General features: G+C 54.6%; 174 protein-coding genes, 3 tRNA genes, 2 other RNA genes and 1 pseudogene (1 of these 180 running past the window's edge). 115 read left to right on the forward strand and 65 right to left on the reverse strand.

Features of this window, described 5'->3' with window-relative positions; genetic code table 11:
* The 7 genes from MJ923_RS04660 to MJ923_RS04690 all read left to right on the forward strand — a co-directional run.
* Window positions 1-490: the final stretch of a 3-oxoacyl-ACP synthase III gene (locus MJ923_RS04660; RefSeq protein WP_240590090.1), read on the forward strand. It extends 560 nt beyond the left edge of the window; 490 of the gene's 1,050 nt are visible here — the last part of the coding sequence; its start codon lies beyond the left edge, outside the window; its stop codon occupies window positions 488-490.
* Window positions 491-504: 14 nt separating this feature from the next.
* Window positions 505-1,413 carry an alpha/beta fold hydrolase gene (locus tag MJ923_RS04665; RefSeq protein WP_240590248.1) on the forward strand — a complete coding sequence of 303 codons (909 nt, stop codon included), beginning with the start codon at window positions 505-507 and terminating at the stop codon, window positions 1,411-1,413.
* The gene (oleC, locus tag MJ923_RS04670; protein WP_240590091.1) at window positions 1,410-3,101 is read left to right on the forward strand and encodes an olefin beta-lactone synthetase; all 1,692 of its coding nucleotides are present in this window, start codon (window positions 1,410-1,412) and stop codon (window positions 3,099-3,101) included. The genes MJ923_RS04665 and oleC overlap by 4 nt, the downstream gene beginning before the upstream one ends.
* Complete coding sequence (oleD, locus tag MJ923_RS04675) at window positions 3,098-4,159, forward strand: 2-alkyl-3-oxoalkanoate reductase (protein WP_240590092.1); 1,062 nt, start codon at window positions 3,098-3,100, stop codon at window positions 4,157-4,159. The genes oleC and oleD overlap by 4 nt, the downstream gene beginning before the upstream one ends.
* Before the next feature lie 375 nt (window positions 4,160-4,534).
* A complete protein-coding gene (locus tag MJ923_RS04680; RefSeq protein WP_240590093.1) occupies window positions 4,535-8,050 on the forward strand; it encodes a pilus assembly protein in 3,516 nt (1,171 codons plus the stop codon).
* Window positions 8,051-8,059: 9 nt separating this feature from the next.
* Window positions 8,060-8,350: a hypothetical protein gene (locus tag MJ923_RS04685; protein WP_240590094.1), complete on the forward strand. Its 291-nt coding sequence runs from the start codon at window positions 8,060-8,062 to the stop codon at window positions 8,348-8,350.
* Between the two features lie 29 nt (window positions 8,351-8,379).
* Window positions 8,380-9,306: a LysR family transcriptional regulator gene (locus MJ923_RS04690; protein ID WP_240590095.1), complete on the forward strand. Its 927-nt coding sequence runs from the start codon at window positions 8,380-8,382 to the stop codon at window positions 9,304-9,306.
* A 5-nt stretch (window positions 9,307-9,311) separates the two neighbouring features.
* Here MJ923_RS04690 and MJ923_RS04695 read toward each other — a convergent pair whose 3' ends face one another.
* A complete protein-coding gene (locus tag MJ923_RS04695) occupies window positions 9,312-10,604 on the reverse strand; it encodes a transglycosylase SLT domain-containing protein (protein ID WP_240590096.1) in 1,293 nt (430 codons plus the stop codon).
* Between the two features lie 258 nt (window positions 10,605-10,862).
* Here MJ923_RS04695 and MJ923_RS04700 point away from each other — a divergent pair, with 258 nt between their 5' ends.
* The 5 genes from MJ923_RS04700 to MJ923_RS04720 all read left to right on the forward strand — a co-directional run bounded on the left by MJ923_RS04700 (window position 10,863) and on the right by MJ923_RS04720 (window position 18,575).
* Entirely contained in the window at window positions 10,863-11,741 is an 879-nt protein-coding gene (locus MJ923_RS04700) for an ABC transporter ATP-binding protein (protein WP_240590097.1), read from the forward strand.
* Between the two features lie 11 nt (window positions 11,742-11,752).
* Window positions 11,753-15,313, forward strand: a complete 3,561-nt coding sequence (locus MJ923_RS04705) for an ABC transporter permease/M1 family aminopeptidase (protein ID WP_240590098.1) — start codon at window positions 11,753-11,755, stop codon at window positions 15,311-15,313.
* A gap of 158 nt (window positions 15,314-15,471) precedes the next feature.
* Complete coding sequence (locus tag MJ923_RS04710; RefSeq protein WP_240590099.1) at window positions 15,472-17,232, forward strand: phospho-sugar mutase; 1,761 nt, start codon at window positions 15,472-15,474, stop codon at window positions 17,230-17,232.
* A gap of 144 nt (window positions 17,233-17,376) precedes the next feature.
* Window positions 17,377-17,760 carry a VOC family protein gene (locus MJ923_RS04715; RefSeq protein WP_126166317.1) on the forward strand — a complete coding sequence of 128 codons (384 nt, stop codon included), beginning with the start codon at window positions 17,377-17,379 and terminating at the stop codon, window positions 17,758-17,760.
* Between the two features lie 74 nt (window positions 17,761-17,834).
* Window positions 17,835-18,575, forward strand: a complete 741-nt coding sequence (locus tag MJ923_RS04720) for a helix-turn-helix transcriptional regulator (protein WP_240590100.1) — start codon at window positions 17,835-17,837, stop codon at window positions 18,573-18,575.
* Between the two features lie 50 nt (window positions 18,576-18,625).
* On the opposite strand, the gene MJ923_RS04725 is transcribed toward MJ923_RS04720, so the two are convergent.
* The gene (locus MJ923_RS04725; RefSeq protein ID WP_240590101.1) at window positions 18,626-21,469 is read right to left on the reverse strand and encodes a TonB-dependent receptor; all 2,844 of its coding nucleotides are present in this window, start codon (window positions 21,467-21,469) and stop codon (window positions 18,626-18,628) included.
* Window positions 21,470-21,782: 313 nt separating this feature from the next.
* On the opposite strand from MJ923_RS04725, the gene agaR reads away from it, so the two are divergent.
* The 7 genes from agaR (at window position 21,783) to MJ923_RS04760 (ending at window position 30,286) form a co-directional block, all read left to right on the forward strand.
* Entirely contained in the window at window positions 21,783-22,577 is a 795-nt protein-coding gene (agaR, locus tag MJ923_RS04730; protein WP_237158738.1) for a transcriptional repressor AgaR, read from the forward strand.
* Between the two features lie 18 nt (window positions 22,578-22,595).
* Complete coding sequence (locus MJ923_RS04735) at window positions 22,596-23,963, forward strand: Gfo/Idh/MocA family protein (RefSeq protein ID WP_240590102.1); 1,368 nt, start codon at window positions 22,596-22,598, stop codon at window positions 23,961-23,963.
* 4 nt (window positions 23,964-23,967) lie between these two features.
* Window positions 23,968-25,236 carry a class II D-tagatose-bisphosphate aldolase, non-catalytic subunit gene (locus MJ923_RS04740; RefSeq protein ID WP_240590103.1) on the forward strand — a complete coding sequence of 423 codons (1,269 nt, stop codon included), beginning with the start codon at window positions 23,968-23,970 and terminating at the stop codon, window positions 25,234-25,236.
* Between the two features lie 6 nt (window positions 25,237-25,242).
* Window positions 25,243-26,448 (forward strand): SIS domain-containing protein, encoded by a 1,206-nt coding sequence (locus MJ923_RS04745; RefSeq protein WP_240590104.1) that lies wholly within the window; start codon window positions 25,243-25,245, stop codon window positions 26,446-26,448.
* A 2-nt stretch (window positions 26,449-26,450) separates the two neighbouring features.
* Window positions 26,451-27,563, forward strand: coding sequence for an ROK family protein (locus MJ923_RS04750; protein ID WP_240590105.1), 1,113 nt, complete (start codon window positions 26,451-26,453; stop codon window positions 27,561-27,563).
* On the forward strand, window positions 27,560-28,855 hold the full coding sequence (gene nagA, locus MJ923_RS04755; protein ID WP_240590106.1) for an N-acetylglucosamine-6-phosphate deacetylase: 1,296 nt from the start codon (window positions 27,560-27,562) through the stop codon (window positions 28,853-28,855). Before MJ923_RS04750 ends, nagA begins: the two co-directional genes overlap by 4 nt.
* Window positions 28,856-28,990: 135 nt before the next feature.
* Complete coding sequence (locus MJ923_RS04760; protein WP_126169408.1) at window positions 28,991-30,286, forward strand: sugar MFS transporter; 1,296 nt, start codon at window positions 28,991-28,993, stop codon at window positions 30,284-30,286.
* A 124-nt stretch (window positions 30,287-30,410) separates the two neighbouring features.
* Here the strand turns inward: MJ923_RS04760 and panP are convergent, their stop codons facing one another.
* Window positions 30,411-32,057 (reverse strand): pyridoxal-dependent aspartate 1-decarboxylase PanP, encoded by a 1,647-nt coding sequence (panP, locus tag MJ923_RS04765; RefSeq protein WP_240590107.1) that lies wholly within the window; start codon window positions 32,055-32,057, stop codon window positions 30,411-30,413.
* Window positions 32,058-32,436: 379 nt separating this feature from the next.
* Between panP and MJ923_RS04770 the strand changes: the two genes are divergently transcribed.
* Window positions 32,437-33,897, forward strand: coding sequence for a M4 family metallopeptidase (locus MJ923_RS04770; protein ID WP_126166325.1), 1,461 nt, complete (start codon window positions 32,437-32,439; stop codon window positions 33,895-33,897).
* A gap of 60 nt (window positions 33,898-33,957) precedes the next feature.
* Here the strand turns inward: MJ923_RS04770 and MJ923_RS04775 are convergent, their stop codons facing one another.
* The 13 genes from MJ923_RS04775 to MJ923_RS04835 form a co-directional block, all read right to left on the reverse strand.
* Window positions 33,958-34,917 carry a GGDEF domain-containing protein gene (locus tag MJ923_RS04775; RefSeq protein WP_240590108.1) on the reverse strand — a complete coding sequence of 320 codons (960 nt, stop codon included), beginning with the start codon at window positions 34,915-34,917 and terminating at the stop codon, window positions 33,958-33,960.
* 59 nt (window positions 34,918-34,976) lie between these two features.
* Window positions 34,977-35,564 carry a uracil-DNA glycosylase family protein gene (locus MJ923_RS04780; protein WP_240590109.1) on the reverse strand — a complete coding sequence of 196 codons (588 nt, stop codon included), beginning with the start codon at window positions 35,562-35,564 and terminating at the stop codon, window positions 34,977-34,979.
* Window positions 35,561-36,133 carry a hypothetical protein gene (locus tag MJ923_RS04785; RefSeq protein WP_240590110.1) on the reverse strand — a complete coding sequence of 191 codons (573 nt, stop codon included), beginning with the start codon at window positions 36,131-36,133 and terminating at the stop codon, window positions 35,561-35,563. Before MJ923_RS04785 ends, MJ923_RS04780 begins: the two co-directional genes overlap by 4 nt.
* Window positions 36,134-36,339: 206 nt before the next feature.
* Entirely contained in the window at window positions 36,340-37,428 is a 1,089-nt protein-coding gene (locus MJ923_RS04790; RefSeq protein WP_240590111.1) for a M35 family metalloendopeptidase, read from the reverse strand.
* 272 nt (window positions 37,429-37,700) lie between these two features.
* Window positions 37,701-39,782, reverse strand: a complete 2,082-nt coding sequence (locus tag MJ923_RS04795; protein ID WP_240590112.1) for an MtrB/PioB family decaheme-associated outer membrane protein — start codon at window positions 39,780-39,782, stop codon at window positions 37,701-37,703.
* 12 nt (window positions 39,783-39,794) lie between these two features.
* Window positions 39,795-40,715, reverse strand: a complete 921-nt coding sequence (locus MJ923_RS04800) for a DmsE family decaheme c-type cytochrome (protein WP_420854417.1) — start codon at window positions 40,713-40,715, stop codon at window positions 39,795-39,797.
* 133 nt (window positions 40,716-40,848) lie between these two features.
* A complete protein-coding gene (locus MJ923_RS04805) occupies window positions 40,849-42,819 on the reverse strand; it encodes an OmcA/MtrC family decaheme c-type cytochrome (protein ID WP_240590114.1) in 1,971 nt (656 codons plus the stop codon).
* Between the two features lie 307 nt (window positions 42,820-43,126).
* Window positions 43,127-45,316 carry an OmcA/MtrC family decaheme c-type cytochrome gene (locus tag MJ923_RS04810; RefSeq protein ID WP_240590115.1) on the reverse strand — a complete coding sequence of 730 codons (2,190 nt, stop codon included), beginning with the start codon at window positions 45,314-45,316 and terminating at the stop codon, window positions 43,127-43,129.
* Window positions 45,317-45,589: 273 nt separating this feature from the next.
* A complete protein-coding gene (locus tag MJ923_RS04815; protein WP_240590116.1) occupies window positions 45,590-47,995 on the reverse strand; it encodes an OmcA/MtrC family decaheme c-type cytochrome in 2,406 nt (801 codons plus the stop codon).
* 576 nt (window positions 47,996-48,571) lie between these two features.
* A complete protein-coding gene (locus tag MJ923_RS04820; protein WP_240590117.1) occupies window positions 48,572-50,728 on the reverse strand; it encodes an OmcA/MtrC family decaheme c-type cytochrome in 2,157 nt (718 codons plus the stop codon).
* A gap of 57 nt (window positions 50,729-50,785) precedes the next feature.
* Window positions 50,786-52,669: an OmcA/MtrC family decaheme c-type cytochrome gene (locus MJ923_RS04825; protein ID WP_240590249.1), complete on the reverse strand. Its 1,884-nt coding sequence runs from the start codon at window positions 52,667-52,669 to the stop codon at window positions 50,786-50,788.
* Between the two features lie 61 nt (window positions 52,670-52,730).
* Window positions 52,731-54,827 carry an MtrB/PioB family decaheme-associated outer membrane protein gene (locus tag MJ923_RS04830; RefSeq protein ID WP_240590118.1) on the reverse strand — a complete coding sequence of 699 codons (2,097 nt, stop codon included), beginning with the start codon at window positions 54,825-54,827 and terminating at the stop codon, window positions 52,731-52,733.
* Window positions 54,828-54,837: 10 nt separating this feature from the next.
* On the reverse strand, window positions 54,838-55,794 hold the full coding sequence (locus tag MJ923_RS04835; protein WP_240590119.1) for a DmsE family decaheme c-type cytochrome: 957 nt from the start codon (window positions 55,792-55,794) through the stop codon (window positions 54,838-54,840).
* Between the two features lie 393 nt (window positions 55,795-56,187).
* Here MJ923_RS04835 and MJ923_RS04840 point away from each other — a divergent pair, with 393 nt between their 5' ends.
* The 3 genes from MJ923_RS04840 to glnS all read left to right on the forward strand — a co-directional run bounded on the left by MJ923_RS04840 (window position 56,188) and on the right by glnS (window position 60,560).
* Window positions 56,188-56,442, forward strand: coding sequence for a FeoA family protein (locus MJ923_RS04840; protein WP_240590120.1), 255 nt, complete (start codon window positions 56,188-56,190; stop codon window positions 56,440-56,442).
* Window positions 56,435-58,729 (forward strand): Fe(2+) transporter permease subunit FeoB, encoded by a 2,295-nt coding sequence (gene feoB, locus MJ923_RS04845; RefSeq protein ID WP_240590121.1) that lies wholly within the window; start codon window positions 56,435-56,437, stop codon window positions 58,727-58,729. The genes MJ923_RS04840 and feoB overlap by 8 nt, the downstream gene beginning before the upstream one ends.
* Before the next feature lie 163 nt (window positions 58,730-58,892).
* Window positions 58,893-60,560: a glutamine--tRNA ligase gene (gene glnS / locus MJ923_RS04850; protein ID WP_240590122.1), complete on the forward strand. Its 1,668-nt coding sequence runs from the start codon at window positions 58,893-58,895 to the stop codon at window positions 60,558-60,560.
* A gap of 82 nt (window positions 60,561-60,642) precedes the next feature.
* Here the strand turns inward: glnS and MJ923_RS04855 are convergent, their stop codons facing one another.
* Window positions 60,643-61,239: a Yip1 family protein gene (locus tag MJ923_RS04855; RefSeq protein ID WP_126166341.1), complete on the reverse strand. Its 597-nt coding sequence runs from the start codon at window positions 61,237-61,239 to the stop codon at window positions 60,643-60,645.
* A gap of 186 nt (window positions 61,240-61,425) precedes the next feature.
* On the opposite strand from MJ923_RS04855, the gene miaE reads away from it, so the two are divergent.
* Window positions 61,426-62,193, forward strand: a complete 768-nt coding sequence (miaE, locus tag MJ923_RS04860) for a tRNA isopentenyl-2-thiomethyl-A-37 hydroxylase MiaE (protein ID WP_240590123.1) — start codon at window positions 61,426-61,428, stop codon at window positions 62,191-62,193.
* Window positions 62,194-62,291: 98 nt separating this feature from the next.
* On the opposite strand, the gene MJ923_RS04865 is transcribed toward miaE, so the two are convergent.
* Together MJ923_RS04865 and MJ923_RS04870 are read right to left on the reverse strand one after the other, a co-directional pair.
* Complete coding sequence (locus MJ923_RS04865) at window positions 62,292-63,005, reverse strand: UDP-2,3-diacylglucosamine diphosphatase (protein ID WP_240590124.1); 714 nt, start codon at window positions 63,003-63,005, stop codon at window positions 62,292-62,294.
* A 10-nt stretch (window positions 63,006-63,015) separates the two neighbouring features.
* Entirely contained in the window at window positions 63,016-63,510 is a 495-nt protein-coding gene (locus MJ923_RS04870; RefSeq protein WP_126166344.1) for a peptidylprolyl isomerase, read from the reverse strand.
* A gap of 141 nt (window positions 63,511-63,651) precedes the next feature.
* Between MJ923_RS04870 and cysS the strand changes: the two genes are divergently transcribed.
* Complete coding sequence (gene cysS / locus MJ923_RS04875) at window positions 63,652-65,031, forward strand: cysteine--tRNA ligase (RefSeq protein WP_240590125.1); 1,380 nt, start codon at window positions 63,652-63,654, stop codon at window positions 65,029-65,031.
* A gap of 117 nt (window positions 65,032-65,148) precedes the next feature.
* Here the strand turns inward: cysS and folD are convergent, their stop codons facing one another.
* Window positions 65,149-66,003, reverse strand: a complete 855-nt coding sequence (gene folD, locus MJ923_RS04880) for a bifunctional methylenetetrahydrofolate dehydrogenase/methenyltetrahydrofolate cyclohydrolase FolD (protein ID WP_126166346.1) — start codon at window positions 66,001-66,003, stop codon at window positions 65,149-65,151.
* Between the two features lie 238 nt (window positions 66,004-66,241).
* Between folD and MJ923_RS04885 the strand changes: the two genes are divergently transcribed.
* The 9 genes from MJ923_RS04885 (at window position 66,242) to MJ923_RS04925 (ending at window position 75,225) form a co-directional block, all read left to right on the forward strand.
* Window positions 66,242-66,318: transfer RNA gene (locus MJ923_RS04885), tRNA-Pro, on the forward strand.
* 65 nt (window positions 66,319-66,383) lie between these two features.
* Window positions 66,384-66,460: transfer RNA gene (locus tag MJ923_RS04890), tRNA-Arg, on the forward strand.
* 11 nt (window positions 66,461-66,471) lie between these two features.
* Window positions 66,472-66,547, forward strand: a tRNA-His gene (locus MJ923_RS04895).
* A 254-nt stretch (window positions 66,548-66,801) separates the two neighbouring features.
* Window positions 66,802-68,106 carry a trigger factor gene (gene tig / locus MJ923_RS04900; RefSeq protein ID WP_126166347.1) on the forward strand — a complete coding sequence of 435 codons (1,305 nt, stop codon included), beginning with the start codon at window positions 66,802-66,804 and terminating at the stop codon, window positions 68,104-68,106.
* 89 nt (window positions 68,107-68,195) lie between these two features.
* A complete protein-coding gene (gene clpP, locus MJ923_RS04905) occupies window positions 68,196-68,804 on the forward strand; it encodes an ATP-dependent Clp endopeptidase proteolytic subunit ClpP (RefSeq protein WP_126166348.1) in 609 nt (202 codons plus the stop codon).
* Window positions 68,805-68,886: 82 nt separating this feature from the next.
* On the forward strand, window positions 68,887-70,164 hold the full coding sequence (gene clpX, locus MJ923_RS04910; RefSeq protein ID WP_126166349.1) for an ATP-dependent protease ATP-binding subunit ClpX: 1,278 nt from the start codon (window positions 68,887-68,889) through the stop codon (window positions 70,162-70,164).
* Between the two features lie 128 nt (window positions 70,165-70,292).
* Window positions 70,293-72,650 (forward strand): endopeptidase La, encoded by a 2,358-nt coding sequence (lon, locus tag MJ923_RS04915; RefSeq protein WP_126166350.1) that lies wholly within the window; start codon window positions 70,293-70,295, stop codon window positions 72,648-72,650.
* A 258-nt stretch (window positions 72,651-72,908) separates the two neighbouring features.
* Window positions 72,909-73,181 carry an HU family DNA-binding protein gene (locus MJ923_RS04920; RefSeq protein ID WP_240590126.1) on the forward strand — a complete coding sequence of 91 codons (273 nt, stop codon included), beginning with the start codon at window positions 72,909-72,911 and terminating at the stop codon, window positions 73,179-73,181.
* 196 nt (window positions 73,182-73,377) lie between these two features.
* Window positions 73,378-75,225 carry a SurA N-terminal domain-containing protein gene (locus MJ923_RS04925; protein ID WP_240590127.1) on the forward strand — a complete coding sequence of 616 codons (1,848 nt, stop codon included), beginning with the start codon at window positions 73,378-73,380 and terminating at the stop codon, window positions 75,223-75,225.
* Window positions 75,226-75,345: 120 nt separating this feature from the next.
* Here the strand turns inward: MJ923_RS04925 and ung are convergent, their stop codons facing one another.
* The 8 genes from ung to pspF all read right to left on the reverse strand — a co-directional run bounded on the left by ung (window position 75,346) and on the right by pspF (window position 83,857).
* Complete coding sequence (gene ung, locus MJ923_RS04930) at window positions 75,346-76,002, reverse strand: uracil-DNA glycosylase (RefSeq protein WP_240590128.1); 657 nt, start codon at window positions 76,000-76,002, stop codon at window positions 75,346-75,348.
* A gap of 93 nt (window positions 76,003-76,095) precedes the next feature.
* The gene (gene fabV, locus MJ923_RS04935; RefSeq protein WP_240590129.1) at window positions 76,096-77,298 is read right to left on the reverse strand and encodes an enoyl-ACP reductase FabV; all 1,203 of its coding nucleotides are present in this window, start codon (window positions 77,296-77,298) and stop codon (window positions 76,096-76,098) included.
* 96 nt (window positions 77,299-77,394) lie between these two features.
* Complete coding sequence (locus tag MJ923_RS04940) at window positions 77,395-78,180, reverse strand: ATP-binding cassette domain-containing protein (protein ID WP_126166354.1); 786 nt, start codon at window positions 78,178-78,180, stop codon at window positions 77,395-77,397.
* Window positions 78,161-79,168, reverse strand: a complete 1,008-nt coding sequence (locus tag MJ923_RS04945) for a peptide ABC transporter ATP-binding protein (protein ID WP_240590130.1) — start codon at window positions 79,166-79,168, stop codon at window positions 78,161-78,163. Before MJ923_RS04945 ends, MJ923_RS04940 begins: the two co-directional genes overlap by 20 nt.
* 2 nt (window positions 79,169-79,170) lie before the next feature.
* On the reverse strand, window positions 79,171-80,061 hold the full coding sequence (locus MJ923_RS04950; protein ID WP_126166356.1) for an ABC transporter permease subunit: 891 nt from the start codon (window positions 80,059-80,061) through the stop codon (window positions 79,171-79,173).
* A complete protein-coding gene (locus MJ923_RS04955) occupies window positions 80,048-81,079 on the reverse strand; it encodes an ABC transporter permease (RefSeq protein WP_126166357.1) in 1,032 nt (343 codons plus the stop codon). Before MJ923_RS04955 ends, MJ923_RS04950 begins: the two co-directional genes overlap by 14 nt.
* Window positions 81,079-82,707 (reverse strand): ABC transporter substrate-binding protein, encoded by a 1,629-nt coding sequence (locus tag MJ923_RS04960; RefSeq protein WP_240590131.1) that lies wholly within the window; start codon window positions 82,705-82,707, stop codon window positions 81,079-81,081. Before MJ923_RS04960 ends, MJ923_RS04955 begins: the two co-directional genes overlap by 1 nt.
* Window positions 82,708-82,777: 70 nt before the next feature.
* Window positions 82,778-83,857, reverse strand: coding sequence for a phage shock protein operon transcriptional activator (gene pspF / locus MJ923_RS04965; RefSeq protein ID WP_126166359.1), 1,080 nt, complete (start codon window positions 83,855-83,857; stop codon window positions 82,778-82,780).
* Between the two features lie 175 nt (window positions 83,858-84,032).
* On the opposite strand from pspF, the gene pspA reads away from it, so the two are divergent.
* The 9 genes from pspA to MJ923_RS05010 all read left to right on the forward strand — a co-directional run bounded on the left by pspA (window position 84,033) and on the right by MJ923_RS05010 (window position 91,423).
* Window positions 84,033-84,716 (forward strand): phage shock protein PspA, encoded by a 684-nt coding sequence (pspA, locus tag MJ923_RS04970; protein WP_240590132.1) that lies wholly within the window; start codon window positions 84,033-84,035, stop codon window positions 84,714-84,716.
* A 24-nt stretch (window positions 84,717-84,740) separates the two neighbouring features.
* Window positions 84,741-84,980, forward strand: a complete 240-nt coding sequence (gene pspB / locus MJ923_RS04975; protein ID WP_126166361.1) for an envelope stress response membrane protein PspB — start codon at window positions 84,741-84,743, stop codon at window positions 84,978-84,980.
* Window positions 84,967-85,362, forward strand: coding sequence for an envelope stress response membrane protein PspC (gene pspC, locus MJ923_RS04980; protein WP_240590133.1), 396 nt, complete (start codon window positions 84,967-84,969; stop codon window positions 85,360-85,362). The genes pspB and pspC overlap by 14 nt, the downstream gene beginning before the upstream one ends.
* An 88-nt stretch (window positions 85,363-85,450) precedes the next feature.
* The gene (locus MJ923_RS04985) at window positions 85,451-86,872 is read left to right on the forward strand and encodes a YcjX family GTP-binding protein (RefSeq protein WP_240590134.1); all 1,422 of its coding nucleotides are present in this window, start codon (window positions 85,451-85,453) and stop codon (window positions 86,870-86,872) included.
* A gap of 36 nt (window positions 86,873-86,908) precedes the next feature.
* Window positions 86,909-87,985 carry a TIGR01620 family protein gene (locus MJ923_RS04990; RefSeq protein ID WP_240590135.1) on the forward strand — a complete coding sequence of 359 codons (1,077 nt, stop codon included), beginning with the start codon at window positions 86,909-86,911 and terminating at the stop codon, window positions 87,983-87,985.
* Window positions 87,986-88,098: 113 nt separating this feature from the next.
* Complete coding sequence (megL, locus tag MJ923_RS04995; protein ID WP_240590136.1) at window positions 88,099-89,277, forward strand: methionine gamma-lyase; 1,179 nt, start codon at window positions 88,099-88,101, stop codon at window positions 89,275-89,277.
* Between the two features lie 262 nt (window positions 89,278-89,539).
* Window positions 89,540-89,863 carry a ComEA family DNA-binding protein gene (locus MJ923_RS05000; protein WP_240590137.1) on the forward strand — a complete coding sequence of 108 codons (324 nt, stop codon included), beginning with the start codon at window positions 89,540-89,542 and terminating at the stop codon, window positions 89,861-89,863.
* 151 nt (window positions 89,864-90,014) lie between these two features.
* An RNA gene (gene ffs / locus MJ923_RS05005) (signal recognition particle sRNA small type) lies at window positions 90,015-90,111 on the forward strand.
* A 70-nt stretch (window positions 90,112-90,181) separates the two neighbouring features.
* On the forward strand, window positions 90,182-91,423 hold the full coding sequence (locus MJ923_RS05010) for a site-specific integrase (RefSeq protein WP_240590138.1): 1,242 nt from the start codon (window positions 90,182-90,184) through the stop codon (window positions 91,421-91,423).
* A gap of 1,109 nt (window positions 91,424-92,532) precedes the next feature.
* Here MJ923_RS05010 and MJ923_RS05015 read toward each other — a convergent pair.
* Complete coding sequence (locus MJ923_RS05015; RefSeq protein ID WP_240590139.1) at window positions 92,533-93,258, reverse strand: BRO-N domain-containing protein; 726 nt, start codon at window positions 93,256-93,258, stop codon at window positions 92,533-92,535.
* A 67-nt stretch (window positions 93,259-93,325) separates the two neighbouring features.
* Window positions 93,326-93,964, reverse strand: a complete 639-nt coding sequence (locus MJ923_RS05020; RefSeq protein WP_240590140.1) for a recombinase family protein — start codon at window positions 93,962-93,964, stop codon at window positions 93,326-93,328.
* 264 nt (window positions 93,965-94,228) lie between these two features.
* On the opposite strand from MJ923_RS05020, the gene MJ923_RS05025 reads away from it, so the two are divergent.
* On the forward strand, window positions 94,229-94,501 hold the full coding sequence (locus MJ923_RS05025) for a hypothetical protein (RefSeq protein WP_240590141.1): 273 nt from the start codon (window positions 94,229-94,231) through the stop codon (window positions 94,499-94,501).
* A gap of 706 nt (window positions 94,502-95,207) precedes the next feature.
* On the opposite strand, the gene MJ923_RS05030 is transcribed toward MJ923_RS05025, so the two are convergent.
* Window positions 95,208-96,110: a hypothetical protein gene (locus MJ923_RS05030; protein WP_240590142.1), complete on the reverse strand. Its 903-nt coding sequence runs from the start codon at window positions 96,108-96,110 to the stop codon at window positions 95,208-95,210.
* 359 nt (window positions 96,111-96,469) lie between these two features.
* On the opposite strand from MJ923_RS05030, the gene ffs (MJ923_RS05035) reads away from it, so the two are divergent.
* Window positions 96,470-96,566: signal recognition particle sRNA small type (gene ffs / locus MJ923_RS05035), an RNA gene on the forward strand.
* Window positions 96,567-96,660: 94 nt separating this feature from the next.
* On the opposite strand, the gene MJ923_RS05040 is transcribed toward ffs (MJ923_RS05035), so the two are convergent.
* Genes MJ923_RS05040 through dinG form a run of 6 tightly spaced genes read right to left on the reverse strand, consistent with a single transcriptional unit; the run spans window position 96,661 to window position 102,110 of the window.
* Window positions 96,661-96,939 (reverse strand): late competence development ComFB family protein, encoded by a 279-nt coding sequence (locus MJ923_RS05040; RefSeq protein WP_240590143.1) that lies wholly within the window; start codon window positions 96,937-96,939, stop codon window positions 96,661-96,663.
* Window positions 96,940-96,954: 15 nt separating this feature from the next.
* On the reverse strand, window positions 96,955-97,869 hold the full coding sequence (locus MJ923_RS05045) for a histone deacetylase family protein (RefSeq protein WP_240590144.1): 915 nt from the start codon (window positions 97,867-97,869) through the stop codon (window positions 96,955-96,957).
* A gap of 1 nt (window position 97,870) precedes the next feature.
* On the reverse strand, window positions 97,871-98,584 hold the full coding sequence (locus MJ923_RS05050) for a DUF2057 domain-containing protein (protein ID WP_126166369.1): 714 nt from the start codon (window positions 98,582-98,584) through the stop codon (window positions 97,871-97,873).
* Between the two features lie 9 nt (window positions 98,585-98,593).
* Window positions 98,594-99,256 (reverse strand): primosomal replication protein, encoded by a 663-nt coding sequence (locus tag MJ923_RS05055; RefSeq protein WP_240590145.1) that lies wholly within the window; start codon window positions 99,254-99,256, stop codon window positions 98,594-98,596.
* Window positions 99,253-100,026 (reverse strand): TSUP family transporter, encoded by a 774-nt coding sequence (locus MJ923_RS05060; protein ID WP_240590146.1) that lies wholly within the window; start codon window positions 100,024-100,026, stop codon window positions 99,253-99,255. The genes MJ923_RS05055 and MJ923_RS05060 overlap by 4 nt, the downstream gene beginning before the upstream one ends.
* Window positions 100,027-100,034: 8 nt before the next feature.
* Window positions 100,035-102,110, reverse strand: a complete 2,076-nt coding sequence (gene dinG, locus MJ923_RS05065) for an ATP-dependent DNA helicase DinG (protein ID WP_240590250.1) — start codon at window positions 102,108-102,110, stop codon at window positions 100,035-100,037.
* Window positions 102,111-102,211: 101 nt separating this feature from the next.
* On the opposite strand from dinG, the gene MJ923_RS05070 reads away from it, so the two are divergent.
* From MJ923_RS05070 to MJ923_RS05120, 11 genes are all read left to right on the forward strand, one after another.
* Window positions 102,212-104,662: a DNA polymerase II gene (locus MJ923_RS05070; RefSeq protein WP_276312946.1), complete on the forward strand. Its 2,451-nt coding sequence runs from the start codon at window positions 102,212-102,214 to the stop codon at window positions 104,660-104,662.
* Between the two features lie 214 nt (window positions 104,663-104,876).
* Window positions 104,877-106,085 carry a porin gene (locus MJ923_RS05075; protein WP_240590147.1) on the forward strand — a complete coding sequence of 403 codons (1,209 nt, stop codon included), beginning with the start codon at window positions 104,877-104,879 and terminating at the stop codon, window positions 106,083-106,085.
* A gap of 452 nt (window positions 106,086-106,537) precedes the next feature.
* The gene (locus tag MJ923_RS05080; RefSeq protein WP_240590148.1) at window positions 106,538-109,489 is read left to right on the forward strand and encodes a TonB-dependent receptor domain-containing protein; all 2,952 of its coding nucleotides are present in this window, start codon (window positions 106,538-106,540) and stop codon (window positions 109,487-109,489) included.
* Window positions 109,490-109,852: 363 nt separating this feature from the next.
* The gene (locus tag MJ923_RS05085; protein WP_240590149.1) at window positions 109,853-112,750 is read left to right on the forward strand and encodes a TonB-dependent receptor plug domain-containing protein; all 2,898 of its coding nucleotides are present in this window, start codon (window positions 109,853-109,855) and stop codon (window positions 112,748-112,750) included.
* 61 nt (window positions 112,751-112,811) lie between these two features.
* Window positions 112,812-113,063, forward strand: a complete 252-nt coding sequence (locus tag MJ923_RS05090) for a hypothetical protein (protein WP_240590150.1) — start codon at window positions 112,812-112,814, stop codon at window positions 113,061-113,063.
* Window positions 113,064-113,373: 310 nt separating this feature from the next.
* Window positions 113,374-114,156, forward strand: coding sequence for a DUF3450 domain-containing protein (locus MJ923_RS05095; protein ID WP_126166375.1), 783 nt, complete (start codon window positions 113,374-113,376; stop codon window positions 114,154-114,156).
* Entirely contained in the window at window positions 114,156-115,511 is a 1,356-nt protein-coding gene (locus MJ923_RS05100; protein ID WP_240590151.1) for a MotA/TolQ/ExbB proton channel family protein, read from the forward strand. Before MJ923_RS05095 ends, MJ923_RS05100 begins: the two co-directional genes overlap by 1 nt.
* Window positions 115,511-116,038 (forward strand): MotA/TolQ/ExbB proton channel family protein, encoded by a 528-nt coding sequence (locus tag MJ923_RS05105; protein ID WP_126166377.1) that lies wholly within the window; start codon window positions 115,511-115,513, stop codon window positions 116,036-116,038. Before MJ923_RS05100 ends, MJ923_RS05105 begins: the two co-directional genes overlap by 1 nt.
* A 13-nt stretch (window positions 116,039-116,051) precedes the next feature.
* A complete protein-coding gene (locus tag MJ923_RS05110) occupies window positions 116,052-116,456 on the forward strand; it encodes an ExbD/TolR family protein (RefSeq protein ID WP_011759373.1) in 405 nt (134 codons plus the stop codon).
* Window positions 116,457-116,458: 2 nt separating this feature from the next.
* Complete coding sequence (locus tag MJ923_RS05115; RefSeq protein ID WP_126166378.1) at window positions 116,459-117,079, forward strand: energy transducer TonB; 621 nt, start codon at window positions 116,459-116,461, stop codon at window positions 117,077-117,079.
* Between the two features lie 2 nt (window positions 117,080-117,081).
* On the forward strand, window positions 117,082-118,335 hold the full coding sequence (locus tag MJ923_RS05120; RefSeq protein WP_240590152.1) for a tetratricopeptide repeat protein: 1,254 nt from the start codon (window positions 117,082-117,084) through the stop codon (window positions 118,333-118,335).
* Between the two features lie 200 nt (window positions 118,336-118,535).
* Here the strand turns inward: MJ923_RS05120 and MJ923_RS05125 are convergent, their stop codons facing one another.
* The gene (locus MJ923_RS05125) at window positions 118,536-119,045 is read right to left on the reverse strand and encodes a diguanylate cyclase domain-containing protein (protein WP_240590153.1); all 510 of its coding nucleotides are present in this window, start codon (window positions 119,043-119,045) and stop codon (window positions 118,536-118,538) included.
* A 76-nt stretch (window positions 119,046-119,121) separates the two neighbouring features.
* Between MJ923_RS05125 and MJ923_RS05130 the strand changes: the two genes are divergently transcribed.
* The 10 genes from MJ923_RS05130 (at window position 119,122) to MJ923_RS05175 (ending at window position 131,615) form a co-directional block, all read left to right on the forward strand.
* Window positions 119,122-120,945, forward strand: coding sequence for a DUF885 domain-containing protein (locus MJ923_RS05130; RefSeq protein ID WP_240590154.1), 1,824 nt, complete (start codon window positions 119,122-119,124; stop codon window positions 120,943-120,945).
* A gap of 126 nt (window positions 120,946-121,071) precedes the next feature.
* Entirely contained in the window at window positions 121,072-121,350 is a 279-nt protein-coding gene (locus MJ923_RS05135) for a peptidylprolyl isomerase (RefSeq protein ID WP_126166382.1), read from the forward strand.
* A 104-nt stretch (window positions 121,351-121,454) separates the two neighbouring features.
* A complete protein-coding gene (locus tag MJ923_RS05140; RefSeq protein WP_240590155.1) occupies window positions 121,455-121,997 on the forward strand; it encodes a GNAT family N-acetyltransferase in 543 nt (180 codons plus the stop codon).
* A 69-nt stretch (window positions 121,998-122,066) separates the two neighbouring features.
* Entirely contained in the window at window positions 122,067-122,297 is a 231-nt protein-coding gene (locus tag MJ923_RS05145) for an RNA-binding S4 domain-containing protein (RefSeq protein ID WP_126166384.1), read from the forward strand.
* Between the two features lie 10 nt (window positions 122,298-122,307).
* Entirely contained in the window at window positions 122,308-122,718 is a 411-nt protein-coding gene (locus MJ923_RS05150) for a ribonuclease E inhibitor RraB (protein WP_240590156.1), read from the forward strand.
* Window positions 122,719-122,863: 145 nt separating this feature from the next.
* The gene (locus MJ923_RS05155; RefSeq protein WP_240590157.1) at window positions 122,864-124,846 is read left to right on the forward strand and encodes an NERD domain-containing protein kinase family protein; all 1,983 of its coding nucleotides are present in this window, start codon (window positions 122,864-122,866) and stop codon (window positions 124,844-124,846) included.
* A 169-nt stretch (window positions 124,847-125,015) separates the two neighbouring features.
* Window positions 125,016-125,786, forward strand: coding sequence for a TSUP family transporter (locus MJ923_RS05160; RefSeq protein ID WP_240590158.1), 771 nt, complete (start codon window positions 125,016-125,018; stop codon window positions 125,784-125,786).
* 99 nt (window positions 125,787-125,885) lie between these two features.
* Window positions 125,886-127,028, forward strand: coding sequence for an exonuclease SbcCD subunit D (locus MJ923_RS05165; protein WP_240590159.1), 1,143 nt, complete (start codon window positions 125,886-125,888; stop codon window positions 127,026-127,028).
* Window positions 127,025-130,087: an AAA family ATPase gene (locus MJ923_RS05170; RefSeq protein ID WP_240590160.1), complete on the forward strand. Its 3,063-nt coding sequence runs from the start codon at window positions 127,025-127,027 to the stop codon at window positions 130,085-130,087. Before MJ923_RS05165 ends, MJ923_RS05170 begins: the two co-directional genes overlap by 4 nt.
* Before the next feature lie 268 nt (window positions 130,088-130,355).
* A complete protein-coding gene (locus MJ923_RS05175) occupies window positions 130,356-131,615 on the forward strand; it encodes a peptidoglycan DD-metalloendopeptidase family protein (RefSeq protein WP_240590161.1) in 1,260 nt (419 codons plus the stop codon).
* Window positions 131,616-131,762: 147 nt separating this feature from the next.
* Here MJ923_RS05175 and MJ923_RS05180 read toward each other — a convergent pair whose 3' ends face one another.
* From MJ923_RS05180 to MJ923_RS05195, 4 genes are all read right to left on the reverse strand, one after another.
* Window positions 131,763-132,167, reverse strand: a complete 405-nt coding sequence (locus MJ923_RS05180) for a hypothetical protein (protein WP_240590162.1) — start codon at window positions 132,165-132,167, stop codon at window positions 131,763-131,765.
* 261 nt (window positions 132,168-132,428) lie between these two features.
* Window positions 132,429-132,932, reverse strand: a complete 504-nt coding sequence (locus MJ923_RS05185; protein ID WP_126166392.1) for a M48 family metallopeptidase — start codon at window positions 132,930-132,932, stop codon at window positions 132,429-132,431.
* Window positions 132,929-133,366: a DUF3010 family protein gene (locus tag MJ923_RS05190; RefSeq protein ID WP_240590163.1), complete on the reverse strand. Its 438-nt coding sequence runs from the start codon at window positions 133,364-133,366 to the stop codon at window positions 132,929-132,931. The genes MJ923_RS05185 and MJ923_RS05190 overlap by 4 nt, the downstream gene beginning before the upstream one ends.
* 54 nt (window positions 133,367-133,420) lie before the next feature.
* Window positions 133,421-134,779, reverse strand: coding sequence for a DEAD/DEAH box helicase (locus MJ923_RS05195; protein WP_240590164.1), 1,359 nt, complete (start codon window positions 134,777-134,779; stop codon window positions 133,421-133,423).
* A 284-nt stretch (window positions 134,780-135,063) separates the two neighbouring features.
* Between MJ923_RS05195 and MJ923_RS05200 the strand changes: the two genes are divergently transcribed.
* The 6 genes from MJ923_RS05200 (at window position 135,064) to MJ923_RS05225 (ending at window position 140,925) form a co-directional block, all read left to right on the forward strand.
* A complete protein-coding gene (locus MJ923_RS05200; RefSeq protein ID WP_164551141.1) occupies window positions 135,064-135,237 on the forward strand; it encodes a hypothetical protein in 174 nt (57 codons plus the stop codon).
* 81 nt (window positions 135,238-135,318) lie between these two features.
* Entirely contained in the window at window positions 135,319-136,257 is a 939-nt protein-coding gene (rssA, locus tag MJ923_RS05205; RefSeq protein WP_240590165.1) for a patatin-like phospholipase RssA, read from the forward strand.
* Window positions 136,258-136,550: 293 nt separating this feature from the next.
* Window positions 136,551-138,668, forward strand: a complete 2,118-nt coding sequence (gene nrdD, locus MJ923_RS05210) for an anaerobic ribonucleoside-triphosphate reductase (protein WP_240590166.1) — start codon at window positions 136,551-136,553, stop codon at window positions 138,666-138,668.
* A 13-nt stretch (window positions 138,669-138,681) separates the two neighbouring features.
* Window positions 138,682-139,173: an anaerobic ribonucleoside-triphosphate reductase-activating protein gene (gene nrdG, locus MJ923_RS05215; protein WP_240590167.1), complete on the forward strand. Its 492-nt coding sequence runs from the start codon at window positions 138,682-138,684 to the stop codon at window positions 139,171-139,173.
* A 250-nt stretch (window positions 139,174-139,423) separates the two neighbouring features.
* Window positions 139,424-140,041 carry a GTP cyclohydrolase II gene (gene ribA / locus MJ923_RS05220; RefSeq protein ID WP_240590168.1) on the forward strand — a complete coding sequence of 206 codons (618 nt, stop codon included), beginning with the start codon at window positions 139,424-139,426 and terminating at the stop codon, window positions 140,039-140,041.
* 119 nt (window positions 140,042-140,160) lie between these two features.
* Window positions 140,161-140,925, forward strand: a complete 765-nt coding sequence (locus MJ923_RS05225; protein ID WP_240590169.1) for a hypothetical protein — start codon at window positions 140,161-140,163, stop codon at window positions 140,923-140,925.
* 103 nt (window positions 140,926-141,028) lie between these two features.
* Here MJ923_RS05225 and MJ923_RS20850 read toward each other — a convergent pair whose 3' ends face one another.
* From MJ923_RS20850 to MJ923_RS05245, 4 genes are all read right to left on the reverse strand, one after another.
* Window positions 141,029-141,553 carry a VF530 family protein gene (locus MJ923_RS20850; RefSeq protein WP_338092213.1) on the reverse strand — a complete coding sequence of 175 codons (525 nt, stop codon included), beginning with the start codon at window positions 141,551-141,553 and terminating at the stop codon, window positions 141,029-141,031.
* A gap of 122 nt (window positions 141,554-141,675) precedes the next feature.
* Entirely contained in the window at window positions 141,676-143,109 is a 1,434-nt protein-coding gene (locus tag MJ923_RS05235) for a carbon starvation CstA family protein (RefSeq protein WP_126166400.1), read from the reverse strand.
* Between the two features lie 164 nt (window positions 143,110-143,273).
* Window positions 143,274-143,984 carry a two-component system response regulator BtsR gene (btsR, locus tag MJ923_RS05240; RefSeq protein ID WP_240590170.1) on the reverse strand — a complete coding sequence of 237 codons (711 nt, stop codon included), beginning with the start codon at window positions 143,982-143,984 and terminating at the stop codon, window positions 143,274-143,276.
* Window positions 143,981-145,687 carry a sensor histidine kinase gene (locus MJ923_RS05245; RefSeq protein ID WP_240590171.1) on the reverse strand — a complete coding sequence of 569 codons (1,707 nt, stop codon included), beginning with the start codon at window positions 145,685-145,687 and terminating at the stop codon, window positions 143,981-143,983. Before MJ923_RS05245 ends, btsR begins: the two co-directional genes overlap by 4 nt.
* On the opposite strand from MJ923_RS05245, the gene MJ923_RS05250 reads away from it, so the two are divergent.
* On the forward strand, window positions 145,686-146,054 hold the full coding sequence (locus MJ923_RS05250; RefSeq protein WP_420854410.1) for a YecH family metal-binding protein: 369 nt from the start codon (window positions 145,686-145,688) through the stop codon (window positions 146,052-146,054). The genes MJ923_RS05245 and MJ923_RS05250 overlap by 2 nt on opposite strands.
* Window positions 146,055-146,306: 252 nt before the next feature.
* Here MJ923_RS05250 and MJ923_RS05255 read toward each other — a convergent pair whose 3' ends face one another.
* The 6 genes from MJ923_RS05255 to suhB form a co-directional block, all read right to left on the reverse strand.
* On the reverse strand, window positions 146,307-146,654 hold the full coding sequence (locus MJ923_RS05255; RefSeq protein WP_126166404.1) for a ribbon-helix-helix domain-containing protein: 348 nt from the start codon (window positions 146,652-146,654) through the stop codon (window positions 146,307-146,309).
* Window positions 146,641-147,309, reverse strand: coding sequence for an AAA family ATPase (locus MJ923_RS05260; RefSeq protein ID WP_240590172.1), 669 nt, complete (start codon window positions 147,307-147,309; stop codon window positions 146,641-146,643). The genes MJ923_RS05255 and MJ923_RS05260 overlap by 14 nt, the downstream gene beginning before the upstream one ends.
* A gap of 75 nt (window positions 147,310-147,384) precedes the next feature.
* Window positions 147,385-147,687: a PilZ domain-containing protein gene (locus tag MJ923_RS05265; protein WP_126166406.1), complete on the reverse strand. Its 303-nt coding sequence runs from the start codon at window positions 147,685-147,687 to the stop codon at window positions 147,385-147,387.
* 132 nt (window positions 147,688-147,819) lie between these two features.
* Window positions 147,820-148,224, reverse strand: a complete 405-nt coding sequence (locus MJ923_RS05270; RefSeq protein ID WP_126166407.1) for a phosphate-starvation-inducible protein PsiE — start codon at window positions 148,222-148,224, stop codon at window positions 147,820-147,822.
* A 134-nt stretch (window positions 148,225-148,358) separates the two neighbouring features.
* Window positions 148,359-149,528: an NnrS family protein gene (locus MJ923_RS05275; protein ID WP_240590173.1), complete on the reverse strand. Its 1,170-nt coding sequence runs from the start codon at window positions 149,526-149,528 to the stop codon at window positions 148,359-148,361.
* 131 nt (window positions 149,529-149,659) lie between these two features.
* Window positions 149,660-150,463, reverse strand: a complete 804-nt coding sequence (gene suhB, locus MJ923_RS05280; protein WP_126166409.1) for an inositol-1-monophosphatase — start codon at window positions 150,461-150,463, stop codon at window positions 149,660-149,662.
* Window positions 150,464-150,617: 154 nt separating this feature from the next.
* Between suhB and trmJ the strand changes: the two genes are divergently transcribed.
* From trmJ to MJ923_RS05350, 14 genes are all read left to right on the forward strand, one after another.
* Window positions 150,618-151,340 carry a tRNA (cytosine(32)/uridine(32)-2'-O)-methyltransferase TrmJ gene (gene trmJ / locus MJ923_RS05285; RefSeq protein WP_240590174.1) on the forward strand — a complete coding sequence of 241 codons (723 nt, stop codon included), beginning with the start codon at window positions 150,618-150,620 and terminating at the stop codon, window positions 151,338-151,340.
* Between the two features lie 32 nt (window positions 151,341-151,372).
* Complete coding sequence (cysE, locus tag MJ923_RS05290) at window positions 151,373-152,194, forward strand: serine O-acetyltransferase (RefSeq protein WP_240590175.1); 822 nt, start codon at window positions 151,373-151,375, stop codon at window positions 152,192-152,194.
* Window positions 152,195-152,389: 195 nt separating this feature from the next.
* Window positions 152,390-152,851, forward strand: coding sequence for a Fe-S cluster assembly transcriptional regulator IscR (gene iscR / locus MJ923_RS05295; RefSeq protein WP_126166412.1), 462 nt, complete (start codon window positions 152,390-152,392; stop codon window positions 152,849-152,851).
* A 76-nt stretch (window positions 152,852-152,927) separates the two neighbouring features.
* Complete coding sequence (locus MJ923_RS05300) at window positions 152,928-154,142, forward strand: IscS subfamily cysteine desulfurase (protein ID WP_126166413.1); 1,215 nt, start codon at window positions 152,928-152,930, stop codon at window positions 154,140-154,142.
* A 30-nt stretch (window positions 154,143-154,172) separates the two neighbouring features.
* Complete coding sequence (iscU, locus tag MJ923_RS05305) at window positions 154,173-154,556, forward strand: Fe-S cluster assembly scaffold IscU (protein ID WP_126166414.1); 384 nt, start codon at window positions 154,173-154,175, stop codon at window positions 154,554-154,556.
* A gap of 12 nt (window positions 154,557-154,568) precedes the next feature.
* Window positions 154,569-154,892 (forward strand): iron-sulfur cluster assembly protein IscA, encoded by a 324-nt coding sequence (gene iscA, locus MJ923_RS05310; RefSeq protein WP_126166415.1) that lies wholly within the window; start codon window positions 154,569-154,571, stop codon window positions 154,890-154,892.
* 9 nt (window positions 154,893-154,901) lie between these two features.
* Window positions 154,902-155,426, forward strand: a complete 525-nt coding sequence (gene hscB / locus MJ923_RS05315; RefSeq protein WP_240590176.1) for a co-chaperone HscB — start codon at window positions 154,902-154,904, stop codon at window positions 155,424-155,426.
* Between the two features lie 57 nt (window positions 155,427-155,483).
* Window positions 155,484-157,343: a Fe-S protein assembly chaperone HscA gene (gene hscA, locus MJ923_RS05320; protein ID WP_240590177.1), complete on the forward strand. Its 1,860-nt coding sequence runs from the start codon at window positions 155,484-155,486 to the stop codon at window positions 157,341-157,343.
* A 23-nt stretch (window positions 157,344-157,366) separates the two neighbouring features.
* Window positions 157,367-157,702 carry an ISC system 2Fe-2S type ferredoxin gene (fdx, locus tag MJ923_RS05325; RefSeq protein ID WP_126166418.1) on the forward strand — a complete coding sequence of 112 codons (336 nt, stop codon included), beginning with the start codon at window positions 157,367-157,369 and terminating at the stop codon, window positions 157,700-157,702.
* 166 nt (window positions 157,703-157,868) lie between these two features.
* Complete coding sequence (rimK, locus tag MJ923_RS05330; protein WP_126166419.1) at window positions 157,869-158,774, forward strand: 30S ribosomal protein S6--L-glutamate ligase; 906 nt, start codon at window positions 157,869-157,871, stop codon at window positions 158,772-158,774.
* 150 nt (window positions 158,775-158,924) lie between these two features.
* A complete protein-coding gene (locus MJ923_RS05335; RefSeq protein WP_164551143.1) occupies window positions 158,925-159,086 on the forward strand; it encodes a hypothetical protein in 162 nt (53 codons plus the stop codon).
* A gap of 174 nt (window positions 159,087-159,260) precedes the next feature.
* Window positions 159,261-159,692: a nucleoside-diphosphate kinase gene (gene ndk / locus MJ923_RS05340; RefSeq protein ID WP_126166420.1), complete on the forward strand. Its 432-nt coding sequence runs from the start codon at window positions 159,261-159,263 to the stop codon at window positions 159,690-159,692.
* Window positions 159,693-160,172: 480 nt separating this feature from the next.
* Complete coding sequence (locus tag MJ923_RS05345; RefSeq protein WP_240590178.1) at window positions 160,173-162,827, forward strand: TonB-dependent receptor plug domain-containing protein; 2,655 nt, start codon at window positions 160,173-160,175, stop codon at window positions 162,825-162,827.
* Between the two features lie 369 nt (window positions 162,828-163,196).
* Window positions 163,197-165,878 carry a TonB-dependent receptor gene (locus MJ923_RS05350; RefSeq protein WP_240590179.1) on the forward strand — a complete coding sequence of 894 codons (2,682 nt, stop codon included), beginning with the start codon at window positions 163,197-163,199 and terminating at the stop codon, window positions 165,876-165,878.
* 114 nt (window positions 165,879-165,992) lie between these two features.
* Here MJ923_RS05350 and MJ923_RS05355 read toward each other — a convergent pair whose 3' ends face one another.
* Both MJ923_RS05355 and dusC read right to left on the reverse strand, forming a co-directional pair.
* Window positions 165,993-166,346 carry a TraR/DksA C4-type zinc finger protein gene (locus MJ923_RS05355; protein WP_240590180.1) on the reverse strand — a complete coding sequence of 118 codons (354 nt, stop codon included), beginning with the start codon at window positions 166,344-166,346 and terminating at the stop codon, window positions 165,993-165,995.
* 176 nt (window positions 166,347-166,522) lie between these two features.
* On the reverse strand, window positions 166,523-167,473 hold the full coding sequence (dusC, locus tag MJ923_RS05360) for a tRNA dihydrouridine(16) synthase DusC (protein WP_126169413.1): 951 nt from the start codon (window positions 167,471-167,473) through the stop codon (window positions 166,523-166,525).
* 345 nt (window positions 167,474-167,818) lie between these two features.
* Here dusC and MJ923_RS05365 point away from each other — a divergent pair, with 345 nt between their 5' ends.
* The 13 genes from MJ923_RS05365 (at window position 167,819) to MJ923_RS05425 (ending at window position 182,024) form a co-directional block, all read left to right on the forward strand.
* A complete protein-coding gene (locus MJ923_RS05365) occupies window positions 167,819-168,292 on the forward strand; it encodes an HvfA family oxazolone/thioamide-modified RiPP metallophore (RefSeq protein ID WP_240590181.1) in 474 nt (157 codons plus the stop codon).
* Window positions 168,293-168,359: 67 nt separating this feature from the next.
* Complete coding sequence (locus tag MJ923_RS05370; protein WP_240590182.1) at window positions 168,360-169,202, forward strand: HvfB family MNIO-type RiPP peptide maturase; 843 nt, start codon at window positions 168,360-168,362, stop codon at window positions 169,200-169,202.
* On the forward strand, window positions 169,199-169,957 hold the full coding sequence (locus tag MJ923_RS05375; protein WP_240590183.1) for an HvfC family RiPP maturation protein: 759 nt from the start codon (window positions 169,199-169,201) through the stop codon (window positions 169,955-169,957). Before MJ923_RS05370 ends, MJ923_RS05375 begins: the two co-directional genes overlap by 4 nt.
* Window positions 169,958-170,287: 330 nt before the next feature.
* Window positions 170,288-170,662, forward strand: coding sequence for a YbaN family protein (locus MJ923_RS05380; protein WP_240590184.1), 375 nt, complete (start codon window positions 170,288-170,290; stop codon window positions 170,660-170,662).
* A 162-nt stretch (window positions 170,663-170,824) separates the two neighbouring features.
* Window positions 170,825-171,370 (forward strand): adenine phosphoribosyltransferase, encoded by a 546-nt coding sequence (apt, locus tag MJ923_RS05385; RefSeq protein WP_126166428.1) that lies wholly within the window; start codon window positions 170,825-170,827, stop codon window positions 171,368-171,370.
* Window positions 171,371-171,495: 125 nt separating this feature from the next.
* Window positions 171,496-174,402 carry a DNA polymerase III subunit gamma/tau gene (dnaX, locus tag MJ923_RS05390; RefSeq protein ID WP_240590185.1) on the forward strand — a complete coding sequence of 969 codons (2,907 nt, stop codon included), beginning with the start codon at window positions 171,496-171,498 and terminating at the stop codon, window positions 174,400-174,402.
* 113 nt (window positions 174,403-174,515) lie between these two features.
* Window positions 174,516-174,845: a YbaB/EbfC family nucleoid-associated protein gene (locus MJ923_RS05395; protein WP_126166430.1), complete on the forward strand. Its 330-nt coding sequence runs from the start codon at window positions 174,516-174,518 to the stop codon at window positions 174,843-174,845.
* Between the two features lie 13 nt (window positions 174,846-174,858).
* Window positions 174,859-175,458, forward strand: coding sequence for a recombination mediator RecR (gene recR, locus MJ923_RS05400; RefSeq protein WP_126166431.1), 600 nt, complete (start codon window positions 174,859-174,861; stop codon window positions 175,456-175,458).
* Between the two features lie 174 nt (window positions 175,459-175,632).
* Complete coding sequence (htpG, locus tag MJ923_RS05405; RefSeq protein WP_240590186.1) at window positions 175,633-177,546, forward strand: molecular chaperone HtpG; 1,914 nt, start codon at window positions 175,633-175,635, stop codon at window positions 177,544-177,546.
* Window positions 177,547-177,611: 65 nt separating this feature from the next.
* Window positions 177,612-178,478 (forward strand): tetratricopeptide repeat protein, encoded by an 867-nt coding sequence (locus MJ923_RS05410; protein ID WP_240590187.1) that lies wholly within the window; start codon window positions 177,612-177,614, stop codon window positions 178,476-178,478.
* A gap of 152 nt (window positions 178,479-178,630) precedes the next feature.
* Window positions 178,631-179,275 carry an adenylate kinase gene (gene adk / locus MJ923_RS05415; RefSeq protein ID WP_240590188.1) on the forward strand — a complete coding sequence of 215 codons (645 nt, stop codon included), beginning with the start codon at window positions 178,631-178,633 and terminating at the stop codon, window positions 179,273-179,275.
* Window positions 179,276-179,472: 197 nt separating this feature from the next.
* Complete coding sequence (hemH, locus tag MJ923_RS05420) at window positions 179,473-180,456, forward strand: ferrochelatase (RefSeq protein WP_240590189.1); 984 nt, start codon at window positions 179,473-179,475, stop codon at window positions 180,454-180,456.
* 263 nt (window positions 180,457-180,719) lie between these two features.
* Complete coding sequence (locus MJ923_RS05425) at window positions 180,720-182,024, forward strand: inosine/guanosine kinase (protein ID WP_240590190.1); 1,305 nt, start codon at window positions 180,720-180,722, stop codon at window positions 182,022-182,024.
* Between the two features lie 100 nt (window positions 182,025-182,124).
* Here MJ923_RS05425 and MJ923_RS05430 read toward each other — a convergent pair whose 3' ends face one another.
* Window positions 182,125-183,438 (reverse strand): dicarboxylate/amino acid:cation symporter, encoded by a 1,314-nt coding sequence (locus MJ923_RS05430; protein ID WP_240590191.1) that lies wholly within the window; start codon window positions 183,436-183,438, stop codon window positions 182,125-182,127.
* 220 nt (window positions 183,439-183,658) lie between these two features.
* On the opposite strand from MJ923_RS05430, the gene MJ923_RS05435 reads away from it, so the two are divergent.
* Window positions 183,659-186,112 (forward strand): Ig-like domain-containing protein, encoded by a 2,454-nt coding sequence (locus MJ923_RS05435; RefSeq protein ID WP_240590192.1) that lies wholly within the window; start codon window positions 183,659-183,661, stop codon window positions 186,110-186,112.
* Window positions 186,113-186,324: 212 nt separating this feature from the next.
* On the opposite strand, the gene astB is transcribed toward MJ923_RS05435, so the two are convergent.
* Window positions 186,325-187,659 (reverse strand): N-succinylarginine dihydrolase, encoded by a 1,335-nt coding sequence (gene astB / locus MJ923_RS05440; RefSeq protein WP_240590193.1) that lies wholly within the window; start codon window positions 187,657-187,659, stop codon window positions 186,325-186,327.
* 337 nt (window positions 187,660-187,996) lie between these two features.
* Here astB and topA point away from each other — a divergent pair, with 337 nt between their 5' ends.
* Window positions 187,997-190,621, forward strand: coding sequence for a type I DNA topoisomerase (topA, locus tag MJ923_RS05445; RefSeq protein ID WP_240590194.1), 2,625 nt, complete (start codon window positions 187,997-187,999; stop codon window positions 190,619-190,621).
* A 290-nt stretch (window positions 190,622-190,911) separates the two neighbouring features.
* Here topA and MJ923_RS05450 read toward each other — a convergent pair whose 3' ends face one another.
* The gene (locus tag MJ923_RS05450; protein WP_240590195.1) at window positions 190,912-191,685 is read right to left on the reverse strand and encodes a hypothetical protein; all 774 of its coding nucleotides are present in this window, start codon (window positions 191,683-191,685) and stop codon (window positions 190,912-190,914) included.
* Between the two features lie 218 nt (window positions 191,686-191,903).
* Between MJ923_RS05450 and cysB the strand changes: the two genes are divergently transcribed.
* Window positions 191,904-192,878: an HTH-type transcriptional regulator CysB gene (gene cysB / locus MJ923_RS05455; protein WP_126166442.1), complete on the forward strand. Its 975-nt coding sequence runs from the start codon at window positions 191,904-191,906 to the stop codon at window positions 192,876-192,878.
* Between the two features lie 125 nt (window positions 192,879-193,003).
* Here the strand turns inward: cysB and MJ923_RS05460 are convergent, their stop codons facing one another.
* Window positions 193,004-194,380: an L-serine ammonia-lyase gene (locus MJ923_RS05460; RefSeq protein ID WP_240590196.1), complete on the reverse strand. Its 1,377-nt coding sequence runs from the start codon at window positions 194,378-194,380 to the stop codon at window positions 193,004-193,006.
* A 342-nt stretch (window positions 194,381-194,722) separates the two neighbouring features.
* Here MJ923_RS05460 and nagZ point away from each other — a divergent pair, with 342 nt between their 5' ends.
* From nagZ to MJ923_RS05475, 3 genes are all read left to right on the forward strand, one after another.
* The gene (gene nagZ, locus MJ923_RS05465) at window positions 194,723-195,736 is read left to right on the forward strand and encodes a beta-N-acetylhexosaminidase (RefSeq protein ID WP_240590197.1); all 1,014 of its coding nucleotides are present in this window, start codon (window positions 194,723-194,725) and stop codon (window positions 195,734-195,736) included.
* A gap of 110 nt (window positions 195,737-195,846) precedes the next feature.
* A complete protein-coding gene (gene ycfP, locus MJ923_RS05470; RefSeq protein WP_126166445.1) occupies window positions 195,847-196,401 on the forward strand; it encodes an alpha/beta hydrolase YcfP in 555 nt (184 codons plus the stop codon).
* A 403-nt stretch (window positions 196,402-196,804) separates the two neighbouring features.
* Window positions 196,805-197,080: an acylphosphatase gene (locus MJ923_RS05475; protein ID WP_240590198.1), complete on the forward strand. Its 276-nt coding sequence runs from the start codon at window positions 196,805-196,807 to the stop codon at window positions 197,078-197,080.
* Here MJ923_RS05475 and MJ923_RS05480 read toward each other — a convergent pair.
* From MJ923_RS05480 to MJ923_RS05490, 3 genes are all read right to left on the reverse strand, one after another.
* Window positions 197,071-198,315 carry a peptidoglycan binding protein CsiV gene (locus MJ923_RS05480; protein ID WP_240590199.1) on the reverse strand — a complete coding sequence of 415 codons (1,245 nt, stop codon included), beginning with the start codon at window positions 198,313-198,315 and terminating at the stop codon, window positions 197,071-197,073. The genes MJ923_RS05475 and MJ923_RS05480 overlap by 10 nt on opposite strands.
* 2 nt (window positions 198,316-198,317) lie before the next feature.
* Complete coding sequence (mfd, locus tag MJ923_RS05485; RefSeq protein WP_240590200.1) at window positions 198,318-201,782, reverse strand: transcription-repair coupling factor; 3,465 nt, start codon at window positions 201,780-201,782, stop codon at window positions 198,318-198,320.
* A 135-nt stretch (window positions 201,783-201,917) separates the two neighbouring features.
* Window positions 201,918-202,487: a hypothetical protein gene (locus MJ923_RS05490; protein WP_240590201.1), complete on the reverse strand. Its 570-nt coding sequence runs from the start codon at window positions 202,485-202,487 to the stop codon at window positions 201,918-201,920.
* Window positions 202,488-202,635: 148 nt separating this feature from the next.
* Here MJ923_RS05490 and MJ923_RS05495 point away from each other — a divergent pair, with 148 nt between their 5' ends.
* The 3 genes from MJ923_RS05495 to lolE all read left to right on the forward strand — a co-directional run bounded on the left by MJ923_RS05495 (window position 202,636) and on the right by lolE (window position 205,903).
* Window positions 202,636-203,874, forward strand: a complete 1,239-nt coding sequence (locus MJ923_RS05495) for a lipoprotein-releasing ABC transporter permease subunit (RefSeq protein ID WP_240590202.1) — start codon at window positions 202,636-202,638, stop codon at window positions 203,872-203,874.
* An 83-nt stretch (window positions 203,875-203,957) separates the two neighbouring features.
* Window positions 203,958-204,647, forward strand: a complete 690-nt coding sequence (gene lolD / locus MJ923_RS05500) for a lipoprotein-releasing ABC transporter ATP-binding protein LolD (RefSeq protein WP_240590203.1) — start codon at window positions 203,958-203,960, stop codon at window positions 204,645-204,647.
* Entirely contained in the window at window positions 204,647-205,903 is a 1,257-nt protein-coding gene (lolE, locus tag MJ923_RS05505; protein WP_240590204.1) for a lipoprotein-releasing ABC transporter permease subunit LolE, read from the forward strand. Before lolD ends, lolE begins: the two co-directional genes overlap by 1 nt.
* 131 nt (window positions 205,904-206,034) lie before the next feature.
* Here lolE and MJ923_RS05510 read toward each other — a convergent pair whose 3' ends face one another.
* Window positions 206,035-206,544, reverse strand: coding sequence for a DUF2062 domain-containing protein (locus MJ923_RS05510; RefSeq protein WP_240590205.1), 510 nt, complete (start codon window positions 206,542-206,544; stop codon window positions 206,035-206,037).
* 30 nt (window positions 206,545-206,574) lie between these two features.
* Between MJ923_RS05510 and MJ923_RS05515 the strand changes: the two genes are divergently transcribed.
* The 6 genes and pseudogenes from MJ923_RS05515 to MJ923_RS05540 form a co-directional block, all read left to right on the forward strand.
* Window positions 206,575-208,920 carry a DNA internalization-related competence protein ComEC/Rec2 gene (locus tag MJ923_RS05515; RefSeq protein WP_240590206.1) on the forward strand — a complete coding sequence of 782 codons (2,346 nt, stop codon included), beginning with the start codon at window positions 206,575-206,577 and terminating at the stop codon, window positions 208,918-208,920.
* Window positions 208,921-208,953: 33 nt separating this feature from the next.
* Window positions 208,954-210,753 (forward strand): lipid A export permease/ATP-binding protein MsbA, encoded by a 1,800-nt coding sequence (gene msbA, locus MJ923_RS05520; RefSeq protein WP_240590207.1) that lies wholly within the window; start codon window positions 208,954-208,956, stop codon window positions 210,751-210,753.
* Window positions 210,753-211,763 carry a tetraacyldisaccharide 4'-kinase gene (gene lpxK, locus MJ923_RS05525; protein ID WP_240590208.1) on the forward strand — a complete coding sequence of 337 codons (1,011 nt, stop codon included), beginning with the start codon at window positions 210,753-210,755 and terminating at the stop codon, window positions 211,761-211,763. The genes msbA and lpxK overlap by 1 nt, the downstream gene beginning before the upstream one ends.
* Window positions 211,753-211,938 carry a Trm112 family protein gene (locus MJ923_RS05530; protein WP_126166457.1) on the forward strand — a complete coding sequence of 62 codons (186 nt, stop codon included), beginning with the start codon at window positions 211,753-211,755 and terminating at the stop codon, window positions 211,936-211,938. Before lpxK ends, MJ923_RS05530 begins: the two co-directional genes overlap by 11 nt.
* 193 nt (window positions 211,939-212,131) lie before the next feature.
* Window positions 212,132-212,884 carry a BUD32 family EKC/KEOPS complex subunit gene (locus tag MJ923_RS05535; RefSeq protein WP_240590209.1) on the forward strand — a complete coding sequence of 251 codons (753 nt, stop codon included), beginning with the start codon at window positions 212,132-212,134 and terminating at the stop codon, window positions 212,882-212,884.
* 163 nt (window positions 212,885-213,047) lie between these two features.
* Window positions 213,048-213,329, forward strand: a pseudogene (locus tag MJ923_RS05540) (transposase); the annotation flags it as partial.
* Window positions 213,330-213,414: 85 nt separating this feature from the next.
* Here the strand turns inward: MJ923_RS05540 and MJ923_RS05545 are convergent.
* The 3 genes from MJ923_RS05545 to MJ923_RS05555 form a co-directional block, all read right to left on the reverse strand.
* Entirely contained in the window at window positions 213,415-213,660 is a 246-nt protein-coding gene (locus tag MJ923_RS05545) for a VF530 family protein (protein WP_240590210.1), read from the reverse strand.
* A gap of 149 nt (window positions 213,661-213,809) precedes the next feature.
* The gene (locus MJ923_RS05550; protein ID WP_240590211.1) at window positions 213,810-214,226 is read right to left on the reverse strand and encodes a hypothetical protein; all 417 of its coding nucleotides are present in this window, start codon (window positions 214,224-214,226) and stop codon (window positions 213,810-213,812) included.
* A 75-nt stretch (window positions 214,227-214,301) separates the two neighbouring features.
* Entirely contained in the window at window positions 214,302-214,685 is a 384-nt protein-coding gene (locus MJ923_RS05555; protein WP_240590212.1) for a hypothetical protein, read from the reverse strand.
* Window positions 214,686-215,027: the final 342 nt, after the last annotated feature.

Here is a 215,027-nt window from a genome sequence, read left to right on the forward strand (position 1 = left end):
GGCAGTGCTGCTAACCGATGGCAGTTTCAAGCTGGCCACCGAGCGCAACCATCAACTGCTGGGCGCCAGTCAACTGGCAGCCCCTGAGCATCATCAGCTGTGCCAGTGGGGCTTGCAGGAAGCCGGACATCGCATCTACCGCGAGTTTATGCGCACCGACGCCGTAACCCTGCTCAAAGAAGGGGTGGAGCTTGCCAAGCAAACCTGGCAGCACTTCCTCGGACAGCGCGAATGGCTGGCAAGCCAGGTCGATAAAGTCATCTGTCACCAGGTGGGCGCCGCCAACCGCAAACAGGTGCTTTCTGCGTTGCAAATTCCTGAAGAAAAAGAATTTCCTACCTTTGCCGAACTTGGCAATATGGGCACGGTTTCGCTACCGGTATCGGCGGCCATGGCCCACGATCAGGGCTTTTTGCGCCCCGGGGATCAGGTGAGTTTTCTTGGCATAGGCTCAGGCCTTAACTGCATGATGTTGGGGCTGCGCTGGTAATGAGTAACGAATTAATGCTGGACACCCTGCTGCCTTTCAAGCGGCAGTATTTCCGCCACAAGGGCCAGAATATTCACTATGTGGATGAAGCCCCTGCCTCGCCAAAGGGCACTGTGGTCATGGTTCATGGCAACCCCAGTTGGACCTTGTACTACCGCAATCTGATAAGCGCGCTCAAGGGCGAGTACCGCTGTATTGCCATGGATAACGTGGGCTGCGGACTATCGGATAAGCCCGATGACAGCCAATACGATTACACCCTCACCAGCCGTATTGCCGATTTGGAGGCGCTGCTGGCTCACCTTGGGGTGAACGAGAAAGTGACCCTGGTGGTACACGACTGGGGCGGGATGATTGGCATGGGCTGGGCATCCAAATATCCGCAGGCCATTGAAAGATTGGTGATATTAAATACCGCTGCGTTTCATCTGCCAACCAGCAAGCCTCTGCCACTGCGGCTTAAAATTTGCCGTAATACCTGGTTGGGCACTGTGCTGGTGCGGGGCTTTAACGCCTTTGCAGGGCTCGCCTCTGTGATTGGCTGCAAGCGAAACCCCATGTCAGCGCCGCTGAGAAAAGCCTACGTATCGCCTTTCAACAGTTGGGCCAACCGTATTTCCACCCTGCGTTTTGTGCAGGACATTCCGCTGCAGCCAGGCGATAAAGCCTACGCCGAGGTCAGCAGGATTGAAGCCAGTCTCATTGGTTTCACCGAGGTTCCGACCCTGATTTGCTGGGGTCTTGAGGATTTTGTGTTTGATAAACACTTCCTTGAGGTATGGCAGCAAAAGCTGCCCAAGGCCCAGGTGCACGCCTTTGCCGACTGTGGCCATTACATTCTCGAAGATGCGGCCGATGAAGTCATTGGCCATATTCAGCAGTTTATTCACCGCTCATCCGCCCGCGAGGCGCTGGCATCATGAGTGCCAATCTGTGCCGTCACTTGCTGAACGCCGCGACCGAGCGCCCCGAAGGGCTGGCGGTTGCGGTGCAAAGGCACAGATTTGGTAAGCCACCCCGAGGCATAGGCGAGCTTTGCTACGATGAGCTCAGTCTCGGTGAGCTGAACCGTCGCAGCGATGCCATTGCCCACGGACTGCTGAGCGCCGGACTCAAGGCCGGTGACAAAGCCGTGCTGATGGTGACGCCGGGGCTCGATTTCTTTGCGCTTACCTTTGCACTGTTCAAGGCCGGGATCATCCCTGTGATGGTCGACCCGGGCATGGGCATTAAAAACCTCGGTCAGTGCTTCGATGAGGCCGAGCCCGATGCCTTTATCGGCATCCCTAAGGCCCATGTGGCGCGGATGCTGTTTGGCTGGGGAAAGCGCACGCTAAAGACCCTGATAACCGTGGGCCGCGGCCTGAAAATCTGGGGCGGCCCGACTCTGGCTCAGCTTGAACAGCAGGGCAAGGATAAAGGGGCATTCCCGATGGTGATGCTGGACGAAGATGCGCTGTGCGCCATCCTCTTTACCAGCGGCAGCACCGGCGTGCCCAAGGGCGTGGAATACAGTCACCGGATGTTTGAGGCGCAGATAACCGCGCTTAAGCAGGACTATGGCATCAGTCCAGGCGAGCGTGACCTGTCGACTTTTCCGCTGTTTGCTCTGTTTGGTCCCGCGCTAGGTATGGCCTCCATAGTGCCCTGTATGGATGCGAGCCGTCCTATCAAGGCCAATCCCGAATATTTGTTTAAAGCCATTGCCGATTATGGCTGTACCAACCTGTTCCTCAATCCGGCGCTGCTGGATAAGCTTGGCCGTTTCTGTGTGGACAATCAAAGGCAGCTGACCGGCGTCAAGCGGGTGATTTCTGCCGGGGCGCCAGCCTCTATCGATGCCATCAGCCGCTTTAGCCGTTTATTGCCAGAAGGCGCGCCCGTACTCAATTCTTACGGTGCAACCGAGGGGTTGCCGCTGTGTTTTGTCGCCAGCGATGAGCTGCTCTTAAGTGGCGAGGTGACAGCCAAAGGTGGCGGTATTCTTGTTGGCAAGCCGGTGAGCGGCGTGGCAATCGATATTATTGCCATTGATGAAGCTCCCATCGCCGATTGGTCACAGGCTCCACTTTTACAAGCCTACGAAATCGGTGAGATAGTGGCCAAAGGGCCCATGGTGAGCCAGGCCTATTACCACAGGGATGAAGCCACGCTTCAGGCCAAAATAGGCGATGGCGATGTGAAACGTCACCGCATGGGCGATCTTGGGTATCTCGATGACGAAGGTCGGCTGTGGATGTGCGGCCGCAAGGCCCACCGGGTGGATGCTACCGAGGGCGGCGCCTTCAGCAAACGCTATTTCTCTATCCCCTGTGAGCGGATTTTCAATAACCATCCGCTGGTGGCGCGCTCGGCGCTGGTGGGGGTGCATCGCCTCGGTGACAAGCTGCCGCTGGTGTGCATCGAGCTCGATAAGAGCCTTGCCTGCAACAACGCCAGTACCCTGTATCGCGAGCTCAGGGAAATGGCCGAGGCCAATGACATCACCCGCGGTATCGACTTCTTCCTTATCCATGAATCTTTCCCCATGGATGTGCGCCATAACGCCAAGATTTTCCGTGAAAAACTGGCTGTCTGGGCTGAAAAACAACTCTCCGGTGGCCTTAAATGACCCAGGCTTTTCCACTGCATCCTGAACAAATCAGTGCCGCCAGAACGCTGGCTGGCCAGGTGTCCAAAGTGCTGGTAACCGGCGCCGGTGGTTTTTTGGGTAAGGCGCTTTGCCGCCAGTTGCTCTCGGCGGGTATAGAGGTGGTGGGGATTGCCCGCTCGGATTACCCGGCGCTTAAGCAGCTGGGCGTGACCATGCACAGGGGCGATATAACCGATATCGCCTCGCTTGAAGCGGCCATGCAGGGCTGCGAGCTGGTGTTCCATGTAGCCTCCAAGGCGGGCGTTTGGGGCAGCCGCGAAAGCTACTATGGCCCCAATGTCACAGGTGCCGCCAACGTGATTGAGGCCGCAAGGCAGCAGGGCGTAAAGGGCATTATCTATACCAGCACCCCCAGCGTGACCTTTGCCGGCGAAGATGAGTCAGGTATCGATGAGTCTGCGCCTTATGCTGACCACTTCTTGAATCATTACGGCGCCTCCAAGGCCGAGGCCGAGGCCATGATGCTGTCGGCACACTGCCAGGATTTACGCACAGTGGCGCTGCGGCCGCATTTGATTTGGGGGCCGGAAGACCCTCATCTGGTGCCACGGGTCATTGCCCGTGGCCGGGCAGGGCGCCTTAAGCTGGTGGGCCGTGAAAACAAGCTGGTGGATACCATTTATGTGGACAATGCCGCCCACGCCCATGTGTTGGCGGCCATTTCGCTGCTGAAGGACGATAGTCCCTGTGGCGGCAAAGCCTTGTTTTTGAGTAACGATGAGCCGGTGACCATGGCCGACATGCTGGGTCGCATTCTCGCCTGTGACAATCAGCATCAACGTCTGCCCCGTGTTCCTGTGGGGCTCGCCTACGCCGTGGGCGCGCTGCTTGAAGGTATTTATGGCCTGCTGGGCAAAGAGGAAGAGCCGGTTATCACCCGCTTTGTGGCGCGTCAGCTCTCCTGCAGCCATTACTACCGCATCGATGCCGCCAAAACCTTGCTTGGCTACCAGCCGCTGATTTCCCTCGATGAAGGGATGAAACGATTGGCTCCCTGGGTTAAATCAGCGCTCTGATCTGTTAGACGATCCCGTCTTTTTGTAAGCCCCGGTCAATGCCGGGGCTTATCTTTTTGGCCGTATCTGCCGCTTCATCCTCATTAGCTTTTGTTATTCCCATCCATGCAAATTAAGTCGCCCAGACACCCGAACTGCTAAAAATATTTTATAAAACAGTCGCATAACATTTTATATGATGCCTGGATTGTCTTCCTGTCTGTAAAGCAATTTTTACCATTTAATAATATATATTGTATGCAAAATGCTTGAGTAACAATGAGGTAACAAGGTAAAGTCGCCGCGACTTGCGCAGCATGGTTGCCGCCTTATAGCCAACTTAATGGCGAAATCCTGTTGTGTTCTTGCCTCAGACCAGTCATTCGGGAAGTTGTCATGCCTGTTTCCAGAAATATTGTCCGCGCCCTGGCGCTCCTGTGTATCGCCAGCTTGAGTGCTGCAGACGATACGTCACTGTTTAAGGTCAGCACAGGTAACAGCAGGCCGCAGGTACTGATAATTCTGGATACCTCAAGCAGTATGGGGGCGACGGTTCAGATGTCCCCCGTCTATGTGCCTCAAACCAGCCGCAGTGGCGAGCCGCTGCCACCTGCTGCAGGCAGCAAGCTCTACTTTACCCGCGGCGATGAGCAGCTGAATGTCAATAACCTGCAGGCGGCCAGCTATATTTTGCATGCCAACAACGCCTGTGCCGATTCATGGGAGCAACTGCAAAAGTACGGGGTCTATACCGGCTTTATCGGCAGTTTTGACCCGCAGCTGCGTCAGTGGTCCGATACGCCAGCCAGTGGCGGGAGTGTATTGGTGGATTGCCTTGCCGACATCGAAAGCGGCAACTATCAAAATGGCGCAGGACGCGCAGAGGGCTTACCGGTAGCAGGTGATTCTGAAGCCTATATCCGCGTCAATGCCAATAGTTCCCAGGCCCATCGTGACGCCGCCAAGGCCAGTGCCAGAGCATCCGGACTTCGCCGCGGCGTGACAGTCACCCTTTACAGCGAGCACTACATTAACTGGAAGTTAGACAACACCATTCCGGTTTATGGCACCAGAATGGAATTGGCCAAGGAGGCGCTGCGGCAGGTAGCGCTTTCCATGGTGGATATCGATTTGGGGCTGGCGATATTCAACGTCAATCTGGGCGACCGTGAGGAACCCGGTGGACCCTACGGCCATGGAGGCAAGATTGTCTCCGCCATTAACAGGTTTGACAGTGCGCGGCGGATGACCTTCCTTGGGGAGGTTGAACGCATGGGCTACGCCTTCCAAACTCCGACCTGCGAAACCTTATATGAGGCCTACCGTTATTTCGCTGGTGAACCTGTGCTTTACGGCAATCAGGACAGGGACTACTACTGGGATTACGGTGCCGCTTACAAAGGTATGTCCGGCGATCCCGCCGCCGAAGTTCAAGGCGTATATCAGTCGCCTTTTAAGCGCTGTGATCGCCGTGGTTACATCATCTACATCACTGACGGCGAGCCCACCGAAGACTTTGACGCCAACGATGCCATCCGTTCTCTCACCGGCGTGGGATACAGCAACAGTGATGATAATGACTGGGGCAAGATGCAAAATGCCAGGGAGGCCTTGGTTTCGCTGGCTGGGTGGATGAACACCCATGATGTAACCCCCGGTGTTGATGGCGAGCAGATGGTGTCTACTCATACCATCGGCTACTCCGAGGGGGCTTTGGGTGCCAAGACCCTGTTGGAGTCGGTAGCCACTGTAGGTGGCGGCAGCTTCTTCGATGCCACCGACCTCAGTTCCCAAAGCAATTTTCAGGATAAGCTGCAGCAGGCGCTGAAGGCGGCGCTGAACCAGATAGTCGAGCGGGAATCCAGCTTTTCATCTCCGGCGGTCGTTAACAGTGAAACCCGACTTGAAACCGGTGAGCACGTTTATTTACCCATGTTCCGTTCAGCCCAGCGTCCCCGTTGGAGCGGTGATATCAAGAAGTATCGCCTCAGTGGCGATGGCAGGGTGCTGGATAAAAATGGTATGTCTGTCACCGCGGCGGATGGCGGTGTGGCGGCCGAGGCTTGCTCTGTGTGGGCTGGCTCCTGCAATGGGGGCGACGGTCAGAATTTCGGCCGTGGCGGTGTTGCTGCGGCCGTTGCCGCCATGGCGGACAAAGACAGGGTGCTTTACACCCAGGACGGAGCCAAGCTGGCGCCTTTGACTCTGGATAGTCTCACGGCCATCGCCAATGGCGGCGGTGAGCTGGCGTTGCAGCTCGGATTGCCTGAAGCCTTGCTTGGAAACCATGTGTCCTGGATCCGCGGCGTCGATGTTGATGATGCCGACAGGGATGGCGACCGCACCGAGAGCCGCAGCGATAGCTTCGGCGATATGCTCCATGCCAGGCCGGTTGCGCTGGAATACGGTAGTGGGAGTAACAAAGCCGTTTATCTGCTGGCGGCCACCAATCAGGGCTTTTTGCACATGTTCAAAGACTCTGGCACTTCAGTGTCAGAACTGTGGGCCTTTATGCCCTGGAGTTTGCTGTCAAATCAGTATCCTCTGAGAACGGCGGTCAGCGGCGGTCACAATATTTACGGTCTGGACTCGACCCCGGTTGTGCACCGCGAGAACGGACCTGACGGGCAAAAGACCTGGGTGTTCTTTGGGATGCGCCGTGGCGGAAAGCAATATTTCGCTCTGGATATTTCCAATCCTGCAAATCCCACCATGCTGTGGCAGGCAGGCCCGGACAGCGAGGGGCTGGAAGGACTTGGCCAGACCTGGGCCAGGCCAGTGGTAACCCAGATCCCGGGCCATAAGGGGCCCGTGCTGATAGTGGGAGGTGGTTATCAGCCTGGCGCCAAAGACTCAGCACAGGTTGGCAGCGGTGACAGCATGGGGCTGGGGGTGTATATCCTCGATGCGACCGATGGCAACCTGATCCACAGCTTCAGTGCCGACGTTGTCCGTGAGAACCAGACTCTAATGCCGGGGCTGAAAGACAGCATTCCCAACGAAGTGGCGGTGCTGGATGCCAATGGTGATGGTCTGACCGACAGAATTTATGCCACCGACACGGGGGGGAATGTCTGGCGTTTGGACTTGCCCGGTCCTAAGCCGGATAAGACTGGCGCTGCATGGTCTGCTTTCAAGTTTGCCAGCCTGGGGGGCAGTTCGGCAGCCAGTGACAGACGCTTTTTTTCTGCACCTGTTATCGCCCAGACGGCAACAGATCTCAGTTTTACCCTGGAGCTGGACACGCCAACAGGCACCGAAACCCGGGTTAGCCGCCGCCAGCTGCCTTACGATGCGGTTGCCATAGGCTCGGGGATCCGGCCTTTACCTATGGACACCAGCCGCGAGGATGCCTTCTTCCTGTTGCAGGACCGCATTACCGCCAGTCACTCGTTTAACAAAATGCTGGGCGGAGATGAGCCGCCGGAGCCCCTTACCACCGAGGATCTGTTTGATGTCAGTGAAAGGCCTATAACGGAACAGGACGAAATAGCTTTTGCCCAGACACGTGGCTGGGTTTACGGCCTGGGCTTGCCCGGTGAGAAGAGCCTGTCCAGCGCCACTATAGTCCGGGGCAGGGTGTTCTTCACCACCTTCGCGCCCGAGGCTGGGGACGAGAACCTGTGCCAGGCAAAGGGCCGCAGTTTTCTCTATGGCATGGATTTGCACAGGGGCTTCAGTTTCTTCACCCGTCAGCGGCTGGAAATGGGCTCCCAACTGGCAGATACCCCCCAACTGGTGATCCCAGATGGTGAGCGCATGTATTTCATCGGTATCGGCAATGCCGACTACGACATGAAAAAGGCTCCCTGTCCGGCGAATGACCTTAATTGCGACCCCTGTAAAGACGGCGGTCCTCGCTGCATTGGTGGCGGGCTTGAAACCCACAAAATCTACTACTACAGCAAGTAAGGAGACCGTATGCGTAAGCTTGTACTCGGCTGCTTGACGCTGATCACCATTGCCGCGGCGGCCGACGAATATAAGTGTGAGCTCGACACTCAAGATGGGGTATTTGTGGCGCGTTATGCTTTGCCACTTGAACAAATCCGTGCCTTGCCCACCAGATTGCCCGGAAGCTGGTTTGTTCCACCCAGAGCCAACAGTCGCCGCCTTTACATTCACCGTGTGGGTGAGTGCATCCCAAAAAGTGCCCATTTCCAAAGCCCCGCAATCAATGCCGCCGAAGCGGCTTTCTGGGGCAAAGAGTGACATCCCATTAAATCGTTTACAGGAAGACTATGGTTAATTTCAGTCTTCGGCAGGTGCGCTATTTCGTGACCATTGCCGAGCAACGCTCCCTGAGCAAGGCCGCCCGTTGTCTGGGGCTGTCCCAGTCGGCGCTGACCAACTCCCTTGCAGAGTTGGAAACCGGGCTTGCACACCAGTTGGTGGTGCGCTCGCCCAAGGGGGTAAGCCTGACCGCGGAAGGACACAAGTTTCTGGTGTCTTGCCACAGGATAATCGAGGCTGTTGAAGATGCCGGCCGTACCCTGAGCCGTGATGAACCTCGCCGCGGTGAGTTGGTGATTGGCGTGACGCCGCTGCTGGCAACCTACCTGTTGCCGTCATTGCTGAGCCGTTTTGCCAGGGTGCAGCCCGGTGTCAGTATCCGGTTGCGTGAAGGACGTGGACCTTTGCTTCAGCAGGCTTTATCTGAGGGTGAGTTGGATTTGCTGCTGAGCCTTCAGAGCGCCGGTGGACAAATGCCTCGAGACGCCGAGCCACTGCTTAACTCCGGTTGGAGTTTGTGGCTGGCGCCATCTCATCTACTGGCGAGTCGCAGTGAGGTTTCACTGGATGAACTGGCGCGCGAAACTCTTATCAGGGTAGAGGATGAAGAACTCGAACGGGCACAGCACAAGCTGTGGGCGGGCATGCCTGCCTCTGTGACTGAGATCCGGGTGACCAACATAGAAACTGCCCGTAGCCTGGTGGCGGCGGGCAGTGGTATCGCCTTGTTGCCGGACTTTGCCTTCCGGCCCTGGAGCGTCGATATGCAGCGCCTGGTGGCGGTACCTTTGCGTGAGAATGCGCCCGCGCTGGACGTTAGTCTGCTCAAGGCCAGTGCCCGGGATCCATTCTGGGCCACCGAGGCATTTATGGCCATGAGTAGACCACTGAACATGGGGTCACAAGCTGGCAACGGCGCCCTGGTGCAGCGTTAAGCGGTTCAGGCCCCGGGAATAGCCAGTTTCTGTCCTGGGCGAATAATACTTTTGTTATTCAGTCCATTAACCTGCATCAGGCTTGAGAGTTTCACCCCCTGACGCTTGGCTATGCCACTTAAAGTATCGCCGGACTTGACCACATAGCTGCCACCATTGCCGACGGCATTGGGTTCCCGCTTCAACTGAGCCCTGGCCAGCTCAAAGGCCCCGGTTTGCTCGAGTGGCAGGTTTATCATGTACTTACCGCTTGATGGCACTACCTGGGTTTTAAAGGCCGGGTTCAGGGCGAGCAGCTCTGCTTTGGGCAGGGCAATCGCCTTGGCCACACTGCTGAGGCTAACGCCATTGGGTACACCTTCGCGGCCCAGTACCTGAGTGTTGGCGATGACAGGGAAGTTCATTTCAAGGGCGGCCGGGTCCCGGGCAATTTCAATTACTGCCAGCCACTTGTAAAGGCTTGGTGCCTGGTTGCGGCTCATGCCGAGGGAGAGGAAATCCTCAGGCTTGCCCTGGCGCCGGTTGCGGGCAATGGCGCTTTTGAGCTTGCCTTCCCCCATGTTGTAGGCCGCCACCGCCGATAACCAGTCGTTGTCGAACATCTCGTACAAGTACAGCAGGTAATCCAGCGCCGCGCGGGTGGCGGGAATAGGGTCGAGGCGTCCGTCGTATTCTTTGTTGACCCTGAGCTTAAGGCCCCGGGCTGTCTGGGCCGAGAGCTGCCACAGCCCGGCACCGCCAATGCCTTTTACGCCGGGCTGAAAGCCACTTTCCACCAGGGGCAGCAGCGCCAGTTCCAGCGGCATGTCGCGTGCTTCGAGCTCATTGACTACATGGAACATCCAGGGGCTGGCCGCACGGGTGGCGTTGGCCGGAAACAGGGCGCGGGAGGCAAATTGGCCGCGGTAGTAGTCCACTTCTTTATGGGGAGGAATGTCGATACTGCGGGCGTCGGCAATCTTGTGCCACAGGTCGCTGTAGTCCACCGCTTTGGTATCCGTCTGCTGGGCCTTTGTGGTTTTTACCCGGTGAGCTGACGATGCCTTGGGTGTTGTCTCGGTGCCAGTCGCAGCGCCGGTGTCTTCGTCATTGCTCATTTCAGTCGCGGCCGAGTTTGGCTCATCAGATGGCTCACTGAGAACGGTTTCATCGGTCGGATTGGTGGCAGGTACAGTGGACAGCTGACAGCCTGAGAGTATCAATGTAGAAAACAGTGCTGCAAACAGCGCCAGCGAAGGGGCGCCCCAAAAGCCTTCGGCATAACGCCTTTGTTCGGATGGTTTTAACTTCAATACCATGGCGTCTCCGCAGTAAATGGTCAGCAAACCGCTCATCATACTCTGCTTCGCAGCCCGCCACATCCACCCAAAGACGCAAAAGCTTTTCACCGGTTGGGTAAAAGGCTTTGCCCACTGCTTTAGTGCACCCATGCTAGTTTTTACTCTAAACGCTGTACTGTAAAATATTGATTTTTTATTACAATTATTAAGGTGACGTTAAAGCTGGGTTTGATATGTTTCACTCGCGGATTTAGTAAATTGAAGCGGAAAGGACCCATGCTTAGCATAAAAAACCTTAATAAAACCTACGATAACGGGGTTAAAGCCCTGAACAACGTCAACCTGGAAATCCCCAAGGGGATGTTCGGTTTGCTTGGCCCCAACGGTGCCGGCAAATCCAGTTTGATGCGCACCATTGCCACCTTGCAGTCGGCCGATTCCGGCAGTATCCACTTCGATGGTATCGATGTGATGGCCGACCCTATGCGTCTTCGCACCATGCTCGGTTATCTGCCCCAGGACTTTAACGTTTACCCACGGGTGACGGCGGTAGATTTGCTGGATCATCTGGCGGTACTCAAGGGCCTCAATAACGCCAAAGAGCGTAAAGAAATCGTTGATGGTCTGCTTGCCCACACCAACCTGTACCAGCACAGATTCAAGTCGGTAAGCGGCTACTCTGGCGGTATGCGTCAGCGTTTTGGTATTGCCCAGGCGCTGCTTGGCGACCCCAAACTCTTGATTGTGGATGAGCCGACGGCGGGTCTGGACCCGGAAGAGCGCAACCGTTTCCACAATTTGCTGGTGAGCCTGGGTGAGGAGCGGGTGGTTATTCTCTCGACCCACATCGTAGAAGACGTGGCTGAGCTGTGCCCCAATATGGCGGTGCTGGCCTCCGGCAGTATTTTGCTGGAGGGCAACCCACAGGATCTGGTCAGTGGTCTGCAGGGCAAGATTTGGCAGCGCACCGTGACTCAGCAGGAAGCGGCGGATCTGGAAGCCAGGTTGCCGGTGATCTCCAAGCGTCTGTTTGCCGGTCGCACCGTGCTGAACGTGCTGTCGGATACCTGCCCTGAGGGCTTTGAGGCCACAGATGCCGGCCTTGAAGATCTGTATTTCTCTACCCTCCACAGCCACCGCAGTCAGGCGGCCTAAGGAGCGGCAGTATGTTTCTACAGACACTCTCATTCGAGTGGCGCTATTACCTGCGCCAGCCGTCCTTTTATGTGGTCGGCCTTCTGCTGTTTATGGTGTGCTTTTTCGCGACCGGCTCTGACTCAGTGCAGATTGGCAGTGGCGGTGAAGTCCTGAAAAACAGCCCCTTCGCCATTGGTCAGACACTGCTTATTACCGGCATTATTGCCATGTTTGCGGTGGTGAACTTTGTCGGCAGTACTGCGGTGCGCAATCAGCAGTCCATGATGGAAGAGCTGATTTACGTGAAACCCCTGTCGCCGCTGCAATACCAGCTGGGCCGCTTTGCGGGCAGCTATCTGGTGGTGCTGACTTTGTTTACCCTGGCGCCGCTGGGCCATCTGCTGGGCTCACTGATGCCCTGGGTGGATGCCAGTCGCTTCGGTGATATCTCGCTGTGGTTTTATATCAAGCCATTGATTTTGCTGGTAGCTCCGACGCTGCTGTTGTTATCGGCGCTATTTTACGCCATGGCGCAGAAGTTCCGCTCCATGATGGCCTTGTACCTCACGGCCGTGGCGCTGTTTGTGCTGTATGGCTTGGCCGGTCAGCTTGCCAGCCAGCCACAGTACCGTGAAATTGCCGCCCTGCTGGATCCCTTTGGTCTGCGTACCTACGCCCAGGTGGCGCGTTACTGGACCATCGAAGAGAAGAACACCATCAGCATGGGTCTTGAAGGCCTGATGCTGCAAAACCGCCTGCTGTGGCTGGGTATTTCCATGGCTATTCTGGCCTTGAGTGGCCTGCATCGTCAGCCCAGTCTGACCCGCAAAACCGAAGCCAAGAAAACCGGCAGCTACAAGGTGCCTGTGATGCCGCCTTTGGCAGAACTGGTGCGCCGCCCTGAAGTGAATGGCAGCAAGCAGTTCTGGACCCGGGTAGGCTTTGAAGTAAAACAGGTGCTCTTTACCGCGCCTTTTTACATCCTTGGTGCGCTCAGTATCTTCAATCTGCTCGGCCCCATGATTGCCGGCGACTTGCAGTGGTACGGCACCAGTAACTGGCCGCTGACCCAAGACATGGTAACCCTGATTGTGGGCTCCACAGGTTTGCTGATGGTCATAGTGCAGGTTTACTACTGCGGCGAAATCGTCTGGCGTGAGCGCAGCACAGGTATGGGCGACATCATCGATGCCATGCCGGTATCCAACAAGGTGTTCCTCGGTTCCAAATTTGTGGCCTTAAGTCTGGTGATGGTGCTTTTGTACCTGTTCGCCATGCTGACCACCATTTGCTTCCAGCTGATTAAGGGGCAAATGAACCTGGAGCTTGGCCACTACGCCATCAGCCTGGGTTTTGTGATCTTGTTGCCGTTAATGATGTCGGCGGTGCTGGCCTTCTTCCTGCAGGTGTTGGCTCCGAACAAGTACGCCGGTATGGGCCTGTTCGTGGGCTATTACATTGTCAGCCTGGTGCTGGCGACCTGGGGTTTTGGCCACAGTCTGAATAACTTCGCCGCCTCGCCAACCATTCCATATTCGGATATGAACGGCTTTGGTTGGGGGCTTTTGAGCCACAGCCTGTACATGATTTACTGGGGCGCCTTTACCGTGCTGCTGTTTTTGGCGGCCTTTGGTCTGTATCGCCGTGGTCCGGAAGTGGGCCTCAAGGCACGCTTTAAGCTGCTTGGGTATCAGCTGGGCTTTGGTGGCAGTGCCCTGGCCGGCTTTGCGCTGTCGCTGTTTGTGGGCATGGGAGGTTACCTCTTCTACCAAACCACAGTGGTGAATCAGTACATGACGCCGGAAGATACGCAAGATCAGCTGGCAGACTACGAGAAGCGGTATAAGCAGTACGAAGTCTTGCCTCAGCTGTCGCCTGTGTCGGTAAAAGGTGAGTTCAACATCTTCCCTGAAGACAGACGCATCGAAGCCAGGGTTGCCATGCGCTGGCAAAACCGTTCGGCTGAGCCTGTCTCCCGTATGCTGGTGAGCCTGCCTAATCACACCGACCCTGCGACTATCAAGTTTGATATCCCGGGCGCGAGTTTTGGCGATATCGACCCTGATATGCCGGTGGGCTGGCTTAACTTCGCCACCCCGGTAGCGCCAGGTGCTGAGGTGAGTGGTGAGATTTCGCTTATCCGCGACACCAATGGCATAGCCGAAACCAATCACGACTGGGCTGTGGTGGAAAACGGCACCTTTATCGACAACCTCTCGCTGTTGCCGGTATTTGGATATCAGAGCGAAGCCGAGCTGCTTGACCGCCATGAGCGGGAAAAGCGTGGCTTGGCCCCTAAAGACAGGGCCAATAAGCTTGAGGATGAGCAGTTCCATCAGCAGAACTTCTTTGGCCCCCAGGGCACTTTTATCGACTTTGAGGCCACATTGTCGACCGCAGGTGACCAAACTGCGATTGTGCCCGGTTACCTTACCAAGTCGTGGCAGGAGAATGGCCGCAATTACTTCCACTACAAGATGGACAGCCCCATGGTGAACTTCTTCTCCATAGTGTCTGGCCGTTATGCGGTGAAAAAGGAAGAGTATCAAGGCATTAACATCGAGGTTTACTACCACGCGGATCACCCCTGGAACATTGACCGTATGATGGAATCGGTACGTGACTCCATCGATTACTTCGGTGAAGCCTTCGGTCCTTATCAGCATCGTCAGATGCGAATTATGGAATACCCGGGCTATCGCACCTTTGCCCAGAGCTTTGCCAATACTGTGCCTTACTCGGAGCGCATCGGCTTTATCACTGACCTTCGCGATCCAGAGAAGATTGACCCCGTGTACTACGTGACCGCCCACGAAGTGGCGCATCAGTGGTGGGGTCATCAGGTAGGCGCGGCCGATGTGCAGGGCAGTGCGGTTATTTCCGAGTCGCTGTCTCAGTATGCAGCTCTGATGCTGATGGAGAAGAAGTACGGTGCCCATATGCTGCGTAAGTTCCTGCGTTACGAGCTGGACCGCTACCTGCGTGGTCGCGGCGCCGAGCGTATTGGCGAGATGCCGCTGCTTCGCAGTGAGAATCAGCAGTACATTCACTATCAGAAGGGCTCTGTGGTGATGATGGCCATCAAGGATGTGGTGGGTGAAGAGGCGCTTAACGCCAATCTGGCGGCCTTTGCTGAGCGTTTCCGCTATCGCACCGACCCATTCCCGACCACCCTGGATCTGGTGAGTTACATCAAGCAGGGGCTGAGCGACGAACAGCAGGCCTTTGTGGACAGCTCCTTCAATGAGATCACCCTCTACGACCTGCGTCTTGAGGATGTGAAGCTGACTGAACTCGACAGCGGCAAGGTACGGGTGGATTTGACCATTCATGCCGGAAAACTGACCGCCAACAACGAGGGTAAAGAGCAGCAGGTGGAGATCAGCGAGCGGGTCGATATTGGCCTCTTTGCGGCCGATCCCGACACCCTGACCGATGAAAACGATGTACTGCTGCTGGAGAAGCATCCGCTCAAGAGCGGTGAAAACAAGCTGTCGTTTGAACTGGACAAGAAGCCGGCCTTCGTTGGGGTTGACCCCTTCGTGAAGCTGGTTGACCGTGACAGCAAGGACAACATCTTCAAGCTGTAACGCCTGATAGTTATTCAACCCAAGCGGCCCGTTTTAGCGGGCCGCTTTTTTATTGCCTGAGCCATGAGAGGAAATGCAAATTTGCTTGAGTGGCCGGATGTGCTCGCCTATGGTGGGGGAAAGGAGTGGCAGCGGATGACTGCCGAATTGGAGAGTATATGGATACCCAGCTTGCATTAAGAGTAAACCACTGGATTAGCCGCGACCCTGATCCTGTCTGTCGCAGCGAACTTGAGCGCCTGCTCGATGCCGGTGATGAAGCCGCGCTGAGTCAGGCATTTTCAGGCAGGCTCGCCTTTGGTACCGCCGGTATTCGCGGCATCGTGGGCCCCGGCCCCATGGGCATGAACCGGCTGCTGGTGCGCGAAACCAGCGCGGGCCTGGGTGAGTATCTCAGCGCTCAGGTCAAAGACGCCAAACGTCGCGGCGTGGTGATAGGCTTCGATGGCCGTCACGACTCCAAAACCTTTGCCCACGATGCCGCCAGCGTGCTCTGTGGCCTGGGATTCAAGGTGCGCCTCACAAGCCATGTGGCACCTACGCCGCTGGTGGCTTTTGGGGTAAAGCACTTTGAAGCTGCCGCCGGCATTGTGGTGACAGCCAGTCACAATCCGCCCAAATACAATGGCTATAAGGTGTACTGGGAAAACGGCGCACAAATTATTCCGCCCCATGACAGCGGCATTGCTGAGCGCATCGAGATGGCGTCGAGCAGCGACTTGCCCTGGCTCGGTGAATCAGATGCGGTGAAAAAGGGCCTGCTGTCGTTCCTGCAGGATGATTTTTTCGAGCACTATCGCCGCGCCGTGCTGCACTCGCCGCTGCTGACGGCTGCCTCCACTGCTGCAACGTCCGCCAGCAGCCAACTTTCGCTGGCCTATACCGCCATGCATGGCGTGGGGGCGCCCATGGCAGAGCGGGTGCTTAAAGATGCGGGCTTTGGCAAGGTGTTCAGCGTGGCGGCCCAGCGTGAGCCCGATGGCGACTTCCCCACAGTGAACTTCCCCAATCCGGAAGAACCCGGTGCCATGGACATGGTGATGGCCGAAGCGGCCGTCCACGATGCCGAACTTGCCTGTGCCAACGACCCGGATGCCGACCGCTTTGCGGTGGCGGCCCGCAAAGCCGATGGCAGTTATCGGATGTTGACCGGCGATCAGGTGGGCGCTCTGTTTGTGGACTATCTGCTTGGCCGCTGGCAGGCCGCAACTGTGCCGCTGGTGGGGAACACCATAGTCTCATCGGCGCTGCTGCACGCCATTGCCCGCCACCACAAGGCCGAAAGCTACACCACGCTCACCGGCTTCAAGTGGCTGATGAATACCGCCCAGCAGCTGGCCAGTCCGCAAAAGCCGTTTCTGTTCGCTTATGAAGAGGCCCTGGGCTACACAGTGGGCGACCTTGTCTGGGATAAAGACGGCATCACAGCCCAGCTGTGTTTTGCCCGGCTTGCCGCCGAGCTTAAGGCCCAGGGTAAAAGTGTGTGGGATGCGCTGGAGGCGTTGTATCGCCGCCACGGGCTGTATGTGAACCGTCAGGTGAGCATTGCCCTTGGAGCCGATACCCCGGATATAGGCGCTGCGCTGCGTCAAACGCCGCCTGCAAGCATCGATGGGCGGCAGGTGCTGTCGGTGGAGGATTTTAAAACCCTCAGCCACCGCTTTGCCGATGGCCGCAGCGAGTCCATCTCGCTGCCATCCAGCGACGTGCTGATTTATCATCTGGGCGAGTCTTCTACAGCGCCCGGCACCACAGCCCGGGTGATTGTGCGCCCATCTGGCACCGAGCCCAAAATCAAGTGTTATTACGAGCTGGTGATGCCGATGACGGCTCAAATGGCCATGGCAGACGCCCAGGCTGCCGGCGATGGGTTGATGAGTGCGTTGGTGGATGGCCATCAGGCCAGCCTGCCACGCTGAGTGCATTATTTTTACTCCTGACAAACCCTGCTGACACCATGTTGTCAGCAGGGGGGGATTAAGCTGAATACATCGATGAAGCAAGAAGTAATACCTACTTCAACACATTGATAGAAAAGCTTAATTCAATAAGGAGATAAGGATATGCAAGCAACTCAACCTCTGGTGTGGGGCGAAATCGCTGTCAGTGACATGGCCCGCGCCATCGCCTTTTATCAAGCTCAGTTTGGCGTGAGTTTCCGCCGCGAAGACATGGATGAAGTGGAATACGCCATCCTCGAATGCAGCGATGAAAAGGCCGCCACCATCGGCCTGATGAAGCACCCTGAGTTCAAACCCGGCAACGGCGGCGCCTGCCTGTACCTGCATCTGGCCGATAACCTCGGGCCTTTGGTGGGCAAACTGGAGCAAAACCAGGTGAAAATTGCTATGCCACCCATGGGGATCAAGGGCGGTGAGTGCGGCTACATAGCGCTGTTTGTCGACAGTGAAGGCAACACTGTCGGGCTGTGGAGCCCGGCGCTGTGATGCTGACAAACTGAGTTATAACCAGATAACAAAGGCCGGGCGCATAGACGCACCGGCCTTTGCATGGAAACCCTATGCGCCGCGCAGACAGACTGTTTCAAATCGTTCAAATCCTTCGCCACCGACGCCTGACCACGGCGGCGCAGCTGGCCGAAAGGCTACAGGTGTCATCCCGCACCATCTACCGCGATATTCAGGACCTGTGCCTGTCGGGGATCCCCATCGAAGGGGAGGCCGGTGTTGGCTACCTTTTGCGTCAGGAAGTGAGCGTGCCGCCGCTGATGTTTACCGAGGCCGAGCTGGAAGCCATTCAGGTGGGCATTCGCATGGTGCAAACCTGGGGCGGCAAAGCCCTTGGGCAGGCCGCGGCCCAGGCGCTTATCAAGGTGGAAGCCGTGCTGCCGGAGCGGCTAAGAGAGATGCAGTCGCTGATGTTCTCGCCGGACTTTTATCTGGATGAGGCCGAATTTCAGTTTCTGGATCCGCTGCGGGTTGCCGCCAGAGAGCGGCGCTATTGCCGGATTAATTACAAGGATGCCAAGGATGCGGTGACCGAGCGACGCCTGCGGCCACTGGCGATTTACTTCTGGCGTGGTACCTGGACCTTACTGGGCTGGTGTGAACTCAGGGATGATTTTCGCAGTTTTCGCGCCGACCGCATTCTGGCCCTCATTGAAGAAGACCAGCGTTTTGCCCGCAGCCCCGGCAAGGAGCTGGAGGACTTTATCGCCCGCATGGATGAAGCGAGCCGTGAATATGAAAAAGCCCGCGCCGCAGCGCCTTGTGAGCCTGACGGGCGGGTCACTGAGACTTGACCTTACCATTTCAGTGAAAGGGCGGCCGAAGCCGCCTATGGATGCGCATCTTAGAAACTGCCGCGAATACCCAGGGCAATCTGGGTGCCGAAGCGCTCCAGATAGTTCACCTGATCTTCCCGCTTCACATAACCTGAGTAGCGGTTGTTGGTGAGGTTGGACGCCTCGGCAAATACCGTCAGATTTTCCAGCAGATCGTAACTCAGGCTCGCGTCCAGCTGGCCATAAGCATCAATCCAGGATGGGCCGCCCCAATCTTCGGGATTGGCGAGGAACTTGCTGCGCCAGTTATACGCAAGACGTCCCTGAATACCATACTGCTCGTAGTACACCACCGCGTTGTAGGAGTTTTCAGACATGCCGGCGAAGGGCAGGTTTTTTGCCTTGCGCTCAGGATCGTCGTATTCACTGTCCACATAGGTGTAGTTCAGCTGCAGACCCAAACCATTGAAAGGCTCCGGCAGCAGGCTGTCGAACGAGTGCTGCCAGGCCAGCTCATAACCGGTTATCTTGGCGCCGTATTCACCCGAACCTGGCTGGCTGACCAGATAATCGATGCCATCGACCTTGGCTGCTGTCTTGGTGTTTTCGATAAATGACTGAATGTCTTTAATAAATACACCACCGTTCAGGGAGCTGCTGTCGCCGTAGTACCACTCGAGAGTGATATCACCCTGATAGGCTTCCTCTGGGCTGACCGACGGGTTGCCGCGGCTCAGGGTTGGCAGACCCTGTTCACGTACGGTGAAGTTCGGCGCGGCCCAGGTACGCAGGGCATACAGAGAAGGGCGGCTTAAGGTCTTGGCGGCGGAGATACGCAGCAGCAAGTCATCCTGCAGATTCAAACGGAAGTTGAGGCTCGGCAGAATATTGTTGTAGCTGCCTTCATACTCGGTGGGTACCACCGCCTGCCAATCGTTATTCACCGGCTGGCCTTCACTGTCCAGCACCACCTTGGATAAGTCATAACCAAAGCCCTCGGAGGTGACTTCGGTGTGGCTGGCACGTACGCCGAGGTTCAGCATGTAGGGCAGCTCCCACAGCTCATCTTCCAGGGTCAACTGCACAAAGCCGGAGGTGACGGCCTCGGATACTTCATAGCTGTCCTGCTGGCGCTGACTGGCCACGATACTGGCATTGGCTGCGTCGGCATTGATGGAGCGGAAGTATTCCAGCAGCGCATCATAGTCAAAGCTTGGCCAGGGATCCGGCGAGACACTGTCTTCCCCTTCAAGGAAGTTATCGAAGTTGGGAGCAACAAACACAGACTCGGGAATGCGGAACAGCTCAAATTCGCCCTGATTGAACACTTGCCCCGGGGAAAAGGTGTAGCCATCACGGGTCAGATAGTAGCCGCCGCGGCTGAACTGGCTGGGGTTTTTCGAGCGGTACGCTTCCTGGCTCTTGGTCTGTTTTACATAGTTCATACCGAAATGCACCTTGCTGATGATGCCGTCATCGGGCAGGTATACGCTTTCCAGCTTGAAGTCGGCTATTTTGTCTTTGACCCCGGTACCACTGTTGAGGCTGTAGTGGGCACCATAGGTCTGGTCGGCGGTCAGCGCCGGGCTAATCTCCACATCCGGCAGAATATTGCCTTTGCTGTAGTCGATGCCGATGCTGTCAACGAAGCCGCGGGCCACAATAAAGCGGTTGTCACCGGCATTTTTATTGTTGGCCTCAGACAGCGCCAAATCCGCAATCACTTCCCAGTTTTCGCTGGGGTTCCAGTCGGCATTAAAGCCAAGCTGCCAGGTGTCGGTCTGGCGCGGCTCGGAGATATTCAGCAGCTCCACCATGGTGTTTTCGCCGCTTTGCTTCATCTTGATAACCCGGCCAGAGTCGTCAAATTCCGCATCGGTAAAGAGTGGCGTGCCCGGCGTCCAGGACTCGTCATAGTTTACAAACCCTATCTGATAGCGGTGACCATCAGTGTTGTAGCGTGAGTACAGGCCATCAATCCCCAGGGTGAGGTTATCGGCTGGCTGCCACTGCACAGCCAGGGTAGAGCCGATACGCTCGCGCACATCCTGGGCGTTGGCAAAGTACATGTAGCTGGGGATTTTTGAGGCGTAGATTTCGCCTTCATCAATCATGCCGTTGCTGTTGGTATCCACAGGGACACCGGCGCTGTCGGCGCCCCAGCCTTCGTCTTCATCAAAGAAGCCCGCGGCAGAATAGGTATCTGCCCGCAGGGTCTTTTTCGAGTACACCGCAGAGAGCAGGGCGCCGAAGGTGCCGTCATCATTCTGATCGCCAATGATAAAAGAGGCGTGCGGATGTATATCTCCGGTGCGGGATTCATGAATGCCTTTGGCCGATGCCTGCAGGGTAAAGCCGTTCAAATCCAGTGGCTTGCGGGTTTGAATATCGACGATGGCGCCAATGCCGCCTTCGGTCAGGCGTGCTTCGGGCGACTTGTACACCGCCAGTACATTCACCAGCTCAGAGGCGATGGTGTCGAAGTTGAAGTCACGACCGGCGTATTCCGATGCCAGCTTGCGGCCATTGAGGGTGGTCACGTTGTAACCCGAACCCAGGCCACGAACCAGAATGTTCTGACCTTCACCGCCGTTGCGGGTGATGGTGATGCCGGGAATACGCTGCAGTGCTTCGGCCAGGTTTTCATCGGGGAACTTACCGATGTCGTCTGCCACCACCAGATCGACCACACTGGTGGCATTCTGTTTAAGGAACATCGACTCCTTGATGCTCGAGCGAATGCCATACACCTGAATACGCTCAACGTCTTCGGATGCCTGTTCAGTTTGTTGACTGCTCGCCTGTTGTTTTTCGTCCACCTTGTCTGTGTCGGCAGTCATCCCCGGTGTAGCCCAGAGTGCCGTACTGATTGCCAGTGCCAGGCTGGCAACCTGAGTGTGTAACTTAGCCATCTTCTCCCCTCCGTGTACATGCATTTGTGGTTATTGCTCGCCAACTTCGAAAGCTTGTGATTGGCTTAATGGCTTTCGAATGGTTACATATAATGTTAAAAATCTGTTCAGATCAACAAAAATTTGTAAAATAGCTTTTATTTTCTTTCGAAGTTGGGCATATTGGTTTGTAACGAAAGTCGTGGTTTGAAAGGTGTTGCTGCCTAAATGGCTGAAAAGTATTGGAAGTGAGTATTTTTTGTTGTCGATTTATGAAATCGAAACCTATTGAAAGTCATTTGCCTGTGCTACATTGAAGCCTTTCAACCGGGGGATGAATAACGCAATGAATGTGCTCAACACCATAGAAAGACAGCAGGAAATTGTTCGCCTCACCCAGCAGCTGGGCAAGGTCACGGTCAGTGAACTGGCGCTGAAGTTTGGCGTCTCGGAAGTCACCATTCGCTCCGATCTGGCGACCCTGGATCAAAAGCAGCTGCTGGTGCGCTCACGGGGTGGCGCCATTGTGAACTCAGAGCTGAGCCGCGAGTTGTCGCTGAAGGAAAAAGGCAGTTGCTTCTCGACCCTGAAACGGGCGCTGGGGGCTGCCGCCGCTGAATATGTGCAAAACGGTGACCGGCTTTTGTTGGACTCAGGTACCACCACCGAGCAGGTGGCCCACCACCTGATGCAGCACGACGATCTGATAGTGATGACCAATGGCCTTAACATTGCCACTGTGCTGTCCAAGTCTGAGTCGGTGGAGGTGATGCTCACCGGTGGTCTGCTTCGGAAGAAATCGCTGTCGTTTTATGGCAGTGCGGCTGAGAAAAGCCTTACAGATTACAACTTTAACAAGCTTATTTTGGGTGTAGACGGATTCGACCTCAAGGCCGGTTTGACCACCCATTTTGAAAAAGAAGCCTGCCTTAACCGGATGATGGTGGAGATAGCCAGCGAAGTTATCGTGGTGACCGACTCATCCAAGTTTGACCGGCAGGCTTTCCATGTGATTTGCCCACTGATGCGAATCGACCGGCTTATCACAGACACAGGGATCCCGGAGCGTTACGCCCAGGCCCTGGAACAACAGGGGGTGCAGTTGCACCTGATTGAACGCAATCAATAGCGAGTAAGGGGAGAAGCAATGGCGGGTTTGGACAGGCGTGGATTTTTAAAGGCCTCGATGGCGTCGGTGGCGGCAGCGGCACTGGCAGGATGTGCAGCCAAAGAAGGCGCAGTGGCAACGCCCAAGGCCGCCGGTAAGTCGGTGATGGGCCTGGTGGTGCCAAAGATGGACGAAGTGCGCGTGGGCCTGATTGGTGTGGGCGAGCGCGGTGTGGGTTTTATCCATCACTTTAACAATATCGACGGCGCGCGCATTACCGCTATTTGCGATATCGATCCTTTGGTGATTGCCAGGGCTGAGAAAATCATGGCCGATTACGGTCAGGGCCAGCCTGCGTTCTATCAGCAGGGCAAACATGCCTACCGCGAGCTTTTGTCCCGGGAAGATGTGGACATAGTGGTGATTTGCACGCCCTGGGAGTGGCACCACCCCATGGCCAAAGAAGCCATGCTGGCCGGTAAGCACGCTTTTGTGGAAGTGCCCATGGGCCTGACCATCGAAGAGCTGTGGGATCTGGTGGATACCTCTGAGCTGACCCAGCGCAACTGTATGATGATGGAAAACGTCTGCTACGGCCGTGACGAGCTGATGGTGCTGAACATGGTGCGTCAGGGCCTGTTTGGTGACTTGCTCCATGGCGAAGCCGCCTATATCCACGAGCTGCGTTGGCAAATGAAGGAAATGGACCGCAAAACCGGCTCCTGGCGTACGGCGTACCATGCCAAAATCAACGGTAACCTGTACCCGACCCACGGCCTTGGTCCTGTGTCCCAGTATATGAATATCAATCGCGGCGATCGTTTCGATTACCTCAGTTCCATGAGTTCACCCGCCCTTGGCCGCGCCGCCTATGCCAAGCGCGAGTTTCCAGCCGATCATCCGCGCAATCAGCTCAATTATATCAGCGGCGACATGAACACCAGCCTTATCAAAACCGTCAAAGGCCGAACCATCATGGTGCAGCACGACACCACCACACCGCGCCCGTACAGTCGTCACAATCTCATTCAGGGCACCAATGGGGTGTTTGCCGGTTTCCCCAATCGCATCGCGCTGGAAAATGGCGGCCGAGGCAGCTTCCATGAGTGGGATGAAGATATGGCCTATTGGTATGGCAAGTATGACCACCCACTGTGGCTGCGTATGGGGCGGGAGGCCGAGCAGAACGGCGGCCACGGCGGCATGGACTTTTTGATGTGCTGGCGAATGATTTACTGCCTGCGAAACGGCGAGCCGTTGGATCAGGACGTGTATGACGGCGCCGCCTGGTCTGCGGTGCAGCCCTTATCGGCACAATCGGTGGCCGACCGTGGCAACTCGAAAGACTTCCCCGACTTTACCCGTGGTGTGTGGCAAACCGCCAAGCCACTTGGCATTGTGGGGTAAGCCCATGTCGGTGCTCAAATCCATTATTGACGCCAACAAACGCGGCGAGCAGAAGGGCATTTTTGCCGTCTGCTCTGCCCAGGTGTTGGTGCTGCGAGCTGCGCTGCGCCATGCCGCCCAAAGCGGCTCGCCGCTGCTGATAGAAGCCACCGCCAATCAGGTAAACCAGCACGGCGGCTACACCGGCATGACGGCAAAGGATTTTATCGCCTTTGTCTACGGCCTTGCCGATACCGAAGGGCTGGCGAGAGAGCAGCTGGTGTTCGGCGGCGATCATCTGGGCCCGGTGGCCTGGAAACACTTGCCCCCCGAGGCTGCCATGGCCGAGGCAGAAGCTTTGGTGCGCTCCTTCGTTGAGGCGGGTTTTGAGAAAATTCATCTCGATACCAGCATGGCCTGCCATGGGGAGCAGGAGCCACTTGGCGATGCTCTTATTGCCAAGCGGGCGGCCAGGCTTTGTAAAGTGGCTGAAGACGCCGCCAACGGCCGTGCGATTTCCTATGTGGTCGGCACCGAAGTGCCGCCGCCCGGCGGTGTTGCCAGCCTGCATGCGCTGGAAGTGACCCCGGTACCTGCCATCGAAACCACGGTCAGTGCCCATCAGCAGGCGTTTTTGGCGGCGGGACTGGATGAATCAGTTTGGCAGCGGGTGATTGCGCTGGTGGTGCAGCCCGGCGTTGAATTTGGCCACAGCGATGTGCATCAGTACGATTCAAGTTTGCTTGAGCGCCAGCGCCGCTTTATCCGCAGCCAGCCCAATCTGGTGTATGAGGCTCATTCCACCGATTATCAGCTGCCTGAGCATTATCCGGCGCTGGTGGCCGACCACTTTGCCATTCTCAAGGTGGGACCGGCACTGACCTTCGCCCTGCGCGAGGCACTGTTTGCCCTGGACCATATCGAGGCGCTGCTGGTGCCTGTGTGCGAGCGGGCCGGGCTGCGGGCGCTGTGCGAAGACAAAATGCTGTCAGACCCCGGTTTTTGGCGCTCGTTTTACACCGACCCCCATGAACGGGAATGGCAACTGGGCTTCAGCTACAGCGACCGTATCCGCTATTACTGGCCAGAGCTGAGTCTTGCTATAGACAAGCTGCTGCAAAACCTCAGTAAGCCGATACCTCTGCCCCTCATCAGCCAATACCTGTCACTGCAATACCCCAAGGTACTGCGCGGACAACTGCCCGCCATCGCCCTCGAGCTGGTGCTCGACCATATCACCCAGGTGCTTGAGCCTTACGCCAGCGCCTGCTGTCTGAGCACAAAAAAAGGATAGATTTTCATGCAAGTTAACGACTTATCAAAGACCAGGATCTGTCCGGAGTTTGCCCAGAGTGCACTTTTCAGCCCGCCCAGGGGCGCAGAGCACACCGCCAAAGAGATCTGCCAGCAGCCCGCGCTTTGGCGTACCCTGCAACAGCAATTTCTGAGTGAAAAGCCGCGGCTGGATGGGTTTCTTTCGTCGCTGCTGGCAAAAGAAAATTTGCGGATTTTACTGGTGGGCGCCGGAACATCGGCCTACATCGGCGAAGCGCTGGCGGCCACCCTTTCAAAGCAGCTTCCCCTTGCCAGTCAGCGTGTGGAGGCAGTGGCGACCACGGATCTGGTGTCCCATCCGCATCTGTATCTTCGCAGTGGCAACCCTACCTTGCTGGTGTCCTACGGCCGCTCCGGCAACAGCCCCGAGTCCATGGGCGCCATCGCTGTGTGTGATGCGCTCTTGCCTGAGTGTTTTCACCTGCTGCTGACCTGTAACCCCAACGGCCAAATGGCCGACTATGGCCGCGCTCAGGCTGAACATGCCTGCCTGTGGATGATGCCTGCGGGCAGTCACGATAAAAGCTTCGCCATGACCAGCAGTTTCAGCTGCATGTATCTGGCGACCTTATTGTTATTTACCGATAGCGGCAGCGAAGAAAACGGTTCTTTCACCCGCGCTGCTGCCATGGCAGAGGGCATTGTCGATGGACATCTCGATAAGCTGTATCAGCTTGCGTCACTGGATTTGTCGCGCTGGGTGTACCTTGGAGCAGGCCCGCTACAAGGTGTGGCCCAGGAAGCGGCGCTTAAGTTGCTGGAACTTAGCGCCGGTAAGGTGATGGGGGTGTTTGAAAGCCCCCTTGGCTTTCGCCATGGCCCCAAATCGCTGGTGGATGTGGATACGGCCGTGGTGCTGCTGGCTTCCTCAGAGCCCTACGCCCGTGCTTTTGATGAGGACATGGCCGATGAGCTTATCCGTGACGGTGCCTGTGCCCGGGTACAACTGTTAAAAGAGGAAGACTTTTGCAATGACGGTGAGGCGCGGCTCGATGAAGTCTGGCTTACTTTGCCCTTTATCCTGTATTGTCAACTTTTGGCCTACTTCAAGGCTCTGCAACTTGGCATCAGCCCGGATAATCCCTGTCCCGGTGGACAGGTAAACCGGGTCGTTCAGGGGGTGACTTTGCATCCGCTGTCCCTCTATCAAAAGCCGCTTGCAGGGGACTGACTATGCATTACGGATTGGACATCGGCGGCACCAAAATTGCCCCGGCAGTTTTTGATGCCAGCCTTGGCTGCATTGAACAGTGGCAAACGGCAACGCCGGTAAATGACTATGATGCTTTTCTGGCAATCGTGTGTGAGCAGGTTGCCAGAGCCGATATGCTGGCGGCAAAGCGACCCGGCAATGAGCATGACGCTGCAAAGGGCAACACCATGCTGTGCCTTGGCAGTGTGGGCATTGCGCTGCCGGGGGTTATTCAGGCCGACGGCCGGGTGCTCTCAAGCAATGTGCCCTGCCTGAATGGACGCTTCGTGGCTGACGATTTGGCGCGCCGCCTTGGCAGACCCGTGGCCATTGGCAATGATTGTCGCTGCTTTACCCTGTCCGAAGCCATGCTTGGAGCTGGGAGAGGGCATCAGCGAATTCTTGGGGTTATCCTCGGCACCGGCCTTGGCGGCGGGATCTGTATCGACGGCAAGCTTATCCTGGGCGCCCAGTGCCTGGCCGGAGAGTTTGGTCATCTGGGGCTCGCCGCATCTGTGGTGATGCGCCATCAGCTGCCACTGTTTGATTGTGGCTGCGGCCTTAAGGGCTGCGCCGAGACCTATGTGTCCGGCACCGGCCTTGGCAGGCTTTATCGGCACTTTGGCGGCGCCGCCGACACTTATCAGTGGCTCGATGCCTACCGCTTGGGGCAGATGCCCGCGGTGCAAGCCTTTGATGCCTACGTGGATGCCCTCGGCAGTGTGCTCGCCGGGCAAATTCTCAGCATGGATCCCGATTGCATCGTCTTTGGCGGCGGCCTATCGGAAGTGCCTGAAATCATGGCGGCTATTCCCGACGCAACTGCAAGGCACCTTTTTAATGGGGTTTCTTTACCTGAGTTTAAGGTGGCTGAGTTTGGTGCTGTCAGTGGGGTGAGAGGCGCAGCGCTCCTGGGCCGAGAGCTGATGTTTGGCCGCGAGCTGAAAATGGGCCAGGATCTGTCGGCGTACAGCCCTGAGCTAATTGCCAACAGCCCTGAGCCAATTGCCAACAGCCCTGAGCCTGGCGTTAACAGCCCTGAGCCGGAGGCTAACTGCGCACAGCCAACTTTGCTCAGAGGTAAGGCTTCATGAGTGCAAATGCGACTGAAAACGCCCTCCACAATCTGGCCGACAATACACGCAGCGATGCCCTTGCAAAGGGCACAGTCGAATTCTGGCTAAACCCCGCCATTGCCTTTATCGGCAAGGAGATGACGCCAGTCATCAGCCCCTGGATAGGCATAGGCGCGGGTATTATTCAGGCCATAGAGCAGACGGCACCTGCCTCAGACTCAGGGTCAGGCTCTGGATCAGGCCCTGCTTCAGACCCGGCGACGCCCTGTTATTCCTTTGCAGGAACCCTGACACCTGCGCTGATTGATACCCAGGTCAATGGTGGCGGCGGGGTGCTGTTTAATCAACAGCCGACCGTGGCGGCACTTGAAACCATGACCTGCACCCATGGCCGTTTTGGCAGCGGCGCGCTGCTGCCAACGGTTATCAGTGATGATATTGGCCCGATGGCCGATGCGCTGCAGGCGGTAGTTGATGCCAGACATCAGGGCAACGGCATGCTGGTGGGCATTCATTTCGAAGGACCGCACCTTGGCAGCGATAAACGGGGCTGCCACAGCGAAGCTAAGCTAAGAGCCCTGGGTGAGGATGAGTTCAATCTGTACCTGAAGGCCAAGGACGAGCTTGGCTGTTGCCTGGTGACGCTGGCCCCTGAGCGGGTGGATGCTGTGGATATTCGCCGCCTGACTGAGGCCGGTATTCTGGTCAGCCTTGGGCACTCCAACGCGAGCTTCGCCAAGGCCTCAGCGGCAATTGCTGCCGGGGCCAGTGGTTTTACTCATCTTTTCAATGGTATGTCTGGTATTGCAGGGCGTGAACCCGGCATGGTGGGTGCCGCATTGCTGCATGATACCGTTTATGCAGGCATTATCTTTGATGGTGAGCATCTGCATCCGGCAAGTGCGCAGCTGGCATTTCGTCAGCTGGGGCGGCAACTGATGCTGGTGACCGATGCCATGGGCCCGGCTGGCACTGAGGAGACCGATTTCGATTTCTTTGGCGGCAAGGTGCGCCGTGATGGTATGGCGCTCAAGGACGAAGCGGGCTCACTGGCCGGCTCGGTGCTGACCATGACAGGGGCGCTGCGTTATGCCGTGCAAACGCTGGGAATTGATTTTACCGATGCCCTTGCCATGGCAAGCAGCTCGCCCGCGGCGTTTCTTGGCCTTGGTGACCGGGGCCATATCAGCGTTGGCGCGAGGGCGGACTTGCTGGCGCTGGATAACGGTTTACATCAGTTGCATCGCTGGCAGGGTGGCCGTCTGGTAGCGGGCGCTGAGCCGGGTGCCGATGTCGCCCAGGGGATCTAGCTTTACCCTGCCGGCACAAATGAAACTCAACGGAGAATAATAATGAAAACAAGCGTTTCAGAAACAAGCGTTGCTGAAAATAGTGCAGCGGAAGCAGGCGTGAACTCAGCTGAGCCAACATCGACCTTTTTGCCTATGGTGCTGATTGGTATTTTGTTTTTTGTGTTCGGCTTTGTCACCTGGCTCAATGGTGCCCTGATCCCCTTTCTAAAAATTGCCTGTGAACTCAACGAATTGCAGGCATATATGGTGACCTTTGTATTTTACATCGCCTATTTTGTAATGGCGCTGCCCATGTCGGGGCTCCTTGAGCGTTACGGCTATCGCGCCGGGCTGCAAATCGGTCTTGGGGTGATGGCGCTCGGCGCACTGTTGTTTATTCCGGCTGCCTTCAGTCACACCTTTGGTATGTTTTTGCTGGCGCTGTTTGTGCTTGGCACCGGCCTGACCATACTGCAAACCGCCGCCAACCCTTACATTGTGGTGATAGGCCCACGGGAAAGTGCCGCCATGCGCATCAGCTGCATGGGGATTGTTAACAAGGGCGCGGGAATTTTGGTGCCCCTGCTGTTTACCGCCTGGGTGTTGACTGGCATGGACGCCTACAGCGCTGATGCGCTGGCGGCACTGGATGAAGGCGCCAGACAGGAGGCTCTGCAGGCACTGTCTGCCCGACTGGTTACCCCTTATCTGGCCATGGCGGGCGTGCTGATAGCGCTGATTTTCTATGTGCGTTTGTCGCCGCTGCCTGAGCCAGACTTGGGGCAGGGGGCTTCGAGTGACAGTGAGAGCCGTGCGGCTCAGAAGGTGCACTGGCGAGAGCTGGGTGCCCATCCCAAGGTGATTCTCGGCGCGTTGACGCTGTTTTTGTATGTAGGCGTCGAAGTGATTGCTGGTGACAGCATTGGTCTTTATGGCCGCCATCTGGGACTGGATAACTTCGGTGTGCTGACCTCCTACACCATGGCCTTTATGGTGCTTGGCTACCTGCTCGGCATTGCCACCATTCCTAGGCTGATGAGCCAAAAGACCGCGCTGGCGTTTTCGGCGCTGTGCGGTATTGGGCTCAGTTTTGGGATTATCTTCGCCGATGAATCCAGCATGATGCTCTCGGGCTTGCTGTTGGTTCCCCTCGGGATCCCGGCTATTCCCGACCCTGTGCTTTACCTTGCGCTGCTTGGCTTTGCCAATGCGCTGGTGTGGCCTGCGGTGTGGCCGCTGGCCCTCGATGGCCTTGGCAGGCTCACCGCCAGCGCCTCGGCGCTGCTGATTATGGGAATTGCCGGCGGCGCCTTGTTGCCGCTGCTTTACGGCGCCTTGGTCGAGAGCGGCATAGGTCATCAGGGGGCTTATGGCATCCTCTTGCCCTGCTATTCGGTCATTCTGTTCTATGCCCTGATAGGTCATAGACTGAAAAGCTGGTTTGGCTGAGGCTATTTATCAGCCAGCTCGCTCTTAAGACGAAAAGGCCGGTTATCCCTTGGGGAAACCGGCCTTATTTTGTTCCTATCCGAGCGCATGCAAAGCGCCGCTTTCGTCAATACACGGCTTGGGCTTAGCCGCAAACGGCTTTGAGGGCGCTGAGGATATCGGTTTCGCTCTGGGCGATGGCGCGCTGCTCGGCCAGTACCTCTTTGAGGATCTGCTCTGTGGTCAGCGGGTTTGCCAGCACTACCCTGAACACGGTGCGCTTATCCAAGCCGTAGATTTTCGGGGCGATACGGGTGCGGGAGACAAAGGAGCGGCCCTGCTCGCGCTGGCTTTTTTGAATGGCGCGGGTGAGGGCATCAAGTTCGCCGTTAATCTTTTCAAGCTTGGTGCTGTCGCCTTTGGCTAAGGCTTTATTGAGCGCTTCACGGGCAAATTCGGGCACATGGCGGTAGGTGAGCAGGCAAAGCTCAGGCTCGCTGATAAGCTCAAAATCCGCCTCGGCCTCTATCAGACGGGCAAAGGCGCGCGCCTTTTCGAGTGAACCATTAATCAAAATCTCGTAGCCTTCGCGGCCGATGATTTGCAAACAGGCATGCACCAGCATGGCCATGCCGGGGCGTGAGCCTTCGAGGGTCTGGCTGCCCAAATCCTTGGAGCCCTGACGCAAAATATATTCGGCGTGATGCTCAATGGCCGACGCAAGAGTTGGGTCTTTAAACAGCACCATGCCGGCGCCCATGGGCACGTACATTTGCTTGTGCGCATCTATGGTCACTGAGTCGGCAAGTTCAATCCCTTTGAGCAGATGGCGGTACTTTTCACTGAGCAGGGTGGCACCGCCCCAGGCTGCATCCACATGGAAGTGACAATTCAGCTCGGCGGCGAGCGTTGCAAGCTCGGTCAGTGGGTCAACGTTGCCGGTTTCTGTGGTGCCCGCCACGCCAACAATTGCCATTACCCGTATGTTACGGGCCTTAAGCGCCTCGGCGGCTGCACGCATGGCGCCCACATCCACCTTATTGTGCTCATCCACAGCCACGCTGATGATGTTGTCACGGCCAATGCCGAGCAGGTCGGCGGCCTTGCCGAGGGAGTAATGGCCGCGCTCTGACACCAGAATTGCCAAATCGTCCCAGCCATAGTGTTTAAGCGCCTTGTTAAGCCCCTCGCGTGTTACGCCGCGAAATGCGCCATCGGCTTTGAGCAGTTGGTTTCTTGCTATCCACAGCGCTGTGATATTGGCAACTGTGCCGCCGGAGCAAAAGGCGCCCAGGGAGTGGCTGGCACTGTGCAAATGTTGGCTGTAGAAGTCATGACTTTCGCCGAAGGTGAGGTGATGCATCATCCCCAGCACCTGGCGCTCCATCGGCGTAAAGGCCTTGGAAGTCTCGATTTTTACCAGGTTCTGATTCAGCCCCACCATCAGCTTTGACAGCGGCAGCAAAAAGTACGGCAGTGCCGAGGTCATGTGACCAATAAAGGAGGGCGCCGCCGTGTGAACCGACTGGGCCACCAGATGCGCCATGATGTCGTCCACATAGTCGGACACAAAGCGAGGCTGACGAGGGATTTCCACCGCATCGAAATGCTGCTCAATCTGAGCCAGTGGCTGCTCGAGGGCGGCAATGCTGCCCTGCAGAAAGCCCGCCAAATCCACCGACAGCTGCTGCTCGATGCGACCCAGGGTCGAATCTGCCGCTTCAGGCACGGTAAAAATCCGCATCAGGTTGTCTTCTGAGGCCGTGGCACGGCGACTGTGTTTGTCTGTCATGGCGATAATCTTGGGTGTTACACCAGCGGGCTGGCTGACTCGCCTGCAACCCAGGCTGCAGACGGCAAAAGGGAGGTCACTTTACTGCAAGGTTCACGCTTCATCAAGGGTGAGGGGCTTTCTGCGCTGCTGCGGATAATAAAGCTCAGCCAATCAAGGGTTAATGAATTGCATACTGTAAAATTTTGTTCAAAGGCTAATTGGCCAAAAGGCGAATAAAATCGTTGATTTGTAGCATTATGTAACTATATTGTTACAGTGTATCTCGAATGAGTTTACAAAAGCTTTACAAATACCCTTGAGCTAACACTTCGGTTGTGACAGTTTGTGCCAACCGAGGCGCGAGTTTCGGACAAAACAACTATAAAAGGAACAGCACATGAAAGCATATACCTTAATTCCAGCAACTTTGGCCCTGTGTGTATCCGGCGCACTGCATGCTGGTGAGGCTTCTCTTGCAGACTCTATGGGGCTGGCCAAAGGGCACAGCTTCGCCGCCGGTAAGTCGTTCGCGACTGCCGCTGGTCATCAGAAAGTAAAACAGCAGCAAATGTTCAAAGGTGTGAAGGTTTACGGCCACCACCTGGTTGTTTCTTCAAGCGGTGATATCTTCGGCAAGGCTGCTGCCATTGACGAAGGTTTCAACGTTGAGCCAGCCCTGACCCGCGGTCAGGCCATTGCTGCGCTGAACAAGGTATATGCCGGTTCTGCCGCGTCTGGCCATAAGGATGTTGAGCTGGTTGTTCTGGCCGAAGGCGATGCCCCACGTCTGGCTTATCGCGTGTCTTACCTGAGCGAAGGCAACAACAGCATCTCCCGTCCAGCCGGTCTGGTTGATGCCATGAGCGGTGACGTTATCCGCCACTGGAACGAGCTGATGACCGCCAAAAACGGCGCCGGCAAGCCAGGTAACGGCGGTGGCACTACGCCAGGTACTGCGTTCGATGCCACCGGCCCTGGCGGTAACGCCAAGATTGGCCAGTACTACTTCGGCAGTGACTTCGGTCCGCTGAAGGTAGAAGAAGCCAATGGCGTGTGCACCATGAACAATGCCAACGTGAAAACCGTTGACATGGCCAACAGCACCCGTCGCGGCACTGTTTACTCGTTCACTTGCCCTGAAAACACCTACCGTGCCATCAACGGTGCTTACTCACCGCTGAACGATGCCCACTACTTCGGTGGCGTGATCTTCAACATGTACAAAGACTGGTACAACACTGCGCCGCTGACCTTCCAGCTGGAAATGCGTGTTCACTACGGTCGCAACTACGAAAACGCTTTCTGGGACGGCCGCGCCATGTCGTTTGGTGACGGTGCCAGCTACTTCTATCCGCTGGTGAGCCTGGACGTATCTGCCCACGAAGTGAGCCACGGATTCACCGAGCAGAACTCAGGTCTGGAATATTCAGCCCAGTCTGGTGGCATGAACGAAGCCTTCTCTGATATGGCCGGTGAAGCAGCCGAATACTACATGCGCGGCAGCAACGACTGGATGGTGGGTTATGACATCTTCAAGGGCAATGGCGCCCTGCGTTACATGGATGACCCAACCAAGGATGGCCGCTCTATCGGTCACGCTTCCGACTACACCAACGGCATGGACGTGCACTACTCTTCAGGCGTGTACAACAAGGCCTTCTACCTGCTGGCCAAGAAGAATGGCTGGAACACCCAGAAAGCCTTCGACGTGTTCGTACTGGCTAACCAGGCCTACTGGTCTGCTACCAGCACTTACAACCAGGGTGCCTGTGGCGTTGAAGCCGCTGCCTCTGACTATGGCTACTCAGTTGCTGACGTGACTGCTGCCTTCTCGTCTGTAGGTGTAAGCTGCCAGTAATCATGGCGGTTGCGTAACATCAAAAAGCCCGGCTTAGCCGGGCTTTTTTGTGCAGATAATTCAGGATTTTGAGCGTTTGTGATGATACATGCGCGCATCCACATTTGGCAGGTGGCGTTCCAGACTCTGCTCCTGACCGCTGTCGATTTTAAGAATACCTACCGAGTATTCGATGCAGGGCAAATTCTTGGCGTCTTTCAGGGCGGTATCGAGCCGCAGTAACAGTGAGTCTTCCAACTGATCGGTTTCCGAGTGGGCCAGTACCAGAAACTCATCGCCGCCCCAGCGGGCTACCAGATCGCAGCTGCGACAGCTGTGTTTCAAACACTGGGCGAAGTATTGCAGTACCTTGTCGCCGGTGTCGTGACCCAGGCTGTCGTTTATGGGTTTGAACTTATCCAAATCGAAACTCAGCAGCACCATTTGCCGCCCCAGCCGTTTGGCCAATTGCTGATTTTGGGTGAACATTTCTTCAAAGCCGCGGCGATTGTAAATGCGGGTGAGGGGGTCGACGTAGGTTTCGGTCAGCAGCTGGCTCTCGCGGTAAATATGGGCCAGATCGGCATTGATGACGTCGCGGATCACTTCCAGCACCTTAAGATAGGTGCCCGGGTAATCGGTGGTGATGTCCGACAGTACGCACAGGGTGCCGAAGGTGTTGCCATCGGGCCAGTTGATGGGCATGCCAAGGTAGGATACATAGTTGTCCTCGAGGTACTCGGGGTTGTCCAGCCAGCGCGGGTCACGGCTGGCGTCGGGTACATACAGGTGCTCGTTGTGCTGCACCACATAATGACAGTAGACGTTGGAGTTGATAGGCGAAGCCTCACCCGGCGCGTACAGGGTGGTGGGCAGCTCAGAGGCTATCAGTACCTCAATGCCCTTGGTGTTGGCTTGATTGATAAAGGCGGCAGGTGCCTTGAACATATCTGCCACAGTGTTGACCAGCCGCTGCCAACGTTGCCAGTCGATTTCATCCACTTCGATTTCACGAAATGAATGGTAGCCGTAGGACTGCATCGCAACCCTCCGATGTAAATCTCCCCGAACTTTCAGTGTAGACGACTCAGCGCTGCAACTCAGCCCAGTATTGTGCTGATGCGCTGTTTAAGCAGTGGCAACTGTGTGGCCTCAAAGTGCGGATTTTTCTTAAGCCACAAGGCATTACGGGGGCTTGGGTGGGGCAATACCATCAGCTTGGGCCAGTGACGCTGCCACTGAGCCACTTCTTCGGTCAGCCCATTATGTTCGGGCAGATGCCAATCCAGCGCATAACGGCCAAGCACCAGCGTCAGTTCGATATTGGGCAGGGCTGCCAGCAGTTTGTCCCGCCAGGCGGGCGCGCATTCAGGGCGCGGAGGTAAATCGCCCTGACGGCGCCCCTGTTTTATGACTGTGCCCGGGAAGCAAAATCCCATAGGGATAATGGCAAACTGATTGGCATCGTAAAAACGCGCTTTATCGACGCCGAGCCACTGACGAAGCCTGTCTCCACTTACATCATCGAAGGGACGGCCTTTTTCGTGGGTTTTGGCGCCGGGTGCTTGTCCGGCAATCAGGATCCTGGCCTTGCTGCCGGCCTGCAAAATGGGCTTGGGCCCCAGGGGTAAACCACTGCACAGGGTGCAGCGGCGGATGTCTTCAAGCAGCGGCGTAAGCTCGCTCATGCCAGTTTGCCCAGCAGCTGATACAGATAATAACCAAGCAGCGGATAGCCCAGGCACAGAACCAACACGCACAGATACTTGCCGAGGGTTTCCTGTTTAAACCAGGCCACATGGGCAACCAGGATGGCAAAGGCGGTAACCGGGCCCAGAAAGCAGCCCAGTGCCAAAAACAGCAGTGCTGTGACGGCGCTTATCCAGGGGCGGCTGGTCACTGCTTTTTCGGCAAAGAGGTGTGGCAGCAGGGCAAAGGCCATGGCAACCAGTAACAGGCCCACATTCATCAGCACATCGGCGGCGCCTTTGTGGTCCATTACCACTGCCAGGGCGCCGAGCAGCACGGGCAACAACGACAGCAGCACATGATGGCGGGCAAAGCGGGCGGAGCGGTAAAAACCCGAGGCAAAGAAACTCAATTGGCTGATGAGGTTCAGCACAGTAAAGCCGCCAAGTCCAAGCAGTAATGCCAGGGTGGCCATGGAGCCGGAGGGGTCAAAGGCCATTGCAGGCAGGGGAGTCAGCAGCAGGAGAAAACCGGGTAACAGCTTGGAGTTCATAAGCTTGGACGTCATTAGAGAATACGCAGAAGAGGGTTTGGATTACCTTCTCCTAAAGTGATAGCCGTTGCAATGGGAAAAGTCGGATTTATAACAGCTTTTCGGCGCTTCTCACGCTTTGGCGCCAAAAGGGCAAAAAAAGGGGCAGATCCTCTGCCCAAAATTCACAAGGTAAGTGTGAAACCAGATGAAAGGACGCCGGCTCAGGGCCGGCGTTCGGGTTAGTTCTGGAAAGGCGTGTTCTCCGCAAAGTATTCGTGGCTGTCAGCGTTCTGAATCGCCTGGTCCGGATTGGTCTGAGCCAGGTTCTTGGCGCCGCTCTGGCCGTACACCACGTCATCGGTACCGGCCACCACATCGAAGTGGCTCATCTCGTGGACGATAGTGCCACCCTTGGAATCGGTACCTGAAACAGGGGCGCTCCAGAAGGCGCTGCACAGGTAAATCTTGTATGGCTGGTTTGGATACACGTAGGCGTAGTAACTCTTCTTACAGGAGCAATCGAAGGTCAGTGGCTGAGTATTCAGCGCTGAGTCGATGGCATTGAAGTGGTTGCTTACCGTGTTCCAGCGGCTGCTGCTGTAGGCGCCAAACCAGGTGTTGTAACGGACTGAACTGGCAGGGTTTGATGCGGAGTTCATATAGCCTTTGGCATCGCCCGCCATCGACTTGGCAGCGGCCAAACCTGCCAGGGTGTCGCTCATCTGGCTGTTGGAGCAGCGACCGGAGAAGCTGACGCCATCCACAGAGCCGCCGCCATCACCGCCGCCTGGCTTGCCTTTGTTGGCGCCGCCCTTGGCTTCGATACCTTCGTGGAAGAAGCTCACGGCATCGGAATGGATGCCGTCGATACCAAGACGGGCCAGCTTGTTCTGCTGACCTGGGTTGGGAGCAAACAGTTGCAGCGAGCTGACGTCATAGGCGATTTCATAGTTGCCCTGTTCGGTCAGATCGTACAGTGAAGACAACTCAACTTCGTAGCTGACGCTTTCACCTGACTTAAGCTTGATGTAGTCCTTGCTCTGTGGTGCCGGACGCTTGTAGTGGGCGCCAAGGTATTGTTTGGCTTCGCCATTTACCGATACCTTAAACAGGGCTTCTTCCACGCCGTCGGCAGCTGTGTACCACTTGAGGATTTTGACCGGTACTTTTTCATCGTTGGTCAGAGTAACGCGAACGGTCACGTCTTCGTTGGCGTTGTAATTTTGCTTGCTCATTTCCAGGCTGGCGCGAATGCCATCGGCCAGTGCTGAGGTTGAGAACAGCACGCTGCCCAGCAGGGCAGAAGTCAGCAGTGTTGAGTGTTTCATGCTTGCTTGTCCTTAATGTGGTTGTTATCAGGTATTGTTATTTTATTTGTTGTAGTTGTTATAAAAATGTAACGATTGGCAGTGTAAGTCTTTTGTCTGTCTGCTGGCAATAGCTATTTTGGTGTTTTTGCCTATCACGGGATAAATCGACTTTGGAGGGGCTATTTTTATAGGCCTTCATGCTGTAAAGCTACTGCTTGCCGGGGGTGTAAATACGGCAATTCAGGCCATAAAAAAGCCCGCACGAGGCGGGCTTTTGGCAAGGCAAAGGACTAGAGACGATAGCTCATGCTGAGCATGATCAGGTGGGCGTTATAGTCATGGTTCATGGAGCCGAAGCTGACCAGGTTCCAAATGCCGTCCACCGCGATGTCGTTGGCAACATCGTTGTCTTTGTAGTTCTCCATCCGATAATCGAGGCGTACCGCCATACGCTCGGTGGCCTGATACTGCGCATACAGATTCAGGTTGTGCACCTTCGCATAGTAGTCGCCATAGTCACCGGTAATGCCCTGACGCACCTGGGTGCTGCTGGAAGAGTCTGAGTAGCTGTAGTCCAGGCCCAGTTTCAGGCGGCTGTCCATCAGTTCATTCCAGGCAAGCCCAATGCCGTATACATCCACCTTGTCTTCGATATCGGAGAACCAGTTGGTATTGCCAAAGTTGCTGCTGCCAGCCTGGGCCGAATCTATGGTCTGGTGGTTGTAGAAGCTGGAGAGCAGCAGCTTGTCAGTCAGCTGCCAGCTGAGACTCGCATCGTATCCCAGATCTTTGGACTCGGTCAGACCCACTTCGGTGGCATCGTAATCGTCCAGTGCGTAGCGCACGCCAAAGTCGAGGCTCAGGCTATCGAGCGGCATGTGTGTGACACGCATTTCAGCCTGGGTGCGGTTACGGTCGGCCAGATAGTACTTGCGCAGCAAGGGGTTATTCTCAGAAGAGGTCCACTCGCTGGCTTGATACTCGCTGCCGCCACGTTTGCCGTAGCTGCCTTTCACGGCGATATCCCAGTGCTCGAAGCTATTGAGACGCAGACGGGCCCAACCTGTGGTTTCATCGGTGGACTCGCGGTCCTGATAGCTGCGCTCATCGACACGGTAGTCCAGACCACCATCGAGCTTGATGCCGCGGCTGATGCGGTAATCGGCACCGGCCTTGAACCTGTGGCTGGTGTGGTCATACGGGGTGTTGTACGCCACTTTACCGGACACATTACTGATGCTGATTTGAGTCCACTCTTCAACCTGGGTCTTGTTGTCGCGGTCGTTATAGTCGTAACTGCCGGACAGACGCAGATCTTTGCTGACGCGGCTGGATGCCTTGAGGCTCATGCCGATGATGTCCACCTTGGCATCCACCGCTTCCACCGGCAGCGTATAGCCGTAACCCGTGGTAACCAGTGGCTCATCCTGGCTCATCTGGCCTGCCATCAGGCGACCGGTCAGTTGGCTGGTGCCGTCATTGAACAGCCCCTGCAGTGAGACGGTATGGGCCTGGTTGTCAGGATCCAGCGCCATAGCGCCGCTTCTTGCCGCCCCAAAGGTGGGGTGGAAGGGGTTATCAAAGCTCAGTTCGCTGTAACCATTGGAGAAACGGCTGCCGTTGTACACCAGCGCCAGGAAACCATGATCGCCCTTTACCTTCACGCCAGCTTCCAGGGTGTCTGTGGTGTAATCCACAGGCTCTGGCAGCATGATGGACTGGTTGAAGAAGCTGCCGGAGGCGGTTTTGATGCCGGTTTTTTCTTCCCGCTGATAGTTCACATAGGTGGCAAAGGGCGATTCGCTTTGATATTCAAACCCAAGGCCTGCGCGCTCGCGCTTGAGTGACAGCTCGAACGGACTGGCGCCGCTAAGGCCGCTCATGCCATCGCTGGAGCCGGAATACACCCAATCACCTGGCAGCGTGAGATTGCCCGAGCCTATGCCCTGGAAGGGGCTTACCACGGTGTCTGACTCGTAGGTCTTGATGCTGCGATAGTCCAGGCTGATATTGTAGCTGCCGGGGCGACCTGTTTTCAGACTGGCGCGGCCATTGTCCATGCCGAGGTTTTCGGCGCTGAACTCGGTGCGATAGCCAGACTCAGTCACGTTGCGTACATCGGCATCGAGCTTGTAAGGCACTTCTTCATCGCTGCCAAAGCTGTTGGCCGAGCGGATATCGTCGCTGTCCTGATAGCCAACGCCTACACCAACTGTGCCATTGGTGCCGGTTTCCAGGGCGCAGCCCTTACACACCCAGGCGTCGTATTTCACCTTGTCGGTATTGGCATTTTGCAGGCTGTAGCCGCCCGCCAGTGCGGGGGCTGAGGCTGCCAGCAGCGCCAGGGTGATCATATTGAGTTGAAATCTCATGATGGCGCCTCCTTAACGTTGCAGCAACTTGCCGGATGGATGGTTGGAGCCATGCACCTGACTGTGACAGTTCAGACAGCTTCTGCCGCCGGTGAAGGCGTTGTCGCCCATTTCGCTGCCCATGCCAGTGTTGCCCAGATAGGCGCGGCTGGCATGGCCGTCGGCGGCGTGACATTGCTGACACAGCGCAGGAGCGCGGGTCTTGAGCATGCCGTCGTTCGCTGAGCCGTGAGGATTGTGGCAAGAGGCGCAATTCTCAGTTACGGGCGCATGCTCCCACAGTTTTGGGCCGCGTTTTTCCGCGTGGCAGGCGTAACAGGTTTCGTTGACACTGGGTTTTACCAGAGCGGCATCACCCATGCTGCCATGGGGGTTGTGGCAGTCGCTGCACACCATCTGGGCCCACTTCAGCGGATGGCTTGAGCGCTTGTTCAGCTCAGTCTTCTGCTTGGTGTGGCAGCTGGTGCACACTTCCATTTCGGTGTTTTTCGACAGCACTGGATCCTTGGCGGTGTGCACGCTGTGGCAACTGGCGCATGACACATCGGCGTTGTCGTGGTGGCCACCATTCCAGGCCATGCGCTTGTCGTCCTGGTGGCACGACAGACACACGCTGTTTTGCTTCTCAGCGCTCAGGGTGGAGTCCTTGCCGAAGGTGATCATCGGCTCGTTACCGCCCTTGTTGTGGCTGCCCATGGGGCCGTGGCAGGATTCGCACTGCAGCCCGGCCATGGGGCTCTTGCTGGAGTCGATGGCGCCATGAACACCCTTGAAGAGATCCATGACTTTTTCAGACTTTTTGTGACACATCAGGCAGGAATCGGCACCTTTGGGCGAGTAGTTGCCTTCGGCAAACTTCTTGTCCAGGGTGGCCTCAACCTCCTCGGGTGTCATCTTGGCGTCCCATTTCGATGCGTGTGCCGGGGCGTGCATGCCAAGGGCAAGCAGACCGCCGATAAGCAGCGAGCCGAGGACGACTGACAGGGGTCTTGTTTTCATTATCTGGCTTCCTTATTTGTCCTTTCCGAAAGAAGGGGAGAGCGCTCTCTCCCCGGGACAAGGCAAATTACATCTTCACCACAGTGTGGTCGGCAACGGTAGGCTGGTGGCAGAAGAAACAGGTTTCCTGCTGCGCCGCCTGGTTGGCTTCCACATAGTCGCCATCAACAATGGCACCCATGTTGGTCAGGCCGTGGCCTATGCTCTCTGGCGCGTGGCAAGAGGTACAGGTGGCTGTGATGGGCGTGGTGTACTTGCCAGCAGAAGTGGCCAGGGCACCTTTGGCTTTGAAGGCATTGAGATTGAAGTCGTTGTGGCACTGAGAGCAGTTGTTGAATACAGACTCTTGACCATGAACCACGTGCAGCTTCATCTCGAAGGCACCTTTCTTGGCTCCACCGGAGTAAGTGCCATCAGGGGTGTGACAGGTCACACAGGCATCCACACCCACAGTCAGCTTGCCATTCACCTCACGGCCCAGTTGCTCGCTCATGATAAAGCCGGCGTGGTAACCCTTGTGGATATCGAAGGTTTCACCGTGACAGCCCTGACAAGTGGCAAAGTTCACTGAGTCGATATGACGGAAGTTGGCTGTTTCACCCGCTTTGGTACCGTGGGCCAGCTGCGCTTTCATCGACTGGCTGGCAACGCCATCGCCACAATCGACAAAGTCAGTGCCGCTGACACACATATCCAGACCGATAAAGGTAAAGGCGGTGTTGGTGTCACCTGCGCCGAAAGGCAGCGCTGGGGTGGTGTACACCAGTTTGCCGTCAACCACGGTCACATCGGCTTGCAGGGCACCGGCTTTCACCAGATCCTTGGTCACTTTCTTCTCACCGCTGCCTGGGCTTGGGTTGTAGCCCATGATGGGGAAGTTGGGACCCACGTTGGTGATGGTTTCGATGCGCTGGATTTTGGCTATCAGACTGCTCGCATCCACCGCGTTGCCGGCGGCATCAGTGATGGTCAGCGTCAGGGTGGCGGTGTTGTCGTCATTGCCCTGCAGCATGGCATCCATACCCAGTTTGGCTACAACTTCTTTGGCAACCTGGCCCTGGGCTGAGTGCAGCTCGGCGGTCCAGTCACTGTTGTGGCAGGCAACGCAGTTGCTGTTATCCACCTGCTGAGAGTGACCCTTACCGGCGGCAAAGTCGATATTGGTGTGGCAGCTGCCACAGCTTTGCGCGGTAGGGATACGGCTCCAGTTGGCCCAGTCAGGCGCCACTTCTTTTTCAACGTGACAGCTTTGGCAGTTTTCAAGAGCGGCTACGCCGAAGGCAGGTTTGATCTTGTTGTCGGCTTCATCCAGGTTGAAGTGGATGTCGTGGATAAAGACGTTGAATTCTTTACCATCGCTGACGCGACCTGGGGTGTGACAGCTGGCGCAGAAGTTCACATCGCCGGTCATGTGACCCGCTTCCTGTACGTCGCCGTGACAGGCGTTACAGCTTTCGGTGGCAACGATTTTGCGGCTGTAGAAGGCATCAGCACCTGAGTCGCCCATAAAGTCGGTCAGGGCGGTGGTGCCGGGCACTGTGGTGCCATCTGGCAGGGGCACGTTGTAGTTACGGATCACCAGACGCTGGGCCAGCTGAGCCTTGTATTCAGAGCGGGTTGAGTCAGCCAGGTTAGCGGCGAAGGTGTAGCTGTAGCGGCCGTTTTTGTGGTCAACGAAGGTGCCTGGACACTTGCCGGCTGGCTGGTCGCAGGTTTCGTCCAGCAGGTATTCCCACTGGGAGCTGTTACCGGCGCCGGTTGCACCTTCAGGCAGCAGCTGCTCGGCGTAGAAGCGCATTTTCTGCAGACCGATTACGGGTTTGTCTTCTTCGTTGGTAACGGTGAATTCAACGTTGGTGATGCCGTCGTTGATACGGGTATCGTCGAAGGTGAAGTGGAGTTCGCTAATGGCACCGGCGGGCTCGCCACCGGGGTTACCGGGGTTACCGTCGCTGCCATCGCTGCCACCACAGGCGGTTAAGCCAATGGCACTGGCTGCCAGGAGCAGTGCTAACTTTGAGTTATGTGCGTTCATCATGGTGTTCCCTGCATAGGTTGTCATCGCTTGTGGCCGGGCGGCTTGCCATCTGGGGTGCCGTCTAGTGGCTTGGCCATCTAAGTCAATGTTGGAAATAGAATTCCCCAAGGAAAAGTTACCTCATAGGGGGTAGAAAATCTGTTCTCTTGTATCCAATGTGTGAACTGGATCCGGCTATTTAAAAAGGGGTAGAGTCCCCGGGCGGGGAAAGCTGTTTCAGATCAAAAAAACCAGGTTTTTTCAGCAGCATTTTGCAACAAAAAACGGGGAGCATCTGCTCCCCGTTTTGACGTTGGTAACTTATCCGTTACTTGCTGTGCAGGCCACGGATCTGCTCTGGGCTGTGACAGGTAGAGCAGCTTTCCTTGGCACGGGTGCGTACGTCGTCGGCACTGGTACCATCGACGATACCGCCGTTGGTTTCAATGTGAGACTTGGCCGCTTCACCCATGTACTTCTGGTGACAGCTCAGGCAGGCACCGGCATCGGAAGATACCCAGATATCTGCGCCGCCGTTGTCCTTGTCGCCATAGCGCCATACGCGGTCAGGCGCGCGGCCCAGGGTGATACCCTTGTCGGTGTGACAGGTGCTGCAATCGGTCTTCAGCACTGTGCCTGTCTGAGCACCGGCATACTTGAGGTAGTGACCTGAAGCGCCGTGGGCTTTGTAGGCGAAGCTGGTTGGCTTCTTGCCGCCTGGGTAGGTGTCGTCCGTCTTGGTGGTCTTGTCAGAAGTGTGGCAGGTCTGACAATTCACGCCGTTGTCGTAGTGGAATACCTGCTGATTGTGACAACCCTGACAGGTAGTGGCATCGACGATTTCGCGGCGCATGGCAGGTGTGGCAGCATCGTCCACGCCACCGTCTTTCCAGACGAAGTGCAGCGCATCATCTTTGACTTCAAGCTTGCGTACACCTTCGGTGGCGCAGTCGGTCATCACCACTTCCGGACGGCCGTAACCACCGTTGTTGAAGCACACCTTGAGTGCTGACCACAGCTCGAAGGTCTTGCCGTTGGCATCGGCTGGCAGGTCAATCTTGCTGGCGGTCAGGGTGTAGCTCTTATCGGTGGCGTCATAAGTGCCTTCTTTGAGCGCAATACGACGGTTGCTGTAAGAGGCATCGTAGTAACCGGGGAAGTCTTTATCGCTGTCCCAGGCCATTACCACGCGGCTGCCGGTGTCGAGGAACTCGGTGCCAACGGCGTTGCCGTCTTTATCCAGTACCTGCACTTTAAAGGTGAACTTGCCGTTGGCATCAACGCCAATGTTGCTGAACTTCACTGACATTTCTTTCGTCATGTCAAAGGCTTTCAGCACATCGCCATGGGCCTCGGCAGCGCTGCGGGCATAACCACCATCAGCGTGACAGCTCATGCAGTTGGTGCCTGAGTTGTACTTGTAGTGGGTATCGGATGGCAGCTCGCTGTGACAGGCGATACAGGCATTGTTGGACAGGTCGGCCTTGAACAGGTCGGCATTGGCCGGTGCCTTGGCGCCTTCTACGTGACAGGCCGCACAATCGGCCGCTGGGCCTTGTGGGTACATCACTTTGCTGTAGTCGTGTACACCACCGCCGTAACCAATCACCTTATAAGGCGCCTGCACCATTTTCTCCTCGGTGGGAGAGTAGGTCATGCGCTCTTCGCCTTTGTGAATGGCGTGGATCATGTAAGTGAAATCAACGCTGTTGCCTGACTCAGGATCGCCCGAGGTATTGGTGTGGCAAGAGGCGCAGTTTTCAATATCGATACGACGACCGCCGTGCAGCTTCAGGCTTTCTGGCTGGTGGCAGGTGTAACAGGTCTCGATGCTGACCACATCACGGGTTTGAATGCCATCGGTTTTGCCGGAAGAAGGCTGCCAGTCATAGTGGGCGTTGGCGGTCACCTGAGGCAGTTCAAGCTCGAGGGTGGCTCTGTGGGTGTTGTCCGCATCGAACGTCACAGGCACAGGCTCGGTTACCCCGGCAATATTGGTCTGGAAGGTATAGGTGTAAGTACCGTCACCGTGGTCAACCAGGCAGGCATCACACTTGCTGGCGGCTTCTACGTTGGCCTGGAACTGGGCAGAAGGATTGATGTCGGTATCGCCTTCAGGTACCCAACTTGGGTTAGGGTCTTTCTTGGCGTTGATATAGGCTTGCCACTGGAAACCGCGATCGGCTTCAACAGCTTCTTCCCCTTCACCAATGGTCTCGGTGACGTGGGCCAGCTGGGCAATGCCAAAACGCAGGTCGTGATCCTTGGTCAGACCCAGCACTGCAACGCCATTGGCGTTTTCCAGTGAGAAGTCGACACTGAGCTTTCCTGCATCAATGGTGGCGTTGGTAAAGGTGGCTTTCAGGGTGGAAGTGGTGTCGATTTGGACGCCGATGACACCATCTTTGCCGTCTTCACCGTCTTTGCCGTCGCTGCCGCATCCGACGAGCGTTAAAGACAGTAGTCCGGCACCCAATATCGCTTTTGTCGCGGCATTGAAGTTGAACCCTTTCATCATGGTATTCCCTGCAATAGTTTTAGTTATCACCGAACTTGTTGGCAAATAAGAATAATTCTTATTAACCTCATGCGGTGTGTGGAATTAAGCTTCCACCCCCAAGGCTATCCAAGGTGTGACCATTTCGCAGTCAATTTAGGTCGGATCTGTGACTGAGTTCTGACTATTTCTTTAGAGGTATTCGATTGGCTAACTCATTCGTCTTCAAATGCTTGTGACTTTTGATTCTGGTCAAAAAAGAGGTACCGGCCCGAGCCGATACCTCATCGTGGTTTAGAACTGCACCGGGTGAACCTTATCGATGCCGAAGGTCTTGCCTTCGCTGTGACAGGCGGCGCAGGACTCACCGCCGCTGTAGCTGCCCTCGGTGCCCTGGTACACACCACCATTTTGCAGGAAGTGATTCACAGCCGCTTCATTACCGGCCAGGGTTGGCGCGTGACAGGAGGCACAGGCGGCAACTGTTGGCGAGTATTCACCGTCGGCGGCAAGGAACGCCTGCTTGATTGCCAGACTGTCGAGCTTAATTTGCCCCTTGTCGTGACAGACTGCGCAGTCAGCCACATTGCCCGGGAAGCTAATCTCGGTGGTGTAGTTACCGTAGCGACCGTCGCGGGTGTTGGCGTGGATTTGATGCGCCATCACTTTAAAATCAAAGCCGCGATTAAAGGCCTTGGCATTGTGCGCCTGGGTTGGTGTGCCGTTGTGGCAACTGGCGCAGCTGCCATCTTCCAGATGTACCGCCGTGTTGGGCTCGGATGTGTGGCAGCTTGAGCAGCCGGTGTCAGGGCTGCCGGTGGCACGGGTGCGGGAGTGGGCCTTGGAGAAATCGGCCTGCGCATCGTGGCAGTCGGCGCATTTGCCGGCAGACACCACAGGCTCAGGGCCGTCGATGGCATCGCCGCTTGGGGAGAAGCTGGCGCGTTTGGGGGCAACCACGACTTCGGTCATGGCGGCGCTGTCATCGTCACAGGCAACTGCGATGCCGCTGGCCTTGTCGGCACACACATACAACTTGGCAGACAGGGTGCCTTGCTGGATGGCGTTGATATCGGCATGGGTCAGGCCGTCAATCTGATACTCAATTTGCCCGCCGTTTTCGTGTTTCTCAATGGTGCCATTGCTGTACTTGCTGTAATCGGCCAAATCCACGCTGAAGCGCCCGGCATGCTGGCCAAAGTTGGCTGACAGTCGGCGGATGCTGTAGTCGCCGTCAAAAGCTGCGGCAACCAGCCAGAGACTTTTTACCGCAGGGTCCAAATCCGGTGCCTGCGCCGCTGGCCAGTTCAGGGTGACAGTCAGGCTGCCCTTGCCTTCATTCAGGACAAAACGGCCGGTCTCAAGGCTGAATGCATAGGTTTCGCGCACCGAGGCTTTGGCGTTGTCCTTTGCTGTGTGGAAGATGGCGGAGCCCAAGGGATTGGAGTCGTCGGCATGACAACCGGCGCAGTTGCCAGCCTCAAATACTGCGCGCACATTGGCGCCCTTGATGCCATCTATGTCCGGGCTGGCGTAGTAGTGGAAGTAGTTACCGACAAAGCCTCGGTCTTTCTGGCCATCAGGTGGAGTTAACCATTCGGCCTGATCGACAATATTGAACTCGCCCAAATGACAGGAGGCACAGGCTTCCTGACGATGGAAACCAAAGTATTCTGCCTGCGCCGGGGCATCTTCGCCCTGAATATGGCAGGTCTGGCAGCTCTCGCCGCCGGGGAAGGTGACCTTGCTGTAGTCATGGATGCTGCCGCCATGACCCACCATGGTGTAGCTGCCCTGGTGAATGCGGTGCAGCATGGCGCCAAAGTCGAGGGTGGCGAAGGTTTCCGGATCGCCTGCGTAGCTGGTATGACAGACCACACAGTTTTCGATATCGGTGCGTTTGCCGCCATGCATCAGCAGCTTGGGCGCAGCGGCGTTTTGGTAATCCTCGTTGTGACAGCGGATACAGGATTCTTGCAGCGCCACCAGTTCGCGGCTTTCATCCGCCTTGGCTGCCATGCCGGTGGCGGGAACAAAGTCGTAATGGTTGTTAATCAAAGTGGCATTGCTGACAGTGGCGGTGGGTTTCAGCTCCAGGGTGACTCTGTGGGTCAGTTCCGGGTTGAACTCGGTATTCAGGCCATCAATTTGAGGATACTCGGCAAGGCTTTTGGGAAAGGTAAAGCGGTATACCCCTGAGTCCAGCACGTCAATACAGTCTGTCTTACAGCTGCTTTCGATGTCAGCCTGAATTTGTGGGCGGGCCAGTGGCTCGAAGCCTGAGGGCACATGGGCTGGATTAGGGGCTTTGAGCGTATTGATGTAACTGGTCCACTGACTCGGTTTGGTGCCTTTGCGGCTACTCTTGGACTCTTCGCCCTTCAGGTCCCGTTTCTGAAGGCTGTCGAGCTTGGCTATGCCCAGCCCGAGCGTATTGATTTCTTTGAATGAATCAAGTCCGTATACGGGAACGCCGTTGGCATTTTCCAGGCTGAAATCGACACTGACGCGGCCATCTTCGATGCGGGCATCGAGGATTTTTGCGCTGAGCGAGGTGGCTGCTTTGATATGCACGCCAGTGGTGCCATCGTTGCCGTCGCTGCCATCTTTGCCATCACTGCCGCAGCCGCCGACCATGGCTGCCAGCAATGCCGTGCCAAAGGCAGCACGGAGCCGATTGCTTTTATTATGGTTTTTCATCATTTTCCCCTGCAAAGGTCACCGGGTTCCCGGTAGGTTTGGTGTTCGGCGTGATTTACCCATAAAGGCGTAGTGCCAGCCACGGTCGATAGGAGGGGATGTGAACTGCTTCAAACTGGCGGTTGATGAATTGTTAACTTTGTAATTTGCTTTTCAATACAAACAGATAGCCAGAGGTTTTTGGTGCTTAGAGTGCGGCGTACTGATTTTGGCTGGCCATTCTGAATCCGGGCTGACTGGATGGTGAAATTCTGTGCCGATTTATTGCGCTAAATCATGCCGCTAGGCGTTGCTGGTGAGGTGGCAACAAGGGCAACCCAGTGAATCGTTACTGAACTGAAAACGCCAAAGCCTGGTCGATAACAGTTGCAGCAAAAGGTATCGGCGCCGCATTTGTTCCAGGGCAAGCCAGAGCACAGAACGCATAACGCAAAGCTAAGCCGGTTGTCGGGCGGGGGGGCCTGCGGGCAATTCAAGTGCCACTGATAAAGCGATGCTTCAGCGCCAATGGCTATAAGCAACTGAGCCAAAAACAAAAGGCAGCCTGAGCTGCCTTTTTCGGTTAAAGCGGATGAATTATTTATAACGAACCGGATGCACGCTATCGACACCGGCGGCCTTGCCTTCACCGTGGCATACAGCGCAGGTTTCGCTGCCCGGGGTAAAGCTGCCGCGAACATCAGAGGCTACGCCACCATTGGCACGTACGTGGGCCAGCAGCGAGTCTTTCGGGCCGTGGCAACTGATACAGGCAGAGGCAATCGGCGAGAACTCCACTTCATTGCCATTGGCATCGATTGCCGGGGTGGCAGGCACCTTGGCAAGACCAGTCAGAGTCAGACTGCCCTTGTTATGACAGCTGGCACAGTTGCCGTAATGCTCGGGGAAGGTGATGGGATCCTCACCGGTGCGTTTCCCTGCATGATGGGCGTGGATACGCACCTTGAAGTCGATGTGATCCTGGATCTCCTTATTTGCACTGCTGGCACTGTAGAGTGGGTTGTGACAGGTCTGGCACTCGCCTTCGAAGTTGCTGCGACGGCCGCTGTGGGTCATCTTGCTTTCGAACTTGGCCAGATACTTATTGTCGTGACAGTTGTCGCAGGTGCTGTTCTTCACCAGACTGCGACGTGCCTGAAGACCTGTGTCGCCCTGAAGATTGAACACCACCGCAGCACCCGGGATCACCGACGGGTTAAGCGCTTCATCGCTTCCGCTGCCACATGCCACGCCAGCCAGGGTGTCGCGGTCGACACACATTTGCGAGGTGATGAAGGCCGACGAAGGCAGCGCCGGGTCAACCGTCAGGCTAAAGGCATTTTCGTATTGGTAAATGCCATCGGCACCGGAAACCGGCGTCAGGTTCAGCAGATTCACGTTGGTGTGACCAGCGGTAAAGTCTTCTTCATTGCCAAAGCCTAAATACAGGGTGCTGTATTTGATCCTGGGGTCGGCATTTGGGCTTGGCTGCGCTGCGCCCTTGCTGTCTTTCACGCTGACGGCAAACTTCAGCATACCAGCTTCGAGACGCACTGAATCAGCAACCAGAGCCGCCTGATAATCCAGGCGCACATTGTCCTTGGCGATAGCGTCGGTGAAATGATGCCCTGCGCCTTCTGTATCTTTGTCTGCATGGCATGCGGCGCAGGCATGGTCAGGTTGATACTTGGCGTGCATCTCGGCCTTGATGGTGGCCGGATCTGTGCTGTCTACGTGGCACGAGCCGCAGGCGAGCGCTCTGTGATGGCGGAAGTTAGCGGCATCCACCGGGCGGTTTTCACCTTCCTGGTGACAGACGCGGCAATCATAGGCATCGGCGGGGAAGGTGACTTCAGAAAAGTCATGCACGCTGCCGCCATAGCCCACCATCAGATACTTGCCGCGGTGGATTTGGTGCAGCATATAGCCAAAGTCCAGTGGCGAGCCGGTTTCAGGATCGGCCGCATAGCTGGTGTGACAAACCTGGCAGTTGGGGGTATCGAAGCGGCGGCTGCCATGGAAAATTAGCTTGGGTGCCCAGGCGTGGCCGTAATCACTGCTGTGGCAGCGAAGGCACGAGTCCTGCAAATTCTCTACCAGTCGGGTTTCTTCGCCGCTCGCGGCCTGACCTGTGGCCGGGATAAAGTCGTAGTGGCTGTTGACCAGTTTGTCGGTGCTGCCATCGACTCTTAGCTCAAAGCTCACCCTGTGGGTCAGGTTGGCGTCATAGCTTAAGTCCAGCCCCTCGATGGGTTCCACTGAGGCAATATTTTGCTTGAAGGTGTAGCTGTAACTGCCGTTGCCGGTTTTTTCAATACATTCCTGACGGCAGCTGCTTTCGATATTGGCCTGGATTTGGGTGCCGGCTTTGTCTTCATAGCCTGCGGGAATTTGCGCCGCAACCGGCTCGACAACCCGGTTGATGTAACTGACCCATTGGGGTGTTTTGTAGCCTTTGCCGCTTTGGGGCACCAGCTTGGCAATGCCAACCCCCAGGGTATCGACCCCGGCGTAGGTGTCCAGGTCGGTAATGGCGACGCCATTTTTATTGGTCAGACTGAAGTTCACCACCACGGTGCCCGCATCAATGCTGACATCGTCAATTTGCACCGCGATATCCCTGGCACTGGCTAGGGTCAGTCCCACTTCGCCGGGGGCGCCATCTTCACCATCTTTTCCGTCACTTCCACAGCCAACAAGCAGCAAGGCCCCAAGAAGCGGTGTCATCCATAAACTGTGATTGTATTGCTTCATCGTCGTATCCCGAACCTGTAAAAGTCAGGGGCCGCCAAGTGGCAGGCCCCGGGCGGATTATTGAATGGGGTGCACTTTCAGCACATCGACTATGCCGCCCTGGCCATGACAGGTGGCGCAGCTTTCGGTGCCTGCAGTGGCATCGGCCTGAGAGCCGCCAAACACGGCACCTTGCTGGCTCATGTGGTTTTTGGCGCTGTCTGACTCGTGGCAGTTGCTGCACACGGCGGCGGTGGGGCTGGTAAAGCTGCCATCATTCAATGCCATGGGTTGCACCGCGGTGGACAGTGGCAGAGCAACACTGAGTACACCGCTGGCGTTGTTGGCGTGACACTGGGCGCAGTTGCCAATCTTGCCTGGGTAGTTGAGGGTCTCGAAGCCTTCAAACTTACCCTGGTGTAATGCGTGGATAAGCTGCTTGAAATCCGCCGTGGTATGGGCTGGATTGGCGGCAGTGGCATCGGCCTGCATATTGTGGTTGTGGCAAAGCTGACACTGAGCCTCAAGGTCGTTGCGGGCGCCGTGGAAGTTAAGCTGCTGATCGCCGTGGCAATTACCACAGGTTTCATTGGTGACCACGCTGCGGCGGCCGCTGGCGCTGAGTGCAGCAGCGCTGAAGAAAGCGTGGCTCGATTTGGTCACGATAACATCGACACCATCGCCACATTCGGCCAGCGCGCCATTGGCACCACATACCCGGCCCTGCATCGCCAGAGTGCCGGTATCGGCTTCGGTGCCGGCAGGAACAGTAAGGCCGGCAATGGCGTAGTAGTTCACGCCATCGGCCGAGGAGACTGGCGCTGTGCTTTGCAGCCGCACTGAGCGGGCGCTGCGGGTGGCATAATCCATGCTGCCGCCCCAGTTGGCGTAGACGCGAAGGTCAGAGACAAAGGGCAGGCTATCGGCGGCGCCATACACTTCACCGGTTTGCGGATTGGACAGCTTCACCCCCACGGTGACTGTGTCGCCACTGAGGCTTGCGGAGACGATTTCAGCTTGGAAAGCGGCCAGGGTGGTGTCTTTGTCGCTGTGGACTTCCGCGGTCCAGTCGGCATTGTGGCAAGCTACGCAGTTGGCATTGGTGGGCTGGGCCGGATGACCTTCGCCTGCCGGGAAGTTAATGTTGGTGTGGCAGCTGCCACAGGCTTCCATGGTGGGCACTGTGTGCCAGTTCTGGTTGTCGGCGAGCTGTTCATCGGCCTTGTGACAGGTTTGGCAGTCTGCCAGCGGTTTTGGGAAACCCGCCAAGTGCTTGCCATGCACCATGGGAGCGAACACGTTGGCGGGATTGGAGACCTTGGTGGCGTTGTGGCAGGTGACGCAGGTTTCGACCTGATTGTATTTGCTGCCGTGGAAGGCAAGATTACTGTGGCAGCTGTTACAGGTTTCCATGCTGACAATATTGCGGGTGTAGGCAGGCTCGCCCCCGGTTTGCCAGTCTTTGTGGACGTTGGTGACCGGCAGCTTGGTGCCGTCGGGCAGGGCATCGCCGCCAAGTTTGATCACCAGCCTCTGGGTGGCGCCATCCTGCAAAGTCTGGCCATTCATGCCATCAAAAGGCGCGCTGAAACTGTAGGTGTAGATGCCGGTTTTAAGGTCGGTATAGCTGCCCGGACAGGCCGAGGCGGAGCAGTTTTCTGCGCCGAAGTGCTGCCAGGTGCTGGCATTGCCGGCACCGGTAAAGCCTTCAGGTACCAATTGGGCGGCAATAAAGGTGGCAGAGGGAATACCTATAACCACTTCATCGGCCTGATTGGTAACCCGGTATTTGACCTCGGCGATACCGTCTTTCAGACCGACTTCCATAAATTCGACATTCAGGCTTTGAATATCCATGGCGGGTTCACCGCCCGGATCGCCGGGGTTGCCCGGCTCGCCATCGCTGCCGCCACAGGCCGCCAGAGCCAACAGACCTGCGGCTACCAGCGGCATGCGATACATCTGAATGATTCTGTTTTTATTGATTATTGTGTTCATTGTGCGTTCCTTCCTTGCAAGCCTGTTACCACTGATAGCTGAAGCTGAGACCAACATAGTGGGCCTGATAATCGTGGCTTAGAGAGCCAAGCAAAATCAGGTTGGGGATCGAATCCGGCATCAGGCCATCGTTGCCCCAATCCATATCCTGATAGTCTTCGTACAACCAATCGAGGCGCATCGACATATTGTCGGCCAGTTGATAATCCGCCCAGGCGCTGAGATTGTGACGGGTAGCGCTGTAAGGGCCATATACCACTGACAAGCCCTGGCTGACCTCGGTGTCACTGGCGCCATCGCTGTAGCCGTAATCGATGCCGAGGGTGAGCTTGTTGTCCATGAGCTGCTGCCATTTCAGGCCCAGGCTGGCACTGGTTTGGTCGTCTCGGTTTTCCGCCTGCCAGAAACTGACACCATTGGCGCTGCCGGTTTGCCGGTTATCTCGCCAATCCTGGCCAAAAAAGCCGCTTAGGCTCAGGTTGTCGCCCAGTGGATAAGCCGCGTTCAATCCATAGCCGGTGTAGCGTACTTCGGTGAGGCCAAGCTCGGTTTCCAGATAGTCTTCAAGGCCGGTGTGCAGGTTGAACTGGATAGAGACTTCGTTGAAGTTGTGGTCTGTCATCAATCTCAGCTCACGCTTGTCGCGATCGGCAAGGAAATACTGCCGCATGGCGCCCTGGTTGGCCGCCTGGGTCAGTTCGCTGGTTTGATAACTGTCGCCGCGACGGGCCCGCACTTCACCCATCAGGCTCACGCGCCATCCGGGCATCAGCTGTGCCCGCAGCGCCGCTTCGACGCTGTTTTCAAACACAGAATCGCGGCTCAGGCCGGAATACTGGTTATGGTCGTAGCTGTAGTTGGCATCCAGATTCCAGTTACTGCCAAAACGGTATTTGGCGCCGAGCTTCAGTAACTGGCGGGTGCGGTCGTAAGGGGTATTCTGGACTTCACCGCGATAGATGCTGTCGGTGGTTACCAGCGGATACCAGGCCTGCTCGGTTTTGTTATCACGGTCGCGATAATCGTAGGAGCCATAGACAGATAGCTCGCGACTGAGCCGATTACGGTAGCTCAGACCAAGCTCCATCATATCGACCTGGGTATCGGCACTGGCGTGGGGCAGCGCTGGCGACGGGCCGGTCACAGTGGCAGGCTGCAGCGGGTCGTCCTGGGTCATGCGGGCAAAGCGGCTGTGCAGCAGTGCCTGCTGTGCCCCTTCAAAAAACTGCAAGTCGCCGCCAAGGCTGAAGGCCTGATTATCCGGGTCGACTGCCATCTGGCCGTTATAGGCAGCGCCAAACGTAGGGTAAAAGGCATTGTCAAAGGCAAGGCGCTGATGATCGTTGCGGTATTTGCTGATTTGGCCATTAAGGCCACCCAAAAAGCCGTCGCCGCGCCAGTACAGCCGCGCATCCAGGGTGTCGGTACTGTCGTCGATGGGCTTGGCAATCATGGCGGCATTGGTCAGCAGATTTACCGTGCTTCGACTGGCGCCGCTGCGGGTTTCATGGCGGAAGTTAAGCTCGGTATCAAAACCCTCGCCTTTTACTGTGCCGCCGAGGGTGAAGCGCTGGCGCTTTTTCTCAAGGGTGACTGTTGCAGCCTTATCGAGTTCGGCCATTCCGGCGGTGGTGCCGGCCGCTTGCCAGTTGTCCGGCAGGCGCAGGTTATCGCCGTCTTCACGGTAAGGGCTGCGCGCGGCATTACTGTCGAAGCGGGCCAGGGCGCGGTAATCGAGATAGAAGCGATAGTTGCCGGGCTTGGCAATGCTCAGATTGGCGCTGGCAGCATCGAAGCCCAGTTTGTCGGCGCGAAAGTCGAGGCGGTAGTCGTTTTCGCCCCGGTCGTGGATATCGGCACTGAGGAAGGCGGTTGCACCGTCGGTGTCTGTCCCTGTGGTGTTGCCGATATGGCTGTCTTCGCCATCCTGCAGCGCAACCCCTGCGGTGACGGACGATGTTAACTCAGTTTTCGACTGGCAACCTTTGCACACCCAGGCCTCTTGCTTGATGGTGCTGCGGTTGGCGTCTTTCAAACCGTAGCCAGCCGATGCCTGCGCGGACAGCGCCGTGGCCACGGACAGTGCCAGCAGGCTGAGGGTGGTATTGGGAAATGGCTTCATAATGACCTCCTCAGCGTTGCAGCAATTTGCCGGATGGATGATTGGAACCATGCACCTGGCTGTGGCAGTTCATACAGCTTTGGCCTGCGGTAAAGGCGCTGGGGGAAGTGCCGAACTGGGCATTGGCGGTGTGCCCCACGCTGGCGTGGCATTGCTGACACAGCTGCGGCGCCTTAATGGTGAGCATGGCTTCGTTGACGCTGCCGTGGGGATTGTGGCAACTGACGCAGTTGTCGGTGACAGGCGCATGTTCCCACAATTTGGGGCCGCGCTTTTCAGCGTGGCAGGCATAGCAGTTCTCATTGATGCTCATTTGCTTTAAGCCCGCTTCGCCCTGGCTGCCGTGGGGATTGTGGCAGTCGCTGCACACCATCTGGTTACTTTCAAGCGGGTGGCTTGAGCGCTTATGCATGTCGGCTTTTTGGGCAAGGTGGCAACTGGTACATACCTCAACCTCGGTTTGCTTGTCGGTGATGGGGTCTTTGGCGGTATGAATGAGGTGGCAACTGGCGCAGGGGATATCGGCGCTGTTGTGATGGCTGCCTTCCCATGTCATGCGTTTGTCGTCCTGATGGCAGGACATACATACCGAATTTTGCTTGTCGGCCGGAATTGGCGCGTCTTTGCCGAAGGTGATCATCGGCTCCTTGCCACCTTTATTGTGACTGCCCATAGGGCCGTGGCAGGCTTCGCACTGGAGGTCGGCCATTGGTGAGGCGCTCGAATGGGTGCTGCCATGCACATTGTCGAACAGTGCCATGACGGTGGCGCTCTTTTTATGGCACATCAAACAGGAGTCGGCTCCCTTGGGGGAGTATTTACCTTCGGCAAATTTTTTGTCGAGGGTAGCTTCGACTTCACTGGGGGGCATGTCTTTCCAGGGCGTGGCTGCCAACTGGAACGAAAACAGCAGGCAAAGCAGACCCAGGGTCAGCTTGCTGCCAAGCAGGGGGATGTCCATCTTCATTCTCACACTTCCTGACGCGCGTTCGGGTTTATAGTTATTCTGTGATTGCTAATTCAGTAAATTGGCAAAGCACTAAAGCAAGAGTGTAGAGCAAAATTGCGACAAGTCATTAACAGGCACCTGTCTGGTATGTGGTAATTTGGTTGATTTTCCAAGGAATATCAGCGGAGTGTGATGTTAATCACATTTTAATTGTGGTTTCTTGTGAAAGGCACTTTCAAGAACTTTGCAGCCCCCGTTTATTCCTTTGGATTTTTGCCTCATAATTGGCATTAATTGAAAACTATTATCGTTACCAGTCAAAAAATTGATCCAGGTACGATTATCGAATGACAGACTTGGATAAAATGCCGGTCAGTCAGAGATCAAGATGGAACAGGGTGGACCTTGTTAATGAAATTGAGTGACCTTCGCCCGGGTGATAAAGCTGTTATCGCCGAAGTCGGGCAGCTCGAACTGCCACAAACCGTCAAGCGCAAGCTGTTGTCGATGGGGATCACCCCCAATACCCGACTGACCTTTATTCGCAAGGCGCCACTTGGCAGTGGGATTGAGCTGGATATCCGCGGCAGCAAGCTGTGCATGCGTCAGGAACTGGCGGAAATCATCGACGTCAATCCTATCGAGAGCGGAGCTGCCCATGGCTAAACAATTTCATTGCGTTACCGTCGGTAATCCCAACGCCGGTAAATCGACCCTGTTCAATGCCCTCACAGGTGCCAACCAGCAGGTCGGCAACTGGTCCGGAGTCACCGTTGAGAAGAAAACCGGCCACTTCAGCCTCAGTGGTGCCGATGTCTATCTCACCGACTTACCCGGCATTTACGACATTCTGCCCGCCGGTCGCAGCTGCGATTGCTCCCTCGATGAGCAAATTGCCCAGCAATATCTGGCCGAGCAGCACATGGATGGCATTATCAACCTGGTGGATGCGACCAATATTGAGCGTCACCTGTACCTGACCGTGCAGCTGCGCGAGCTTGGCATTCCCATGGTGGTGGTGGTCAATAAAATCGACATCGCCTTAAAGCGCGGTGTGCATATTGAGACCCAGAAAATGAGCCAGGAACTTGGCTGCCCTGTGGTAGCCGTGTGTGCCAGAGATGCCAAAGATGTGGTCAAGGTTCAGGAGCAAGTGGTTTCGCTGCTCGAAGGAAAGGTTTCTGAAGCGCCGTTGGTGCTCAATTACGAGCGCGCCATTGAAACTGCTGTGGCGGAGCTGCAAACCAAAGACACCAGTCTGCCACGGGGCAGGGCGCTTGCCATGCTTGGTAACGGCCTTGGTTGTGGTTCCTGTAAAAACAGTGAGTTTGAATCGGAAGTGAGCCGCTGCGCCGATGGTCTTAAGGCACAGGGGCTGGACATTGAGCTGATGGTTGCCACCACCCGCTTCAACTTTGTTGAACAGGTTTACCGCAGCGCAGTGGCCAACGATGAAGCGCCAACCCTGAGTGACCGTTTGGATCAACTGGTGCTGCACCCTCTGCTGGGCGTGCCTGTGTTCCTGCTGGTCATGTATCTGATGTTCATGTTTGCCATTAACGTGGGCAGCGCCTTTATCGATTTCTTTGATATCAGCGCCGGCGCCCTGTTTGTGGATCACTTTGGTGCGCTTCTTGGAAGCTGGGGCGCGCCTGAGTGGCTGGTGACCCTTCTGGCTGGCGGCATTGGTCAGGGCATTCAAACCGTGGCGACCTTTATTCCAGTGATCATGGCGCTGTTTTTGGCGCTGTCGGTACTGGAAAGCTCGGGCTATATGTCACGCGCCGCTTTTGTGGTCGATGGCCTGATGCGCCGCATCGGTCTGCCCGGGAAGGCATTCGTGCCTATGATTGTGGGCTTTGGCTGCTCAGTACCGGCGATTATGGCCACCCGTACCCTTGGCAGTGAGCGTGAGCGCATTGTGACCGGTATGATGGCGCCCTTTATGTCCTGTGGTGCCCGCTTGCCGGTATATGCCCTTTTTGCCGCGGCCTTCTTCCCTGAGTCGGGTCAGAATCTGGTGTTCCTGCTGTATATCATCGGTATTGTCGCCGCCATTGGCACAGGCCTTTTGCTTCGCAGCACCCTGCTGCCGGGGGTGAGCAGCGCCGTGGTGATGGAATTGCCGAACTACGAGATGCCCAAATTCAAGGCAGTATTGTCCCGTACCGGCAAGCGTACCAAGAGCTTCATTCTCGGCGCGGGTAAAACTATCGTGCTGGTGGTGACCTTGCTGAACTTTATCAACGCCGTGGGCGTGGATGGCACCTTTGGCCATGAAGACAGCAGCGAGTCTGTGCTCAGTGTTGTCAGCCAAAAAGTGACCCCAATTTTCAGCCCCATGGGGATAGAAGCTGATAACTGGCCGGCGACGGTTGGCATTATCACCGGGATTTTCGCCAAAGAAGCGGTTGTGGGCACCCTGAACAGCCTCTACAGCACGCCGGGCAGCGACGATGAAGGTCTGACGCCGCTGTCTGAATCCTTCAGTGAGGCGCTGGCCACCATTCCGGCAAATCTGCTTGGCATTGCCCCTGAAGATCCCATGTCGATGTCAGTAGGTGATGTGTCCAGTGTGGATACCGCCGCCGAAGAGCAAGGCGTGGACAGAAGTACCTTCAGTGCGCTGCAAATCGGCTTTGCCGGACAACTGGCTGCCTTCTCTTACCTGGTGTTTGTGCTGCTGTACACGCCGTGCGTTGCGGCCATGGGCGCTTTGGTGAACGAGTTTGGCAAGGGCTGGGCGGTGTTTGCCGCGACCTGGACCTTTGGTCTTGCCTATGGGGTGGCAACCCTGGTGTATCAATGGGGCAATGTGGCGGCGCATCCGCTGCAAACCCTGGCCTGGACCACAGTGATTTTGGGTGCGCTGGTGGCCTTCTATTTCTACCTGAAGCAAAAGGCTAAGAAGACCCAGCAGATTATTCCGGGGATCAGGGTGATCACGGGCTGATTGTCGGCTTGAATTTTTGATGAGAAGCAGCCGCAAGGCTGCTTTTTTATGGGCATTATCCCCCTTGGCAGAGTTTTTGATACAGGGGCATTGTCAGCGGGGGATTTCTGTAGGATCATGCAGGTTTTGACAAATTTGCCACTGTTTGCAAAAGAGGAGCTCCATGAGTCACGTGGACAACGAAGTACGTCCCAGTAACTTCATTCGCAATATCATAGATGAGGATTTGGCCAGCGGTAAGCACACCAGTGTGCACACGCGTTTTCCGCCTGAGCCAAACGGCTATCTGCACATTGGTCACGCCAAGTCTATCTGTCTGAACTTCGGTATCGCAGAGGACTACAAGGGCCAGTGCAACCTGCGTTTTGATGATACCAACCCTGAAAAAGAAGACATCGACTATGTCAATTCGATTCAGGAAGACGTTAAGTGGCTCGGATTCCAGTGGGATGGCGAGGTTCGCTATTCATCCAACTATTTCGATCAGCTCTACGGCTATGCCGTTGAATTGATCAACAAGGGCCTGGCCTATGTGTGTTTCCTCAATGCCGAGGAAACCCGCGAATACCGCGGTACCCTGAAAGAGCCGGGCCGCAACAGCCCTTACCGCGATACCTCCCCCGAAGAAAACCTGGCGCTGTTTGAAAAGATGCGCGACGGTGGCTTCAAAGAAGGTGAGTGTGTGCTGCGTGCCAAAATCGATATGGCGTCGCCCTTTATGTGTATGCGCGACCCTGTGATTTATCGCGTGAAGTTTGCCCATCACCACCAGACCGGTGACAAGTGGTGCATCTATCCGATGTACGACTTTACCCACTGTATCTCCGATGCGTTGGAAAACATCACCCATTCACTGTGTACGCTGGAGTTCCAGGACAACCGTCGTTTGTACGACTGGGTGCTTGATAACCTCAATGATTTCCAGGCGCCTAACCGTACCCGTCAGTACGAGTTCTCCCGTCTGAATCTTGAATACACTTTGATGTCCAAGCGCAAGCTGAACGATCTGGTGGTGCGTGGTTTGGTGTCCGGTTGGGACGACCCACGTATGCCAACTATCGCCGGTCTGCGTCGCCGTGGTTACACCCCGGCCTCTATCCGCGAGTTTTGTCAGCGCATTGGTGTGACCAAGCAGGACAACCTGGTGGAAGTGGGCATGCTGGAAGCCTGTATTCGTGAAGACCTTAACGAAAACGCCCCACGCGCCATGGCGGTTATTCGTCCTATTAAGGTGATCATCGAGAACTTCACTGCACCTGAGCTTGAGTACGTGAAGGCGCCTGTGCACCCCAACCTCGAACAGATGGGTGAGCGTGAGCTGGCGTTCGGCCGTGAGATCTATATCGATGCTGCCGACTTCCGTGAAGAAGCCAATAAGCAATACAAGCGCCTGGTGCTGGGCAAGGAAGTGCGTCTGCGTAATGCCTATGTAATCAAGGCTGAGCGCTGCGAAAAAGATGCCGAAGGCAATGTCACCACTGTGTACTGCACTTACGATCCTGAGACCCTGGGCCAAAACCCAAGCGATGGTCGCAAGGTGAAAGGTGTGATCCACTGGGTTGAAGCCACCACTGCGTTGCCTGCCGAGTTCCGCCTGTACGATCGTCTGTTCATCGATGCCAACCCGGCTGCCGCTGAAACCGTGGATGAAGTGTTGAACCCGGGTTCTCTGGAAGTGGTGCACGGCTTTGCCGAAGCGCCGCTGGCCAACGCCAAGGCTTCGCAGGCGTATCAGTTCGAGCGGGAAGGCTATTTCTGTGCCGACAGCAAAGACTCCGCCCCAGGCAAGCTGGTGTTTAACCTGACTGTGCCACTGCGCGAATCATTCTAATCGGATGAGCCACTGAAAAAGGCGCCATTTGGCGCCTTTTTCTTTTTGCGGGTGTTGCTGCAGCCTGTTATTGCAGCACCGGCTATTGGAGCATAGGGCCGAAGCCGAGGCTCCAGAGGATCACGCTGCCTGCCATCAGGGCAACCAGCAGTACCAGGCCTGCGGTGACCACAGAACTTGCGTAGATAAAGCCCTTTTCTTCAGGGATGTTCATGATGATGGGCACCCCGGTATAGAGCAGATACACAGAGTAAGCCAGACCAACCAAACCAACGACCATCATAAACCAGAGCACCGGATAGAGCGCCGACAAGCCGACCATGAACAGTGGGGTAGCTGTGTAGGTGGCAAGTTCAAGTGCCTGGGTGAAATCGGGTTTTGCGTCGAAGGTAATGGCCATCCAGTGAGCCAGATAGGCCAGGGCAAAGACCCCGGCAATCAAACCGAAGTACATGCCGACAGACATATAGAGTGCGCTTTGGCTGGTCAGGAACAAAGGCTCTCCTGCGCCCGGGTTCCAACCGATATGGGCCATTGCAAAATAGCTGCAGATAGGTGGGATGAGCGCAATCAACAGCAGGTGGCTCATACTGCTTTTGAGTGCCTCGTGGTTCTTTTCGATAGTGTGCCACTCTTCTTTTGGATGAGTGTATAACCCCAATAAGTGATTCAATATCATTATAATTATCCTTGTTTAGCAGTGGTTCCCATGCTCGCCAAACTTCAGACGAACCTTTTACAGCTCTGAGGTTATTTATTGAACAAAAATTGATGTCCGTCAAGGTGCACCCGAAACTGTGCTGTTAACAGGCTTTGCAAGTCAGTAAAATGGCGCCCTTTCAGCCCCAAGGAGAAACCTAAGGTGATGCAGGAGTTGTTGGCGCCGGTGAAGGCATTTTTGGCCTGTGAAACCCCGGATGCCTGGATAGAAAAAGCCAAAAGTCCCGAGATGTTGCAGGCCATTTTGGTGGATCACTGTAACTGTGAGCTCAAGGCTGCCCAGACCGCGCTGTTTCTTATCCGCAAGTATGCTGTCGACCCTGGCTGCAATGAAGCCTTGCTCGCCTGGGCCAAGCCTTACGAAACCTTTGTTTACCATAAAGACCGTGATATGGCGGCGTTTCTGGCCCGCAGCGGCAAGAAGAACGATCTCGATGTGGCGCTCACGCCCAAGGCGGGATTTGCCCACGGTGATGAGCTGATTGCCAAAATGGTGCGGCTGATTAAGGAAGAATTTCATCACTTCGAGCAGGTGCTGGAGATCATGCATGAGCGCGGCATTCCCTATACCAGCATCAATGCCGGCCGCTATGCCAAGGGGATGATGAGCCATGTGCGCACCAACGAGCCGGCCACCCTGGTGGATAAGCTGATTGTCGGCGCCTTTATTGAGGCTCGGTCCTGTGAGCGCTTTGCCAAGCTGGCGCCCTTTATGGATGAGGAGCTGTCACGCTTTTATGTGTCTTTGCTGCGCTCTGAAGCGAGGCATTATCAGGATTATCTGAAACTGGCGGAAATGGTGGCAGGCAGCAAAATCGATGAGCGGGTTGCCTATTTTGCGGCGGTGGAAGCCGAGCTGATTCAATCAGCCGATGATGAGTTTCGGTTTCACAGTGGCACGCCACTGAATTAATCTGGGCGGTGATCCAGAAGGTGTATTAAGCCTGGGCTATAGCCCGGGCTTTTTTGTTGCTGGCTATTACTTTTGGTGGCTATTACTTCAGATAGGTATTAGTTGTCGAATGGCAGTTCGAGCAGATTGGCTCCCGCGGCGCTCACTTCAAGTACGCTGCCTTGCTCGTACCAGTCTCCTACCACTATGCGTCTGCCCGCGCTTTCTTCATGAATGGCGGGTCTGTGGGTGTGACCATGGATCATCTGAGTGCAGTGACGCTGTTGCAGCAGCTCGGCAACGGCGCTGGGCTCGGCATCCATGATGTACTGACTCTTCATTTGATTACCGGCCTTGCTTTTGGCCCTTAAATTAGCGGCAATCCGCAGGCGGCGACTTTCAGAAAGCTTGCCGTAGACCCATTTAGCCCAAGGCTGATTTCTGAACCAACGAAAGCGCTGATAGCCCTTATCCAGGGTGCAGAGGCTGTCGCCGTGTAGCAGCAGGGTAGGAATACCATAAAGGTCTATTTGGTGCACTTCATCGAGCAATTGCATTCGGCTTAATGCGGCAAATTGCTTACCAATCAAAAAGTCGCGATTGCCATGAATAAAGTAAACCGGCAGTTTTTGGCTGAGTTTGGCGATGTCGGCGGCGATATCGAGCGCGAAAGGCTCGGCAATATCGTCACCCACCCAAACCTCGAACAGATCGCCCAGAATATACAGGGCATCGACATCATCGAAGGGTTGAGACAGGAAGCGGCGAAAAGCCGCTGTGATATCGGGGCGATCTGCACTTAAATGCAGATCGCCGATAAAGAGGGTGCGCATCTGCCTTGGATTAGCCTTCGATGCTGACCTTCTCAATCACTACGGCTTCCAGAGGCACATCCTGGTGCATGCCACGGTTGCCGGTGTTCACGCCCTTGATGGCGTTGACTACGTCCAGACCTTCAACCACTTCGCCAAATACGCAGTAACCCCAGCCCTGCATAGACTCAGATTTGAAGTCCAGGAAGGTGTTGTCGTTGACGTTGATGAAGAACTGCGCTGTGGCAGAGTGAGGATCAGAAGTACGGGCCATGGCGAGGGTGCCAACCTTGTTGGACAGGCCGTTGTTGGCTTCGTTCTTGATAGGATCATGGGTACGCTTTTGCACCATATCCTCGGTGAAACCACCGCCCTGGATCATAAAACCATCGATTACACGGTGGAAAATGGTGCCGTCGAAGAAACCTTCGCTGGCGTAACGCTGGAAGTTTTCAGCAGTTACTGGGGCTTGTTCGTGGTTCAGAGCGATTTTGATATCGCCAAAATTGGTGTGCAATGTGATCATTTTTGCAGTACTCATTTGAAAATGTCGCCGGATTCTAACTTATCTGGCACGGCCCTGAAAGTGCAGTATTCAAGGCGTTTTGACCATGATAGACTCACAGGCTTGATTTTACACCCATTGGTAAGTGGAAAGAGAACAATAATGTTGAAGATATACAACAGTATCAGTCGTCAAAAAGAGGAGTTTAAACCTATACAGCCCGGCAAAGTCGGTATGTATGTTTGTGGTGTGACGATCTATGACCTGTGCCACATCGGCCATGGTCGTACTTTTGTGTGTTTTGACATGATTGTGCGTTATCTGCGTTACCGTGGTTATGAGGTAAATTACCAGCGTAATATCACCGACGTGGATGACAAAATCATCAAACGTGCCAATGAAAACGGTGAGAGCTGCGATAGCCTGACCGAGCGTTTGATTGGTGATATGCACGCGGATTTCGATGCGCTGAATATGGTGCGCCCAAGCTTTGAGCCCCGCGCGACCCTGCACATTGATGAAATCATCGACATGGTGAATCGCCTGCTTGACCGTGGTCACGCTTATGTGGCCGCCGATGGCGACGTGCTGTTTGATGTGTCTTCCTACGCCGCATACGGCCGTTTGTCAGGCCAGGACCTCGAGCAGCTGCAAGCCGGTGCCCGGGTGGAAGTGGATGAAAACAAGCGTAACCCGATGGACTTTGTGCTGTGGAAGATGTCCAAGCCCGGCGAGCCTACCTGGGATTCGCCATGGGGTCCGGGTCGCCCTGGCTGGCACATCGAGTGCTCGGCCATGAACAGCAAGCACCTGGGGCTGCACTTCGATATCCATGGCGGCGGCAGTGACTTACAGTTCCCACACCATGAAAACGAAATTGCCCAGTCTTGCTGCGCCCACGACACACCTTATGTGAACACCTGGATGCATACTGGGATGGTGATGGTAGATAAAGAAAAGATGTCCAAGTCCCTTGGCAACTTCTTTACCATCCGCGACGTACTGGCCCACTACGATGCCCAGACCGTGCGTTACTTCCTGCTCTCTGGCCACTATCGCAGCCAGCTGAACTACAGTGAAGACAACTTAAAGCAGGCCCGCGCCGCCCTTGAGCGTATGTACACAGCGCTTAAAGGTCTGGATCTGACAGTCGAAGCCGCCGGCGGCGAGGAGTTTGTCAGCCGCTTTGTGGCAGCGATGGACGATGATTTCAACACCCCAGAGGCCTATTCAGTGCTGTTTGATATGGTGCGTGAAATCAACCGTCTCAAGGCGACCGATATGGCAGCCGCGTCTGCGCTGGCAGTAGTGCTTAAAGATCTGGGCGCTGTGCTCGGTATTCTGTCTTCCACCCCAGAGGCATTTTTACAGGGTGAAGGCAGCGCTGATGAAGTGGCTGAAATCGAAGCGCTGATTGTTGAGCGTAACCGAGCCCGTGCCGAGAAAGATTGGCCAGCCGCCGACGTGGCCCGTGACCGTCTGAATGCGCTGGGCGTAGTGCTTGAAGATGGCCCTGAAGGCACTACCTGGCGCAAGAAGTAAGCCGAGCCTCAATCCGGTTTAACTACAAACAAAAACGCCTGCAATCGCAGGCGTTTTTTATGGGACTGGCTAACAGAACTGTGATGGTCGAACTCTGTCAGCGCTGCCAGCGTGTTATCAGTCGTGATAGTTTTCGGCGGCGTAAAGGGTGTTTTCCAGCAGGCTCGCAATGGTCATTGGGCCCACACCACCGGGTACCGGAGTAATAAAGGATGCGCGCTCGGCAGCCACGTCAAACTCTACGTCACCTACCAGACGGCCATCGTCCAGGCGGTTGATACCCACATCAATCACAATGGCGCCGGGCTTAATCCAGTCACCCGGGATAAAGTGGGGCTTACCCACGGCCACCACCAACAAGTCTGCCTGACGCACCTTTTGTTCCAGATTGCGGGTGAAGCGGTGACAGGTGGTGGTAGTGCAACCGGCGAGCAGCAGCTCCAGGGTCATAGGGCGGCCAACAATGTTGGAGGCGCCTACCACTACGGCATCCAGACCATAGGTATCCACGCCTGTGGAGCGGATAAGGGTCATGATGCCCATCGGGGTGCAGGAGCGCAGCACAGGAATACGCTGGGCCAGGCGACCTACGTTATAAGGGTGGAAGCCGTCCACGTCTTTGTCGGGGCGAATGCGCTCAATTACCTTGGACGATTCGATATGTGCTGGCAGCGGCAATTGCACCAGAATGCCGTCTATAGCAGGGTCTTCGTTGCAGCGGTCAATCAGCGCCAGCAGATCTTCTTCGCTGGTGGTGTCCGGCAAATCGAAAGACTGGGACAGGAATCCCACTTCTTCACAGGCTTTGCGCTTGGAACCAACATAGACCTGAGAGGCGGGATCCAGACCAACGAGGATCACGGCCAAACCCGGAATGCGCTGGCCTGCCTCTTTACGGGCTTTGACCTTGTCGCTGAGGGTGGTACGGATGGCACTGGCAATGGCCTTGCCATCAATATTTTGGGCTGTCATGGGTGTAGGGCTTCCTTTATTTGGCGGGCTCTGGACCGCCGGAGGTTTTTAGCGCGCATATTCTAACAGCCAAGGCGCAGAGTGTCATTGCTCCCATTAGGGAGAAATCCCGATAACTCTGTATTGTTCTATAATTCGCCATGCAGATTTTTGCCTTAAAAAAAATCGTTGACGGGTGTCAGGTGAGGGGATAAGATGCGCTCCGTTCTGACGCGAGGCGTCAAAAACAAAGACTTCTCGGTGATTAGCGCAGTCTGGTAGCGCATCTGCTTTGGGAGCAGAGGGTCAGAGGTTCGAATCCTCTATCACCGACCAAATTTTAAGGCGATGCAGGTATGCGTCGACCGCCCCGGATAGGCTTCAACGTTGGTTGATACCTTGCGCCCGTAGCTCAGTTGGATAGAGCATCCGCCTTCTAAGCGGATGGTCGCAGGTTCGAATCCTGCCGGGCGTGCCAAAAATTCAGTGGTGATTGTAGCTCAGTTGGTAGAGTCCCGGATTGTGATTCCGGTTGTCGTGGGTTCGAGCCCCATCAGTCACCCCACTTCTTCTAGAAGGTTAAAAAGCGGCCAATGGCCGCTTTTTTTCTACCTTTATACCCGCCTTTCAGGCTCGACTCGGGCAATAACGGTGGCTATAATGTCGCGTCTTGATAACTGTCAACCATCTGCGACCCGTGCTGGCGCGTCAGTCGCGACAGGCATTAAAGTCAAATTAAGAAGATCAAGAACTGAACACCTGAATAGTTGATGACTCGGCTATTTACAAAGGACGTTAGACATATTTCGAGGTAAAACAATGCAAGTTTCTGTTGAAACAACTCAAGGCTTAGAGCGTCGCCTGACCATCTCTGTACCTGCCGAGCAGATCGAGAAACTGGTTAACGAGAGCCTGAAGCGCGAAGCCAAGCGTGCCCGTATTCCTGGTTTCCGTCCTGGCAAAGTTCCTATGAGCGTTATCAGCAAGCGCTATGGCGCCGCTATCCGTCAGGACGTGACTGGCGAAATCATGCAGCGCAACTTTGTTGAAGCCATCATCGCTGAAAAACTGAATCCAGCCGGAGCGCCTATTTTTGCTCCTGGCAGCAGCGACGCTGACAAGTTTGAGTTCGTAGCAACTTTCGAAGTGTATCCAGAAGTTGAACTCAAAGGTCTGGACGCCATCGAAGTTGAGCAGCCAAAAGCTGAAGTTACTGCCGCTGACGTAGACAACATGATTGAAACTCTGCGCAAGCAGCACGCCACTTTCGAAGCCGTTGAACGCGCTGCCGAAGATGGCGACAAAGTGACTATCAACTTTGTTGGCAGCATCGACGGTGAAGAATTCGAAGGCGGCAAGGCTGAAGGTTTCGACCTGCAGCTGGGCAGCGGTCGCATGATCCCTGGCTTCGAAGAAGGCATCAAAGGCCACAAAGCCGGTGAAGAATTCGATATCGACGTGACTTTCCCTGAGGAATACCACGCCGAAAACCTGAAAGGCAAAGCGGCCAAGTTCGCTATCACTCTGACTGAAGTGAAAGCTGCCAACCTGCCAGAAGTGAACGACGAATTCGCCAAGCTGTTCGGTATCACCGACGGCGGCGTAGACGCTCTGAAAGCTGAAATCAGCAAGAACATGGGCCGTGAGCTGGAACAAGCTCTGAAAGCCAACGTGAAAGAGCAGGTAATCAACGGTCTGCTGGCTGCTAACGAAATCACGCTGCCAAAAGCTCTGATCGATGGCGAAATCAACGTACTGCGTCGTCAAGCCGTTCAGCGTTTCGGCGGTCAGACTGCCAACATGCCTGAGCTGCCAGCCGAGCTGTTTGCCGAGCAAGCCGAGCGCCGCGTTAAAGTGGGCCTGCTGCTGGGCGAAGTGATCAAGTCTAACGAACTGCAAGTGGAAGATGAGCGCGTTCAGGCGCTGATCGCTTCTATGGCTTCTGCCTACGAAGATCCATCTGAAGTAGTTGAGTACTACAACGGCAACAAAGAGCTGATGCAGAACATGCGCAACGTGGCTCTGGAAGAGCAAGCCGTTGAAGCGCTGCTGAAATCTGCAAAAGTGACCGAGAAGGAAGTTGCTTTTGAAGAATTTATGAACAAGGCTACCGGCCGCGCGTAACCGCAGCTTGACTTGATTGGCGTTAAGCCATTTATAATGGCTCGTATGAGGCTCCTCATGCGAGCCATTTTTATTTAGGGAAGGGATAAATGCATAACGCACCGGAATCAGTATTCAATGCGCTCGTGCCTATGGTGGTGGAACAGACCGCCAAAGGTGAGCGTTCCTACGATATCTATTCACGTCTGCTGAAAGAGCGTGTCATCTTCCTGGTGGGCCAGGTTGAAGAGCACATGGCCAACCTTATCGTAGCGCAGCTGCTGTTTCTGGAATCGGAAAACCCTGATAAAGAGATCTATCTCTATATCAATTCCCCCGGCGGCTCGGTAACCGCTGGCATGGCGATTTACGATACCATGCAGTTTATCAAGCCAAAGGTCAGCACCGTGTGTATCGGTCAGGCCTGCAGCATGGGCGCATTTTTGTTGGCAGGTGGCGAGAAAGGCATGCGTCACTGTTTGCCTAATTCAAGGGTGATGATCCACCAACCATTGGGTGGTTTCCAGGGACAGGCATCGGATATCGCTATCCATGCTCAGGAAATTTTAGGCATTAAGCACAAACTCAACCAGATGCTGGCGCATCACACCGGGCAACCGATGGAAGTAATTGAGCGCGATACCGATCGTGACAACTTCATGAGCGCAGAGCAGGCGGCCGAGTACGGTCTTATCGATTCGGTACTGACCAGCCGCTGATTTTTACCGGCGACTGGGCTAAGCTCAGATTGACGGGGTTGAGAGAGACAGGCGATGGCCACATCGCAAACGGGGTAAAGTAATGGGCGAGAACAAGAGTGGTGATGGCGGCAAGCTGCTGTATTGCTCTTTCTGCGGAAAGAGCCAGCACGAAGTGCGAAAGCTGATCGCCGGACCATCTGTGTATGTATGCGACGAATGTGTTGAGCTTTGCAACGACATCATTCGCGAAGAGATTAAAGAGATCTCGCCTAAGCGGGATCACGACAAACTGCCGACGCCTCATGAACTGAGAGCGCATTTGGACGACTACGTGATTGGCCAGGAAAAAGCCAAGAAGGTGTTGTCGGTGGCAGTGTATAACCACTATAAGCGTCTGCGTAACGGCAACCCCAAAGAAGGGGTTGAGCTTGGCAAGAGTAACATCCTGCTGATTGGTCCTACCGGTAGCGGTAAGACCTTGCTGGCCGAGACCCTGGCGCGTTTCCTCAATGTGCCATTTACCATGGCCGATGCCACCACCCTGACCGAAGCCGGTTACGTGGGTGAGGACGTTGAGAACATCATTCAAAAACTGTTGCAAAAGTGCGACTACGATGTGGAAAAGGCCCAGCGTGGCATTGTCTATATCGATGAAATCGACAAAATCAGCCGTAAGTCCGACAACCCCTCCATCACCCGTGATGTGAGTGGTGAAGGCGTGCAGCAAGCGCTGCTGAAGCTGATTGAAGGCACAGTGGCTGCGGTGCCGCCCCAGGGCGGCCGTAAGCATCCGCAGCAGGAGTTCCTGCAGGTTGACACCTCCAAGATCCTGTTCGTGTGCGGCGGCGCCTTTGCCGGCCTCGAGAAGGTGATTGAGCAGCGTACCCACACCGGCAGCGGCATTGGCTTTGGCGCCCAGGTGAAGGGCAAAGAAGACAAAGAAAGCATGTCTGACATTCTGTCGCAGGTTGAGCCGGAAGATCTGGTCAAATACGGCCTTATCCCTGAGTTCATCGGTCGTCTGCCTGTGGTAGCTACCCTGGCTGAGCTGGATGAAGACGCGCTTATCCAAATTCTGTCTGAGCCCAAGAACGCCCTGACCAAGCAATATGCGGCGCTGTTTGAGATGGAAGGCGTAGAGCTTGAATTCCGTGAAGATGCGCTGAAGGCGATTGCCCAGAAGGCCATGTCACGTAAGACAGGTGCCCGTGGTCTGCGCTCAATTGTAGAAGGCATTCTGCTGGATACCATGTATGACCTGCCTTCTCAGGACGGTGTGAGCAAAGCCGTGGTAGATGAGTCTGTGGTGAAGGGCGAATCGGCCCCCATCCTGATTTACGAGCAAGCCGAATCACAGGCCGCCAGCGGCGACCAATAATTGGTCATTTGCTTTCAAGAAGATACGAAAGGAGTCCGATTGGGCTCCTTTTTTACATTTGAGCCATTGAAAGGGCGGAAACTGCCCCAATATACTCGGATATAGTCCATCTGATACGGAATCGAGTTATGTCCCAAGAGCGTGAAGCGCATTTCGAATTGCCGGTCCTGCCACTGAGAGACGTGGTGGTGTACCCCCATATGGTCATTCCGTTATTCGTGGGTCGTGAGAAGTCCATTCGTTGCCTGGAAACTGCCATGGCACAGGACAAGCAGATCATGCTGGTCGCCCAGCGCGATGCGGATCTTGACGAACCTGCGGCCGATGATATCTTTGAAGTCGGTACCATCGCCTCTATTTTGCAATTGCTCAAGCTGCCCGACGGTACAGTAAAAGTGCTGGTTGAAGGTGGCCGCCGCGCCCGCGTGGCCCGTTTTACCCAGGAAGAGCCCTTCTTTGTTGCGCGAATTGAAGAGCTGCCATCGGACCCTCTGGCCGAGAAAGAAGAAGAGGTGCTGGTACGCAGCGCCATCGCCCAGTTTGAAGGCTACATCAAGCTTAACAAGAAGATCCCGCCCGAAGTGCTGACTTCCATGTCTGGCATCGATGAAGCGGCGCGTCTGGCCGACACCATGGCGGCCCATATGCCACTCAAACTCGAAGACAAGCAGTCCGTGCTTGAGATGGTCAATGTTGGCGAACGCCTCGAGTACCTGATGGCGATGATGGAAGCCGAAATCGATTTGCTGCAGGTGGAGAAGCGCATTCGCTCCCGCGTGAAGAAGCAAATGGAGAAGAGCCAGCGCGAGTACTACCTGAATGAGCAAATGAAAGCCATTCAGAAAGAGCTTGGCGATCTGGACGAAGGCCACGACGAATTCGAAACCCTCAATCGCAAGATTGAAGAGGCCAAGATGCCCGCCGATGCCAAAGACAAGGCCCAGGCAGAGCTGAACAAGCTGCGGATGATGTCACCCATGTCGGCCGAAGCCACTGTGGTGCGCTCCTATGTCGACTGGATGACCTCAGTGCCCTGGTTTGAGCGCTCCAAAATCAAGCGCGACCTGTCTAAGGCCGAGCAGGTGCTCAATGCTGACCACTACGGTCTAGAGAAGGTGAAAGAGCGCATCCTTGAGTATTTGGCGGTGCAGACTCGGGTTAAACAGCTCAAAGGCCCAATTCTGTGTCTGGTAGGCCCACCGGGTGTGGGTAAGACCTCGCTGGGGCAGTCGATTGCCAAGGCGACCGGCCGTAAGTATGTGCGTGTGGCCCTTGGCGGCGTGCGTGACGAAGCGGAAATCCGCGGTCACCGCCGTACCTACATCGGCTCTATGCCAGGCAAAATCATCCAGAAGATGGCCAAAGTGGGCGTGAAAAACCCGCTGTTCCTGCTGGATGAAATCGACAAGATGAGCTCCGACATGCGCGGTGACCCTGCGTCAGCCCTCCTGGAAGTGTTGGATCCCGAGCAGAACGCCACCTTTAACGATCACTATCTGGAGGTCGATTACGATCTGTCCGATGTGATGTTTGTGGCCACCAGTAACTCCATGGATATTCCAGGCCCGCTGCTGGACCGTATGGAAGTCATTCGTCTATCCGGTTACACCGAGGACGAAAAGCTCAATATCGCCAAGCAGCATCTACTGCCAAAGCAGGTTGAGCGTAACGGCCTGAAGCCACATGAAATCAGCGTCGATGATGGCGCGATTCTGGGCATCATTCGTTACTACACCCGCGAGGCGGGCGTGCGTGCCCTTGAACGTGAGCTGTCGAAGATTTGCCGTAAAGTTGTTAAGCAAATCCTGCTGGATAAGAGTGTGAAACACGTGGATGTGACCGGTGACAACCTCAAGTCCTTCCTCGGTGTGCAGCGCCACGATTACGGCAAGGCTGAATCGAACAATCAGGTAGGCCAGGTAACAGGTCTTGCCTGGACTCAGGTGGGCGGTGACCTGCTGACCATCGAAGCCACTTCCGTGGCCGGTAAAGGTAAGCTTACCTACACAGGTTCGCTCGGTGATGTGATGCAGGAGTCGATTCAGGCCGCCATGACAGTGGTGCGTGCCCGCGCCGAACAGCTTGGCATCAACCCTGATTTCTACGAGAAGCGTGATATCCACGTGCACGTGCCTGAAGGTGCGACGCCAAAAGATGGTCCATCTGCAGGCTGTGCTATGTGCACCGCACTGGTCTCCAGCCTCACCGGTAACCCGGTGCGTGCCGATGTGGCCATGACAGGCGAAATCACCCTGCGCGGCGAAGTGCTGCCCATTGGTGGCCTGAAGGAAAAACTGCTTGCGGCTCACCGCGGTGGTATCAAGCATGTGCTTATCCCCAAAGAAAACGAGCGTGACCTTGAGGAAATCCCGGCTAACGTCGTGGCTGACCTGCAAATTCACCCCGTTCGCTGGGTGGATGAAGTGCTGAAACTGGCGCTTGAGCGCCCGGTGGAAGGCTTCGAAGTGGTAAAAAACGCCGGATAAGGCAAAAAAGTGCGCTACAGGCTTAAAAAAAGTGAAAAAAGGGGCTTAACAAACCCCTTAGCTGTGGTAGCCTAGGTTCGTGGAGAGCCAGCACCTCCCAAACCCTTGGCAGGGCTGGCTTTGAGCTGTATCCAACTTTAATTCTTTGGTTTTTCGTTGACGCTTGAACTTTGGTTTCAAGCTTGTTATAAAAGCCTCCGCAGACCGCTCTAGAGAAGGATTTGGTTGCGGCGCAAAAACTACATTCAAGGGGATGACATGAATAAATCTGAACTGATCGAGAAAATTGCTTCTGGTGCTGACATTTCCAAGGCCGCTGCCGGCCGTGCACTGGATTCTTTCATCGCTGCTGTGACTGACGGTCTGAAGGACGGCGGAAAGATTTCCCTGGTTGGTTTTGGTACTTTTGAAGTTCGTGAGCGTGCTGAGCGTACCGGCCGTAACCCACAATCTGGCAAAGAGATCAAAATCCCTGCTGCTAAGATCCCAGCATTCAAAGCTGGTAAAGCTCTGAAAGACGCTGTCAACTAAGACTCGCCTTTGTAGGCTTTCGTTCTTCAAGCACTGCGTTTGCAGTGCTTTTTACGAATTGAAGGACTTGGGTGTCAGCACCGAGGTCCGGAGTGACGAAGCATTAAAGGTCATTCCTGAAAAGTTACATAAAGGCGCATCCTCACAGAGATGCGCTTTTTTATTTCAATCACAAGAGTAACAAGCGGGACATCTGATGTTAGAAAAGATCCGTGAAGGTGCCCAAGGTACCATTGCCAAGAGCATCCTGGTGCTGGTGATCCTTTCCTTTGCCTTTACCGGCGTGAGCAGCTACCTGGGCTCGTCAACCGAGACTCCGGCTGCCACCGTCAATGGCGAGGAAATTCCCCAGTCAGCTTTGGAGCAGGCCTATCAAAATGAAAAGGCCCGTATGGAGCAGCAACTGGGCGAAATGTTCGAAACCCTGGCAGCAGATGACAACTACCTGCGCTCCATCAAGCAGGGCGTACTTGAGCGTCTTATCGCTGACAAGCTGCTGGACCAGACTGCCACTTCGCTGGGCTTGCGCGTTTCTGATGAGCAAATCAAGCAAGCTATTGTTGATGAACCTGCCTTCCAAACCGATGGCAAGTTCGACAACGAGCGCTATCTGGCTATCCTGCGTCAGCTGGGTTATCAAACCAACAGTTTCCGCGACATGATGCGTGTTGATATGACCCGTCGTCAGCTGCTCAATGCCCTGGTTGGCAGCGAGTTTGTGCTGCCAACCGAAAGCAAGGCGGTCGCCGAGCTGCAGGGCCAGACCCGCGATCTGCGTTATCTGGTGGTAGAAGCCGCACCTTTCGAAGCGGGCGTGACCGTCACTGATGAAGAAGCCAAAAACTTCTACGATGCCAACCCGGATCAGTTCATCAACCCTGAGCAGGTGAGCCTCGAGTACCTGATGTTGTCCGCCAAGTCACTGGCCGATGCCATTACCGTGACCGATGAGCAAGCCAAGGCTTACTACGATGAGCACATGAGCCAGTACAAGACCCCTGAAAAGCGTCTGGCGGCTCACATCCTGGTGAATCTGGGAGATGATGAAGCGGCGGCGCAAGCCAAAGCAGACACCATCTACGCCAAGTTGCAGGGCGGCGCCGATTTCGCCGAGCTGGCGAAAACCGACTCTGAAGACACCTTCAGTGGTGAGCAGGGCGGTCAGCTGGACTGGTTTGAGCAGGGCGTAATGGACCCAGCCTTCGATGCCGCATTGTTCGGTTTGGTAAAGGGTCAGTACTCAGGCGTGGTGAAAACCGATTATGGTTTCCACATCATCAAGCTTTTGGATGTTCAGGGTGGTGAGCAGGCGGCCTTTGCCGAGGTTAAAGACCGCATTCTGGCGCAGCTGAAAGAAAAAGAAGCGCTGGATAAGTTCTACGGTCTGCAGCAAAAACTGGCTGATACCAGCTACGAAGTGCCAGATACCCTGAGCGAAGCTGCCAAGGCCACTGGTCTTGAAGTGAAGAGCACAGGTCTCTTTACCCGCGAACTGCCACCGGTTGAAATCAACAACCCGGCGCTCATCAAGGCCGCCTTCTCTGAGCAGGTACTGCAAAGCGGTATGAACAGTGACCTGATTGACCTTGGTGACAACAACGTGGCCGTGGTGCGCATGAAAGAGCACAAAATGGCCGGTACACTGCCATTTGATGAAGTGAAAGCCGGTATCTTGGCCCGTCTTACCCAGGACAAAGCCAACGAAGCGGCCAAGCTGCAGGCTCAGGAACTGCTGGCCAAGTTCAAGGCAGGTGAAGCGCTTGAGCTGACTGCCAAAGCCAAAGTGGCCCGTTTTGACCGCGAACTGGATCCATCCATCGTGAACAAGGGCTTCCAGCTGGCCGTAGGCGGTGCTGATACCGTGAATATGGCTGCTGGCTATGCACTGGTCGTGCTGGACAAGGTAAATCCGGCTGAAGGCGTTCAGGACGAACTGGTGCAGGCGCTGGCTCAGCGTCTGTCCGGTCAGTTTACTGAAACCACCTACCGTGGTGTGATTGAGTCACTGAAAGCTAAAGCTGAAATCAGCTACGCCGCCGAATAAGCGCAATTTGCCAAATGAAAAGCCAGCCACAGTGCTGGCTTTTTTGTTTCTGGTTTGGCGTTTGGTTGGCGAGCCGCCTGACTCTTTTATCAATGGGCCGGAATGGCGCGCTTAGATTGCCTACAGGCGCCAGTCGATGGGGGTGAGGTTCTGGCGGATCAGCGCCTCATTGGCTTTGACAAAGTGGTGACAGCCGAAAAAGCCCCGATTTGCCGACAAGGGCGATGGATGCGGTGAGCGCAGCACCAGATGTTTGTTGGCATCAATCAAACTCGCCTTCTTGCCCGCATGACTGCCCCAAAGCAGAAACACAAGCCCGGCTCTGTGCTCACTCAGGCCGCGGATCACCGCATCGGTGAAGCGCTCCCAGCCAAGGTGTGCGTGGGAGTGAGCCTGGCCCCGCTCTACGGTCAGCACGGTATTGAGCAGCATCACCCCCTGATGGGCCCATGCGCTTAAGTCGCCATGGGTTGGCACCACAAAGCCCGGAATTGAGTTTGCCAGCTCGATAAACATATTCTGCAACGACGGTGGCGGCGGGCAGGGAGCCTTGACCGAGAAGCACAGCCCGTGGGCCTGATTGGGGCCGTGGTAGGGGTCTTGCCCCAAAATCACCACCTTCACCTGCTCAAAGGCGGTGTAGCGAAAGGCATTGAAGATGTCGGCTTTAGGGGGATAGACGGTCACCCCGTCGCGGAGTCGCTGGTCGACATACTTCAAGGTGTCCTGAAAATAGAGGGCGCGTCTTTCAGCGCCAAGAAGCTGCTGCCAATCCACCTTTTGTCCTTATCTTTGTCAGAATGTCTCTATTATGCTGATATTTGGCCATAAAAAAACGCCGCAGTGCGGCGTTTTTCAAAGCGTTTGTGCTTAGAGCTCAATCACATCGAAGCTAACTTCAGGATTGACGTCGGCGTCATAGTCTATGCCTTCGATACCGAAACCAAACAGCTTGATGAACTCGGCCTTGTACTCGACGTAGTCGGTCAGTTCAGACAGGTTTTCGGTGGTGATCTGTGGCCACAGGTCACGGCAATGCTGCTGAATGTCATCACGCAATTCCCAGTCGTCCAGACGCAGGCGATTGTCTTCATCCACTTCAGGCGCGCTGCCATCGGCTTTGTAAAGGCGCTCAGAGAACATACGCAGGATCTGCTCCATACAGCCTTCATGCAGGCCTTCGGCGCGCATCTTCTTGAATACCATGGCAATGTACAGAGGCATTACCGGGATGGCAGAAGAGGCCTGGGTCACAACGCTCTTGAGTACGGCCACGTTGGCACTGCCACCTTTGGCAGCCAGCTTGTCGTTCAGGGCGTGTGCGGCGCGGTCGAGGTCCATCTTGGCCTTACCGAGGGCACCGTGCCAGTAGATAGGCCAGGTCAGCTCGGTACCTATGTAGGAGTAAGCCACAGTCTTGCAGCCATCGGCCAGCACACCGGCTTCATCCAGCGCGTTCAGCCACAGTTCCCAATCCTGACCACCCATCACGGTAACTGTGTCGGCAATTTCCTGCTCGGTTGCAGGCTCAACACTGGCTTCGATGATGGTATCTTTGTTGGTGTCTACCGCAGTAGAGCTGTATGGCTGACCGATAGGCTTCAGTGAAGAGCGTACCAGTTCGCCGCTGTCAGGCAGCTTACGCACAGGCGAGGCCAGTGAGTAGACCACCATGTCGATTTGACCTAGGTCAGCTTTAATCAGCTCAATCACCTTGGCTTTGGCTTCATGGCTGAAGGCATCGCAGTTCAGGCTCTTGCTGTACAGGCCTTCGGCCTTGGCAAATTTGTCAAAAGCGGCCGAGTTGTACCAGCCGGCGGTGCCAGGCTTGGTTTCGGTGCCAGGCTTTTCAAAGAACACGCCGATAGTGGCAGCGCCGCTACCAAAGGCGGCTGCGATACGGGAAGACAGACCATAGCCGCTGGAAGAGCCAACCACGAGTACGCGCTTGGGGCCATTGACGATTGGGCCACGGGCCTTGGTCAGATTGATTTGCTCAAGCACGTTGGCTTCACAGCCAACCGGATGAGTGGTGGTACAAATAAAGCCACGAATTTTTGGTTTGATAATCATGTTTATGCTTCTTCAGTCAACACTGGCAATAGAATAATGACTTGAGGCGCCAATGGCAGCCTCTTTTTTACGTTTTACCCCGGTGGTTGGATGAGTTCAGCGCTTGCGCACCTGACGGGTTTGCTCGGCAATCAGCCTGGCGGTGTACTCATGCTCGGGGCTTTCGAAAACCTTTTGCACCGGGCCTTTTTCTACCAATTGGCCCTTGTGCAGCACCATGATTTTGTCGCTCACATGACGCACCAGATTGAGGTTATGGGATACGAAAATATACGACAGCCCCATTTCCTTTTGCAGTTGCAGCAACAGGTTGAGGATTTGAGAGCGTACCGAAAGGTCGAGTGCGGTCAGTGCTTCGTCGGCGATGATCACCTTGGGGCTCAGCATCAGTGCCCGGGCCACGGCGACCCGCTGTTTCTGACCTTCAGAAATCATGTGCGGATAAAAGTCGGCATGTTCCGGCAGCAATCCCACCTTGCGCAGAGTCTCGGTGACCAGCGCGCTGCGCTCAGCGGCGCTCATATCAGTGTTGAACCTCAGCGGCTCTTCCAATAACTCGCCAATGGACAGCCGGGGATTGAGCGAGGTGTTGGGATCCTGGAAAATCATCCGAATAAGACGACAGCGCTGCTTGACGTTGCGGGTTTCAAGGGCGGTGCCTTCAAACAGAATTTCGCCGCTGGAGCGCTGCTCGGCGCCCACCAGAATGCGCGCCAGAGTACTTTTACCTGAGCCGGCTTCACCCACTACGGCCAGGGTTTCACCGCGGCCAAGCTCAAACGAGATAGGCGCCAGCGCCTCGTTGTATTGGGCCCGGAAACGGCGATAGCCGGTGAAATAGCGCTTGGAGAGGCTGGTGACTTTAAGCAGAGGTGTCGTCATTGCTGCTCTCCGTTTGATAGGGGAAGTGGCAGGCGTAATACCTGTCTTTTTGATGCTGAAGCTGCGGCTGATGCACACACTGCTTACGGGCCTCGGGGCAGCGTGGCCCCAGACGACAGCCAATTGGCAAATGCTGCAGCGCAGGCGCCGAGCCCGGCAGGGTCGGCATCAGGCTCTTGTGGGGCATTTCGCCGCGATAATCCGGCATATGGTCCATCAGGGTCTTGGTGTATGGATGCAGCGGCTCGCGGATAAGCTCATCAATGGGGCCAGATTCCATCACCTGGCCGCAGTAAAGCACAGTGAGGTTATTGCACCACTCGGCCAGAGTCTCCAGCTCGTGGCTGATAAGCATGATGGTCACACCCTGCAGCTGGTTAAGCTGAGCCAGCAGGCGGAAAATTTGCGCCTGGGTGCTGGGCTCCATCGAGTTGGTGGGTTCGTCAGCAATCAGCAGCCGTGGCTGCTTGGCCAGTGCCATGGCAATCATTACCTTCTGACATTCGCCTTCGGAGGTTTCCCATGGGTAGCTGTCCATCACCCGCTTGGGATCTTTAATCCCCACCTTGTGCAGCCACTTTTCGGCCGTGTTGAGCTTGCCGCGACCACGGCGCCAGAATGGCAGACTGGTGTCGGTTGGCATGGCTTCAATCAGCTGGGTGCCAATGGTGATGACAGGGTCGAGGCTACCGGATGGGTCCTGGAAAATCATCGCCATATCTTTGCCCATCAGGTTACGTCGCTCGGCCGAGGACATTTCCATCAGGTTGTGGCCATCCCACATCATGCGGTCGGCGGTGACTGTCCAGTTGGGGCCGGGAATGCCCAGCACTGCACGGGCCAGCAGGCTTCGTCCGGAACCCGACTCGCCCACCAGACCGTGAATTTCACCGGCGTGCAGCATCAGGCTGACTTTTTCCAGTGCCTTTACCCGCCCGTGGGGGGTATCCAGCTCAATGGTGAGGTTGCGTATATCCAGTAGCGGCATAATCAGTTCTTTATCGGCGCCAGCGCCGAACGCAGCCCGTCGCCCACCAGATTAACGGCGAGCACGGTAAAGAGAATGGCCACCCCGGGGATGGTCACGGTCCAGGGGGCGGTCAGCAGGTTATCGAGTCCCTGAAACACCATAGCACCCCATTCGGGGCTGGGCGCCTGAGCCCCCAGGTTCAAAAAGCCCAGTGCGGCAATATCCAGAATGGCTGTGGAAATTGCCAGTGTGGTTTGAATAATTACCACTTCCCAGACATTGGGCATAATCACAAACCAAAAGATTTGAATGCTGCTGGCGCCATCGAGGCGCGCGGCGGTCACATATTCTTTTTGCAGTTCTTCGTGGATAGCCTGATGGATAGCCCGCACAAACTGCGGCGTTAAGGCAATGCCCACCGCCCAAAATACGTTATCGAGTCCGGGGCCCAGCACGGCCACCACCAAAATGGCCATAAGCAGCGATGGAATGGACAAGAGAGCATCGAGTAAGTGCCCGAGAATACTGGATTTAAGCCCCTTCATCATGCCCGAGATGGAGCCAATCAGGAAGCCGAGCAGCAGTGCGGTCACCACCACCGCCAGCGACATGCCGAAGGTCAGGTGAACGCCGTGCAGCAGGCGGCTGAAAATATCGCGGCCAAGGTCGTCCGTGCCCAAAAAGTGCTCCACTGTGCCGGCTGGATCCCAAGAGGGCGGCAGCAGCAGCGCCTTGGGGTTTTGCGCCTCGGGGCTGAAGGGGGCAAACCAGGGCCCAAGCACTGTCAGCAGCAATAAAAAGGCAATGGCCCATAGCCCGGCAAGGGCAAAAGGATTGGCCGAAAAGGACTGCCACAGCCGCCTCATGGGAGACGGGATATCGTCTTCCTGATAAATCTTAACTTGAGGCATAGAGTTCCTTCCTGCTGAGCGGATTGGAGGCAGTGTGTATCACTTCAATCAGGATGCTCAGGAAAATAATCAGCAGCGCCACCGCCAGAATACCGCCCTGGATCACGGTATAGTCACGCTGATAAATACCTGAAACCAGCCAGGAGCCAACTCCGGGCCAGGAGAAAATAACCTCCACCACAATGGCATAACTGGCAAAGGCGCCCAGCATCAAGCCCAGGTGTTTAAGCAGTGGAATAAGGGCGTTGGGCAGGGCGTGCTTTAAAATGATTTTCCCCGTGTGCAGCCCGCGAGCCTCGGCGGCGCGAATATAAGTCTGGTTCATCACATTGAGCATGGCCGCGCGGGTAATGCGCACCACCACGGTGAAGGGCAGCACCGCCAGGGTAACCGCCGGCAGCACTATGTGCGCCAGCGCGTCTTTAAAGGCTGACAGTCGGTAGCTTGAATCCGACAGCAGGGTATCAATCAGCATAAAGCCGGTAACCGGCTTAATTTCATACAAGAGGTTGATTTGTCCGGAAATTGGCAACCATCCCAGCCGCACCCCAAACCAGAGTGACAGCGACAGACCCAGCCAGAATACCGGAATTGAGTAGCCGGTCAGGGTAATCGCCATAATGGCATTCTGGGTCAGCTTGTGCTGATTGAGTGACGCCAGTACCCCAAGCGGGATCCCAAGAAGCAGTGCCAGCAATCCGGAAAATGACGCCAGCTCAAAGGAAGCCGGCAGCACACTGGCAAGCTCTTTGGCCACGCTCTGCTGGGAGGTGATGGAAATGCCAAGGTCGCCTGAGAGCCGCTGCTCCAGATACGCCAGGTACTGACGAAACTCGGATTTATCCAGCTTGTACGCATCAATGATTTGCTGCGCCTGCTCGGCAGTAGGGTTAATTACCCCGGTCAGCGCGTAGGCTCTGTCTGTTGGGAAATGACTGGTGGCAATAAACAGAATGCTCACCATCAGCAACGAGGTGGCAATAAAGAGGTTAAGACGCCTAAGCAGGTACACGCCCATCAGTCTTGCTCCTCAATTTTGGGTTTGATGTCGGCAAAGGAGATGCCGCCAAAGGGGCTGATGGGCATATGGCTGATGTTATTGCGGTGCACCAGGGTGCGCTTGGCGTGGGCGAAGGCAAACATCGGCAGTTCGCGGGCCACTTCGGCCTGGGCTTCCTGATACAGCGCGGTGCGTTCAAGCCGGTCGGTGCTGGCGCGGGCGCGGGTCAGCAGGGCATCAAACTCGGGCGAGCACCAGCGGGAGCGGTTGTTGCCTGAGCCCACCGAGGCGCAGCTCAGCAGTGGGGTGAAGAAGTTGTCTGGATCTGAGTTATCGGCGTTCCAGCCAATCAATACCGAGTCGTAGTCGCTGCGGTTGAGCTTTTGGGTAAACACCGACCAGTCGTAGCTGACGATATTGGCCTTAACGCCAATATTGGCTAAATCCGCCTGAATAAGCTCGGCAGTTTTCAGTGCATTGGGGTTATAGGCCCGGGCGACCGGCATCGCCCAGATGTCGATACTGAGGTTGGTCACTCCCGCCTCGGCCAGTAAGGTCATGGCCTTACTGGGGGAGTAGTCGATATCCAGTTCATAGTCGCGGGCATAGGCCCAGGAAGAGGGTGGCAGCAGGCTTTGGGCCTCAACGGCGGTGTCCTGATACACGGCGGCAAGGATATTGCGCTTATCGATGGCAAGCGACAGCGCCTGACGTACGCGCACATCATCCAGTGGCGGTTTTTGGGTGTTGAAGGCCCAGAATGCCACGTTCAGGCCGGGACGCGACTGCAACTGTAAATCCGGATGTTCATCAATCAAATCAAGCTCACCGGCCTTGGGCAGTGCCGAGACACTGCAGTCGCCGGTAATGAGCTTCGACAGCCTGACGGTGCTTTTGGAGGTGATGTCATACACCAACATATCGATTTCAGGCGCCTTGCCCCAATAGCCTTCATGGCGACGGTAGCGGATGTATTCGTTTTTCACGTATTCCACCAGGCGGAAAGGGCCTGTGCCTATGGCCTGGGTGTCGAGCCGCTCCGGCGTGCCTGCGTTCAGTTGCTGCTCGGCATACTCGGCCGAGAGGATCACCGCAAAGTCGGTGGCGAGGTTCGACAGAAACGATGCATCACGGCGATTCAGGCGGAACACCACCTGATGGTCGCCTTCTTTGGTAACCGAACTGACCTGATTGACAAAGTCGATACTCTGGAAAAACGGATAACCACTGCGGCTGACCCAGTGGAACGGATGGTCGTCATCCAGAATGCGCTGGAAGGAGAAGAGCACGTCGTCGGCATTGAAAGGACGGCTGGGGGTAAAGAGGGCGCTGCGGTGGAATTTCACCCCTTCGCGCAGGGTGAAGCGGTACTCAAGGCCGTCGTCGCTGATTTCCCAGTGGGTTGCCAGCGCCGGTACGATTTTGCCTTCCTCGGCATCGTAGTCCACCAGGCGGCTGTAGATCTGCTGGGAAGTGGCATCAATGGTGGTGCCTGAGGTCACGGTCTGCGGATTAAATGACTCAGGGTTACCCTCGGAGCAGTAAACCACCCCGGGCGGCAGTTGCTGATGGCCGCAGGCTGTAAGCCATCCCCCAACCAGGGGCAGCAGGGCGAGCCGATAAAGCCGGTTTTTCAGCGCATTCATTAATGAATCGTTATTGGTGTAAGCAGTAATGATTGATTCTAACAGTCGCCCGCCGCCGCGGGCAATCCACTTATGCCTTATCCAGTAAATTGTATTTCTTGAGGATCCCGCGCAGCTGGTGATAACTGAGCCCCAGCAGATCGGCGGTTTTTTTCTGATTGAACTGGCTTGCCGCCAATGCCTGCTGGATAAGATCTTTCTCAACCGCTTCCAGGTGTTCTTTGAGATCCAGCGGAAAATTCACCTCAAGGGATGCAACTTGCATTGGGCTGCCTGCCGTGGCGGCCGGGGTGTCCTGGACAGCGGCCTCAACCACAGGCACTGTTTTGGCCTGACGCTCCACTGTTTTAATCCTTCCCTTGGGACGCCAGGGCGACTCGAACGGGTCCAGCACTATGTCTTCAATAGGCTCACAGCTGCCACCGGCGCGGTACACAGAACGCTCAATCACGTTTTTAAGCTCGCGGATATTGCCCGGCCATTGATGGTCCATCAGCTGCTCAATCGCATGCTCGGCAAAACCCGGGAACAAATCCAGTTTGAGCTGGCGTGCCATGCCGATGCCGAAGTATTCCGCCAGCGGCATAATGTCTTCTTTGCGGTGGCGCAGGGGCGGCAGGGTGATCACATCGAAGGCGAGGCGGTCGAGCAGGTCGGCCCGGAATTCACCGGCTTCTGCCAGTGACGGCAAGTCTTCGTTGGCGGCACAAATCAGGCGCACATCCGCCTGCAGGGTCTTGCTGCCACCGACCCGCTCGTATTCACCGTATTCGATGACCCGGAGCAGTTTTTCCTGAATAAGTCCGGAGGTGTTAGCCAGTTCATCCAAAAACAGGGTGCCGCCATCGGCGCGCTCGAAGCGACCTTCATGACGACCTTTTGCGCCGGTAAAGGCACCTGACTCATGGCCAAACAGTTCAGTTTCGAGTAGATTTTCACTCAGCGATGAACAGTTTAGCTTTAAAAAGCTCTGATCCCAGCGCTGGGACAGGTAATGTAAGCGCTCGGCGATGAGCTCCTTACCTGTGCCCCGTTCACCGATAATCAATACCGGCTTTGACAGCGGGGCGATGCGGGATACATGTTCCAACACTTCCAGAAGTGCGTTGGATTGGCCTATCAGGTTGTCCTGTTTGAATGCGTTGGGCACTTTTTGTTGGTCTTATTCGCTAACAAGTGGTGAAAATCATAATAGGTGTCTGGGCTGGCAAAATAAAGTGAATCTTAAATTTTGGCGCTTTTTATTGAATTTAAAGGAAAAACAAAAGTTGGCACGCTCTGTGTATTACTCATTGCGAAAACCAACTACATGTGAGGACTGAATTATGGGTATTTTCTCTCGTTTCGCGGACATCATTAATTCCAACATCAGCGCCCTGCTGGACAAGGCGGAAGATCCGGAAAAAATGGTTCGCCTGATCATCCAGGAAATGGAAGACACCCTGGTGGAAGTGCGCTCTACCTCAGCCAAGGTTCTGGCCGAGAAGAAAGACATCCTTCGCCGGATTGCCCGGGTTGACGCCCAGGTACAGGATTGGGAAGAGAAAGCCGAACTGGCCATCTCCAAAGAGCGTGAAGATCTGGCCCGTGCCGCTCTGGTAGAAAAGCAAAAAGCCTCTACCCTGGCCGAAACCCTGCAGCGCGAGCTGGAAGTGGTTGAAGACCATATCCTGCGCCTGAAAGAAGAAGTGACTCAGCTGCAGGAAAAACTGGCCGATGCCAAGGCTCGCCAGAAGACCATCATCATGCGCAAGCAAACTGCTTCCAGCCGTCTTGAGGTAAAAAAGCAGTTGGATTCCAGCAAAATCGACAACGCCATGCTGAAGTTCGAGCAGTATGAAGCCCGTGTTGAGAGCTTGGAAGCCCAGGTGGAATCTTACGATTTGGGTAACAAATCCAGTCTGAATGACGAATTTGCCGCCCTGCAAGCCGAAGATTCAGTGAATGCCGAGCTGGAAGCCCTGAAGGCTAAAATGAAGGGCAAGACCAAAGAAAAAGCTGGCAAGTAACGAATTATTCGGGGGAGGTGAGTTATGGATATGGATGTATTGATGGCGCCCATTATTATTTTCATGGTGATAGTGGCACCCATATGGCTGGTTCTGCATTACCGCAGCAAGCGGCAGGTGAGCCAGGGACTTTCCGACGAAGAGTTTAAACAGCTTAACGAACTCATCGCCCTGGCTGACAAGATGGATCAGCGTATCGAGACTCTGGAAGCCATTCTGGACGCCGAGTCTCCTGAGTGGAGGAACAAGCATGAGCACGCGTGATGGCAGGACCCTCTATCGCATACCCCAGCAAGGCAAAATCGCCGGGGTCTGCGCCGGAGTCGCCGAGTACTTCGGCTTCGAGACCTGGTTGGTGCGAGTGGTGGCAGTGTCCATCTTCCTCCTTGGCGGCTCAGGTATCATCTTCATTCTTTACGTGGCCCTGTGGATGATTTTGGATGTGAAGCCGGCATCCGCAAAAGTCCACGACGACATCAGTGACATCGAGGTCAAGCGCAAGGTCTGGCAGGCCGGAGAACCCGCCAAACAGGCACTGGCCGATGTGAACAGTCGCTTCCGTTCCCTGGAGTCAAGGCTTAGGTCACTCGAGCGCCATGTGACATCAGACAACTACGACTTAAAGCGGCAAATCAATAACCTTTAAGTTAACTACGGGCGACTCGGTCGCCCTTTGTCTTTGTTGGCTGTTTAAAAAACAAAGACGCCGTTAAGGGAATGACACAGGAGATTCTATGGCGAGCAGCCCGGTGGATAAACTCACACAAAAGGCACGCGATCTGCTGGCAAGGAGCACAGACCGGCATTTAAGACTGGCGGTAACCGGTCTCTCGGGGGCAGGGAAAACTGCCTTTATCACCGGCCTTGTCCATCAGCTTCTGAGTGCCACCGCTGCAAACGATAAAAACCTGCCACTATGGCAGGTGAGCCGCGATGAAAGGCTGGTTGGGGTTCGCCGCGCCAGTCAGCCAGACTTAAACATTGCCAGTTTTGACCTCCAGGGGGCGCTCTCGGCCTTATCACAGACGCCGCCAAGCTGGCCTGCATCTACCCGCAATTTGTCTGAGCTCAGGCTCGAAATCCGCTATCGCCCCAAAGGCGGCTTGTTATCAAAACTCTCTGATGTGTCCACCCTGTATCTCGATTTGGTGGATTACCCCGGTGAATGGCTTTTGGACTTGCCCATGCTGCGTCAGGACTATGCCAGCTGGAGTCAGAGCGTGTTTGCCGCCATCAACAAGCGCGCACCATCCGAGTCTTTGAAGGCTTTTATTGAAGCGGCGAGCCGGGTTCGCCTCGATGAGCCCTTAAGCGATGAAGAATTTGAGCGCATCGCAGGTCTGTATCGTGCCTATCTTGAAGAGTCGGTGCATAGCCAGGGTTATTATTTTGCCCAGCCAGGGCGCATGTTGCTGCCTGGTGAGCTTGAAGGCGCGCCGCTGCTGGCGTTTTTCCCACTGCCGCTGGATGAGGCGGCACATAAACGTGCCGCAGAAGCCGGTAAGGACAGCGCCTACGGCCAGCTTTGTCGCCGTTACCGTGAATATGTGGATGCGGTGGTCGAGCCCTTCTTTAAACGTCACTTTGCCCGTTTTGACCGGCAATTGGTGCTGGTGGACTGCTTCAGTGCCCTCAATCGTGGCCGAGCCCAGTTTGAAGACATGAGCCTGGCGTTGGATGGTATTCTTGAAAGTTTCAGGTTCGGTCAGTCCAGCCTGATCCGTAGGTTGTTTTCACCCCGCATAGACAAACTGCTGTTTGCTGCCAGTAAAATTGACCACGTGACCCGGGATCAGCAGGGCAGGGTGCTGGGGCTGCTCAAACAAATGCTGGGGCGAAGTGAGCACTTCGCTCGCTTCGAAGGCTGTCAGGTGGAGGCTATGGCCATCAGCGCCATTCGTGCCACCCGGCCGGGGATGGTCAATACCGAAAAAGGCGAGGTGGAAGTCGTCACAGGCACCGAGCTAGCCACCGGCAAACCCATTACCCTGTTTCCCGGTGAAGTGCCGCAAAGCTTGCCCAAGCCGGACTTCTGGCAAAATCAGGGCTTTGAATTTGTGCAGTTTGCGCCCATGGCCAGAAATGGCGAAAGCCCCATGGCCCATATCCGCCTCGATCATCTGCTGGAATACCTGCTCGGCGATAAGCTTGCCTGAGTGGGAACCAGTTTGTAGCAGGAGATGACTGAAATCATGAAAGACGAGACGCCGCTGGCGCCCGCACGCCGCTTTGAATCCGAGCAGCCAACCGATGATGCCCTTGCCGGTACTCAACGCTTCGCTGTCGAGACCGAGGTGCGCACCCTCGATGAAAGCGAACTTGAACAGGCGCTGTCACCCATAGATGCCCATATCACTCTACAGGGGCTGAAGGGCCGCCGCTGGTCGCCGCTGGCGAAGTGGGCACTCACAGGCCTGGGTGTACTTGTGGTCACGGAAACCACGCTGGGCTTAATGGATGCCTATCGGCAAAGCCCCTGGATCTTCGGCCTTTATGGCGTGGTGCTTGGGCTGGTGCTTACCTGGGGGCTTGGCGCCGCCTGGCGCGAGTACCGGCTGCTGAAGCGCCTTAAAGCCACCGACGACGCCAGAGAGCAGGGCGCCCGGATCCGTGAAAGTGTACAAATCGGCGAGGCCGATGCCTTTATCGAGAGCTTAAGTACCAAGGCGCCCGCTGAAGCGCTCAGTAAATTCAAGGGCTTGGTGAGTGATGAGCACAACGATGCAGAAAAGCTGACCCTGTACGAGGAGTGTGTACTCACAGCTCAGGATGAGGCCGCCAAACGCAAAGTGAGCCGTTACGCCATGGAGTCGGCAGCGCTGCTGGCGGCAAGCCCACTGGCGGTGCTGGATATGGGTATCATCCTGTGGCGTAACCAAAAGATGATCCGCGACGTGGCCGACTGCTACGGGGTGGAGCTGGGCTACTGGAGTCGCATCCGACTTATCCGCGCCATTCTGGTTAATATCTTTTATGCCGGCACCACCGAGCTTGTGACCGACCTCGGCAGTCAACTGCTGTCGGTGGAGATGACAGGTAAGCTGTCAGCACGCCTGGCTCAGGGCCTCGGCGGCGGGCTGCTGACTGCGCGCCTGGGGTACCAGGCGATGGCACTTTGTCGGCCGTTGACCTTTAAAGCGGAGCAGAAACCCAAGCTTTCCCGTATCCATCAGCAACTGCTTGTTGAACTTAAGTCTTTGTTTAGTAGCGCTCTAAATGGCCAGGTGGATAGCCGTCTGCGTCGTAACAAAGATTTTACAAACAGCTGACGCTTAATTCTGCCACGGCTCTTGGCGTTTGCGTCCGGGGCCGTCATGTTAGTGCCCACACCACCGCCACAACCTATAATTTCCTAAGGTGGTGCTTTTGGGAGAGCAGTTTTATGCAGGATAAAAGCAAGTTGGCCACCCAGGTTATCCACGGCGGCCACGAGCGTGACGCCATGGGAGCCCTGGTTAGCCCGCTCTATCAGAGCGCGACCTTTGTGTTCGACAACGCCCGTCAGGGTGGCGCCCGTTTTGCCGGTGACGAGACCGGTTATATCTATACCCGCCTGGGAAACCCCACCACCACTGAGCTTGAGCGTAAGCTCGCCATTCTCGAGGGGGCTGAGGAAGCTGCGGCAACAGCATCCGGAATGGGCGCCGTGTCTGCGGCGCTGCTGGCCAACCTCAGTCAGGGCGAGCACTTGATTGCCAGCCGCGCCGTATATGGCTGCACCTTTGCGCTGATGACTGAGCTGATGGCCCGTTTTGGTATTGAAGTGACCTTGGTGGATTTCAAAGAAGCCGGGGCAATCGAAGCCGCCATCCGCGACAATACCCGGGTGATTTTCTGTGAAACCCCGGTGAACCCTCATTTGGAAGTGTTTGATTTGGATGCGATTGCCGACATCGGTAAGCGCCGCGGCATTTTAACCATAGTAGACAACACTTTCATGACTCCGTTGCTGCAGCGTCCGCTGGAGCACGGCATCGATATGGTTATTCACAGCGCCACCAAGTACCTCAATGGTCATGGCGACGTGATTGCTGGCATGGTAGCCGGTAGCAAAGAGCAGATTGATAAGGTTAAGTACCAGATAATCAAAGATATTGGTGCTGTGATGTCGCCCCACGATGCCTGGCTTATTTTGCGTGGCATGAAGACGCTGGATGTGCGGGTTCAGCGCCACTGCGATAATGCGGAAAAACTGGCCGAGTATCTTGAATCCCACCCCAAAGTGGGCCGGGTGTATTATCCGGGGCTTAAAAGCCATCAGGGCCACAGATTTTTGGGCAAACAGATGCGCCGCGCCGGTGGGGTAATTGCCTTTGAGCTTAAATCCGATTTGGATGGTTCAATCAACTTTGTTGACAGTCTCAGGCTGTTTACCATTGCTGTAAGTCTGGGAGATGCCGAGTCGCTTATTCAGCATCCGGCTTCCATGACTCATTCGCCCTATACACCGGAAGCCAGATTAGAGGCCGGCATTACCGATACGCTGTTGCGGATTTCAGTCGGCCTTGAAGATGTGGACGATCTGATTGCCGATTTAGCCCAGGCGCTCGATAAGCTCTAAGAAAGGTGCGAATAAGTCCCGCGCTTGCTCTGCGTGAACTAACACGGGGTCGATGCCAGGCACAGTTCTTGCGAATGGCCTTATTCCTTCGCAAGAGCTTTCCCAGAGACAGGTTTTACGGCTGGCCGTAAACAATGGAGCGCTTCTTTCGAGGCGCTTTTTTTATTGCGGATAATTTGCAGATTTATGACAACTGACTAGAGTTATTTTGTGGCAAGGAAAGGGAGCCCCGGCCACGTTAAACGACTCAAAGGAGTGAATCATGAACAAACTGCTTGTTTGTCTTCTGCTCGGCGCTGCTTGCCATTTACCGCTGTATGCCGCCGACGCCCCCAAAACTGAGCCTGCGGCTAAGTCCCCGACGCCTAATGCCTCAGTGCAAAAGCACCAAACCAGTAAAATCAGCATTAACAGCGCCACCGAAGCAGAATTACAGCTGCTCAAAGGCATTGGTGAAGCCAAGGCCAAAGCGATTGTCGAGTACCGTAAGCAGTACGGCCGCTTTGCCTCGGTGGAGGATTTGACCAAGGTATCCGGGGTAGGGCAGAAGGTACTGGACGACAACCGGGATTTATTGAGTCTGTGAAGTCCAAAAGGCCTGCAAATGCAGGCCTTTTGTTTATCTATTGGGCGGTTGATACAGGCTTGTCTGCTAATTTCCCGGATTTACTTGATTTGCGCTTGGGGCTTGGGGGATAATCTGCGCCGTTCCACAATCGTGGAAATCAATGGTGACCCCAGGGTCCCCCCGCAATGATAACCTGTGAACTCGGCCAGGTCCGGAAGGAAGCAACCGCAGCAGGCGACTCGTGTGCCGGGGTGAGGCTCTGGGGGAACCACCAATATCCTTATCTTACAGACACTTATCGAGTTTTACCCCTTGGTGGTACACAAGGTGGTCCACTTGAAAGGTCAATCTCTCTCGGTTACTCCTCCCTATTTATTCCAGTCAAGGCACGGTATTTGGTATGCCCGTATAGTCGTTCCTGAGGAAAAGCGTCCGGTAATCGGCAAGCGTGAGCTTAGAAGGTCTTTGTCTACCAAGGACAGGCTTGAAGCCGTTAGACGTTCCTGGGAAGTACTTCAGGCGCTCAGGTCATTGACGCAAAACGAAGCGGCGGCTTGCCCTCAGTTAAACAGTGAAGCCGTACCCTTAAGGCCAATCGTTGATGTTGTCCCCTCCGTAAAACCCCATACAGCAGCCAAGCTGCCAGCCCTCAGTGAAGTCGTTGCTGCATTCTGCCAGGAGAAATTGGCCCAGGGTGCTTGGTCCTCTATGTCACAGAAGCAGAACGCAACCACCTTCGCAGACCTGATAAAGATAGTCGGTGACGTTTCCGTTCAAGACTTCACCCGAGACTTGGCATTGAAGTACAAGACACACTTTACATCGGATCCCAATCTCAGCGTGGGGACTGTCAATAAGCGGATTACTCGCGTTGCCGCCTTAATGCAGTGGGCCAATGTGCATTACGGCTGTCTCAATCCTATGGCGGGACTGAGCATTAAGGTAGCGGCCAGGGTGAAGGCATCAAAGGAGAGAGCGGCGCTAACAGCTAGCCAGATTCGGCAGTTGCTCGGTGCAATCCCTCCGGTCACTGAGTCTCGAAGCCCGTTCAAGGCGTGGCTCCCCCGTCTGGCTGTCTATACGGGAGCGAGAGCAGGGGAGCTGGCACAGCTTTATCTGGATGATTTCAAAGTCATTGATGGACATCCGTGCATCCTTATCAGAGCCAGTCATCCAGACCAGTCCATCAAAACCCCAACCTGTGAGCGGGTCATCCCCATCCATCCGACTCTAATAGCCATGGGGTTCCTTCACTTCATCGAGAGACAGCGAAGTCAAGGCCACAAACGATTGTTCCCCGAGCTGCCAAGGCAAGCCGAAAGGGGCTATGCCCATCGAGTGTCCAAGTGGTTCACCACCTTTAAGGTATCGAAGCTGGGCTGGACTGAGCGTGAGACCCTACACGGAATACGTCATTCGGTTGCTACCCTGCTTAAGCGCAAAGAGTTTAGCTCAGACTTGGTGGCGGGTTTGCTTGGGCACTCTCACGGCTCAATAACCTTTGACCGTTACGGCAAGGAATATCAGGTGGGGAATATGCTAAAGCTGGTGGAGGCTATTGACTGGAATAGAGATTAGCTGGTGGTCAGGCTGCTTTGGCTCTTGGGCTTGGAGTGCATACCTGATCCCGATTCAGGACTCTGGCATGAAAACGGCTGAGCGAGTCCTTTAGTTTCTGCTGATATTTATTGTCCTGATATAGCTCAAGGACGACCTTGGCAACTTGCAGGTACTTTTGTCCTGTACGCTGAGTGACTCCTAACTGAGTCGTAAATGTTTCGGTAGATATGCGCTCATGTGACAGGAGGACTTTTGCTAGCTTACCAGGGTCAACAAAGTCTCTTGTGTCCTTGTTTGACTTTTTCTCCCAGAAGCAACGTGTGACGCCTAACACTATGTTCTCAACCCATCGAGGTAGTTCATCAATGTGATGGTAGTCCATCTCGGCATACATTGGGTTTTCTAGCAGGGTTGGCCGTCTTCCTCGATTGCTTTTCGGCCTCTCATCATGGGTAGTTTGTGGGGATGATGTATTCGAGTGGGCTTCGAAGGCGTACATATTTTTTACGTCCACCCAGTTGGTTTGATAGTCGATGATTCTTCTCCTTCGGTTGGTTTGAATTAGCGTCTCTATATAAAAGGGAGACCATGAAGGAAGGTTAGCGGTACCGTTGACCGCAACTGACGAAGTTGGAATTAGCGTCTCTATATAAGAGGGATACCTAAAAGACGGACCTAAAGGTCATTCCTGGTTAGGGTGATTGTCCTTGTCATGATCATTCTCTCTCTTGGGTCATACCCCCTTTCGGTGGTCTTCAGGTGTCCCTTTAAGGTAACTCCTTCCGTGCCGCCTCTCGTCCGGTCTTCAAGGCTATCCTGAAGGTGATGGGCTAGATGGTGTGATGATATTGATGGTGGTCTTCCTCCTCTTTCCAGGGTCCTTAGGTCATGCCTTAAAGGTGGCGAGTGGTTGATGGTCAGCGCCAAAATGGCTTTGTCCTTCCTAAACTGTGTCTTTTCAGACTAACAGTGAGGAGGCCCAATAGATTCCCTGTTGGGATACCCTCAAGGCGTAAAGCCACCACAGGACACCTCGGGGGCGTTCAGGACTTATTGGTCTGGTAAAGGATTGGCCTTACAGGGTAGGAGAGCCTTAAGGGGATTTTCAGTGAAGCCAATCAGACCCGTCATAATCCCTCCTCGCCTACCACATAGGCCCCTGTCTTACGGAGACTCGGGAGGACTACATTGCAGACCCAATCACGGAAGGTCAGGGCTGAAGGCAGATTCGAGCGCATCACCAATTGGTATACGTCCCCTTCGGGTATCACACTTAGGCCACGGTTAGGGATGCCCAAAGTGGGGCTTTCCCCTACTTTCACATGGGATGCCTTCAGGATTAGGCGGTTTGGGCATAGCCGCACAACTGCGTCTTTAGGGTTCCTGAACTCCAGGGCCTCCGCTACGTCCTTAGCCACAAAGTAGGGCTGGCCGTCCTTGAAGTCGGGGACCACACGGTCAATAAGCTCAATGATTGCCGCCACGTCACCATTTAGCTCCTCAATGGCTTGACGCATGGCATAGCCGCCACGCTGGCCCTTGGCGTACAGCTCAGAGGCTCGGACCTCATGGACGGATAGGACGGTGATAGCCAATTGCTGGGCCTTCACGGTATCCCCATCGGTCAGGGCATCGAAGGCGTCCAGGACCACATCATAGAAACCGTAGTCGCACCAATTGGCATAGGCGATAAGCCCTTTCTTGGTCGCTAGGGTTTTCGGGACGCCATCAGAATTAACCGCGCGCAAATTTGCGCTCGCCTCCAGTCGGTAGCGGTCACGGTGACGCCATTGATGTGGAAGGTTCTTCCTGGGCAGCTTAAACGCTCGGTGTATATCGTTCAGGTCATACATCCCGTCTTCATTGGGGTGGACCGTGGCGGTGATATTGTTGACCAGGCACCGTCATAATCCCCCTACCTCATAGGCCACTCAGGCGGCGCTCCATCCACTTATAGAGACCCTGACGGCTGACACTGACACCCATGTCCTTCAGTAAGCTGATAAGCGCTGTCTTGGCTGTCCCCTTCTCCAGCTCCCTCAGGATAAAGGCTGCGTGGTCATCGAGCTTGGAGCGGACCTCAGCGCCGTGCTTACGGCCATTGTGAAGCCCTGCGGCCTTGCGCCTCTCACAGGCTACCTTGGCCTTCTGGCTGCGCTCCTCGGCAAACCTGACGGCTGCGAAAGCCTCCCCTATGGCTATGAATACCTTGGGCAAGTCATTCACGTCCTCGGGCGCTATGGTGGTCTTTGAGTAGCACAGATGGAGGGTGGCCCCCTTGGTGGTGATAGAGGTGATGGTGTGAAGTAGCTGGTGGATGGAATCACGCCCTAGACGGGCTATATCAGACACTAGAACCACATCCCCAGCCTTGACCTCAGATAGCAGCTCGTCAATGCCTCGCGCCTCTGCGGTGGTCTTAGAGCCGGACAGGTTGAACTCCCTCCAGTTGTGAACGGTCAGGCCAAGCTCCCTGGCGTAGCCCTCAATGGTGAAGCGCTGATTGGAGCTGTCCTGCTTGGTGGAATCAGAGACACGGATGTAGGCGAATGTGGTCATTTGTCACTTACTGCTTGAGATGTAACGTCTAGAGATATTATTTGGTGCTAGAGTTGACATAAAAGTCAACCAGAAAGTGTCATCTGTAGAGTAATCTTTAGAGTTGACGCACAGAATAAGGAACACTGATCAATCCGTGATCAATCGGTTAACTGTCTAAGATGCTAGAGTTTTTCCTGGGAGCGCCATCACAGAGGCTTACAGTCGTGTCCGTATGATAACCGTCCTCAGGGCCACAAGGCCCCTCAATCGAACGGAGTGACCATGAACGAATTAAGCCATGCCATTGACCTTGCTAACCTGGAGCTGGTCATAGAGACGCTGCCAGTGATCCCCAAGGGCTACATGCGACTGATAAAGGAGGAGGACGACAGTTATATGATGGTGATAGTCCAGGAGTGCTTCAACGTGGACCCTCAGGCCGTGATGCTTAAGGACTGGAGGGCTGTCATCAGGGCAGAGGCCGAACAGGCGAGAGCTGAAGGGCAACCAGCGATAGTCTCTGACATGGCAAAGGTCTACTCGGTGGCCGCATAGGGTCAACCTGAAGGCTCACTCTCGGGACACCCCCCAGGGGGGGGGAACAGCGGAAAGCTCTATTCCCGAGTGTGGCCTCAGATTTTTGCTACATTTTCAAACAGGTAACGCGCTCCTACAGCAGATACGGGAAGAGGGGGCGAATGGGGGCAAATAGAACTGATTTTTCGATTTGTTATGAAAGCCTTCTTGTGCCAATCGGTCGTGTTTTCCAGCCTTTAGGCTATCGCATTTGTTAGTAACGTATGATGTTAAACTGCGCTTAGCAGTGTTTAGTCCACCAAATGGCAAGAGTAACTGCTGAGTCCGTATAGCTCACGGTTTCGAGTTGGCTCCGAGAGATAGGTCACTCATCAATGCTGATATTGGGATGTAAAACACCAGAGTAAGAATAAAGAGTGGAATTTGAGCGTAGTACCAGCAAGCATCAATGTTAGTTACTGTTTGAAATGTGATGTAGATTGTGATGGAAAGGATAGCCCCCACAAAAATATATACTTGATAAGTACTAAATCTGCCCCGCTTTTTCATTTTGTCAGGAACATCAAGGCTTTTGGCTAATAATTGTCCATACATAATGGACATTGCCAGTGAGAAGTCTGACAATTTCAGGTACGACTCAAAATTACCACTAAGCACTTTTACTACTAGCAGTACTAGCAATGGCAATAGGATGAAAATAGCCTCCTTAAGGGCTACATCATAACTAATCTTGTGCATCGCGTAAGTCCATTGACAATTGCATTTGTTCGACTTCTTTTCTGGGGATAACTCTGATTACTGTCTGTATAGTTTCATCTGCACCAGATTTCCTTCCCCGTTTACCCTTAATACCTTTTGTGGTTATGCGTCTGCGAACCTTTGCTTCAATAGCATCCCCAGGCCAAATCTCATGCTCATGTTCAAGCCACTCTTTAAACCACTTTTGGTCTGTAAATTTGGCGGTGACCTTACGGCCATTCAGTAGTTCGCAGTCCCATTGTAAGCCAGGAACATAAGATGGACGCCTAACAACGAGAACATCAATAGTAACGAAGCCTTGGGTTTCCTCTGCTGCACGCAATAGTTCCTCATATTTGTACGGACATGATAAGGATTTGCTAACTTCGGAAAAAACATCACCTTGCCCGAAATCAACAAGGTCATGTTCGGTAAGGCGTCTGTGGCCCTCATGTATGTTATGCAGGCCGTTTACAAGCTTTTCTATATCGCAGGAAGGGGTGCTGGTGAACTGAGCATAATGGTCCTCGTTGGCAGCCACCTGTGTCAAAATCCGATCAGCTAATCTATGAGCGTCTTCTAATGACTTAATCTCAGTATTGTCTGCTGTAATTTCCTGCTGGACGGCCAAGTAAATGGAGTTAAAGATTTTCGTAAAGGATAATCCCCTTATGTTTTCCGCAATCTTTAACGAAATATCGGCTATGCACGAGCCTACTCTTGTTGAGGCTAAAACGGATGTACATTTGACCTCGTTACCATAGCCTAGGATGAATGCGGATTGAATGTCATCAAAACCCTTGACGTATAGAGCCATTGCTTCAAACACTCGTTCAGGTCGAGGTGAGTCGGGATCGAAATCAATACGAATGGAGTAACTCAGAGGCATTTTTTATTCCATTTTAATGTTGTCCTTATTCTGAGCAGCATCTTACATCATTTAACTTAATTTGCTAACTATCAGTTAGTTAAGTTGTTGGTAATGTGCTTTTCCCCACAGTCTGGTGGCAAAATATCATCCAGCTGGCTAGTGAATGGCGTTTTGCGTAAAAGTGCGGTTAGCTCTCTAACCAAGCTCCGACACTTCAACTGCGCTGGTAGAGGTAATTTTGTGCACAAAGCAAACCATCTAAGTTTGGGGGCATTGCTGTCTATTGAAGGGACAACCCTGAAGGTGGTACAAAAGGTGGTTCATTAACAGCAGTTACCGTCACGGGCAAAACTCGGTCATGTAAGTAGGCGCTAACCCCAGGGTCCCCCCGCAATGATAACCTGTGAACTCGGCCAGGTCCGGAAGGAAGCAACCGCAGCAGGCGACTCGTGTGCCGGGGTGAGGCTCTGGGGGAACCACCCAACTGTTCCCCCGCGATATACCAGTCCACACTCTCCTGTGACAACCTGTAAGCTGATCCCTATGACTGTCGGGTCGGCAAACTGAGTTAATCCTGTTCCCGCATTCTTTCAATATTGCGCTTTTTCAGAAATGCTCTGGATTTTTCCAGCGCCGCCTGAATTTCATTTTTCATTTGCGCCAGCTCGTTGTAATCCTCAAAAAAGTAGGTATCCACCAGGTGGCGGATATAACGTACCGGCAATTGATTCAGGGTGATACAGGAGAGATCGGCCAGATAGTCTTCAGGAAGTTCATCCATTAACCCCTCATCGGAGAGGATCTCCATCAGCAGCACTTCATAGTAATTCCGGATTTCGAGTTGCATAGGGCGCTCCGCGTTTTAATTATCCTGTTTCCACAACCGGTTGGCGGCGATAAACAGCTGACTGTGTCTCTCGCTCAAGTGTAGCGGATTTGCACTGTATCCGCCGCCAATGACCGCAGCTATGGGGATCCCGGCTTCCTTTGCCATCCCCAGCACCATCAGATCGCGTTCAAATAGCCCCTGGGTGCTGACATCCAGATGACCGAGGTTATCATCCCGGTGAATGTCTACTCCCGCATCATAGAGAATGGCGTCTGGTTTTTCCAGACGGATCAGATAGCTGAGGGTTTGGCTCAGGCTGTCCAGGTAGCCCTGATCACCAAGCCCCCGTGGCAAAGGCACATCGTAATCTGAAGGGGGCTTACGGCTGGGGAAATTGGCGTCGCAGTGCAGCGACACGCTAATCACATCGTCCATGACAGCGCACAGGGTGGCGGTGCCATCCCCCTGATGAACATCACAATCGACAATCATGACCTTGTCCGCCCGGCCTTCATCTATCATCAGCCGCGCTGCCAGCGCCAAGTCGTTGAACACGCAATAGCCACTGCCAAAGTCATGATGTGCATGGTGATAGCCGCCGGCAAGGTGCAGGGCTATGCCATGGGTGAAGGCGAGCCGGGCGCTGGTAACTGAGCCCCCAAGGGAGTGCAGGGTTCGAATAACCAGGTCTTCACTCCAGGGAAAGCCCAGCCGCCTTATTGCAGCGGGGGCAAGGTTGCCCTCCAAGAAGGCTTCCACGTAAGTTTTGTCGTGGATACGGCAGATATCGGCGCTGGAAACTGGCTCTGGAGAGATAAACTGAGACTCACAAACAAGCCCATGCTCCAGCAGATGTTGTCGGAGATGGGCGTATTTGGTGATGGGAAATTGATGCTTGGGCGGCAACACCAGCCGGGAATAGCTGGTGTGATAGACCAGTGGGATCATCTTAGAGCTGTTTAATGGCCCAGCTCATGAATTCCTTACGGGTTTTCTCATCGGCTTGCAGCCACCAGTATTGCAGCATCTGCTGGGCATGGTCGCCAGCCTGGGCCGGTGGCACTGGGCTGGTGGCCTGAGGCGCCTGGGCTGCAGTGGCAGCAACCGGTGCGCTTTGGCTGACAGGTGCAACAGGGGCAGATGCAGCGGCAACCGCGCCTACACCGGCTGCAGCGGTAGCGGCTGCGGCGGCTTCATCGATGTCCACGCCTTTGCTGCCACCAAACAGGCGGTCAACAAAGCTGTCTTCTTTATAGTCGGTCTGGAAAACCTTGTAGCTCACTTCGCCCTTGTCGGCGCGGGTCACAACAACCTGAGGCGCTTTGGCAAACTGCTTGGGCTGCTTGACGACTTCGCCGCTGGCAGGTTTCAGGAAGTAATCATGGTCGCCATCTACCCTCAGGGTCACGATAAAGGGGGCAGACTTGATAAAGCTTTGGCTGTCACTGAAGTCGTCCTCCACCATGTCGTGGTAGCGGATAGCAATTTTGTGGGTACCTGGGGCCAGATCAAGCTCGGCCTTGTGGGTGAAGCTATTGGTGGAAATTTGCTGGCCATCCAGTGCCAGGTACTCAAATGACATGGGAATGGTGAGACTGCCGGCAAACACCGAAGATGAGGCGGCCAGCGCAAGCAAAGCGCCGACAGGCAAAACTGATTTCATTGTTGCTCCTTAACGATTGTAACTTTGATGTGGCCGCTCGAAAGCCTGAATGCGGTCTTCGATATAGCTGATTGCCTGACGGCATTTTCCCAGCCGGCGGTGCATCAAAAGGATCTCATTTTGCGCTTTGATTTTGTCAGCACCGTGACAATTTTCAAGCATTGTTTCCAGCTCTTCGATTTTTGACTCTATTTTTCTGGCCCAGTTCAAATGTTTATTCAATTCTTCGTAAAGTAAGTGGCTGTTTTGCATCACGCCGGCGGCTATCCAGGCAAAACCGCTGTTGTCGTGTTGCCGCTGGCGGCTGCTGAGCATCCGCTCCCGCGCACTTGCCTTTGCCTGTGCCTGGGCTTTGACATTGATGCCGGTGGTCACCAGTGCCCGCTTAACGGCACTGAATCTGTCATTAATCCGTTCACAGGCGGCGATAATGGTGCCGGCGTTGAGATTGAGCTTAAGCCGCTGCTCAAGCTGCTTAATGTCTTTTTCAATCTGAGCGATGCACGGGTGGAGCTGGGCGCCATGTTGAACAAACAGCTCATTGTTAAAGCGCTCGGTGTCCTGCATCAGCTTACGACTGTGGGGCGCCAGGGCGGCATCGTGCTGCAGTACTTCCTGCTCCAGCGTTTTAAGCTGGCTCTTTAACCTTGCAAGCAGTGCGTCGTATTTCAAAACCAGGCTCTCCAGGCGAGTTGGACCGATGCGGCTATGACTATCAGAATAAAGAGTGGCCGGATAAAAGGAAGCCCAAATTGGATGGCGCTGCGCGCGCCAAGGTAGGAGCCCGCCATCATGCAGGCACCAAGAAACAGGCCAACAGCCAGATTAACCTGTCCCAGCAGTAAAAACATCAACAGCGCCGTGCTGTTGCTGATAAAGGTCATTGCCCGCGCCAGGGCGCAGTTTTGCAGCACCGGTAAACGATATAGATGGCTGGAGCTCAGGGTCCAGAAGGCGCCGATGCCAGGACCCGCGTAACCATCGTAAAACCCAAGTGGCAGCCCCTGCAACCATTGCCGCCTGGGCCCCGGTGCGTGCTCGCGGCTTTTCGCTTCGGCATGCTCAATGGCACCTGGGCTTAACAAGGTGTAAAAGGCAATGGCCATGATGATAAGTGGCAAAAGCTTAGCCAGCACGGTTTCAGAGGTGAGATACACCGCCAGGGTGCCAAAGAGGGCGCCAATGAAAGTGGCGATTGCTGCGTTGTACCAAAAGCCGGGCACAAACAGCTGCTTGCGGTAGTAGGTTAACGCCGACATCGCCGAGCCAAAGCAGGCCGACAGTTTGTTGGTACCCAGCGCAAGATGTGGCGGCAGGCCCAGCGTCAGCAGTGCCGGGATTGACAGCAGTCCACCGCCACCGACCACGGCGTCGATAAATCCAGCCAGGAGCCCGACCGCCGCCAAAATGGCCAGACTGGTCGGGTCAAGCAGTAAGTCCAAATTCAATCCTATTCAATGACCCGGCGGTACGGTGGCAGGGCATCGAGCAGCGATTTGCCATAACGTTTACTCACCAGACGCCGATCCAAAATGGTGATCCTGCCATAGTCCTGCTCTTTACGCAGCAAACGGCCGCAACTTTGAATGAGTTTACGTGAAGCATCGGGAATGGTCAGCTGCAAAAACGGATTACCACCTTTGGCCTTGATGTACTCGGCATGGGCCTGCTCCACCGGTGAGGTGGGCACAGCAAAGGGCAGTTTGGTCACGATAAGGTTGGTGAGATAATCACCGGGCAAATCGAGACCTTCCGAGAAGCTGCCTGTGCCGAACATCAGTGATGGTTTGCCTTCATCACAGCGCTTCTTGTGGCTTTCCAGCAGCAGCTGGCGCGGCGCATTGCCTTGAATAAGCAGCGGAATTTTAAGTTTGGGGCCAAGGATCTCTGCCACTTTCTCCATTTGCCAGTAAGAAGCAAACAGCACCAGGCTGGCCATCTCATTTTCGGTCAGCTTTAAAATGTGCTCCGCCAGCTCTTCGGTGTAGCTGTCGTCGGTGGGCTCGGTGCGCATTTTCGGCAAATACAGGGTCGCGTTATTCTCAAAATCGAAGGGCGATTGCAGCGCCAGATAACGGCTGCCGTCGTGGAGCGACAATCCCACCTGATGGGCAAAATAATCAAACTGATTCAAGGCCCTTAAGGTGGCACTGCACAGCACCACACCGGCGGCTTTCTCCCACAGCATGGATTCGAGCATAAAGCCCACTTCAATGGGGGAGGCGCAAAACAGATAGTCCGGCAGCTTTCCGGCGGATAACAGTTCAATCCAGCGCGCTGTGGGGGCGCCTTTTTTGCTGTCTTCCTTGGCCATCATCTTCCACAGTTTGTGAAGGTTTTCGAGCCGTTGCAGCATAAAACCGGTTTCGGTTTGCAAACTGTCGGCCTGATGGCGGGGGATGTCGCCATCTTTGATGGCCTCGGCGAGCAGCAACTGCATCTTGTTGAATTGCTTGAGCGCACCGCTGCTGGCTGTGGTGAGGTTTTCGGCGTGACGTTTCAGCACCTCAGGCAACTCGCCGTTGTTGAAGCGCAGGCGGTTTTCCGGGTTATCGAATTTGGCGCGCTCGCCATCGCAGTAGTGGGCCACCTGATTGAGCATGCCCACCAGATCGCCCACATGGTCCTGCATCGCCTGCGCAGGGGCGATGATGTTGTTGCTTTTAATCTGGTTTTGCAGTTTGGCGGCAGTTTTACCGATTTTCTCCAGCCAATCAGCGGCCCCCCTCAGGGTTGCCTGAGCGCTTGAGAAATCGCGGGCCACCACCGGCAGGTGATGGGCTTCGTCGATAACGTAAAACATCTCTTCGGGATCCGGCAGGATCACCCCTCCGCCCAGTTCCAGATCGGCAAACAGCAGGCTGTGGTTGGCAATCAGCACATCCCAGGTGTCTACGTCTTCCCGCGCTTTGTGGAACGGGCAGTTGCGGTGGCTGGCATTTTGCCGATGGCATGAATGCTTGTCGCAGGCTATTTGTTGCCACAGATGGTCCGGCAGCGGCGTTTCCAGGGTGTCGATTTCACCGTTCCACAGCCCTTTATGGTAGTCCTGATGCAGTTTTTGCAACATTTCAACCTGCGCGGTATCGGGTTTGGTCTGCCACATGGCCATTTGGGTGCCATTGTTATCGCCAATCAGCATCTCGAGCTTGGCCAGGCACACGTAGCGCTGGCGGCCTTTTACCAAACCAAAGCGGAAATTGAGCCCGGACTGAGCGAGGAAGAAGGGCAGATCCTGATGCAGCAGCTGCTCTTGCAGCGCTACGGTGGCAGTGGCAATGCACACCTTTTTCTTGGCGCTCAGCGCCAGCGGAATGGTGCCGAGAATGTAGGAGAGCGACTTACCGATACCCGTTCCCGCCTCAACCACGATAATGCGTCTGTGCTTGTCGTATTCCCCTGCCAGAGTCTTGGAGATCTCGGCCACCATATAGTTTTGCTCGCGCCGGGAGCGGAAATTCGGCAGCGCGGCAGCGATGTCCTTATAGATGGCACGAACTTGGGTTTTAACTTTGTCTGGCAGCATGGGGCTCTCTACAGGCGCGATAATGCTGTACATAATAACAGTGATTGCTTAGGCTAAGAACCCTGCATCACTCGAATATGGCTGTTTTTTGCCCCATCACCATGAATTCAACCCACGCTGCCCCAGGTTCTGAGCCTGAGCTTGAGCTTGAACCAAGTTCAGACGCTGCCAATCGCAAAGCACAGCCTGCACAGCTTGTGAAAGGACGGGTGCTGACCCGAAGTGTGATGCAGCGCGGCGGCGAAACAGTACTTGAGTACTTTGTGAAAACGCCCACCGGGCCGCTGCGGGTGGAAGTGCCAGAGCAAAAGGTGCTGGCGTTTTGCCCGCAGGAAGACGCTCCGGCGCTCACAGCGCAGTTCAGCGCAGAAGATGTCAGCGCCAAACCGCTTGAGCTTAAAAGCTTTGATATGCGCAGTGTCAGTGGCCTTTATTGCCGTAATCCCCAGGTGATGCGCCGACTGAATGCCCGTGCCGCCGAGCTGGATATCCCCCTTTATGAGGCCGATATCAGGGCCGAGCAGCGGTTTCTTATCGAGCGCTTTGTCGCTCTCGATGGTGAGTTCTATGGGCAGTTTTCCAAAGATAACAAAAGCTTTGTTGCATCCAGAGTCAGAAATGCACCGGCGGAAATTGCGCTAACGGCGGTGTCGCTCGATATCGAATGTAGCTTCAGTGGCGAGCTGTATTCCATCGGGCTATATGGCGACTGCGAGCCATTGGTGCTGATGGTGGGCGCAGGCGCCTTTGGTCCGGCCACATTGACGCATACCCACAATGGCGAGCCTCAAAACGTACCTGTTTTGTGGGTGGCCGATGAACTGGCGCTGCTGCTGGCACTGCAGGATTGGTTTTATCGGGTGGATCCGGACGTGCTGCTTGGCTGGTCGGTGGTGACCTTTGATTTATCCCTGTTATGGCGACGCGCCAGACACCATGGCATACGTCTTAATATCGGTCGTTTCGGCCGGCCCCTTGGCTGGAAGGTGGAAGACAAACACAGGCCCGAAACTCTGGATTTACCCGGCAGGGTGGTGCTGGATGGCATAGATTGGCTTAAAGCGGCTTTTTATCAGTTCGACAGCTTTGCCCTGGACGCGGTTGCCAATGAAATGCTCGGCGAAGGCAAAGCCATCCATAACCCGCAAGACCGAGGTGAGGAAATTACCCGGCTGTTCAATGAAGATAAGCCGGCGCTGGCCTATTACAACCTCACCGATTGCCGTTTGGTGTGGGATATTTTTGCCCATACCGATTTGATTAATTTTGCGCTGGAGCGGGCGCGGCTTACCGGGCTTGAGTTTGGCCGGGTAGGGGCGAGTGTAGCGGCTTTCAACCATCTGTATTTGCCCCACCTGCACAGGGCCGGGTTTGTGGCGCCTGTGATGGCCAAAGAGCCGGGGCCGGACAGCCCCGGCGGCTACGTAATGGACTCGCTGCCAGGGCTTTACCGCAATGTATTGGTGCTGGATTTTAAAAGCCTGTACCCATCGATTATCCGGACCTTTTTGATTGACCCCAAGGGGCTGGTGCTGGGGCTTGCCGAAGACGTGCAGGACACAGTGCCCGGGTTTCGCGGCGCCCGCTTCAGTCGCCGCGCCCCTATTTTGCCTGAGCTGATTAAAACCCTGGCGCAGCGGCGCGAACAGGCCAAAGCCATGGGTAATGCCCCCATGTCGCAGGCAGTAAAAATCATTATGAACTCGCTGTATGGGGTGCTTGGCTCCCGCGGCTGCGTGTTTCACGATTATCGTCTGGCAAGCTCCATTACCCTGCGGGGCCATGAAATCATGCAAACCACCCGCAAGTGGATTGAGGCCGAAGGCTATACCGTGATTTATGGCGATACCGACTCGACCTTTGTGTGGCTGGGTGATGAAGCGCCTGATGCCGATGCCACCGGCAAGCGTCTGGTTGAGATGGTTAATCAGCGCTGGCGCGACACCCTGGCCGATACCCTGAACATAGACAGCCACCTCGAACTTGAGTTTGAACGTCACTATCACAGGTTTTTTATGCCCACACTGCGCCATTCCACTGAGGGCAGCAAGAAGCGCTATGTTGGCCAGTATCTGCACGCCGCTGAGCGGCCGCTGGTGTTTAAAGGTATGGAGCAGGTGCGAAGCGATTGGACGCCGCTGGCAAGGCGAGTACAACACGAGCTGTATCGACGCCTGTTTGAAGATGAAGATGTGCTTGGCTTTATGCGTGACACCGAAAAGGCGCTGTTTGGCGGGCTACTCGATAGCGAATTGGTGTTTAAGAAGCGGCTCAAGCGGGATATCAGTCAGTACACCGCCAAGTCGGCCCCCCATGTAAAAGCCGCAACCGCTTGGGTAAAGGCTAGTGGCGATGAGTCAAAGGGCAAAAGGGGCACCCGAATCGAGTATGTGTTTACCAAGGCAGGGGCCGAGCCGTTGGGCTTTAGGTCGTTACCCATTGACTATGACTATTATTTCGACAAACAGCTGATGCCCATTTTGGAGCCTATTTTGGCTATTTTGAAAGTTAATTACCAAAAAGAGGGCGCTGAGCAACTCTTGTTAATTTAGTGTTTTTTCGATGGTGCTTGACCAGTTTGGTGGTTAACTACGGGTTAAAATTCTGCGCAAATCCTGTTTTTTGGTGTTCTTTGTGTGATTTTTAACACGTTTGTCAGAGTTTTTTCTTTGGTGGTTAGTTCGGTGTTTGCTAATCTGCGCAGGACCAGGATGGAAATAAAATTACGGATATGTCCTGCGGCTCAAATAGAAAGGTTAGGCACCCATGAACAAGACCATGTTAGCCAGCAGCATCATCGCACTGCTGACCATTCCAACGGCTTCGGCCATTGAAATCTACAAAGATGACAAAAATGCCGTATCTATCGGCGGCTTTATCGACGCTCGCGTCATCAACACGCAAGACACCACGGAAGTGGTGAACGGTGCCTCGCGAATTAATTTTGGCTTCGAACGTCAGCTCAGCAACGATTGGAAAGCCTTTGCACTGGTGGAGTGGGGCATTAACCCCTTTGGCAGCAGCGAAATCGTTTACAACAACAAATTTGAGTCAGTACAGGACGAGTTCTTCTATAACCGTCTTGGCTACGCCGGTTTGAGCCACGATACCTGGGGTACGCTGACCATTGGTAAGCAATGGGGTGCCTGGTACGACGTGGTGTATGGCACCAACTATGGCTTTGTTTGGGACGGTAACGCCGCCGGCGTGTACACCTATAACAAAGACGACGGCGCCGTAAACGGTGTTGGTCGTGGTGACAAAGTGGTGCAGTATCGCAACACGTTTGGCGATTTCAGCTTTGCTGTGCAGGCGCAGCTGAAAAACAGCACCTTCTTTACCTGTGATTTCGATGATATCACCCAGGAAGCCTGTGAAGACAAGTGGAACGCCGGCGAGCGTGCTGCCCAGCAGGTGGAATACAACTACACCTATGGCGGCGCAGTTACCTGGCAGGCCATGGATAAACTGGCCATTGCCGTGGGTGCCAATCGCGGCGAGTTCGACGTGACCTATGGTAACGGCGAGCGTATCACTGCCGTTGACCTCATCTACGGTATGGGCGTGACCTGGGGCAACTTTGATGCCGATGGTTTCTACGCCTCTGCCAACGTGAACTACAACGAAAACCACGATACAGACAACATAGGTCGTCTTATCAAGGAAGCCTACGGTGTTGAAACCCTGTTTTCGTACAAGTTTGAAAACGGCTTCCGCACCTTCGTATCTTACAACCTGCTGGATGCCGGCAGCGACTACGTGATCCAGCCAAACTACAATGCTGATCCAAACGACGTGTTCAAGCGTCAGTTCGTGGTAGCTGGTTTGCACTACATCTGGGACAAAGACACAGTGCTTTACGTGGAAGGTCGCAAAGACTTCAGTGACTTCTCCAGTGCAGATCAAGAGCAGGAAGCCAGAATGGCCCTGTCGGAAGACGACGGCATCGCCATCGGTATCCGTTACTCGCTCTAAGCAGAAAGCCAATCGAGTAATTTGTTATCAGTTTATTAAGCCGGGCATATGCCCGGCTTTTTTATTGGTCTAAATTACTTTCGATGAACCATATAGGTGCAACTAAATCATGGTTCTCTATTGGAGCTAAGTATCGACTGACATACCTTTGGTAAGTTTTTTGGCTAAATAACTCGCTCGATATAATGATATTGGCAAAGGTGTTACACAGGGATGAGGTAAAATTGTTTACACTTGATTATATGGGATGTCGTTCTTATTGCATGTGGCTGATTTGCATCGGTTAGTGTATTTTTTTGGCACTTTCATTTGTATCTTTAATGTTTATTTATTGTTATTGGTTTTACATGTGTAAATAAGTGTTTTGAGTCTGTTGTTCATATGTTTCCCGTGTGATTTATTTTTGATGCGGAATAACGCCGCATAAGAATTAAAGTCAAGGGAGATTGACAATGCTTACGAAAAGCAAATTGACACATGCCATTATTCTGGGGCTGGCTGGAACGAGTTATTCAACGCTTTCAGTTGCTGCAGAAGAAAACGCAACAGAAGGGCAGATTGACAGCAGCAAGGTTGAGAAAATTGAAGTTACCGGCTCTCGCCTTCGCGGCACCGATCTTCAGGGGTTCTCGCCTGTGCAAACCATTGATGCCGCCGACATTGATTCCAGCAGCGTAGCGAATATTCAGGAACTGCTGCTGAAAAACCCCGCCTTTGGTACACCGGCAATCAGCCGTACCAACTCCAACTTTTCCACATCCAGTGGTGGTGTTGCCACCGTTGATCTGAGAAACCTGGGTACCTCCCGTACGCTGGTGTTGGTGAATGGCCGACGCTTTGTATCGGGTGTTCCCGGCTCCACCGCAGTAGACCTGAACTCCATCCCGACTCAATTTATTGAGCGTGTGGAAGTGATGACCGGCGGTGCATCGGCTGTTTACGGTTCCGATGCGGTAGCCGGTGTGGTGAACATCATCTATAAGAAAGAATTTGAAGGCATTGAGTTTGAGGCTCAAACAGGGCAGAGCGCTGAGGGTGACTCGGAAGAGACGCAGGTACAGTTCACCATGGGTACTTCCTCAGCGAATGGCAAAGGCAATATCATGATCCACGGTGCCTATACCGATCAAGGTGCTGTGTTCTCAAGAGACCGGGAGCGCTCCGCCGTTGACCAGGCCTCTTTGGGTGCTTACGTGACCGGTGCTGCAGAAGACATGTTCACTCCTGTCCGTCCTTTCTATTCCAGTTACGCACCGCAAGGCCATTTCTGGGCTGGTGACAAGGAGTTTACCTACGATAAAAACGGTAAACTGTTTGAGGGTTGGTCTACCAACGGTTCCGATACCGCTGAAGCCAATGGTTACAATCGTAGCCAGTACCGAACCATTGCGATCCCAACCGAGCGCTATCTGCTGGCAACCAGTGGTAAGTACGAGTTTGCCGATGGTTGGAGTGCTTACATGGAGGGGACTTACGCCGGCACCCAGACCAAGACCGAACTCGAGCCATTTGCCTTGTCTTCAGAAGATATTTTGAAGTCCAGTGGCGGCCAGATACCCATTGAATTTGAAGCCATGATGAATGGTCAGATGACCACTGTTCGCAATCCATTCGTGCCCGATGCGATATTCAATGCTGCCACTGATACCGACGGAGATGGCTTCAGGGATATCTACTTTACTCGCCGTATGGCGGATATTGGTAACCGTGGTGCAACCGCTGATCGTGATACTTTCCGTATTCTTGCAGGTATTGAGGGCGAGATTGGCGCGGGCTGGTATCTGGATGCCTTCTATGGCTATGGTGCCACTAAGGAGTCACAGGTCTCCGGCGGTCAGGTTAACGTGCTCAACTTCCGAAACGCGCTCGAAGCTTACCGCGATCAGGATGGCAATCTGGTGTGTAAAGATGCCAACGCGCGTACTCAGGGTTGTGTACCTGTTAACATCTTCGGCAACGGTGCCATTAGTCCGGAAGCTGCCAAATACATTAATGCGCCGGGGTTACTTTCTACTTTCACCTCGCAAAAGTTGGCTGGCGTAAACGTCAGTGGCGATCTGTTCGAATTGCCAGCAGGCTTTGTTGGTTTGGCCGGTGGTATTGAGTATCGGGAAGAGTATTCCCGCAGCGAATTTGATGCGCTGCAGCAAGCGGGTCTGAACGCAGGTAACGCCATCCCTCGTACTGAAGGCAAGTTCGATGTAATTGAATACTTTACCGAAGTGAATGTGCCTATTTTGGCCGACGTGTTCCTGGCTAATCAGCTGAATTTACGTGGTGCAATCCGTTATTCTGATTACTCTACCGTGGGCGATACTCAAAGTTGGAACCTTGCGCTGGATTGGGCGCCAATCGAATCGGTGCGTTTCCGTGCCATTCGCGCCCAGTCAACCCGTGCGCCTAATATCAATGAGCTCTATTCACCACCAAGCCAAACCTATCCCAACGGCCTGACTGACCCCTGTTTGGATGTGACCATGACTACGCCCGGTGCTCAGGCCGAGGCCTGCCGAGCGGATGCGTCGGTTCTTGCTAACATTCAGGCCAATGGCAAATTTACCCTGACTCAGGGCGATTTGCAGGGGATCAGTGGCTACGATCGTGGCAATCCGGATCTGCAGGAAGAGAAGGGCAAATCCTGGACATTCGGCGTGACCGTTTCGCCGGAAGGTTTGGCAGTACTGGAAGACTTTGATTTCAGTGTCGATTACTTCGATATCGAAATTGAAGACGCCATTGTGGATACCCCACGTCAATTCATTCTGGACCAGTGCTATGGCGGCGACACCAGCGTGTGTTCATTTATCACCCGCCGTAGCAAAGGCACAGGCGCGAACAGCGTCGGTTCCCTTGAGTATATTGACTCAGGCTCAACCAACAGCGGTGGCTACGCTACCGAAGGTGTGGACCTGGTGGTTACATACGCAAAAGATTTTGGCGATTACGGTCTTGCTGGTCAGGTGAACGCCCGTTTGGCATACACCCATCTGCTCGATGGTTATAGTATCCCGCTGCCAGGTTCAGAAAAAGATCCGTTTGTTGGCGAAATCGGTGCACCCGAAGACAAGTTCTACCTGTCCCTAGGCTACACTTGGGAAGACCTTACCGTGGCGTGGAATACCACCTTTATCGGCAAGTCTTATCTCGACGATGGTTTCCTCTCTGGATACGACCTGGCACCCGAGTCTGTGGGCGTTGGCTCTGAAACCTATCACGACTTTAACATTGCTTACCGCCCATTTAACTCAACTGAGTTTTATGTTGGTGTGAACAATGTGTTTGATAACGAGCCTCCAGCTATCATCACGGGCCTGCCTGGCAACGTTACCGGCGCCGAAACCGATGCCGGTACCTATGATGCGATCGGCCGCAGATATTACGCAGGTGTAAGGCTGACTTTCTAAGTTAAAGTATTTTAAAGGAAAAAGCCCGGCACATGCCGGGCTTTTTGTTAACAGTGCTCATGGTACTCGAATGCCTTTACAAAGGTTTTTGCATCCATTGACTAAAGCACTTTTGCATAACTCCAGTCCTGTAATGATCTTCCTGATAATAGCCAGTGTTCAATTATTAGTCTGAACCCCGCTATTCCAGTGTATACGCAGGTGTTGCATCTGTATCTAAGTGTTGAATACTTGTTGCATATGTGGTTACATTGCGAGTGAAAATGTATCGCAGTTGTGTGATGCGGTGGTGGCAAACTGGTTTCAGGGCGTCATCATTCATGTAAAACAAAAAAGATAAATTTAGATCCAGGGAGATTGACGATGCTTAAGAACAGCATGCTGGCAAAATCTGTACGTTTTGCTCTGGTCGCTGGTGCGGCCACATCTGCTTTTGCTCTGCCTGCAGCCTTTGCTGCTGATGAAGGGGAAAAGGTTGAGCGCATTGAAGTGACGGGGTCGCGCATTAAGCGTACCGATATGGAAGGCGCAAACCCCGTAACTTCGATTGACGCTGCAGCTATTGAAAAGATGAGCGTTAATAACGTTGGTGATTTGTTGCAAAACCTCACTTCCTCTGCAGGCGCGGCGGTTAATACCCAAACTAACAATGGTGGTGATTCCAGTACCCGCTTTTCGCTGCGTGGTATTGGTTCTGATCGTACACTGGTGCTGATTAACGGACGTCGTGTCGTCGCCGGTGGTGGTGGTGCTAACTCTTCTGTTGACTTGAACACTATTCCAACTGCAATTGTTAAACGCGTGGAAGTGTTAAAAGATGGTGCATCCGCCACTTATGGTTCTGATGCCATTGCTGGTGTTGTGAACATCATCACTAAAGACGACTTTGAAGGCTTTGAATTTAAAGTTAACTACGGTGGCAGCGACAAAGGTGATGCGACTCAAAAGGGCGTAGATGTGACCTTCGGCACTGCAAGTGATCGTGGTAACGTAGTTGTTGCTTTGGGCTATAATACCCAGGGCGACGCCTTCATGGGTGACCGTGAATTCTCAGAATTCGAATTGCGTGCCTACCCCGATGGTCATACCGAGCCAGGTGGTTCTTCTGCGCCACCGTGGGGTAACTATAACACTGCCGATGGACGTGTGAGCCGTGGTCCTGACTATGGTGATTGGCGAGCCTATGACGGCGGTACAGATTCATACAACTATAACCCTGTAAACTACCTGCAGACGCCAAGTACTCGTCGTTATGCATCTCTTTTCGCCAATTACACATTGGGTGAATTTGGGTTTCTCGGCGAAGTGAATGCGTTTGCTGAAGGAAATTACGTTCAGACTGTAGGTAATCGTCTTCTCGCTCCAGAGCCTCTGGCACCGTTGGTGTTCTTTGGTCAGGAAGCTCCATACTCTCCGAATAACTATTACAACCAGAAGTACGGTCCTAAAGATGCGAATGGCAATGCCTATGAAATCGCTGATTGGCGACGTCGTATGCTTGAAACCGGTGGCCGTGCTGACATGCGCGACTATAAGACCTTCCGCACTGCTGTAGGTTTTAACGGTGTACTCTCAAATGGTTGGGATTGGGAAGTTGCTTACACTTGGGGGCAAAGTGATGCAACTACCCGAGGTCAAGGCTACTTTAATTTGGATCGCGTAGCTGAAGCGGTTGGTCCTACTGGTTGGCTTGATGGTAACGGCAATCTCATTGTTGATGGTGCTGGTAACCCGGTAGTAGATGGCAGCGGTTCTCAATTGGTTTGTTTGGATTCAGACAATAACGTAATTGATGGTTGCGTGCCCTTGAACGTATTCGGTGTTCCAGGTACTGATACCGAAATTACTGCTGATATGCTGCAGTACATTTCTGGCGACTACAACACCACCGAATTGGGTCGTAACAGTCAGGAAGTTGTACAGGCAGTAGTGTCTGGGGATTTGTTCGATTTACCAGCGGGTTCAGTAGGCTTTGCTGCAGGTTGGGAATATCGTAAAGAGTCAGGTTCTTATACTCCTGATTCTTTGATTCTTCAGGGTATCACTACCGCAGGTTCTGCTGTTGGCACTAACGGTGGATATGATGTTCAGGAGTTCTTCGGTGAAGTAATCATTCCAATCCTTGCTGATAAGCCTTTGGCTCACATGCTGGATGTTGAAGCTGCTTTACGTTATTCCGACTACAGCACTTTTGGTACCAACACCAGTGGTAAGTTAGGTATCAAGTGGATGCCGGTTGAAACTCTGATGGTTCGAGCCACCATTTCTGATGCTTTCCGTGCACCTACCACTTCAGATTTGTTTGGTGGCGCAAGCTTAGGTTACCCAGAGGCTGTAGATCCATGTGATGCCAACTTCTACACCGACGCGGAGTATGCTGCACTGAAGGCCTCTCCTAACTGGGCAAATTGTGTTGCTACCGGTGTTCCTGCGAATGGATATGACTCTGGTGGTGTTGAGCAGATCCCGACTTATGGCGGCGGCGCAGAAAACTGGAATGGTTTAGTCGATCTCGGCCCCGAGACAGCAGATGTACTGACAGTTGGTTTTGTTTACAACCCTGACTTCATTGAAAATCTGTCCATGACAGTGGATTACTGGGAAATTGATCTGAAGAATGCGATTTCTACAGTAGGTACTGCTACTCGCTTGAATGGATGTTTCGAGCAAGGCGAATACTGTAACACTATCAAACGTTTTGGCGCGGATAGCGCTGCAGCAGGTTCAATCATCTCTGTAGATGACTATACAGTAAACGTGGGTGGTATTCAGACTTCTGGTATCGACTTTGACTTCCGCTACAGCTTTGAAACAGGCTTCGGTGATTGGAGTCTGGGCTTGGACGGTACCTATCTGCTTGAGTATGATAAGGAACTGGCACTTGGTCAGGTAGTTGAGCATGCTGGAAGATTTGAATCTGACCACGATGGTAACTTTGCTGATCTGAAAACTAACTTCACAATCGGTTGGAGCGTTGGCGATTTCGATACCACTCTGGTTACCCGCTATATCAGTAGTGTTGTTGAGACCGAGAAAGGTTGGTGGACTGACCCATTTGAGCGTGATACTGGCTCGAATGTTGTGGTTGACCTCCAAACTAACTGGGCAGCAACAGATCACTTGAGCTTTACTGTGGGTGTTGACAACCTGTTTGATGAAGAGCCGCCATTTGTGTACTCAGCTTTCGGTGCTAATACCGATGTTGCAACCTATGATCTGATTGGTCGCTTCATCTACCTGCGTGCAGGTGTTAAGTTCTAATTTGTGTTAAACCAAAAAGGGTGCTGATACAGCACCCTTTTTTTTCATGTGGAGGTATGTAATGAAGACGCTCTTAGTCGTAGTAATGCTGGTGTTGGTCGGTGGGTGTGAATCATCACAGGATATGTTCAAAAATCGAGATGCAGGCGAGTCAGCGGAAACAGGTGTTCGTTGTGAGATGATGTATCGGACGGGAAGCAACCGTAAAACGAAAGTCTGCCGGACAGCTGAACAGGCAGAGGCGGATAGAAAAGAAGCAGAACGGATGATGGATAAAAAACTACGAAAGACTGGCACACTTTCAGGGAACTGAGTATTAGGTCTGAGCTATTACAATTTAGCCATTTTGCACCGGTTCTTTCCGAGCAAATGAGAGTTTTTTGGGGGGGCAAAAAGCAAATGACTCCATTTAATGGAGGCCAGCCACTCTTATTGACACAGGTCAACATTTTGTGAAATGATGCGAGCGGGTCTATGCCCTGCGGGGCATAGGAAAGGGAAGAAAACTCTAACAATCACAAGAGAAAGACCAACTTATGTGTGATAAACGGGCGTTTGACCCGTCAAACCGTCTGAGTTACTCGTAAGTTAAACCTTTATTCACTTCAAATTGGTTGGGAACTATGTCCAAGGTAAGCAATAGAACCAAAATCGCTACTGCACTCGTTGGCGCGTTGGCTCTGGCCGGCAGCAACCTGGTAGTTGCAGATCCTCTGAAAGAGGTTCAGAAAGCCGATGCCCAGATCCACGCCGATGCGGCTGCATCTCAGAAAAAAGTAGATGGCTACTTTGATCAGGCTCAGGACATGCTGTTTGAATACGGCTCTGTCGCTGATGAGCGCGAAGCGCTGAAAGCCTACAACGACTACCTGGCTTCGCTGGTTGCTGACCAGCAAAAGACCATGACGTCTATCCAGGACGACATCAACGGTGTTGATAAGCTGCGTCAGGGTGTTGTGCCCCTGATGTTTAAAATGGTTGAGTCACTGGAGCAGTTTGTTGCTCTGGACCTGCCATTCAACACCGAAGTACGCAAAGAGCGTATTGATAACCTGAAAAACCTCCTCAGCACTGCTGAAGTTACCTTGGCCGAAAAATATCGTCTTATCCTGGATGCTTACAGCATCGAGCGTGAGTACGGCACTTTCGTTGCAGTTAACACTGGTAAGTTGAACCTCGACGGTAAAGAAGTGCTGGTTGACTTCTTCAACCTGGGCCGTGTTGCTCTGTATGCTCAGAGCTTGGACCAGAAGACCGGTTGGATGTACAACACTGAAACCAAAGGTTGGGACAAGCTGGAAGACAGCCACCTGCGTGAGCTGACCAAAGGCATCCGCATTGCCCGTAAGCAGGGCGCTCTTGACCTCTTTGCGTTACCAATTCCAGCTGCGGAGACTGCAAAATAATGAAGAAGCTAATTTCTACCGCCGTTGTTGCGGCCAGTCTGTCACTCACTGCCGGTATGGTTAGTGCTGCCGACGCGCCAAAGACTATCGATCAGCTGCTGCAGCAGGTGAAAACCGAGCGTGTAGCTGAAGGCAAAGTCAACGCTAAGCGCGAAGCCGAGTTCAAAGCTGAGCGTGGTGATAAAGCGGCTCTGCTGCAGCGTGAAAAATCTGCCCTGGCTGCCGAAAAGCAGCGTGGCAAAGACTTGAACCAAGCCTTCATCGACAACGAGCGTAAAATCGCTCAGCTCGAAGAAGATCTGAAAACTGCTCAGGGTGACCTGGGTGAGATGTTCGGTGTTGTTAAAGGTGAAGCCGGTGATTTCGCTGGTAAGCTGGTAGGTTCTAACGTTTCTGCTCAGTACCCTAAGCGTGATGTGTTCATCGCTGACCTGGGTTCTCGCAAGCAGCTGCCAAAAATCGAAGAACTGGAAAAGTTCTGGCAAGAGCAGCTGTTCGAAATGGCTGAGTCTGGCAAAGTGGTTAAGTTCGAAGCTGCCGTAACCGACATCGACGGTAACGTAGTGAACACCACTGTACACCGTATCGGTGCATTCAACCTGACTGCCGATGGCAAGTATGTTGTTTACAACACAGAACTGGGTCTGATCCAGCAGCTGTCTGCTCAGCCAGAAGGCTACCAGGTTGCACCAATCGCCAAGTGGGAAGCCGCTACCAGTGGTGCTGAGAAGATGTATATCGACCCAGCTCGCGGTACTCTGCTGAACATCTTCACTCAGAAAGCCTCTTTCGAAGACCGTATCGAAGCCGGTGGTCCTATCGGTTACATCATCATCGGTATTCTGGCTCTGGGTCTGCTGATTGGTCTTGAGCGTCTGCTGACTCTGTTCGTGATCGGTTCTAAAGTTAAGGCTCAGTCCAAGAACGTGGCCAACCCAGGCAACAACGCTCTGGGCCGTATCCTGAAAGTGTATCAGGACAACAAAGACGCCGACGTTGAAACTCTGGAGCTGAAACTGGATGAAGCCATCCTGAAAGAAACTCCTGCGATTGAGACTCGTATCTCTATCATCAAAGTACTGGCCGCTATCGCTCCTATGATGGGTCTGCTGGGTACCGTAACCGGTATGATTGCAACCTTCCAGAGCATCCAGCTGTTCGGTACTGGCGATCCAAAACTGATGGCCGGCGGTATCTCTATGGCGCTGGTTACCACAGTACAGGGTCTGGTTGCCGCACTGCCACTGATGCTGGTTCACGCTATCGTGGTAGCTCGCAGCAAGACTATCGTACAAACTCTCGAAGAGCAGAGTGCGGGTATCATTGCTGAACACGCTGAGAAGAGGGCTAACTAATGATGCTATTCCTGATGGATGTTTGGGATTCCGTCAGGGGCTTCATGGCCACCGGGGGCGACGTCCTCTGGCTTGTAGCGGTTGTGCTGTTTGTCATGTGGGTGTTGATGTTAGAGCGCTTTTGGTACCTGAACTGGGTAGCACCAAAAGAGCATCTGGCCATCATCTCTGCATGGGAAGCCAGGGAAGAAACAACTTCCTGGTATGCTCACCGTATCCGTGAAGCTTGGGTATCCCAAGCGAAGCAAGATATGAACGCGCGTATGCTGATGATCAAGACCTTAGTGGCGCTTTGCCCCATGATTGGTCTGCTCGGTACCGTTACCGGTATGATCACAGTGTTCGATGTGATGGCAGTACAGGGCACCAGTAATGCTCGTATGATGGCGGCTGGTATCTCTCAAGCAACTATGCCAACTATGGCTGGGATGGTTGCGGCACTCTCAGGGGTATTCTTCAGTACCCGTCTGGATGCCAAAATGAGAATTAGCCTTGAGCGGCTGAAAGACAGCCTGCCACACCACTAAAGAGAGATTTAACATGGCTCGTAAAAAGCATTCCAGCGTAGACGAGGAAGCTCAAATCGACATGACCCCGATGCTCGACATCGTGTTCATCATGCTGATCTTCTTCATCGTAACTACTTCGTTCGTGAAGCCATCTGGTTTGGACTACAACAAGCCTCCGGCAGCACAGGCGACCAAGAAGCCATCTGCTAACATCTTTATCGGTGTAAGCAAGACTGGTGTGATCATGATGGAAAACCGTCAGGTTGACATCGAGCGCGTCACTGCAAACGTTGAACGTATGCTGGCGGAAGCGCCGGAAGCCTCTGTTCTGATCCAGGCCGACAAAGAAGCCCAACACGGCATCGTTGTTAAGGTTCTGGACCAGGTGAAGGCTGCCGGTATCGACAAGATCGCGGTATCTGCGGGGAACGACTAATTATGTTGAGAGCACTAGTATCTATCATTATTGGTGCTTTGGTGACATTTGGTTTGTTCTGGTTCATGGCTGCCTTGGTCGGAGGTGGCGCCACGCGCCACGATAACTCCACCGAGTCCCCAGTGATTGAAATCACTATGGACAGGCAGGATGCGAAGGCGCAGAACAAGCCGAGGGTGGTGCCTAAGCCACCCCCACCACCAGAGCAGCCGCCAAAGCCGGATACCACTCCGCCAGACACGTCGACTAACATCGACGGTGGCCTTACCTTTAACATGGGTGGCCTTGAGGCCGGTGGTGCCAGCACTGGGTTTAAACTGGGTAACATGATGACCCGCGATGGCGACGCAACGCCAATCGTGCGTATCGAACCTCAGTATCCTATTGCTGCGGCACGTGACGGTAAGGAAGGTTGGGTACAGCTGCGCTTCACCATTAACGAGATTGGTGGTGTTGATGACGTTGAAGTTATCGCCGCAGAACCCAAGCGTGTATTCGATAAAGAAGCGATTCGCGCGCTCAAAAAGTGGAAGTACAAGCCAAAGGTTGTTGATGGCCAAGCCCAGAAGCAAACCGGTATGACTGTACAGTTGGACTTTAAACTGGATAAGGGAGGCAAATAAGGATGCGTCAAGTCAATAAACTTGCCAGCGCTCTGTTGCTGTCCCTGACTGCCGGCGCCTTGGTTGTTCCCATGGCGCAGGCTGTTGAAAAGTGTCCAATGGAAAAGCGCCAGTCCCGAGCAGTTGGTGAAAGTGTAGGTAAGAAGGTACAAAAGTCCTTCGAAGCCTACACCAACGGCCAGGTTGACGAAGCGATTGCTATTCTGCTTGAAGCCAATGCCAAAGGTGACTTCGACAAGGCCTATGTTGCCCGTATGCTGGGTAACTTTTATGCCGAGAAGGGCCAGATGGGCACTGCTATCAAGTACATGAAGCAAGCCGTTGACGCCGATGTACTGGGCGGAACCGACCATGCAGCCTCGATGAAGCTGTATGCGGATCTGCTCATCCAGGAGAAGAAGTGGAAAGAGGCTATTGCCGTTTACTATAAGTGGATGGACTTTGCCTGTAAGACTGACGATCCTGTGGTATATCGTCGCATCGGTATCGCGTACAGCGAACTGAAGCAGTGGGATAAGGTAGTTGAGGTTGCAGACAAAGGTCTGTCTCACGCCAAAGAGCCCGATAAGAACCTGTATCAGATGAAATTGACTGCTTACTTTGAGAAGAAGCAGTACAAGAACGCTGTGAAGGTACTTGAGACCATGGTTCCGCTGTTCCAGGACGACAAACGTCTTTGGATCCAGTTGGCACAGTTTTATCTGCTGACCGAGGATTTTCCTCGTTCGCTGCAGACCTATGATCTGTGCTACCGCAACGGCTTCCTGAAGGAAGACGGCAGTAACCTGACTCGCTTCACTCAGCTGCTTGCCAGCCAGGGCGCTCCTTATCGTGCCAGTACCATCATGGAAAAATACATGAAGGCTGGTGTGATTGAGACCAACGCCAAGAACTACGAGCAATTGGCTAACTTTTACTCCAACGCCAAAGAGACGGTAAAAGCTGCCGAATTCTATGGCAAGGCAGCAGAAGAGAAGAACGATGGCAAGCTGTATCTGAAGCAGGGCCGCATGCTGGCACTGGCTCAGAAATACTCTGCTGCTATCCCGGTTCTCGAAAAGGCGCTCAATGCCGGTGTTGAACACCCAGGTGAAGTTCACTTCGAACTGGCTCTGGCTCATCTTCAACTCAAGCAGTACAAGTCCGCACATCGCCGTGCGAAACTGGCTGCCCAGGACAAGAAGACCGAGCGCAGTGCCAAGAGCTATGTCTCTTATATCGAAGAGAAAGCACGTATCAACAACGTGACTCTGTAACGGCGCTTGTTACCAAGCTCAAAAAAGCCACCCTCGGGTGGCTTTTTTATTGGCTGCGAAACAGGGTAACGCAAGTTGGCAACGGGTGTTTGACTGACTGTTGGTGCCCAGTCTCACAGGTGTTTTATTGTTTAGCGATTGCTTCTGTGAATGCTCAGGGCTGTGCGTCTTGCCGATATCAGTCTCAAATGTCTAACCAGCTATTGCAGCAGTTCCATCACCGAATGTTTGCCTTTGTCCTGCTCGAGTAATTTGGCGATGGTTTCGGTATTGGTAAACAGCTTCTCAATGCGCTGCTCACGGTTTGGACTGCAGACACAGGCGGCCAGCTTGTACTCCATTTGCACGCTGTGGTCCTTATCGTATTTGTGTACAAACTCCCGTATAGCGCTTTCGATGCGCTCGGTCACCACAGATGTACCTTCGGTATCTATGTTAAACAGCCCCAGCGCGAAGCAGTCATCACTCATCCGTGCCAGCAGATCGGTTGCCCGCAGAAGTGCGCCTTCAATTTCTTTGGTAAACAGCTCTAAAATACCGGGGTGTTTAATGGTTTCGCGCAGGTGAGGGTACAGATACAATAACGCCAGACTTTGTTGTTCCCGGATGTGCCTGTGCCATTCGCGATTGAACACTTCCAAAAAATAGGTTTGATTGTAGACGCCCGTCTCCGGATCCCTGAATCCGGAATTACGAAATGAATAAATCATAAGGCGAACTCCTGCAAAGGTTCTGTTTCCAGTATAGGAAACTTTGCGGGTTTATAGCGAAAGGGAGATAAGGATAATGCAAAAAGGTATATTGGCACTGGCAGTATCGTCCGTGCTGTGGTTGAGTGGTTGTGGTGAAGCCCAGAGGCAGGCCCCTGCTCAGGCACCGGCCAAAGCCGAGGCGGTAAGCAGCCCAGAGGTGTCGGCCGAGGCCCGCTATCTGGAGATGGTCGACAATTACTTTAAGGACTACCTCAAGCTTGAGCCTATCTACGCCACCTTCTTTGGCGTGAATGACTACAACGACCAGTTTGGCGGCGATCTGTCCGATGAATACCTGAAGGCGCGTCACGACTTCAATACCCGCTATCTGGCCGAGGTGAAGAAGATAAACCGTGACGCCTTACCTGCCGATTTGCAGCTGTCCTACGACCTGTTTGTTTACGACCGTAACATCGCCCTGGTGGACGAGACCTTCCCGGCGCGTTTTTTGCCGATGAACCAGTTCTACAGCACAGTGATCACCATGATCCAGCTCGGCAGTGGCGAAGCAGCGCAGCCTTTTGCGACCAAACAGGACTACCTCAATTGGGAGTCGCGGGTCGATGGCTTTATCGCCTGGCTCGATAGGGCCGAAGCGCGCATGAAAGAAGGCATGGCCAGCAAAGTGGTGTTGCCAAGGGTGTTGGTGGAGCGGATGATCCCCCAGTTTACTGCCCAGCAAGTGGCCGATGCCAAAGACAGCATCTTCTACGCACCCATTAGCAAACTGCCTGAGTCCTTCAGCGCCGAAGATAAGCTTGAGCTTGAGAACCGCTATCAGGCGCTGATTAGCGAGCGCCTGCTTCCAGCTCTGGCCCGCATGGAAGGTTTCCTCAAAGAAAGTTATCTGCCTGCTGCCCGCGCGTCTGACGGCTGGTGGGGGCTGCCCAACGGTAAGCTGTGGTATCAGCATTTGGCCAACCTGCACACGACGACCAACAAGTCTGTGGATGACATCCATGACATCGGCCTTAGCGAAGTGTCCCGCATCCTGTCTGAAATGGATAAGGTGCGTCAGCAGGTCGGCTTCGAAGGTGACCTCAAGGCCTTCTTCGCCTCGCTTTCCAGTGAGCCGCAGTATTTTTTCAGTGAGCGCCAGGATCTGGTCGATGGTTACATGGCCATCAAGGATGACATTAACAAGGTGCTGCCCAAGTACTTCAACGTAATGCCAAAAGCCGAATATGTGGTTAAGCCGGTGGAAGCCTTCCGTGAGCAATCCGCCGCTGGAGCCTCCTACGAGGCGCCCGCAGTGGATGGCAGTCGCCCCGGGGTGTTCTACATCAACACCTATAACCTCAAAGCCCAGCCAAAGTGGGGCATGACCACCTTGTCGCTGCATGAGGCCGCGCCTGGGCACCACTTCCAGATTGCCATCAAGCAGGAGCTGACCGGTGTACCTGAGTTCCAGCGCTTCAGCGGTTATACCGCTTTTGAAGAGGGTTGGGCGCTCTATGCCGAGTATCTGGGCATCGAAATGGGGCTCTTCAGTGACCCATACCAGTACTTTGGTAAGCTGTCTGATGAGATGCTGCGCGCTATGCGTCTGGTCGTCGATACCGGCCTGCACGCCAAGGGCTGGAGCCGCGAGCAGGCCATTCAGTATATGAAGGACAACTCACCGATGGCCGAAAGCGACATTATCGCCGAGGTGGAACGCTATATGGCCATTCCTGGCCAGGCGCTGTCCTATAAAGTGGGCCAGCTTAAAATCCTGGAATTACGCGCTGATGCCGAGAAGCGGCTGGGTGATAAGTTCGACCTGCGCGCCTTCCACGATCAGGTGCTGACATCGGGTTCGCTGCCGATGGCGGTGATGGAGCAAAAAATCAATCGCTGGGTCGAAAGCCAGCTTTGATGATTTTTTCGCCCCCGGCTTTTTAATTGGTACGGGAATCCCTATACTGGATTTCCTGCTGCGGTGTGCAGGCCATGAGCTGTAAATAGCCGGGGTGATTGCCCCGATACTGATAAGGAGAAAGCTATGGTTCGGGCAACAGCGCGACATCTTTTGGTCAGCTCGCAGGAACACTGCGAGATCCTGAAACAACTCATCGAAAGCGGCGCGGATTTTGGCGATATCGCCAGACAGCACTCCGCTTGTCCATCGGGTACCCAGGGTGGGGAACTCGGTGCGTTTGGCCCCGGCATGATGGTGCGGGAATTCGATGAAGTGGTATTCAGTGCCCCCATCAATGTGGTTCAGGGACCGGTCAAAACGCAATTTGGCTACCATCTGGTGGAAGTGACCAGTCGGGGATGATAGATTAAAAAACGGCTGCACTGGCAGCCGTTTTCTTTTGCCCAAAATGTTCATCGCTTACCACGTTTGACCGTCATTCTTGCCAGTCCAGAAAGGATACCCCTGTGCATATCGAGCTCTTTACCGACCGCCTCAAACTCAGAACCCTCGGCCCCGACGACAAGGCTAATTTTGTGGCCATGCAAACCGATGCCGGCGTAAACCGATATGTGCGGGTATGCGAGAGCCTGCCTCAGGTGGAAGCCAAGTTTGCAGCCCGGTTGCGGCCCTGGGAGTATGACAGTGGCGACTGGCTTACCCTGGTGATTGAAACCCTTGAGGGCGACTTTGTTGGCTACACAGGTTTTCATCAGGACTGCCCGCTGTCGCGGCGCGCCGAAGTGGGCTATATGCTGAGCCCGGCGATGTCCGGCAAGGGCTTTGCCACCGAGGCTACCCGCGCCGTTATCGATTGGGGCGCTCACCTTTTTAATATTCATAAATTTGTTGCCTGGTGCAGTGAGCAAAACCTCGGCTCACGCGCCGTGCTTGAGCGACTTGGTTTTCAGCTCGAGGGTGTGCTGAAAAGCCACAGCCTTATCGGCGATGAATGGCACAACGACTGCGTTTATGGTCTGCTGGCCGATGATCGCGGTGATGTAAATTAACCGCAACTTCACGCGACAGGCGGCGGTTATGTGTATAATGCAGCGGTTTATAATCAGTGGAGAGCGGCATTGAGCGGTTCAGCATCCAGCCTCACCCTGCATGCGGGTGAAGACTATATCGAGCTTTATAAAGTACTTAAAGTAGAAGGCATGACCGGAGACGGCGCCGAAGCCAAGCGTGTCATTGCCGAAGGCATGGTGTTAGTGAACGGTGAAGTGGAAACCCGCAAGCGTAAGAAACTGGTTGCCGGTGACACTGTTGCCTTCAATGGTGAAACCGTCGAGATCCTCGCCCCCTAAGGAGTAGAAAATGCATTTCCCAGAAGACGATAACGGCCAGATGCTCAAAGCCATGCACGAATCGGGTATCGATTTGTCCAAGCCGCTGGACGTGGATTTTTTCCTGGTGTTTGACGACAGACGCGATGCCGAATCAGCACTGGAAGACTTGGTCGCCCAAGAGGCCGACGGCGAGATTGAGCTGAACTTCAACGAAGAAATCGAGAAGTGGGAGCTGATTGTCTGCATCAACATGCTGCCTGAATACGACGCGCTGGTCGCCAAAGAGCTTGAACTGAACACCTTTGCCGGTCAGTTTGACGGTCAGAGCGACGGCTGGGGCGTGATGCAGCATCAGGAAGGTGATGACGAGTTCATGGACGACGATGACCATGACCACGATCACGACCATCACGGCTGTGGCCCCGGCTGCAACCACTGATAGACTTGAGTAAAATCTCATGAAAACCACCGCTTGCGGTGGTTTTTTATTGCCGTAAACTCAGGTGCTTATAAACAGAATGTGGCATATGCGGCCGGGGCAGGCTTCAGGGCGAAGCAACCGGTCAGCGTGAAAGGAGGCAGGATTGGCAAAACACATCAGCTTTGGAACCCCGGTAAACGATGCCGAGCGCTGGGCCTTCGGTCTGCTGGCCGATGAGCTTCCCACAGATTACTTCTTGCTGACCAATGTGGAGATCCCCACCAAAACTGGCCAGGCGATGGAAGTCGATGCGCTGGTGGTAGGGCAGTGGGGCGTGTATGTGGTGGATGTCAAAGGCTACATCGGCAGGCTCGATGCCGGGCTGCACGCCTGGTTGCTGGATGGCCGCGATGTCGATAACAGCCTCTCCAAAGCCAACTATGTGGCGCGGGTGCTGGCGGGCAAGCTTAAACACAAGGTGCCGGTCGGGGTGTATGCGCCCTGGTGTCAGGGCATGGTGTTTGTAACCGGCCGCAAGGGCGAGGAGATTGAGCTGGACAAGTCCGGTGAAAGCCTCAGCATCTATACCCCGGATGAAATCATTGCCGCGCTGACCAAAGAGTGGGGCCTGACCGCGCCACACAAGCATCCGGTGACCCGGGCGCAGAAGGAGCTGGTGCTCGACACCATAGGTCAGGTTGCTCTGGTTGAGAGCCGCAACAACAAAATCCAGGACTTTATTAAGCTTAAGTGTCTGTTTTTACAAAAGGGGCTTGAGGTCTGGCAGGCGGAGTATAACCCCGGTGGTTGGAGTGCCCCCTGGCTGCTGAAAATTCTGCTGCCCATTGAGTTTGAAGACGCCTCTGAAGCTGCCCGCCACGAAGAGCGGCTGCGACAGGAGTTTCAGCGGCTGCAGGCGTTGTCGGGCCTGGGCGCTGTGCCATACAGCGCCCCGCTTATCCAGGATGGTGAGCAACTGGTGCTGCCTATTCGTATGCCCCGTGGTCTGCCGCTGCATCTGCTGCCGCTCACGCCCTTGTCGACCTATCAAAAGCTGGAGATATTGCGCCGCTCGGTGACCGGGCTGCAGCAAATCCATCGCCGTGGCCACACAGTGGGGGGCTGGGCTGAAAACTGTGTGTTCGTCAGCGACAGCGGCGATGTGGAATTTATTGATATTCGCAGTGATGTCAGTGAGTTTGACGATCTGAAAGCCTATGCGGCGGTTTTCCTGAATATTGCCGAAGCCACCCGCCAGCCGCGGATTTACCAGTGGTACCGCGCGGCCGCCAAGGGCGCGACTGTGGACTTGGATGCTATTCGGGCTGACCTCTCCGCGCTGATTGAACTTGGGGTTTGCGATTACGACGAAGCGCCCTTTGAAACCAAACCCGGCGCTGTGATTGAGCACCATTATGCTTTGCTGGAGCAAACCGCGCAGGGCGAGCACAGCGAGCTTTGGCGAGCCAAACACGTGCTAGGTAACTTCCCGGTGGCTGTGAGCCTGTATCACAGCACAGAGGCTTCCTGGCCCATGCTGTCCAGCCTTTATCGCAGCCTGAGTCGTATCAGCCATCCCAACATTGAGCGGGTACTGGCCTTTGGACAGCTGCCCCAAAGCGACAGCCTGTTTATCGTTCGTGAGTGGGAGCAGGGCACGGCTTTGGATGCCTGCGGCCCCATTGAGCCCGGACAGCCAATGTTGTGGTTTGCCAAACTGCTTACCGCGCTCAACTATTTGCATCAGCTGGATATCTACCACGGGGCCATTTGTCCGCAGAACATTATTATTGATGCCGATAATGCCAGTTTGGTGAACTTTGGTGTTGGACTCGATATCGCCGCCAGCTGCTACGCCAGCCAGTATGCCGACCCGGCTTTGTGGGAGCATGAAGGCGAGGCCGAGCGGGATATTTATGGCCTGGTGGCGAGCTTTATCGATGTGCTGACCCCCATAGAACTCAAAGGCGACATGGGGCCTGAGGGCATGCTCAGTGCCCTGCATGCTTTCGATAGAGACTATCTCGGCAAGAGACTGTTTGATTACTGTGAGGCAGTGCTGACCTTCAAGGCGCAAGTCGATCCCAACACCTGTTATCTCAAGCAGTTCGGCCTTGAAGACTACAGTGACGTGAACTTTCGCTGATTGAAAACTGCCGCAATTGTCCCTTTGCTCCGGGGGGCAATTGCGCGCTTGCCTGCCTTTGCCTTTTACGGCAAAAAAGCGTTAAATGCTGGTTTCGAATTTCCCAATACCGACACCCGACGCCCGCCGGTTTGTGTCGATTTCGCCTGACTGACCTTTGGATGTAAACATGGATTTTTCGCTGACCCTTGAGCTTGCTGCGGTGCTGTTTGTGGTGGCTATGGTGGCCGGTTTTATCGACGCCATTGCCGGTGGCGGAGGCTTGCTGACCATTCCTGCGCTGATGTGGGTGGGCCTGTCTCCGGCGGCGGCGCTTGCGACCAACAAGTTGCAGGCCTGCGGTGGCAGTTTCTCGGCCAGTTTGTATTTCGTTCGCAAAAAGATGGTAGATTTGCGCACTCTCAAGTTATCGATATTCTGTGCTTTTTTAGGCTCGGCGCTGGGAACTATTGCTATTCAACTGATTGATGCCGGGGTACTGGAGAAATTGTTACCCTTTCTGATCCTGGCCATTGGTGCGTACTTTTTGTTTTCCAAAAAAGTGAGTGAAGACGACAGACACAGGGTCTTGGCGCCAACGGCTTTTGCCTTTACAGCGGCATTGGGCATAGGTTTTTACGATGGCTTCTTTGGCCCCGGCACCGGCAGCTTCTTCGCGCTGGCCTTTGTGAGTCTGGCAGGTTTTGGCCTTGCCAAGGCCACTGCCCATGCCAAGGTGCTTAACTTTGCCACCAATATCTCGTCGCTTATCTTTTTTGCCCTCGGCGGTAAGGTGGTCTGGCTATTGGGTGGCCTGATGCTGGTGGGGCAGGCGCTGGGTGCCACCTTGGGGTCCAGGCTCGTTATCAGCAAGGGCACGGCCATTATCAAGCCGCTGGTGGTGACCATGTCGGTGGCGATGAGTGTTAAGCTGCTGGGCAACGAATTCCAGTGGTGGTGAAGCCACAGGCAGATAGCGGCAAAACGCCGTTTTCTGCCTTCACAGCGCTGTGCTAATCCCCTAGTATGAGTCTCAATTTCAAAGCAAAAAGGCGTTTTCATGAGATTCATCCATACCTCGGATTGGCACCTTGGCCGCACGCTGTACAATCAATCGCTGCTGGACGAGCAGGCCGGGATGTTGCAAAGCCTACTGGAGCTTATCCGCATCCATGAGGTGGACGCCTTACTGATAGTCGGCGATATCTTTGACCGCTCAGTGCCGCCTGCGGCCGCGGTAACCCTACTGGATGATTTTCTGGACCAGGTCACCACAACCCTGGGGGTGGCCGTGGTTGCCATTGGCGGCAACCATGACGGTCAGGAGCGCATTGCATTCGGTGCGCGGCAAATGGCCGGGGCCGGGCTCTATATTCAGGGGCCTGTGAGCGCCGAGGTAAAGCCGGTTCGCATCGATGGCAAAGACGGCAGCGCCTTTTTCTATCCTATTCCCTACGCTGAGCCAGCGCTGGTCAGGCATCTCCTCGATGAAGATGTGCACACCCACGAAGAGGCCATGGCGGCGCTGCTTGGGCAGGTACAGGCTCACGACAGCCAAGGCTTACCCAAAGTCGTGCTCAGCCACTGCTTTTTGGACGGCGGCAGTGAGTCGGATTCAGAGCGGCCGCTGTCCATCGGCGGCGCCGATCGTATCTCGCCATCGTTATTTGCACCCTTCGATTATGTTGCCCTCGGGCACCTGCATGGCCCTCAATACAAGGGAGCCGAGCATGTGCGTTACTCGGGCTCGCCACTCAAATATTCCTTCAGCGAGCAACACCAGAAGAAATCGGTGACCCTGGTGGAGCTTAAGCCCAATCAGCCACCTGTTATCGAGCTGCTGCCGATTACGCCAAAACGTGATGTTCGGGTGATTGAAGGCCTACTGGCTGAGCTGCTTGAACGAGGCAAAACCGATGCCGCCCGGGAGGACTACCTGATGGTGCGGCTACTGGACACCCAGGCGATTCTGGAGCCCATGGCCAAGCTCAGGGCCGTGTATCCCAATGTGCTGCATCTGGAGCGCACGGGGCTGATGCAGGCCCGCCAGGTGGATGGGCCGGGCAGGGAGCGCATTCAAAAGAGTGAACTGGCCATGTTTGAAGACTTCTTCAGCCAGGTACAGGGCGAGCAGATGACAGAGCCCCAGCGGCAACTGATGACAGAACTTATCTCGTCGCTGCACAAGGGGGATGCCCAATGAAGCCGCTGACCCTTGAGATGACCGCCTTTGGCCCCTTTGCTGACACCCAAAGGCTGGATTTTACCGCCCTTGGCGACTGGCCGCTGTTTCTGATTAACGGCCCCACCGGTGCCGGCAAGACTACTATTCTCGATGCCATTTGTTTTGCACTGTATGGCAAGACCACAGGCAACGAGCGCGAAGGCACCCAGATGCGCTGCGACAGTGCCCCCGACAGCCTGCTCACCGAAGTGGTGTTTGAGTTTGGTCTGGCGGATAAGCGCTATCGGGTCAGGCGAACTCCCGAGCAGCAGCGGGCCAAAAAAAGTGGTGATGGTTATACGGTGCAAAAGAGTGAAGCTTTCCTCGAGCGGCTTGAAGGGGACAGCGCCGTGCCCATGGCCTCGGCCAAGGTCACCGAGGTGACCGCCGAGATAGAAGATTTGCTCGGGCTTGAGGTTGAGCAGTTTCGTCAGGTGATGGTGCTGCCCCAGGGGCAGTTTCGAAAGCTGCTGCTGGCCGACTCCAAAGAGCGCGAGGCCATCTTCGGCCAGCTGTTTCAAACAGGCATTTATAAACGTATCGAAGACAGCCTTAAGCAGCGGGCGCTGGAGCTCAAAGCCAAAGCCCGTGAACTCGAGGCGCGAAGAGCTGGGATTCTGGAAACCGCAGGCGCCGAAAGCCTGGATGCGCTCAATGCCGCCATATCAGCCCTTGCGCCTGAGCTTGCCAGCGCTGCAGACGCCAAACTCGCCGCCGAGACCAAACTCGCCGCCGCCAAAGCCGGGCGTCAGGCGGCAGAAGCCAGGCTGCGGGAGTTTGCGGCGCTTGCCGATACCAAGGCGCGGCTAGAGGCCGAAAACGCCAGGGCCGAGTCTATGGCCGCTCTGGGCATTCAGCTTGAGCGCGCGACACTCGCAGAGTCCCTTGCTGGTGCATGGCATGCCTGGGAAGAGCGTGAAAAAGAGCGTGTAAGCGCTGAAACCGCGGCTATGCAAGCCGTTGAAGAGGCAAAACAGGCCGAGACTGCGCTGGCGCATGCCAGAGAGGCGGCATTCGCTCTGCCCGAGTTGGATACAAAACGCCAGCAGCTCAGGGCGGATACCGAGCGACTGGCTGAGTGGCGCCCAAGAATGAGCAGACTGTCGGCGCTGAGTGAGGCAATTGCCACGCTTGGACAGGGGCTTAGTGCACTTGATGCCAATCTTGCCCATGTTCGCAGCCAGCTTGGCAATACCCAGGGCCGCATGGCGCAGCTTACCCAGCAGCGGCGTGACCTGTCGGCGCTGGCAAGCAGCGCCGGGAGCCTTGAGGCCGCGCTGGTGCAGCAAACTCAGGCGTTTGAGCGTCAGCAGCAATTTATTGAAAAAGAGCGGCAGGCGCATAAGCTTGGTGCCGAGCTTTCACGACTTGAGGCGGACGGCCGTCAGGCCAAGGTCAATCAGGAACAGCTCACCCATGCCCGCGAACTGCTTGAGCTTGCCTGGCATCAGGGGCAGGCCGCGATTCTGGCGGCAAGGCTTTTACCCGGCGAGCCGTGTTCTGTGTGTGGCAGTAAGGATCACCCAAATCCTGCTCACCATGAAGGGATGCTGCCGGGTGATGATGAACTTGCCGCAGCCAGAGACGCCGAGCAGCAGGCGAGGGAACTGCTTAGCCGCGCCCGCTCGGATTACAAGGCGCAAAAGCAGCGTCTCGATGCCATGGCGCAGGAACTTACTCAGGATGCCGCGGCGCTGGGGGATGCGCTTGCCACCAGTCTTGAGCAAAAGCAGCATCTCCTTGGCCAAAGCCGGGAAGCGTGCCAAAACGCCAGGGCGGCCCAGCAATCCTTACAGGCGCTGGATGCTGAACTTGAGCAGCTGGACAGCGCTCAAAAGCAGTTGATGGCCAACATAGATGAGCTGCAGCGCCAGCGCGAGCAGCAATCCGGTGAACTGCAAAAGGCCAGCGGCGAGAAAGACAGCCTCAGCAGTGCCATTCCCGAGCTGTGTCAGCGCCTCGGAAGCGAGCAGGCGTTCGATGCCCATCTTGCGACGCTGTCGCAGCAAATCGATGCTCTGAGCGCGCAAATAGAGGCGCTGCAAACCCGGCAAAAAGAGGCCGAAACCCGTCAAACCCAGTGTAACGAGCGCCGGGATGCGTTGAGCCGGGCGCTCAGTGAGGCTGACAGCCGCCAGGCAGCCGCCAAGGCGCGTTTTGATACCGAGCTTGCGGCTAAGGGCTTTGATGATGTGCAAAGCTTTACTCAGGCGCGGATGAGCGCAGATGAGATGACTGCTGCCAAAAACAGTATCGCCAGCTGGCAGCAGCAGCTCGCAGGGCTCAAAGAGCGGCTCGCGGCTCAGCGGGAGGCCCTGGGCGATGCTCTGCCACCGGATTTGACTGATCTTGCCGCTGCTGAAGCCTGTGCCCAGGAGGAGTTTGGCCAATCCAATCAGTGCTGGCAGTCACTCAACGACACCCAGGTAATGTACAGCCGGGCTCGGGCGCAGCTTGGCAGCGAAGCCGAGGCTGCCGCCAGGCTTGATGCCGACTATGCGCTGATTGGTACTCTGTCTGATGCCGCCAGCGGCCAGACAGGTGGTCGCATCAGTTTACAGCGTTTTGTACTTGGTGTGCTGCTCGATGATGTGCTGATTGAAGCCAGCAATCGTTTGCATCTGATGAGCAAGGGCCGCTACCGGCTTATCCGCAAAGAAGACAAGGCCAAAGGCAACCGGGCGTCCGGGCTGGATCTGGATGTGGAAGATGCTTACACAGGAAAACTCAGACCTGTGGCAACCCTCAGTGGCGGCGAGAGCTTTATGGCGGCATTGTCGCTGGCGCTGGGACTCTCGGATGTGGTGCAGGCCTATGCCGGAGGCATTAAGCTCGACACCCTGTTTATTGACGAAGGCTTTGGCAGCCTGGATCAGGACTCACTGGAGCTTGCCATCAGAACCTTGGTGGACTTGCAGTCAGCCGGGCGCATGATCGGGGTGATTTCCCATGTCACCGAGATGAAAGAGCAGATCCAGACCCGAGTGGATATCAGCAAGGGCAACGACGGCAGTAAAATCAGCCTCACGCTTCCCTGACCCCAGGTTGCGGCTCAGGCGCTGAAAATACCTCCAAAGCGGCAGAAATCTTCTGCCGCTTCACATTTTTCCCGGTTCAGTTTTGTTAATGTTCGCCGAAGTGGAGGGCAGGCCAGCCGCACCTTTGCCTGAAAAGGCTTGTGTCAGGCTGAGTTTTTGGTATAAAAAGAAGCAATCCCCGCAAAATAGCAGGGTTATATACCAATAAGAACGACTGGCAGTACAGGAAATTTCAGGGTTGAGTAATCAAATCTCTAATAAAAACAATTTGTTTTTGACACATATTGCCAGTTTGCCCAGCTTTCATAAGCGCGTACTGCTGCTGGGTGGTTTACTGGTTGGTGCTTCCATCATGTGGCCATCGGTTCAACAACCGGTGACGGGTCGCATTCCCATTGCATTGGATATTGAGTCTTTGCTGCCTCAGGTATCTGATGCGCCGCTGCCGCTTGCGGCCAGCGAATCAGTGGCAGATTTTGATCACCTGATTGTCTCCGGCGATACCCTGAGCGGACTCTTTTCCCGCGCCGGTGTGGATCAACAGACCATGTATAAAGTGCTGGAAGCTGATATGAGCATTCTGGCGCTCGATACCCTGATGCCCAATAACCGCATCAAATTCTGGCTCGACAGCAACAATGAGCTGCAGAAACTCGAACTTTACTTCAGCCCGGCCCGTCAGGTGGTGTTCAGCCGCTTCGAAGATGGCAGCTTTAACGTGGATGAAATTGTTGTCGATGGTCTGTGGCAGAACCGCATTGCCAGCGGCGAAATCCGTGGCTCTTTTTATGTCTCGGCCCAGCGTATGGGGTTGTCTGCCGCTGAAATTGCCAAAATCGAGTCTCTGCTGAAAGAAAAAATGAATTTTTCCCGCGATTTACGCGCTGGTGACACCTTCTCGGTATTGGTAAACGATCAGTACGTGGAAGGCGTGGCTACCGGTGCCAGTCAAATCCTCGGGATTCAGATTAAAAGTGGAAAGCGCGAAATCACTGCGTTCCAGCACAGCGACGGTAACTTTTATGATGCCAAAGGCCACAATCTGGCCCGCGCCTTCCAGCGAGTGCCGCTGGAGAAGTCGTTCCGCATGAGCAGTCGCTTCAATCCGGTACGTAAGCATCCGGTTACCGGTCGTGTGTCTCCCCACAATGGCGCCGACTTTGCCACGCCCATTGGTACCCGAGTTGTTGCCCCCGGTGATGGCGTGGTAACCATGGTGACCGACCACAAGTTTGCCGGTAAGTACGTGGTGATTGAGCACGGCAACAAGTTCCGCACCCGTTATCTGCACCTCTCTAAAGCCTTGGTGCGTAAGGGCGACAGAGTCAGCCGCGGTCAGGTAATTGCACTCTCAGGCAATACGGGGCGCTCCACCGGGCCACATCTGCACTATGAATTCCATGTTAATGGCCGTCCGGTAGACCCCATGAAGGTGCCGCTGCCAACATCGACCCAGCTCAATTCGTCTGAACTGTCTGAGTTTATCTCTGTTGTTCGAAGCCGGCAGATGCTGATGGACCTGGGCTAATCCCAAGGCTGTAGAAAATAAAAAAGCGACCCTGGGGTCGCTTTTTTATTGGTGTAATTTACTTAAATCATTACTTAACTATTACTTGAGTTGGGTCGCTGCTTTTCTGCCGCATAACCTGTGCCGCTTTTGGCTGTTAGCCTTGCGTCAGCCCGCTTTACGCTTGGCGAGTTTCAGTGCGCACTGGCACAGGCCGCCACGTTTGGCCGCGCAGCCGCCGCAGGGTTTGCGTTTCAGTGGTGTCAGTGCAAAGGCCATACTGCCTATGGCCGGGCGCAGAGTTCTTACGGCGGGCAGGCTGTCGTCATTGGCACTGTTTGGGAGTGATTCAAGCTGCTGTGCCGCCAGTTGTTTCAGTGTGCGGCGGGTGGCCTTTTTTTCGGCCTTGTTTTGCGGGGAGGGCTGTTTTGGCAGCGCGCTGTGTAGCCTGCCGGCAAGCTCACTGACTTTGGCTTTCTGCGCCTTGTCCTTAATATCACGCTTTTTCAGCCCTAATGATTTACGGGCTGCCTTGCGGCACATTTTTTCCAGGCGTTTGTCGGCTTTGGCCATGGGACTCCTGCTGTGGCTTTGACTGCCATAACACGGTGACTATGCTGGGCATTCTAAATGAAAATCGTTATCAGTCAACTGTCTTGATCACAATTTGCGATGCAGTAGCGGAAGTGGAGTAAGCCTGCCGTCACTGCGCCTAAAGGCATCAGCGCAAAGACATCAGAACGGAAAGGCATAAGGCTGAATGTACAACAGAGTGCGAAGGCAACAGGGCCTGAAGAGCTGAATGGGTGAATCCGTGAAGAGAGTGCTGCGGGATCAGCCCGGGAAGGGCGACTGACCGGCGTCGATGGCTGTCAGCAGCAAACGCAAATCAAACTCCAGCTGGTGATAGTCACCATCCATATGGCAGCACAGCTGATAAAAGGCTTTGTTGTGGTCGCGCTCTTTCAGGTGCGCCAGTTCGTGGATGACCACCATCCGCAGCAAGGGCTCGGGGACTGTTTTGAGTCTGGAGCTGATGCGGATTTCCCGTTTGGCTTTAAGCTTGCTGCCCTGAACCCGGGAGATGCTGGTGTGCAAGCCAAGAGCCTGCTGTTTTAAGCTGATTTTATCGTCGAAACAGACTTTGGCGAGAGGGTCGGCGCGCTTGAGGAAGCGATTTTTCAGCGCCTGGGTGTACTCGAACAGGGCTTTGTCGGTGCGAATACTGTGGTCGGCACGGTAGCGCCGTGCCAACAGTTCGCCAAGCTTACCCGCGTCGAGCAAGGCGGCCACCTGGGCACGCACCTGCTCGGGGTAGTGGGCCAGATATTGGCTCACAGCTTGCCGTAGATCTTACCGTTGAGTAAGGCATAGGCCGCTTCGAAAGCGGGTTGCTGGAAACGCTTGAGCCCCAGCACTTCGAAGTCCACCTGAGGCGGGTTGCGCTTGCACTGTTCACGGATGGCTGTTGGCTTCATCAGTTTCACCGGCAGGCCGCACAGCTGAATGGCAGTCTCCAGTTTAAAGCTGATGGCGCTGCCTGCCGCCTTGCCTTTGTGCTCACGCTCAATCAGGGCAACCGCCTCGATTTTGTAGTCTTCCATCAGCTTGCTGAACGCGAAATGGAACTCGGTCATGGCTTCCTGTTCGCTGGCATTGGAAATAGTGAAGGTGTGCTTACGGCACTCAGGCACGTTGAAGGCTTCCCGGTCGTAACTTACCAGGCTGATGATGGCTTCTGCGCCTTTAAGCTCTACGCCACATACTCTCATTTTTGAACCCTTATTCTCTAAAATCTTTACTGGTTAATCGCGCTGATTTGGCGCTTATTCCGCATCGTCTTCCGGCGCCTCGCTGACGGGCGCTTCGGGTTTGGGCTTTTTGCGGATCATAGGCGCATCGCCTACATCCACGCCCGTGATAAAGCGACGATCCCGTGCCTTGGCGGGGCCTTTGGGCTTGGCACTGTCGCTGTGTTTTTTCACCGGTTTGTCGCCGGTATCGGCCTTTTTGGGGCGAACACGCTTGGGTTTAAGGCCGGTGAAGCTGGCTTCAAGGCCGGGCAGGGTGCTGAATTCAAAGGTTTTGCGAAGCAGCAGCTGCACCTTGAGGAAATTGTCCCAGTCTTTCGGGCCAACCAGAGACACTGCACTGCCTTTGTTACCGGCGCGGCCTGTGCGGCCAATGCGGTGCACGTATTCTTCGGCAAATTTGGGCATGTCGAAGTTAACCACCAAAGATACAGTGCCAATGTCCAGTCCGCGGGAGGCCACATCTGTGGTCACCAGAATACGGCAGTGGCCACGGCTGAAGCCGTCCATGATCTGGTTGCGCTGGCTTTGGCGCAGCTCACCGGACAGGGCCGCTGTGTTGTGGCCTTTTTCCGCCAGCAAGCTGGCCAGACGCTCAGTGTCCTGACGGGTGGCGGTAAAAATCATGACCTGACGGAAATCGTCCTGCTCAAGCAGCTTTTCAAGCAGCGCCTGCTTGTGGTCCAGGTGATCGGCCAGCAGAATTTTCTGATCGATATCAGCATGGCCCTGATGCACCGCATCAATGGCAACGTGCTCTGGGTTTTCCAAAAGCTCGCCCGCCAGTTCCTGTACTTCGCCGTGATCCAGCGTGGCCGAGAACATCAGGGTCTGGCGGCGACGGTGGTCGGCGGCTGCATTGATGGCTTTAAGCTGAGGCGCGAAACCCAGGTCAAGCATGCGGTCGGCTTCATCCAGAACCAACAGCTCAAGACCATTCAGGTACAGATGCTTTTGCGACAGGTGATCGGCAATACGCCCTGGAGTGGCCACAATAAAGTGAGGATCCCGGGCCAGCGCATTGGCCTGGTCGTTGAAGTTCTCACCGCCGAGCACACTGATGGCACGGTATTGGGTGTTGGCAACCAGAAGACGCAGCTGGGCGTAAACCTGCTGGGCCAGTTCTCGGGTTGGCAGCAAAATCAGTACCCTGGGGTCACGCTTCGACAGGGACTTGGTGGAAATCACCCGTTGCAGCGCCGGCAGCAAAAATGCCAGCGTCTTTCCCGACCCCGTCTTGGATGAGGCCATCAAATCACGGCCGCTCATGGCAACCGGAATGGCCTGACTCTGGATGGGAGTAGGCGTCTCAATGCCCATGTGTTTCAGGCTTTGTAAGAGGCGCTTATCGAGGGAAAAATCAGAAAATTGCAATGGATGGTCTCCGGAAAAATTCAAGCGGGGAATTATAGCGCCAACGGGGCTTTGGCGCCATGGCAACCTGATGACACTCTCTAAAGCAAGGCAATAGGCGGCAAGTTGGGTTGTTTGTGGGTTGTTTGGTGCGGTCTGCCTAGCGTGACGGGGTGTCAATATCCGTGATATTCGTCAAAAAAGTGACGCGAGTGCTTTATCCTGTGATGCTTTTGACTTATGTTTGAGCAACATTAATAAAAAACGACCCGAGACACTCGCTGCGGATGTCTTTGGAGCAGTAAATGGATTTTTGGATTGCGCTTGCGATAGTCATTTTCGGCTGGATGATCCCGGTGTTACACATTGGACTGTCCGATGTGATGCCTGCCCGTAAAAAGGGCTGGTGGATTTTGGCCGTTACCTTCTCGTCCTGGTTTGGCTGGCTCGGTTACCTGGTCAAAGCCCGGAGTTCTTAAGTTCAAGCGCTGGCACCCGCCGGCGCTTGTCGTTTATAGTCGTTGCCCACCGTTACTTTTCTTATGGATGGAGAAATATCCATGACCCAAACCCGCATTGGAATCGCCCTTGGCAGTGGCGCCGCCAAAGGCTGGGCCCATATTGGCGTGCTCAAAGCGCTGAATGAACTCGGCGTTAAACCCGACCGGGTGGCGGGCTGTTCTATCGGGGCGCTGGTTGGCGCTGCGTATGTCAACGGTCATCTGGAAGCGCTTGAGACCTGGGTGCGCAGTTTTTCCAGCTGGGATGTGCTGGGGCTGATGGATTTAAGTTGGCGCCGCGGCGGGCTTATTCGCGGCGAGAAGGTATTCGATGTCATGCAAAGCCACATGGGGGTGATGGACATTGAAACCATGGCCATGCCCTTTATTGCGGTGGCGACTGATCTCTACAGCGGCCAGGAGATCTGGTTTCGAGAGGGCGATTTGCGCCATGCGGTGCGCGCGTCCTGCTCTATGCCGGGGATTTTACCGCCGGTGCGTCAGGGGCATCGCTGGTTGGTGGATGGCGCTGTGGTCAATCCGGTGCCGGTATCTGCCTGTCGTGCGTTGGATGTAGATGTAGTGATTGCGGTGGATTTGGATGGCCAGCGTCGCAGCCGCATTCAGGCGTTGCCGGTTGACCTTCGCAGCGAGGCTATTTCGCCCCAGGAGGAAACCCAGGCGCTGGCCGAGCAAGAGGGCGGTTTTATGGACTTGCTGGCGCGGGGGCGGGACTATGTGGCCAGTCTGTCGGATAAGTTTTCCCTCGGCAGTCGCGACGACCCCGGGATGCTGGCAGTGATGAGTCAGTCGATGGAAATTGTCCAGCAGCGCCACAAGCGGGCACGACTGATGGGCGATCCGCCCGATGTCTGTTTGGTGCCCAAAGTGGCAGACATTGGCACTATGGAGTTTCACCGCGCCGCCGAGGCCATCGATGCCGGATATGCCGCCGTGATGGCCCAGGCTCATTTGATTGAGGCAAGCCTTGGGCAATAGCACCTGGCCCCTTACTGCCAAAGCCGGTTTTTGAACCGGCTTTTTGCTTTTTTGAGGGTGGCTCGCGGGTATTTTTTGCTGCTGCGTGCCTGCTGTTTTGCCGTGGGTCAAGGGGCAGATTTTTAAAAGGCTACCTGCCACAGATTTTCAAAAAGGGGAGATTTATCTTTTTCCCAAACATGATCCATATCAAGGTATCGCTCTGGTATTTGTCGCCTAATACACTACATTTTGTATCTGGATAAAAAATAAGCTCAACATGTAGTGTTGGCTTCGACAAAGAGGATCTAGCGATGCCAGTGGTGATCAAGCGGGATGGGTGCCGTGCTGCGTTCGATGAAACCAGACTCAGGGATGCGGTAATTGCGGCGCAGGGTGCTGCCGGGGTTATCGATAACGACTATGCCGCCACCGTTGCTGCCATTGTGGCGGCGCAGGTTGCCGGTAAAGACGAAGTCGCCATCCACGAACTGCAGGATGCGGTGGAAAACTGCCTGATGGAAGGCCCCAACAAGGAAGTGGCCCGTCACTATATTGAGTATCGTCATGACCGCGATGTGTGCCGCGAAGCAAGCAGCCGTCTGAATCTGGAAATTCGTTCGCTGGTGGAGCAAACCAACGCCGCGCTGCTCCATGAAAATGCCAACAAAGACTCCAAGGTGATCCCAACCCAGCGGGATCTGCTGGCGGGCATTGTGGCGCGCCATTACGCCAAGCGCCATATTCTGCCCAAAGAAGTGGTGGCCGCCCACGAGGCCGGTGAAATCCATTACCACGACCTCGACTACTCGCCTTTCTTCCCCATGTTCAACTGCATGCTGATTGATTTGGGCGGCATGTTGACCAAGGGCTTTAAGATGGGCAACGCCGAGATTGAAACGCCCAAGTCTATCTCCACGGCCACCGCAGTAACGGCGCAAATCATCGCCCAGGTGGCGAGCCACATCTATGGCGGCACCACCATTAATCGCATCGATGAGGTGCTGTCGCCCTATGTGGCCAAGAGCTATGACAAGCATTATCAAACCGCGCTGCATTGGGGCATTACCGATGCGGTGGCGTACGCCCGCGCCCTGACCGAGAAAGAGTGTCACGATGCGTTCCAGTCACTGGAATATGAGGTGAACACCCTGCATACCGCCAACGGTCAGACGCCTTTTGTGACCTTTGGTTTTGGGCTTGGCACCAGCTGGGAGTCGCGGCTTATTCAGCAGTCCATCCTTAAGGTGCGGATGGCCGGTCTTGGCAAGAACCGCAAAACGGCGGTGTTCCCCAAGCTGGTGTTTGCTATCCGTGACGGCATTAACCACAAACAGGGCGATTGCAACTACGATATCAAGCGGATGGCGATTAAATGCGCCTCCGAGCGCATGTATCCGGATATCCTCAATTATGAGCAGGTGGTCAGAGTAACCGGCTCCTTCAAGACGCCCATGGGCTGTAGAAGCTTTTTGGGTGTGCATGAAAAGGACGGCGAACTGGAGCACGAAGGGCGCAACAACCTTGGTGTGGTCAGCCTTAACCTGCCGCGTATTGCCATTGAAGCCCAGGGGGATGAGCAGCGTTTTTACGCCTTGCTGGAGCAACGCTTGCAGATTGCCCGCCAGGCACTGGACAGCCGTATCGAACGCCTCAGAGGCGTGAAAGCACGGGTCGCGCCCATCCTTTATATGGAAGGTGCCTGTGGTGTGCGCCTGCGCCCTGACGATGATATCGAGCCCATCTTTAAAAATGGCCGCGCGTCCATTTCGCTGGGTTACATCGGTTTGCATGAAACCGTCAATGCCCTCTATGGCACTGAGGAGCATGTGTACGACTCGCAGCAGCTCAGACAAAAAGCCCTCGCCATTGTGGCGCGCCTTAAGCAAGCCACCGAGCAGTGGAAGCTGGAAACCGGTTATGGCTTCAGCCTTTACAGCACTCCGAGCGAGAGTCTGTGCAGCCGCTTTGCCAAGCTCGACACCAAGGCCTTTGGGGTGATTGCCGGGGTGACCGATAAGGGCTATTACACCAACAGCTTCCACCTGGATGTGGAAAAGAAGGTGTCGCCTTTTGACAAAATTGACTTCGAGGCGCCGTACCCTGAACTCGCCAGCGGCGGTTTTATCTGTTACGGCGAATATCCCAACATGCAGCATAACCTCGAGGCGCTGGAGGATGTGTGGGACTACAGTTACAGTCGCGTGCCTTACTATGGCACCAACACCCCTATCGATGAGTGCTACGACTGCGGCTTTACCGGTGAATTTGACTGCACCAGCAAAGGCTTTGTCTGCCCTTCCTGTGGCAACCACGAACCCAGCCGGGTGTCGGTGACCCGCCGGGTATGTGGCTACCTTGGCAGCCCTGATGCGCGTCCGTTCAACCACGGCAAGCAGGAAGAAGTAAAGCGCCGGGTCAAGCATCTCTGAAGGCGGAAATCAGGTGAACTATCATCAGTACTTTCCGCTGGATGTGGTCAATGGGCCGGGCACCAGGGCGACCCTGTTTGTGTCCGGCTGCGAGCATCAATGCCGTGGCTGCTATAACCAGTCCACCTGGGATGAAAAAAGTGGCCACCCCTTTGATGAGGCCATGAAGGCGCGGATTATCTGCGATCTCAATGACAGCCGCATTCGTCGCCGAGGGCTTAGTCTCTCCGGTGGCGATCCGCTGCTGCCCGCCAATATTGAGGCGCTGCGCAGCTTGATCATTGAGGTGCGCGAGCTGTGCCCAGGTAAAGACATCTGGCTGTGGACCGGTTATCGCCTCGAAGATTTTACCCCTGCCCAGGCCAGTCTGGCGGCGCTGGTGGACGTGATAGTGGATGGCCCCTTTGAGAAGGCGCTGTTTGACCCCAAGCTGCGGTTTCGCGGCAGCAGCAATCAGCGGATTTTGGCCCGAACGCCAGGTGGATTTGTCCCCTGGCAGGGCTGAACGGCAGCGGATTTATCTCAATATTGGCTTAGTTCTGTTGGTTGACGCGTCCCGCTGGTATACTCCAGCCAATTGAGCAGCCATTTCTCCAATGGATAGCCGGGTAAAGTCCCAGTTGTTCACTTGGGTATTCCTGCGAGCGGTAAAAGCGCTTAGAATAGGCCCCCCGGTGAGGCTTCTCGCCAAAGATGTTGAGTTGTCAGGGAAAGTTCTGGTCTCACGGATTGAGCGTTGTCGTTAGGATAAATTCATGTCGATAAAGTATGTCGCCACCTCCAAGTTGCCTACGCCCTGGGGCGTTTTTGCCATGCACGGTTTTGAAGATACCCAAACCGGTAAAGAGCATGTGGCGCTGACCTTTGGCGAACTCAGTGGTGACGAGCCTGTGCTGGGCCGGATCCATTCCGAGTGTTTAACCGGTGACGCCCTGTTCAGCCTGCGTTGTGACTGTGGTTTCCAGCTGCAAACGGCACTGCAGCGCATTGCCGAAACCGGCCGTGGTTTTATTCTGTATCTGCGCCAGGAAGGCCGCGGCATTGGTCTGCTGAATAAGATCCGTGCCTATGAGCTGCAGGACAAGGGTGCCAACACAGTCGAAGCCAATGAAAAGCTGGGCTTTGCAGCCGATATGCGCAAATACGATATGATTGCCCCCATGCTGGAGCATCTTGGCGTGTCGCGGGTACGGCTGATGACCAACAACCCCCGCAAGGTGAAAGCCATGCAGGATGTGGGTATGGACGTGGTGGAGCGGGTGCCGCTGCAGGTGGGTAAAAACCGCTACAACGAAGCCTATCTGAAAACCAAATCCGACCAGCTGGGGCATATGATGTCCGAAGTGCATTTCAGCACTGACCACCAGGACTGACCCGGACGGCGTTCTCTGGTTTTCGTCAGAAAAACCTTTTATAGTCGGTGCATTCAACCGTGGATGTACCGACTGTCTTGAAGCCTTTTTGCGCCTTTCTTTGTTTACTTTTCAGTGCCTTGGCCGTAGCCGACGATGCGGCTGAAATTCAGCATTTCGCCTTTGCCAATTACCTTGGCAGCGGTATCTACAGCAGCACAGGCGACAGTGCCGCCGTCGCCAATATTCCCCTGTCTTTTACTATCGAAGAAACCGCCGACAGCGAACTGTTGCTTCGTATGCCGCTCTCGCTTGGCTTTTTCAATTATCAGTGGGATGACTTGCCGGAAGGGGATTTGCCTGACAATGTTGGCACCCTGACTTTAACTCCCGGCATCGAATACCACTGGCAAGCCAGCGAAAAGCTGGCCATGGAAGCCTATCTCGACATCGGCTTTGGCCATAACTTTGCTGACAGCACCAATGTGGGCATTCTGTCGGCGGGCGTGTCTGCCCTGTATCAGTTTGGCAGCGAAGCCTATCGCCCCCTTTGGGTAAGCCGCTTTTACAGCGCCGGTTATCGCAGCATGGCGGGGGATGCTTCTGAGCGCTACTCGGCACTGACCACAGGCGTGGATAGCGGCCTGGGGCTTGGTTTTTCGGCTTTGGATGTGTGGATGGAGCCACGACTTTTTGGCGCCCTGCACTGGGTGTTTGGCCGCGGTGAGCTGGCCGATGAGCTGGTGGGCGCGCTGATGGACGACAGCACCTTCGAACTTGGACTGAGCCTGGCGTTTGATAAGCCCGTTGGTATAGCGCCAGTGACCGTTGAGCGGGTAGGGCTCAGTTACAGCCTACTGGGCAGTGAAGGTGTGTGGCGCTTGTTCTTCAGCCAGCCGCTTTAGCCACTTGCCTTTCCCTGTGACGTTAAAAAACTGAAAAAGCGCCTTAATGGCGCTTTTTTTGAAGGGGTTAAATGCCCTGCGCTCAGTTCTCAGTCCTCAGTCCTCAGTCCTTTGACGACTTGCCCCACACATTGGCATTGACGGGAGCCGTGGCCCCGGCGTCATTCTTAGCTTTCTTTTTTAAACTCAAGGTATTCTGCGAGGGCTTCTTCGGCTTTGGCGCGGTCTTAGCGCCTGGGGCGGGCGGCCTTTTGGGGTTGTCTATTCTGACTGCTGCCTTGGTCGGTTTTGCTGCTGCTTTAGTTGCGCTTTTGGCATTTGCAGCATTTTGGGCATTTGCAGCGCCAGGAACCTTTGCTGCTTTGTCGGCCGCTTTGCGGGCTTCTCTGGCCTTGGCTTTACTGACTTCACGGCAAAGGTACAGTGATTCGACTTTAGCGCGGGCCCAGGGGGTGCGGCGCAAAAAGGTCAGGCTGGATTTGACCGAGGGGTCATTGGCAAAGCAGCGAATGCGAATTTCATCGGCAAGGCGTGGCCATCCAAGCTCTTTCACCAGGGTTTCCAGCATCACCTGAAGGGTGACACCGTGGAGGGGATTATTGGGCTGTGAAGACGTGGGTGAAGACATGGATTGAAGCGAGCCTTGGGCTTAGGTTGATTCGAGCTGCTATTGTACCTTGGCCGCATCAATAAACACAAAGGCCGGCGCGGGGCCGACCTTTGTTTTTCAGTGCCTGAGCACTCAGGGGGTTAAGCTTCTTCAGCCAGCTCCACCGCCTTGCCTTTGGTTTTGATGATAAGCAGAGTCGCCACCACGAAGGCTGTTACCACGCCGACAACAGTAGAGAGGGTCATTGGCAGGCCAGCACCCAGGGTAGAAGAGTTCAGCAGGAAGCTCACTACCACTGTGGTCATAAACATGGCGGGAATGGTGCAAATCCAGTGCAGTTTATTGTGGCGCAGCAGGTAGGCTGATGCGGTCCACAGCATAAGCACCGCAGTTGCCTGGTTGGCGACACCGAAGTAGCGCCAAATCACGCCGAAGTCGACCTGAGTCAGGATGCCACCGATGATAAACAGCGGAATGGCCAGCATCAGGCGCTTGGGCAGCGCGGTTTGCGGCAGATTGAAGAACTCAGCCAGGATAAGACGCGCAGAGCGGAATGCAGTATCGCCTGAGGTGATAGGCAGAATAATCACGCCCAGTACGGCCATAAAGCCACCTACAGCACCAAGCAGGCCGGTTGAGGCTTCATACACCACGTTGGCAGGGTTACCAGCCATGCCGGTTGCCAGACCTTCAACTCCGCCGAAGAACGACAGGGCGATGGCACACCAGATAAGGGCGATAATACCTTCACCAATCATGGCGCCGTAGAACACAAAGCGGCCGTTTGACTCGTTTTCCATGCAACGGGCCATCAGCGGTGACTGAGTGGCGTGGAAGCCGGATATGGCACCACAGGCGATGGTGATGAACAGCGCAGGCCACAGCGGCATGTCGTTGGGGTTCAGGTTGGTCAGGAAGTCACTTGCGGTTACACCGGGCAGCAGGCTGTGCTCGGAAGATACAATCAGTGCGATGGTCAGGCCCACAGACATAAACAGCAGCAGGGCGCCGAAGAAGGGGTAGAGACGACCGATAATTTTGTCGACCGGAACGATAGTGGCAATCAGGTAGTAAACGAAGATGATACCCACAAACAGGGTGACACTGAGACCTGTGAGTTTACCCAGCAGTCCGGCAGGGGCCGAGATAAACACCACACCCACAAGCAGCAGCAATATGGTGGCGAACACATTCATAAAGTGCTTGGCGCTTTTGCCCAGGTACTTACCGGCGAGGTTGGGAACCGACTGACCGCCGTTGCGTACCGACAACATGCCCGAGAAGTAATCGTGCACCGCACCGGCAAAAATACAGCCCACCACAATCCACAGCATGGCGGCAGGGCCATACAGGGCGCCGAGGATGGGGCCGAAAATCGGGCCGACACCAGCAATGTTCAGCAGTTGAATAAGATACACCTTGCCCTTTGACATGGGCACATAGTCCACGCCATCGGTTTGAGTGAAGGCCGGCGTTTGCCGGGTGGCATTGATCCCAAACACCTTCTCAACGAAGGTGCCGTAGATGAAGTAGCCGGCCAGCAGCAGACCGACACAAAGCAGGAACCAGGTCATTTTGTTTGTCTCCCCTTTTTTGAGTACTTACATTCTAAGGGGCGAAAAATCAGCTGGGTGACCCATTTGGGTGAGTGGTCGAATGGCAGGGTTAAGCGGTTGTTATCAGCCGCGAGCGGTTTCGCCCGGCGGCTGTCTGTGCGCAGTGCTGATGAATTGGCTGATTATTGGAAGCCAAAATGCTGTTTAAGCTCTTTCAGATAGCGGCGGGACACGGGTACCCTGGCGCCGCTGCGGGTGATGACTTCGCCGCCGCCATCCTGAAGCTCAATCTCGGCAATGGCCGAGGGAGCTATCAGATACTGGCGGTGGCAGAAAATCAGCGGTGTTTTTTCTTCGAGTGTTTTGAGCGTCATATGGGTGTGCACCATGCCGCTTGCTGTGGCCACATGAATGCCGCCCACATCGCTGAAAATGTACTCAACCTCCGCCACCGGTACCACCCGTAACCTATTGCCACTGTAGCAGGGCAGGTGCGGCAACGTGGTCGGGGAGATAACCCCTAAATCTTTTGGCGTCAGGTCTTTACGTACCCGCTCGAGGGTTTTATTGAGCCTGGCCTCATCGATGGGTTTGAGCAGATAGTCGAAGGCGTGGTGCTCAAACGCCTTGATGGCGTATTCATCGAAGGCGGTAACAAACACCACCCTTGGCATCTCATCCTTATCGAGCATGGCAATCAGTTCCATGCCGCTGATTTTAGGCATTTGAATATCCAGGAAAATCAGCTCTGGCTTGTGGCTGTTGATGGCCTGCATAGCTTCGATGGCGTTGCTGGCAAAGCCGCGGATATCGATATCACCCTGGGCGCTGAGCAGCTCGGCAAGCTCGTCTCTGGCAAAGGGCTCATCATCAATAATAATGCAGGAAATCAATCTGTTGCTCCTGTGTGTGTTGCTGGGCTTAGCTCATCCTGAGTAATTGGCAGCCGAATGCTGACCCGGGTGAACACATCGGCTTCGCAGTTGACCTCGATGCCATATTGGACGCCAAACTGGTTCTGGATCCGCTTGTGAACCAGGTTCATGCCAAGGCCTTCGCTGTTCTCGCTGGGGCAATAGAGCCCGGCGTTGTCTGTGACATCCAATATTAATAAATCGCCACGTTCGCTGCCATGGACCTCGATTCGTCCAGGCGACAGCAGCTGAGAGGTGCCGTGCTTGACCGCATTTTCGATAATCGGCTGCAGGGTAAAGGCGGGCAGTCGGTGGTGCATCAGGCTGTCGGGGATCTTGATATCGACCGTCAGGCGGTCGATAAAGCGTGCCTTTTCAATGCCAAGGTACGCATCAATATGTTCAAGCTCATCGGCCAGGGTGACCATTTCGGGGCTGCGCTTGAGATTTATCCGTAAAAACTGCGATAGCTTTTGCAAAAGCCCACGGGCCATATCCGGATCGCGGCGAATAATAGCGCCAATGGTGTTGAGCGCATTAAACAGGAAATGCGGATTCACCTGGGCCTGCAGCAGTTTAAGCTCGGTTTGGGTCAGCAGGTTTTTTTGTGCTTCCACCCGGCCATAAAGAATCTGATTCGACAGCAACCGGGCAATGCCTTCGCCCAGGGTGCGGTTGATGTTCAAAAACAGTTTATTCTTGGGTTCATACAGCTTAATGGTGCCTATGACTTCGGTATCGCTTCGAAGTGGGATCACCAGGCTCGAGCCCAATCGGCACTGGGGAGAAATAGAGCAGGCATAAGGCGTTTCGACGCCATCGGCAAACATGACTTTGTTTTCCCGAATCGCTTCCAGGGTGATTTGGGAGGCGATGGGGGTGCCGGGCAGGTGGTGGTCGGCACCAATGCCGATAAAGGCCAGCAGTTTGTCTCTGTCGGTGATGGCCACGGCGCCAACGTGGGTTTCCTCTATCACAATGCGGGCTACTTCGGCGCTGGTACGCTCGTTAAAGCCCTGGGACAGGAGCCCCACACTGCGCTCGGCAATTTTGAGCGCCTTGGTGGAAAAGGCGGATGACAACTTATCGAACATCGCCTTTTGGTCTTTCAGCATGCTCATAAACAGCGCCGCACCCATGGAGTTCACCAGCAGCATCGGCGGTGCAATTTGCTGCACCAGCGCCCAGGCATCGTCAAAGGGTTTGGCAACCAGCAGGATAATAAGCATCTGCATGATTTCGGCATAAAAGGTTACAAAGCCCGCCACCAGAGGATGATAAATCAGCTCGGATTTACCTGCCCGGCGCAGCGTCAGACTGATAAGCCCCGCCGACAGGCCTTCAAGGGTTGTAGACAGGGCGCAGGCCACATCGGTAAAGCCGCCCATGCTGTATCTGTGCAGCCCTCCGGTAAGCCCCACCAGAAAGCCGGTAACCGGGCCGCCAAGCAGGCCACCCAGCACAGCGCCCATGGCTCGGGTATTGGCAATGGCGCCATGGGTTTGCTCGCCAAAGTATGTGGCCATAACGCAAAAGGCGGAAAAAATCACATAGATGATGATTTTATGGGGTAGCCGCGGCGCGTTTTCGGTCAGCACCTTGAACAGTGGGGTCTTACTGACGAGATACACTATCACCAGATACAGACACATCTGTTGGGTCAACAGCAGGATGAGCGGCATGGAATGCACTCCGGTAGCGGCCAATATTACGGATATTTGCGCTGGCGCAGGGAAAGGCCACGCCGCTGACGATAAGATGCCTGCAAATTGCCTATTTGGCGTTGTGCAGCCAGCGGAGAAACCTATGACCCAGTCCGTCCACGGCCATGAAGTTATGGCCCTGATGTTAGCCCACGGTAAACCTTTGACTCAAGAAGCACTTATCACACTGATTATGGATACCTTCGGTGGCGATGCCCGTTTTCATACCTGTAGCGCAGAAGGTATGACCGCGGCCGAACTGGTGTTTTTCTTAAAACAGAAGGGTAAATTTATTGAATCTTCTGAAGGATTTGCTACCGAGTCGAGCCGTATTTGTAATCACTGACAACAGACAAAGAAGCGGGTTACGACCGATAAGCAGGGTGAGTATTAAATGTTACCGGCCAACACCACAGGCGTGGCCTGTGCTGGTTAAGTGGCTAGCCTGATTTAACGTGAGCTTGATTGAACGCGAGCTTGGTTGAATACGAGCTTGATTGACTGAGTGTAAGCAGGAGATAAAAGCACTGCACGTGCCGCACAGATTGGTGCGCAGCCCCCGCGGTAACTGGCGAGGGCTGATGAGGCGTTCGAATGGTTAGTTGTCGTCTTCGCCGCGCAGCAAGATATGATGCTGCTCGCCTGAACTTTTATCGTGGAACTCTTTGATGAGAATGCGCAGCAGCTTGGATTTGGCGATGCCGGTTTGCTTGGCCAGATCGTCAAGCTGTTCAATGGACTTGGTAGTCAGGCTGAAGGTCGCGTGGCGGTAGACCTTGGTGGTGGACTTATCGAGGCCAAGCTTTATTCGCAGGTTACGCCCTTCTTCATCAATGATGGTGGGGCGACCCAAGGCATAATTGTTGGCATCTTCGATAAAGTCTTCCACTGAGATCTTGTCGCGATCCAGCTTCGGCTTTTTACGTTTAAGATCAGTTAAGCTCATAAGAATTTTCTGGCGGTATGGCGAGGAGTTCATCCGCAATCGCGCGGATTTCTTCGGCGGCCTTGCCATCGGGTTCAATTTCGATGACCGAGGAGCCTTTTTCTTCGCTGTCATCGTAAATGTTACGGCTGAAGGTAACAGAGTCGAGCACCCTCAAGCCGAACGAGGCGACCACTTCTTTGGCTTCCAGAATACGTTTCCCCTGAGTAGGCAGCGACGGACACTGGGTCAGCACGACAGTGGAAACCATCTTGGGATTAACCATTTTACAGGTGCTGAGCATGTCTTCCATGTGCGGCAGCGTCTTGAGATCCCGCCGTTTGGGACGAAGCGGTACCACCACATAGGTGGCTACCGACATGGCGGCACGCATGGCGAGATTATCCTGACCACCGCAGTCCACAATCACGTAGTCGAAGCGTTCATTGAGGCTCAGCAGGTCGTTACGGATTTTGCCGTATAACTGAATACAGTTGATTTGCGGCAGGCTGGGATCGTTATTACGGGCCTGGATCCAGTCAGAGGTGGTTCGCTGAGGGTCACAGTCGACCATCAGCACATTGGCATCAAACTTTTGGGTAATGTGAACTGCGATATTCTGGGCAAGGCAACTCTTGCCACTGCCACCTTTTTCCCCACCGACCAGCAAAATCATAATTTGTGCTCCGTTTTAGCCAATCTTTACCCACCAGTATAGAACAGCATGCCAGAAGCGATAGAAAAGCGTCGCTTAAATCAACTGCATAGCTATGTGGTAGCTTTGCGCCTTACACTCAGTGCAACGGCAAACCTGCCCCTGAATCGTGTTCTCTTTTTCGGTGCCGGGATTAAAGGTCACTTCAACCAGTTCCCCCAGGGCAAAGGGTTGTCGGTATTCGAGCAAAATGCCCCGGCGGGACAAATCGACACAAATGCCATCATCTGTGCGTTCCAAACCGTCTTTTTCAGTCCAACGGAGCACAATGCGCTCGGCTTCCATGTCTACCCTGAGCGATCTGCGTTTTTCTTCGTAGTCTTTTGGATTGTCATCCATTGCGGCCTTCTCCTCTGGCGCGTAACAAGCGCTTAAAAATCAGCATAATTGCTTTTTCTTGAGAATACCAATGCTGGTGAAAAACGGAATAAAAAAAAGCCGGCATAAGCCGGCTAAAGGGAAGGATTGGGTTCAGTTATCGTATTCCTGATTCTTGGGGTAGGGCATTTTCAGCTGGCCCCAGCGAATAACGATAACGGTGCCGGCAAGCACCACAGTAGAAAGGGAAATGGCAAGGATGCGCCAGTCATCCATGCTCTTCATGTCCAAAATCAGATAGCGGGCCAGCGCCACAATGGCGATATACAGCGGCATACGGACAGGCAACTTGCCCGATTCGGCGTAGTTGGCGACCATTGCCAGCACTTCGAGGTAGATAAACAGCAGCAGCAAATCGGCCAGCTGCACCTTACCCATATTGACGATGTGGGCGATTTCCTGGCCAATGGCAGCCACAGTGGCGACGGCGATAATCACCAACACCAGATTTTCAGTCAGTTTGAGCAGCTTCGAGCCATATTGGCGATACAGGTTCATCCCGGTCTCCCTATAACACTTATAAGGAAGATGGTACCAATGTTTGGCTAAAACACCTGATAAACCTGCGTGATAGCCGTCACAAAGGTTGAAATTGCCTGAAACTGACCTGTTTTGCAGGATGAGATTGTTCGTTAGCCGGGACGACCGTCAGCTCTTGGGGTCAGCAGCATAGGGCCATAAAACAGGATAAAGATCCCGAAGGCCATAACCCAGGCCAGCGCCGACAGGGCAATAAAACTCAGATAATAGGCACTGAAAAGCCCTGCCAGCACCCGCGTCACCACCGCAAACAGCATAATTCCGAAGCCAAATACCATTGGCTTGGGCGGCGTCAGAGTGCGGCCGGTATGACCAAGAGATACCCGCGCCATCATCGCCAGGATCATGCCGCCCATACCGCCAGCGGTCATGGCGTGAAAGCCTGCTGAAAATGGCTGTCCCAGGGCAATCAGCGCCAGGCCAATGGGGATAAACACGTAGCTTAAATGCAGTGACCACAGCAGTGGCACCTGAAAACTTTGCAACCATCCCCAGCGGTGCCAGCGCAGGAAGATAATCGCCGATGCGATCCCAGCCATGGGACGGACCATCTCTTCAACGGAAAATACGATGGCAATCAGCAGTGCCAGCAGGGACGCGAAGGTGCCAGCGTCGAGATACCATAAATTGGGTTTGCGCTGATAATCACTGGCACGCTCGGTAAAAAAGGGAATAACCCGGCCACCCAGCAGCGCCACAATCAGGATAATCGCCAGTGCGCCGCCGTGCAGTGCCTTTTGGGCAAGCACCGCATTGCCATCGAGCAGGGCAAAATAGGAAAGGGCGTTACAGCTGGCAAGGAGCAGCAATATCGGCACAAAAATCAGGTTTCGCCACTGCTTAACCTTCACCACACTGCTGCCGAGTGCCAGGGCGGTGGCAGGCAGGAACGCCAGGTCGAGGCTGATTACCAGCATGAAGGGCACATCAGAGAAGGGCAGCAGCAACCTTGGTGCGAGCCACAGCAATACCAGCGCCAGCAGCGGATAACCACTGAGGCCGGGCACGCCGGTCCAGTTTTGAACTGCCGTCAGCAAAAAACCGGCGATGATGGCCACGACAAAGCCAAATAGCATCTCGTGGCCATGCCACCATAGCGCGCCGCCATGGGGCGTGAAGTGAAATGCGCCGGACAGCGCCAGCACCCAGAGAGAAATCCCGGCCAGACTGACCAGTGAGCCGAGCAAAAAGAAGGGGCGAAAGCCCAGGCGCAGCGGCGCCGGGGTAGCCTGGGTTCTACGTGGATCATCGATATTCAGCATGTGGCGCACCTAAACCTGAGTAAATTTGTTGGTTATTATAAGGTGCTAAAAATATGCATGTAAATTGATGTGGCGCACAAAAACAAAAACCGCCGTGAGGCGGTTCTTATTTTAATAACGCTTTCTGTAACTTAGCGCTTGAGGGCTTCGTTCAGCAGTGGGCGCATGGTTTTCACCAGGGCGATGGTCGCCTTGGGAGCACCGGCAACGATGTTGCCTGAAATAAGGTAGTTGTGACCACCGGTGAAGTCGGTCACGGTACCGCCGGCTTCACGGCAGATAAGGTCACCGGCAGCGATGTCCCATGGCTTGAGACCCAGCTCGAAGTAACCGTCCATACGACCGGCGGCAACGTAGGCCAGATCCAGAGACGCAGCACCGGCACGGCGCAGGTCGCCACACTGACCGAATACTTCGTTCAGAACGGCCATGTAAGTCTGGGTGTGCTGACGGGCTTTGAATGGGAAACCGGTGGCAATGATGGCGCCGCCCAGTTCCTGAGCATTGCTGACGCGAATACGGAAGTCGTTTACCTTGGCACCCTGACCACGTACAGCGCTGAACAGCTCGTCACGTACAGGATCGTAAACCACGGCAACTTCAGTCTTGCCTTTGTATTGCAGAGCGATGGAAACGGCGAAATGGGGGATACCACGCATAAAGTTGGTGGTGCCATCCAGTGGATCAACAATCCAGATGTAATCTTTGTTGGTGCCGCGGTTTTCGCCCTGTTCCTCACCAACGATGGTGTGGTCGGGGTATGACTTGCGGATCTGGTAAACGATAGCTGCTTCTGCTTCTTTGTCTACGCTGGTGACAAAGTCATTGATACCTTTGGTACTTACCTCAACGCGGTCGAGATCAGTATAGGCACGCATAATAGTTTGGCCTGCAGCGCGGGCAGCGCGCACGGCAATGGTCAGCATCGGATGCATTGCAATCCCCTGGATGTTAAAGAACGAAAAATGAGCGGCGCACATTATACCGCATCTGGCAGTTATATCAATTACAGATTTTCATATAAGGATTTACCCGCCCCTGTGGTAGACTGCATCGCTTGAGATTTTTTGAATTAAATTAAGTCGTTTCATGCTCAGTAATATCCGCGTTGTCCTGGTGGGCACTTCTCACCCCGGTAACATTGGCTCTGTCGCAAGAGCCATGAAAACCATGGGTTTATCAAACCTTTATCTGGCTGAACCCCGCTGTGAAGTGGATGGTCAATCGGTGGCTTTGGCCGCTGGCGCCTGTGACATTTTAAAAGACGTCACCATAGTGGACTCGCTGGCCGAGGCCATCAAAGACTGCTCGCTGGTAATTGGCACGTCTGCCCGCAGCCGTACCCTCGACTGGCCTATGCTTGACCCACGTCAGGCCGGCACCAAGCTTGCCGCCGAAGCGGTGGGCAGCTCGGTTGCCATTGTGTTCGGCCGCGAAAACCATGGTCTGAACAACGAAGAGTTGCAGGCCTGCAATTACCACGTGTTCATTCCGGCTAACCCCGAGTATATGTCGCTGAATCTGGCGCAGGCGGTGCAAATCATCTGCTACGAAACCCGTATCGCCCATTTGGCGCAGGAACAGGCGCCGACTGAGGTCAGTGAGTATCCTTTCGCCGAAGAAAACGAGCGTTTCTTTGAGCACCTCGAAAGAACCTTGCTCAGTACCGGGTTTATTATCAAAAACCATCCGGGGCAGGTGATGACCAAACTTCGCCGCCTGTTTACCCGTGCGCGCATCGAAAGTCATGAAATGAACATTCTGCGCGGCATCTTAAGCTCTATCGAAAAAGCGGTGGGCGGCAAAAAATAACAGCGTCTTGGCAGCAACATTAGGGAAACGACATGGGTGTGATATCCAGGCTCAAAGAAGACATCAACTCCATCTATCACCGGGATCCGGCGGCGCGCAGCGCCATTGAAATCCTGCTGAACTATCCGGGCATGCACGCCATTTGGTTGCACCGGATTAGCCACAAACTGTGGAAGCGGGATTGGCGTTTTCTGGCCCGATGTTTGTCTACCTTCTCTCGCTGGCTGACCGGGGTGGAAATCCACCCGGGTGCTACCATTGGCCGCCGATTCTTTATCGACCACGGCATGGGCATTGTGATTGGTGAAACCGCTGAAATTGGCGATGACTGCACCCTGTACCACGGTGTGACGCTGGGTGGGACCACCTGGAACGCCGGTAAGCGTCACCCTACGCTTGAAAACAACGTGGTAGTGGGTGCAGGTGCCAAAATCCTCGGCCCCATCACCATGAAAGAGGGCAGCCGGGTTGGCTCCAACTCTGTGGTGGTAAAAGATGTGCCGGAACATACCACAGTGGTGGGGATCCCCGGCCGCGCGGTGGCGCAGCCATCCAGTCAGTCGAAGGAAACCAGCGAGCGGCGCTCGGCCATGGCCAAAAAGTATGGCTTCGATGCTTACGCGGTATCGCCGGACAACCCGGACCCTGTGGCCAACGCCATTGGTCAGATGCTCGATCATATGCACCTGATGGACTCCAAGGTGCAGGACCTTTGTCAGGAGCTGCAACGCCTCGGTGGCAATGTCTGCACCGACAAGCTGCCGGAGCTTGATGTGGGTGAATTCAGCGAGGCCGAAGCGGCTGCCGCCGAGAAGCGTCAGAAAGCGCTGGATGAGTTTGATCCCATAATCTGAAAACAAAGGCCGTGAAATCGGCCTTTTTACATTGAAACTCACCTTAAAAAAGGGTTAAATACCCCAGCTGAGCGCGGGGGTATTTTCCCGCTTCCATCAAGTCAATACTTGAGTAAATTAGTAGGACTAATAGTTGACTATTTTACTCAGATATGTTCAAATTGCTCCCAGATTCAGACGGGAGCTATGGTAGTTATGAAACTGACATCGAAAGGCCGCTATGCAGTCACAGCCATGCTGGATGTGGCAATCCATTCAGCCCAAGGGCCTGTGCCGCTGGCCGATATTTCCGAGCGCCAGGGCATTTCGCTTTCCTACCTCGAACAGCTTTTCGCCAAATTACGCAAACACGGCCTGGTGGCCAGTGTCCGTGGTCCCGGCGGCGGTTATCGCCTTGGCCTCGAAGCCGAAGATATTTCCGTTGGCATGGTCGTGCATGCCGTAGATGAGTCGGTAGACGCCACCCGCTGCCAGGGTGCCGGTAACTGCCAGGGCGGCCATCGCTGCCTGACCCACTCTCTGTGGGGCGACCTCAGCAAACAGATTTCAGACTTTTTGAACGGTATCAGCCTCGCTGCTTTGATGAAAAAGCGGGATGTCCAGTACATCTCGGTGCAGCAGGACGAGATACACAAAGGGCACAGGGCCTCAGCATAAGCCCTGCGCATCGATAAAAATAAAGCGTGTACGTTGTAAGTAGCCTCGGTTGAGACTGCGAAGTACGGAGTGTGTGATGAAGCTTCCTATCTATTTTGACTATGCCGCGACGACCCCGGTAGATCCGCGCGTTGCGCAGAAGATGATGCAGTTCATGACCATGGACGGCGTCTTTGGTAACCCGGCTTCCCGTTCCCATCGTTACGGCTGGCAAGCCGAAGAAGCGGTGGACATTGCCCGTGCCCAGGTGGCCGAGCTGATCAACGCCGACCATCGCGAGATTGTGTTTACCTCGGGTGCAACCGAGTCAGACAACCTGGCTATCAAGGGTGTTGCCCACTTCTACCACAAGAAAGGCAAGCACATCATCACCAGCAAGACCGAACACAAAGCCGTGCTCGATACTTGCCGTCAGCTTGAGCGTGAAGGCTTTGAGGTCACTTACCTTGAGCCGGCCGAAAACGGCATCATCCCGATGGAGCGCCTCGAAGCGGCCATGCGCGATGACACCATTTTGCTGACCCTGATGCACGTGAACAACGAAATTGGCGTAGTGCATGACATCGACGCCATTGGCGAGCTGTGTCGCAGCAAGGGCATCATCTTTCACGTCGATGCCGCTCAAAGCGCTGGCAAGCTGCCAATCGATGTACAGAAAACCAAGGTGGACCTGATGTCCATCTCCGGCCACAAGATGTATGGCCCCAAGGGTATTGGTGCCCTGTATGTCCGCCGTAAGCCACGTATCCGTCTGGAGTCCCAGATGCACGGTGGTGGCCATGAGCGCGGTATGCGCAGTGGCACCCTGGCAACCCATCAAATCGTAGGTCTGGGTGAGGCTGCTGCCATTGCCAAGGCTGATATGGAAGCCGATAACGCCCGTATCCACGCACTGCGTGATCGCCTGTGGAACGGCATTAAAGACATCGAAGAAACATACGTAAACGGCGATGTCGAGCAGCGTTACTGCGGCAACCTGAACGTGAGCTTTAACTTCGTTGAAGGCGAATCTTTGATGATGGCCCTGAAAGACCTGGCGGTTTCGTCCGGTTCGGCCTGTACCTCAGCCAGCCTTGAGCCCAGCTATGTGCTGCGTGCCCTGGGTCTGAGCGACGAGATGGCACACAGCTCCATTCGTTTCTCTATCGGTCGTTTCACCACCGAAGAAGAAGTGGACTATGCCATCGACATTATCCGTAACTCTATCGGCAAGCTGCGGGAAATGTCTCCTCTGTGGGAGATGTTTAAAGACGGCGTAGACCTGACCAAGGTTGATTGGGTTCACCACTGATAGTGGTTTGAGAGATTTGGAGCAGTAATCATGGCTTACAGTGAAAAAGTAATTGATCATTATGAGAATCCACGCAACGTGGGCTCTTTCGACAAAAACGATCCCAGCGTAGTCACCGGCATGGTAGGCGCGCCTGCCTGCGGTGACGTGATGAAGCTGCAGCTGAAGATCAACGACTCAGGCATTATCGAAGACGCCAAGTTCAAAACTTACGGCTGTGGTAGCGCCATTGCTTCCAGCTCACTGGTTACCGAGTGGGTAAAAGGCAAGAGCATCGAAGAAGCCGCTGCCATCAAGAATACGGACATCGCCGAAGAGCTGGCTTTGCCACCGGTGAAAATCCACTGCTCCATTCTGGCAGAGGACGCCATCAAGGCCGCCCTGGAAGAGTATAAGCACAAGCAAGCCAAGTAATTCGGAGTCCGTATGGCGATTTCTATGACACCAGCAGCCAATGAGCGGGTTAAAGCCTTCCTGGCCAACAGGGGAAAAGGCGTTGGTCTGCGTCTCGGACTTAAAACCTCCGGCTGCTCGGGTATGGCCTACGTGCTGGAGTTTGTGGACGATGTGAACGACGATGATGAAGTTTACGAGATTGATGGCGTAAACATCATCATCGACGCCAAGAGCTTTATCTACCTTGCGGGTATCGAGCTCGATTTCGTCAAGGAAGGCCTCAACGAGGGCTTCAAGTTCAACAACCCCAACGCCAAAGGGGAGTGCGGTTGCGGCGAGAGCTTCACCGTCTGATCCGGTTTTATGAATTACTTCGAGCTGTTTGATCTTCCCGTCACCTTCGAATTGAATAGCGCCGAGCTTGCGGAAAAATACCGCGAGCTCCAGCGCGCTGTGCATCCCGACAAATTTGCCGCCGCCAGTGAGCAGGAAAAGCTGCTTGCCGTGAGCCGGACCGCCATGGTCAACGACGGCTTCCAAACCCTCAAAGACCCGATACTGCGCGCCGAGCACATGTTGACCTTAAAGGGTGTGGACATTCGCCACGAAACCCAGACTGTGCGTGACACCGGCTTTTTGATGCAGCAGATGGAGTGGCGCGAGGCACTGGAAGACATTGCCCACGCCAGCGATCCCCACAGCGAGATTGAAGCCCTGTACCAGTCCTTCGGCGAGTTTCAGCAGCAGGTGACCGCCATGCTCAAGCCCTTGCTTATCAGTGACAATCAAGATGACTGGCAAGCTGCGGCAGATCAGGTACGCAAGCTCAAGTTTATGGCAAAATTGCATCAGGAACTCGAGCGGGCCGAAGACGCCCTGCTGGACTGACAATTCTCATTACCCCGTGGCGGCCCTGGCCGCCATTGCAAGTTAAGTTGGAAACCTATGGCCTTATTGCAAATTGCCGAGCCCGGCCAGAGCGCCGCGCCTCACCAGCATAAACTCGCCGTCGGCATCGACCTTGGCACCACCAATTCCTTGGTGGCCGCCGTTCGCAGTGGTGAAGCCAAGACCCTGGCAGATACCGAAGGCCGTCACTCGCTGCCGTCCATCGTGCGTTTCGGCCAACATGGCATCGAGGTGGGGCAGGCTGCCGAGGCGTTCAGCGCCATCGATCCTGTCAATACCATAGTGTCTGTAAAGCGCTTTATGGGCCGAAGCCTTGCCGATATCCAATCCGGCAGCCAGCGCTTTCCTTACCAGTTTTCTGCCAGTGATAACGGCCTGCCACTGTTCAATACCGCCCAGGGCGTATTCAACCCGGTGCAGGTTTCTGCTGAAATTTTACGGCCGCTTATCAGCCGCGCCGAGGAGACCCTTGGTGGTACCCTCGAAGGCGTGGTGATCACTGTGCCTGCTTACTTTGATGACGCCCAGCGTCAGGGCACCAAGGACGCGGCTTCGCTGCTGGGTGTGAAAGTATTGCGCCTGCTGAACGAGCCTACCGCTGCCGCCATTGCCTACGGCCTGGATTCGGGTCAGGAAGGGGTGATTGCGGTATACGACCTCGGCGGCGGCACCTTCGATATCTCTGTTTTGCGCTTAAGCCGCGGCGTATTTGAAGTGCTGGCCACCGGTGGTGATTCAGCCCTTGGCGGCGATGACTTTGACCATTTGCTGGCAAACCATCTGGCAGCCCAGTGGGGCCTCGATGGCGATAGCGGCGAGCTTGGCCGCAAGCTGATGATTGAAGCGCGCCGGGTGAAAGAAGCCCTGACAGACGCCGATGCCACCGAAGCCCGTTTGAGCTTCAATGGCCAGGAGTATGCCTGTGAGGTATCCCGCGAGACCTTTGATGGCTTGATTTCCGCGCTGGTTAAAAAGACCATTGCCGCCTGCCGCCGCTCGCTGCGTGACGCCGGCATTGATGCCAGCGAGGTGCTCGAAACTGTAATGGTAGGCGGCTCGACCCGTGTGCCTTTGGTGCGCAGCGAAGTGGAAAAATTCTTCGGCAAGCTCCCGCTGACCAGCATAGACCCCGATCGCGTGGTGGCCATTGGCGCTGCGATTCAGGCCGATATTCTGGTGGGTAATAAGCCAGAATCTGATCTGCTGCTGTTGGATGTGATCCCGCTGTCGCTGGGTATCGAAACCATGGGCGGTCTGGTTGAAAAAATCGTGTCCCGCAACACCACCATCCCGGTGGCCCGTGCCCAGGAGTTTACCACCTTCAAGGATGGTCAAACTGCCATGGCCTTCCACGTGGTGCAGGGCGAGCGTGAACTGGTTCAGGATTGCCGTTCACTGGCACGCTTTACTCTGAAAGGCATTCCGCCGCTTGCGGCCGGTGCAGCCCATATTCGGGTGACCTTCCAGGTAGATGCGGACGGCCTGCTCAGCGTCACTGCGATGGAGAAATCCACCGGGGTGAAATCCAGCATTCAGGTGAAACCGTCATTTGGTCTTTCAGATACTGAAATTGCCACCATGCTCAAAGACTCTATGAAGCATGCCAAGGAAGATATTAGCCGCCGTATGCTGGCCGAGCAGCAGGTAGAGGCCGCTCGGGTGCTGGAATCGCTGCACTCGGCGCTGGCCAAAGATAAAGCACTCTTGTCTGAGGACGAGCTCAAGACCATCACCGACGCCATGGCTGAGCTTGCCAGTCTGGCTGGCGGCGAAGATACTGATGCCATTCAGGCAGCCATTGAACGTCTCGACGGCCACACTCAGGAGTTTGCCGCCAGACGTATGGACAACTCCATCCGCGCCGCCCTCAAGGGGCAGTCGGTAGACACTATTTAGCCAAACATCAAATAGGTAACATCATGCCGCAAATCGTATTTTTGCCCCACGAAGAACTGTGTCCGGATGGTGCAGTGGTTCAGGCCGAAGTGGGTGAGTCCATTCTGGATGTGGCCTTAAGAAACGGAATTCATATCGAACACGCCTGTGAGAAGTCCTGTGCCTGCACCACTTGCCACGTGGTGGTACGCGAAGGGTTTGACGAGCTGGAGCCGTCTGACGAGCTGGAAGACGACATGCTGGACAAGGCCTGGGGCCTGGAGCCAGAGAGCCGTTTGTCCTGCCAGGCCAAAGTTGTGGATGCCGATCTGGTGGTCGATATTCCCAAGTACACCATCAACATGGTGAGCGAAGGCTAACGCCTGATTTCGGTCAGTGTTACAAGAAAGCCGGTCATTTGACTGGCTTTTTTTTATGCCTGCTCGCTATAGTTATTTGCATTGGCCACATTGCGCTGCAGGCATGATTGCTTTTATGCCAAAGGCGCGTATGATGCGCTCGTTTTTTTCCATTTCGGAGTTATGAATGCGGATCGCCGTTTTGTCTCAGGGCCCTGAACTTTATTCCACCCGTCGTCTTGTAGAAGCTGCCAGCGCCCGGGGCCATGAGGTGAGGGTTATCAACCCCTTAGAGTGCTATATGAATATCAACATGCGGGCTTCCAGCATTCATATTGCCGGGGAAGAACTGCCGTTGTTTGATGCGGTGATCCCCCGTATCGGCTCTGCCATCACCTTTTATGGCTGCGCGGTGCTGCGTCAGTTTGAGATGATGGGGGTCTATACCCTCAACGAATCGGTGGCGGTCACTCGCTCCCGCGACAAGCTGCGCTCGATGCAGCTGATGTCCCGCCGTGGCATCGGGTTGCCTATCACAGGTTTTGCCAACAAGCCGTCGGATATTCCAGATTTGATTGAGATGGTCGGCGGCGCGCCGCTGGTGATTAAGCTGCTCGAAGGCACCCAGGGTATTGGCGTGGTACTGGCCGAGACCCGCAAGGCCGCTGAGAGCGTTATTGAGGCCTTTATGGGCCTTAAAGCCAACATCATGGTGCAGGAATATATCCGCGAAGCCAATGGTGCGGATATTCGCTGCTTTGTGCTTGGCGATAAAGTGGTGGCTGCCATGAAACGTCAGGCGGCCCCCGGCGAGTTTCGCTCAAACTTGCACCGAGGTGGCAGTGCGACCCTGGTCAAACTCTCCCCCGAAGAGCGCTCCATTGCCATTCGCGCCGCCAAGACCATGGGGCTCAGTGTGGCCGGTGTGGATTTGCTGCGCTCCAACCACGGGCCTTTGGTGATGGAAGTCAACTCATCCCCGGGGCTCGAAGGCATCGAAGGCGCCACCGGCAAGGATGTGGCGTCATCCATCATTGCCTATATCGAAAAAGCGGCGCTGAAAAGACCCAAACTGGTGGGCGCACGCGGCTGACCGGCATTTTGTGATCTCGGCGAGATTTTAGGGTTAACTCCTTGTTGGCGAATGTGAACTTTGATCGTTATCAAATCAATCACAGAGCGTCGGCGTAAGCTGGCTTCATAGCTGCCAGAAGGCGGCCAGAACGCTTATAAGGACAATGCCATGAAATCTGTACTGCCTCTGCTGCTCCTGTTTCCTGCCGCTGCCATGGCCCACGAAGGCCACGGTGGGGTGGGGCTGTTCCATCACCTGATGGATTTACTGCCTGCGATTGCACTGATTGCCATTGCTGGCACCTGGTGGTGGGCCAGGGGCCGCAAATAATCGACTCGCCTTTTTGACTTCCGGGCACTGTCCTGGTCACCTTGTTTTGCACACGCAATAGTGACCGGATGACGGCGCCTGGGGTTTGCCTGTGTGATAAAGATAGGATTTACGAAAGAAATCCCTTATAATCCGCGCGAATTTTTCCAACTTGCTTATCAAAGGAAGCTAGTTATGGCGATCGAACGCACTTTTTCTATCATCAAGCCTGATGCAGTTGCCAAAAACCACATCGGTGCTATCTACAACCGTTTTGAATCTGCTGGTCTGAAGATCATCGCTTCTAAAATGCTGCACCTGACCAAAGAGCAGGCTGAAGGCTTCTACGCCGAGCACAAAGAGCGTCCTTTCTTCGGCGCCCTGGTATCTTTCATGACTTCTGGTCCTATCATGGTTCAGGTTTTGGAAGGTGAGAACGCTGTTCTGGCTAACCGTGAAATCATGGGTGCCACCAACCCAGCTGAAGCTGCCCGCGGTACTCTGCGCGCTGACTACGCTGTAAGCATCGATGAAAACGCCGTTCACGGCTCTGACGCTCTGGCTTCTGCCGAGCGCGAAATCGCTTACTTCTTCGCTGCCGACGAGCTGTGCCCACGCACTCGCTAATCGGTTAAGAAGGTTAAAAAAGGAGCCATTTGGCTCCTTTTTTTATGGCCGATTTTTGCCGCAGCCAAATGCAGATGTGAGCCCCTTCGCAGTTTTGATATCCCACATTTTCCCCTCGGGAACTTTTGGTACGCCATGATGTAACCGAGCTGTTGATGTCCGTCAGGCGTTTTTTCCGTACAAGCGCTTGATAAGCGTAAACTTTCGTATGATCGCATGAAATTTATTAGCGGCGACCGGATTACAATTGCAACCTTGCCGCATCCTGCTGATAACAATTAACCTGTTGATATTGTTGCTGTTATTGATAAGTTTCGCTTGGGGAGTGACTCAGTTATCAATAATAAGTGCAGCGTCCAAGGTGGGTGCAACAGGTCCTGTGCCGTTGCCGCGAGCCAAGTGTCCGTGGTGAAAGGCGACAGTGTGCGCCCTCCATAACCTCTCCCTCGCGCTGCCATAACACAGTAAAGGAAAGTCACAATGTCAACGCAAACTGCAGTTGCCAAGGCCGTACGCTTTGGTTTGTTTGCCATGGGCGCCATGGCCATGTCGGCCCAGGCTCAGGATGAGATAGCCCAGGCCGGTGCTCAGGTGGAACGTATCGAGATCACCGGGTCACGCATCAAGCGTACCGATCTGGAGAACGCGTCTCCTGTGGTGGTGGTGAGTGCCGATGATATCGAGAAAGGTGGCTTTAACTCGGTTCAGGATGTGCTCGGCAACCTGTCACAAAACTCCGGCGGCTCCATGACTCAGCAGGAAGTCCACGGTTTTACTCCGGCCGCGTCGGCGGTTAACCTGCGCGGTGTGGGTGCAGGCCGTGTGCTGACGCTGATCAACGGCAAACGGGTGCCCAAGTATCCATTCGGCGCCGGTGGTACCGATAGCTTTGTGGATACCGCCAACATTCCCCTGGGCGCCATCGAGCGTATCGAAATCCTGACCACGGGAGCCTCGGCGATTTACGGCTCCGACGCCATGGGCGGGGTGATTAACATCATCCTCAAAAAGGATGTGGAGCAGACCAATCTTAAATACCGTTTCTCCGACACCGTGGACGGTGGCCTGAGAAACAACCAGTTCTCCTTTATGACCGGGGTATCCAGCGATGATGCCAATCTGACCTTCTTCGCCGAATACGAAGACAGAACGGCCCTCAAAGGCAGTGACCGTCCAGAGTGGGGCACAGATGTTATCCCGGGTCAGCCCTATGCCGGTTACAGCTCCTACGGCGCCAACCTGGTAACCGCCGATAACAAGCTGGTTTCCACCCTGACCCCAGAGCAGTGTGAAGCCCGTGGCTATGAAGTGCTTGCCAATGGCCGCTGCGGCTTTGACCGTTCTGCCCAGCGCGATTTTATGCCTGAGCAGAAGCGCTACTCCACCATGGTGAACCTCACCAAGGAGCTGGGCGACGACCATCAGCTGTATGCCCGTATGGATTACACCCACGCCTCCACGTTTACTGAAATCGAGTCTGCTACCATGGGTAACGATTTGATGTTCAATGTGGCGGGCGATCAGGTCACCATCTTCAACAAGAACAAAGGATTGTCACAGAGCTTTGACAAAGATGTCGCCTTTGGCGGTGACTTTGCCGCAGCGGCCGATGGCGATTACTACTATACCCGTCGTTTGTCCGAGCTTGGCCCGCGCACCTCAGATTTCGAGACCAATAACTTCTCCTTCCTGGTGGGTGGCAAGGGTTATCTGACCGACAACATCGAATACGACACCTCCTGGTCGATTGCGCGCCAGACAGTGGAGTCCAGAAGTACAGGCTCGCCTACCTTCCAGGGTATGTTTGATTACCTGACGTCCGGCGACAACGGCAAGTCACTGTTTGATGTGATCAGCGCCGAAGATGCTGCCATGCTCAACTATGAAGGCAGCAAAAAAGGCCAGAGTACCCTGTCCAACTTCACCGCCGGCATCACAGGTGAAGGCTTCGAACTGCCCGCCGGCGCACTGGCGTACGCCGTGGGTGTGGAGTACGGCAAAGAATGGTTCTATGACAAGTCCGACAGCCTCACCAGCAATGGCGGCGTGATTGGCAAGGGCGGCAGCTCTGCCGAAGGTGAGCGTGAGCAATACGCCGCCTACGCCGAAGTGGCGGTGCCGGTACTGGAAAACCTGACCATGACCCTGGCGGGCCGTTACGACTACTACGACGACGCCTCCGATGTGGGTGGCCAGTTCAGCCCTCAAGTCGCTATCGAGTACCGTCCGGTGGATAACCTGCTTATTCGTGGTCTGTATGCCGAAACCTTCCGCGCCCCTGACATGCAGCGCCTGTTTGGCGAGCCGACCTCGGCTTACAGTACTGTGATTGATACGCCGCGCTGTGAAGCTTACGGCGAGTGCGACAAAATTGAGTCTCTGCCAATCACCGTGGGTGCCAACGCCGAGCTGGAAGCCGAAACCGGTAAGAACTACAACCTGGGCATGGTATGGGATTACAACGATTTCAACCTGACCCTGGATTACTGGATGGTGGATATCGACAATCTGGTGAACGACCCATCGGCTCAGTACATTCTGGATCACGCCGATGCCTTCGGTGACAAGATTGTTCGTGATGAAAACGGCAAGCTCATTCAGGTCAATACCCAGGCCATCAACATGTCTTCCCAGAAGACCTCAGGTATCGACTTCTCCATGGGCTATCGCTACGACAGCGGTGACTTTGGTGAGTGGAGCGCCCGTTTTGAAGGCACTTACCTGCTGGAGTGGGAAGAGCAGCTGACGCCGGATTCTGCGCCGCTGGATTTGATTGACGGCGAAGGCTCAGCGCCACAGCTGCGCGCCAACCTGAATCTGGGCTGGGGCCTGGATGATTTCAGCACCAATGTGCTTATCAAGTACATTGACGGCATGAACGGCCAGAACATGGACTACTTCGTCGATAACGGCTTCGATGCAGATTATGCGGTGACAGTGGACAGCCACGTTGAGGTTAACTGGGCGGCCAGCTATATGGTGAATGATGCCATCAAGCTGTCTACCGGTATCAACAACCTGTTTGATGCGGGCCCGGAAATCGATTACACCCAGACCACTTGGCCACACTACCCACGTTCTTATTATTCGGTAGTGGGTCGCGAGTATTATTTTATTGTTGAAATGACCTTTTAATGTGAAATAAATACCACTTTAAAGCCTCTGCCTATGGCAGGGGCTTTTTTATGTTTGTACGTTTACAAATCACAATTGTTTAATAAAGTTTAACCCGCGGGGCGGTAATAAACATTTGTGTTTCACATGTATTAATCTGTATCTTTGCTTCCGGCTGTGTTAATTATGAAATATGAATAAAAACATATTGTTATATTTTTAAATCTACACCTGTATCAATTGTTTTCTGCGCCTTTGTTTTTACGTTAATCAGATTGACGATATTGCGCTTTAATTGGGATATTAATATCCGAATCGCAACAAGCGATTAATAAAAACAAAAAGCAGACGCAACTTTTTCAAGTTGAAATTGAATTCAGGGAGATAAATATGACAACTATGTCGTTAGCCGCTCGTGCTATTCGAAGCGCCTTATTAGTGTCTACTGCCACTACAGTGGCATTGGGTTCCTCAGCCTTCGCCGAAGAAGAAAAAGCCAAAGTAGAACGTATTGAAGTAACAGGTTCACGCATCAAGCAAGTGGATATGGAAACCGTATCCCCGGTCACCGTTATCGACGCTGCCGCCATTAAAATGAGCGGTGAGAAGACAGTTGCTGACGTGCTGAACAACTCTGCCATCAACAGCTTTGGTTCCTGGCGTGGTATTTCAGGTTATGGCTCCGGCGCCAGCTCTACCAGCAGTGTAAACCTGCGTGGTCTGGGCTCTTCTGCCACTCTGGTGCTGCTGGATGGTCGTCGCATGCCGGGCACCAGCTCAAGTTCGGGCGCTGTGGCTGACACCTCGCAGATCCCGATGGCCATTGTTGAGCGCATTGAAATTCTGCGTGACGGCGCCTCGGCTGTGTATGGCTCCGATGCGGTAGCCGGTGTAATCAACATCATTACCAAAAAAGAATTTGAAGGGGTAGAGCTGGACTACAACCTGGAAATGCCTCAGGTTGAGGGCGGCGATGCCAACCGTCTGGCTATTGCTACCGGCTTTAACTCCGATCGCGGCAACATCACCCTGACCTACGAGTACTACGATACCAAGGCGGTGTTCGACAGAGACGTTTGGAACCTGGATGACCCATCCTACGGCGCTTACTCCAGCTTCAGCTCAGTGCCCAACGGTTACTACAACACTGGCAAGCAGAATGCCGATGGCAAAGATATTTACGGCTTCTACAGTAATTCAGCCCTCTGTGAAGGCACCGAGAACGTGGTGGATGCCACCGATGGCAGCAACAACGGCCGCTGTTTCTACAGCTATGGTGAAGTGACCAAGCTGTTTGGCGACCAGACCCGCAACTCGCTGCTGTCGAACTTCAACTATGAAATCAGCGACAACCTGAGCTTCCGTGGCCGTGCCAGTGCCTCTTTGGCCGAAACCCAAACCCGTTATGCCGCCACACCTGTGTCGACCAACTATCCGGTAATGGGCGCCGATAACCCGTACAACCCAACCGGTGCCGACATGACGCTGTACATGCGTTCGGTACAGATTGGTGAGCGTGACACCCTGACCGAAACCGACAGCTTCGACGTACTCGGCGGCCTGGTGGGCTTTGCCGATGTGGGTAATGGTATCGATTGGGAAGTGAATGTGCAGCACTCCACCTCGAAGACCAATTCGTTCAACTACAACCTCATCAATGATTCCATCATTCAGCGTGAAATCGACTCAGGTGAGTACGACATCTTCAACACCTCAGGCATGAGCTATGCCGACTGGGAAAGTCAGATGACCGCGCTCTACATGGCGGCGGCGCATACCGGTGTGTACCAGGGTAAGTTTGAAAGCACCCAGATTGATGGCCTGTTCTCTACCACTCTGGTAGACAACGATACCCTGACTCTGGCGATGGTGACCGGTGCTGAATACGAGATGATTAAGTTCAAGCAGACCTCAGATCCTGAATCTGCGGCCGGTATCATCTCTGGCGGCTCGGGCGGTGACGATGTGGATGCTACCCGTGATCGTACTGCCGGTTATGTGGAATTCCAGATGGGCCTGCCCGCCGATGTGGAAATCTCTGCTGCCCTGCGTTACGAGCGTTACGAGCAGGAAGGCAGCCTGACCGGTGCTACCGGTGCCGTGGTTAACAGCTCTACCTTCGATGCTGTGGTGCCCAAGTTTGGGATCAGTTGGCGCCCGGTTGACACCCTGCTGCTGCGTGCCAGCTACGGTGATTCTTTCCGTGCCCCCAACATGAGCGAGATGTTCTCGTCTCAGTCGCTGAGTTTCGAGTCGGCGCTGGATACCCTCTGGTGTAACGCGCCGGGGAACACTGACGAGAACTACTGCCGCACTGCCAACCAGCACAAGACCTGGTACGGTGGTAACCCAGACCTCGAAGCCGAAGAAGGTAACTCGTTGACCCTGGGCGCGGTGTGGAACGTCACCGACGACTGGAACGTGGAACTGTCTTACTACGCCATCACTTACGACAACAAGATTGAGTCAGTCAGTGTGGATGACCTGCTGCGTGAAGAAATCCGTAACGGCAGCTCGCCATACATCCACCGTGGTGCCGATGGCAAGATTGAATACATGGAAGCCGGCGTGCGTAACCTGGCCACCGTTGAGACCTCAGGTCTGGACTTCGTGACCGCCTACAACCTGCCAACCAATGTCGGTGATTTTAACTTCAAGCTGGAAATGTCCCACGTGCTGGACTTCAAGAAGCAGGATAACGCTGAGTCAGAAATGATTGACTACGCTGGCCTGACTGATACTCCTGACTGGCGTGGTAACTTTACCGCCAGCTGGAAGCATGAAGATTTCAGCGCCGCCTGGACCACGGTTTACATCGGCGCCCAGGATGCCCAGTACTGGCGTGACCTGAGCGGTGAGGACTACTACAAGGATTACTCCGCTTACTTCCGTCACAACGTGCAGGTGGGTTACCAGCACGCCTGGAATGGCTCCATCACCCTGGGTGTGAATAACCTGTTTGATGAGCAGGCGCCAAACTACTACACCTACGCAGATTACCGCGATGCCAACGTGGGTCTGTACGATGTACTGGGCCGCACCTTCTACCTGCGTCTGAACCAGAAGTTCTAAGGACGGTGTGAACAAGCTCCGTCCCTGCTTCGCGGGCTTGCTCACCACCGTTAGCTGACAAAAAAGCCTCCCCGTGGAGGCTTTTTTTATGGCCGTGAACCTCGATAAATAACATCAGTGATTAAGCCGCAACTCCAGCCGGTGTTCATGGCGAAAGTGGTCGTCGCAGGCCAGGCAGCGCTGCTCGGTGGGGTCGGCTATCAAGCGCTCGGACTCGATTTCAGACTCGCAATCGGCGCACAGGCCATAGAGCCCCAAATCCAACTGGCACTGGGCGGCATCGAGGCGGGTCAGCCGCTCGTAGATGGGCTCGTCCGCCAGATGCAGCGCGGTCAGGGTGTCGATAAGCTCACCCAGTGATTGCCCACTTGCGGCCTTTTGTATCTCTGGGAAGGGGAGTGCCGCAATCTCTTCCCTGAGTTTGGCTTCAAGCTGTAATAACGCTTGTCTTGTGCTCTGTGTGGTCACTGTGGTCCCCTGTCGTGGTGGTTCTGATACAACTCTCATCGGATTTCAGTCTAGTTGGCCTGTGGCCACCGACTATGACAAAGATCAAAACAGCGTTCGATTTTAGCCGTCACTCAGGCTGAAACCCTTGTGGGATCAAAGAATGACGGCTTAAACAGGGGAGGCGGCTGTTTACTTCAGCCGGGTTGGCGCAGGTTGGCGGCAGCGTCCTTGAGGGCCTGTAGAATGGCATCTGTGGTTTTGTGAATGCGGATTTCACGGAACAGGGTATCGGCCTCGGGGTACTGACGGCTTAAATAGCTGAACCACTGTTTGATGCGGGCTGGATAGTAGGTCGCCTTCTGGTTATCCAGCTCCAGCTCGGAGTAATGGATCATCAAATCCAGGGTCCGTTGCCAATCAAAAGGTGCATCGCCTTTGATGCTGGCGGCAAGGTTCGGCAGCGACAAGGCGCCGCGACCTATCATGATGCTGTCGCAGCCGGTCACTTGCATACAGCGCTCGGCATCTTCGCGGCTCCAGATCTCGCCATTGGCAATCACCGGGATCGGCAGACGCTCGCGCACCTCGGTAATGTATTCCCAATAGGCGGGTGGCTTGTAGCCATCGACCTTGCTGCGGGCGTGAATGGCAAGCTCGGTGGCTCCGGCTTCATAGACCGCCAGCGCATTTTCCATAAACAGGCTTTTGTCTTCGTAGCCAAGACGGATTTTGGCGGTAACCGGTTGCTCGCCTGGCACGGCCTCGCGCATAGCTTTAACAATATCGTGAATCAATTCAGGATATTGCAGCAATACAGCGCCGCCTTTGCTGCGGTTTACCATTTTAGCGGGGCAGCCGAAATTGGCATCGACACCGCGGGAGCCCAGGGTCACCGCACGCAGGGCGTTTTCTGCCATCCAGCCGGGCTCCTGACCAAGAATTTGCACCCGCACGGGGGTACCGTTTTTGGTCAGGCCGCCGTTTTTAAGCTCGGGGCACAGGCGGTAGTACACCTTCTCCGGCAGCAGTTGATCCACCACGCGCACAAATTCGGTGACCAGCAGGTCATAGGGATTGATGGACGAGAGCAGTTCTCTCATCAGATGGTCAAGTACGCCCTCCATGGGGGCAAGAACGATGCGCAAGCGGGTGGTTCCAATTATCAAGTGTATCCGGGGGCGGCATTTTACCCTGTGCACTCGCGGGAACCAAGCTGTGAGAGAAAGAACAAGACCACAGAAAGCAGCATGTCGGCTGCGCCCGTGAGCGCTCTGAACCGCTGAAATAACTGCAGCGGTTTGTAGTTCAAGAACTTGATGATACAGATAAAAATGACTAGCTTAGTTTCATTGCCTTGCACGCATTGAAAAAATTTTCTGCGGGCGTGAGCAAATTTGTGAAATAAAAATAAGTCGCCATAGGTCTAGTTAGCCAGACCGGCAGCAACAGGCGGCCGTGAATACTCACTGAAACCAAGAAGGAACATGCATATGAATACATTCAAGAAAACTGCCGCAGCCGTTGCACTGGGAAGCGTAGTTGTAGGTGCTGCGTTCGCAGCGGAAGCGCAGGCCAACCCTTTTGGCTTCGATGAAATGCACGCCGGTTACCAGCTGGTTGGCGACGAAGGCAAGTGCGGTGAAGGCAAGTGTGGCGAAGGTAAAAAGGCCAAAGAAGGCAAGTGCGGCGAAGGTAAATGCGGCGAAGGAATGAAGGCCAAAGAAGGTAAGTGTGGCGAAGGCAAGTGCGGTGAGGGCATGAAGAAAGGCCACGAAACTGCCGAGAAAGCCAAAGAAGGTAAGTGTGGTGAAGGCAAGTGCGGTGAAGGCATGGCCAAAGGTCACGAGAAAGCCAAAGAAGGTAAGTGCGGCGAAGGCAAATGTGGCGAAGGCATGAAAAAAGGCGAAGCCAAAGCCAAGAAAGAAGGTAAGTGTGGTGAAGGTAAGTGTGGCGGCAGCCACTAATCACCCGTATCCGAAGGGCAGGGCCGTTGGCCCTGCCGATTTCACAGTCTGAGAAGGAGTAATCAAAATGGCAGTCCCTTCCCTGGCGGGTTTAGGCCTTCGCCGTGAAATGTTGGATGAGTTTTGTCAAAAGGTGCCGACCGAAATCGACTTTTTCGAGGTGGCGCCGGAAAACTGGATGGCGCTTGGGGGGAAGTTTGGGAAGCAATTTCGAACCCTGACCGAGCGTCATGCATTTTTCTGCCATGGCCTGTCATTATCCATTGGCAGCAGTGCGCCACTGGACGTGGAGTTTGTGAAAGGCGTTAAGGCGTTTATGGACTTGCACGGCATCGAGATTTACTCAGAGCACTTAAGCTATTGCTCCGGCGTAGGCCATCTGTACGACCTGATGCCCATGCCCTTTACCCAGGAGGCTGTGCGCCATGTGGCCAGCCGGGTAAAACAGGTTGAAGACATCATCGAGCGGCCGCTCATCCTTGAAAACATTTCCTTTTACGCTGCCCCCGGCGCCGAAATGAGCGAGCAGGAATTTGTGCTGGCGGTGCTGGAAGAGGCAGATTGTCAGCTGCTTTTGGATGTGAACAACATCTATGTGAATGCGGTGAACCACAACTACGATGCCAGCGAGTATCTTGCTGCCATGCCCAAAGAGCGTATTCGCTATCTGCATGTGGCCGGGCATTATGTGGAGGCGGAGGATTTGATTGTCGACACCCACGGCGCCGATATCGTTGACCCTGTGTGGAAGCTGCTCGCAGATTGTTATGCCATCCATGGCCCGCTGCCGACCCTGCTGGAGCGCGACTTTAATATTCCGCCCACCGAAGTGTTGCTGCAGGAAATCCGCCGTATCCGTGATTATCAGGCGCTGGCCGCAGGCGTAGTCGCATCCCGGAGGGCAGTATGAGTTTCAAAGCCATTCAGGACGATTTTATTGCAGCCATTCGCGAACCGGCGCTGCCATGCCCCCACGGCGTGCCCGAGGTTCGCATGGCGGTTTATCGCGAGCTTTTTTTCAATAATGTCAGTGGTTTTGTTGCCAATGCCTTTCCGGTATTGAAAAGCCTGTATCAGGCGGACGACTGGCAGGCGTTAGTACGGGAGTTTTTTATCCACCATAACTGCCAGGACCCTCTGTTTGTTGGCATTGCCGGTGAATTTTTGCAGTTCCTGCAAGGGCGGGAGCCCACTGAGCACGACCCGGTGTTTATGTTGGAGCTGGCCCATTACGAGTGGCTTGAGCTTGCGGTGGCAACGGCGATGGACAAGGACGATCGCAGCGCGTTTTCCGGCCAGGAAACGGAGGCGGGGGCCTGGAAGCACGCTTCGTTGGCACTGGCTGCCCATGCGCGGGTGGCCCAGTATCACTTTGAAGTGGAAAAAATTTCTGAAGATTATCGCCCGGAGGAACCCGCAGCAGCGGCGCAGTTTTTCTGCCTGTTTCGCGATTGGGACGACGAGGTAAGTTTCCTGAAGCTCAATCCCCTCAGCGCTCAGGTACTGGCGATTCTGGATGCCGAACCGGGACTGAATTTCGAGCAGCTGGCACAGCGTCTTCAGGCGCTCTACAGCGGCTTTGAAGTGGCGGTTATCCGCGACGGCCTTGCCAGTTTGCTTGGGCAAATGGCGGCGCGTGGCGTTGTCGTGAAAAAGTTGCAATAACCTTACTTTTAGTTGGTTTTATTGCCCGGACCAAACCGCTAGAATGGCGGCCATTTTGTGACCCCTGTCACACCCAATGGTTGTACATTTTAGAGGAGTCCACATGGACGCTAATTTCAAAGAGCCCTTTAACGCTTTGTATCTGATTGGTTTCTTGTTGGTTCTTCTGGTTCCAACCCTGCCTGCCAGCCTGTCTTGGCTGAAGCTTGCCGGTTTAATTTAAGCCCGCGGCAAGGGTATACTCAGCCACTCTTTGGAGTGGCTTTTGTTTTTTATGGGCCTTGGGTTTTGAAGCCGGTTATAGCGCTGTTTTGAAACGGGGAGCGGGAATTGATAAAACGCAGTTTACTGCTTGTCACCGGACTGGTGAGTTTGCTGCTGGGTATCGCCGGGGTCTTTTTGCCATTGCTGCCCACTGTGCCTTTTGTACTGCTGTCGGCGTTTTGTTTTGCCCGTTCCAGTGAACGGTTGCACCGCTGGTTACTGGCACACCCTTGGTTTTCTGATGCGCTCAACAATTGGGAGCAGAAAAAGGCCATTCGTAAAGGTTTGAAGCGAAAGGCAATGCTGCTGTCCAGCCTAAGTTTTTTGGCGAGTATTGCCGTAGTACCTTTGGTATGGGTCAAAATAATGCTGGGATGTATGTTGCTGGCGCTGCTTTTGTACCTTCGCAGTATTCCCGAGCTTGAAGATGAGCATCAATAGCGCTTTTTGTGACCAGTAACACTGATGTAACCGGGGTGACACGGTTGCATCCACTGGCAAAGGGGCTTAAGCTTTAGCCGGATTAAATATGAAGTCCACGTCCTGTGGACTTTTTTGTTGTTTAAACCCGGCTAACCCCGGCGAATTGAATGTGAACATACTATGAACACAGACAGCTTAGCGCTTATTAAGCAAAGCATTAAAACCATTCCTGATTATCCCAAGGCCGGCATCATGTTCCGCGATGTGACCAGCCTGCTTGAGGATCACACCGCCTACCAAACGGCCATGAAGCTGTTTGTTGACCGCTACAAGGACGCCGGCTTTACCAAGGTTGTGGGCACTGAGTCCCGTGGCTTCCTGTTTGGCGCGCCGCTGGCGCTGGAGCTGGGCGTAGGTTTTGTGCCTGTGCGCAAGCCAGGTAAGCTGCCCCGTGAAACCATCAGCGAAAGCTATGAGCTGGAGTATGGTCACGACACCCTGGAGATCCATGTGGATGCCATTGAAGCCGGTGACAAGGTTCTGGTAGTGGACGATCTGCTGGCCACCGGTGGCACCATCGAAGCCACTGTGAAACTCATCCGCCGTCTCGGTGGTGAAGTAACGCATTCTGCCTTTGTGATCTCATTGCCGGATCTTGGCGGTGAAGCGCGTCTTGAAAACCTTGGGCTTGAAATCTTCAAGCTGTGTGAGTTCGAAGGCGATTAATCCGCCGCTCGCTTCGTCACACTGACTGTCCCGTTATGGTTTGATGGCATCAGCCACTTTCGCGTGGTATGTTTGCCCCATGACGGGACACAAGCTCCCGACGGATTTTTCGATTGGGGAGTGACATGTCTTATCAGGTGTTGGCCAGAAAATGGCGCCCTGCCAATTTTGCCCAGGTTGTGGGGCAGTCCCATGTTCTGCATGCCCTGACCAACGCCCTCGGTCAGCAACGATTACATCACGCTTATCTGTTTACCGGCACCCGCGGTGTGGGCAAGACCAGTTTGGCGCGCCTGTTTGCCAAAGGGCTGAACTGTGAAACCGGCATTACTGCTAACCCCTGTGGTCAGTGCAGCGCCTGCCGTGAGATTGCCGAAGGCCGCTTTGTCGATTTGATTGAAGTGGATGCGGCATCACGCACCAAGGTGGATGATACCCGGGAAATCCTTGATAACGTTCAATATCGCCCCAGCCGAGGCCGCTTCAAGGTGTACCTTATCGACGAGGTGCACATGCTGTCCAAGAGCAGCTTCAATGCGCTGCTAAAGACCCTCGAAGAGCCCCCTGAACACGTTAAATTCCTGCTGGCTACCACAGATCCGCAAAAGCTGCCGGTAACTGTGTTGTCCCGCTGTTTGCAATTCAATTTAAAGGCGCTGACCCAGGAGCAAATCCAGCAGCAACTGGCTGCCGTGCTTGGCGGCGAGGACGTTGGCTTTGATGAGCCTGCGCTGCAACTGCTGGCTAAAGCTGCCGCAGGCAGTATGCGCGATGCCTTGAGTCTCACGGATCAGGCCATCGCCTTTGGCGCCGGTGAAGTGCGGCTCGAGCAGGTGCAAACCATGCTGGGCGCCATCGACAAAGGGCAAATAGCCGCGCTGTTCGATGCTCTGTGTCAGGGCGAGATTGAGCCGCTGCTCAGCAGCGCCCGCTCGGCGCTTGGGTTTGGTGCCGACGCCGACGAAGTGCTGCGGGCGCTTCTGGAGCTGTTACATCAAATCAGTCTGGCGCAGTTTGCGCCGGCGACGGCGCAGGTGAGTGATAACACCGAAGTGGTGCTTGCTTGGGCGCAGGCGCTTAAGCCCGAGCAGGTGCAGCTCTTCTATCAGATTTTACTCGCCGGTCGAAAAGATTTGGCCTTTGCCCCCACTCCGGCCATCGGCCTTGAGATGACGCTGCTTCGCGCCGTTGGTTTTGTGCCTGAAAAACCAGTAAAAACCTGGCAGGCAGGCGCAGGGCTACCCCAGGTCGCCAGTTTACCCGCTGCGGTGCCTGCTGCAGCAATAGCAGCTACATCAGCAACAGTATCTGAAGCTGTTGTTACTCCCGCAGCGGTTGAACCTGTAATACCTGCCCTTGATGCTGAGCCCCCCAAAAAGCCAGTAGTGGCCGTGGTGAGTGATGACAATCCGCCACCGCAGGTGAATCAGCAGTCACTGCAGGCGAATAAGCCATCACCGCAGGTGGACAACTCTGCCGGGGAAGAGGCAAAAGCAGCGGACAAGCCTGACGCTGACATTACTCCGCCCAGCACGGATGCAGATACTCATGACGAGGCTGCGCTGGTGGCCGAGCAGACACTGCTGATGTCCCAAGCCGAAAGTCAGGGCTTTGTAGGCTATGGTGAAGCGGTTGATTATGCCGAATATGATAACGGTTCGCTGTTTGCGTCTGGCTCCCATGATTATGAAGCCTTTGCCTCTGGTGAGGATTTGTTTGCCGAGCCTGGCCAAAGCAGTCAAGTATTGACTGAGCCTGAGCCTGAGCCTGAGCCTGAGCAGACAGAGCCTGCAGTGCAACCTCAAAACAGCGCTGCGGGCACAAGTACTGCTCCAGGCCCTGCAACTGACCCAAGCCCTGCTATTGCTCCAACTCCTGAAGCTGGCCCTGCAGCTTCAGGCCAGGCGGGGGCGGCGGCCTTTGGTGACGACATCCTCGACGCCGTGCTGGCTGCACGGGACGACCTCTTGGCTGGACTCAGTGAGGAGGCGAAAGAGGATGAATCAAAAAAGTCCCCGGGCAGTTTCGCCCGTCGTCAATTGGCGACGGCAAAGGCCAGCGCTGACTCTGCCACGGCGGCTGAATCGACCCAAGCCCCTGAGCCTGCCGCGACCGAGCCGACTGCGACTGCCCAAAATGTTGATGCTGCTGATGCCAGCCAAGCTCATGCCAGACAAGCCGTGAGTGCGATTGACGACCGGCCACCTTGGGAAGAACCTATCAAAGTTACTGAGGCGCCGGCTCAGCAAGCTGCTGTGGCTGAAAGTGACGCAGAGGTTAAAGACGCTTCCAGCGCTGAGGGTAAGGCCGCGGCAGCTTATATAGCGCCAAGCGTACAAACTTCGCCGGAGCAGGCATATACACAGCTGCCAGAGCCTACAGCTGAGCCGGAACCTGTGCCTCAGCCAGGATCAGCAGCTCAGCCAGAACCTGCGCCTTTGCAAGCGGCTGCGGCAGAGCCTCAAATAGCTGCCGTTGTACAAGCTCCGCCACAGCTACAACCAAGGCCACAGCCACAGCCACAGCCACAGCAGCTGTCCGCGGTATCTGACGATGCTATCAGCGGCGATGAGACCGATTTGCGCTGGTACAAGCTAATGGGCGCGTTGGAGATTGGTGGTCGGGTGCGCCAGCTGGCGGTGAATTCAGTGTGTCTTGAGTGGGCCAATCCCATTCCATTGGTACTGAAGCAAGATCAGAAGCACCTGGCAGCGCCGGTGGCGATTGAGCAGCTCAATGAGGCGCTCTCTAACGCCCTTGGTCATCCGGCCTGGATTGCCCTTGAAGTGGGCGAAGTGCCGGGACGCGAAACCCCCCTCGATATTCGCGGCCGTTTCCATCAGGAACTGCTTAGAAACGCCAAGAATGCCCTTGGCACCGATGCGGTGGCTCAGCGGCTGATGCAACAAGCTGGCGCCTGGATTGATGAAGACAGTATCAGCTATCCCCAGGACAGGTTGGCAGCCCGTGGCAGAGCGCTGCCACAACCACCGGCGCTGGCAGAGACTCAGGATGAAATTGCGTCGTCCTGATCCCAGCGGACAAGTGTGGCAATTGCCAAGGGCGCAGATTTCAGTAAGATTAGCCAACTTTAATTCCTTTTTGCCTGCAAGGCTGCGGGCCACAACCGAAAGAGATTGAGCGTATGTTTGGAAAAGGCGGTATGGGCAACCTGATGAAGCAAGCCCAGATGATGCAGGAAAGAATGGCCAAGGTGCAGGAAGAAATCGCCCGCATGGAAGTGACCGGTGAGTCCGGCGCTGGCTTGGTTAAAGTGACCATGACCGGCACCCACAATGTACGTAAAGTGGAAATCGACCCAAGCCTGCTGGAAGACGACAAAGAGCTGCTGGAAGATTTGATTGCTGCGGCCTGTAACGATGCCGCGCGCCGCGTGGAAGAAAACCAGAAAGCCAAAATGGCCGAAGTGACTGGCGGTATGCAGTTGCCACCCGGCATGAAGATGCCTTTCTAAGGAACTGCGTCGAATGAAATTCAGTCCGCTGGTGGATGAGCTTATCCAGAGCCTGCGTTGTTTGCCGGGCGTTGGGCCCAAGTCGGCCCAGCGCATGGCGTTTGCGCTGCTTGAGAGCGATCGCAAGGCGGGCATTCGGCTGGCCGACACCCTGTCGCGGGCCATGAGTGATGTGGGCCACTGTCAGAAGTGTCGCACCTTCACCGAACAGCCTCTGTGCCCGATTTGCGCCAGCAGTCGTCGCGGCGATGCCGACACCCTGTGTGTGGTGGAAACGCCTGCGGACGTGTTGGCCATCGAGTCCGGTGGCCACTTTCAGGGCCGCTACTTTGTGCTGCAGGGGCATTTATCGCCTCTGGACGGCATAGGTCCGGAGCAGTTGGGGCTGTCGTTGCTGGCGTCTCAGCTGGAGCAGGGCGGCATCAATGAGCTTATTCTCGCCACCAATCCCACGGTGGAAGGGGATGCCACGGCGCATTTTATTGCCGATATTGCCCGCAAGGCTGGTGTGTCGGTGAGCCGTATCGCCCATGGTGTACCGGTGGGCGGTGAACTTGAATACGTGGACAGCACCACCCTGGCGCTCAGTTTCAACGGCCGTCTGCCGCTGTAAACTATTTGAATATTCATGCTAAAGCCCCAGTTACTGGGGCTTTTTTGTTGGAATTTTGGCCATTTAAGCGCGGCTTGCATTACAGCCCTTGAAATCCAAACCACAGACCCCATCTCTTTTCTATCCGGGCAAATGCCCACGTATTTTGCAACACTGAAAGAAAAGGGAACTAAGATGTCGCATCAAGAAACCCATGGTTTTCAAACAGAAGTCAAACAGCTTTTGCATTTGATGATCCACTCTTTGTACTCCAACAAAGAGATCTTTTTGCGTGAACTGGTGTCCAATGCCGCCGACGCCGCCGACAAGCTGCGTTATCTGGCGCTGACCAACGACGCCCTGTATGAGGGCGACGGCGAGCTGAAAGTGCGCGTCAGTGCCGATAAAGACAAGGGCACAGTGACCATTGAAGACAATGGTATTGGTATGACCCGCGATGGCGTTATTGAACATCTGGGTACCATTGCCAAGTCCGGCACCGCCGAGTTCTTCAAAAACCTCTCCGGTGACAGCGCCAAAGACTCGCAGCTGATTGGTCAGTTTGGTGTCGGTTTCTACTCGGCCTTTATTGTGGCCAAACGGGTAGAAGTGTTCACCCGCGCCGCCGGTCACAGCGCCGATGAAGGTGTGAAGTGGGAGTCAGAAGGCGAAGGCAACTTCAGCGTTGAAACCATCACCAAAGCCACCCGCGGTACCAAAATTGTGCTGCACCTGCGCGATGAAGAGAAAGAGTTTGCCGATGACTGGCGCCTGCGCTCCATCATCACCAAGTACTCAGACCATATCTCCATTCCGGTAGAGATGTATCAGGAGGGTACTCCTGAGCGTGAAGGTCCTGACGGCGAAAAAATCCCTGCCACCGAAGGTGAGTGGAAGGCGATGAACAAGGCCACCGCGCTGTGGACCCGCAGCAAGTCAGAGGTGACTGACGAAGAGTACAAAGAGTTTTACAAGCACATTTCCCACGATTACGGCGATCCGCTGGAGTGGAGCCACAACAAAGTTGAAGGTAATCAGGAATATACCAGTCTGCTGTATATCCCGGCCAAGGCGCCTTGGGATCTGTGGAACCGCGACCGCAAGCACGGGCTGAAGCTGTTTGTGCAGCGGGTATTCATCATGGATGACGCCGAGCAGTTTATGCCGTCTTACCTGCGCTTCGTGCAGGGCTTGATTGATTCCAACGATTTGCCGCTGAACGTCAGCCGTGAAATTCTGCAGGACAACAAGGTGACCCGTAACCTGCGTCAGGCACTGACCAAGCGTGTGCTGTCGATGCTGGAAAAGCTGGCTAAGGATGATGCAGACAAGTATCAGCAGTTCTGGGCCGAGTTCGGTACTGTGCTTAAAGAAGGTCCGGCGGAAGATTTTGCCAACCGTGAGCGCATCGCAGGTCTGCTGCGTTTTGCCTCGACCCACAGTGGCGATGCCACGCCTTCAGTGTCGCTGGATGACTACATCGGCCGCATGAAGGAAGGGCAGGAAAAGATTTACTACATAGTGGCCGACAGTTATGAAGCCGCAGCCAACAGCCCGCACCTGGAGCTTTTGAAGAAAAAAGGCATCGAAGTGCTGCTGTTGTCTGAGCGCATCGATGAGTGGCTGATTAACCACCTGCATGATTTCAAAGAGAAATCACTGCACTCTGTGACCCGTGGCGATTTGGATCTGGGCGCATTGGAAGATGAAGCCGAAAAGGCCGAGCAGGAGAAGCTTGCCAAAGAGGCCGAAGCCCTGGTGGACAGATTCAAGTCAGCCTTGGGTGACAAGGTCAAAGAGGTGAAAGTGACCACCCGTCTCACCGACACCCCCGCCTGTGTGGTGGCCGGCGAAGGCGAAATGTCGAGTCAGATGATTAAGCTGATGCAGGCGGCCGGTCAGCCGGTGCCGGAAAGTAAGCCGACGCTTGAGCTCAACCCCACCCATCCGCTGGTGGCAAGACTCGATGCCGAGCAGGATGAAGAAGCCTTTACCCAATGGGCAGAGCTTTTGTTGTCCCAGGCTACCCTGTCTGAGCGTGGCAGCCTGGCAGATCCATCCGCCTTTATTAAGCTCGTCAATGCGATGCTGCTTAAATCGGTGAACTAAACTCATAGCGGGGGCCAAGCGCCCCCGTTTGTCTATTTGCGACAGGAACAGGAGAGCCCACAGCAATGCAAGGGACGAATCCGGGCGAGGCATTGGCGGTCGTAGAGCTTAGCCGCGACAACATTCAGCAGGTGCTGGAACAATCATTGACGGGCCCCGTTATCATCAGCTTTTATGCGCCATCCCACCCCCAAAGTGTGGCCATGAACGATACTCTGGCGCGCCTTATTCAGGGCCGCTGTCCGTTGGCGCTGGTGAACTGCGAAGCCGAGATGGAGATTGCCTCTTATTTTCGCATTCAGGCACTGCCAACTGTGCTGGTAATGAGCCAGGGGCAGCCGGTGGATGGGTTTGCCGGTGAAAAGGCCGATGCCGACATTGGTGCCATTCTGGAGCAACATCTGCCGCCTGCGTGGAAGCAAACGCTGCAGGATGCCAAAGGACTGCTGGCAAGTGGCGATGCTGAGGCGGCGTATACCATGCTTAAAGGTATCGAAACCGAGGCGCAAGCTGCGGGCGCCGAGTTTCAGCTGGCGATGGCCGATGCCGAACTGGCTAACGGGGAAATTGGCGGTGCCGAAGTTCGACTTGGCACCATTGGGCTTGCGGATCAGGATGGCTACTATCAGAGTCTTAAAGCCAAATTGGCCCTCGCCAAAGAAGCGGCCGATACTCCTGAGATTCGTGAGCTACAGCAAAAATTTAATGCTGATCCGGATAACGCCTTGCTGCGTATTGAGCTGGCAAGAGCCTTCGCTCAGGCCAAGCGCGAAGAAGAAGCGCTTGGTTTGTTGTTTGACGTACTTGCCCAAGACCTGAATTGTCAGGGTGGCGATGTAAAACAAGCGTTTATGGATATTTTAACCGCCATGGGGCAGGGCAGTGCCCTGGCCAATCAGTTCAGACGCAAGCTGTACGGCCTGCTGTACTGAGCGGTGGAATGGATGTGGGTCGGCCTGAGTTGGCGTTTTTTTGCGCCAACTGAGGCTAAAGTCGAAAGCGCAGCCCTTCTAAAGCGCGGGGTAATGTGCGAAGATCGCGGCCCTAAGAAGAATATCGATGCGAAATTAAGAGGACTCCCCCGATGCGCATTATCCTATTGGGCGCCCCAGGTGCCGGTAAAGGTACCCAGGCTCAGTTCATCATGGAACACTACGGAATTCCCCAGATCTCCACCGGCGACATGCTGCGCGCCGCTGTTAAGGCGGGCACTCCACTGGGTCTGGAAGCCAAGAAAGTGATGGACGCCGGTCAGCTGGTATCTGACGAGCTGATCATCGGTCTGGTGAAAGAGCGCATTGCCCAGGACGACTGTGCCAAGGGTTTCCTGCTGGATGGTTTCCCACGTACCATCCCTCAGGCCGATGCCATGGCTGCCAACGGCATCAGCATCGACCACGTGATTGAAATCGATGTGCCTGACGAAGAAATCGTTAAGCGCATGAGTGGTCGCCGTGTACACCCAGGCTCCGGCCGTGTGTACCACGTGGTATTCAATCCATCTAAGGTGGAAGGTAAGGATGACGTGACCGGTGAAGATCTGGTTATCCGTCCTGACGACGAAGAGAGCACAGTGCGTAAGCGTCTTGGTATTTACCACGAGCAAACCAAGCCATTGGTCGACTACTATGGCAAAGTGGCTGCTGAAGGTAACACCAGGTACAGCAAGTTCGACGGTACCCAGTCTGTGGCCGAGGTGAGTAAGCTCATCCAAGCAGCCTTGAGCTGAGAATAGAGCCCTGGGCTGAGCTGATAACGTTCAGCCCAATGTGAACCTCAGCCTTGTGCTGGCCTGAAACCAGCGCTGGAAGCCAGTTCGCACTTTGCGAAAAAGCCTGTGAAAACAGGCTTTTTTGTTTTCTGCCCTGTGTTAGGCTAATCCATATTTTTGCAACGCTGAGGTGATGAGTGAGCCAGGTAAATCCTATGTTTGGTGTCCTTCTGGTCAATTTGGGCACGCCCGATGCCCCCGATGCCGCTTCTGTGCGCCGCTTTCTGAAACAGTTTTTAAGTGATCCCCGTGTGGTGGATCTGTCTCCCTGGATTTGGAAGCCCATTCTCAATGGCATCATCCTCAATACCCGTCCGGCTAAGGTCGCCAAGCTGTATCAGAGCATTTGGTGGGATGAAGGCTCGCCGTTGATGGTGATCAGCCAGCGCCAGAGGGACAGGCTTGCCGAGGAGCTGAAAAGTGTCTGCGGTTTTGAGGTTCCCGTTGAACTGGGGATGAGTTACGGCAATCCATCACTGCAATCCGGGCTGGAAGCCTTAAGTGCCCAGGGCGTTGATAAGGTGGTGGTGCTGCCGCTGTATCCTCAGTATTCCTGCTCCACTGTCGCCAGCGTGTTTGATGGTGTTGCCGGTGTGCTCAAAGACTGGCGCCGTTTGCCGGACTGGCGAATGGTGCGTGAGTACTATCGTCATCCACTCTATATCCGCGCCCTGGCCGAGTCGGTGACCCGTCTTTGGGATAAAGACGGCAAGCCTGACCGCTTGCTGATGTCGTTCCACGGTGTGCCGCTTCGTTATGTTACCGAAGGCGACCCGTATCAGGCGCAGTGCCTCGAAACAGCGCGCCTTGTGGCCAAGGAGCTTGGACTTGGTAATGATGAGTGGCAGGTGTGTTTCCAGTCGCGTTTTGGCAAAGAGGAGTGGCTGACACCCTATACCGATGAGACCCTGGAAAGCCTGCCTGATCAGGGAGTGAAACGGGTGGATATCATGTGCCCGGCTTTTGCGGCAGATTGCCTCGAAACCCTGGAAGAAATTGCCGAAGGTGGCCAGGAGTCCTTTATTCACGCCGGTGGCGAGCAGTATCGGGTGATACCCTGCCTGAATGATGACGATGCCCATATTCGCTTACTTGCAGAACTTGTGCGTGAACAAAGCCTGGGCTGGCAGTTAAGTTAATGCTCTGCAGCCGCTGTCACTGGTCAGCGGCTGAAAATATGATAGAATCTGCCGCCTTTGCGCCGGGCGGCGGTATTCGGCTCTCTCGCCAGATAAACTCCCCGCCTTTTTGACGATGAAAATCGGTCCGGCCTACAATCAAGTTACCTATTTTCTTCTTTCGCCGGGCGAGGGCGCCGGGCGTCGATGGCATGGATGCGAAATGCCGATAGGCAAGTTGCGTTTCGCAAGTTGCAAAGTGCAGAGATTGCAGAGAATCCGATATGAAGTTTCCTGGTCAGCGCAAGTCCAAACATTATTTTCCGGTCAAAACCCGCGACCCCCTGCTTGAGCAATTGACTCAGCTACCCCAGCCGCAGCCAACCTATATCAGTGGGATTGATCAGACCCTGGTGGACATTGAGGCCAAGGTGGCCGAGGCGCTGCTGGAACGCTACGGACTGCCCAAGGGGAACTCGACCCTGATTGACGATGCTACCGCCCATGCGCTGTATGAAGAGCTCAAAAAAGAAGAGCTGATCAGCGATGAGTTTGCCGGTGGCACCATCGGCAATACGGTACACAACTACTCTATTCTGGCCGATGACCGCTCGGTACTGTTTGGGGTGATGAGCAAGTCCATCGAAGTGGGCAGTTATGCTTATCGGTATTTGTGCCACACCTCATCAAAAGTGGATTTGAACCACCTGCAACCGGTGGACGGCCCCATAGGCCGCTGCTTTACTCTGGTTACCGACTGTGGCGAGCGCACCTTTGCCATCAGTAAAGGCTCGATGGACAAATTGACACCGGACTTTATCGATAAAGAGGTGGTTCAGGGCAGCGCCGCGCTGGTGCTGACCGCTTATCTGATGCGCGCTGCGGCGGGCGATGGGATGAGTCAGGCCGCACTGACCGCCATCGAATACGCCAAAGAAGCCGATGTGCCAGTGGTGCTCACCCTGGGTACCCGCTTCCTAATTCAGGAAGACCCCGCGTGGTGGCAGGCGTTTATCCGCGACAATGTAACTATTCTGGCGATGAATGAAGATGAAGGTGAGGCGCTGACCGGCTTTGCCGACCCGCTGCTGGCCAGTGAAGCGGCTTTGGAGTGGTGCGATATGGTGCTGACCACCGCAGGCCCCATTGGGCTTTATACCGCAGGCTACACCGAAGAAGCTGACAAGCGCGAAACCAGCCATACTCTGCTGCCAGGCGCCATTCCTGAATTTAACCGCTTCGAATTTTCCCGTCCGATGCGTAAGCGCGATTGCAGCGAGCCAATTAAGGTGTATGCGCACATTTCACCTTATATGGGTGGCCCTGAGCAGATCCGCAATACCAACGGTGCCGGTGATGGCGCGCTGTCGGCGCTGCTGCACGACCTCGCCGCCAATAACTTCCACCGGGTGAATGTGCCAGGTTCGAGCAAACACCGAAATGACGGCCTTTGCTATTCATCATTTTCACAGATCTGTAAGTACGCCAACCGGGTGGCTTACGAGGTGCTGGCCCAGCACAGTCCACGTTTGTCCCGTGGCCTGCCTGAGCGTGAAGATAGCCTCGAAGAGTCATATTGGGAACGCTGATACGGCCATGCCCCGGCAGATATCGGAGCTGGGGCAAATTGATAAGCATTAAAAAGGCGCCCATTGGGCGCCTTTTTTCATCAGAGTGTTGTCACTGGGCTTATTCGCCGCGGTGTACCTCGGCATCGAAACTGCCCGTGGTCTTTCCGGCTTTGGGGTCGTTGAACACGGCTTCGTTGAGGGCGCCTTCTGACTTGGCAATAACAACAGTTGCCACTGTATCGCCGGTTACGTTAACGGCGGTACGCACCATGTCCAGCAGACGGTCTACACCGAGAATAAGCGCGATACCTTCTACCGGCAGGCCTACCTGATTGAGCACCATGGCCAGCATCACCAGGCCTACCCCAGGCACGCCCGCGGTACCAATGGATGCCAGGGTGGCAGTCATCACCACCATGGCGTAATCGGTGATGGTCAGCTCAATGCCAAATACCTGAGCGATAAAGACGGTGGCCACGCCCTGCATAATCGCGGTGCCGTCCATATTGATGGTGGCGCCGAGTGGCAGTGTAAAAGAGGCGACCTTGTTATCGGCCCCGAGACGGTGCTCAGCGGCTTCCATGGTCACCGGCAGGGTGGCGTTGGAGCTGGCGGTACTGAAGGCAAACAGCTGCACGTCACGCATCTTGCGAATAAACATCAGTGGGCTTAAGCCTGAAAAGAGTTTCAGCAGTGTTGGATACACCAAAAAGCCATGGAACAACAGCACCACGAGTACCAGCAGGAAGTACTTGATAACGCTTTCCAGAGTTTCCAGACCCAGGGTAAGTGCCAGTTTCCCCATCAGCGCGAACACGCCATAGGGGGCCAACTGCATGATAAGGGTTACGACTCGCATGATGACTTCGTTGAGATCATCAAAAAAGGCTGCCACGCGGCGGCCGCGCTCACCGATATGGGAAATGGCAAAGCCGAAGATCACCGCAAAAATAATGATTTGCAGCATGTTGCCTTCGCTGAGTGCCTTCATCGGATTAGAGGGCACAATGTTGATAAGCACATCGGCAAGGCTGGGCGCTTCCTTGGCTGAATACTGCATGCTTTCAGTGGCGAGAGACGCATTACCCGGTTGTACCAATACGGCAGCAGAAATGGCCACAACCAGCGCAACCGCAGTAGTAAATAAGTAAAACGCTAGGGTTTTGCCACCAAGGCGGCCGAGTTTAGAGGGCTCGCTCAATGAACAGGTCCCGCAGACCAGGGAAATAAACACCAGAGGAACCACCAACATTTTTAAGCTGTTGATGAAAATAGTGCCGATAACGTGGAATAGGCCGTCGGTAATGTAGTCCTGAACCCACTGGCTCTCGCCGAGCAGATTACGAAGGATAAGACCAATAAGAATACCGGCTCCCATGCCGATAAGGATTTTGCCGGTGAGGCCAATTTTGCTGGGTTGTGCTGCAACCATAATCCTTCCTGTATATTTTTTATGCATTGTTTTTTGGCGCACTAAAGCCTAACAAGAAAGCGATGCGGAGGAAACGGGCAATCAGCTAAAGTTTTCTGGTAAAACCACGAAATAAAAGAACAGGGTAATAGAAAAGTTACATGAAAATTGTGTATTGTTAGCCTATAAGTAATAAGCGGATAGCTTAAGTATTTTAACTAGAGTAACAGGGAGTCTGACAATGAAGTCAGCGTTAAAGTTATGGTTAGCCACCTTCCTCTCTTTTTTATTGGTTGCCTGTGGAGGGGGCGGTTCGATCACAGACACGGGCGGCGGTGATGGTGGTACTGCACCGACGGATACAATTACGGTTACAGCATCAATAGACCGACAAGAAATCGATGCTGAGAACCCAGCCACAATTACGGCAAACGTGAAGGGCTCTATTTCTGGTGCCAAATCTGGCAAGCTGGTGACCTTCAAGTTAAACGACGAAAGTATGGGCACCTTCACCCCTGCAACTGGCACGGCTCTGACAGATAGTAACGGTAATGCCTCTATCCAGTTAAGCACTGCTGATAAAGCTGGCGCAGGTACAGTTACCGCTAGCGTTGACAGTGGCGAAGAAAGCGAGCCGGTTGGCTTTGTGATGAAAGGTGACGGCGGAACTTCAACCGGTGGTGCTCAGGTTAGTGTCACAATGGTAGACAGCGACGGCAATGCTATCGACTCGATAAAGTCAACTTCGCCTGGTTTCCTTGTGGCCACAGTCAGTGGTATTTCAAAAGCCACCATAGTGACCTTTACCAGCACACTTGGTGAAATTCCGGTTGCTACCGCGGTTACAGAAAACGGTAAAGCCAGTGTTCAGATACTCGCAGGCTCTCAACCTGGCGCTGGGGTTGCTACCGCAACTTTGTTGAGTGGTGAAAAAGGAGATTTCATTTTCAAAGTCGGTGCGACAAATGTGTTAATGGGCAGTGGTGATCCATTCCAGTCGGGGGTAGCTTCAGTATCACCCGCACAGGTGTCTGCTGGCGGTACGGCTTCTATTGGCATAATGCTGAAGGATGACTCTGGTAATCTGTTCACTGAGCCAGTTGAAGTTAAATTTTCTTCTGTATGTGGCTCACAAGGCACCGCAGAGCTCAGTTCGCCTGTAGTGACAGTCAATGGGGCTGCAACCACAACCTATCTTGCAAAGGGCTGTGTCGGTGACGATACAGTCAACGTGAGCGCCAACGTGGGGGGGAAATCTCTGTCAGCGAAAGCGACTCTCAATGTGTTGCCCGCAAGCATAGGCAGTATTTTCTTCTTGGATGCCACGCCAGAAAACATCAGATTGAAAGGAACGGGTGGAACAGAATCTTCAACCGTACGATTTAAAGTGTTGGATAAGAATGGAAATCCAGTCAGCAACCAGATGGTTTCTTTCCAATTGAACACCGAAAGCGGTGGTATTGAATTAGACCCTGTGAGTGCTACTACCAACAGCGAAGGTATTACTCAGACAGTTGTCAATGCCGGTACTGTATCGACGCCGGTTAGGGTGACAGCTTCTGTCACTGGCAGCTCGCCGCTTATTTCCAGCCAATCGAACCAACTGGTTATTTCTACAGGTTTGCCTGATCAAGACAGTATTTCCTTATCAGCGGACATATTAAATCCAGAGGCTTGGGATCATGACGGTGTCGTTGTACAGGTGACTGCTCGTCTGGCGGATGCGTTTAATAACCCCGTGCCGGATGGTACTGCGGTTCGTTTCACTACCGAAGGTGGGGTAATCGAGCCCTCATGTTTGACCGAAGACGGCTCATGTACAGTGAAGTGGACAAGTCAAAGCCCTCGCCCTACGGGTGATGCCTTGGGTATTGATCCTCCGGAGTTGAGTAACAATCTCGGGCAACCCTATGCGGGCCGCGTGACAGTGTTGGCCACGGCGATTGGTGAGGAGTCTTTCCCGGACGCGAATGGTAATGGCCGATTTGATTTTGCTGAATGGGAAAATTTCAAAACCAAAAATGATATTCAGGGGTATCCCTATGATTTGAAAGAAGCCTTTGTTGATTACAATGAAGATGGGTTCTTCAACCCAGGCGAAAAAGATGCTAACGGGGATCCCGTTGTTGGAGAAAACGGTGGTGATCTGGAAGTGTTTGTAGACTTTAACAATGATAAGTCATTTACGACAAATGACGGGCTCTATAACGGCAGTTTGTGTGCCAGGGATGAGTCAAATGCCGTTCATGAGGGGTGCTCGGAGACTGTTCAGTCGGTTAACGTGAGAGATTCCTTGGTCTTGGTCATGTCTGGCAGCGAGGCTTATTCAACAACACCTGTGATTGTTGATAGCTGTACCGATGATCTCACGAAGGTTGATGTATGTGATGGCCTGAATAGTAATGACACCTTGGACATTATTGGCAAAAGTGCTGGTGGAATAAGTATTATTATCAGTGATTTGCACAACCAACCTTTGCCAGCCGGCACTGTCGTCAAGTTTTCGCCATCGGTGGGCAGTCTTGCCAGTAAGGGAGAGTTTATTGTCGAGTCCAGCTCTTATAATGGTGCCACTGGCTACTCAGTGATCTTTAAAGGGGCTGACCAAGCTGATTCCGGTACCATAGTCATTGAGACTACTACGCCCTTGGGTAAGACGACCTTGGTCGCGACTATACCCATGGTTATCCATTGATACAGCTGCTCAAAAAAAGGCCACCCATAGGGTGGCTTTTTTACTAGAGCAAAGTAATTATAATTAACTTGTTATCAATTAATTGTGTTGTCTCTAGGCTGAAGTAGGTGGTGAAGTCAGATGGCAATTGTTTTTTGGTCATGTATGTTCATTTTTTCACTCCAATAAAAAGAGGCCATCAATGACGGCCTCTTTTTATTGGAGATTAAGTGTTACTGCTGGAACTGATACACGCTGCCGAGCTGCATGATTTGTGTGAGTTCATCCAGTGCAGTACGTGATTCAATGATGAGCTGAGGGTCGGCCAGATCGGCGGCGCTCAGGCGGTCACGGTAGTGCTTGTCCACCCATTGGTTCAGGCGGGCAAACAGCGCATCGTTCATCATCACATTTGGGTTCACAGCATTAAGTTCAGCATCATTCATGGCTACGCGCAGTCGCAGACAAGCGGGGCCACCGCCATTTTGCATGCTCTGCTTCACATCAAAGTAGTGTACTGCCTTGATGGGCGTATTCAGGGTCACCAGTTCATTCAGGTATGCATAAACGGCTGGATTTTCCTGGCAGTCAGTCGGCGCAATAATGGCCATGTTGCCATCACTCAGGGTGATAATTTGGGTGTTGAACAGGTAGCTTTTAACGGCATCGAGAACACTCACCTTGGCCGTAGGCACTTCAATGAAGTGCATGTTGCCATTCATTTTACGTTCAATTTCAGCAAGCTTGGCCTGAGTGTCCAAAAACGCCTGCTCATGGTAGAAGAGCACGTTTTGATTCCCAACAGCGATTACATCGTTATGGAACACGCCCTGGTCAATCACATCAGGATTCTGCTGCAAGTATACAGTGTGGCTGTCACGCAGGTGATGCAGTCTTGCCACCGCCTGTGAGGCTTCCAGAGTTTGCCTGGCGGGGTATTTCTTGGGGGCTGGGCGCGTGGCATCGGCGACGCTGCGGCCGTACACGAATACTTCTACACCGGCGTCGCCATAGTTATGGCACAGGCGGGTGTGGTTGGCCGCGCCTTCATCACCAAAAGTGGGGTGCTCAGGCAGGTGCTCATGGTGGGCAAAATGTTTGGTATCAGCAAAAATCGCTTTAAGGATATTGCCGGTGGTAACAGGTTCAATGCTGCGGTGCAGCTTGTCCACCAGATTGGCCGGTGTGAAGTGCAACTTGTCGTCGGCGCTGTCGGCGCTGGGGGAGACAGTAGCGGCATTGGCTGTCCACATGCTGGAGGCACTGGCGCAGGCCTGCAGTAGAACCGGCGCCTGTTTGGCGGCCTGATTTAACACATCGGCATCTGAGCCGCTGAAACCGATGCGGCGCAAGGTATGCAGATCTGGACGCTCCTGCGGCGCCAACATGCCCTGAACCAGACCCATATCGGCGAGCGCCTTGGCTTTCTTCAGCCCCTGCTTGGCGGCATCACGAGGATTGGATACCTGAGCGGCATTGCTTTGGGAGGCCACGTTGCCGAATGACAGTCCGGCATAGTTGTGCGTAGGGCCAACCAGACCATCAAAGTTTGCTTCGAAATGCTTCATTGCTTGTCCTTACTGGGGTCTCGGTTCTTAATTATTGTTCAGAATTTATGTGATCGAGGCCTCAGTATACCGGGGCAAATCAGCTTCACAAGCCAGGCTCCGGGGCGTAAAGTCGTGACTTTCGCCGGATTTGCATAACTATTGCTTGCTTGCTGGCGGATAATGAAATATTAGTTTTTAATTACGCAAAGTTATTTTTAAACATTTTTTTCATTATTGACTAAAAAGTGACTCGCTGGGCCACATATCTGAGGGAATTCCTTGAAACTGAGGATTCAACCCTCTATATATGGTGCCAATTTCTACCTTCTCGAGACTGTTTGGCGCAAATTAAGCTATGGGTAAATCGCTCGTTATTGTCGAATCGCCGGCGAAAGCCAAGACCATCAACAAGTATCTTGGTAAAGAATTTATTGTGAAATCGAGCGTGGGCCACATCCGTGATCTGCCCACGTCCTCCGCGGCCGAAGGCAAAACCAGCAGCAAATCTGCCACTGAAGTTCGCAAAATGAGTGCCGAAGAAAAGGCACAATATAAGAAGCAAAAGGATAAACAGGCGTTGGTCGCTCGCATGGGGGTTGACCCCGAGCACGGCTGGCGCGCCAACTATCAGGTGTTGCCTGGTAAAGAGAAGGTGGTTAAAGAGCTTCAGACCCTGGCCAGCAGCGCCGACCAAATCTACCTCGCAACGGATTTGGATAGGGAAGGGGAAGCGATTGCCTGGCATCTGCAGGAAATCATTGGTGGCGACAAAGACCGCTACAAGCGGGTGGTGTTTAACGAAATCACCAAAACCGCTATCCAGGATGCTTTCAGCCAGCCCACCGATTTGAACACCAACATGGTGAACGCTCAGCAGGCCCGTCGTTTCCTCGACCGGGTGGTGGGCTTTATGGTGTCGCCATTGCTGTGGAAAAAGGTCGCCCGCGGGCTCTCGGCCGGTCGGGTGCAGTCGGTTGCTGTGCGTCTGGTGGTTGAGCGCGAAGCCGAGATCAAAGCCTTTGTGCCGGAAGAGTTCTGGGACATTCATGCCGATCTGAAAACGCCAAATGCTGATAAGCTGCTGATGGAAGTCAGCCGCTACCGTGATGCCGCCTTCGAGCCTATCAATCAGGCGCAGGCAATGGCTGCCGTCGCTGAGCTCGAGAAAGCCAGTTTCACCGTGCTTGATCGCGAAGACAAAGCCACCTCCAGCAAGCCATCTGCACCATTTATCACCTCAACGCTGCAGCAGGCGGCAAGCACCCGTCTTGGCTTCGGGGTGAAGAAAACCATGATGTTGGCACAGCGCCTCTACGAAGCGGGCCACATCACCTACATGCGTACCGACTCCACCAACCTCAGCCAGGAGGCGCTGGACAACGTCAGAGCGCATATCGAGTCTGAATATGGTGCCAAGTACCTGCCAGCCGCTCCGGTGCGTTATGGTAGCAAAGAGGGCGCTCAGGAAGCGCATGAAGCCATACGTCCATCCAATGTGCAGGTCGAGGCGGTTAGCCTGACAGACATGGAGCGTGATGCTCAGCGTCTATACGAGCTGATTTGGCGCCAGTTTGTCGCCTGTCAGATGACACCGGCGCAGTACGATGCTACCCGCTTGACCGTTAAGGCAGGTGATTACGAGCTTAAGGCCACGGGCCGCATTCTGAAGTTTGACGGTTGGACCCGGGTTCAGCCTGCTCTGAAGAAGAAAAACGAAGAAGACAGCACCCTGCCTGACGTGAACGTAGGCGATGTGCTGAAACTTGAATCGCTCGATCCCAAGCAGCACTTTACCAAGCCGCCCGCCCGTTACAGCGAGGCATCTTTGGTGAAAGAGCTGGAGAAGCGTGGTATCGGCCGTCCTTCTACCTATGCCGCCATTATCTCCACCATTCAGGATCGCGGTTACGTTAAAGTCGAAAACCGTCGCTTCTATGCCGAGAAAATGGGCGAAATCGTCACTGAGCGTTTGGTTGAAAGCTTCAGCGAGCTGATGAACTACGACTTTACCGCGGGCATGGAACAGACCCTCGACGACGTGGCCAAGGGCGACAAAAACTGGAAGAAGGTGCTCGACGGCTTCTACAGCGGCTTTACTGCCAAGCTGGAGCAGGCTGAGGCCGAGCCAGATTCTGGTGGTATGCGTCCCAATCAGATGGTGCTGACCGATATCCCTTGTCCTACCTGTGGTCGTCAGATGGGTATTCGTACCGGCACCACCGGGGTGTTCCTCGGTTGCTCCGGTTACGCGTTGCCGCCCAAAGAGCGCTGCAAAACCACCCTTAACCTGACGCCCGGTGAAGAAGCCATCGCTGACAACAGTGAAGACGCCGAGACCGATGCGCTCAGAGCCATGCATCGCTGCAACAAGTGTGGCACCGCAATGGATTCCTACCTCCTGGATGAAACCCGCAAACTGCATGTGTGCGGCAATAATCCGGAGTGTGACGGTTACGAAGTCGAGAAGGGTCAGTTCAAGCTCAAGGGCTACGAAGGCCCCATCATCGAGTGTGACCGCTGTGGCAATGATATGGAGTTGAAAAACGGCCGCTTCGGTAAGTACTTTGGCTGTACCAACAGCGAGTGCAAAAACACCCGTAAGCTGCTTAAAAATGGTGAGGCAGCGCCGCCGAAGGAAGACCCCATTCATCTGCCTGAGCTTAAATGCAGCAAGTCAGATGCGTACTTCGTGCTGCGTGACGGCGCCGCCGGTATCTTCCTTGCCGCCAGTACTTTCCCACGTTCGCGCGAAACCCGTGCGCCGCTGGTGGAAGAGCTGAGAAAGTACCGCGAGCAGTTGTGGCCCAAGTATCAGTATCTTGCCGATGCGCCGGTTGCCGATGCCGATGGCAACAAGGCTCTGGTGAAGTTCAGCCGTAAGACCAAGGAGCAATATGTTGCCACTGAGGTTAACGGTAAAGCCACCGGCTGGAGTGCCCATTTCAGTGGCGGTAAGTGGGTTGAGTCAAAAGGTAAGTAACAGGCTTAACTGACAGCTTTAAAACGGCGCTTTGAGCGCCGTTTTTTATTGCTGGCTCTTTGCTGGGGGAGTCTTCAGCAGAGCAGAGCAGAGCAGAGCAGAGCAGAGCAGAGCAGAGCAGAGCAGAGCAGAGCAGAGCAGAGCAGAGCAGAGCAGAGCGCAGAAATTACTTTCAATACCTTCAAAGCTACTCTTGATGATGCCCTTTGGGCACCGTTGTGGATTGGTTTACCTAAACGACATCCATAAAAAAGCCCCGCAGATGCGGGGCTTTTCGATAACAGGCAGGCTTACCACTTTTTCTTGGGCTGGAACAGCATGTCCAAATCGTCGCCTTCTTTCTTCTGCTTGGGGGCATTAGGCTCTGACTGCTTCTGCGCCCCCATGATTTCGTCAAGCAGCTGCTTGGCTTCATCTACTTTGCGGCCAATGAAAGGGTCGTTGGGGGTTTGCGCCTTTATGGCGTGCAGAGTAGAGAGTGCCTTGGTCACCATCTGCTTGGCAGAGCCGTATTGCTTCATATAACAGGCTGCACGGGCACGGGAAATCATCGATTCCACGTTAATACGCAGTTGCAGGCTATCGATACGGTTCTCTTCCTGAGCAAACACGGTAGGGTCAACTTTGCCCTTGTTGTGTTCGGCACGCAAAATGGCTTTGAGCTTTTTCAGGGTTTGCACTATCGCCAGGATTTGCTTGTCGTTATCGGGCAGGCGAAAGCTTTCGACCGGCGGCACGTTGGTCACCTCCTTCTGGCCTTCTATTTGCGCCTGAACATCCAGCAACCGACGTTGATAGTCGTTTTTAGGCTGACCGACGCTCATGTCCACGGCGACCGCCAGGGCTTCCTGGATGCGGCGATACAACACCATCACCAGATGTGATGAGCAGGGAAACATACCCGTATTGGACAGTACCCCTTCGGTCTCATCGATAATTGCCCGTTGCCGCGCGACTTCGGTGCGCCTTTCGGCTTCTTCGCGCTCTTTTTGCTGCTGAACGACATTCACACCAATAATGAGCAGCAATAAGGCCCCACAGGCGAGCAGGATCATTAATAACATAGGTCGTCCGTTCTTGTTACAAGTCAGCCAATGCTACAATAAATCAATAAACTAGCATAGTTATCTTAGCTCAGCTTGCTGTAAGTGTCGCCCAAATTCCAAGGAAGGGCTTTGTTATTCCTGTTTGATTTAATTAATTCATTGTACTATAACCCATCATTATAGATGTCAGGGTCAACATTGGCCTCTCGGCCCCGGGAATTGGCGAAGGAAAAGAGATGAAACTGCAACAACTCAGATATATTGCCGAAGTGGTGAATCACAATCTGAACGTCTCTGCCACGGCTGAAAACCTCTATACCTCTCAGCCGGGGATCAGTAAACAGGTGCGCATGCTGGAAGATGAATTGGGGATCCAAATCTTCGGTCGCAGCGGTAAGCATTTGACCCACGTAACCCCCGCCGGTGAACAGGTGATTGCCATCGCCAACGATATTCTTGGCAAGGTGGAAAGCATTAAAAAAGTGGCCGAGGAATACACCAAGCCGGATCAGGGTGAGCTGAACATTGCCACCACCGACACCCAGGCAAGGTATGCGTTGCCGCACATTATCAAGGGTTTTATCAAGCGTTATCCCAAGGTGAATCTGCACATGCATCAGGGTACGCCAACCCAGATAAGCGAGCTGGCTGCCCGCGGCGATGCCGACTTTGCCATTGCCACCGAGGCGATGCATCTTTATTCCGATCTGATTATGTTGCCCTGTTACCACTGGAACCGCTCCATCGTGGTTACCCGTGACCATCCGCTTGCCAGTCGAAGCCAGGTAAGCATTGAAGAGTTGGCCCGCTTCCCGCTGGTAACCTATGTGTTTGGTTTTGACCGGGCATCGGAAATTGAGCGCGCCTTCAATCGCGCAGGCCTCGAGCCACGTCTGGTGTTTTCCGCCACCAGTGCCGATGTGCTGAAAACCTATGTGCGCCTTGGTCTTGGGGTGGGGGTTATTGCATCGATGGCAATCGATCCGAACATTGACCGCGATCTGGTAGCCATTGACGCCAGCCATCTGTTTGCCCACTCGACCACCAAAATCGGTTTCAGAAAGGGCAGCTTCCTTCGAAGCTACATGTATGACTTTATTGAGCTGTTCGCACCGCACCTGACCCGCGATGTGGTTGAAAAGGCGGTGGCGCTGCGTGACCCTGTGCTGATTGAAGAGATGTTTGCTGACAGGGAATTGCCGGTTCGCTGAGCCGATTATGGGGTAATTGTAGCAAACCGCGGCAGTTAGCTCGCAGCGATATAAAAAGTACAGATAATAAAAAAATCCCGCCTAGGCGGGATTTTTTTATGTTCGCAATCAGCAGATTGGCGGCATTAACACTCAACGATGTTAACAGCCAGACCACCTTTGGCGGTTTCTTTGTACTTGCTGCGCATATCGCGGCCGGTGTCCATCATGGTTTTGATAACCTTATCGAGTGATACCTTGTGGTTACCATCGCCACGCAGTGCCAGACGTGAGGCGTTGATGGCCTTCACCGCGCCCATGGCGTTCCGCTCGATACAGGGCACCTGCACCAGGCCGCCAACCGGATCACAGGTCAGGCCGAGGTTGTGTTCCATGCCGATTTCAGCCGCGTTTTCAACGTGCTCCACAGTGCCGCCCATGATTTCGGTCAGAGCCGCTGCTGCCATGGAGCAGGCAACACCCACTTCACCCTGACAACCCACTTCCGCGCCGGAAATGGAGGCATTCTTCTTGTACAGAATACCGATGGCGGCGGCAGTCAGCAGATAGCGGGCGCAAATGTCCACATCCACTTGCTGTACAAAGGTATCAAAGTAGCACAGCACTGCCGGGATAATACCTGCCGCACCGTTGGTGGGGGCCGTCACCACGCGATCGCCGGCAGCATTTTGCTCATTCACCGACAGGGCGAACAGGTCAACCCAGTCCATGGCGGTCAGCGGATCGACGTTGTTACGGCCTTCGGCTTTCAGACGACGATAAAGGGCAGGTGCGCGGCGACGCAGCTTAAGGCCGCCGGGCAACATGCCTTCTTTTTTGTAGCCCTTCTCAATGCAGGTCTTCATGGTCTGCCAGATGTGCCACAGCTTCTCTTTGACTTCGTCCTCGCTGGCGAGGATAAGCTCGTTTTGCATCATCAGCGATGAAATGGACAAACCATTGGTGGTGCACATTTCCAGCAGCTGTTGGGCGCTGTTGAAATCATAGGGTGCCGCCTTGATGGGGGTGGCCGGCGACGGATTCTTTTGGTCGATTTCATCTTCATCGAGCACAAAGCCGCCGCCAACAGAATAGTAGGTGCGCTGATACAGGCACTCACCTTCGCTGAACGCGTAGAGGGTCATGGCGTTGGCGTGGGCTGGCAGGGTCTTGCGTCTGTGGTAGATGATGCCGTCTTCGCGGGTAAACTTCACCGCTTTGCCGCAGGCCAGTTTCAGTACTTCCTGGTTGCTGACATCAATAAGAATGCCGTCGATGGCGTCGGTATCTACGGTTTCAGGATCTTCACCCATCAGCCCCAGGATCACCGCCTTTCCGGTGCCGTGGCCTTTGCCGGTTTGTCCCAGTGAACCAAACAGCTCGGCACGCAGCTCGTCCACGCGCTCAAGCAGCCCCATGTTGTCGACACGGGCAATAAATTCTTTGCCGGCCTTCATGGGGCCAACGGTATGGGAACTGGAAGGACCTATTCCAATTTTAAAGATGTCAAATACACTGATCATAAGCTCGGGCCCTGTTTGCGTTTCGTTGTTATTTTAGTCGTAAGTCCGGTGCTTGCTCGCCCACCGGTGCGCTTTACGGTAATCTCTGATCCCGGATGTCGACCAGTGTCGAAGAAAAGGGATCAATGCCTTAAGTCGCAACGTTCAAGTATCCCACAAACTTTTTCGATAGTTTCATTAGTAATTCTTATGTCACCTTGTTCGGATTAGTCTGGCTAAGGTTGAAACGGCATCAAATGGAATAAGGGGCACGGAGCCGCTATCTGGCTTGGTACCGGCATTGCCCGGAGTGTGTCCCGTTCCATCCACCAAACTTGAGATGAATTTTTGTAGGGAGAATTTATGGGCTTTCTGATGCTGGATCTTGAAGGCACGCGGCTGGACGCCGCCGAAGAGGCGCTGCTGCAGGCACCGCAAACCGGTGGCCTTATCCTGTTCAGCCGTAATTTTACCAGCCGTGAGCAGCTCGTCTCCCTGGTGGCAGACATTCGTCGGGTCCGACCGGATCTGCTGATTGCCGTCGACCATGAAGGGGGCAGGGTGCAGCGTTTTCGTGAAGGCTTCACCCAAATTCCGGCCATGGGCGATATCCTGCCTGCGGCAGGCAACGACCTTACTCTTGCCAAACGCTGGGCAACAGAGCTGGGTTTTCTGATGGCGATTGAACTGCTCGGTTGCGACATTGACTTAAGCTTCGCCCCGGTGCTGGATGTGAATGGCATCAGCGAAGTGATTGGCAAAAGGGCCTTTTCGGGTAATCCCGATGAAGTGGCCGAGCTTGCTGGCGCCTTCATCCGCGGCATGAACGATGCCGGTATGCGCGCCGTGGGTAAGCATTTCCCGGGTCATGGCAGTGTTCAGGCCGATTCCCACATCGCAATGCCGGTGGATAGCCGCAGCGCTGAGGAAATCCTCAATTTCGATATGAAGCCCTTTGTCAGCCTGATTGGCGGCAAGCTGCTAGATGGCGTGATGCCAGCCCACGTGGTGTATAACCAGCTGGATCCCAACCCGGCCGGGTTCTCGCGCTTTTGGCTTCAGCAAAAGTTGCGGGGTGAGCTTGGCTTTGATGGCCGCATTTTCTCGGACGATCTGGGCATGGAAGGCGCAGCCTTTGCCGGCGGTTATGCCGCCAGAGCCAAAGCGGCCCTCGACGCTGGCTGCGACATGATTTTGGTGTGCAATAACCGCCAGGGCGTGCTGGAGGTCCTTGACGCTGAACTGCCGGTGCCGGCAACTGCCAACAGCGCCGCCAGCCTGAGGCCCGACAGTGGCAAAACCATCAGGGCACTTGAGAATTCAACCCGCTGGGAAAAGGCGCGGGGACTCGCGCTTAGCATAGGTTATCAAGCCTGAGTCGAAAGTGGGATTGGATCACGAAGTTTGTGATTTTCTTGATGCGGCGCAACTTTTCCGGCCGCATCCCCTGTTAGGGTTGTGTCATCAATGAGTGTAGGGATGACCTTATGATCCTTTATTTCCATGGTTTTGACTCAACCAGCCCCGGCAATCACGAGAAGATGCGCCAGCTCAAATTTGTCGATCCCGACGTCCGGCTGGTGAGCTATTCCACCGCGCATCCGCGTTACGATATGCAGCAGATGCTGCACGATGTCGCCCGTGAACTGGACGGTGCCAACAAAGATGAGGTTATTGCCGTTGGCGTTGGTCTGGGGGGATTTTGGGCCGAGCGAATCGGTTTTTTGAGTGGTATTCGCAGCGTGCTGATTAACCCCAATCTGCATCCGGAAGAAAATATGGCGGGGCGCATCGACCGGCCTGAAGAGTACGCCGATATTGCCGCCAAGTGTGTCAGTCAATTCCGGCAAAAGAACAGCGGAAAGAGTTTGTGTATCTTATCCCGCTTCGACGAGGTGCAGGATAACAACCGGACCGAATCCATCCTGGCGCCTTTCTATCCGGTACTGTGGGATGAGGAGCAGTCACATAAGTTTCCGTCACTTGGCACCTACCTGCCGGTCATACGCGCATTTTTGCAGGGGCAACTACCGCCTAACTGAAACTCGAAACCCGGCCACTGCGCCGGGTTTTTTAATTAGAACAGTCGTACCATATAAATCACGCAAAATACAGTACGCAATCTCGATAAAAGGTAAATAAATTGAGATCGCGTTCACAAAAATTAAAATATTTGGCCTGGCCAGCGGCCATGCGATTGAATTATTTGGTTCAGCGTGTACAGTTGCGGCCTTTCCGGAACACGTTTGTAACAAAACGTATCCAGAATGCCGTATTGGTCCCAAGGGACCTACCGATTGCGTATGTCGCCCGATGCAGCTAACAGCAGTTTTGTTAGCTGTTTTTTTTGCCCGAAATTTACCTCTCCAGCCCATGTATGCGGTTTCCCTGACACCGCAGGATGACGTATGCTCAATAAATCATCAGCTTGAGCGGAGGCTCACTATGAGACGAGTATTGGTTCGGGTGAAAGGCAAGGTGCAGGGCGTGTGTTATCGCCGCTTCGCGCTGGAAAAGGCCCGTGAGCTTGGGGTCACAGGTTATGTCACCAACATGGATGACGGCTCGGTGCAGCTGTTGGTACAGGGGAGTATCCCTATGGTGGAAAAACTGATTGATTGGTGCTGGGAGGGATCGCCGGCAGCCGGTGTGACCGCCGTTGAAGTGAATGAAGACGAGGCAGACGAAATCTACCTCGACTTTTCCATTACTCAGTCCTGAGATGTCGGCCGAGTGCCTTGCTGGTCCGTGTTTTGTGTCGTAGTGCCTGGTTGGTCTGTGCCTTGCTGATTAATCACGTCATTTTCCGGCGTATCATCGCCTTCCGGCTCAGTGGCAGGCTCTTCTGCATCCACAGCGCCAGCGGGCTGGGCCATTTTACGAATTTGAATGATGAGCCCAAGCTTGGGGTGATCGAAGTAGTGGATTTGACCGCTGCGAACCCGGCGGTTTTGCGTCAGTGGAATGGAGTAGAGAAACGGCTGCTCTTCCATCACGACTTCGGTATTCATCGCCTCAATCGTCCGTTCATTGGTGGCTGGTAGCGCTGATGTACTGCCAGGCAAGGCTCCGATATCGCTGCTGGCAAGATCACCGGCAGCTGAGTCTTGAAGCGCCGCAGTCTCTTCCAACACTTCCACTTTACGGCTGCCGGGGCTTCTGAGCATCAAATCGGTTTCGATATACAGATAGTGACTCAGATAGATGTTCAGCAGACCATCGAGCTGCCATACAGGATCGGGCCGTTCACGGCGAAGCGCAACAGGCGCCTGTTCGCCGCCAAGCAGTGCCGCAAGGTTGCTGCCCTGGGGTTGTTCGGCATTAACTGCTGCACTGCCTGCAGTGGCGCTGGCTTCACCAAGGGGCGTGCTTTCAAGCGCTTCAGGATAGGGCTGGGATGGCTGCACCCGGGTGCCCGCGGCCACAAAGCGGTCTGAAAAATCTTCACCGGCAAACAAACGTACCGGCACTGAGGCATGGCGCGGCTGCATTGCCTGTTGCCAGCTCATGTGCAGCAGCGGCTTTACCCCGGCTTCACGGCTGAGCTGACGCACGGCATCGGTAAATTGCGCCTGGTTTTTGCCAAGTAATACCGCAGATGCACCCGGTGTGGCGCTGGCTGGATTGGCGGCGGAAACTGTGACTGGGAATGGCTTTGGATACTCTGGCACGTAGGCGGCGATTTGCAAATCCAGCGCGTCGCAGCGCAGTTGGTCCACTGCGCGCTCATCGGCGCTGCAAGGCGTCATGCTGCTGTCCGGCGCACTTATCAATGCAGGGGTAATCAAATCCCGGCCTTTGGCCAGATTTGGCTGTTTCGGCGTTTCAGGCCACACTTCGGCGCTGGGCTGATTTCGTTCAAACAGAAAAACTTCCACCTCAAACCAGGACTCAGCCGAGGCCTGACTCAGTGGCAACAGACAGAAAGCTGCCAATAGTGCGGTTTTGCGGAACATTATTATTCTTCTCCGACGCTGTGTTGTTCGAGCTGCGACAGCAGCAGGTCCACCAGTTCCAATCGCTCTTTGGCGGATTCACATGGCATGGTGAACTTAAGTTTGTTCGGGCCGTCCATACGATAGACTTGTGGCTGCGACGAAAGCAAGCCGATGATAAAGCCCGGGTCGATTTTATGGTCCTCACCAAACTCGATGCTGCCGCCCCTGGCATGCATCTCGATTTTGATGGCGCCAAGGCGGGTGGCCCTGTGTTTGTGAACCGTCATGGTCATCAGGTTGCGGGTGGCATCCGGCAGCAAACCAAAGCGGTCGATAAGCTCAACCTTCATTTCATCCACAGCCTGCTCGGTGTCGCAGCCGGCGATGCGCTTATACAGCGACAGACGCATGTTTACATCACCTACGTAATCCTCCGGCAGCAGCGCTGGAATACGCAGGTCGATTTCACATTGACTGCCGAGCATCTGCTTCAGTGATGGCTCTTTGCCCTGTTTAAGCGCCTTTACCGCGCCTTCCAGCATCTCCATGTAGAGGCTGAAGCCGATTTTGCTGATATGACCGCTTTGCTCATCGCCAAGCAGCTCACCGGCACCGCGGATTTCCAGATCCTGGGTCGCGAGCATAAAACCGGCACCTAAATCTTCCAGTGCATCAATGGCCTCGAGGCGTTTTCTGGCATCCACCGTCATCAGTTTGGGGTGGGGTGTCATCAAATAGGCATAGGCCTGGTGATGGGAGCGGCCCACCCGGCCCCGGAGCTGATGCAACTGAGCCAGGCCGAAATGGTCGGCGCGGTCAATCAGTATGGTATTGGCACTGGGCACATCGATGCCGGTTTCTATGATGGTGGTGCACACCAGCACATTAAAGCGCTGATGGTAGAAGTCCGACATCACCCGCTCGAGATCCCGCTCGCGCATCTGCCCATGGGCGGTGACCACCCGAGCCTCAGGCAGCAGTTCGCGAATATCCTGAGCGGTCTTCTCGATGGTTTCCACCTGATTGTGCAGGTAGTACACCTGACCGCCACGAAGGATTTCACGCAAAATCGCTTCGCGCACCGTGGCTTTATCGTACTCACGCACAAAGGTTTTTACCGCCAGACGCTTGGCGGGCGGGGTGGCGATAATCGATAAGTCGCGCATGCCCGACATGGCCATGTTCAAGGTGCGGGGGATAGGCGTTGCGGTCAGGGTCAGAATATCCACATTGGCCCGTATCGCCTTGATGCGCTCTTTCTGGCGCACGCCAAATCTGTGCTCTTCATCTATGATAAGCAGCCCAAGCGCATCGAAATTAAGCTCGGTATTCAATAGTTTGTGGGTACCGATAACGATATCCACCTTGCCTTCGCCCATGGCGGAAAGCACGGCTTGCTGCTCTTTGGCGGTGCGAAAGCGGGACATGACCTCGATACGCACCGGCCAGTCGGCAAACCTGTCTTTGAAGTTCTCAAAATGCTGCTGTGCCAACAGTGTGGTAGGCACCAGCACCACCACCTGCTTGCCGCTGGACACCGCCAGAAACGCGGCGCGCATGGCCACTTCGGTTTTACCAAAGCCCACATCGCCGCACACCAATCTGTCCATGGCCTTTGGCTGACACATGTCGCTGATAACGGCTTCAATGGCCACTTCCTGATCCACGGTTTCCTCAAACGGGAACCCCTGCACAAAGAGGGCGTATTCCTCTTCATCCAGCTTGCAGGGCTCGCCGGGGCGTGCTTCGCGGCGGGCGTACACATCCAAAAGCTCTGCGGCCACGTCGCGGATTTTATCAATCGCTTTGCGCTTGGCTTTGCTCCAGCTTTCATTGCCGAGGCGGTTCAGCGCAGCATCATCATCGCTGCCCACCGCATAGCGGCTGATAAGGTGCAACGACGAGACCGGCACATATAGCTTATCGCCACCGGCGTATTCAAGCTTCAGGTATTCGGCCACCAAGCCGCCGGTATCCAGGGTTTCGAGGCCCTGATACAGGCCGACGCCGTGCTCAAGGTGTACCACAGGCTGGCCCACTTTGAGCTCTGCCAGGTTTTTAATCAGTACATCCTGGCTGAGCTGGCGCTGTTTGTCGCGGCGGCGCTGTTGGGATACCCGCTCACCGAAGAGTTCAGTTTCACAGACAATCGCCAGCTGCTTTTTACCAATCCGGATATCTATGCCCTGCGCCAGCGGGGCCACAATGAGTCCATGGGGGCTGCCGGATTCGATAAACTCCTGCAAATGACCGTAGAGTTTGGGCTTGATGCCGGCCTTGAACAACAGCTCCAGCAGCGCCTCGCGGCGGCCTTCGGATTCGGCCACAAACAGAATGCGCTGAGTATCCGCCGCCCACAGACTTAAGGCCTCCAGCGGCTGCTTCAGTTTGTGGTTGGCACGAATGTCCGGCAGTGGCGTGCAGTCCAGCTCCTTGTCACCCTCGGCGGCGCTGAGCTGAATGCGGGGATACTGCTTGAACGTGCCAAACAGCTCTTCGGTGGTTTGATAAAGCACCTTGGGCGGCAGCAATGGCCGCATGGGGTCAACCCGGCGGTCTTCATAACGGGCGTGAATTTCGCCCAGATGATGCTCTGCCGCCTGATGCAGTTCACCTGTGGTGATGATTTGCAGCTCTTGGGGCAAATAATCAAACAGAGTGGCGGTATCGTCGAAAAACAGTGGCAAATAGTTTTCTATGCCCGCCGGCATCAGGTTGCGGCTCACCAACTGATACACAGACTCGGGCGCGTTGGTGATGGTTTCAAAGGAGCGGCGATAGCGTTGGCGAAAGCCTTCGATGGCCTGGCTGTCGGTGGGAAATTCCCGTGCCGGCAGCATGCGGATGCTGTCTACCTCAGCGCTGGAGCGCTGGGTTTCAGGGTCAAAGTGACGGATAGACTCCACTTCATCATCAAATAGCTCGATGCGCAGTGGCTCAGTGGCACCGCTGGGGAAGATGTCCAGAATCGAGCCGCGGATGGCAAATTCGCCATGCTCATATACCTGCTCCACCAGATGATAACCGGTGTCGGTAAGCAGTTGACGCATCTGCTGTAACTGGTAACGGTCGCCTTTCTTGAGGATCAGCACATTGGCTGCAAGGAATGCCTTGGGCGGCAGGCGCACCATCAAGGTGGTCAGCGGTACTATCACCAGCCGGCCTTTGCCGCGCTCCAGATTGGAGAGCGTTTCAAGGCGGCTGGAAATCAGATCCTGGTGAGGCGAAAAACTGTCGTAGGGCAGGGTTTCCCGGTCGGGAAACAGGCAAATATCAATGCCTTCCTGGCCAAGCAAATAGCTAAGCTCGGTCTCAAGGGTCAGCGCCGTTGGGGTATCGCTGGTGACTATCAGGGTGGTGCCCGCATAGTCGCGGGTCATTTGGGCCAGCGTCATTGCCCGGGCGACACCGCCGGGCAGCTTGACCGATGACACCCGGCCCTTGGCGGGTGTCTTGGGGAGACGGTCTACCGTAAAAGAGGTCATTCGGTTGGATTGCCGGTTTTTCACGAAAAATCAGTCGCCCATTGTAGTGGCAACTGCGCGGCAGTGGCAACTAAGCCCTTCCCCGGCAATGGACCCTTCCCTGGCGCTCGACAGGGGCTGTAGTAAGAAAATACATTATCCGCGCTGGGTGTTTTGCTGCTTGCGTGCCTTGAGCTGCTTTTGCTGCACACTGAGACTGGCTTTGACCAGTTGCTCCACATCCGGCTCGAGAATGCACTCAAAGCCGAGTTCGGCAAGATGGACGCCGTCCTGCTGCAATACTTCTTCCACCTTGGCGATACACACAAGCGCAATCAGTTCATCACGGATATAGAGGGTGGCTTTAAACAGGCTCCCCACGCTGAGAGGCGTTTGGCTGACCACCACAAAACCGCTGCCACCAAAGCGTTTACCTGAATAGCGGCTGCCGTCACGGCTTTCGTTTTCAAGCACATAGTGCAGCACCATATCGACCTTGCGCGACTGCAACTTCAAAAAGTCCACCACCGCCTTGGCTTCGTTGTCCAGTTGCCGCAGTTGCAGCAGGCAACCGGCCTCCAGTGCTTTGACATCACTGAGCAGCTGCAAACCCACGCTGCGCATCATCGCCAGCTGTTCATCGTCAGGCAGTGGGCCGTCAAAGGGCTGCAGATAGGCATTGAAATCATGCACCACACTGAAATAGGCGTTGGGATCGGCTAACAAGGACGTGCCTCTTTATTTATAGGTGAGATACCCCTATTATCGTGCCCACTCAAACAAATACGCAAGGGAAGGTTCGACCGGGCCAGGTGCTTGTTCTGTCAGGACAGCAGCGCCCCTTCCCAACACAGCCAGGGCCGACAGCGCGCACATGTTTTCATCCTCCGCTTTTCTTATTGGATTTCGCTACTGGCGGGCACGCAAGGCAAACGCCTTCGCCTCCTTTATTACCCTGTTCGCCGTCAGCGGCATTTTCCTGGGCGTTGCCGCGCTGATTGTGGTCAGCTCGGTGATGAATGGCCTCGAAGGCCAGCTGAAAAGCCGTATTCTCGGCGCTGTGCCGCAACTTGTGATTGAAAATCCCACCGGATTTGACGACTGGCAGGCAAGCGCTGCCAGCATAGAGTCGGCTATCCCGTCGGTGCTTGGGATAAGCCCTTCCGCCGGAACCCAGGCGATGCTGCAATCAAGCTCCAATATCGCTGCGGTGCAGCTGCAGGGCATTTACCCACAAGAAGAAGCGCGGCTGTCCAAACTCACCACCACCGTCTGGTCACCGGCCTTCGAGACACTTAAAGCGGGTGAATACCATATTATTTTGGGCACCCAGGTGGCATCTGAGCTGGATGTGGCCGTTGGCGATACGATTCGCGTGCTTAGCGGCGAAGGCGTGGTGTATTCGCCCCTAGGGCCTGTGCCGAGTCAGCGCAAATTCGTGGTATCGGGCCTGTTTCAAATGGGCTCCCAGGTGGATGGGCAGCTTGCTTTTATTCATTACGACGATGCCCGCAGACTGATGCGTAAAGTGCCTGATAAGGTCGATATGCTGCGGCTCTACCTGGACGATCCCTTCAAAGCCGAGCAGATTGGCCCGAAACTGCCCGCGCTGTTGGCGACTGACGCGCCCGAATCGCTGCTGGTACACGACTGGCGCGATACCTTTGGCCATCTCTTTGGCGCGGTCAAAATGGAAAAAAACATGATGTCGCTGATGCTGAGCCTGATTGTGGCGGTGGCGGCGTTTAACATAGTGTCGGCGCTGGTGATGATGGTGGTGGATAAAACCACGGATGTGGCGGTGCTGATGACTCAGGGCTTGAAACGCACTGAAGTGATGGGAATTTTTGTGGTGCAGGGCTCGATGAATGCCTTGCTGGGGTTGGTGCTGGGCTTAAGTGTCGGCACGCTGCTGACACTGAATCTGAACCCGGTACTCAATGGCCTTGGGGTGTCGGTGCTTGGCGCCGGTCAACAGCTGCCGGTGATCATATCTGCCGAGCAGCTTGGTCTGATTGTCGCAGGCACCATAGTCATTACCCTGCTGGCTACCCTGTATCCGGCGCTCAAGGCGTCTCGGGTAGAGCCTGCCACCGCGCTGAGATACGAATAAGCCGATACGAATAAGCCGATACGCATAAGACGAGTGTTCCACTCACGCAGATGATTGCCCTCAGGGCAAAGAGAGAAGAACCCATGCAAGAAATCCTGCTCAGGGCAGAAAATGTCAGCAAGACTTACCGTGAAGCCAAGCTTGAGACTCAGGTACTCAGCGGCGTGGATCTTACGGTCAGCCGCGGTGAGCAGCTGGCGATTGTTGGCAGTTCCGGTTCGGGAAAAAGCACCTTGCTGCATATCCTTGGCACCCTGGATAAACCCAGTGAAGGCAAGGTGTTTTTGGACGGCGAAGACCTGTATGCCATGTCGGCCTCCCGTCAGGCCGAAGTGCGTAATGCTAATCTGGGTTTTATCTATCAGTTCCACCATTTGTTGCCGGAATTCAGTGCGATAGAAAACGTCGCCATGCCCGCCCGTATTGCCGGTGTTGACAGGCAAACGGCTTTTGGCCGCGCCGAGGCGCTGCTGGACAGGGTAGGGCTGAGTCATCGTCTTGGCCATTCCCCTGCAGAGCTGTCCGGCGGTGAGCGCCAGCGTGTCGCCATTGCCCGGGCGCTGATTAACGAGCCCAAGCTGGTGCTGGCAGACGAACCTACGGGTAACCTTGATGCCAAGAGCGGCGATGCGGTTTACGGCCTTATCCGTGAGCTCGCGGCCTCGCTGGGCACCGCCTTTGTAGTGGTCACCCATGACAGCGGCCTTGCGGCGCGGATGGACAGACAGCTGTCGATGAAAAGCGGCAAATTGTCTGCGGGAGCCGATTACTGATGAGCAAGGCGCGCCTGCTGCCGCTGTGGCTGGGGTTTCGTTTTTACCGAGCCCGTCAGTCCAACAGCTTTATCAGCTTTATCTCCTTCGCTTCTACCGCGGGCATCGCGCTTGGGGTGGCCGTGCTTATCATAGTGCTGTCGGCGATGAACGGTTTCGAGCGTGAGCTAAGACAAAGGTTTTTGGATGTGGTGCCCCACGCCGAGCTGGTGGGGGTGAACAACCCTGTGATGGATTGGCAAAGCATGGTTGCCGATGCCCAAAAAATTCCGGGCATTCACGCCGCCGCGCCCTTTATCCGATTGCAGGGGCTGGTGCAGCGTCAGGGCGGCTTTCAGGGCGTAAGCCTGGTGGGCATTAACCCCAAGCTGGAAGATAGCGTTTCGGGTATTCGTCAGTACATGCCCCCAAGCGCCTGGCAGCAGCTGGGCGGTGATGACAATGCCATTGTGCTCGGTCAGGCCCTGCTTGATAAACTCGGGCTGAAAGAGGGCGATGCGCTCTTGCTCTATGTGCCTGATTTATCGGGCCGCGCCGCAGGCAAACTTGGGGCTACCCGCAGCCACCGTTTTGTGGTGCGCGGTGCTTATCGCCTTGGTGGCGAGCTTGAGCTGAGCACCGCCTATGCTTCCATGAGCCACCTTGCTCAGCTGTTGCAGATGGGCGAAGAGGTCAGCGGCGTGCGGATTGCCGTGGATGATGTGTTTGCGGCGCCGCGGCTCATTCGTGAGCTGGGTTACACCCAGACCCAATACCTCTATATGAGCGACTGGACCCGCACTCAGGGCCACCTGTATCAGGACATTCAGCTGGTGCGTACTTTGATGTATCTGGTGCTGGCGCTGGTGATTGCCGTAGCCTGCTTCAACATTGTGTCGACCCTGGTGATGGCGGTGCGGGATAAAAGCTCGGAAATCGCCATCCTGATGACCATGGGACTTAAGCGCAGTGCCATAGTGCAGGTGTTTACGGTACACGGCGCCATCAGTGGTTTTCTTGGCACCCTTATTGGCACCCTGACCGGCGTGCTGGTGGCGCTGAATCTTTCTGCCATGGCGGCTGCCATTGAGCAGGCGCTGGGCATCCGCTTCCTGTCAGCCGATGTGTACTTTATTGATTTTCTGCCATCAGAGTTGCATCTGCAGGATGTGGTGCTGGTGAGCATCATGGCCTTTGTGATGAGCCTGATAGCAACGCTTTATCCGGCGTATAAAGCGAGCCTCACTGAGCCGGCACCGGCATTGGCCGGACGCTGAGTAAGCCAATAAAAAAGCCGGGGGGCACTGCCCCGGCCGCATCGCTTAAACCAAGCCTCTTCAGCCTGAGATTTCTTTCGCAGCATTCATCTGCATCCTGCATAAAAAAACGCGCCTTAAGCGCGTTTTTTTTATCTGCTTGCCCGGTTCTTCCATTTAAACAGCACCGAGTATTTCCACAGATTGCTAATCACAAAGTAACCCACACCGGCGCTAATCAGCCCAAGCACCAGACAACCCAGCAGGAATGGCGGGCCTATGGTGGCGAGTGACGATTCGAGCCACTGCCAGCTGGCTTCAAAGGCAAAGGGTTGGGGCGCATGGCCAAGAATTTTGGCGCCCACCATGTAGGCCATGTAAAACAATATGGGCATGGTGACCGGGTTGGTTATCCAAACCAGGGCAACCGACACCGGCAGATTCACATTGAAAAATATCGCCAGCGCAGCTGCCGCCACCATCTGAAACGGCATCGGCATCCAGGCCATAAACAGCCCAACGGCAAACGCACCCGGCGCCGAGCGGCGATTCAGGTGCCAGAGGTTTGGCTTGTGCAGCAGGGTACCGAACATCTTCAGATGCTTATGATCTTTAAGGCTGTCCGGGTGCGGCATAAACCTTTTGATGAGCTTTTTTGGCATAGGCGGATAATGCTGTCTTAACTTACTGCTGTGAAGAACCCATTTCTGCTGGGCTTTTGCGCCCTGAACATCTCGTCGCTGCTGTGGCCGGTACTCTTACCCTGGCCCGTGAGCCTGTTGTTGCTGCTCGGGGCGCTGGCAATTTTCAAACGCTTGCCACTGCTTGCCGGGGGGCTCGCGGGCATTGCCTGGGTTTGTCTTTATGCCACACTGATATTTGATTATCGGGCGCTTGATGACAGCGAGCAAACCTGGATACGCGCCGAGATAATAGCATCAGTCTCAAGTGGCAGCGACTGGCAGAGTATAGATATACGCCTTGTTAAACCAAAATTAATCTCACCTTTTGCCGCGCAAATGCGGCTCAACTGGCGAACGAATGAACAAATACGCCCAGGACAAGTGTGGGATTTTCGTATCGAGCGGCGCGCCATTAACAGCAATCTCAATCAGGGCGGCTTCAATGGCCAGCGTTATCTGCTGTCAAAACACATTGGTTTGAAGGGCAGGGTGATAGCAGCAAGAGCGGTATCGACGGCGTCGACTATGCGTACTGCACTGATCGAAAGACTCAAAAATGCGCTTGAAGCCAGTGGCGACAAGGCCGCTGAGCCCGCTCTGCTGCTGGCGCTGCTTGGCGGTGAGCAAGGCCAAATTACGCCGACGCAGTGGCAGCAACTGCGCCAAACCGGCACCGGCCATTTGATGGCAATTTCAGGTCTGCATATGTCGGTACTGGCGCTGTGGCTTTATGGCGCAGTCAGGTTTCTGCTGCTGCGCGTCCGGCCAAGGCCCGACCGGCAAAACCTGCTGATTGCCATGGCAGCCGCTGCCCTGGGTTGCCTGCTTTACGGGCTGCTGGCGGGGATGGGCATACCTACCCGGCGCGCTTTTATTATGCTGGCGATGGTGATGCTGCTGAGCCTGTCTCGCCGCTTTGCCTCCCCCTGGGAGCGGCTTTTGTATGCCCTCAGTGCAGTATTGCTGCTTGACCCCTTATCACCGTTGTCGGCGGGGTTTTGGCTCTCCTTTGGTGCCATTGGCATCATTCTGATGGTGGTCACGGCGGGTGAACGCCAAAGGCTTGTGATGGCCGATACAAACCAAGCCGGTACTTCCGGCCACATTAAGATGACGGCAGCGCACTATCTTGCTTCGCTTATCAAAATACAGCTGGCACTGTCGCTCGGGCTTGGGTTTGTGCAATTGGTGCTGTTTGGCGGCGTGAGTTTGCACAGCCTTTGGATAAATCTGTTGATGGTGCCCTGGTTTTCGCTGCTGGTGATCCCGCTCGCGCTAATGGGGTTATTGCTGTTTTTGCTGTTGCTGCCGCTGGGGCTTGCCAGCGGCGCCCTGTTCAGTCCGGCAATTTGGGCACTTGCGCCTTTTGGCGCACTGCTTGAGCATAGTGACCGCTTACCCCTTGCCTGGGTCAGTGTGGCCGATAACCTGATAGCACCTGTGTTGTTTGCCATCGCTGCCATCTGTTTGTTTTGGTTACCAATATCAAAGGGTTTTCGGGCGGTGAGTGCATGCTTACTGTTGCCGCTGCTGTTGCAGCTGAGCCTTAAATCAAATGGTCAAACCGAGCTGCATCTGGTGGATGTCGGCCAGGGGCTTGCGGCGGTGGTCTTTGCCGGAGATAAAACCCTGGTGTACGACACCGGCAGCGCCTATGGCAGCTTCTCCCACGGTGAGCGAACCCTTACCCCGTTTTTGCGCTCCAGGGGCCGAAGCCGTATTGATGTGCTGATTATCAGCCACGAGGACAAAGATCATGCCGGCGGCGCAGAGGGGCTTGCCAGGCACTTTGCCATTGACCTGATTATCAGCGACACCCAAGCGGCCAGGGCGATTGAGGCGGGGCGGCATCAGGACTGTCGCCCGGCATCTTTTACTCTTGCGGCACTTGATGTCAGCTTGTTGTCCCCCGAGGTGTTGCCCGGCGGGCGCATTGGCAACGATGGCTCCTGTGTGGTGCGCCTCAGCAATGGCGGCATGTCAGTGCTGCTGCCCGGCGATATTGAGGTGGTGCGCGAGTCGCGTATGCTGACCAAGCCTGTGCTGCTGCAGGCCGATGTGCTGGTAGCGCCGCACCACGGGAGTTTGACGTCGTCCAGCGGCGCCTTTATTGATGCGGTCTCGCCGTCCTGGGCGCTGTTTGCTGCCGGTGCCGGAAATCGCTATGGATTTCCCAAACAAGAGGTTGTGGAGCGCTATCAAAGCCGTGGGGTAAAGGTGCTAAGTTCGGCCTCAGAGGGACAGATAAGCTTCTACTTTGATGGGCCGCCTGTGGTGAAAACCTATCGCCGGGATCTGGCGCCTTTTTGGTACAACAGGGTGTTTGGAGTTGGTGACTGGCCGATTACAGAGTAGAATGGCGCCTTTGTCATACTGTCAGATTAATCAATGACTACAGTTCACAATCAGGAAGTCTCGGCGGTTTTTAAACGCCTGCTGGGCTATTTTAAGCCGATGAAAGGCATCGCTATCCTTTCTGTGCTGGCACTGCTTCTTTATGGTGCAGTGGATGCCGCTTTTATTGCCTTTATCCAACCCTTTATCGACAAAGGCTTTTCGTCCGGCAGCCTTTCTGGCTCTGTGGATATGGGCACCTCTTCCGGGTTTGATTCAAACAATCAGGTACTGTTCTGGGCCCCCTTTGTGGTGGTAGGGCTTTTCACCCTGCGAGGCCTGGCGAACTTTGTGTCCACTTACGGTATTTCCTACATGAGCGCCAAACTCATTATGGACATGCGTCAGCAGGTTTTTGAGCATTATCTTACCCTGCCGGTGAGTTATATCGACCGTGAAAACTCCGGCAATCTTATTTCCCGGGTAACCTTCGATACCGAGCAGGTTGCGCGCGCATCCGGCAGTGCGCTGATTTCCATTGTGCGCGACGGTGTGACAGTGGTTTTCATGCTGGGGTTGATGTTCTACAACTCCTGGAAGCTGTCGCTGTGTATCTTGGTTGTCGGCCCCATTATCGGGGTGGTGATTGCTTTGGTCAGTCGCCGATTCCGTAAGATTTCCCGCCAAATTCAAAGCGCCATGGGCGGCGTGACGGCCGTTACCGAGCAGATGATCAAGGGCCATAAAAACGTGCTGGCCTTTGGCGGTCAGGAAACTGAGGCCGAGCGCTTTGCTCAGGTAAACGACCAAAACCGTCATCAGAACATGAAACTGGCGGTGGCCCAGGCTATCAGCCAGCCCACCATCATGATTATTGGCTCATTCGCACTGGCCTTTGTGCTCTATGCCGCGAGCTTCGATTCGCTCAAGAGCGAGCTTACCGCAGGTACCTTTGCCACTGTGCTCGCCGCTATGCTGGCCATGTTGCAGCCTATCAAGAGCCTGACCCGGGTAAACGCCGAGTTCCAGCGCGGTATTGCTGCCTGCACCACGGTATTTGAGCTTCTGGACACCAAGCCTGAAGCTGATAACGGCACCTTTGAAACCGACCGCGCCGAGGGCCATGTACGCTTCGATAATGTCTGTTTCCGCTATGAAGGTCAGGAAGGTCGGGCGCTGGATGGCATCAATTTTGATGTTCCGCCTGGCAAAACCCTGGCGCTGGTGGGCCGCTCCGGTTCCGGTAAATCCACCATTGCCAGCCTGATAAACCGTTTCTATAACGGGCTCGAGCAGGGCGCCATTGAACTGGATGGCGTGAATGTTGAGGATTACCGCCTGAAGAACCTGCGCAGTCAGGTGGCGCTGGTGAGCCAGCAGGTGACCCTGTTCAACGACACCATTGCCAACAATATCGCCTATGCCTGCCCCTGGGAAGTGACCCGCGAGCAGATTGTTGAGGCTGCGACTCTGGCCCATGCCATGGAGTTTATCAATAAGCTTCCTGACGGCCTGGATACTCAGGTTGGTGAAAACGGGGTGCTGCTTTCCGGCGGTCAGCGTCAGCGTATCGCCATTGCCCGTGCCATGCTGCGTAATGCGCCCGTGCTTATTCTCGATGAGGCCACTTCTGCGCTCGATACCGAGTCTGAAAAAGCCATTCAGGAAGGCCTTGAAAATCTGCGTCAGAACCGCACTTCCATCGTGATTGCCCACAGGCTGTCGACCATTGAAAGTGCCGATGAAATTCTGGTGATAGAGCAGGGCCAGATTGTTGAGCGGGGCAACCATAAGTCGCTGCTGGCGCAGGATGGTATGTACGCCAAGCTCTATCAGATGCAGTTTTCCGCCTGATGCAGCAGCTGGTTCACAAGATTTGGTATCAGGGCCATCCGGCAAAGTGGTTACTGTTGCCGCTATCCGCGCTGTTCTGGCTGATAAGCAGCATAAGAAGGCTTGGCTTCAGGCTCGGCCTTAAGCGCCAAACCCAGTTACCGGTACCCGTAATAGTGGTGGGTAACATCACAGCCGGTGGCAGCGGTAAAACCCCGACAGTGTTGTACCTGATTGAGCTTTTGCGCCAGCAGGGTTGGCGCCCGGGCGTGGTCAGCCGCGGCTACGGCGCCAGTATTGACGGCGAACTCGAGGTCCGCACCGGTATGACACCTGCCGAGGTGGGTGATGAACCCGCCATGATAGCCTTGCGCACCGGTATCCCTATGGTGGTGGGCGCAAGCCGGGTAAAGGCTGCTCATCAGCTGCTGGCAAACCACGATGTGAATGTCATTCTCTGTGACGATGGCCTGCAGCACTATCAGCTGGGGCGTGATATCGAGATTCTGGTCATCGACGGCGAGCGCCGTTTCGGCAATGGCTTGCTTATACCGGCAGGGCCATTGCGTGAAGGCCTGTGGCGCAAAAACACTGTGGACTTTAGCCTCTGCAACGGCCAAAACGCCGAAGCAGGGGAGTTTGCCATGACATTGCAGCCCAGCGCGCTGCTGCCGGTCTTGCCAGGCGCTGACGCAATACCGCCTTCAGTCGGTGATGAAGTCAATGCCATGGCGGGCATAGGCAATCCACAGCGCTTCTTCTCAGCGCTGAGCGCTCAGGGCTATAAGATAGCTGCCGCCCACGAATTTGCCGACCACATGGCGTATCAGGCCAGTGACATTGCCATCATCGACAATGGCTTGCCGCTGCTGATGACCGAAAAAGATGCGGTTAAATGTCGCGAATTTGCCAAACAACACTGGTGGTATGTTGCAGTTGATGCGAACCTACCGCCACAATTTTCAACACAGCTGCTGGAGAAGCTCTCCCGGGCAGCCAATGCCAAGCAAGGAACATCCCATGGCCTTTGATAAAAAACTTCTGGATATCGTTGCCTGCCCGGTATGCAAGGGCAAACTGGAATACGACAAAGCGGCGCAGCTGCTGATCTGTAAGGCCGATCGTCTGGCATACCCCATCACCGAAGGGATCCCGGTACTGCTGGAAAACCGCGCCACACCCTGGCAGGAGCACAGTGCAGAGTAAGCACTAAGTGGTACCAAACGCTTGATAAGCGAGTCTTGATGGATCTAAAGGCCTCCCTGCGGGAGGCCTTTTATTTTGCTTTTCGGCAACCATGCTTACGCTAAACTGAACAGTGGCACTATCACATTCAGGTTTCATTGAAATTACAGCGGCGGATGGGGATAATGCCCGCGCACACCCACATGGAATGATGATGAAACAGCCAAGCCCATCCCCTAATCTGGATATGACAGCGTTCGAGGCAAAGGTAGCCCAATTGCGTCAGGCGCATCCAGACAGCCGTATCCAGTCGTTTGACTTTGCCGGCCACAAGTACTGGCTTAAGCAGCCTGAGCGCCTTGAAGGCGCGATGAAGCTGCTGAAAGACGACCCCAAACGGGCGCTGCAAACTGAAATTGATGCTCTGACCCGGCTTGCAGGCAAAGATGCGCCAGTACCCAGGGTGGTGCTCAGTGGCGATGACTTCTTTGTGGTGGAGGATGCAGGTAAGACAGTCAGTGATTGGCTGCACGCTGCCAGACAGGATGAGATGGTGCCCTTTGGCGAGATTCTTAACGACAGCGCCTCGGCCTTGGCCGAGCTGCACCGCATGGAGTTGGCCCATGGTCGCCCGGCGCTGCGTGACATAGGTTGGCAGCAGGGCGAAGTAAAGTTTATCGACTTTGAAGCCAGCCAGCAGGGGCGCTCGCAAAGCTATCAGCAGCAGCGGGATCTGCTGGTGTATCTGCATAGTCTTTACCGCTATATGGGCGCTGACCATGGGCAGATAGATGCGGCCATCAGCAACTATCGCGCGGCAGGCGGTGAACAAACCTGGCTCGATACCCAAAAACGCATACGACGCTGGCAGTGGCTGCGGCCGCTGTTACGGCCGTTTCGCAATATAGGCGGCAAGGACCTAAAGCCGCTCTACTGGGTGCTGTGGCACTTTCACAGCCACCGCTAAACCAATGAAAACACCGCCTTGTGCGGTGTTTTTTCTGTTTTGCAGCGCAGAATTTTCAGGCTTATTGAATCAAGCCTATTGAATCATAGCTGTCCGTACAGGCAGTCTCGGCTCAACAATAAAAAGAAATCGCCGCATTGGCAGGCGTTGCCCCTGACCTCACCCCATGAGCCGCGAGAGCGGCAGTTACACAGGTAAACGGCGTATTCGCGGCGGCCGAGCCAGAGTGCGAACTGTGATGTTTATGGCCATGATGTCAGCCATCCAGTGCAACCCTATTTTCAAACGCTACTACGAACACTTAAAGGCGCAGGGAAAGCTGCCCAAACTTGCGTTGATTGCCTGCATGCGAAAGCTTGGTCACACATCCCTTTCATATCCCTTCATAAAGAGTCATGATGAAAACGGAACTCGTTGGGGCGAAAAATCACCTGAATTGGCGTAATAAACATTGACGGAATGCCACAGTCACTTGTTATGCGCTTGGCGCTTCATTGATGTAATAAATCTATTTAGTAAAAAAACCAAGTTTATTTAAAATTATTCCAAGGAGATTTCTTTTCAAAAGTTGAGATATAAAGCTTTTCTACTTCGTTTCTCGCCCACTGAGTTTTACGCAGGAATTTGAGTGAAGATTTTACGGATGGATCGTTGATAAAACATTTGATTTTGACTCTCTCAGCCAAACCATCCCAACCATAGTATTCCTGCAACCGAGTTACGACAGTCTCAAGAGTGACTCCGTGAAGTGGATTGTTAGGTTGTTCTGTACTCATTCGCCAATCAAAACTCTCAATATTATCCCGCATAACGCCCCACTAAGGGGTTAAAAATTGTTGGCTAAAATGAGCGACGCAGGAGCAAAAGCCAACTGTTTTTAATCCCGCTTGAGTGGCTTGTTATAAGTACATAACAAGAAAGTTGATTAGTCTGATTGTACATATTTAATATTCCTAACACCTTTAAATGTCAGAGTAGATGCTTCACTTTCATGAATTAAGTTAAAGAGATTTTCATTTAACTCATTAACTTCTAATACCAAGGAATTACTTGATATTGCAGTACCTTCTTCTGCCCACTTGTTACTTGAGCGTACTCGAACATTCAAAGATTGTAGTTGCGGACTTTCTAGCACCAGAACAGTTAAATCATTAAGATTCGCTATTTTAATGGAGTCAGAAAAACAATCTTCCCAACCTTCAGGAATAAAATAAAAGTCGTCTTCATCCCAATCTACAGCTGCAATATTTGAGTATTGCTGTTGAGATTTGTAACTAGAGAAAACTAACTGTGTACGCTCACAGGAGTCTTTTAAGTTTTCAAGTAATCCTGATAATTTCACGTTACCTCTTTGTACTTAAAAACTGTCCAGCGCACGAAGTGCGCGGTGCTTGAGCGATTTGTTAGCTGTAGTGGATCACTCCTCTTCTTCCAGTTGTGCTAGAGCTACGGAAGCCCAGGATTGAGAGCGACCAGAAAAAGAACCCATTGTTTCTTGTGTTAAAGGGTTTTGACTTTGCAATTCCTCTAACGCCTGTTTGTTTGTACTGTTTTCATTTCTAATAATAACGGTAGTTATATGCTCACCTTGCTGAACCATTAGACCATCGGTTGCAAGTGTAGCGGTATTAGTCTTTTCATCTCGGTGAAAATGTGCGCCGGATTTGAATGTGGCTTTTTCAATACCCATTGAATCTAGGATGCCGGTCATTACCTGTGCTTGCTTAATTGCAAGATCAAGATTTATTCCAGAATTTTGAATCTCGTTAAATGGTACAACATCTTTATTTTCTTCAGACATGGTTTATCCTTCATTTGTGTGTAATAGCTAACATTTTAATAATGAGAATGCTCGTTTAGCACCTCTGGCCAGTGCAAAACGAGTATGTTAATTGATTTAATAATTATCAAGTTACATCATTTTTTCCAGATAAATTTACGATGAAAGTTAGCATTCTCGTTATCTCCTTGGATCCCGCCTATTATTGTTACATATCAAATGTTAACCTGCTGATATTAAAATGAAATAATATTTTCACGGGTCGGATAACCGGAGAACTCTCAGCATCAACTCTGACTTGAAATCGTCAAAATCTCGATAATACTGTTCATACATACAGCATTTGGAGGTTGGTATGAGTCA

Origin of the sequence: Shewanella zhuhaiensis, assembly GCF_022484835.1 — a bacterium.
Classification (GTDB): Bacteria; Pseudomonadota; Gammaproteobacteria; order Enterobacterales; family Shewanellaceae; genus Shewanella; species Shewanella khirikhana.

What these genes read in the sequence shown, in the direction of transcription:
- MJ923_RS05510 (WP_240590205.1), bottom strand. Translation starts at nt 206,544, where the DNA reads ATGCCAAAAAAGCTCATCAAAAGGTTTATGCCGCACCCGGACAGCCTT.
- MJ923_RS04950 (WP_126166356.1), bottom strand. Translation starts at nt 80,061, where the DNA reads ATGCCTCAAGTTAAGATTTATCAGGAAGACGATATCCCGTCTCCCATG.
- dinG (WP_240590250.1), bottom strand. Translation starts at nt 102,110, where the DNA reads ATGCTGCCAGACAAAGTTAAAACCCAAGTTCGTGCCATCTATAAGGAC.
- MJ923_RS04985 (WP_240590134.1), top strand. Translation starts at nt 85,451, where the DNA reads ATGGCGAGCAGCCCGGTGGATAAACTCACACAAAAGGCACGCGATCTG.
- MJ923_RS05085 (WP_240590149.1), top strand. Translation starts at nt 109,853, where the DNA reads ATGCTTAAGAACAGCATGCTGGCAAAATCTGTACGTTTTGCTCTGGTC.
- MJ923_RS20850 (WP_338092213.1), bottom strand. Translation starts at nt 141,553, where the DNA reads ATGTCTTCACCCACGTCTTCACAGCCCAATAATCCCCTCCACGGTGTC.
- MJ923_RS05070 (WP_276312946.1), top strand. Translation starts at nt 102,212, where the DNA reads ATGAATTCAACCCACGCTGCCCCAGGTTCTGAGCCTGAGCTTGAGCTT.
- MJ923_RS04925 (WP_240590127.1), top strand. Translation starts at nt 73,378, where the DNA reads ATGTTAGAAAAGATCCGTGAAGGTGCCCAAGGTACCATTGCCAAGAGC.
- MJ923_RS05425 (WP_240590190.1), top strand. Translation starts at nt 180,720, where the DNA reads ATGAAGTTTCCTGGTCAGCGCAAGTCCAAACATTATTTTCCGGTCAAA.
- MJ923_RS04720 (WP_240590100.1), top strand. Translation starts at nt 17,835, where the DNA reads ATGCGCCGCGCAGACAGACTGTTTCAAATCGTTCAAATCCTTCGCCAC.
- lolE (WP_240590204.1), top strand. Translation starts at nt 204,647, where the DNA reads ATGAGCAAGGCGCGCCTGCTGCCGCTGTGGCTGGGGTTTCGTTTTTAC.
- MJ923_RS05555 (WP_240590212.1), bottom strand. Translation starts at nt 214,685, where the DNA reads ATGTCTGAAGAAAATAAAGATGTTGTACCATTTAACGAGATTCAAAAT.
- MJ923_RS04725 (WP_240590101.1), bottom strand. Translation starts at nt 21,469, where the DNA reads ATGGCTAAGTTACACACTCAGGTTGCCAGCCTGGCACTGGCAATCAGT.
- MJ923_RS05480 (WP_240590199.1), bottom strand. Translation starts at nt 198,315, where the DNA reads ATGTTCCGCAAAACCGCACTATTGGCAGCTTTCTGTCTGTTGCCACTG.
- MJ923_RS05235 (WP_126166400.1), bottom strand. Translation starts at nt 143,109, where the DNA reads ATGACCTGGTTCCTGCTTTGTGTCGGTCTGCTGCTGGCCGGCTACTTC.
- MJ923_RS05460 (WP_240590196.1), bottom strand. Translation starts at nt 194,380, where the DNA reads ATGATCAGTGTATTTGACATCTTTAAAATTGGAATAGGTCCTTCCAGT.
- glnS (WP_240590122.1), top strand. Translation starts at nt 58,893, where the DNA reads ATGAGTCACGTGGACAACGAAGTACGTCCCAGTAACTTCATTCGCAAT.
- oleC (WP_240590091.1), top strand. Translation starts at nt 1,410, where the DNA reads ATGAGTGCCAATCTGTGCCGTCACTTGCTGAACGCCGCGACCGAGCGC.
- rssA (WP_240590165.1), top strand. Translation starts at nt 135,319, where the DNA reads ATGACCCAAACCCGCATTGGAATCGCCCTTGGCAGTGGCGCCGCCAAA.
- iscR (WP_126166412.1), top strand. Translation starts at nt 152,390, where the DNA reads ATGAAACTGACATCGAAAGGCCGCTATGCAGTCACAGCCATGCTGGAT.
- mfd (WP_240590200.1), bottom strand. Translation starts at nt 201,782, where the DNA reads ATGACCTCTTTTACGGTAGACCGTCTCCCCAAGACACCCGCCAAGGGC.
- MJ923_RS05040 (WP_240590143.1), bottom strand. Translation starts at nt 96,939, where the DNA reads ATGCAACTCGAAATCCGGAATTACTATGAAGTGCTGCTGATGGAGATC.
- MJ923_RS05190 (WP_240590163.1), bottom strand. Translation starts at nt 133,366, where the DNA reads ATGAGAGTATGTGGCGTAGAGCTTAAAGGCGCAGAAGCCATCATCAGC.
- MJ923_RS05030 (WP_240590142.1), bottom strand. Translation starts at nt 96,110, where the DNA reads ATGCCTCTGAGTTACTCCATTCGTATTGATTTCGATCCCGACTCACCT.
- MJ923_RS04960 (WP_240590131.1), bottom strand. Translation starts at nt 82,707, where the DNA reads ATGAATGCGCTGAAAAACCGGCTTTATCGGCTCGCCCTGCTGCCCCTG.
- msbA (WP_240590207.1), top strand. Translation starts at nt 208,954, where the DNA reads ATGACTACAGTTCACAATCAGGAAGTCTCGGCGGTTTTTAAACGCCTG.
- hscA (WP_240590177.1), top strand. Translation starts at nt 155,484, where the DNA reads ATGGCCTTATTGCAAATTGCCGAGCCCGGCCAGAGCGCCGCGCCTCAC.
- MJ923_RS05200 (WP_164551141.1), top strand. Translation starts at nt 135,064, where the DNA reads ATGGATTTTTGGATTGCGCTTGCGATAGTCATTTTCGGCTGGATGATC.
- MJ923_RS05475 (WP_240590198.1), top strand. Translation starts at nt 196,805, where the DNA reads ATGAGACGAGTATTGGTTCGGGTGAAAGGCAAGGTGCAGGGCGTGTGT.
- MJ923_RS05170 (WP_240590160.1), top strand. Translation starts at nt 127,025, where the DNA reads ATGAAGCCGCTGACCCTTGAGATGACCGCCTTTGGCCCCTTTGCTGAC.
- MJ923_RS04990 (WP_240590135.1), top strand. Translation starts at nt 86,909, where the DNA reads ATGAAAGACGAGACGCCGCTGGCGCCCGCACGCCGCTTTGAATCCGAG.
- panP (WP_240590107.1), bottom strand. Translation starts at nt 32,057, where the DNA reads ATGACAGACAAACACAGTCGCCGTGCCACGGCCTCAGAAGACAACCTG.
- MJ923_RS05020 (WP_240590140.1), bottom strand. Translation starts at nt 93,964, where the DNA reads ATGACCACATTCGCCTACATCCGTGTCTCTGATTCCACCAAGCAGGAC.
- topA (WP_240590194.1), top strand. Translation starts at nt 187,997, where the DNA reads ATGGGTAAATCGCTCGTTATTGTCGAATCGCCGGCGAAAGCCAAGACC.
- apt (WP_126166428.1), top strand. Translation starts at nt 170,825, where the DNA reads ATGAACACAGACAGCTTAGCGCTTATTAAGCAAAGCATTAAAACCATT.
- miaE (WP_240590123.1), top strand. Translation starts at nt 61,426, where the DNA reads ATGCAGGAGTTGTTGGCGCCGGTGAAGGCATTTTTGGCCTGTGAAACC.
- agaR (WP_237158738.1), top strand. Translation starts at nt 21,783, where the DNA reads ATGAATAACGCAATGAATGTGCTCAACACCATAGAAAGACAGCAGGAA.
- MJ923_RS04745 (WP_240590104.1), top strand. Translation starts at nt 25,243, where the DNA reads ATGCAAGTTAACGACTTATCAAAGACCAGGATCTGTCCGGAGTTTGCC.
- ribA (WP_240590168.1), top strand. Translation starts at nt 139,424, where the DNA reads ATGTCGATAAAGTATGTCGCCACCTCCAAGTTGCCTACGCCCTGGGGC.
- cysS (WP_240590125.1), top strand. Translation starts at nt 63,652, where the DNA reads ATGTTGAAGATATACAACAGTATCAGTCGTCAAAAAGAGGAGTTTAAA.
- MJ923_RS04800 (WP_420854417.1), bottom strand. Translation starts at nt 40,715, where the DNA reads ATGCACGCCCCGGCACACGCATCGAAATGGGACGCCAAGATGACACCC.
- MJ923_RS05350 (WP_240590179.1), top strand. Translation starts at nt 163,197, where the DNA reads ATGACAACTATGTCGTTAGCCGCTCGTGCTATTCGAAGCGCCTTATTA.
- MJ923_RS05105 (WP_126166377.1), top strand. Translation starts at nt 115,511, where the DNA reads ATGATGCTATTCCTGATGGATGTTTGGGATTCCGTCAGGGGCTTCATG.
- htpG (WP_240590186.1), top strand. Translation starts at nt 175,633, where the DNA reads ATGTCGCATCAAGAAACCCATGGTTTTCAAACAGAAGTCAAACAGCTT.
- nagA (WP_240590106.1), top strand. Translation starts at nt 27,560, where the DNA reads ATGAGTGCAAATGCGACTGAAAACGCCCTCCACAATCTGGCCGACAAT.
- pspC (WP_240590133.1), top strand. Translation starts at nt 84,967, where the DNA reads ATGAGCACGCGTGATGGCAGGACCCTCTATCGCATACCCCAGCAAGGC.
- suhB (WP_126166409.1), bottom strand. Translation starts at nt 150,463, where the DNA reads ATGCATCCGATGCTGACCATTGCCGTGCGCGCTGCCCGCGCTGCAGGC.
- MJ923_RS05165 (WP_240590159.1), top strand. Translation starts at nt 125,886, where the DNA reads ATGAGATTCATCCATACCTCGGATTGGCACCTTGGCCGCACGCTGTAC.
- MJ923_RS04830 (WP_240590118.1), bottom strand. Translation starts at nt 54,827, where the DNA reads ATGAAGCCATTTCCCAATACCACCCTCAGCCTGCTGGCACTGTCCGTG.
- pspB (WP_126166361.1), top strand. Translation starts at nt 84,741, where the DNA reads ATGGATATGGATGTATTGATGGCGCCCATTATTATTTTCATGGTGATA.
- MJ923_RS05120 (WP_240590152.1), top strand. Translation starts at nt 117,082, where the DNA reads ATGCGTCAAGTCAATAAACTTGCCAGCGCTCTGTTGCTGTCCCTGACT.
- MJ923_RS04690 (WP_240590095.1), top strand. Translation starts at nt 8,380, where the DNA reads ATGGTTAATTTCAGTCTTCGGCAGGTGCGCTATTTCGTGACCATTGCC.
- MJ923_RS04825 (WP_240590249.1), bottom strand. Translation starts at nt 52,669, where the DNA reads ATGTATCGCATGCCGCTGGTAGCCGCAGGTCTGTTGGCTCTGGCGGCC.
- MJ923_RS05260 (WP_240590172.1), bottom strand. Translation starts at nt 147,309, where the DNA reads ATGATTTTGCTGGTCGGTGGGGAAAAAGGTGGCAGTGGCAAGAGTTGC.
- MJ923_RS05530 (WP_126166457.1), top strand. Translation starts at nt 211,753, where the DNA reads ATGGCCTTTGATAAAAAACTTCTGGATATCGTTGCCTGCCCGGTATGC.
- MJ923_RS04865 (WP_240590124.1), bottom strand. Translation starts at nt 63,005, where the DNA reads ATGCGCACCCTCTTTATCGGCGATCTGCATTTAAGTGCAGATCGCCCC.
- hemH (WP_240590189.1), top strand. Translation starts at nt 179,473, where the DNA reads ATGTTTGGTGTCCTTCTGGTCAATTTGGGCACGCCCGATGCCCCCGAT.
- MJ923_RS04810 (WP_240590115.1), bottom strand. Translation starts at nt 45,316, where the DNA reads ATGATGAAAGGGTTCAACTTCAATGCCGCGACAAAAGCGATATTGGGT.
- MJ923_RS04775 (WP_240590108.1), bottom strand. Translation starts at nt 34,917, where the DNA reads ATGCAGTCCTACGGCTACCATTCATTTCGTGAAATCGAAGTGGATGAA.
- MJ923_RS05410 (WP_240590187.1), top strand. Translation starts at nt 177,612, where the DNA reads ATGCAAGGGACGAATCCGGGCGAGGCATTGGCGGTCGTAGAGCTTAGC.
- pspA (WP_240590132.1), top strand. Translation starts at nt 84,033, where the DNA reads ATGGGTATTTTCTCTCGTTTCGCGGACATCATTAATTCCAACATCAGC.
- ndk (WP_126166420.1), top strand. Translation starts at nt 159,261, where the DNA reads ATGGCGATCGAACGCACTTTTTCTATCATCAAGCCTGATGCAGTTGCC.
- MJ923_RS04805 (WP_240590114.1), bottom strand. Translation starts at nt 42,819, where the DNA reads ATGATGAACGCACATAACTCAAAGTTAGCACTGCTCCTGGCAGCCAGT.
- MJ923_RS04760 (WP_126169408.1), top strand. Translation starts at nt 28,991, where the DNA reads ATGGTGCTGATTGGTATTTTGTTTTTTGTGTTCGGCTTTGTCACCTGG.
- MJ923_RS05265 (WP_126166406.1), bottom strand. Translation starts at nt 147,687, where the DNA reads ATGGATGACAATCCAAAAGACTACGAAGAAAAACGCAGATCGCTCAGG.
- MJ923_RS05180 (WP_240590162.1), bottom strand. Translation starts at nt 132,167, where the DNA reads ATGGCCAAAGCCGACAAACGCCTGGAAAAAATGTGCCGCAAGGCAGCC.
- MJ923_RS04795 (WP_240590112.1), bottom strand. Translation starts at nt 39,782, where the DNA reads ATGAGATTTCAACTCAATATGATCACCCTGGCGCTGCTGGCAGCCTCA.
- nagZ (WP_240590197.1), top strand. Translation starts at nt 194,723, where the DNA reads ATGGGCTTTCTGATGCTGGATCTTGAAGGCACGCGGCTGGACGCCGCC.
- MJ923_RS04790 (WP_240590111.1), bottom strand. Translation starts at nt 37,428, where the DNA reads ATGAAACACTCAACACTGCTGACTTCTGCCCTGCTGGGCAGCGTGCTG.
- MJ923_RS05000 (WP_240590137.1), top strand. Translation starts at nt 89,540, where the DNA reads ATGAACAAACTGCTTGTTTGTCTTCTGCTCGGCGCTGCTTGCCATTTA.
- MJ923_RS05250 (WP_420854410.1), top strand. Translation starts at nt 145,686, where the DNA reads ATGGAATGCACTCCGGTAGCGGCCAATATTACGGATATTTGCGCTGGC.
- MJ923_RS04735 (WP_240590102.1), top strand. Translation starts at nt 22,596, where the DNA reads ATGGCGGGTTTGGACAGGCGTGGATTTTTAAAGGCCTCGATGGCGTCG.
- fabV (WP_240590129.1), bottom strand. Translation starts at nt 77,298, where the DNA reads ATGATTATCAAACCAAAAATTCGTGGCTTTATTTGTACCACCACTCAT.
- MJ923_RS04820 (WP_240590117.1), bottom strand. Translation starts at nt 50,728, where the DNA reads ATGAAGCAATACAATCACAGTTTATGGATGACACCGCTTCTTGGGGCC.
- MJ923_RS05450 (WP_240590195.1), bottom strand. Translation starts at nt 191,685, where the DNA reads ATGTTATTAATGATCCTGCTCGCCTGTGGGGCCTTATTGCTGCTCATT.
- lpxK (WP_240590208.1), top strand. Translation starts at nt 210,753, where the DNA reads ATGCAGCAGCTGGTTCACAAGATTTGGTATCAGGGCCATCCGGCAAAG.
- MJ923_RS05025 (WP_240590141.1), top strand. Translation starts at nt 94,229, where the DNA reads ATGAACGAATTAAGCCATGCCATTGACCTTGCTAACCTGGAGCTGGTC.
- MJ923_RS04940 (WP_126166354.1), bottom strand. Translation starts at nt 78,180, where the DNA reads ATGACGACACCTCTGCTTAAAGTCACCAGCCTCTCCAAGCGCTATTTC.
- MJ923_RS05375 (WP_240590183.1), top strand. Translation starts at nt 169,199, where the DNA reads ATGAGTTTCAAAGCCATTCAGGACGATTTTATTGCAGCCATTCGCGAA.
- MJ923_RS05370 (WP_240590182.1), top strand. Translation starts at nt 168,360, where the DNA reads ATGGCAGTCCCTTCCCTGGCGGGTTTAGGCCTTCGCCGTGAAATGTTG.
- MJ923_RS04680 (WP_240590093.1), top strand. Translation starts at nt 4,535, where the DNA reads ATGCCTGTTTCCAGAAATATTGTCCGCGCCCTGGCGCTCCTGTGTATC.
- ycfP (WP_126166445.1), top strand. Translation starts at nt 195,847, where the DNA reads ATGATCCTTTATTTCCATGGTTTTGACTCAACCAGCCCCGGCAATCAC.
- astB (WP_240590193.1), bottom strand. Translation starts at nt 187,659, where the DNA reads ATGAAGCATTTCGAAGCAAACTTTGATGGTCTGGTTGGCCCTACGCAC.
- MJ923_RS04955 (WP_126166357.1), bottom strand. Translation starts at nt 81,079, where the DNA reads ATGGGCGTGTACCTGCTTAGGCGTCTTAACCTCTTTATTGCCACCTCG.
- folD (WP_126166346.1), bottom strand. Translation starts at nt 66,003, where the DNA reads ATGACAGCCCAAAATATTGATGGCAAGGCCATTGCCAGTGCCATCCGT.
- MJ923_RS04770 (WP_126166325.1), top strand. Translation starts at nt 32,437, where the DNA reads ATGAAAGCATATACCTTAATTCCAGCAACTTTGGCCCTGTGTGTATCC.
- MJ923_RS05015 (WP_240590139.1), bottom strand. Translation starts at nt 93,258, where the DNA reads ATGTATGACCTGAACGATATACACCGAGCGTTTAAGCTGCCCAGGAAG.
- MJ923_RS05430 (WP_240590191.1), bottom strand. Translation starts at nt 183,438, where the DNA reads ATGGTTGCAGCACAACCCAGCAAAATTGGCCTCACCGGCAAAATCCTT.
- MJ923_RS05110 (WP_011759373.1), top strand. Translation starts at nt 116,052, where the DNA reads ATGGCTCGTAAAAAGCATTCCAGCGTAGACGAGGAAGCTCAAATCGAC.
- fdx (WP_126166418.1), top strand. Translation starts at nt 157,367, where the DNA reads ATGCCGCAAATCGTATTTTTGCCCCACGAAGAACTGTGTCCGGATGGT.
- MJ923_RS04870 (WP_126166344.1), bottom strand. Translation starts at nt 63,510, where the DNA reads ATGATCACATTGCACACCAATTTTGGCGATATCAAAATCGCTCTGAAC.
- MJ923_RS05130 (WP_240590154.1), top strand. Translation starts at nt 119,122, where the DNA reads ATGCAAAAAGGTATATTGGCACTGGCAGTATCGTCCGTGCTGTGGTTG.
- MJ923_RS05300 (WP_126166413.1), top strand. Translation starts at nt 152,928, where the DNA reads ATGAAGCTTCCTATCTATTTTGACTATGCCGCGACGACCCCGGTAGAT.
- MJ923_RS04740 (WP_240590103.1), top strand. Translation starts at nt 23,968, where the DNA reads ATGTCGGTGCTCAAATCCATTATTGACGCCAACAAACGCGGCGAGCAG.
- MJ923_RS04855 (WP_126166341.1), bottom strand. Translation starts at nt 61,239, where the DNA reads ATGATATTGAATCACTTATTGGGGTTATACACTCATCCAAAAGAAGAG.
- MJ923_RS04815 (WP_240590116.1), bottom strand. Translation starts at nt 47,995, where the DNA reads ATGAAAAACCATAATAAAAGCAATCGGCTCCGTGCTGCCTTTGGCACG.
- MJ923_RS05150 (WP_240590156.1), top strand. Translation starts at nt 122,308, where the DNA reads ATGCATTTCCCAGAAGACGATAACGGCCAGATGCTCAAAGCCATGCAC.
- tig (WP_126166347.1), top strand. Translation starts at nt 66,802, where the DNA reads ATGCAAGTTTCTGTTGAAACAACTCAAGGCTTAGAGCGTCGCCTGACC.
- MJ923_RS04785 (WP_240590110.1), bottom strand. Translation starts at nt 36,133, where the DNA reads ATGACGTCCAAGCTTATGAACTCCAAGCTGTTACCCGGTTTTCTCCTG.
- lon (WP_126166350.1), top strand. Translation starts at nt 70,293, where the DNA reads ATGTCCCAAGAGCGTGAAGCGCATTTCGAATTGCCGGTCCTGCCACTG.
- MJ923_RS04715 (WP_126166317.1), top strand. Translation starts at nt 17,377, where the DNA reads ATGCAAGCAACTCAACCTCTGGTGTGGGGCGAAATCGCTGTCAGTGAC.
- MJ923_RS04840 (WP_240590120.1), top strand. Translation starts at nt 56,188, where the DNA reads ATGAAATTGAGTGACCTTCGCCCGGGTGATAAAGCTGTTATCGCCGAA.
- dnaX (WP_240590185.1), top strand. Translation starts at nt 171,496, where the DNA reads ATGTCTTATCAGGTGTTGGCCAGAAAATGGCGCCCTGCCAATTTTGCC.
- MJ923_RS05245 (WP_240590171.1), bottom strand. Translation starts at nt 145,687, where the DNA reads ATGCCGCTCATCCTGCTGTTGACCCAACAGATGTGTCTGTATCTGGTG.
- feoB (WP_240590121.1), top strand. Translation starts at nt 56,435, where the DNA reads ATGGCTAAACAATTTCATTGCGTTACCGTCGGTAATCCCAACGCCGGT.
- MJ923_RS05545 (WP_240590210.1), bottom strand. Translation starts at nt 213,660, where the DNA reads ATGAGTACAGAACAACCTAACAATCCACTTCACGGAGTCACTCTTGAG.
- MJ923_RS05125 (WP_240590153.1), bottom strand. Translation starts at nt 119,045, where the DNA reads ATGATTTATTCATTTCGTAATTCCGGATTCAGGGATCCGGAGACGGGC.
- clpP (WP_126166348.1), top strand. Translation starts at nt 68,196, where the DNA reads ATGCATAACGCACCGGAATCAGTATTCAATGCGCTCGTGCCTATGGTG.
- adk (WP_240590188.1), top strand. Translation starts at nt 178,631, where the DNA reads ATGCGCATTATCCTATTGGGCGCCCCAGGTGCCGGTAAAGGTACCCAG.
- cysE (WP_240590175.1), top strand. Translation starts at nt 151,373, where the DNA reads ATGGGTGTGATATCCAGGCTCAAAGAAGACATCAACTCCATCTATCAC.
- recR (WP_126166431.1), top strand. Translation starts at nt 174,859, where the DNA reads ATGAAATTCAGTCCGCTGGTGGATGAGCTTATCCAGAGCCTGCGTTGT.
- nrdD (WP_240590166.1), top strand. Translation starts at nt 136,551, where the DNA reads ATGCCAGTGGTGATCAAGCGGGATGGGTGCCGTGCTGCGTTCGATGAA.
- MJ923_RS04700 (WP_240590097.1), top strand. Translation starts at nt 10,863, where the DNA reads ATGCTTAGCATAAAAAACCTTAATAAAACCTACGATAACGGGGTTAAA.
- rimK (WP_126166419.1), top strand. Translation starts at nt 157,869, where the DNA reads ATGCGGATCGCCGTTTTGTCTCAGGGCCCTGAACTTTATTCCACCCGT.
- MJ923_RS04835 (WP_240590119.1), bottom strand. Translation starts at nt 55,794, where the DNA reads ATGAAGATGGACATCCCCCTGCTTGGCAGCAAGCTGACCCTGGGTCTG.
- MJ923_RS04665 (WP_240590248.1), top strand. Translation starts at nt 505, where the DNA reads ATGCTGGACACCCTGCTGCCTTTCAAGCGGCAGTATTTCCGCCACAAG.
- MJ923_RS05345 (WP_240590178.1), top strand. Translation starts at nt 160,173, where the DNA reads ATGTCAACGCAAACTGCAGTTGCCAAGGCCGTACGCTTTGGTTTGTTT.
- trmJ (WP_240590174.1), top strand. Translation starts at nt 150,618, where the DNA reads ATGCTCAGTAATATCCGCGTTGTCCTGGTGGGCACTTCTCACCCCGGT.
- MJ923_RS05045 (WP_240590144.1), bottom strand. Translation starts at nt 97,869, where the DNA reads ATGATCCCACTGGTCTATCACACCAGCTATTCCCGGCTGGTGTTGCCG.
- MJ923_RS05435 (WP_240590192.1), top strand. Translation starts at nt 183,659, where the DNA reads ATGAAGTCAGCGTTAAAGTTATGGTTAGCCACCTTCCTCTCTTTTTTA.
- MJ923_RS05395 (WP_126166430.1), top strand. Translation starts at nt 174,516, where the DNA reads ATGTTTGGAAAAGGCGGTATGGGCAACCTGATGAAGCAAGCCCAGATG.
- MJ923_RS05080 (WP_240590148.1), top strand. Translation starts at nt 106,538, where the DNA reads ATGCTTACGAAAAGCAAATTGACACATGCCATTATTCTGGGGCTGGCT.
- iscU (WP_126166414.1), top strand. Translation starts at nt 154,173, where the DNA reads ATGGCTTACAGTGAAAAAGTAATTGATCATTATGAGAATCCACGCAAC.
- iscA (WP_126166415.1), top strand. Translation starts at nt 154,569, where the DNA reads ATGGCGATTTCTATGACACCAGCAGCCAATGAGCGGGTTAAAGCCTTC.
- MJ923_RS05255 (WP_126166404.1), bottom strand. Translation starts at nt 146,654, where the DNA reads ATGAGCTTAACTGATCTTAAACGTAAAAAGCCGAAGCTGGATCGCGAC.
- lolD (WP_240590203.1), top strand. Translation starts at nt 203,958, where the DNA reads ATGCAAGAAATCCTGCTCAGGGCAGAAAATGTCAGCAAGACTTACCGT.
- MJ923_RS05090 (WP_240590150.1), top strand. Translation starts at nt 112,812, where the DNA reads ATGAAGACGCTCTTAGTCGTAGTAATGCTGGTGTTGGTCGGTGGGTGT.
- MJ923_RS04750 (WP_240590105.1), top strand. Translation starts at nt 26,451, where the DNA reads ATGCATTACGGATTGGACATCGGCGGCACCAAAATTGCCCCGGCAGTT.
- MJ923_RS05135 (WP_126166382.1), top strand. Translation starts at nt 121,072, where the DNA reads ATGGTTCGGGCAACAGCGCGACATCTTTTGGTCAGCTCGCAGGAACAC.
- MJ923_RS04920 (WP_240590126.1), top strand. Translation starts at nt 72,909, where the DNA reads ATGAATAAATCTGAACTGATCGAGAAAATTGCTTCTGGTGCTGACATT.
- cysB (WP_126166442.1), top strand. Translation starts at nt 191,904, where the DNA reads ATGAAACTGCAACAACTCAGATATATTGCCGAAGTGGTGAATCACAAT.
- hscB (WP_240590176.1), top strand. Translation starts at nt 154,902, where the DNA reads ATGAATTACTTCGAGCTGTTTGATCTTCCCGTCACCTTCGAATTGAAT.
- MJ923_RS05095 (WP_126166375.1), top strand. Translation starts at nt 113,374, where the DNA reads ATGTCCAAGGTAAGCAATAGAACCAAAATCGCTACTGCACTCGTTGGC.
- MJ923_RS05115 (WP_126166378.1), top strand. Translation starts at nt 116,459, where the DNA reads ATGTTGAGAGCACTAGTATCTATCATTATTGGTGCTTTGGTGACATTT.
- MJ923_RS05535 (WP_240590209.1), top strand. Translation starts at nt 212,132, where the DNA reads ATGAAACAGCCAAGCCCATCCCCTAATCTGGATATGACAGCGTTCGAG.
- MJ923_RS05275 (WP_240590173.1), bottom strand. Translation starts at nt 149,528, where the DNA reads ATGCTGAATATCGATGATCCACGTAGAACCCAGGCTACCCCGGCGCCG.
- MJ923_RS04945 (WP_240590130.1), bottom strand. Translation starts at nt 79,168, where the DNA reads ATGCCGCTACTGGATATACGCAACCTCACCATTGAGCTGGATACCCCC.
- oleD (WP_240590092.1), top strand. Translation starts at nt 3,098, where the DNA reads ATGACCCAGGCTTTTCCACTGCATCCTGAACAAATCAGTGCCGCCAGA.
- MJ923_RS05495 (WP_240590202.1), top strand. Translation starts at nt 202,636, where the DNA reads ATGTTTTCATCCTCCGCTTTTCTTATTGGATTTCGCTACTGGCGGGCA.
- MJ923_RS05335 (WP_164551143.1), top strand. Translation starts at nt 158,925, where the DNA reads ATGAAATCTGTACTGCCTCTGCTGCTCCTGTTTCCTGCCGCTGCCATG.
- MJ923_RS05100 (WP_240590151.1), top strand. Translation starts at nt 114,156, where the DNA reads ATGAAGAAGCTAATTTCTACCGCCGTTGTTGCGGCCAGTCTGTCACTC.
- MJ923_RS05050 (WP_126166369.1), bottom strand. Translation starts at nt 98,584, where the DNA reads ATGAAATCAGTTTTGCCTGTCGGCGCTTTGCTTGCGCTGGCCGCCTCA.
- MJ923_RS04685 (WP_240590094.1), top strand. Translation starts at nt 8,060, where the DNA reads ATGCGTAAGCTTGTACTCGGCTGCTTGACGCTGATCACCATTGCCGCG.
- MJ923_RS05365 (WP_240590181.1), top strand. Translation starts at nt 167,819, where the DNA reads ATGAATACATTCAAGAAAACTGCCGCAGCCGTTGCACTGGGAAGCGTA.
- MJ923_RS04780 (WP_240590109.1), bottom strand. Translation starts at nt 35,564, where the DNA reads ATGAGCGAGCTTACGCCGCTGCTTGAAGACATCCGCCGCTGCACCCTG.
- MJ923_RS05270 (WP_126166407.1), bottom strand. Translation starts at nt 148,224, where the DNA reads ATGAACCTGTATCGCCAATATGGCTCGAAGCTGCTCAAACTGACTGAA.
- MJ923_RS05075 (WP_240590147.1), top strand. Translation starts at nt 104,877, where the DNA reads ATGAACAAGACCATGTTAGCCAGCAGCATCATCGCACTGCTGACCATT.
- MJ923_RS04705 (WP_240590098.1), top strand. Translation starts at nt 11,753, where the DNA reads ATGTTTCTACAGACACTCTCATTCGAGTGGCGCTATTACCTGCGCCAG.
- MJ923_RS05160 (WP_240590158.1), top strand. Translation starts at nt 125,016, where the DNA reads ATGGATTTTTCGCTGACCCTTGAGCTTGCTGCGGTGCTGTTTGTGGTG.
- MJ923_RS04695 (WP_240590096.1), bottom strand. Translation starts at nt 10,604, where the DNA reads ATGGTATTGAAGTTAAAACCATCCGAACAAAGGCGTTATGCCGAAGGC.
- MJ923_RS04710 (WP_240590099.1), top strand. Translation starts at nt 15,472, where the DNA reads ATGGATACCCAGCTTGCATTAAGAGTAAACCACTGGATTAGCCGCGAC.
- clpX (WP_126166349.1), top strand. Translation starts at nt 68,887, where the DNA reads ATGGGCGAGAACAAGAGTGGTGATGGCGGCAAGCTGCTGTATTGCTCT.
- megL (WP_240590136.1), top strand. Translation starts at nt 88,099, where the DNA reads ATGCAGGATAAAAGCAAGTTGGCCACCCAGGTTATCCACGGCGGCCAC.